Origin of the sequence: Rhodococcus globerulus NBRC 14531, assembly GCF_001894805.1 — a bacterium.
GTDB lineage: Bacteria > Actinomycetota > Actinomycetes > Mycobacteriales > Mycobacteriaceae > Rhodococcus_F > Rhodococcus_F globerula.
The window spans coordinates 1,145,981-1,376,666 of the sequence record NZ_BCWX01000001.1; the positions used below are offsets into that span (position 1 = coordinate 1,145,981).

Here is a 230,686-nt window from a genome sequence, read left to right on the forward strand (position 1 = left end):
CGGCAGCGCACGCCGCGTTGTCGTCACCAAGGACGAGACCGTCATTGTCGACGGCGCAGGCACGGCAGACGACATCGCGACCCGCGTTGCGCAGCTTCGCCGCGAGATCGAGAACACCGATTCCGACTGGGATCGCGAGAAGCTCGAAGAGCGTCTGGCGAAGCTCTCCGGCGGAGTTGCGGTCATCAAGGTCGGCGCAGCCACCGAGACCGATCTCAAGGAACGTAAGTTCCGCGTCGAAGATGCCGTCAACGCAGCCAAGGCTGCTGTTGCCGAGGGCATCGTCCCCGGCGGTGGATCGGCACTCGTTCAGGCCGGCGTCGAACTCGCCGACAACCTCGGCTTCACCGGTGACGAAGCTACCGGCGTCGCAGTGGTTCGCGCAGCACTCAACGCTCCGCTGTTCTGGATCGCATCCAACGCCGGCATCGACGGTTCCGTCGTTGTCAGCAAGGTTGCGGATCTCCCCAAGGGCCATGGCTTCAACGCCGCGACCCTGACGTACGGCGACCTGCTCGCCGACGGCGTCATCGACCCCGTCAAGGTCACCCGCTCGGCAGTGGTCAACGCCGCTTCCGTTGCTCGGATGATCCTGACCACCGAGAGCGCCGTTGTCGAGAAGCCGACCGAAGAAGTAGCTGACACCGGACACGGTCACAGCCACTAGGTTTCACGCACTAAAAGCGATCCCCCACCGAAAGTTGGTGGGGGATCGCTTTTTTCGTTTTCTGCTCAGACCAGCGGAATGATGGCGAACGGATCGCCCGTCGGCTGAGTCGATCCACCAGGAGGCTCGATCGTAAATGCCAGCTTGGTGTTGGGACCGATATTGTCGAGTACAACCTGAGTGGTCGGCTTGACGTCGGCAGGTGCCATGGTGCCCTTCGGAGTCATGGTGCTACCGTCCGGCGAGACCAGCCACATCTGATAAACCTGGTCCGGGCTCGGGGGAGTCACACCGTTCATCGTCAACACCGCGGCATCCTCGGACGGCGAAAACGCCGTTGTCGCGGTGCCGCCGCCGGGTACGTCCAGCGTGGTCGAGTGCATGTCGGGCGCGGCCATGATCTCGGAAACGGTGGTCGGCGACGGAGTGTTGTCGGTGATCTGGACGCCGATTCCGATACCCCCGGCCACGATGACCACGGCCGCTGCAGCGGCTAGTGCGACGGTCCATGGGCGTCGACGCTTGCGATGACCGGCAAGGGAGACCGGCGGAGCCAATTCCGGGGATTGTGGTGTCTCGGCAATAGTGTCGAGTAGGCGAGCGCGGAGCCCTGGCGGAGGTTCGACTGCGTCGACGATGCTCAGAGCAGCCATCGTCTCGGCGGCGAGCCGGACCTGAGATTCGAATTCCGCTCGGGTGGCCGCGTCGGTGCCTTCCAGGAGAACGTCGACAGCCCGACGCTCATCGGGGTCGAGGGCATCGATCGCGTAGGGGTGTGCCCAGCCGATCAGCTCTTCGTCCATCTCAGTTCACCCCCAGACATCTGCGTAGCCGGAGTAGTCCGTCGCGGATTCGTGACTTTATCGTGGGTATCGCCACGCCGAGGTCTTCGGCTACTTCTCGGTACGTTCGCCCGCCGTAGTACGCCAATGTCAAAGCTTCTCGCTGGGTCGCCGTCACCGATTCCAAACAGTCGGTGACGGCGCGATGTTCGTCTTTGCGAGTGACTTCTTCGCTGACGACGTCGAATTCGGGAGTCGAATTCGTGGTGTCGTACAGGGCCTGTCGATCCGTACTCGACTGTTCCGAACGCACCCGGTCGACGGCTCGTCGGTGAGCAAGAGTGAGTAGCCACGATAAGGCCGACCCGCGAACCGGATCGAAGGTGTCCACCGTTTTCCAGGCCTGGAGATACACCTCTTGGACAGTTTCTTCGGAGAAACCCGGATCGCGAAGGACCCGGAGAACCATCCCGTGCACGCGTGAACTGGTCCGGTCGTAGAACTCGGCGAATGCCGATTGATCGCCCCGAGCGACATTCTCGAGGATCAGCGCGAGTTCGCGGGATTCCGTGATCCGGGCGGTGCGCGCTGCAGAATTGTCGGTCGGACAAGCGTCGGTGTGCTCTGGGGCCTCGTTCGGTTCACTCACGTCGCGTGGCTCACCCGAGCTGAGTAATCCCGCCCCGAAGGTTCGTGTTGTTTCATCGACTACAACCGTAGCGTGCATGTCCGGTTCTTTTCTGTTGGCCCGCCGCTACTGCTGTGCGCCTTTGGTAACCGACGCGGTTGGCAAAGGCGCACAGCAAGGGGGATTACTGCGGCATCAACACCGAATCGATGAGGTAGACGGTGGCATTTGCGGTCTTGACGCCACCACAGAGGACGGTTGCGTCATTGACCTTGATGTCGTCGCCCGATCCGGTGACGGTGACCGTTCCACCTTCGGCGGTGGTGTGGGTGCCGTCGATATCGGCGGGAGCGATCTGACCGGGAACCACGTGATAGGTGAGGATCTTCGTCAGTGTTGCGCTGTCGGTCTTGAGGCTGTCGATTGTGGCCGGGTCGATTTTCGCGAAGGCGGCGTCGACGGGAGCGAAGACGGTGAACTCACCACCGTTGAGGGTGTCGACCAGATTGACGTCCGGATTGAGCTGACCGGATACGGCCGCGGTCAGTGTGGTGAGGAGCGGATTGTTCGACGCGGCTGTCACGACCGGGTCCTGCGCCATTCCGCTGACCGAGCCGGCGCCGGTCGGCACTGCCGCTGCGTAGTCCGCGCAACCTGCCCCGACGAGATCCGATGCGGGGTCTGCCATTGCACTGGTCGTCGACATCGACATGCTCGACGTTGTCGTCGCAGCGCTGGACGTGGCATCTGACGAATCATCGCTGTCGGATGAACAACCGACAATGCCGACAAGTGCGAATGACGCTGCTGCCGTGACTGCCAGAACTCGAGTGGAGGTGTTCATGGGTCTGCCTTCCGTAGATGAAGTGCCGGTGTGCACGTTCCGTACAAGGCATTCGGAGTCAGCAGTGAGGTGGATGGGTCGAGACACGAAAAGACCTCGAGACACGAGAAAGCCCCCGAGTTCGTCGGGGGCTCTCTGGTCTCGGTCTGCGGGGTAAGCAGGTTGTGCAGTGCAGTGCAGTGAAGGGGAGGGGAGAAGGAGGCTTGGTTTGACCTACGAGGTTCTACGACGCCAGGCGGCCGTTCCGGCGGTGGCGTGCATACAGCTCGCGTTCGGTTTCCGACATCCCGCCCCAGATGCCGTACGGCTCGGAGACGGTCAGTGCGTGAGAGCGGCACTGAATGAGAACCGGGCACTGGTGGCACATTTCCTTGGCTCGCGTTTCGCGTTGCGCTCGGGCTCGTCCGCGTTCGCCGTCCGGGTGAAAGAACATCGAGGAGTCGACTCCGCGGCACAGTCCGTGCATCTGCCAGTCCCAGATGTCTGCGTTCGGCCCGGGAAGATGATTAGGTGCAGGCATGTTGACTCCTTACTGCAAGCTCGTCGTGATCAACGAGCGGACCAAGTAGCCCGAAGATTATCCGGGCTTTCTATCGTTCACGCTTGCTAACCGTAAGGGTGCTGAGTAAATCGCGTCAATAGCCTCGATGAGTGGTGAGCGGCATATCTCGCAAAGCAAGATTTAACGAGAGAAATATTTACATTTCGACCACCTCGTGTGTAAGTGATCCGTTGCCGAATAGTTGACAGTGTGGAGTGATGTGTAAAGTTCTGCAGATATTCCTCGTCTGAAGTGGCAGATCAGGGGGAGTATTCGTATTATGGACAAAGCGGAATCGCTCGTGGCCGTCTGTGATTGTCGGCGTTCTAGCGCGACCTTCGAATGACTGAATTGGGACTAAGTTCCCAATTCGCACTTTGGACGTTTGTCCATTAGGTAACCCGCAGTTAACCTAATGGATATGCATTCGTTAATAATTCAAGAAAATGAAAGTTTCAATTTCAGTTGAACATTTGGTGAATGGCTCCGGAATCACGGGTGTTGCATCTTGCGGTCCCCTCGCGGCGATCTGTGGTCGAGGGCACTGCAATGATTTGACCGTGTCGACAACTCTTCAGTCCGTGGCATTCGGGACAGAGCCCGGACTTGCGCCGCTTTCCGCTCCGGCAACCATCGAGGAGTGGTGGTTGAGCGCCGTCGCACTCGGTGGTCAGGGGCGGTATGCGCAGGCGCGTGCCGCCTTGAACGTCGTGGATCGGCGCACCGCCGGCCTGGCCGCAGATGGCGACTGTGTGTATGCCTCGTTGTCCGCAAGCACGCGGGCGTCATTCCTGCGGCAAACGGGCTGGCATGGGAAGGCGTCATACGACGACGGACGTGCTCTTGCCATTGTCGCCGGACGAGGTGACTCTCCCGAGTTGGTCGCTGCCGCCTGTGACGCGTTGACCGGCCTTGCAGCCGACGCTCTCGGTCAGGGCCGCCTGGCGCTGGGATGGCGCCTGCTCGAGCGCTGCGCGGAGCAGATCAACCGTCTGGAAGGCGAGTCGGCGCGGTTGTGGCGTCAGGTGATCAGGCTCGAGTGGGTCTCGGCAGAACTTGCGCTCGCTTCCGGTGATTTCACGCGGGCGCTTCGACACGCTGAGCGTGCTGTCGAACTCGCCGCCGGTGGTGATTCGCTCAGGCACAAGGTCAAGTCGGACCTCTTGCGATGCGCTGCGCTCACAGGTTTCGATCCGGTCCAGGCGGCAATGCTTGCAGGTGAAGTGTTCGATGAGTGTCGTTCGTCTGGATTACTACCGTTGGCGTGGGCGTCGTCGATGCTGATCGAGGGTGTGAGCGGGAGTCCCACGACACCGAACTCGGCCGCACTCGGCGCTGCGGTTGCGGCACGCGGGGGAGTGTTCCGTGAACTGTCCCTGTGAGGTGCGCCACCGATGTGCCTCTGTGAGGTGTGCCACGCGGTAGCCGACGAGTTGTACACGTCGAAACATTGCCGCGGCGGGCCAGGCCTGCGCGGACCAGTCGGTCTGGATGGTTACTCTTAGAGGGTTCCGCTGTTAGTGGAAGCACACCCGCTCGGGAAGTGCCACTGTAACGCCAGGATTTTCGCTGACGATGACAAATACGAGCGATGAGTTGGACTCCGCGGTCGCCGCTGCAGCGCAGGGCGACCGTACAGCTCTAGCTTTGGTTTTGGAAAACATTCGACCCATGGTGGTGCGCTATTGCCGTGGTCGGGTGGGTGCGGCGGAGAGAGGCCACTTGTCGGCCGACGATGTCGCGCAGGAGGTGTGTCTCGCCGTGATGACCGCGTTGCCGCGTTATCAAGATCAGGGACGCCCCTTCATGGCTTTTGTGTACGGCATTGCTGCACACAAGGTTGCTGACGCCCATCGAAGCTCCGCCCGTAACAAGTCGGAGCCCGTAGCCGAAGTACCGGATGTAATTGCACTTGACGATGGACCCGAGCAGCGAGCGCTCGATTCGGAATCCAGCCGGCACATGCAGGAACTGCTCGGCACCTTGCCGGAGAAGCATCGAGAGATCTTGATTCTCCGGTTGGTTGTCGGACTGTCGGCTGAAGAAACGGCCGCCGCCGTCGGGAGTACCGCCGGAGCTGTACGAGTCGCCCAGCACAGGGCGATCGCGAAACTGAAAAAAGTAGTAACGAAAGCGGGTGAGAGCTATGGCTAGAGACGAGAATCGTGATTCTTCCGATCTCGATGACCTCACAGCCGGTCTCGCCGACGACGGTGCACCGGTGGATCTGGCTGCGGTTCGGCGCGACGACGCGCTGATCGAGGCAATTTCCCATGGTGGGCCGGTAGCAACCGATAGCACTGAGCAGTACGAACTGGCGTTGATTCTGTCGAAGTGGCGCGATGACGTCGTGTCGACCCCGATGCCGGAGGGCCCACTTCTCGACGATGTGATCGCAGCGATCGAATCGGCGCCCCCCAGCATTGCCGATCGCGAACGTTCTCGTTCACGTCTTCGTCTACTGCGCCCCGTTGCCGCTGCGGCAGCTGTCGCAGCGGTGGTGATCGGTGGCGGCTCGATGCTCACGTACGGGGCTGAACCGGGCGACGCACTGTGGGGTGTGAAGCAGGTTGTCTTCACGGAAGAAGCTAATTCGACAGTCGCGAAGATCGACACCACGTCCGAGCTCGAGAAGGCTGAGCGGTTGTTGGCCGCCGGGGATATTCCCGAAGCGAAGAAGGTTCTGGACAACGCTGCCCAGCGTGCCGGTGCTGTGAAGGATTCGCAGGCGAAGACGGATCTCGTAGAACGCTGGGGCAAGTTGATGACCCAGGTTCAGGAAACAACTACTCAGGCTGCGCCGCCGCCGTTGACCACAACTGACGGGCTGACAACGCTCGAGCCCCCGCCGGTGACGTCGATTCCCGTTTTGCCTGGCCCGACCTCGGATCTGGAGTTGCCGGGTACCAATCCGACGACATCGACGCCCAACCCAGCGATAGTTGCGCCGTCGTCAACAGTCCCGAGTCCGTCGGCGAACCCGACGACAACAACAACGACAACGTTGCCGACGACAACTACCCCGTCCTCGTCGAGGACGACAACAACGTCGCCGAATGTGAACACGCCGTCCTGAGCGTCGCGAGACCTGTTAGGCAGCAACGTAAATCAGTAGCAACGTAGTTCAGTAGCAACGGAATCAAAAACAGTGGGCCGGCAAGCGTAATGCTTGCCGGCCCACTGTTGTCAGTGTGTCAGGCGTCGAATCCGTCGCCGTGCATCGCTTCGTTCATGGATGCGTCGGCGTATCCACGGCAGTAGTCCCACGTGACATATGCCTCAGGCATGGGATCGTAGGCGGGTTCGTGAGGCCGAACCGTGCCGTCGACGAGGAGTTGAAGCAGGTTTGCCCGCAACATGTCCCAGTCGTGGTAGTGGTCCTGTTGGCAGTCCTCGCAGCACACCACGAGGCCGCGGATGCCACGATGAGCGAGGAGAGCCTCGTATACGGCGAGGTCAGCGAGATCTTCCTCGACTGCCTGCCGTTCTTGGGGGTCGAGTGGTTGACCCGGCTCGATGGCATCGAGTGCCGCGGAAGGGTCAGCGGGGTCGCCGGCAAAGGGATCTGGCGGCAGACCGGGAGGCAGTTGATCACGCACAGCACCACGGTACGCAGGTCAGGGGGGTCAGCGCCACTCGTTACGCGTACTTGCAGCGTGGGTGGGATGGTTCGGACCAATGTGCGGCCCGATACCATGGTGTTCAACGCCGGGAAAAGGTGCCAGGAATATCTTTCTGTGCAGGTGCCTTCTATCCGATATCCAGCTTTCGTAATCCGCTTCGAGGCAGCTGTTACAGCGGCTGCCGAACAGGCGAATCTAGGTCCATGGAGGGTCCTGACCGCATGACTAGTTCTGCAGGGCATGTACACACCGGAGGAGACGACCCCAACAAGGTCGCGATGCTCGGGCTGACATACGACGACGTACTGCTGTTGCCTGCAGCGTCCGATGTCATTCCGAGCCAGGTCGATACGTCGAGTCAGCTGACCCGCGATATCCGTCTGCGAATCCCGTTGGTCAGTTCGGCGATGGACACGGTCACCGAGTCGCGGATGGCCATTGCCATGGCCCGCGCGGGCGGAATGGGCGTTCTGCACCGCAATTCGTCCGTGGAGGTCCAGGCCGGCCAGGTCGAGACCGTCAAGCGTTCGGAGGCCGGCATGGTCACCGATCCGGTCACGTGTAAGCCGTCGGACACGATGGGTGAGGTCGACGCGAAGTGCGCTCGCTTCCGTATCTCGGGTCTGCCGGTCACCGACGACGCCGGACAGTTGGTCGGCATCGTCACGAACCGTGACATGCGTTTCGAGGTCGACCAGAATCGTCCGGTCGCCGAGATCATGACCAAGATGCCGTTGATCACAGCGCAAGAGGGCGTCACCGCTGACGTCGCGCTCGGTCTGCTTCGCCGTCACAAGATCGAGAAGCTTCCGATCGTGGACGGGAACGGCAAGCTTACGGGCCTGATCACGGTCAAGGACTTCGTGAAGACCGAGCAGCATCCGTTTGCCACCAAGGACCGTGACGGTCGTCTGCTCGTCGGTGCTGCGGTCGGTGCGGGCGATGATGCCTTCCAGCGTGCGATGGCGCTTACCGACGCCGGTGTGGACGTACTGGTGGTGGACAGTGCACACGGGCATTCGTCCAATGTTCTCGACATGATCGTCAAGCTCAAGCACGAATTGGGCGAGCGGGTTCAGATCATCGGTGGCAACGTCGCTACGCGCTCGGGTGCATTGGCACTCGTCAACGCAGGCGTCGATGCCGTCAAGGTCGGCGTTGGTCCCGGTTCCATCTGCACGACCCGTGTCATTGCCGGCGTCGGTGCTCCCCAGGTCACGGCCATCCTCGAAGCAGTCGCGGCATGCAAGCCTCTCGGCATTCCCGTGATCGCCGACGGTGGTCTGCAGTTCTCCGGCGACATCGCCAAGGCGCTTGCCGCCGGTGCGTCGACGGCCATGCTCGGCTCGCTCCTTGCGGGTACGGCCGAATCGCCGGGTGAACTGATCCTGGTGGGCGGCAAGCAGTTCAAGAGCTATCGCGGTATGGGCTCACTGGGCGCGATGCAGTCGCGCGGTGAGGCCAAGTCGTACTCCAAGGATCGCTACTTCCAGGACGACGTTCTCTCCGAGGACAAGTTGGTTCCGGAAGGCATCGAGGGTCGTGTTCCGTTCCGCGGACCACTCTCGCAGGTGACGCATCAGCTCACCGGCGGTTTGCGTGCGGCAATGGGTTACACGGGCTCTGCGACGATCGAGCATCTCCAGAACGCTCAGTTCGTCCAGATCACGGCTGCGGGACTCAAGGAAAGCCACCCGCACGACATCACCATGACGGTCGAAGCGCCCAATTACGCTGCCCGCTAAGTTCAGTTCGCTAGTTCACCAGTCACGAGAAAGGGGCGCGCGTGCGCGACCTCGTTGAAATCGGAATGGGTCGTACGGCCCGTCGTACCTACGAACTGGACGATGTGAACATCGTTCCCTCCCGGCGGACTCGTTCGTCGAAGGAGGTGTCGACGACGTGGCAGATCGACGCGTACAGGTTTGACATTCCCATCCTCGCTCACCCGACGGACGCGTTGGTCTCGCCGACGTTCGCAATCGAATTGGGCAAGCGCGGCGGGCTCGGCGTCATCAACGGCGAGGGCCTGTGGGGCCGTCATGCCGATGTCGAGGCCAAGCTGGCTCGTCTTGTCGAGATCGCCGAAACCGACGGTGGCGTCGACGCCGCGATCCGCTACCTGCAGGAACTGCATGCGGCGCCGTTGCAGGCGGAATTGCTGGCAGCAGCGGTCGCACAGGTTCGTGACGCGGGGGTCACGACGGCGGTTCGCGTCAGCCCGCAGAATGCGCGGGCCCTGACGCCGGCACTGGTCAAGGCCGGAATCGACCTGCTGGTCGTTCACGGCACGATCATCTCCGCCGAGCATGTCGTGCGCACGGAGGAAGAGCCGCTCAACCTCAAGACGTTCATCTCCGAGCTCGACGTTCCGGTTATCGCCGGTGGTGTGAGTGACCACCGCACGGCGCTGCACTTGATGCGGACCGGTGCGGCGGGCGTCATCGTCGGCTACGGATCTTCCGAGGGTGCAACCACGACGGGTGAGGTTCTGGGTATCGGGGTGCCGATGGCTACCGCTATCGCCGATGCCGCTGCGGCTCGCCGCGACTACCTCGACGAGACGGGTGGGCGTTACGTCCACGTCATCGCCGACGGTGACATCGCTACGTCTGGTGACCTGGCAAAGGCGATCGCGTGCGGCGCGGACGCTGCTGTTCTCGGCACGCCGTTGGCTGTGTCGGCTGAAGCTGCAGGCGGCGGTTGGTACTGGCCGTCCGCTGCTGCGCACCCTTCGGTTCCTCGTGGCGCGCTCCTTCCGGTTTCCTACGGCGAGCGGCCTTCGCTGGACAAGGTTCTGGCCGGGCCGTCCGACGATCCGTACGGTTCGCTGAACTTCGTCGGCGGTTTGCGTCGTTCCATGGCAAAGGCCGGCTACTCCACTCTCAAGGAGTTCCAGAAGGTCGGACTGACAGTCCGCGCCTGATTTGTCTGCATCTGTGGCCCTGGCTTCCTATGGGAAGTCAGGGCCACAGGTCTATGTTCAGGACTTTCGCGCGTTGGTGATACTTATGGTTACGCTTAGGGCACCCTTGTGGTGGCAGTCACAGCATTCGGGTGCATACTGACGGGTAACTACGTTTTCACGGTGGAGGTGTCCTGATGGGCAAGCAACGCGCGACGGATTACGACGTCCTGATTGTCGGATCCGGATTCGGCGGAAGCGTGAGCGCGCTTCGCCTTGTGGAGAAGGGCTACAAGGTAGGTGTCATCGAAGCGGGCCGACGGTACGCCGATGCAGAGTTCGCGAAGACGAGCTGGGATCTGAAGAAGTTCTTGTGGGCGCCCAAGCTGGGTTGCTTCGGTATTCAGCGGGTTCACCTGCTGCGCGACTGCTTGATTCTGGCCGGCGCGGGAGTGGGCGGTGGTTCGCTGAACTACGCGAACACGCTCTACCAGCCGCCGGAGCCGTTCTTCCAGGACAAGCAGTGGGCGCACATCACCGATTGGCGCAGCGAGCTCACTCCCTACTACGAGCAGGCGCAGAAGATGCTCGGTGTTGTGCGGAACCCACACATGACGCCGGCCGACGAGATCATGAAGTCGGTCGCAGACGACATGGGCGTCGGGGACACCTTCATTCAGACGCCGGTCGGGGTGTACTTCGGTGAGCCGGGCAAGAAAGCCGCCGACCCGTACTTCGGTGGTGTCGGTCCCGAGCGCACCGGGTGCATCGAGTGTGGCGAGTGCATGACCGGCTGCCGCCACGGCGCCAAGAACACGCTCCTCAAGAACTACCTCGGCTTGGCCGAGACCGCGGGCGCCGACATCATTCCCATGACCACCGTCTCGGGACTTCGCGAGCACCATGACGGCACGTGGGATGTGTTCACCGAGCGCACCGGTGCATACGCGCGCAAGAACCGTCGGACGTACACCGCCGCTCATGTGATTCTCGCGGCCGGAACCTGGGGAACGCAGCACTTGTTGTTCGACATGAAGGACACCGGAGCGCTACCAAAGCTGTCCGGCACACTGGGCGAACTCACGCGCACCAACTCCGAATCCATTGTCGGCGCAGGCAAATACAAGGTCGATCCCAATCTCGATCTCACGCACGGAGTTGCGATCACGTCGTCGTTCCACCCCAGCGAGGACACGCATATCGAGCCGGTTCGCTACGGCAAGGGTTCCAATGCGATGGGCCTGCTGCAGACTCTGATGACCGACGGCGGTGGAGACAAGCCACGGTGGGTCAAGTTCCTCGGTGTGGTCGCGAAGAATCCGTATCAGATGCTGCGCATGCTCACGGTCAAGGACTGGAGCGAGCGAACCATCATCGCCCTGGTCATGCAGAACCTCGACAACTCCATCACCACGTACACGAAGAAAGGCCTGTTCGGCCGTCGCAAGGTCACCAGCAAGCAGGGCCACGGTCAGCCGAATCCGACGTGGATCCCCGAGGGCAACGACGCGACGCGTCGGGTTGCCGAGAAGATCGACGGCGTTGCCGGTGGCACGTGGGGCGAGATCTTCAACGTCCCGCTGACAGCGCACTTCCTCGGCGGTTGCGCTATCGCCGAGGACGCTGACCGCGGCGTGATCGATCCGTATCACCGCGTCTTCGGCTATCCGACGCTCAGCGTCGTCGACGGTGCCGCGGTGTCCGCGAACCTCGGCGTGAACCCGTCGCTGACCATCGCGGCGCAGGCTGAGCGTGCGGCGTCGCTGTGGCCGAACAAGGGGGAGGCAGACCTTCGTCCAGCTCAGGGCAGTGGCTACGAGCGGTTGACTCCGATCGCCCCCAAGTCGCCGGTGGTACCGGCGTCGGCACCGGCGGCACTGGTTCTTCCGATTGTGAAGATCACGGGCGGAAAGAAGACGGCAGCGCCCGGAGTGGCATAACACTGTGGCGTAGCGAGGTGATCTTCGTCGCCCCCGGACTCTCGTATGCTGCGCAGAGTCCGGGGGTGCGCAGGTTCGCTAGCTGGGGCGATTAGACTGCACGTGTGGCAGATATCGAGCAGCAGAGACCAGTTCTTGTCGTCGACTTCGGTGCGCAGTACGCGCAGCTGATCGCACGTCGAGTCCGTGAGGCCAAGGTCTACTCGGAGGTGATTCCGCACACCATGACCGTCGAGGAGATCGTGGCCAAGAAGCCCTTGGCTGTGGTGCTCTCCGGCGGGCCGTCCAGCGTGTATGCCGACGGCGCTCCGAAGCTCGATCCGGCACTGTTCGACCACGACATTCCGGTGTTCGGCATCTGCTACGGATTCCAGGCGATGGCCGGAGCTCTCGGCGGCACCGTGGCCGAGACCGGCACCCGTGAATACGGTCGTACCGACATCTCGGTGTCCGGTGGCCTGCTCCACGACGGACTTCCCGCGACGCAGCCGGTGTGGATGAGCCACGGCGACGCCGTCACCGAAGCGCCTTCGGGATTCGAGGTCACCGCGACCAGTGACGGCGCTCCCGTCGCAGCGTTCGAGGATCGCGCCCGCAAGCTCGCCGGCGTTCAGTACCACCCCGAGGTTCTGCATTCCCCGCACGGACAGCAGGTTTTGAGCCGCTTCCTGCACGAGATCGCCGGTATTCCGGCAGCGTGGACGGCGTCCAACATCGCCGACGCGCTCATCGAGCAGGTGCGTGAGCAGGTCGGCGACGGACACGCCATCTGTGGTCTGTCCGGTGGAGTCGACTCCGCTGTTGCGGCTGCATTGGTTCAGCGCGCTATCGGCGACCGGTTGACCTGTGTGTTCGTCGATCACGGTCTGATGCGTGCCGGTGAGCGCACCCAGGTCGAGAAGGACTTTGTTGCCGCGACGGGCGCTCGCCTGATCACGGTCGACGCCGCCGACACCTTCATCGGTGAACTGGCCGGCGTCACCGATCCCGAAACCAAGCGCAAGATCATCGGCCGCGAATTCATCCGCAGCTTCGAAGGCGCTGTCAGCGATGTCCTGGGCGAGAACGCTTCTCAGGGCGCAACTGTCGACTTCCTCGTTCAGGGCACCCTGTACCCGGACGTCGTGGAGTCCGGTGGCGGCACCGGCACCGCAAACATCAAGAGCCACCACAACGTCGGCGGCCTGCCGGAAGATCTGCAGTTCAAGCTGGTCGAACCGCTGCGCCTGTTGTTCAAGGACGAGGTCCGCGCAGTCGGCCGCGAACTCGGCTTGCCGGAAGAGATCGTCGGACGCCAGCCGTTCCCCGGACCGGGCCTTGGTATCCGCATCATCGGCGAGGTCACCCGTGACCGCCTCGAAATCCTCCGCCAGGCGGATTCCATTGCGCGTGAAGAACTCACGTCCGCAGGCCTCGACGGAACGATCTGGCAGTGCCCGGTTGTCCTCCTCGCCGACGTGCGCAGCGTGGGCGTGCAGGGCGACGGCCGGACCTACGGCCACCCGATCGTCTTGCGTCCGGTCTCGAGTGAAGACGCGATGACCGCAGACTGGACGCGCTTGCCGTACGAGACCCTCGAGCGCATTTCCACGCGCATCACCAATGAGGTTCCGGACGTCAACCGCGTTGTTCTCGACGTGACGAGCAAGCCGCCGGGAACAATCGAGTGGGAGTGAGCTGATTACTGTGCGCCTTCATCAACCGACCGCGGTTGATGAAGGAGCACAGTGTTATTTGTGGTTCGAGCTATTTGCGGTTCGGCAGAATCACCAGCAGTAGGCCGGCGATGACTGCTGCTCCCACGAACAGCCACCGGAATTGAATGTCTGCTGCCGGGGCAAGGGAGAAGGGTCCGAGTAGTGCCCATCCGCTGACCAGGAATGCCGCGATTCCCGCGATCAGCAGAAGTGCGGACGGGCGCTTGGACTTCGGGGTTTCCTCGTGTTCTTCGGTGCTGGTACCAATGTCGTCGTAGTCGCTCATTACTGGTGTACCTCCAAGGCTCCGAATGTGGCTTTGGCGTTGATCGTCACGGTGGGGGCATCAGGTCCGGCCGCTGCGCCGGCGTGGACTCCACCGTCGAGGCAACGGGATCCGTCACCCATCACGACTGTGCAGTCGTTCTGTGCCTTGACCGTCGGCGGCAGCAATACCTTGAACTCGCCGAATGCCGCCGAGACGTCGATGGTCTTGTCCTCGGTGAACGTGAGCTCGCTCAGATCCAGTGTGAAGCTGCCGAAGCCGCCGGAGTATGAGGACTGAATCTCGGACACGCTGGCCGGTGTCCACTTCTGCTCACCTGACGCGTCGAACTCGAGCGGGTAAACCAGCGACGCGAGGATCACGAAGCCGACGAGCGGTCCGGTGACGATCAGCAGCCCGTATCCCTTGCGGAAGAACGCCCCGAAGATCAATCCGAGTGCGATCACGGCAAGTCCGACTGCCCCGACACGGCCGGGGGTGAACCAGTCGTTGCCGGTTGCTGCGCCTGCGGCACCGACTGCGGTGGCGGCGATGATCGCCAGGCCCAGGACGGTCAGGGTCCAGCGGGAGCGTCGACGGCGAGGCGGAAGCGGTAGCAGGGGAGGGTTCTTGGTCACGGGGTCGGGGAGATCCCAGGCGAAGGGAGCAACGCCGAGCGGGTCCCACGCGGGCGGCGTGATGGCGGGCTCGCTCTTCGAAAGATCAACTGCTGGTGCCGATTCCGATGACGAAGTTGCTGCGGCTGGATCCGTGGGAACGTAGCTGTCAGGAAGCTTGGTGTACGGCGTGTACGTCGGCGGCTGGTTCGGGGCGAAATATCCCGGGGTGAATGGTCCCGGGGTGAATCCTGTTCCGGGATAGACCGTTCCGGCGCCGATGTGCTGCGTGGACGACGGTGGCAGCACCGGTGGGACAGGTTGGCGTTGGTAGAGCAGCCACAGGCCGCCGAGCATCAGCATGACGCCGATCAGTCCGGAACCGCCCTGGCCGGCGCCGAGCGGACCGATCGTAGTCGCGGCGATAGCAAGGGCTACCACCAGGACGATGGTTTTGGTGTGCTTGTCCGAGCGGTGGCGACGACCCGGCGCCGCTGCGGTTTGGCCGATGTCGGCGCGCGGGAAAGTCAGCCAGGCCACGACGTACAGCAAGATTCCCGAGCCGCCGAAGATGGTGGAGATGACAAAGGCAACGCGCACGAGGATCGGGTCGACACCGTATCGGTATCCGATTCCTGCGCATACGCCGGCAACGTGACCCTGGTCCGGTAGACGCACGGGGCGGGTCCGCCACAGATCGTTGATCTGTTCCTGGAAGGTCGGATTACTCATGGCTCCATCGTGGTGTGTTCGAGGGTGTTGCCGCATCAGGGGTGAACCCTGATCTTTGGCGCGCTCCTGGCCTGACTTCAGGGTTGGACCCTGATGTGCTCGAGCAGGGTTCGTGCCAGTATCGACTATGTGCAATCTGTGTCTGATCCCGCGCTCGTGAGTGCGCCGCTGCCGATACGAAAGTTGGAGCGGCGCTCCGGCGGTCGAATTGTGGGTGGTGTTGCCGGCGGTATCGCGGATCACCTTGGTATCGACGCGCTGAAGGTCCGTGTCGCGTTTGCGATTCTGGCTGCGATGGCCGGTGCGGGCATCGTCGCGTACGGAATTCTCTGGGTTTTCGTGTCGGCGGGTACCGACACCGAGAAGCCGAGCGCGGCAGAGCGACAGCGTGCTTACGGTCTGGCCGTTCTCGGTCTGGGCGGCGCGGCGGCGTTGTCGTGGTTGTTCAGCGGCACGGCGGGTTCTGTACTGGCGCCGTTTTTTGTTGTTGCGGTCGGTGCGGCACTGGTGTGGCGGGAGTTCGATTCCGAAGGCCCTCGTACCGTCATCGGGTTGCCGGCGCGGCCGACCGTCCTGACGTGGACGCGCGTGGTGGGCGGCGCATCGATGATCGTGCTGGGGTTGGCGGTCGTGGTGTTGGCGCAAGTCGACATCGACGCGTTGCGGTCGTCGTTGTTGGCCGTCGTCGTGACGTTGATCGGCGCCGGTTTGCTGACGGTTCCGTTGTGGTTGCGGATGTGGCGGGCGCTCGGGGCTGAGCGGGCCGCTCGAATTCGCAACGACGAGCGTGAAGAGATCGCGTCACACCTGCATGATTCGGTGTTGCAGACGTTGGCGTTGATCCAGAAGCAGTCCGACAATCCGGTGGAAGTGGCGCGGCTTGCCCGTGGGCAGGAGCGCGAGCTTCGGAAGTGGTTGTTCAGTGGTGGCGAGATCGACCACACGAGCCTGACCGAAGGGCTCAAGATCATCGCGGGTGAGGTGGAGGATCAGCACGGTGTGACGGTGCGTCCGGTGACGGTGGGTGACGTGCAGTTGGACGGCGAGGACGGTCTGTCGAAGGAAGCGTTCACCGCACTTCTCGGCGCTACGCGTGAGGCTCTGGTCAACGCAGCGAAGCACTCCGGCGAGAAGGAGATCAACCTGTTTGCCGAGGTGGAAGGTGATCAGGTGAGTATCTTCGTTCGAGATCGCGGTGTCGGATTCGACGTCGACGCGGTACCAGAGGACCGTCAAGGTCTGGCCAAGTCGATTCGCGGCCGGATCGAGCGTCGTGGTGGCCGCGTCGTGGTTCGCTCCACCATCGGCAAGGGGACGGAAATCCGGGTACACATGCCGCTCGGGGGCAAGACGAGCACCGACTCTGACTTACAGTGGGACGAGCCCGCCGACCTTGTCGACAACCCGGAGGAAGCGCCCCAGTGACAGTTTTGCCCACACCCCCGTATCGCGTATTCCTTGTCGACGATCACGGGGTGTTCCGCTCCGGGGTTCGGGCCGAATTGTCCCGTGAAGACGACATGGAGATTGTTGGTGAGGCCGGCGGGGTGGCCGAAGCGATCGCCGGGATCAACTCCACGAAACCCCACGTGGTCCTGCTCGACGTACACATGCCGGACGGCGGCGGAGTGGCTGTGCTGCGCGGGATAGATTCCGGTCCGGTGTGCTTGGCACTCAGCGTTTCCGATGCGGCTGAGGACGTCATCGCGGTAATCCGGGCGGGTGCTCGGGGCTACGTCACCAAGACGATTTCGGGTGCCGAACTGGCCGACGGTGTCCGCCGGGTCGCAGGCGGCGACGCCGTCTTCGGGCCCAGGCTGGCGGGTTTTGTGCTCGACTCCTTCACCGGTCGATCCGCGGCACCGGAACCACAACTCGATCCGGAACTCGATTCACTGACTCCCCGTGAACTCGAAGTCCTGCGGTTGCTCGCGCGGGGGTACACCTACCGCGAGATTGCGGAGGAGCTGGTGATCTCCGTGAAAACCGTCGAGACGCATGCGTCCAATGTCCTGCGAAAGACTCAGCAGTCCAACCGCAATGCGCTGACACGCTGGGCTCATCGCCGCCAGATCGACTGAACTCTTCCGCGAGCGTCCACGAACGCGCACCATGGACCACATGACAGAACCACTGGCGCTGGCGTCGAGTCGTGGGCGTTGGGTTGTTGCCGCCACGGTTCTCGGTTCGAGCATGGCTCTTCTCGACGGCACGGTGGTCAACATTGCGCTACCGCACATCGGCGAGGAGTTGGGTTCCGGGGTAGCGGGCCTGCAGTGGACGCTCAGCGGGTACACGTTGGCTCTGGCGTCGTTGATTCTGCTCGGCGGCGCTCTGGGGGACCGGTGGGGTAGGCGCCGGGTGTTCGTGTGGGGCACGGTGTGGTTCGCGGTGGCGTCGCTGCTGTGCGGCATTGCTCCCGACATCACATTTTTGGTGGTGGCGCGAATCCTGCAAGGCGTGGGTGCGGCACTGCTGACGCCGGGCAGTCTGGCCATCATCTCGGCGTCGTTGCGTGAGGAGGATCGGGGCGCTGCCATCGGTTTGTGGTCTGGACTCGGGGGAGTTGCGGGAGCGATAGGTCCGCTGTTCGGTGGCTGGCTCGTGGAGGTCGCCGGGTGGCGGTCGGTGTTCTTCCTGAACTTGCCGTTGGCTGCTCTTGTCGTGTGGGCGAGTGTGCGGCACGTTCCGGAGAGTCGCGACCCGCATCCTCCGGAACGTCTGGATGTACTCGGATCTGCCTGTGCGGTAGTCGGTCTCGGTGCGTTGACCTACGGGTTGATCGAGATGAACCTGGTCGCGGGAGTGGTCGGCGCTCTCGTGTTGTGCCTGTTTGTCGTTGTGGAGCGACGGTCGCCGAGTGCGGTGGTGCCGCCGTCGCTGTTCCGGTCGAGAATGTTTGTCGCCGCCAATCTGGTGACTCTGGCGGTATACGCGGCGCTGGGCGGTGTGTTCTTCCTGCTGGTGCTGCAGTTGCAGCTGGTCGCGGGCTATTCGCCGGTGGCAGCGGGGGTCGCTACGGTGCCGATCACGGTGGCGCTATTGCTCTTTTCCTCGCGCGCCGGTAGGTACGCGCAGATTCACGGACCCCGGTTGCCGATGACCGCCGGGCCGGCAGTGGCTGCAGTGGGATTGGTGTTGATGACGAGGATCGGGGTCGACGCGTCGTACCTCACCGACGTGCTACCCGGAGTTCTCGTGTTCGGACTGGGTTTGTCGGTGATGGTCGCGCCGCTGACCGCGGCCGTGTTGGGGTCGGTTCCGGTGGAGCAGTCGGGAATTGCGTCGGGTGTGAACAACGCCGTTGCCCGAACCAGTCAGCTCCTGGCTGTTGCCGCGTTGCCGGGAATCGCGGGGATCAACACCGAAGCTCTGGCGGATCCGGCGCTGTTCTCCGACGGATTCACGATCGCGATGTACATCTGTGTGGGACTGCTGTTGCTCGGTGCGGCTATCGCGGCCGTACTGATCCGCGCTCCGGCGGCGCCGCCGATGCCGGAAACGGATTCGGTTGCCTGCAAACCACATTGTGATCTGACGGGGCCTGCGGTACAACCGAGTCGGGCCCAGGATTAGGCGCTGGACTAGACGCTGATATCTCGATCGTGGCTCGGTACCAACGGGATTGCCGCGGCGGGGAAGGCGGCGACTATCGCAAACGCGATGGGATACCCGACCACACCGATGAGTGCGCCGACCACCGGCCCCACGGCGGACGCGGCAATGAATTGTCCGGTGTTCTGAGCGCCCAACGCTTTTCCCTGCCAGGTAGGCCCGGCCGCTTCGGCGACGGACGTGAACGCCAAGCCGTTGTCCGCGACACTGACAGTGGTGGCGATCAGCAGCACCAACGCCGGGATTCCCCACGGGGCGGCGTCGGCGGCAGCCATGGCCAGCATGACAACGGCGGCAGACATCGACACCAGGCGAAGCGGGCCGACCCGGCTACCGGCGCGGTCACTCCACATCCCGACGACGATGCGTCCCAGCGCCCCGACGAACTGTGACGCTCCGATGAGCAGGCCGGCCGGGGCGGCTTCCCAGTGTTGTTCGTTGATCAGCCAGACCAGTCCGAATGTCGACAGTGTGAACTGCGGAAACACCAGGAGAGCTGACGCCAGGTGGATGCGCCACAGGAAGGAGTTCGAACGGTAGGGGTTGGCGGCCGCGACCGGTGCCTGTGCGGTGGTGGCGGGCCGCGGGGGATTGACCAGGACAAGTGCGCAGACCACTGCGAGTGCGCCGTTCAGAACCACGGACAGAGCAACCGCCGAACCGATTCCCGAGTGCGCAGCCAGCGTCGGAACGGTGACCGACGCGATGGTGACGCCCAAGGGTTGGGACATCTGCCGGATGCCCATCGCCAATCCGCGGCGGTCCTTCGGAAACCAGCCGACAACCACGCGTCCGCTGGCGGCATTGGTGCTGGCGGCCGACATGCCGCCGAACAGGAACGCGATACCGAGCAACGCGTAATTGTCGGTGGTGGTGGCAGCCAGGGCCGCAACGGCGGTCAAGGCAAGTCCGATCGAGATGACCCACTTCTCTCCGAATCTGTCGGCCAACGCTCCCCAGGCCACGAGCGTGAGGACCATACCGAAAGTGGGCGCTGCAGCCAGAGTTCCGGCCTGCGCCAGTGAGAGACCGTGCTCGGAATGCAGGAGTGGGATCAGGAAGGCGGGAGTGCTGACGAAGACGGTTCCGGCGGCTTGGGCGGCAACACCGAGGGCAAGCATCGTCCATGCCCGCGGTGTGACTACCGATTTTTCCAACCGTGACGCCTCAGTCATGGTGAGCCTCCCGATCCTTCTTAGCTTGAGGGCTCTGACGGTACTCCGACTGTTTCACATGCTGAAACTAGAATCCCAGAATGTGGTCATGCCTCGTGGCTGGCGATGGGGAGGTGAACAGTGAAGACCGTGTGTCCGTCCACCTGGTCGACACCGATGGTGCCGCCGTGCAAGTGGATGTTCTCGACTGCGAGGGAAAGTCCCAATCCGCTGCCCTCGCTGCGTCCTCGTGCGGTGTCTACCTTGTAGAACCGGCGAAAGATTGCCTGCCGGTCCTGGGGCAAAATGCCGGGTCCTTGGTCGACGACGGCGATGACGGCGTAGCCGGGTTCGGCGCTGAGTTCGACCCGTACCGGGGGTGAACCGTGCCGCAGTGCGTTGCCGACGAGGTTGGCGACGACTATGTCGATCCGACGCGAATCCACTCTGGTGCTGATGCTTTCGGGCGCGTCGAGCTCGACGGTTTCGGTCCAGCCGCGGCTTGCCAGTGTGCGCTCGGTCAGTTCGACGAGATCGACGTCGTCGAGGACGAGGCGTGCCTGCTGTGAGTCGTGGCGAGACATTTCGATCAGATCCTCGACGAGTCGAGTGAGTTTGCCGATCTCACTGCTCACGATGCGTGCGGCGGCACCGGCGTCGGGCGGAAGGTTGGGGATCTCTTCGCGAAGTATTTCACTGACCGGCACCAGTGCGGCCAGTGGCGTTCGCAGCTCGTGAGAGACGTCGGCGACAAACCGTCTTGCCTGCTCTTCGGATTCTTCGAGACCTTTGATCACCGCTTCGTTGCGTGCGACCATGTTGTTGAATGTTGTTGTCACCTGGGCAAGTTCGGCTACTCCGTTTTCCGGAAGGCGGACGCTGAGATCGCCGTCGGCGGCACGGGCGGCGGCCGCGTCGAGACGCTTGAGCGGACGTACCAGCGTCGACGCGATCCAGAAGCCGAGCAGACCGCTGACCAGCACGCCGGCAGCGAGGGTGAGACCGACGACTCGGAGCAGGTCGTCGAACTTGTCCTGTACCCCCACCAGTGGCCGGACGGTGACAGCTTTCACCAGTGTCTGGTTGTCGTAGCCGTCCTCCGCGGTCGTGTCCGTGACGTTGACGGACATCCCCAGCAGGATGCGCTCGGAGTCGAGTCTCTCGAAGCGGATCAGTTTCGAACTGTCCAAACCGCTGTCGAAGCTCGGCGGGATCGTCGCGGGATCGACGGATCCTTGGCGAACTACTTCACCGTCTGTGATCAGGGTCAGATCGGATGGGAAGACCTGTGAGAGGTTGGCGGGTGTCAACCCGTCGACCGGCATGCCGTCGAGGGACTGTAGCTCGTCGCGAAATTGTGCCGTTGCCACGTCCTGAGCATTGGAATAGATCCACGACCGCGCCATGAGCGATACCGCGCCGGCTGTTCCTCCGGCGATGATGAGGACGATTGCGATGAACACCAGCACGAGCCGGGTCCGCAGACCGTCGACGCGCAGCCAGGCGGGTCTCATCGACCTGAGCCGGTGTTGAAGCGATATCCGAAGCCGCGCACGGTTTCGATGACTGTCGGTACGGCCGGGTCGTCCTCGATCTTTCCACGCAGTCGCTGCACCGCTGCGTCGACGATTCGGGAATCACCCAGGTACTCCTGGTCCCAGGCTGCGGACAACAACTGTCGACGACTGAGAACCTGTCCGGGATTCTCGGTCAGTGCCAGGATCAGCCGGAGCTCGGTCGGGGTCAGGGTCAGCAGCGTTCCGCCCTTGCGGACCTGCAATGACGATCGATCCAGTTCCAAGTCGCCGAATGTCTCTGCCGCCGGTGCTGCATCTGTTCGCGTCGTTGCGGGCGCCGACCGACGCACGACAGCTTTGATGCGAGCGTCGAGGACACGCGGACTGGCCGGTTTGACGACGTAGTCGTCGGCGCCGGCCTCGAGGCCGGCAACGGTGTCGATGTCGTCGGATCGAGCGGTGAGAATGATGATCGGGATCGAACTACGCGTGCGGATGCGTCGACAGATCTCGTAACCGTCGGCACCCGGGAGTCCGAGGTCGAGCAGGACGAGGTCGGTGGTGGTGAGTACGTCGTCGAAATCACTGTTGCCGTCGGGGCGATGGCTGACGTTGTGCCCGAGTCGGTTCAGTCCCAACGTGATTGCCTCGGCCACGGCTGGATCGTCTTCGATGAAAAGGATATTCACCATGATTAGGGGCCTTCCGGGGTCGGAGCAATCTCGGTCAGCCCACGGTACAGGTGTCACACTTTCGAGAGCCGTTCGTTGCCGGAGTTTGCCAGTACCGCGTGCCGTGCGGCGGTGGTGTTCAACGGAAATGCCGACACGGCGAGGGTGTAGCAACCGACGAGGAGTAGTGCACCCAGCACGTCACTCGGCCGGTGCCATTGCAACACGACTACCGAGATCGCGGTCCCGATGGTGATCAGCGCGCCGTTGACGGCGACGACGCCCCGCCACCTGGCCGGTGTGACGAGCACTGTCGCGCAGACCAGAGCAGTGATGGCGGTGAGAGTCCCGCTGGGGAAGGAATTATGCATGACAAGACCGTTCAGGTCTGGTCGATCCAGCGACTGTTTGAGAACCCAGGCCGTCGTGATGGGGCCGAGGGTCACGACGGCGACGCGCAGTGCCAGCGCAATCGGGTTGTTGCGCAACGTGATCATGAGTACCACGAGCACTCCTCCCACTATCAGGATCGGGGTGAGCAGGCCGATGAACTCAGTGGAGAACACGCCGAGGACTTCAGACGTGGCCGCGCCCACCATGAGTTGTTGATCGACGATCTGGCCACCGGCAGTGTTGACCGCCAATTCGAATTCGATTACTCCGAGGATCAAGAGTGCCAGTGCGGCAAACAGTCTCGCTGGTTTGACTCGTGTCATGGTCAGCCTTCCGCTCTTTCATCCGAAGGGTTGTTGCGTTGGGGCGGGCATTCCCCACCAGGAGTGGTCGCCAGTTCGAAATGCCACATCTCGTTTGCATAGGTCTGGCAGAGGCCGTAATCGCTGCCGTGCTGGATAAGCCAGTCGTCGGCATCCGTCGGTCCGATGTCTACTGCCTGTCCGCTGACATGCTTGGACAGACTCGGGGAGTGCACCCACTTGGACGCTTCGTCCACGCTGCCGTACTTGGCTACGGCTTCGTCGAACAGTCGCTGTTGGTATGCGGCTGATCGCCAACCCGACGTGACATGCATGTCCACCCCGGATGCCCGCGCATCCGCTGCGGCCATCTGCAGCGCCGCGAGAAGTGCGGAATCGAGGCGGGCCAGCGCGGGCATATGGGTGTCCGCCACATTCAGGCCGTCCTCGATCTCGCCGCCTGAGGGTCCTGAATCAGGTTGAGTGGCAAGGTAGTGATCGCTCTTGGGTGTGGCCGCCTCGGTGTACGAACACGCGCTGAGCATGAGCGCCCCGAGTGTGACTGCTCCGAGTGCGACTGCTCGGTGTGCGACGGGGCCGGCGATTCCGCGGTGGCTGGGCATAGTGCAGAGACTGCTCGGTCAGTGTCACCAGGAGGTCGTCACTGTTCGTCGACGGTGTCACGGTCTGCAACAGCTCTGTAACAGGACGGAACGAGCCTGGTGGGGCGTGCGCTAAGCGGGTCGGGGAACGGATGCAAAGGTGGACAGTTCGAACCACGAAGGCAAACTGCGACGCAGGGCTTCCGGCCCGGAAATGGTGACCTCACCTGATCGAATGGCGTCGGACCACGTCAGGTCGCCGCGCCAGATCTCGGTCAACGGCCTGAGCCCGGCAGATACGGACACGGTGACCTCGAAACCCGGGTCGAGGTCACAGACGTCGACCTCGTCGGAGTTGATGACCAGCCACCAGTTTCGTGACTGCCGATCGATTTCGGAAAAGACGAAGTGCACCACTGTTTTTCCGTTGGGCACAGCGGAGTGATCCACCCGTCGATGCATGTCCCACAGTAGGAGTTTGGGATCGAGATCCTGGTCGCCGAGTTCGCCGATCCAGCGGGTGCCCCAGATTCCCAGGGCCTCGACGACGGGGCGGAGTTCGCGTCCGGCGTCGGTGAGGCGGTACGTGACGACACCGTCGGTGTTGTCTCGGTAGGTGATTCCGGCGGAAGTGAGTTGGTGCAGACGTTTGGACAGCAACGTCGGCGACATGCGGGGAAGGCCGCGTCGCAGGTCGTTGAAATGGGTACTTCCCATCATGAGTTCGCGCAGGACCAGGAGCGTCCAGCGCTCGTCGAGTAGCTCCATCGCCTTGGCGACGGGGCAGAACTGGCGGTACGACGACCCCACTTGTCAATCGTAGGCCGATGGGTGGGGCTGGTACAGATCCAGTACTGGATCGGTGACACTCGATGGTCGTAACGTCGAGGTCAGAGTGGAAATCGGTACTGCGAAAATTGATGGAGGAGAACGATAATGACTGAAGCAGCGGAGTTGGATCGAGCCCTCAAATCCAAGCACCGGGTGATGTGGGGGTTGGGCAATTATCCTGCGGTGGCAACGGAGGTCATCCCGGAACTCGGGCCGGTTGTGGCGGCGGCAGGCGGCGTGCGCGCCGGTGATCGGGTTCTCGACATCGCGGCAGGTTCCGGCAATGTGGCTATTCCTGCGGCGGCACTCGGCGCGCAGGTGGTGGCAACTGACTTGACTCCCGAATTATTCGATGCGGGAAGGAAGATGGCAGCCGACGCGGATGTCGAACTCGAGTGGCGGGAGGCTGATGCCGAGGATCTACCGTTTGAAGACGGTGAGTTCGACGTGGTGCTCTCGTGCGTCGGTGTGATGTTTGCGCCGCATCATCAGCGGGCAGCGGACGAGCTTGTTCGAGTGTGCAAGGAAGGCGGCAGGATCGCTGTACTGAGTTGGACACCAACAGGTTTCATCGGCGAGATGTTCAAAGCCATGAAACCGTACGCACCTGCACCACCTCCTGGTTCGCAGCCACCGCCGTTGTGGGGTGAGGAGAGTCATGTTCGTGAGCTGTTCGGTGACCGAGTTCGCGACCTGACTGCGCGTCGAGAAGTGCTGCAGGTGAGCAGGTTCCGCGATCCGGAAGACTTCCGCGACTTCTTCAAGGAGAATTACGGACCGACCATCGCCGTCTACCGCAATATTGCCGGCGACGACGCCAAGGTGGAGGCCCTCGACCGGGATCTCGTCGACTTGGCTCGCAAGTACAGCGCAGGAGGAGATTCCAGCGCCGGAGGGGATTCTCCGGGCATGGACTGGGAGTATCTACTCGTCACCGGTGTCAGGAGTACGTCATGACAAGCATTGATATTGCGCCGTTGAGATCGTCCGTCACCGGCCCGGTTTTCGGCCCGGAAGATTCGGGTTACGACGACGCGCGGGCCATCTGGAACGGCTCGATCGATCACCGCCCGGCTGGGATCGCCAGGTGCCTTTCGCCGTCGGATGTGGCTGCGGCACTGGGTTATGCCAGAGAACATGACTTGGAGGTGTCCGTCAGAGGTGGTGGACATTCGTATCGTGGGGCCTCGGTGTGTGAGGGCGGTCTGATGATCGATCTCAGTGCACTGAACAACGTCACTGTTGATCCGTCGGCGCGTAGGGCGCGCGTAGGCGGCGGGGCGACGTTGGCGAACCTGGACGCCGCGACGCAGGAACACGGCCTGGCTGTGACAGGTGGGGTGATCAGCGATACCGGTGTGGGCGGTCTGACACTCGGCGGCGGCATGGGGTGGCTGACGCGAACGCTCGGATTGTCGATCGACAATCTGGCGTCGGCGGAGGTTGTGCTTGCCGACGGTGAGGTCGTGCGCGCGTCGGAAGAGAACCATCCCGATTTGTTCTGGGCGTTGCGAGGCGGGGGAGGCAATTTCGGTGTGGTGACCGAGTTCGAGTACCGGCTGAGCGCGATCGGGCCGGAAGTGCATCTCGGGTTCTTCTTCTGGGGGATGGACGACGGACCGGATGCGCTGCGTCTGTGCCGCGACGTGGTGCCGGCTCTGCCCCGCAACACCGGTGCGTTGATCGCCTCGAGCCTGTCCGCGCCGCCCGCGGCGTTTGTACCGGAGCAGTTCCACTTTCATCCCGGATATGCCTTGCTGGTAGCAGGTTTCGGTTCCGCCGAGGAGCACGCGCAGGTGATTGCGCCCATCAGGGAAGGGCTGCCGCCGCTGTTCGAGTTCGTCACACCGCTCCCGTACACGGGGCTGCAGTCGATGCTCGACGATGCCGAACCGTGGGGTGCGTACGCGTACGAGAAAGCTCTGGACCTAGGGGATCTCTCCGATGACGTGATCGGTGTTCTGACCGAACACGCGGTGAAGAAGTCTTCACCGATGTCGTTCATCCCGATCTTTCCGCTGCAGGGTGCGTTTACCGCCGTCGGCGACGACGATACGGCGTTCGGTGGTTCCCGCGCCCCGCACTACGTGTGCAACATGACGGCCACGGCAACGGATGCCGGGACTCTGGATCTGGATCGAACGTGGGTGCGCAATATCTGGGAAGCGTTGCGTCCCTTGTCGACCAATCCCGGTGGCTACGTCAATTTCATGACCGACGTCGACGAAGAGCGGGTTCGCAGTTCGTACGGATCCGGCAAGTATGCACGCCTGTCCAGGATCAAGGCACAGTACGATCCGCACAACCTGTTTCATCTCAACGCCAACATCAGGCCGGCTGCGTCGGCGCTGAAGTAGCAAATATTTAAACCGTGAACACCAGTACAAGCACGATCAGTATGGCCGCGATGATGATCGCCACCATCGCGGTCATGGCCAGTGGCGCCCAGGCGACCACTTTGTCCCGGGTGCTCGCGTCGGCGGGGCCGGTGGGTATCCGAGGGGGCCACGAGAACAGGTCGAGCGGGCTGGGGACAGAGCCGAGTGGCGTATTCTGTTGCACTGCAGGCAATCCGGTGACCGTGGGGCCCACCAGTCGATTTCGTCGGTGCGGGTCGGGGAGTTGGGTGGTGCGGTGCGCCCACGCCGGAACCGCTCCGTCGGACGAGAACACGGGGATGTCGATCAACTGATCGACGGAACCGCCCCCGGTTGCTACCGCGGCGAGTGCGTCGCGGGCCTTGGCCATGGTGGGCCGACGCGTCGGGTCCGGTTCGAGAAGTTGGAGCAGCACGTCTGTGAGCGGTCCGGATTTGGTGGGACGGTAGATCTCGGCTTTGGCGACTCGGTGCAGCAATGCAATGGCGTCGGAGTCGATTCCGAAGGGTGGTTGGCCTTCGATCACCGTGAAGAGGGTCGAGCCGAGGGAGAAGACGTCGCTCGCTTCGGTGGGATTGTCGCCGCGGGCCACTTCGGGGGCGAAGTATGCGGGGGTGCCGGTGATGACTTCGTCTTGACGGTCCGATCCGTCGCCCTTGGCGCGCGCGATTCCGAAGTCGCTGATCTTGACGATGCCCAGGGAGTCGCCGCGATCGGCAATAAGAATGTTGCCCGGTTTGATGTCTCGATGCACAATTCCGGCAGCGTGCGACTCTGCGAGTGCTGCGGCGATCTGAGCACCGATCTGGGCAACTTCGAGGGGCGGCAGAGTGTCGGCGAGGTTCATGGCCTGCGCGAGGCTGCGGGACGGGAAGTACTCCATGACCAGCCACGGTTCGCCGGCTTCGAGAGCGACGTCGTACATGCCGATGGAGTGTGGGTGCGAGAGTTTGGCGGCGTTGCGGCCTTCACGAAGTGTTCGAGCGCGGATCTCCTCGGCGCTCTCGTTGTCGAGTCCGGCGGTGGTTGTGACCTGTTTCACCGCGACATCACGGCTGAGGAGGGTATCGCGGGCCAGCCAGACGGCGCCCATGCCGCCGCCGCCGATTTTGGATCGGAGTCGGTACCGCCCTGCCAGCAGGTATTCAGGGCCGATGCCCCTCCCTGTCTGCTCTCGAGATGTCACCACTCCAGGTTAGAGGATTGATACGGGTGTGACCCTCGAGGTTTGTGTGAACTTCGGACTTTTGTCGCTGCTTGACGGGTCCTCAGGGGCAGGCTTTACTGGAAACGAATCGAAACTATGTTCGATTGTGTTGTCTGTTCGATGCGTGTCAGACCCCGACTTCCCCGTGGTTTGCCGGCTTGAAAAAGATTGCCGGAAGTATCGCAGGACGGGGATGACGAAGTGACGGTGGTAGAGAGCGTTGCCGAGGCGGCGGGCGTGTCCCGCCAGGAGCGGTTGGCGGAACTCCGCAGCCGGATGGCCTCCATCCCGGCTCGCGGTGACGGGCAGGTTGTGTCGTCGATTCCCGTCGAGGCTGCAGTAGGAGTGACCGGGGATCGGGCGGACAAGGCGGGAATCCTGCCCGTGCCGGCCGGTATCGCAGAGTTGCTGCCGCAGGGCGGGTTGGTGCGGGGAACCGTGGTGTCCGTATCCGGGGCCGCGTCGTTGCTGGTGGGGTTGGTGGCCTCGGTGACCGCGTCTGGTGGACATGTTGCCGTTGTCGGCAAGCCGCAGTTGGGAGTGTTGGCCGCGTACGAGATGGGTGCGCAGTTGGAGCGTCTTGCGTTTGTCCCGGATCCGGGGCCCGATCCGGTCGAAGTTGCCGCAGTGCTGCTCGACGGTATGGATCTGGTGATTCTGGGATTGGCGGGTGCGTCCGTGCCCCCGTCGCGGGCGCGGGCAGTGGTGGCCCGCGCCCGCAGCAAGGGCTCCACTCTTGTTGTGACGGATGGTCATTGGGATGGTGTGGAGGTGCGGCTGGAGGCGCAGGTCAACGGTTACGGCGGTTTCGGGTGCGGACGCGCGCTGGGGCGGGGACGGCTCGAATCGCTCAGCCTTGCCGTGCGTGCCCGAGGGCGCTCGTTCCAGCCGCGCACCACCCGTCTGGATATCTGCAGCGCAGCGGGACGGGTGGAATGGAAGCCTGCACTCGAGGTGGGCGCAGCGCAAGTGGTGGCCGCAGCTCAGGTGGTGGCACTGTGAGCAGGGTTCTGGCGCTCTGGTGTCCGGACTGGCCGGCAGTGGCGGCTGCTGCTGTAGCCGACCTTCCGGCTACTCACCCGGTTGCGGTGACGTCAGGCAACAGGGTGATCGCGTGCAGTGCGACGGCCAGATCGGAAGGAGTGCGCCGTGGGCTGCGCCGACGCGAGTCGCAGGCGCGGTGCCCGGAACTGTATGTGGCGGCGGCAGATCCGGAGCGGGATGCCCGATTGTTCGAGCCGGTTGCAGCGGCTGTCGATGCGGCTGCGCCCGGTGTGGAGGTGCTTCGTCCTGGCCTGCTGGTGTTGAGTTCACGCGGTGCCAGTCGCTATTTCGGCAGCGAGGAGGCCGCGGCAGAACGGTTGGTGGATCAGGTTGCTGCCGTGGGAGTCGAATGCCAGATCGGGGTGGCCGATCAGTTGTCGACCGCGGTGATAGCTGCACGACGAGCCGCGCTGGTACCGCTCGGCGAGGGCGCTCGGTTTCTTGCTCCGCTGCCGATGTCGGAGTTGGCGGCCGAGCCGAGTTTGTCCGCACCTCATCGCGGTGAGCTGGTGGATCTGCTGCGCCGGCTCGGGATCAGAACCATCGGCGCCTTTGCGGACTTGCCGGCCGTCGACGTGGCGTCGCGGTTCGGTACCGATGCGGTGTTGGCGCACCGGGCGGCGCGCGGTGAACCGGAACGACCACCGTCGGCCAGGGCGTTGCCACCGGATCTCGACGTGGAGCAGCATTACGATCCGCCTATCGAACGTGTGGACGCCGCGGCCTTCGCCGGGCGCGCCCTGGCGATTTTGCTGCATGGCACGTTGTCCGGCGCCGGCGTCGCCTGCACGCGATTGCTGATATCGGCGAGCACCGAAAACGGCGAGAATCTCTCTCGCACGTGGCGCTGCGCCGAGCCGCTGACGCCGGAAGGAACGGCTGATCGAGTGCGGTGGCAACTCGACGGGTGGCTTACCGGCCGCAGTGAGGACAAGCCAACCGCAGGAATTACCGTGCTGCGCCTCGAACCGGTGGAGGTGGTCAATGCCGGCGCCTTGCAATTGGGCCTCTGGGGCGGAGTGGGTGATGAGGACGAACGGGCCAAGCGAGCGTTGGTGCGAGTGCAGGGGCTCTTGGGCGGCGAGTCGGTCCAGGTGGGTGTCCTCAGTGGCGGGAGGGGGCCGTCGGAGCGAATTACATTGGTGCCCTTGGGTGATGAGCGGGTAGCAGCGCATGATCCGGGGGCTCCGTGGCCGGGGCTGCTACCGCAGCCGTCACCGGGATCGGTGTACGTCGACAATCCGCGGGTGTGGCTGACAGACGCGTCGGGCAAAGCTGTGTACGTCACGGAACGCGGAGTGTTCAGCGCGCATCCGGCGAGGCTGAAGTGGGGGAGTAAGGAATGGGCGGTGCAAGGATGGGCAGGTCCGTGGCCGGTCGACGAGCGATGGTGGGATTCGGCCGCGGTGCGAACGGCGGCGCGGGCGCAGGTGCTGTTGGAACAATCACGCGCGTTGTTGATGATCTGTGAGGGTGGCGAGTGGTCGGTGGAAGGTGTGTACGAGTGAATACGGCTAATCTGGAACATCGTGAGTATCGCTAACGTGCGCAGTGCCGGTGGAATCGAGATCAGCTACCGCGATTCGGGGGCCGGTTCCGGGACTGCCGAACTGCCTCCTGTCGTCCTCGTGCACGGCATGGGCGGCGACAGCGGCACATGGGATCGGTTCGCCAGAGCATTGCGGTCCCGCGATCGACGGGTTGTCTCGGTGGACCTTCGTGGGCACGGGCGCAGTGCCCGGGCGTCGTCGTACCTGTTCGAGGAATTTGCCGCGGACATCATGGACGTCTGTGATCACCTGGAACTCGATCACGTCGACCTGGTGGGGCACTCGCTCGGCGGGCACGCCGCGTCGTTGATCGCGCAGCGCCGGACGACCGGTGTTCGCAAGCTGGTCATCGAAGAAGCGCCGCTCCCACTGCGTCCCGGCGATCCGGAGCAGGTATTTTCCCGCAAGCTGCCGAGCATGTCCGAACTGTGGCACGCAACAACAAGTTTGGTGCGCCATCCGCGGGCGGCTCTGGCCTTCGACAAGTCGATGACGGGGTCGGCGCTGACGCAGTTCCGTCAACCCGATCAACTGTGGTGGGAATCGTTGCCGCTGATCGAGGCGGACACCTTGTTCCTGCGCGGCGGCCTCGGCGGCATGGTGGATTCCGATCGGCTTCGCGAGGTCAGCGCCACGGTCAAGCGTTGTGAGGTCAGGTCATTTCGCACCGGTCACAGCGTTCATCGGGACGGCTACCGTGAATTCGAGGCCGCGGTGGTGCCTTTTATTTCGTAAACCGGGCGTCCAGATGTGTAGAGAGCGCGCCGACGGTCAACTCTGTGCAGACGCACTGCTCTAGCAGACACATGCTCTAGCAGACACACTGTGAGAGGACGTCATCACGTGAGCCCAGAACCCGCGAACGTCCCCCAGTGCAGTCACGGATTGCCGCGTCGGATGTTCTTGGGCGGGATGGGCGCTTTGGCTCTTGCAGGTATGACGGATATCGGGTCGGCGGGCGCCGCAGCCGCACCGTCGCGGGCAGCGCCCAGTGATTCGTTTCCCGCTCAGCCCAACATCGTGGTCATCATCACCGATCAGGAACGACGGCCGATGTACTGGCCGCAAGGGTGGGTGGAGCGGAATCTTCCTCATCGCCAACGCATTGCGCGTCACGGACTGACTTTCGATCAAGCGGTCTGCAACACGGCGATGTGTTCGCCCAGTCGGAGCACGTTCTTTACCGGGCTGTATCCCGCGCAACACGGTGTGACCAGAACCCTGACCGAGGGCGGCACCGTATCTCCCACCGAACCGCAGTTGCAGACGTCGGAGCAGAACATGGCGAAGATGCTGGCATCCGCCGGGTACAACGTCCAGTACCGGGGAAAATGGCATCTGAGCAAGGGAGCATCCGGTGGTGATCCGTCCAGTGACGACGTTGCCGCATTCGGTTTCGGCGGGTGGACGCCACCTGATGCCGGACAGGACACAAACCCAGACCATTTCGGCGGCGGATGTGCCGATCACGACCGCCGCGCTGCCGAAGAAGCCGTCGAATTTCTCACCGGACCGGATGCCAAAGGGGACAAGCCTTTTGCGCTGATCGTATCGTTCGTCAATCCGCACGACGTCCTTGCATATCCCCAGTCGTGGGATGCGATGAGTGGTACGTGCGACAACTACGGGTCGGATGCGCCGGGAGCTTTCGAGCAGGGCATCGAACTCCCACCGACCTACGACGAAATCCTTGCCTTCAACTACAAACCGAGCGCTCAGGTGCAGTCGGAATTGTTGCTCGCCGCCGGACTCGGTCCATTGCTCGGACCCGATCAGGCCAGGCGATACATCAACTTCTACGCCTACATGCACAAGGTGGTGGATGAGCGCATCGGCAGTGTTCTCGACGCCTTGGAAGCCACTCCGGGGCTGCTCGACGATACCGTCATCGTGCGTATGTCCGATCACGGTGAGATGGGAATGTCGCACGGAGGCTTGCGGCAGAAGGTGTTCAACGCGTACGAGGAAACTCTGCGCGTCCCACTCGTGATCAGCAATCCGTTGTTGTTCCCGAAGCCCGTTCAGACGGACGCGTTGGCGTCGTTGATCGACGTGATGCCCACTCTGGCCAACCTCGCGCAAGTGCCGGATCGTGCGTCGTGGAACTTTCTCGGCACCGATCTCACCCCCGTGCTCGTCGATGCGGCGGCGTATCCGGACGCACCAAGCGTGCACGTTCAGGACACGATTCTTTTCACGTACGACGATCAGAACTGTGCGACGCCAGACGGTCAGAACATCGTCACGCAGCCGAACCATATTCGCTGCATTCGGGACAGCAGGTGGAAGTACACGATGTACTTCGACCCGGCGGGAACTGCTGCGCCCCAATACGAACTGTACGACCTGATTGCCGATCCCCTGGAGACGAACAACCTGGCCAACCCGTTCAATTTTGCGTCCTACCAGCCCGCCAAAGCCGCCGAGATGAACGCACAACTCTTTGCCGCGATGCAGGCAAAGGGTGTTTCGCTGGCAGAGTCGAGCAATATTCCGCAAAACTGATTCACGACGGAGTTCTGCGGGCATTCCCCTCGGACATATGTCTTCGTTTCGGGAAGAAGGAATGTCATGACCGTCACCTCGCCGGGGCGAGAAGGATTCAGTTCCCTCCGATCAGGAGGGTTGAACTGGGATTGTTTTCCACTCCGATTGTTCGCCAAGGGAAATGCCAAATTTTGGAACCCGGCAGACCTCGATTTTTCGAAAGATGCTCGAGACTGGCAAGAGTTGACCAGCGAGCAGCAGCGCAGCGCGACGTATCTGTGCGCGCAGTTCATCGCCGGTGAAGAAGCAGTGACCGAGGACATCCAACCGTTCATGCAGGCGATGTCCGCTGAAGGCAGGTTCAGCGACGAGATGTACCTGACCCAATTCTGTTTCGAGGAAGCCAAGCACACACAGGTTTTCCGGCTCTGGATGGATGAGGTCGGACTCACCGACGACCTGCATTCCTACGTCGCCGATAATCCGGACTACCGACAACTGTTCTACGAGGAGTTGCCGGCGTCGCTGCGGATTCTCCAGACCGACCCCAGCCCGGTCAACCAAGTGCGGGCGAGCGTCACCTACAACCATGTCATCGAAGGTAGCCTTGCGCTGACGGGTTACTACGCCTGGCAGAAGGTATGTGCCACAAGGGGAATCCTGCCCGGGATGCAGCAGTTGATCAAAAAGATCGGCGACGACGAGCGGCGCCACATGGCGTGGGGAACCTTCACGTGCCGCCGACACGTGGCTGCGGACGACGCCCTGTGGGATGTAGTACAGGCGCGCATGGGCGAGTTGATGCCGATGGCTCTCGGTCTCATCAACTGGGTCAACGATCAGTTCGAAGTCCAGCCCTTCGGTCTCGACAACCAGGAGTTTCTCGAGTACGCGGCTGATCGTGCTCAGCGACGGCTCTCGGCAATCGAGTCTGCGCGTGGGCGTGACGTGGCCGAGATCGACCTCGACTACTCACCCGAGACGCTCGAGGAGAAGTTCGGTGCCGAAGACGCCGCAGTGATGATTGAGGCCGGTAGCTAGGTCAAAAGCTAAGCCGCCCTGAAGTTTCCAGTCAATATTCAGACTTTTCCGACTGGTTTCAAGGAGCCCTCGCAATCGAACAGGATTTCGATTAGGGTGGGGGAATGTTCGATTCGGGGGTGGGAAGTTTCGGTATCTCAGCACAGCTGAGTGGTACCGAAACCGATTGCGCCCTCGTCGATTTGATGGCCGAGTTGCATTCATGTGAAGCTATGCTGGTCGAGCGGAAACTGGCCGTGGTGGCGGAGTTCTTCACCCGCCGCAGCGCCGAGCATGTCGAGGGTGGCACGTGGACGTCGTCGGCGCACGAGTTGGCGGAATCCGAGGTCGGCGCGGTCCTGACGATGGGGCGCGCTGCTGCCGGAAAACTCATCGGGTTGGGTTTTGCTTTGAAGACGCGGTTGCATCGCACAAGGGCCGCGATGGCCCGCGGTGAACTCGACTTCTACCGGGTCACGTTGATCGAGTCCGCGACCGCGAATGTCGGTGACGAGCTGATCGACGAGGTCGAACGCTTGCTGCTCGAGCAGGTTCTTGCCCCACCGGTGGACGGCGGTACCGGTTTGACGGGTCGGCGGTTGACGGCGGCGATCGACCGGATCGTGGCCCGCGTCGATCCGGAAGGGATGCGGGAACGACGACGCCGAGCCCTGGCGGACAGGTTTGTCGGCGTCAGTGCCGCCGAGGACGGGATGGCCCGCATCCTGGGCAGTATCCCGGCGGAGCAGGCCCGCGCGTTCGATGGCCGGTTGCGGGAATTAGCGATGTCGGTGTGTCGCCGTGATTCCCGTACGTATGAGCAGCGTCGAGCGGATGCGTTGGGCGCGTTGGTGAGTGGTTCGACGGTGTTGGTGTGTGACTGCGACCGCGGTGATTGCCCGCAGGACCGTAGTGGTCTCGTTATTGTTCGTAGGCCGTTGGTGCATGTGGTGATGCACGAATCCACCTTCGCCGGCAGCGATACTCCCGGCGGCGACGAACCCGCTCACCTCGACGGGTACGGAGTGATCAGCGCCGAGCATGCCCGTGACATCGCAAAAGACGCTGCGATAAAAGAAGTCCGCGTACCCGCAGATCCCGAACCGATATCTGTGCCTGCGTCGGCATCGGTGTACCGCCCTGGCGCGGCACTCGATCGGTGGTTGCGGGTCAGCGCGGGCAGTTGCCAGTGGCCGCACTGCGATGTCCCGGTCTGGAATTGCGACCTCGACCATAACGATCCGTTCAACCACGCGGACCCTGCGAGCGGTGGGAAGACGGTTGCGTCGAATCTGAGTGCGTTCTGCCGCAACCATCACCGCCTCAAGCATTCCGGGAAGTGGCTGCTCGCCCCGAATCCGGATCGTAGTATCACCCTGACCTCGCAGACCGGGCATTGCTACCGGACCAGGGCTGCCGGACTACTCGCCGGGATGCAGGAACCGCCGCCACCGGAAGGCGGCAAACCGCGACGAACTCGACTGGAGAACAAAGCTGCCCGCATCCGAAGCGAACGCAAACACCGGCACATCAAGATTCAACACCGGACGGCACAACTCTCCACACCCCGAAAGCATGTGCCCCGAAAGCACGTGCCCCACAGACCCGTCGACTACGGCAACGACCCACCACCGTTCTGAGTGCCTGCTGTGTTGCGGCTCAACCATGCCAAGCTGTAGTCCGCAATTTCACGCCAACCGTGATCGATGGTGAGTGAGTGACCACGGTCGTCGAATACCTTGTACTCGTTGACCGTTGGCGCTTTGTGATACATCTTGAACGAACTGTCGGTGCTGGCTTTCGGGACCGTTCGATCTTGTCCGCCGCTGATCATCAGCAGCGGACCGCGTTCGGCGTTGAAGTCGACGTGGGCGGGGCTCCGGGGATTGAAGTTGGCGAGCGCAGCCTCGAAGAGTGGTTGCCCGGGTGCCGGAATTACGTATCGCTCGTAGAGCGCGTCTGATTCACTCTTGGTGATTGCACTCGCAAAGGATTTGTGAAAGGAATCTCTGGTGTGCGAGTAGGTCTTCCGATAGTTGGCGGGATTCGACAAGACCGGGAGAACGGTACGGAGCTGAACGAGGGGAAGTTTCAGGACACCTTTTGGTTGTGCGGGGTCGATTGCTATTGCAGCGGAAGCTAATTTCTGACACAGAAGTTTCTGTGCGATAAGCCCGCCGAAGGAATGGCCGACCACGATCGGTGGAGCATCCAAGTCGGCGATCACCTTGGCATAGTGTTCGGTGATCTCGTCGATTCCGTGTCCCGCAATGTTTTCGGGGTGTTCTCGGGATTCCCCGACGGTGGCGCCGTCGCCAGGCCAGCCGGGCGACATGGTGCCGTATCCGCGTTCGGCGAAGGCCTGGGCCCAGGGGTCCCACGCGCTGGGATGCATCCACAATCCGTGGATGAAAAGTACCGTCGGTTTGGCGGCAGTGGGCATGAGGACTCCTGTGATCGATCAGTTCTGATCGTCAGGGAATGCCCATTTTTGTCCAAGTCATTCACCCGGACGCCGCCACTGACGTGAAGCCGCACACAACTGGCAAGATTGCTGACATGTTCAGAACTTCGAATCAGCGATCCATGGCTGTGTGGTCTGCGGTATTTGTTCTCTCCCAGGCGAATATCGTCAGACTTCTGGGGCCGGTGGGTCCGCGGGTTCTGGAGGTGCAGACGGCATTCTCCGCACGTCGGTACCGCGAGGTTCTGGCGAAGATGGACGGCGCGGAGACGGCGCGGTTCCGCAGTCACTACTACCCGGACTTTGTTCATCCGGCGATCTACGCGGTCGCATTGCGCGCCGCCGGCCGACGGTTGGGGGAGCGCACCCCGCTCTCGCCGACGGTTCGTAAGGCGCTTGCCGCGGCGCCGGTGTTGTCCGCTGCCGGTGACTACGTCGAGAACATCGCCGGGCTGTATCTGCTCGATCATCGTGACAACATCACCGACAGGACGGTTCGGATCACCACAGCGGTGAGCATCAGCAAATGGGTGCTTGCACTGGGAACTCTCGGATATCTGTCGCAGGGATTTGTCAGAGTATGGGTAGCTCAGTGGCCGGGTGGCCGTAGGAATCGGGTAGAGGAGTACTGATGGCGCCGGAACTGGATATCGAATACTTTGCGGACGGCGCGGAATTCCGTCGGTGGTTATCCGAGAATTACGACGTGAGTCCAGGGGTGTGGCTGAAGATGGCCAAGAAATCATCACCCCATTCGTCGATCGACTACGACCAGGCGCTCGATGTCGCCCTGTGTTTCGGGTGGATCGACAGTCTGCCGAGGAAGGTCGACGACAACTTTTTCTTGCGGAAGTTCTCGCCGCGCACGACGCGTAGCCCGTGGTCGAAACGCAACGTGGAGATTGTCGCGAGGCTCGAGAGCGAAGGATTGCTCGAACCCGCGGGCATTGCTGCAATCGAGAAAGCCAAAGCCGACGGCAGGTGGGAGCGCGCGTACGAAGGATCCGCGAAAGCCGAGGTGCCGCAGGATTTCCTCGACGCATTGGCCTTGAATCCCCAAGCACAGGCCTTCTACGAGACGTTGAATTCGACTAATCGGTTCGCGATCTTCTATCGCCTGTTGGAAGCGAAGCGCCCGGAGACCAGGACCCGCCGGATACAGAAGTTCATCAGCCAACTCGAGGAGGGTAAGAAGTTTCACTGACGAGGGCTGACACAATGGCACTTGTGACCGAAGCCAAGACCTGCTCAGCGTTGTCTGCCGTCGACGAACCGTTGGAAGGCACGGCGGCCGTTGTGCGTGGTTGGGTGTGCCTCGAGTTTGTCGGTGCCTGGGGTCGGGATGTTCTCGACGGCACGGCTCTCGGGGAGGAACTTGCCACCGAATTGAGTCGACGCGCGGACGCTGCGGACGTGCGTGTGATGTTCATCAGACATCCCGGTCGAAACGAGACACTGTCTGCCGGTCGCGCACTGTCTGCCGGTCACACGGTGCTTCTTGCTCGTTCCGATCCCGATGATTCGTGGTGTGAACGACTGCAGATCGATTCGCCGTTCGATCTTCTCGACATCGACTTCGCTCTGCTCAGTGGGCCGGCCCCAGGACTGGGTGTCAGGGTCGACGAACCCGTGGTGCTGGTGTGCGCGCACGGAAAACGTGATCAGTGTTGCGCAGTTCTGGGCAGGCCGATTGCGGCGGAGTTGGTTCCGGCGTTCGGTGAGAATGTATGGGAATGCTCGCATACGGGTGGTCATCGGTTTGCGCCGTCGATGATCCTGTTGCCCAGTGGCTATACCTACGGCCGACTGTCCGGGGCGGAAAGCCTTGCGGCGGTGGAGTCAGCGGTTCGCGGTCAAGTTCATCTTCCCGGGTTGCGGGGCCGGAGTCCGTGGAACTCGGTGGGACAGGTCGCGGAAATTGCTGTCCGGCAGTACATTCCCTGCGGCATCGACGATCTGACTGTGGACGATCTGGGTGGTCAGCTGTGCATCGTCGAGCACGTCGACGGTCGGAGTTGGGAAGTGGAAACGCAGACGTCGGAGTTGGCTCCGCGTCCACCCAGCTGTGGGGCGGATCCCAAACCTGTTCGGCCCGTTGTTGCCACGTCCGTTCGCGAACTGGGTTCGGGCCTGATTCTTAATTAGTCGCAGTCGTGCATCAGTTCACCAGGATTCCGTCGTCGGCGTCGAAGTCCAGTCCCGCCGTGACGATGCCTGAGAACAGGAATGCCCCGCCGACGGCGATGGCGGGGACGGTGAGAATCCACTCGAAAATTGTCATGCTTCAAGTCTGACGACCCTGGCGCCGAAGAACATCGCCCCAGAGATCCATATACGCGATCGGGTAGTCATCCTCGAGGATGACTACCCGATCGGGGAAAACCAGGAGCGGGTCAGTGCCCGATGCCGACCTTCGCGTGGATTTTCTTCATCCACTCCGGCGCCCACCAGTTTGCTTCGCCCATGAGCTTCACCAGGGACGGAACGAGGAGCATGCGGATGATGGTCGCGTCGACGATCAGTGCCACGATCATGCCGACTCCGAGGAACTTCATTACTCCAAGACCTGACATGGCAAAAGCGCCCGTCACGACGATGAGGAGGAGTGCCGCGGCCGTCACGATGCGGCCCGTTCGCTCGGTGCCGAACTTGACGGCCTCTTCCGTTGTCGCGCCGTCGTTCTTCGCTTCGACCATGCGTGACATGAGGAAAACCTCGTAGTCGGTGGACAGTCCGAAGACAACGGCCAGGATCAGGACAACAAATGTTGCTTCGAGCGGTGTCTGGCTGACACCGAGAAGTTCGACGCCGTGGCCCTCCTGGAAGACGAAGGTGAGGACGCCGAAGGTGGTTGCCAAGCTCAAGGCAGCCATCAGCACAGCCTTGATGGGCAACACAATTGATCCGAAGGCGAGGAACAGCAGAATCAGGGTCGAACCGACCATGATCAGAATCATGACCGGCAACCAGTGCAGGACAGCGTTGTTGCCGTCGTCGACGGTGGCTTGCCCGCCGCCGACCAATAATTCGGCGCCGTCGGGCGCAGGTATCTCGCGTAGGTCGGTGACAGCGTCACTTTGGGACTGCGGCGTGGATCCTTCGCTGTAGAACGCTTGGATTGCGATCAGCGAGTTGGTGCTCGCGACGACGGTTGCCTGCGCGATGCCTTCGACTTGGCTTGCGGCTTCGGCTACTGCCGTGCCTTCGGCAGGGTTGAGCACGGTATCGCCCTCTGCCTGCAGTATCAGTGTCGCGCCGTTCCCGGTTTGGGGAAATTCGTTGACCAGCGTGTCCATTGCAGTACGAGCGGGGTCGTCGGTGGGCAATGCGGTGTACGAGAGTTCGCCGAGTCGTGCGCCCAGCAGCGGCGACGCCAGTACGAGAAGCAGGGTGACAATCGTGATCGATACGGCAACAGGTCGTTTCATCACCCACGTGACGACGCGACCCCAGAACCTGCGTGAACGTTCTTCTCCGCGTTGGGCTGCGCCCTTGCGCCACGTCAACGAGTTGATGCGGTGGCCCAGAATGGCAAGCAAAGCGGGTACCGCGGTCAGCGACAGTACTGCCGCGCTCAGCACGGCGGCGATGGCGCCGAACCCGAGTGACCGAATCACAGCTTGTGGGAACACGAGCATGCCGCTGAACGCGCAGATCAGCAGCAGCCCCGAGAACATCACGGTACGACCGGCCGTCAGGACGGTGCGGGTGGCTGCGGCACCCGGTTCGGAACCGGAGTTCAGCTCCTCGCGGTATCGCCCGACGACAAACAATCCGTAGTCGATGGCAAGGCCGAGCCCCAGCAGTGAGGCCACGTTGATCGAGAACGAACTGACCTCGGTGACCGACGTCAGAACTCGCAGTACGGCCAAGGCGCTCAGCACGCTCAAAACTCCGACAAAAACCGGTACGGCTGCAGCGACAAGACCGCCGAAGATGAAGACCAACAACACGAGGGTGATCGGGATGGCTATGGCCTCCGCGACAACAAGATCCTTCTCCAGCGTGGTGTTGAAGGCGACACCGACTACCGTGTTTCCAGCGAATTGTGCTTGCGCGCCTTCCACTTCGAGCGTGGGGAGCAGATCGGAAAATGTGGCGGAGGTGACTCCGGAATCCGGTGCCAAGGTGATGGCAACCGCGCCCATCGTTCCGTCGTTGGAGACCAGATTTGCCTTGGTCGCGGCGTCGGCTGTCCAATACGACTTCACCGAGGCTGTCGGGACGTTGGCCGTGAATTCGTCGACGGTGGCTGTCACCGCCGGGCCGATGTCGTCGAGACTTCGGCCGTCGGTCGGTGTGTAGATCGCAATGATGTCCGCGGTTTGCGGTCCGAGGTTTTCCTCGACGATTGCTGCGACCTTCGCGGAGTCGCTACCCGGGTCGACAAACCCGCCTTGGCTGAGCTTTCCGAATACTCCGAGACCCCACACGCCACTGATCAGCACGATGAGAACTGCGAGCGAGAGCACCCACCATTTTCGGGAAACGACGGTTTGGGCCCAGCGTGTCATTGATCAACTCCGGTGAAATTTTCGGACATGGCCGTACCGACTGTATCGGTGGGGAGGGATTCTGGGCATGACACACCGTTGCCGCTGAACGTATGTCACGTTCAGCGGCAACATCGGCTAATACCTGGTGCGTGGAGTCAGCGATTGTCCTTCTTGGCCTGACGCCGTGCACCGGCGGCGATACTGGACGCTTCGAACTTCTTCTTGCCCGGAGAACTACGAGTTTCGTCGACCCGAGCCTTGCCCGCGGACGCGACCTTTCCGTTACCCGTGTCGATGTCGCTGAAGGACGGTGCGTCCTTGCGAGCGCGACCCAGCCGCTCGTCCTTGAGCTCTCGGGCGCTCTGGCGCGAGACCGCTGCCAGCCGGCGGCTCACTCTGCTGAGCGCGTCTTCGAAAACTTCTGCTTTGCCGGCGTTGCGCGCATTTGCCGACTTACCGGATCCGCGTCCCTTCTTCTCGGCCACTTTTGCCGAACCCGCACGTCGGTACAACTTCGTGTACTTGTTGCGGGCTCGACGAATGCGCGTGTGCAGGGCGATCAGTTCGTCTTCGTCGAGTTCGGCAATCTGATCCTTTTTGGTCTCGAGGATCAACACGTATTCGTCCTCGGAAAGGGAATTCAGAATCTTTTTCACGTCTATTCCGATCTGTCCAGAGTTTCCGAATTTCGGTGGTACCGCATGCTAATCCTTTTTCGAGGTCCGTGGCGGAATACCGTGCTCTGGAGAGAGTCCGGAATGTACGTGGCGAGGCCGCCTGCGATTCGGTTCGGATGTGTCAGGCATACTGCTGGAAGCACTTGCAAGCCATGCGTGTGGGGGAAGCCGGTCCAATTCCGGCGCTGACCCGCAACGGTAGGTTCATTCTCGAATCATCGAGAATGAATGAGCCCGAATGCCCGCCGCGTGGTGTGCGACATCCATTCGTCGTGGTCTACGAACCGGAAGTCCAGCGAGAGCACTGCCCGCGGATTCCCTATACGTGGTGGGTGTTCTCCCAGGATTCTCATTCGTGGCTCTGAGCCCTTTTGCGAGGTCCCGTGTCACTCAAGATTTCCCCCACCCGCGCCGTTGTCGTGTTGATCGCGACTGCGTTGATGGCCGCCGGTTGTTCGAAAGGTGAGGCAACCGAAAACTCCGCGTCGACGGAGTCGTTCGCTCAGCCGGTCAGCATCACCAATTGCGACCGTGAACTGGTCTTCGATTCACCGCCGCAGAGAATTGTGTCCTTGAACGGCCATGTCACCGAAGCACTTATCGAGATCGGCGCGGGTGACCGCATTGTCGGACGGGCATACAGCGACAACCCGCCCACCGCGGAGACCGCCGAACAGTTCAACAAGATCCCCAGTCTGTCCGACACGTTCCCGAGTGCCGAGCAGATTCTTGACGTGGATCCCGACTTCGTTGTCGGCGGTATGACCAGCGCATTCAACGAGAAGCAGGGAAGATCACGCGACGCGTTTGCCGAGAAAGGGATCAATACCTTCCTCTTCTCGGAATACTGCGGCACCGGTTTCCCCGATATCGGGCTGCTCGAGAACGACTACGCCCAACTCGGCCGGGTCTTGGGAGTCGAGGATTCCGCACGCGCCGTAGCCGAACAGATCAGCTCTGGCCTTGACGCAGTCCGCGCGTCGATCGGCGATGCCGCGCCGGTATCCGCGTTCTTCTACGACAGCGGTGAGGATGTTCCGACCACGATCGGTGGCGTCGGCGTCGGGCAACTGGTTGCCGAGTACTCCGGCGTGACAAACATCTTCTCCGAAGGCGCCAAGCCCTACATCGATGCAAGCTGGGAGGCTGTTGCCGAGCGTGCGCCCCAGGCGATCGTCGTCATCGACTACGGAGACAAGACAGCGGATCAGAAGATCGACTTCCTGCGGTCGCAGCCGTTGATGGCAACCACTCCGGCCGTCGCGCAGAACCGATTTGTCGTGGTGCCTCTTGCCGATCTCTTCGAGAGTTCCCGTTTGGTGCGCTCGGCACAGACCATTGCGAGCGCTTTCCATCCGAGTGCTGTTACTGCAGGCACTGACCCGGCGAAGTGACACTTTCACGTTCCGGTTACGGCGCTCTGCTGGCCGGACTGCTGGTAGCCCTGGCAGCCATGCTGGGGTTGGCGGTGTCGTTCGGGTCGGTGCGCATTCCCGTCGGTGACGTGTGGGCGATAGTCGGAGCACGCTTGGCGCCAGGGACTTTCGAGACGTGGTGGACAGCGGCGCGGGAGTCGATAGTGATCGACTCCCGCCTGCCGCGCGCCCTCACCGCTGCCGTGGTGGGTGCGTCGTTGGCGCTCTCAGGTGCGGTGGCGCAGGCGGTCACCCGCAATCCTCTGGCCGATCCGTACCTTCTCGGCGTGTCGTCCGGCGCGGGCTTCATGGTGGTGCTGGTTTCCGTGCTGGGTATCGGTGTTGGTGTCCTGGGCGTTTTCACGATTCCCGTCGCGGCCTTTGTCGGCGCGATGATCCCGCTGTTCCTCGCCCTGGTGATCGGTGGCAGATACCCTCAGCCCACGGCGATCATCCTGGTGGGAGTTGCTCTGGCCCAGATCTTCTCGGCGCTCATCACGTTCTGCATTCTGGTTCTGGCCGACGATCGGCACGTGACGTCCGTGATGCACTGGATAGCAGGCGGATTCGGCGATTCGAGATGGTCGACGCTGATCTTCCCGACCGTCGCGCTTGTTGTCGTCGGAGTCGCGTTGCTGCTCAGCGCGCGTTGGATGGACGTCCTGCAGACCGGCGACGACGGCGCCGCAGCCTTGGGTATGAACGTGCGACGCTTCCGCGTGTTGTCACTGCTTGCGGTGTCCGTCCTGGCCGGCGCTGCGGTGAGCGTCGCAGGCGGCATCGGTTTCATCGGATTGCTGATTCCGCACCTTGCGGGATTTGTGGTGGGTACCAGAGCAATCCGTCTGCTTCCCGCCGCCGCATTGCTGGGCGCAGTGGCGATGGTGGCTGCTGACACGGTGGCACGCTCGGTGTCGGAATCGACAGAGCTCCCGGTTGGTGTGATCACTGCCTTGGTGGGAGCGCCGATATTCGTCTGGATGCTCTACCGGCAGTACAGGAGGTTGGAGCAGTGATTCTCGAACTCGTCGACACGCGGGCCCGTCTGGGAAGTCGTGAGGTGTTGCACGGCATAGGTTTCCAGGCTTCCGCAGGTGAGATTCTCGGTTTGGTCGGTCCCAACGGTAGTGGCAAGACGACGGCGCTGCGTTGCTGTTACAACGCGCTGACTCCCAGTGGTGGTGCGGTGCTGATCGATCGGGTGGACGCGACGGCATTGTCGCGCAGGGAGATTGCCCGAACCGTCTCGGCCAGCGTTCAGGAACCAGCGGTGTCCGGTGGGCTTTCGGTGCGTGAATCCGTTGCTCTCGGACGCACACCGCACCGAAATTGGCTGGACCGCACGACGGAGCGAGACGGCAACATCGTGGATCGGTGCATTGCACAGGTCGGTCTCGAGGCACTGGCCGGTAGGGACGTCGCGACGCTCTCCGGTGGTGAGCGTCAGCGCGTGTCCATTGCCCGGGCGCTGGCGCAGCAACCGAAGATCCTGTTGTTGGACGAGCCGACCAATCATCTGGATCTGCGGCATCAGCTGATCGTGATGGAGCTGCTCACGGAGTTGGCGTCGCAGGGGTTGGCCGTCGTGGTCACGATGCATGATCTTCGCCTGGCCGTCGAATATTGCGATCGACTGGCGGTGCTCGAGGCGGGAAACTTGCGGGCGTGTGGGCCCACCGCTGCGGTGCTGGAAGAATCGTTGCTGGCCGAGGTATTCGGGATCAAGGCCCGCGTGGAGCACGGGGTGCGTCCGCGGATGGAGATTGTGGGGCTGGCGTGAATGACGAGATAGGCGCGATCTACGCGCGGATGGCGGCGGCGGTTCCGTTTTTCGAAAGCCTCGACGCTTATCCGGCGACCATCCCGGCCGAGGTGATGACGGACCCGGACTGGATGGCAGCGCGCGTCGCGGATACGGCAAAGCGGTGGGGAAGTGACGAGAGCCGGGTCAACGGCACTTTGTGGTGGTATTCGGCCAGTTCCACGTTGACCGGTATCCCGCTCGGAACGGGATTGGTCACCGGTTTTGCCGCCGATCCGTCGCTGTCCGGGGCCCGGATTTTCCTGCGTGACGACGGCTATCTCGGGGGATTTGTTGCTGCTTCTCTCATCCCGATCACTGTCGGTGTTGACGAGTTGGCTCGGGCGATGCACGAGGCATTGACGCCTGTCATCGAGGTGCTGGCCGAGGTGTCCGGAGTGCGCGCGAAGGCGTTGTGGGCGATCACCACCGATTCCATTGCCAACCGCGCGCTCGATGCGGCAGGCGTACGCCGTGAGCGCGGAAGTGCCTGCGCTGCTGGATTGATCGATGCCCTCCGTAGTGCGGGCGCGCCCATTCCGCGGCCTCGTTTTGTGGATGTGAACGCGGGGGCGAACGCCGCGCGAGTGGCGAATCCGTTGACATCGGTGCCGGCGGGTCGACGACGGTTCACCCAGCGTGCGTCGTGTTGCCTGATCTACGAGGTGCCAGGCGAAGCCAAGTGCACCAGTTGCCCCAAGCGTGCGCCCGAGGATCGTGTGGGGTTGCTTGCCGCTCTTGTTTGACGGATGGCGGGTGAGCTGCCAAACTTGGAGGCATCGAACATAAGTTCGATGCACGATGCGTCTTCCCTCCCAGCATCGCGACTGTTCGCAAAGGCACTGTTCGCAAGCGGTGAGGCAAGTATGGGCTGGGGTAATGGACCGCCGACGTGGTCCGAGATGGAACGAGTTCTGTCGGGACGCGCCGGCCGAGTCGAGCACGAAGATCTGTTTCCCGGCGACGGAAACGACAGCCCGGCATGGTCACGCAAGCGTGGGGAGTACACCGCCGGTGAACTCGCTCGCGGCAACAGCACCGTGCCGTATGCCGAACTTCACGCCCATTCTGCGTTCAGTTTTCTCGACGGCGCCTCACCTCCGGAAGAGTTGGTGGAGGAAGCCGTCCGACTGGGCCTGGAAGCTATTGCCGTCACCGATCACGACGGTTTCTACGGAGTGGTGCGGTTTGCCGAGGCTGCTCGAGAATGGGGAATGCGGACGGTGTTCGGGGCGGAGTTGTCCTTGGACTCCACACCGCGAGTGGGGGCGGCCGATCCCGGTGGGACGCACCTGTTGGTTCTCGCGCGCGGGCAGGAAGGCTATCGCCGGCTCTCCCGTGAGATCGCGGCAGCTCACCTGGCCGGTGGTGAGAAAGGGAAGTTGCAGTACAACTTCGACACCTTGACCGAAGCTGCGGGTGGGCACTGGCAGATCCTGACCGGGTGTCGGAAAGGTCATGTGCGGCAAGCTCTCACCGCCGGCGGGAAAAGCAGCGCCGCTGCGGCTTTACGGGATCTGGTCGAGCGTTTCGGTGCCGACCGGGTGGCGGTGGAGCTCACCCATCACGGGTTGCCGGAGGACGACGAGCGCAATGCTGTTCTGGCACAGCTTGCCGCCGAACAGGGATTGCGAACCGTGGCGACCACGGCGGCGCATTTTGCGGCGCCCCCGCGTCGCCGGTTGGCCATGGCGATGGCTGCGGTTCGCTCCCGGCAGAGTCTGGACGACGCCGCCGGATGGTTGGCTCCGACGGGTGGGGCGCACTTGCGTTCGGGTGAGGAAATGGCGTCGTTGTTCTCGCTCTACCCGGAGGCGGTCAGCGGAGCTGCCGAACTGGCCCGTGAGTGCGCTTTCGATCTGAGGCTCATCGCCCCCAAACTGCCGCCGTTCGACGTACCGCCTGGCCGCACCGAGGCGTCGTGGTTGCGTGAGCTCACGATGGCGGGGGCGTTGGATCGTTACGGGCCGCCAGAGGGTGCGGAGAAGGCGTATCGACAACTCGAACACGAGCTGGCCGTCATCACGTCCTTGGACTTCCCCGGGTATTTCCTCGTTGTCCACGACATAGTTTCGTTCTGCAAGAACAACGACATCCTCTGTCAGGGAAGAGGTTCCGCGGCAAACTCGGCGGTGTGCTACGCCATCGGCATCACCAACGTCGACCCGGTTCGTAACGAGCTCTTGTTCGAGAGATTCCTCGCACCCGAGCGCGACGGTCCGCCGGACATCGACGTGGACATCGAATCCGACCGCCGCGAAGAGGCAATCCAGCACGTGTACACCAAGTACGGCCGCGAGTATGCCGCACAGGTGGCCAACGTCATCACCTATCGAGGGAAATCGTCGGTGCGGGATATGGCTCGGGCACTGGGCTTTTCGCAAGGACAGCAAGACGCGTGGAGTAAGCAGGTCGGACGGTGGGGCGGCATCGACAAGAACGCCGAGACGGATATACCGCGCCCGGTGCTGGAACTGGCCGCACAGATCGAGGGGTTTCCCCGGCACCTCGGTATCCACTCCGGCGGCATGGTCATCTGCGACCGCCCGATTGCCGACGTCTGCCCGGTGGAGTGGGCGCGCATGGCCAATCGCAGTGTCCTGCAGTGGGACAAAGACGACTGCGCTGCCGCAGGTCTGGTCAAATTCGACCTCTTGGGCCTGGGAATGCTCTCGGCCCTGCACTACATGATGGATCTGGTAGCCGAGCACAAAGGCGTCACCGTTGATCTGGCGCAGTTGGATCTGCAGGAAACTGCGGTGTACGAGATGCTCCAGCGGGCAGATTCCGTGGGAGTGTTCCAGGTGGAATCGCGTGCGCAGATGGCGACGCTGCCGCGTCTCAAACCGCGGAACTTCTACGATCTGGTCGTCGAGGTTGCCCTTATCCGGCCCGGTCCGATCCAAGGTGGGTCGGTGCACCCTTACATTCGTCGGCGCAACAAACTCGAACCCGTCACCTATGATCATCCCTCGCTCGAAAAGTCCCTGAAGCGCACACTCGGTGTTCCGTTGTTTCAGGAACAGTTGATGCAGATGGCCGTCGACGTCGCGGGATTCACGCCGTCCGAGGCAGACCAACTGCGTCGAGCCATGGGGTCGAAGCGTTCCACCGAGAAGATGGAACAACTGCGAGCGCGGTTGTATCAGGGAATGCGCGACCTTCACGGAATCGATGACGCAGTTGCCGACCGTATCTACGAGAAGTTGTACGCCTTTGCCAATTTCGGTTTCCCGGAAAGTCATTCGCAGAGTTTTGCCGCACTCGTCTTCTACTCGTCGTGGTTCAAACTGCATCATCCGGCAGCGTTCTGCGCCGGACTGCTCCGGGCTCAACCGATGGGGTTCTATTCACCGCAATCGCTTGTCGCCGACGCCCGCAGGCACGGGGTGCGAGTGCACGGTGCGGACGTCAACGTCAGTCTGGCGCATGCCACCGTCGAAGCGGCGGGGCTCGAAGTGCGATTGGGGTTGGGCGACGTGCGCAGTATCGGTGACGCACTGGCCGAGAAGATCGTAGAACAGCGCACTCTCGGCGGGCGGTTCACGTCATTTCTCGATCTGACCGGAAGAGTGGAACTCACGACGGCACAAGCGGAATCGCTGGCGACGGCCGGTGCGCTCGGTAGTTTCGGAATTTCGCGAAGAGAAGCGTTATGGGCTGCGGGCGCTGCAGCGGGGGAGCGCCCTGATCGACTACCCGGGATGGGGGCATCGGTCACTGCCCCCACCTTGCCCGGTATGAGCGACGTCGAACTGGCGGCGGCCGACGTGTGGGCTACCGGAGTATCTCCCGACACTTATCCGACGCAGTTCCTCCGCCCGCAACTCGACGCACTTGGCGTGGTCCCGGCGTCCGGGCTGCTCGACGTTGCGGACGGTGATCGAGTGTTGGTCGGGGGAGCGGTCACCCACCGTCAACGCCCGGCAACCGCGGGGGGTGTTACGTTCATCAACCTCGAAGACGAAACCGGGATGGTCAACGTGGTGTGTTCGGTGGGGTTGTGGGCCAAGTACCGAAAGCTGGCCAATACGGCGCCGGCGCTCCTCATCCGGGGGAGAGTGCAAAACGCAGAAGGCGCTGTGACCGTCGTGGCAGACCGGATGCAGCGCATGGACCTCCGTGTCACGGCGAAGTCTCGGGATTACTGCTGACAGCGCAAACGATTAGCGTATCCAGCGCATGTTTGGCAATTTAGTTGATGAAATTCACCCCCGATATCACCCTTTTGGTGATTGGCGTCGACGTGGTGTCATTCACCCCCGGTTTCATCCTTTCTTTCTCATTCTTTGCCTTGTTGTTCGAGTATCTTTTCGGTGTCCATGGACTCGTCGAGGCAACTGTGGGCGTCCGTCGGGAAATTTTCGTCGCAGCGCGCGCATGGTGAGGTTTCGGGCTTCCCGCTAGGGACCTTCGGCGATGGTCGACCGTTCGCGGTGGTGTGGTGCAGCGTGGTGTGCGGGTAAGTGGTCTTCGACCGAAATGCGGTTTAGCTGGTCTTTTAAGCGAAAATGCAGGACAACCCGGCGGCGAATATCAGTCCGATGGGCAGGCCGGAGTTGATACAGAAGTGAGTGTCGCCCAAAAAATGGGACGAAAGTCACATTGGCGGCAAATGGTCCTAAATCGGGCATGGGAGGAGACGATTCCTCTGGCAGTTGTCTGCGAGTTACCCGTGAATCTGCTGGCAGTGGGTATTTCTTGATAGCGCGTCGATTTGTGCGGAAAAGAAATACGGCACTCTTGGATTCTAAACTTCTGGAATCGAGCAATTTTCGCGCTGGTTTTTTTAATAGGAACGACGTAGCGTCCATCCGTGCAATCAATCAGCTAGTTGAGTAGTGAAGTACAGGCAAGTGAAGTACAGGGCCGGGTTCCGGACTGGGGAAGCCGGAACACGGTGCGAAGGGGCGGGATTCATCCCGCGGAGGGAAATCATGTCGGAACACAAGGGCCTGTGGGCTGACGCCTGGTCCGGGTTGGGGACCACGCACGGCGCTCGGCCTATGGTTCGGCCTACACGGCCTCGCCGCCTGAATCACGTCTTCGAAGCAAGTGCGGACTCGGTTCCGGGCGCGATCGCGCTCGAGTGCGATGGATTTGCGATCACCTACCGCCAACTCGAAGACCGATCGAATCAGTTGGCGCACATGTTGATCGGTGAGGGTATCGGGGTTGGCTCACGCGTTGCGATCTTCCTGAACCGCTCGGTAGATACCTACGTAAGCCTATTGGGCGTGCTCAAAGCCGGCGCCACCTTTGTGCCGATCGATCCAGGTGCACCGTCCGATCGGGTTGCGTACGTGGTCGAAGACGCCGGAGTTCAGCTTGTGCTGACCTCTACAGAGTTGGAGCCGAACGCCGAGGAATGCAACGTTGCGCGGCTCACCCTCGACACGAACGTGGCGGTGTTGAACTTCCAGCCGCAGCATCGGCCCGTCCTGGACCTTGCGTCGGACCCTGACCCGGCCTGCTACATCCTGTACACGTCTGGTTCGAGTGGTCGACCCAAAGGCGTCGAAGTTGCCCAGTCGAGTATCTGCAACTTTCTCGACGTGGTTCCCGACGTCTACGATGTTCGGCCGAATGATCGTGTCTACCAGGGTATGACGATTTCCTTCGACTTCTCGATCGAGGAAATCTGGCCCACCTGGGCCCGCGGCGCAACCATCGTCGCCGGACCGACGGACAGTCGGCGACTTGGCGGCGAGTTGGCGGATTTCCTCGAAGAACGCGCCATTACGACGCTGTACTGCGTACCGACTCTGCTCGCCACGATCCCGCGCGATCTGCCCAAGATTCGAAATCTGCTGGTCGGCGGTGAAGCGTGCCCGCGTGAGCTGGTGGAACGGTGGGCGCGTCCGGGCCGCAAGATCCTCAACACGTACGGGCCCACCGAGGCAACGGTCACTGCAACGTGGGGTGAACTCCTGCCAGGTCGGACGGTGACGATCGGTCGCCCACTCCCGACGTACTCCGTCGTCATTCTCGACGAAGCTCGCGGGCTGGTACCCCACGGTGAGGTGGGCGAAATCTGCATCGGCGGACGCGGTGTTGCGCGTGGTTATGTCGGACGCCCCGACCTGACCGCCGACAAATTCATCGATCACTTTTCCGTGCCGGCGGGCCAGAAGCTCTACCGGACCGGCGATCTCGGACGCTGGACGTCCGACGGTGAGATCGAATATCTGGGCCGCGCCGACGCCGAGGTCAAGATTCGTGGTCACCGAGTTGATCTCGGTGAGATCGAAAGTGTTCTCCTGGAACACCCGTCGGTGTCGGAGGCCGTAGTGGCGCTGGTCGCCGCGTCGGAAAACGAGACGCCGTCGGAACTGTGCGCGTACATGGTGCTGGTCGACCCGATCGAGGACGAGTACCTGGTCGGGGAACTCGCGAAGGCTGTGTCGCAACGACTTCCGGCGTACATGGCGCCGGCGTTTGTCGACTTCATCCCCGCATTGCCCGTGATGCCCAGCGGCAAAGTAGATCGATCGAAGCTCCCGGAACCGACCCGGCGACGTTTCTCGGCTCCGACAGGCCCGGTAGTCGAACCCCGGAACGAGCAGGAAGTAGCGGTTCGCGATATTTGGGCGCGGGCGTTCGGCATACCCGCAGACGAGATGTCGGTCGAAGCGAACTTCTTCGAAGATCTTGGTGGCCATTCGCTGCTGGCAGCAACGGTTATCTCTGCCCTGCGCGAAAGTGGCATCGGCGCAACTCCCTCGATCCGAGATCTGTACAGCCATCCCACTGTTCGCTCGATCACGCACGCGCTGGCAGCAGTGGGCTCCCAGCATCCGATTGCCCCGAATGTTGCTGTCAAACACACGGATACGGAAGTGGCTCGCGCCGGGGGCATCCAGTTGGCAGTGATCTATGTGTTCCTGCTGATCACGACGCTTCCCGTCTCGTACGTCTACACGAAGAACGACGGTTTTGTGTCGGTGCCGGTTCTGTTCGAGATGTTGGCAGCCATCATGCTCACGTATCTCTGCGTGCGCTGGTTCCTGCCGGTCATCAGTGCGCGCCCACTTGCCGCAGGAATCAAGCCTGGGCGATACAAACTGTGGGGTCCGACGTATCTGCGGCTGTGGACACTAGACCTGCTCCTCGCGGTCGGTGCTTTGCCCGTGGTCAGCGGATCGCCGTTGATGTCGATCTATCTCCGCATTCTCGGTGCGCGCGTCGGGCATCGCACTACCATCGCGACGTCCTCGATCTCGTTGCCGACACTGGTCGAGATCGGTGACGGGGCGTCGATCGGTTACGGCGCGACCATCCGGCCGTGGCGCGTCGAATCCGGTTCGGTGACGGTGGGGAAGATCGTCATCGAATCAGGTGCATTTGTCGGTGCAAACGTGGTGCTCGAACCTGGATCGACCGTCGGGGTGCGCGCCGCACTCGGTGATCAGTCGCTGCTTCCGTCCGGGCACATCGTGCCGCAGGAGGCCAGGTGGGCAGGATCGCCGGCAGTGCCGACCGAGTTCTTGGATCCGGCGGTCGAAACCATGATGCGAGCCGAAAGTGTCCGTGCCCGTTGGAAAGTGCGTCATATCCTGGCAGCACTCGCCGGTCTGACGGCACTCGAAGTGGGTGCCATCGCCCTGATGGTTCCCGGTATCGCACTGGTCTGGGGCGCCCTCCTGGCTTGGGGTGTTTTGGCGGGACTGGTGGCGACGTTGTTTACCGGACCGATTTTCGTGATCACTGTCTGTGTTTTTGTTGCAGTGAACAAACGACTCGTTCTTCGCAACGCGCCTGCCGGAATGCATCCTGTTCGCTCGGGTCTTGGTATCCGCAAGTGGATGGTCGACAAGTTGCTCGAGTTCAGTTTGCTGTTCACGAACTCGCTGTACGCAACGCTGTACACCGCGCCGTGGTTGCGGTTGCTCGGGGCGGACATCGGTCGCGGAGCAGAAGTCTCCACCGTGTCGCATATCGACCCGGACATGCTCACCGTCGGCAAGGACAGCTTCATCGCCGACATGGCCAGCGTGGGAAGTGCGAGCTTCGCAAACGGCCGGATCATGTTCCAGCCCACTCGAATCGGCGAACGCACCTTCATCGGTAATGCCGCGGTTATCCCGTCGGGTATGGAGATCGGCGACAATGCGTTGATCGGTGTCGCGACGGTGCCGCCTGTGAACGGTGTTCCGGAAGGCACGTCGTGGCTCGGTTCGCCCGCTATCTACCTGCCGAACCGTCAGGACAGCGGAGATTACGACGACGCGCTCATCTATACGCCGCCGCAGGATGTAGTGCGTGACCGCTACGTGATCGAGTTCTTTCGCGCCACCTTGCCACCCACAGTTCTCGGCGTGAGCTTCTACCTCTATCTGTTGGTCTTGTCCTCCTTGGCATTCGGGCGAGCACTTCCCGTTCCGGCCCTCGTTGCGCCGCTGGTCGCGATGGCGTCGAGCCTTGCGGTGATCGGATTCTGCGCGGCGGTGAAGCGAAATACTGTGGGTCGCTACGAACCTCGGGTTGAGCCGCTGTGGAGTAAGTTCGTCCGACGGTCCGAATTTGCGACCGGGCTCTACGAAAGTGCTGCCGTCCCGATTGGCGTCGGGATGCTGGTCGGTACCCCGTTCCTGCCGATGGTGCTGCGCTGGTTCGGCACGACAATCGGCAAGCGAGTGTGGTTCGGAACCACCTATCTCACCGAATTCGATCTCGTCCACGTCGGCGACGACGCCACTATCGGAACCGAGTCGTCGCTGCAGACACACCTGTTCGAGGACCGTGTCATGAAGATGTCCACGATCACCATCGGCGATGGCGCCAGCATCGGGACACGATCGATCATCCTCTACGACACGGTTGTCGGCGAGGAAGCCTCACTCAGTCCGCTGTCGTTGCTCATGAAGGGCGAAGAGCTTCCGGCGCGGACGAGTTGGCGCGGAATTCCCGCTGAGGGGATTCGCGCCGACGACAGCTCGACTGTTCTCCTCGAGAAAGCTGTCCTCGAGAAAGCTGTCACCGACCAAGCTGTCACCGACATCGTCGTCGCGCAAGGAGTGTCCGCATGAAATGGGTATCGCTGTCTCAGAACAAGACCCGTCGAAGCACGACCTACAGCACGCGGCCGCACCCGCGGGCGCTCGTGTACCGCGGCCCCGCGTCGTTACCGGGGTGCCCGGAAGCCGTCGCAGATCTGTTGTCGTCGAGCGCCTGGAACTTCGACGTGCGCTTCGTCGGACCGGACGAGGAGTTGCAGATCGACGATTCCACGCTCCATTCGGCGGCGCTGTACGCACAACCCGGCGGCGGTGACCTGGACAGGGCGTTCACGCACCTGCGCCGCCATGTTCCGGCGATTCAGCAATTCGTCCGATCCGGTGGACGGTACTTGGGATTCTGCCTCGGTGGTTACCTCGCGGGCCGCAGCCCCGGGTTCGAACTGTTTCCCGGTGATGCAGACCAGTACGTCGCGTTGCAGAACGCCGAAGTGCACGACACAAAAGGTGCTGTACTCGAGGTGGATTGGAGCGGCCAGATCGAGGAAATGTACTTCCAGGACGGACCGTACTTCTCACTCGACCGGCATTACCGGGATTACTACGATTCCGAGGCAGCGATTCTCGCGCGGTATCAGAACGGAAGTATCGCGGCTTTGAAGATCGACTACGGCAAAGGTCGGGTCGGGGTAGTCGGGCCGCATCCTGAAGCCGACGAATCCTGGTATCAGGGTGACGGTTTGCGGGCACCCGAGCACCTCGCCACCGACCTGGGGTACCGCTTGATCAACGCAGTGATGACCCGATGACAGCCAGTCCGCTCGCGCCGACGGAGCAGATCCCGGTAGTGGAAAAACAGCGACTTCTCGGGATCGACGCCGCCCGCGGTATTGCCCTGCTTGGCATGATGGCCGTCCACTCACTGATCGCCGTGAGCGACGACGGATCGCCCACGCTGTCCTACGGCATTTCGGCAGGGCGATCGTCTGCGTTGTTCGCAGTCCTGGCCGGTGTGGGAATTGCCTTCACGACCGGGCGCGCGCGGGTGGAACGCGGTGATCGCGGTGCCACAGCAGCGTCACTGGCAGCGCGTGCAGCGGTGGTCGGCGTCATCGGATTGATCATGGGATACACGCACGCGGAGCTCGCCGTGGTGATCCTGCCGTACTACGCGATCCTTTTCCTTATCGCTATTCCGCTTGTCTTCTTGCCTACCCGTGCAGTTGCAGCGCTCGGCCTGCTGATCGCACTTGTCGTGCCGGCCGTCATCGAATTTTTCGGGACATCGCTCCCCGCACCGAGCTTGGACAACCCGACGTTGGTCGGCATTATCGAGAATCCACTCGGATGGACCGTCGAACTGCTGTTGAACGGGGAGTTCCCGGCTCTTCCGTGGACTGCGTACATCTGTGCCGGTATCGTCATCGGCCGGTTGAAGCTGACATCTGCGAACGTGGCCGGTTGCTTGTTGGTGTTCGGCGCTGCACTTGCAGTCGGCACGCGAATTCTGTCCGAGGTCTTGATCTTTCATCTCGGCGGGCTGGAACACCTCATGGCGGGCAGCGAATTGTCGCGCGAGGAAATTCTCGACATCATCGCCTACGGCGCCGACGGTTCGGTGTTCGGTTCGACGTGGTGGTGGCTTGCCGTCGACGGCCCGCACAGCAGTACGCCGTTGGACCTGTTGGGGACGATAGGGTCGTCAATGGCCGTGATCGGGGCGATGCTGTTTCTCGGCCACCTGGCGGGGACAAAACTGGATACGTTGGTCAAGGTCGTGATGGTGCCCTTGGCTGCCGCCGGATCGATGACCTTGACGCTGTATGTGCTTCACATCTGGTTCATCAATTCGAACTACGACACGTACGGCGCGTGGACGGGGTACATCCTGCAGGTTCTGGCCGCTTTTGCCATCGGACTTTTTGTGAAGTTGACTACCGGGCGTGGACCGTTGGAAGCGTTTGTGACGATGGTGGCAAATCGAAGCAAGCGGGCTGTTACGGAGAGGGCGTCCACAACTGCTCCGGCGCACCACGCCTGACCGTGTCGACGAGGTCGTGGCCCAGGTCGAATCGGATTCCGTCCGGATTGGTGAGACCGCGTGTGTACCAGGACCGCTCGGCTTCCGGGTGTGGTCCGACAACGCCGACGCGTCCGAGGCCGAAGTCGCTGACCACGGCTGCGATCTTCCCGTTGCGGTAGCGCGCCAAGACCTCCACCGGGGCATCCTCGCGCAGTACGAAGATAGGGCCGTCCTGGAAGAACATCGTGCGTTCCTCCTCGCGCCAGGTGACGTTCACGATCGTGTTTCCTGTTGTGTCGATCTCGGACTTGCGGGACGAGATATATCGAGCGGTGTCTCCCGGCAGCAGTCCGAAACCCGGTGTGGCCCCGGCCAAGTAGCCGCCAAGGCAGAAGCCGAGATAGTGTCCGCCGGTTCGGACCCACTCCCGGATCGACTCCGCATGTTGTTCCATGTGGACCCATGCCGCCGTAAGTTCCCCGCCGCCGGGTTGTGCATAGAGCGATGCACTCGCCAACGCTGCTGTCGTCAACGGAACATCTTCGTCCGGACCGCAGAACGTCACGTCGTACGGATCGGACGAGGATTCGAGTAACCGACCAACCGCCTCGGGACAACCGGGTGATGATGCCGGCCCGCGGTAGACCAAGGCGCGCCGGGGACGGATTCGGGTGGAATCGGCTGACGCGACAACAGTTCCGCCGATGGTGACCAGCGCAGCAGCCGAGACGAGGAAGGTGCGGCGATTCATCGCGTGATCAGTTCAGCTTCGCCCGGCAATCATGGGTTCACTTTATCGAACTCGTGGTTCGGCCAGGTCGTCGCGTCCGCTGCCGGAGGCACCCGCGTACCGTTACGGCAGAGCTAGGTTACCGAGGAAAGCCGGCAACGGCCGATACGAGAGTAGGACTGCGCACAATGTTGGAAGTCGATATCACTGCACTGGAAGCGGCACTGGCGACAGGTGAGCCGTTGATCGATGTGCGGGAGGCAGACGAGTTCGCCCAGGTGCGTGTCCCCGGTGCCGTACTGATCCCGATGAGCGAGTTCGTCTCGCGCATGGGCGAGATCCCCGATGCCGAGACGGTGTACGTGATCTGCGCAGTCGGTGGCCGCAGTCTCCAGGTTGCCGAGTACCTCCAGGGCCGCGGCATCAACGCTGTTTCCGTACGTGGCGGAACGATGGAGTGGCACCAGTCCGGGCGCGAGGTCGAAACCGGAGCCGTCTAAGCGGGCGCGGGCAACGCTCCGCTACGGATGGAGTTCACGGTGCGCGCTGCCACTGTGGCCCAGATCGGGATGAGCGCAAGCAGCAGCGCAGCGGCAACCGCGAGGATCAGTTGTGAACCGGTGGCGATACCAAAAGCGTTGGCGCCGACGGCACAGGCCCCGATCGGGAAGGTGAAGCTCCACCAGCCGAGCGAGAACGACAACCCGCCTCGCAGGGCTCGGATCGTGACTGTCGTGACGGCGATGAACGCCACCACGCCGAGTGCGCCGACTACGGTGCCGTACACAAGCCCGAAGGTGTGCAGGGCGTCGGCGGTGTCTGCGGCGACGGCGTGGCGCGCTGCGTCGGCCAGGAGATTGGCGGCGCCGATCGACTGGCCGATCACGCCGAGCGGGATCCACAGTGACGGAATGGCATTGAACGGAATTGCGTCGACGCCGCGAGCACGGTTGTCGGCGAACTGCCGAGCGACGGCTGTGGCGATGATCAGTGCGGCCGAGAGCGCCAGCGCGAACATCACGTAACAGAACACGAGAACCGACGTGCGGAGTGCACCTTCAGTCAGGTGTGTTGTCACCGCCGCTCCTGTCGTCGCGGAAACCATCGGCGGTACGACGGGCATGAGCCAGAACGGCATGGCCGTCGCCATGCCGGCGTCGCGGACCAGACGGACCATCATGACGACATAAGTGCACAAGCCCAGGGTTGTGCCCAGCACCCAGAGAGTTATCGAGATTGTCACCGCCGCGCTGTGGCCGAGATAGTTGGCGCCCGTGACGCCGGTCGCGGACCCGACTGTCACCAGGGCCATTGCCACCGCGCCGTAGAACGGGAACATCGCGGGGCTACGGAGGTAGGCGAGTGCGAGATCGCGGTGGGTGATCCAATGCGCGGCAAACGCGCCGATCAAAGCGATCAGGATGGCTGCGGCGAGGAACCAGAAGAGATCCGCCACCACGTGTAGTGCCGCGACCTCATTTTGGAGAGACGCCGCTGCCACCGACACGATTCCCGTTCCCATCGCCGCCGCAAACCAGTTCGGGGTGATGTGGGCAAATGCGGACGGGGTAGCGGTGCTCATGCATTCCAGTGTGTCGGTGTCGGGTTTGCCGACGGTAGATGGCCTGTTGTTGAATGCCCACAAATGGCGCTTGTGGGTCTAATCTGAACGCATGTCGCTGTCCCCGCGAGTCCCGGAACTCAGCGCCCTCGACGTCCTTCTGTCTGTGGGCCGCCTGGGAAGCATGGGCGCTGCAGGTCGGGAGCACGGACTGAGTCAACAGGCGGTCAGCGCCCGGGTTCGATCGGTTGAACGCCAACTCGGGATCAAAGTCTTCGATCGTGCCGCAACCGGTGTTCGCCCGACGGCTGAAGGTGGGCTGATTCTCGAATGGGCCAGTCACATACTTGTCACCGCGGAAGAGATGGCGTCCGGTGTTGCGGCGCTGCGCGGCGAACGTGACGCGGCTGTCACGGTTGCGGCAAGTATGACCATTGCCGAGTACCTCGTGCCGGGGTGGACGGTAGCCATGCGCCACAAGTTCCCCAGCGTCGTGGCCTCGGTCAGCCTCCACAATTCTTCCGATGTCTCGGCGCAGGTTCAGGCCGGCCGAGCCGACATCGGTTTTGTCGAAGGTCCGGACGTGCCGAGCTCACTCGCGTCCTGTGAAGTGGCGCGTGACCATCTTGTTGTTGTTGTGCCGCCAAACCACGAATGGGCTAACGGCGCTCCCGTTCCGGTGGAGGAGTTGGCCCGCACACCGCTCATTCAACGGGAATCGGGATCCGGGACTCGAATGACACTCGAAAACGCCGTACCTGATTGTGCGCCACCACTTCTCGAGCTAACGTCGTGCACTGCCGTCAAGGCTGCTGTCGTTGCGGGCAACGCGCCGGCCGTGTTGTCGTCCTTGGCGGTTGCCGCTGATCTCACCGACGGCCGATTGGTTGCCGTCACCGTCGAAGGTCTGCGGATGCCCCGCAGATTGCAGGCAGTCTGGGATCCGGTGCGAGGATTGCGCGGCGCGGCGCGGGATTTCCTCGACATCGCGCTCGGTTCCAACACTGCTGTTCACTCGCGCTGAGGCTCAGACAGCACCCTTGAATCCGTGTTGACGCCACGCTTCATAGGTGACCAACGCCGCTGCGTTGGAGAGATTGAGTGAGCGTCGGCCGGGGAGCATCGGGATACGCAGACGCTCGGTGATGTGCTCGTCAGCCAGGACTTCCTCGGACAAACCCGTCGGTTCGGGACCGAAGAGCAGAACGTCGCCGGGTTCGTACGCGATATCGGTATACGGGACGGTTGCATGTGCGGTGAAGGCAAACACCCGTGCCGGGGTTACGGCCTCCCACGCTGCAGTTAGGTTCTCGTGGACAGTCACGGTCGCCAAGTCGTGGTAGTCCAACCCCGCTCGCTTGAGCTTCGGTTCGGACAGGTCGAACCCGAGTGGGCCCACCAGGTGTAGTTCACAACCGGTTCCCGCGACCATGCGGATCGCGTTACCGGTATTGGGTGGAATGCGGGGCTCGTGGAACATGACTCGGAACACCACAAAACCCTACCGCGCATGCCATTGGCGGCCGCGATGTCGGGGTTTTTCCCATTCAGTTACCAAACTGCAAAGTTTGTGGGAATCTGATTGCCGCATTCTTCTCAGAACGGACAAAATGAACACTCCTGCCGGTTGGAATCCCGACCCCTTCGATCCGACGATCGACCGCTACTGGGACGGCCAGCAGTGGACGGCTCAAACCCGTCCCAAAATTGTCGACGCCCCGACGCAGGTGTTCGGAGCACCAGGCTCGCCGCGGCAGGATCCCACCGCACCGGACGATCAGAAACGCCGCAAGTGGCCGTGGATCGCGGGCGTTGCCGCAGCCGGGGTTGCGGTAATCGGAATTGCGGCAGGGACGGGAGGCTCCGAAGAGTCGAAGACCCCGGCGGCGACTTCCTCGACGACAGTGGCAGCGACAACTACGCAGGCAACGACAACGACCACAGTCAAGCCCACAACCACGACCGTCGCGCCGGCGACCACCACGACGGTGGCTCCGACTACGACGACAACACTCGCCATAGTCCCGTTAGTTCCGCAAGTAACCACAACGACCCAGTACGTTCCACCGCCTCCCGCCTACGTGCCGCCGAAGACGACTGAGCCCGCGTACATTCCGCCGCCGGTCAAGGTGCCTGATGCCGGGGTGTATTACGCGAACTGCTCAGCGGTAAAGGCTGCTGGTGCAGCGCCGATCTACCGCGGTGACCCGGGCTATTCCTCGAAGCTCGACCGTGACAACGACGGCGTGGCCTGCGAGTAGTAGGCGGTCGAGTTGCTGTCGGTAGTGCGGGGCAGTATGTAGGTCATGCCCCTCGAAGAATCCGACAACGTAGTCGGCGAAGACTATTCCGATGCTCGATTGCCGGGAAAGGTGTGGCGCCAGCGCACGTTCACCAATTGTGTGTTCCGTGACGCAGACCTGACTGGCATGACGACGGAATCGGTGGTCTTCGACAATTGTGACTTCACCGGCGCAGATCTGGGGGAGTCGGAGCACATCGGTAGCGCGTTCCGTTCGTGCAACTTCGCGCGGACCAGCCTGTGGCACAGCACTTTCCGAAACTGCACTTTGATGGGCTCGACGTTCGACGGATGTCGCATCCGGCCGTTGACGCTCGACGAGGTGGACTTCTCGCTCACCTCGTTGGGCGGCGCGGATCTGCGGAGGATCGACTTCACGTCATGCCGCTTCCGCGAAGCGAATCTCGTGCGCACGGATATGCGTGATGCGATTCTGGTATCGGCGGATCTGTCGGGCGCTCGTACCGGTGGACTCAAACTCGACGGCGCGGACCTGCGCGGCGCGCGCGTCGATCCGGGTCTGTGGACGTCTGCAGTCGTGGCAAACGCCAAGATCGAATTGATGCAGGCGGTGGCGTACGCGTCGGCGCACGGTTTGGTTGTCGACCTGTAGATGCAACCGGTCAACAGCGGGAGTTACCGCTCCAGGCGTTCCTCGAGCCGAACCGTCACGACGTCACCGACGTCCTTGCCGATAGCTGTGCGGATGTCGGCCTTGACCGGGAGCTTGTGAGTGCCGTCGCCCAAGGCCATGAACGAACTCTGAAACGGATGCCCGTCGATAGTTCCGCGCACCTTGACCAGTCCACGGGTACGGAAGTATTCGGCGGACTCCGGCCAGATCACGTATGTCCAGCCACCTTTCGCGTCACTTTTGCGCAGTGTGGCGGTGAATACCTTGTCCAAAAACATGGTGGCATGCCCTTTCGGTTGGTCAGCGAATGAACTCTCGGGCCAGCAGATCCATGAGCAGTCCGTCCTTCCACTCGCCGTGACGATCGCGTGAGTACTCGCGCATCACCCCGACGTCCCTGAACCCGACCGATCGATAACACGCGATTGCCGCCGTGTTCTCCACTTCCGGATCGATGATCAATCGGTGGAACTTCAGATCGTCGATCAGGTGCGCACACAGAACGCGTATCGCCTCACGACCGAATCCGCGGCCGTGGACAGCCGGATCGAGAAAGAGATCGAGACCGGCGTGGCGGAAGTCCGGGTTGTCGTCGTCGGCGTACCACTGAATGAATCCGATCAGGTTCCCGTCGTGGAAAATGCTGTAGCGAATGGTGCCGGGCTCCGGAGCGGCAGGCCAGTCGTCGGCTGGATTCTGCCACCATTCGGCCACATCGGGATGCAGATGGATGGCCCGCAGACGGGCATGATGATCGGCGGCGACGGGTGCAAGATCCACCCTCGGACCGCGTAGTTCCGGAGCCGTTGTCACGCATCGACCCTAACCTGGAACAATGGTCGCCGTGACTGCAACGATCCTGGACGGTAAAGCTACCCGCGACGAAATTTTCGAAGACCTGAAGGTGCGGGTGAACGCGCTGAAGGCAGCGGGTATCACGCCCGGACTTGGCACCATTCTCGTTGGTGACGACCCGGGATCCGCAGCGTACGTGCGCGGCAAGCACAACGACTGCGCCAAGGTCGGCATCAACTCCCTGCGCCGTGACCTGCCTGCCGACATCACACAGGAGCAGCTCAACGCCACAATCGACGAACTCAACGCCAATCCCGAGTGCACCGGATACATCGTGCAGTTGCCGCTGCCCAAGCACCTCGACGAGAACGCGGCGCTCGAGCGCATCGATCCCGACAAGGATGCCGACGGCTTGCACCCGGTGAACCTCGGCCGTCTGGTTCTCGGCAAGGAAGCTCCGCTGCCGTGTACGCCGCGCGGAATCCTGCACCTGCTTCGCCGCTACGAGGTGCCGATCGCCGGCGCTCACGTCGTTGTTGTCGGCCGCGGTGTCACCGTCGGCCGCCCTATCGGACTGTTGCTGACGCGTCGTAGCGAAAACGCCACCGTCACGCTGTGCCATACCGGTACCCGCGATCTGGCTGCTGAGGTTCGTCGTGCAGACATCGTCGTTGCGGCCGCCGGCGTTCCCGGACTCATCACCGCCGACATGGTCAAGCCGGGCGCTGCTGTGCTCGACGTCGGAGTCAGCCGCACCGACGACGGTTTGCGTGGTGACGTTGCTGCCGACGTCAACGACGTTGCGGGCTTCGTCTCGCCCAATCCCGGTGGAGTGGGCCCGCTGACCAGGGCGTTCCTGATCACCAACGTGGTGGAGCGCTCCGAGCGAGTTCTGGCCGGAGCCTGACGACATGACCTCACCGGTTGGCCTCGTGAAGAAGAATTTGCCGATGATCACGGTTCTCGCCGTGATCGCAGCCGCGGTTGTTCTTGTCCTGGCCGACCGGTGGCGTCGCGGTTCGCTGGTCTTGGGGGTGGCGGTCATTATCGGTGCAGCTGCCCGCTGGTGTTTCCCACAGAATCGCGTGGGGCTGCTCGCGGTGCGCGGCAAGAAGTTCGACACGGCGGCCATGGGCGTCATGGGTGCGTTGATCGTCTCGCTTGCTCTGACCATCGATCCGCTCGGCACGGACTGAGTCAGTCCACTGGGCACGGACTGAGTCAGTTGTAGAACGACCCGACGTCTATCTCGCGCAACGGAATCCACTCTCCCTGTGGTTTCTTTGCGGCGGAGTTCCGCCTTTTCGCCTGTTTGGTTCGAAGCGTGACGGCTAGTGCAGGTTCTTCGTCGATCCGGCCCGCCAGTGCGTAGATCGCAGCAAGATGGTGAACGCAGGGCGTGCGCCGACTCGAACAGTCACACGTGGCCGTGCATTCGGAAAGATTCACGGCCACAGTGATATCGCGCGCCTGTAGATCCGCGACGACGCTGTCCGGTAGCTCTCCGGCCGATACGGACCGGTTCGTGGTGCCTAGCGCCCGAATCATGCGGGCCGCGGTGTCGGATTGTGTCTTGTCCCAGAGCGGTACGGTGACAACAACAGTCGAGGTCTTACCCTTGGCGGTGACCTGGGCGGAAACCGTACCGGCAGAAATGTCCGTGAAGGTGACACCACCGTTGCGGGCCAGTGTGCGTGCGGTGGGCAAGGCGGGGTTTCGTCCGGATGTCGACGTTTGCTCAACCGTCCGCAACCACACACGGCCCCATGCGGTCACTCCGAATTCGGTAGCCATCAGATGATCACCGCGCCGTCGAGTTCGAGCAGTTCACGTAGTTCGCTGTCGGGAAGGTTTGCGAGGGCTCCTTCGGAGTTTCCGGAAATCGACTCGGCTACAGCTCTTTTGGATTCGTGCATGGCGGCGATGTGATCTTCGACGGTTCCTCCGGTGACCAGGGTGTGGACGTTGACGGTGCGCTGCTGGCCGATTCGATGGGCGCGGTCGGTGGCCTGATCTTCGACGGCAGGGTTCCACCACCTGTCGTAGTGAACGACGTGACTGGCGCGGGTGAGATTGAGTCCGAACCCGGCCGCGCGCAGGCTCAGAATGAGAATGGGCGAGGACGTGTCGTCGGTTTGGAAGGCATCGACCATGGCGTCGCGACTGGCAACGTTGAGACCGCCGTGGAGAAAAGGAACGTCTGCGATGCCCAGTTCGGCCGCGAGGTGTTTCGACAGTAGTTCGCCCATTGTGCGGTACTGCGTGAACACCAGGGCCCGATCACCGTCGTCGACGATCTCTGCAAGCATTTCGGTTGCGCGATCGAACTTTCCGGAACGGCCACGGAGATCCTCGCTGTCGCCGGTGACCTGAGCGGGGTGGTTGCATACCTGCTTGAGAGTGGTGAGCAGTGCAAGGACGTTGCCGCGTCGGGCAATTCCGGTGCCCAGTCCGGTATCGAACGCGTCCGCGACCGCCGCCCGGTAGATTCGCGCCTGTTCCGACGTGAGGGTGCATGCGACGGTCGAGAACTGCTTCGGCGGAAGATCCTTGGCAACAGCATCTTTGGTTCGGCGCAGCACGTATGGCTCGATGATCGTCGCCAACCTCGATGCGGCGGACGCCGAGCGGCCGGATTCGATCGGGACGGCAAAACGCTGCCGAAAGCGTGCACGAGTTCCCAGTACAGCCGGATTGGCGACGTGGAACAAACTCCACAACTCTTCGAGACGGTTCTCGACCGGCGTGCCGGTCATCGCAACTTTGACGGTGGCATTCAGTTGCATTGCAGCTTTGGCGGCCAGCGACGACGGATTCTTGATCTGCTGCGCTTCGTCGAAGATGGCCGACGCCCACTGCGGCGTCTCCAGTTCGGCTGTGTCCGAACGTAAGACGCTGTAACTGGTGAGTACCACGGTGCCTTTACCTAGTTCCGCAGGCAGTGTGCGGCCGGACCCGTGATGAATGTGAAGGCTCAGGTGCGGCGCAAACCGCTCGATCTCGCGTCGCCAGTTTCCGATCACCGACGTCGGGCAGACAACAAGATGCGGGCCGTCTGCGGCTCTGATCGCGATCATCGAAATGGCTTGAAGCGTTTTACCCAGACCCATTTCGTCGGCGAGTATGCCGCCACCCGTCTCGGTCAGCGACGTCAACCACTCCACGCCAAGAACCTGGTACGGGCGCAAAGTCGCTTGAACCCGTGCATGATCGAGTGCGTCCACCAGAGTCTGTGCGTGGGTGAAACGCTGCACCACCGCGGCAGCACTTCTGATGACAGTGTCGCCGCGGTAGAGAGCGGCGTGCCCGGCTGGTGGCATGGTGCCGTGTTCGCCGCCCCCGATCACCCGCTTCCAGGCGCGCACCGACTCTCCGATACCTGGTTGATCCACGTTCGCAACCTGCAATGCCGTTACCACGTCGGCGAATTCGACAGTCCGAATATCGACGTCGACGGGCGTGATGACGCTGTCGACGGGTACAGCCATTCGGGCGACGGCGGCGCTGCCGGTAGGGAGCCCCAACTCCGCGAGATGCCCGGCTGTATCCGGCACACCCCAGAACCCGAACGCCATGTTCTCGGGAAGGTAGGTCGCCTGCAGCTGATCCGGGCACGGTTGAGTCACGAGCGCCGATGGTAGCCGTGATCGATGACCGCGGGCCACCGGATACGTCCCCAAAAACCGCAGATCAGTTGTGGTTCTCCCGACATTGACGGGAGGCGACGAGTCCGCTCTGACGGAGAACCGGACATTTCCTTCCTCGGACGTGATAGTCATTGTCCGTAGATCCGCAGTACCTGACACTTGCGAATAAGGAACCCAATGAAGCGACGAAAAAATCTCTCAGGTAGGCACTTTCGACTGCTCGTCGCTGCTGTCGGTGTGGGAGTGCTGGCACTTGCCACCGCAACGGGTGCCGCCGCCGCGCCGGTAGGTGTTCCCGTTACGAGTCCTGGCGGCGTCACCATGTGGGGCGGGGCCGACGACAATCAGCGCGATGCTGTCCCGACTCGGGGCAGCATCGCCGCGATTGCCGCCGGCGACCATCATTCGGTGGCGTTGACCACCGACGGCCACATCACCGCGTGGGGACACAGTGCGTGGGGAGAGCGTGACGGAGTTCCGACCGGTGGTGGTTTCACCGCGATCGCGGCGGGTGAGGACCACGCGGTAGCGCTTACTGCCGACGGACACATTGCTGCGTGGGGAAGTTCCGAATTCGGGCAACAGGACGATCTCCCGGCACGTGGTGGGTTCACCAGGATTGCTGCCGGTACGTACCACGGGTTGGCGTTGACTCCTGAAGGAACAATCGTGGACTGGGGCAGCGAGGAGTACGGTCAGCGGACCGATGTCCCGACCGATGGCGGGTTCACCGCGATCGCCGCCGGTAACTTCCATTCGCTGGCGCTCACGACCGACGGTCACATCACCATGTGGGGCGGGAGTGCCGAAGGGCAGCGCGACGGGCTACCGACCGAAGGTGGGTTCACCGCGATCGCTGCCGGCGAGGACCATTCGCTCGCGTTGACCGCCGACGGTCACATCGTGATCTGGGGCAGCAACGAGTACGGGCAGCGCACCGGTACTCCGACCGGCGGCGGGTTCACCGCGATCGCCGGCGGCTTCCGCCATTCGGTGGCGCTGTCTGCCGACGGCACGATCACTGCCTGGGGTAACAACGAGAACGGGCAACTGGGCGGTGTCCCGACCGGAGACGGATATACCGCCGTCGCGGCCGGGGCCTATCACTCGATAGCCCTCGGCGCGCAGACGGCGTCGACCGGATCGCTCGGAAGTCTGACCGGAAGCTGAATGCTCAGCGCGTCGTGCGCGCCAATTCCATTGTGCGGCGCAACAGTTTTGCTACAGCGTCGGCTTCGGTGAGGAACCCGTCGTGCCCGTCCTTGGAATTCAGGATTTCGAGGCCGGTGCATGTCGGGATTCCGGCGGCGATCTCTTCCTGCAGGCGCAGCGGGTAGAGACGATCGGAATCGACTCCACCGACAACGACCGGCACGGTGATGGACGCCAAAGCCGCTGCGACACCACCGCGTCCGCGGCCGATGTCGTGACGGTTCATAGCCTCGGTCAACAGCACGTAGGTGCTGGGATCAAATCGCGACACGAGCTTGTCTGCCTGATGTTCCAGGTAGCTTTGAACCGCGTATCGTCCACCGTTCCAGGGGTTTTCATTTCCCTGGGCGGTGTTCTCGAAACGTGTGTCGAGTTCCGATTCGGCGCGGTAGGTGAGGTGCGCAATGCGTCTCGCGATACCGAGGCCGGCCCGGGGTGTGCGCCCGGTTCCGTGGTAATTGCCGCCCTGCCAATCGGGGTCGGACATGATGGCGGCGATTTGTGTTGTCTGTGTACCGATTTGATCGGCTGTCGCGCGTGAACCCGTAGCCAGTACCAATGCGGAGTTCAGATTCTCGGGGTACGACACAGCCCATTCGAGGGTGCGCATACCGCCCATGGAGCCGCCGACTACCGAAGCCAGTCGATCGATGCCGAGCAGGTCGATCAGCTTCTTCTCGGCTGCGACCTGATCGCGAATGGAGATGCCCGGAAACCGGCTACCCCACGGTTTGCCGTCCTCGGCAAGGGAACTCGGGCCGGTGGTGCCACGACAACCGCCCAGAACATTGGTCGCAATGACACACCATTCGCCCGTGTCGACAGGTTCGCCCGGGCCGACCATTCCGTTCCACCAACCGGGTGACGGCTGATTTTCGGACGCCGGACCGGTGACGTGTGAGTCCCCGGTCAGGGCATGTTCCACGAGCACGACGTTGTCGCGGTTCGGGGACAGCGCGCCCCACCGTTGAACCGCAAGCGATACCGACGGCAGCACGGCGCCGTTCTCGAGTTGCAGCGAGCCGATGTCGACGGTTCCGACTCGGCCGTCCGGCGGCGGCAGGATATCCGCGACCGCCGTCTGAGCTTCGTTGACGGTCAAGACGTTGCCGCCGCGGTGAGGCCGGTTTCGAGGTCGGCGAGGATGTCGGCGATGCCTTCGATTCCGACGGCGAGGCGAACGAGACCTGGGGTGACGCCGGCTGCGAGTTGTTCCTCGGGGGTGAGCTGGGCGTGAGTGGTGGAGGCGGGGTGGATGACGAGGGAGCGGACGTCACCGATGTTGGCGACGTGGCTGTGCAGAGTAAGGGCGTTGACAAACTTCTTGCCGGCATCGATGCCGCCGGGCAGTTCGAAGGTGACGATGGCGCCGGTTCCCTTGGGGGTCAGCTGCTTTCCGCGTTCGTACCACGGTGAGGAGGGGAGTCCGGCGTAGGAGACGGACGCGACGGCGGTGTGGCCTTCGAGGAATTCGGCCACCTGCTGGGCGTTGGCGACGTGGCGCTCGATGCGCAGGCTCAAGGTTTCGATGCCCTGGGCGATGAGGAACGCGTTGAACGGTGCGACGGCGGAGCCGAGGTCGCGCAGGAGTTGTACACGCGCCTTGAGAGCGTAGGCGGGTGCGCCGAGGTCGGCGAATGTGACGCCGTGGTAGCTCGGATCGGGGGTGGTGAAGTTGGTGTGTCTGCCTTGCGTCCAGTCGAAAGTGCCGCCGTCTACGATGACGCCGGCGATGGCCGTGCCGTGTCCGCCGAGATATTTGGTGGCGGAGTGCAGCACGATGTCGGCGCCGTGTTCGAGGGGGCGGAGCAAGTACGGCGTCGCGACGGTGTTGTCGACGATCAGGGGGAGGCCGTTCTCATGAGCCACCGCTGAGATCCCGGGGATGTCGAGGATGTGGTTCTTGGGATTGGCGATGGTTTCGCCGAAGAAGGCCTTGGTGTTGGGGCGGATGGCTTCGCGCCAGTGGTCGAGGTTGTCGGGATCCTCGACGAACGTGACTTCGATGCCGAGCTTGCGAAGCGTGTAGTGCAGGAGGTTGTACGTGCCGCCGTACAGGTAGGGGCTGGCGACGATGTGGTCTCCGGCCTCCGCGATGTTGAGGATCGCGAGGGTTTCGGCGGCCTGACCCGAGGACAGGAGGAGTGCCGCGACACCGCCTTCGAGTGCAGCAATGCGCTGCTCGACGGCGTCCTGCGTTGGATTCATGATGCGCGTGTAGATGTTGCCCGGCTCAGCAAGGCCGAACAGCGCGGCGGCGTGGTCGGTGCTGTCGAAGACGTAGCTGGTGGTCTGGTAGATCGGCAGTGCGCGCGCGTTGGTGGCGGTGTCTGCGGTTTGTCCGGCGTGGACCTGCTTGGTCTCGAAGGACCAGTTAGCTGAGATGTCGGTCATGATTTGTGTACTCCAGTGGTCTGACGGATAGCTGTCGGACGGGGGCGAATGATCGCCGCCCCGTGCTGGGGTCTATCTACAAGTGCGACACATACTGAAAAACCTCCGTGGGGCTCGGCCCGGTCTGGGGTCCGTCCCTGTCGGACCCGCGCTTGTCGCCTGGAAATCCGGTGAAGCTGCAATTGCGCAGTTTCGCCTCGAGGCGACCTGGTCATCACCCGGGGCACCCCACCGCGGTTGGAGGGTTGCCGTCCAGCGAGCCGGGGCTTGACGCTGGTACTCATGACCGAGCTGAATTCTACCGGGAGTGAAGCCGAAGGATGACGCGGGTCGAAGTGTGCGGCGTCACCAGTCGCCATTCGACGCGACGGTGCCCACTAGCAGGCAAAAGTTACCGGTGAGTAGTGACTCGGAGGAGGGGCTGCCGGTTGCGGCCCCCAGCGTTAGCAGTACGCTTGTCTTGTTTGGGACTCATCTCCCGGGATCAGTCCACACAGTCTAGGTTTGATAATCGAACCGTTCGCGGACTCACTCACAAAGTGTGACCGCAACCGTGTAACCAGGGGAAACTTCCTAGGAGGACGCGAAGCACCCATGTCCAAAATAAAGGTTGAGGGCACCGTCGTCGAACTCGACGGCGACGAGATGACACGCATTATCTGGCAGTTCATCAAAGACAAGTTGATCCACCCGTACCTCGATGTGAACCTCGAGTACTACGACCTCGGTATCGAGTACCGCGACGAGACGGATGACCAGGTCACCATCGACGCCGCACACGCGATCCAGAAGCACGGCGTGGGCGTCAAGTGCGCCACCATCACGCCGGACGAGGCTCGTGTCGAGGAATTCGGTCTCAAGAAGATGTGGCGTTCCCCGAACGGAACGATCCGCAACATTCTCGGCGGCACGATCTTCCGCGCACCGATCATCATCTCGAACGTTCCGCGACTCGTCCCGGGCTGGACCAAGCCGATCATCATCGGCCGTCACGCATTCGGTGACCAGTACCGCGCCACAGACTTCAAGGTTCCCGGCCCCGGCAAGGTGATGATCACCTACACGCCTGAGGACGGAAGCGCACCGATCGAGCACGAACTGGTCAACTTCCCCGAAGAGGGCGGCGTCGTCCAGGGGCAGTACAACTTCACCACGTCCATCCGTGACTTCGCTCGCGCGTCGCTCACCTACGGACTGCAGCAGAACTACCCGGTGTACCTGTCCACCAAGAACACCATTCTCAAGGCGTACGACGGTGCCTTCAAGGACATCTTCCAGCACGTCTACGAGACCGAGTTCAAGGCCGAGTTCGATGCCGCAGGTCTGACCTACGAGCACCGCCTCATCGACGACATGGTCGCTTCCGCACTCAAGTGGGAGGGCGGCTACGTCTGGGCATGCAAGAACTACGACGGCGACGTCCAGTCCGACACCGTGGCTCAGGGCTTCGGCTCGCTCGGCCTCATGACGTCGGTTCTCCTGACACCGGACGGAAAGACCTGTGAGGCAGAGGCTGCTCACGGCACCGTCACGCGTCACTACCGTCAGCACCAGCAGGGCAAGCCCACCTCGACCAACCCGATCGCGTCCATCTTCGCGTGGACCCGTGGGCTCGAGCACCGTGGCAAGCTCGACAACACCCCTGAGGTCATCGGCTTCGCGCAGCAGCTCGAAGACGTTGTCATCAAGACCGTCGAAAGCGGCCAGATGACCAAGGACCTCTCGATGCTGGTCGGCGGCGACCAGGGTTACCTGACCACCGAAGAATTCCTCGGTGCGCTCGACGTGAACCTGCAGAAGTCGATGGCAGCCAAGTAGTAAAAGTTCCACAGCTTCACTTTCAGATGGGACGCCCGGGCACTCCGGGCGTCCCATTTGTGTCTGCTCTGTGCCTGCGGTCTCACGTGAGCGAACTCACCTGCTCTCACTTGGAAGTTCAACCAAGGGTGCGACCACAATTGACCAGTGACTTCGTCTACCCTTTCCCGCCCTGACGCCCCGACATCCGGGGTTCGCTCTGCCAGAGGCCCGGCGATGCTCGCGTTGGCGCTCGGCGGATTCGGAATCGGCACCACCGAGTTCGTGGCGATGGGTCTCCTGCCGGAGATGGCAACCGGGCTGGGCGTATCCGAGCCCACCGCCGGTCATGTCATCTCCGCCTATGCGCTCGGCGTTGTGGTCGGTGCGCCGCTCATCGCGGCCCTGACTGCTCGGATCCCGCGGCGCACATTGTTGATCGCGCTCATGATCGCGTTCACGGTGGGCAATGCCGCGTCGGTGTTCGCGCCGTCGTACACCACGCTGATGCTCGCCCGGTTTGTCGCCGGGTTGCCGCACGGTGCCTACTTCGGTGTTGCCGCCCTCGTTGCGGCGCATCTGGCTGAACCGGGTAAACGTGCCAAAGCCGTTGCCATGGTGATGATGGGTCTTTCCGTTGCCAACGTCGTCGGTGTGCCGGCTGCCGCGTGGCTCGGGCAGACCGTGGGATGGCGGAGTGCATTCGCACTGGTCGCAGTCATCGGTGCCGTCACCGTGGCGTCGCTGCTCGTCTGGATCCCGCGCCTCGACGCTATGCCGATCACCAACCCGATCACCGAACTCAGGGCGCTGGGCCACATCCAGGTGTGGATGACTCTGATCGTCGGCATGGTCGGATTCGGCGGCATGTTTGCCGTGTACACGTACATCAGCACGACGTTGACCGACGTGTCCGGTCTGGGTGCGTCGTTTGTTCCGCTGGCGCTCATGCTCTACGGGCTGGGCATGGTGGCCGGCAACTTCGTCGGTGGCTACCTCGCTGACCGGGCGCTCATGAAGGGCCTGTTCGTATCGATGGCGTCGCTGGCGATCATTCTCGCGATCTTTGTTCTCGCCGTTCGCAACCCGTATACGGCGTTGCTCTTCGTCTTCCTCATCGGGCTGGCCGGTGCGTCCATGGTTCCGGGGCTGCAGACCCGCTTGATGGACGTTGCCGAGGACGCCCAGACCTTGGCCGCATCGCTCAACCACGCCGCCCTCAACATCGCGAACGCGTTCGGAGCCTGGATCGGTGGGGTAGTGATCGCCGCCGGTTTCGGTTACACAGCGCCCGCCGCCGTCGGTTCGCTCCTCGGCGTCGCGGGGCTCGGTGTCCTGGTGGTTGCGGTGATCCTGCAGCGTAGAGCCGCGAACTGAGAACACGTCGGCATCATCGGCTACGGTGCTTGCCGTGCCACAAACAGCTGACTCTCATATTCTCGCGCCTCACACGATCACGTCGGTGAACGTCAACGGCATTCGTGCCGCAGCCCGCAAGGGTATGACCGAATGGCTCGAGAAGACCGACGCGGATTTCATCTGTCTGCAGGAAACCCGAGCATCCGACAAGCAGTTGCACGAGACTCTCGAACCCGCTCTGTCGAACGGCTGGTTCCTCGTTTCGGCCGAGCCGTCGGCGAAAGGCCGCAACGGCGTCGCAGTCCTGTCCCGGGTCGAAGCCGATGCCGTCCGTATCGGTTTCGGTGACGACGAATTTCAGGACGCCGGACGCTACATCGAAGCGGATTTTGCCGACCTCACGGTGGCAAGTCTCTACCTACCGACCGGGGAGGCGCTGACCCCGAAGCAAGAGGCGAAAGAACGGTTCATGAGTTCGTTCGCGGCTCACCTCGCGGTCACCGCTGCCGCAGCCGAGACGGCCGGGCGACACGTTGTGGTCAGTGGTGACTGGAACATCGCGCACAACGAAGCCGACCTGAAGAACTGGAAGGGAAACAAGAAGTCCTCCGGCTTCCTGCCCAGCGAGCGTGAGTGGATGGACGTCCTGTTTGCGGACGAGTCCCCGTGGGTCGACGTGTTCCGGGCATTGCATCCGGGCGTCGAAGGACCGTACTCGTGGTGGTCGTACCGCGGTAAGGCATTCGACAACGACTCCGGTTGGCGCATCGACTACCAGGTGGCGACCCGAGCGTTTGCCGAGCGCGCCAAGGCAGGGTTGATCGAACGCGCGGAATCCTACGATCTGCGTTGGTCAGATCACGCTCCCGTCACCGTCTCCTACCGGTAGGCATCGGATATGCCCAGTGCCAAGACACTCAAGGCTTTAGGCACCGTCGTCGTTGCCGTGATCGCCGTCGTACTCGCGATGGTGCTGTCCTCTCAGGACTCCGACAGTTCGGCGACGGCGGGCTCGGCTACTTCGAGCACGTCGACTTCTGCGGCTACGTCAACTCAGGTCAAGCCCGGGGCGACCACCAAGGCGGCGCAGTCGACGTCGGCCCAGAAGCCGGTGAGCAGTGATGCGCCTACGCGGGTACTCGCTACGTTGGTCGAGATCGACGCCGGACGGTGGCCGGACTCCGCGAATGCGGTGGGAACCAAGGGCGGCGTTACCTTCCGTAACAGCGAGGGCAGGTTGCCGGCAGTCGGCGCCGGCGGTGGCCGCGTTGTCTATCAGGAGTGGGACGTCAATCCGAAGAAGAGTGGTCAGGGCCGTGATGCCGAGCGGATCGTCACCGGAAACGACGGTTCCGCGTGGTACACCCTCGATCACTACGAGACCTTCACAAGGATTCGCTGATGGATAGTTCGCTGATGGATAGGTTCGCTGATGCCTGATCACGAAACTGTCAGTGTCGATCGGTGGCTCGACCCGGAATCCGGCGTCTCGTCGGTGGCGGTGTCGGGTGAACCGGCACTTCTGGACGAGTTGGCGCGTGATCTCCGGATGCGTGATCTTGTTGTTCGCACGGTTCGCGGATCGCACATGCAGACCACGGCGCAGGTCTTCGACGAGTTTGCGGCAGCATTTCAGTTTCCGTCACACTTCGGTCGCAACAAGGACGCCTTCGACGACGTCATGCGTGACCTCGACGACGTACTCGGCCTCGGCGCCGGGTTTGTCGTTCTGGTTCGAGAGGCTGAGCTGTTGCTGCGCGGCGAACCCGATCAGTTGCCCTGGTTCCGGGAGTCGATGGATTTCTACGCCGAGGAATGGGCGCCCACCACGTTCGGTACCGCGTACCAGTTCGGCTCGGGTTCCGAAGAAACCTTTGCGTCGGAACTCACGGTGCTCCGCTACCCGGAGACCACACACACTCCCTGAATCGCCCGCGTGGAAAGATCGGAAGCATGTCGACCCCTGCAGAACAGAAGCCCACGGCAAAGCCTCGCGTGCTTTCCGGTATCCAGCCGACGTCGGATTCCTTCCACCTCGGTAACTATCTGGGCGCATTGCAGCAGTGGGTGGGGCTGCAGGACGAGTTCGACGCCTTCTACTTCGTCCCGGACTTGCATGCCATCACCGTGACGCAGGACCCCAAGGAACTGCGTCGACGCACCAAGGTTGCCGTGGCGCAGCTACTTGCAATCGGGATCGACCCCGACCGCGCAACGATCTTCGTCCAGAGTCAGGTTCCCGAGCACGCTCAGCTTGCGTGGGTCCTGAATTGCATCACCGGTTTCGGCGAGGCCAGCCGCATGACGCAGTTCAAGGACAAGTCGTCCAAGCAAGGCAGTGAGAACGCCAGTGTCGGGCTGTTCACCTACCCGGTTCTGATGGCCGCCGACATCTTGCTGTACCGCCCGCAGCGCGTTCCGGTGGGTGAGGATCAGCGTCAGCACCTCGAGCTTGCCCGCGACCTCGCGAACCGCTTCAACTCGCGCTACGGCAAGTCGTTTGTGGTTCCTGAACCCCAGATCATCAAGGGCACCGCCAAGATCTACGACCTGCAGGACCCGACGTCGAAGATGAGCAAGTCGGCAGCGAGCGACGCCGGTCTGATCAATTTGCTCGACGATCCCAAGGTGTCGGCCAAGAAGATCAAGTCGGCAGTCACCGACAACGAACGTGAGATCCGCTTCGACCCGCAGGCCAAGCCTGGTGTCAGCAACCTGCTCACCATTCAGTCGGCCCTGTCCGGTGTACCGATCGAGACCTTGGTCGCGGGCTACGAAGGCAAGGGGTACGGCGATCTCAAGACTGATACTGCGGACGTGTTGGCGCAGTTCGTGACTCCGCTCAAGGCCAAGGTCGACGGCTATCTTGCCGATGAGGCCGAACTGGATCGCATCATTGCCGCCGGCGCGCACCGGGCCCGTGAGGTCTCGTCCCGCACGCTTGCGACCGTGTACGAAAAGGTCGGGTTCCTGCCGCCCAAGGGCTGAGCACGGCGCAAGTGAACGGCTGACACGAAACAGGTCGATACAGAAATAGGGGGACATCTGTGGCTGAATCAGTTGTCGTAGAGGAGCCGAGCTTTCTCGACAAGCAGCGGGCAGCGCGGCCGTGGCTCGATCACCTTGTTCGAGCGGGTATGCGATTCCAGAACCAGAAGGGCGACTACTACGCCGCCGGGATCACGTACTTCAGCGTCCTCGCTTTGATTCCGATCATGATGGTTGCGTTCGCGGTGGCCGGTTTTGTATTGGCCGGCCACCCCGAATACCTGACTTCGATTCAGGAAGAGATCACCAAATCCATCCCCGGCAGCCTCGGTGACACCATCAACAGCTTGATCGACTCGGCAATCGACTCTCGCGCCAGTGTTGGTGCGGTCGGCCTTCTGGTCGCGTCGTACGCGGGTCTCGGCTGGATGGCCAATGTCCGCGACGCGCTCACCGCGATGTGGGAGAGCAAGCGTGACTCCAAAGGGTTTGTCAGAACCAAAGTCGGCGATATCGGGGCACTGCTCGGTCTGGGCGCAGCCTTGGTTATTTCACTCGGCATGTCGGCGCTCAGCAGTGGGCCGGTAGCGCGTCAGGTTGTCGTGTGGCTCAACCTCGAGAACATCACCGGCGTCGGCGTCGGACTGCGAGTCTTGTCGACGGTGCTGTCGATCCTGGCAACCTGGGCGGTGTTCCTGTGGGTGATCGCACGCTTGCCCCGTGAACCGGTGAATCTACGCAGCGCCGCCAGTGCGGCACTGATGGCAGCTCTGGTATTCGAAGTGTTCAAACAGGTTGGTGCGATCTATCTTTCGGCGGTCAGTAGTGGCCCGGCCGGCGTCGCATTCGGGCCGATTATCGGTTTGCTCGTATTCGTGTTCACCGCTTCGCGCATGCTGCTGTTCTGCACCGCCTGGGCTGCGACGACCAAGAAAAGCATGGCACTGGCCTACATTCCGCCGCCCGATCCGGCGATCATCGCGCCGCGGGTTGTCGTCAGCGAAGGGATGTCACCGTCACGCGCAGCGGCATTGATCGGAACGGGCGCTTTGGCCGGTCTCGGACTGTCGGGGCTTTTGCGCCGCCGATAACGTTGAGCGCCGCTCAGAGTTTCCGCAGACCTCGAAGTACCTGCATCAACGGCAGCGATGAAGCCAACCCGGTGCGGAATTTCGGATGAAGACCACCCAGGTTCATCAACACTGCATAGCGGACCCGTGGTCACGCCAGACACTCATCTTGTCGATGATTTCGGAAGGTCTTCCAGTCAAGTAGATGTCGCGGACTAACCCGTCCGGTACGAGTCGCGAGTATTTCAACGCGGTCGATTCGTCGATGGTGTGCGGAACCAAGTCCTGCGCACCGGAGAAGTCACTTCCCATAGGATGCTGCACGCCGTGCCTGGCCCAGGCGTCGGCCGGGGCACCGAGAGTAAACGAACGTGTGCCCACCGACTCGACCATCTCATCCACCTCGTTGCTGCTTCGTGATGTCAGGACAAAGAAGTATGCGGCGGGAGTTATGGCCTCTGGGTCTCGGCTGAAGTCGGATGCTGCGGACCGGATACGGTCGAGTTTGTCTCGATACTGTGCGGGCAATTGCGCAAACGCGGGGAACCAGGCGTTTGCGTACTTTCCGGCGAGTTTCAGCATTCGCGGCCCGTGGGCGGCGACCCACATCGGTGGTCTGCCATTCCTATGGGGTGGGATTTCGAACACTGCGTTACGCAACGGGAAGTACGGCGAATCACGCGTGACAGGCTCTCCGCCCGAGTCCCACAACGCGCGGATGGTTGCAAGGGCTTCCTCGAAGCGTGAAACCGGAGCGCTCCATTCGACGCCGTAAGGTTCATTGCCTTCGCGCTCACCGGGCCCTATGCCGAGAATTGCTCGTCCTCGGCTCAGGTGATGAAGAGTGGCTGCTGCCTGTGCTGTCACCGCCGGGTTGCGTCGGCCGGCGTCGGTGACACCGACGCCGAGTTGAAGTCGGGTGAAACGATTGTGGGCAGCGATGTTTCCCAGGACAGTCCAGGGTTCGTAATACGCATTGGCGAACGGCGCGACCTTGCTCGCGCCGACGTACTGCGATTTCCAGATCGAGGTGGGGAACAGTCCGTTGAGATGGTCGGGAATCCAGATGGAGTCTGCGCCGCTGGCGGCGGCTATCTGGCGGGTGGTCCGCATCATGAAATCGGGTGTGTACCTCGTGTGAAGCGCCGCATCCATGACACCGGTTTTGAAGCCGTTCACGGTGAGATCCCTTCGAGCAACGGACTCGGGCAAGCAGGCCGCTGCCGGGTTGCGTTCAAAGGTGGTCTGTCCGTGCCAATGATCCTCCCCAGCATGTGCGATGTCACTGTTTGCGCTGCGCGGCGAACTGGCTAACGGCGTCGACGGCTCATCACGATCGCCCCGAGAATCAGGCCGATGACGACAACGGTCCCGCCGACGGCGACGGCAGTGCGTGCCGTCGAGCTGAATCCGGCGTCCGGGGACGTGCCGGCCGCGGACACTGCGGCGGGTGCCCCCGGCGTCGTGGCGGCGGTGACCTTCGGTTGGCTGCGGTCGGTCGAGGTATCGGTCAGCGTTCCGACGGTCATGGTGGAGGACATGCCGAATCCGTAGTCGAGAAGGCGGGCTGCCTGCTCCCACGGACGGATAGGTTGTGCTTCGCCGCCCATCAACGTGACCAGTAGGGTTCGGCCGTTCCGCTCGGCCGCACCGACGTAGGTATGACGGGCGTCGTCGGTGAAGCCGGTCTTGCCGCCCAGCGCTCCGTCGTAGTTGTAGAGCAGTTGGTTGTCGTTCGCGAGGGTGAAGCCTGGCCGGTCCTGATCGTCGGGGATCGTGGGGTCCTTCGGGAAGCCCGGAAATTGAACCGTCTCGGTGTGGATCAACTCGGCGAACGTCGGATTCTGCAGTGCCGCATGGAATATCACCGCAAGGTCGTAGGGGGAGCTGCTCATTCCCGGGCCGTCCAGACCGGAGGGTGTCGCGGTGCGGGTGTCGAGTGCACCGAGTTCCAGGGCCAGGGCGTTCATCTTCTTCACGGCGGCGTCGTCACCCCCGAGCTGACGGGCCAGGGCGTGGGCGGCGTCGTTGCCCGACGCCATCACCAGCCCCTGCATGAGCTGCCGGTTGGTGTAGGTGCCGTCTTTGCCGAGTCCGACGGCGCTGCCTTCGGCATTTGCGTCCTCCGCGGTGGCGGTGACGACGGTATCGAGATTCAACGTGTCGAGCGCGACGAGCGCCAGAAGCATCTTGATGGTGCTTGCGGGACGGTACCGGCCGTGCGGATCTTTAGCGGCGAGCACTTCACCGGTTGCCGCGTCGGCGACCACCCAACCGGAGGCGGCGATGTCTGCGGGCAGTGGCGGCGCGCCGGCCGGCAGGACGACCCCGCAACCGCCGAGTCGATCCCCGCCAACCGGTTCGTCCGGTACCGGCACGGGGGCGGGCACGGTTGTTCCGGGCGCGGGAACCTCCGAGAGGTCTACAGCGGGAGCCGGCAGGCTCGTGAACGGGCAACTATCGGTATTGGGCGTGGTGAACGGTGCCGACGTTGTCGGTGGTGGTACCGGTTGGGCGAGTGCAGTACCTGCAATTCCAGACATTCCTCCGATTCCGGAGATCACTGTTCCGGCAACAACCACTGCACACGCTCGACGCCACATCATCGTTATCCGAGGGTAGGCGCATTGCGCGTAACCGCCGAATCGCCGTGCCGTCTGCCACAGTGGAAGGGTCAGTTTTCGATCGGTGCATAACGTCAAGGGCAGGGGATCGGTATGGGCAAGATTGTGGTGACGGAGTTCGTGTCCCTGGACATGGTCATGGAGGCGCCAGGCGGTGAACCGGGCTACGCGCACACAGGCTGGGTCTTTCCGTATCAGGAAGGCGACCAGATGAAGTTCAAACTCGACGAAACCCTCGCCGCGGACGTTCTCCTGCTCGGTCGCCGGACCTACGAGAGTTTTGCCGGCGCGTGGCCTGAGCGTGAAGACGACCAAGGCTTCGCCGACAAGATGAACGAGATGCCCAAGTACGTTGTCACAAGCAGCTCGGAGCCACTCGAATGGAACAACTCGACGGCGCTCGAGGGCCCCATCGAGGAGTCGGTGCCGAAGCTCAAGGAACAGATCGACGGCGAAATCCTGGTAGCGGGAAGCCGGACTCTCGTTCACGCATTGCTGTTGGCCGGCCTGGTCGACGAGCTGCGCCTGATGGTTTTCCCGGTCATCCTCGGGTCCGGCGGGAAGGTGTTCCCCGAATCGGAGGACAAGATCGTGCTCGAGTTGGTGGAGGACCGTCGCTACGAATCCGGCGTGCAAGTTCTGACCTATCACCCGAAGGTCGCTTAACCGGCAACAAAAAATGCCCCTCCCGAAGACGGGAGGGGCATTTCTCTGTTCGAAAGATCTAGCGAGCGAACAGCAGCGCGCGCTTCACTTCCTGAATCGCCTTTGTCACCTGGATGCCACGGGGGCATGCGTCGGTGCAGTTGAACGTCGTGCGGCAGCGCCACACGCCGTCCTTGTCGTTCAGGATGTCGAGACGCTCGGAAGCGGCCTCGTCACGGCTGTCGAAGATGAACCGGTGTGCGTTCACGATGGCAGCGGGACCGAAGTAGCTGCCGTCGCTCCAGTACACGGGGCACGACGTGGTGCAGCATGCGCACAGGATGCACTTGGTGGTGTCGTCGAAACGAGCACGGTCGTGCTGGCTCTGGATGCGCTCACGGGTGGGCTCGTTGCCACTGGTGATGAGGAACGGCTTCACGGCGCGGAACGCGTCGAAGAAGGGTTCCATGTCGACAACGAGGTCCTTCTCCACCGGCAAGCCGCGAATGGGCTCGATGGTGATGGTGACCGGCTTGCCGTCCTTGGGGAGCATGTCCTTCATCAGGATCTTGCACGCCAGGCGGTTGACGCCGTTGATGCGCATGGCGTCGGAGCCGCAGACACCGTGTGCGCAGCTACGACGGAACGTGAGGGTGCCGTCGAGGTAGCCCTTCACGTACAGCAGCAGGTTGAGCATGCGGTCGGTGGGCAGAGCTGGGACCTGGAAGCTGTCCCAGTGCTGACCGTCGCCCGATTCCGGGTTCATCCGCGCGATCTTGAGGGTCACCATGACGGCGCCTTCGGGGACCGGGGGGAGGGCTGGTGCTTCTACAGCAGGCGCAGACATCAGTACTTACGCTCCATCGGCTCGTAGCGGGTCTGTACCACCGGCTTGTAGTCCAGACGGATGTCGGAGAGCAGGCCGTCGCCCTCCTTGTATGCCATCGTGTGCTTCATGTACTCGGCATCGTTGCGATCCGGGAAGTCCTCACGAGCGTGGCCGCCGCGTGATTCCTTGCGGTTGAGCGCACCGACGACGGTGACCTCTGCCATTTCGAGCAGGAAGCCCAGTTCGATGGCTTCGAGCAGGTCGCTGTTGTAGCGCTTGCCCTTGTCCTGAACCGTGATGTGGTTGTAGCGCTCCTTGAGAGCACGCACGTCCTTGAGTGCCTGGGTGAGGCGCTCTTCGGTACGGAACACGGATGCGTTGTTGTCCATCGACTGCTGGAGTTCGGAGCGGATGTCCGCAACGCGCTCGTGGCCGTGATCGGACAGGATGACGCCGACCCAGTCCTCGACCATGGTGGCCGGGGCTTCGGGCATGTCGACGAACTCGGTGGAGTTCGCGTACTCGGCGGCAGCGATGCCGGCGCGACGGCCGAACACGTTGATGTCGAGGAGCGAGTTGGTGCCGAGACGGTTTGCGCCGTGCACGGAGACGCAGGCGCATTCGCCGGCGGCGTACAGGCCCTTGACGACCTCGTCGTTGTTGCGCAGAACCTCACCGTTGATCTTGGTGGGGATACCGCCCATGACGTAGTGGCACGTCGGGTAAACGGGCACGGGCTCCTTGACGGGGTCCACGCCGAGGTAGGTGCGCGAGAACTCCATGATGTCGGGGAGCTTCTCGTCGAGAACTTCCTCGGGGATGTGTGTCACGTCGATGTAGACGTAGTCCTTGTTGGGGCCGGCGCCGCGGCCTTCGAGGACTTCGAGAACCATCGAGCGGGCGACGATGTCACGCGGCGCGAGGTCCTTGATCGTGGGGGCGTAGCGCTCCATGAAGCGCTCACCGTCGGCATTACGGAGAATGCCGCCTTCACCACGAACAGCTTCCGAGATCAGGATGCCGAGTCCGGCGAGTCCTGTCGGGTGGAACTGGTGGAACTCCATGTCCTCGAGGGGAAGTCCCTTGCGGAAGATGATGCCCATGCCGTCACCGGTGAGGGTGTGTGCGTTGGACGTCGTCTTGTACATGCGTCCCGAGCCGCCGGTCGCGAAGATGATCGACTTGGCGTGGAAGATGTGCAGTTCGCCGGTCGAGAGTTCGTAGGCGATGACGCCGGTGGCAACCGGGCCGTCCTCGGTCTCGGTGATGGCGATGTCGAGTGCGTAGAACTCGTTGTAGAACTCGACGTCGTGCTTGACGCAGTTCTGGTAGAGCGTCTGCAGGATCATGTGACCGGTGCGGTCGGCGGCGTAGCACGCGCGGCGAACCGGGGCCTTGCCGTGATCGCGGGTGTGGCCACCGAAGCGACGCTGGTCGATCTTGCCTTCGGGCGTGCGGTTGAACGGCAGGCCCATCTTCTCGAGGTCGAGCACCGCATCGATGGCTTCTTTTGCCATGATCTCGACGGCGTCCTGGTCGGCGAGGTAGTCGCCACCCTTGACGGTGTCGAAGGTGTGCCACTCCCAGTTGTCTTCCTCCACGTTCGCCAGTGCGGCGCACATGCCGCCCTGGGCCGCGCCGGTGTGGCTGCGGGTGGGGTAGAGCTTGGTCAGTACGGCCGTGCGGGCGCGGGGGCCAGCCTCGATTGCCGCACGCATGCCGGCGCCGCCGGCACCGACGATGACCACGTCATAACGATGTTCCTGCATGAAGTCTGTGCTCCCCTAGCTCGCCGAGATATTGGGGTCGAAGGTGAAGATGACGTACGTGCCCAGGGCCATGATCAGGATCATCGAGAGTACGAGGATCGTGGTCAGCCAGAAGCGCGTGGAGTCCTTGCGGGAGTAGTCCGCGATGACCGTGCGCAGACCGTTACCGCCGTGCAACTGTGCCAGCCAGAGCATCGTCAGATCCCAGATCTGCCAGAACGGGCTGGACCAGCGGCCTGCGACGAATGCGAAGTTCAGACGGTGAACACCACCGTCGAGCATCAGCATGATGAACATGTGGCCCAGGACCAGGACGATCAGGGCAACGCCGGAGAAACGCATGAACAGCCATGCGTACAGCTCGAAGTTGTTCCGCGCCTTGGCCCGCGGCGAACGCGGGTTGTCCAGGCTGGCAGGACGGTCGTATGAGGTACCGAGGCTCTTGGCTTCGGGTCCGTGAGTAGTCGCCATGTCAGTGCTCCGCAAACATGTTGATGAGGATGCGTCCGGCGCCCGGGATCATCACCAGGAACCAGATCGCCAGAATGGTCCAGAGCATGACGCGCTGGTACTTCGGGCCCTTCGACCAGAAATCCACGAGCATCACGCGCACGCCGTTGAGGGCGTGGTAAAGGACCACACCGACGAGGCCGATCTCCATGAGACCGACGACGGGGTTTTTGTACGTGTCGATGACAGCGTCATACGTGTCGGGGTTAACCCGCACGAGAGCCGTATCGAGAACGTGTACGAATAGGAAGAAGAAAGTTGCGACGCCTGTGATCCGGTGTAGAACCCAGGACCACATTCCGGGGTCGCCCCGGTAAAGCGACCTCGTGCGCTCCTTCTGAGGAGCGGCTTCAGTCGTAGTACTCATCGAGTGCTGTGCCTCCAACGTCATTGGTGGACGCGCCGAGCCTGCAGAGAGCTTCGAGGTACTCAGCCCGGGCTCGACGGGATCCTGAACCGACTTGACTCAGACTCTAAACCCTGGTGAATCCGGGAACTAATCAGATGCGGGATTCGTACACCTACCAAACTCTTTGTAAGGTTTGCCTTTCCAATCTTCATACCGGCCGTATCGTGTCGTTTCTGCATGCATTCAGTTGGCGTGATTGGATTGTGAACCATGGGTGAAATCGACTGGAAGTTGTTGCGCCACAACGCGCAAGTGGTGATGCGTCGGGCCTATGCCCCGTACTCCGGATATGCGGTAGGTGCCGCGGCCCTGGTGGACGATGGTCGAATCGTCTCAGGATGCAATGTGGAAAATGTCTCATACGGTTTGAGTCTGTGTGCCGAATGTGGACTGGTGAGTAACTTAGCGGCCACCGGCGGAGGACGCTTGATTGCCTTCTCGTGCGTCGACGCGGACGGCGCAATACTGATGCCGTGCGGACGGTGCCGACAGCTCCTACTCGAGCACGGTGGCGGAGAACTTCTGGTCGACACCTCACAAGGGCCGCGCCCACTCGCGGAATTACTCCCGGACGCTTTCGGGCCGGAACAAGCGGAAGGACTTCGCCATGTTTGACGCCGTGTCGATCATCAGAGCAAAACGTGACGGTCGGGAGCTCTCGGGCACCGAGATCGATTGGATCGTGCAGGCGTTCACCGCGGGAGTTGTGCCGGACGAGCAGATGGCGGCCCTCGCGATGGCGATCTACTTCCGCGGGATGACGCGCTCGGAGACCGGCCGCTGGACGCGGGCGATGATCGAATCCGGCGGCACCATGGACTTTTCGGACTTACCGATGGCGACGGTCGACAAGCATTCGACCGGTGGTGTGGGAGACAAGATCACTCTTCCGCTGGTACCTCTGGTCGCCGCGTGCGGTCTTGCTGTTCCGCAGCTGTCGGGGCGTGGACTCGGCCATGCCGGTGGAACTCTCGACAAGCTCGAGGCGATCGCAGGTTGGCGTGCGGACCTCACCGCGGCCGAGATGGTGGAGATCCTCGCGAACCCGAAGATCGGTGCGGTCATCTGTGCTGCGGGAGCGAATCTCGCGCCGGCGGACAAGAAGCTCTATGCCCTACGTGACGTGACCGGATCGGTGGAATCCATTCCGCTGATCGCGAGTTCGATCATGAGCAAGAAGATCGCCGAAGGAACCGGTGCTCTCGTGCTGGACGTGAAGGTCGGTTCGGGTGCGTATATGAAGGAACTCGGTGACGCGCGGGAGTTGGCGCGCACCATGGTCGAACTGGGCAACGACGCCGGTATGCGCACAACGGCATTCATCACCGAGATGGGTACGCCACTCGGCTTGACCGCTGGCAATGCACTCGAGGTGCGCGAATCCGTCGAGGTGCTGGCGGGCGGCGGACCTGCCGACGTCGTCGAGCTCACCCTCCTCTTGGCTCGGGAAATGTTGTCGGCGGCCGGAATCGACGATGTCGATCCCGCGCAGAAGCTGGCCGACGGCAGTGCGATGGATCGGTGGCGCGCCATGATCGACGCGCAGGGCGGCGATCCGGATGCGGACTTGCCCGTGGCTCGACACACCGAAGTCGTCACTGCCGACCGCGACGGCGTCCTCACTCGACTGGACGCCATGGGCGTCGGTATCGCAGCGTGGAAACTCGGAGCGGGGCGCGAGCGCCAAGGTGACGCAGTACAAGCCGGTGCGGGTGTGCAGATGCATGCAAAGCCTGGTGACGTGGTCCGTGCCGGTCAGAAGCTACTGACACTGCACACGGACACACCCGAACGATTCGATGCCGCACGCCGGAGTCTCGACGGCAGTTGGGCAATCGGGTCCGAATCCGACACAGTGTCGCGACCGCTGCTCATCGAGCGAATTGTGGGTGACTCGCGTTAGCTTATGTTGCATGAACGCACCGGTGTTGAACTCGATTCGTAGCGCGCCCAAAGTTCTACTGCACGACCACCTCGACGGTGGTCTGCGTCCGCAGACAATCCTGGAACTGGCAGAAAATTGCGGATACACGGATCTGCCGGCACATACTGCTGCCGAACTCGCCCAGTGGTTTCGAACCGCCGCTGACAGCGGTTCGCTCGAGCTGTACCTCGAGACGTTCGCGCACACCGTGGCCGTCATGCAGACTGCCGAGGGACTCTCGCGCGTGGCACAGGAATGTGCCGAGGATCTGGCCGACGACAACGTGGTTTACGCGGAGGTGCGGTTTGCACCCGAACAGCACCTCGAACAGGGCCTGACGCTCGACGAGGTAGTCGAGCACGTACTCGAAGGATTCCGGGCGGGGGAGTCCGCGGCCCAGGCCCAGGGGCGCAAGATTCAGATCGGTTGCTTGCTGACTGCCATGCGTCATGCCGCCAGGTCCCGCGAAATCGCCGAACTTGCCGTGCGATTCCGTGACCGCGGTGTCGTCGGGTTCGACATCGCGGGTGCCGAGGCCGGGAATCCGCCGAGTCGCCATCTTGACGCCTTCGAGTACATGCGGGATGCTAACGCGCACTTCACCATCCATGCCGGTGAAGCATTCGGGTTGCCGTCGATTCACGAAGCTATCGCATTTTGTGGAGCCGACAGGTTGGGGCATGGTGTGCGCATCGTGGACGACGTCACTGCCGTCGACGGTAGCCACGAGCTGGGCAGGCTCGCGAACTTCGTTCGAGACATGCGCATCCCGCTGGAGTTGTGCCCGAGCTCGAACGTCCAGACCGGCGCCGTGGCTGCCCTGGCCGATCATCCGTTCGGACTGTTGGCAGACCTACGGTTCCGGGTCACCGTCAACACCGACAATCGGCTCATGGGTGATACCAGCATGAGTCGCGAAATGGCGGCGCTCGTCGAAACATTCGGTTACGGCTGGACCGACCTCGAACGATTCACGATCAACGCCATGAAGTCTGCGTTCATCCCGTTCGACCAGCGTCTGGCGTACATCGACGACGTCATCAAGCCCGGATACGCAGTTTTGGTCGGCTGACAGTGTTGGTCGGGTAGCAGTACTGATCAGCCGACGCCGTTTACTCGGGACGCAGGCGTGTCTCGAACTCACGCTCGAGTTCGCGCCACCCCTCGGATTCCTTGGTGAACGGCGCACTGGGAGCCATCCGGGACGGATCGGGATTGAGAAGGTACGAGACGTACCACCCGAGCTCGTTCGACGCGGACAGCGCTTCCTCGGTGGAGTCGTCGTCCGCGAAATCGGCTGCATCGGTGAACAATTCGACAGCTAGTTCGAGTTGTTCGACGTCGACGGCGTCCGGGCCCTGGGCAAGGTCGTCGGCGATGCCGGGGAGAACGTAGACATTTTCGTCGGTGACCTCGATGTCGAGTGAACCGTCGACGGCGGCATTCTGGATCACGCCGTACGTGCTGACCTGTGACAGATCGTGCTCGTGATTGTCGGCAAGGTAGCGGCCGAGTGCGCGCTCGGACCGGAAGACGGTGATCAACCCGTCCTTTCCGAGGAAGATTGCCTGGTCACCCATGTAGCAACGAAGGGTGTAGAAGGTGTCGCCGGAGGTGATGATGCGGACCGGATCGACGCCGACCTCGCCCCAGAACGTCTCGATCTCGTCGTCGTCCTCGTCGAGTTCGTCTTCGTCGAATTCCTCGTCCTCGCCTTCCTCGGCGACGTCGTCCGCATCGACGGTGTTCTCGGCGGCTGCGAGGAGTTCGGCTTCGGCGACTGCGACGGCAGCGGCATCAACCTTGGGCGATGTCACGACGGTGTCGATCGCGTCGAGAACCTTGTCCCAGTCCTTGGCGATGGCTGCGCCGACCTGGTCCCAGATCTCGAGTCCTTCACGACCCTCGAAGGCGCTCGCGCCCGTCGCGAGTGCACCCAGGATCGGGTGGCCGCTGAAGAACCGGATCACGGAATCGAGTTCGCAGACCTCGCCGATATTGCGGGCCATGTTCAGGGTGTCTTCGAGTTCGGAGACAACCAGCGGTTCCGGGTCCCCGGCAGCAAGTTCCGGTACTCCGACGAAGTCGAACGTGAAGTTCTCCTCCGGTTCGAGTTCCGCGGCGGAGAGACCGGCAACAACACTCCAAGCGGGGTGGTCGACCAAATCGTTGTCGGTATCGGTGCGGATGAATGCGGCGAGTTCCGCGACCGAGGCAAACCCGTACAGGTCTTCCTCATGACCGAGGAAGGCCTCCCATTCGTCGTCGCCCTCACGCCACCGCGGCGCCCACAACGTGACGAGGTCTCCACTTGTGAGACCGATTTCGATCGGGACGATATCTCCAGCCATGGGCGGAAGCCTATCGACCCGACCGCCCTGCGTATAGCGCGGGTTACTCACACCTCGCCGAGTGAGCGACCCAGTTGATTCATCAGACGTTCGCGTTCGACGTTGCTGCGGTGAACTGCCTGGTGGATGGTGGCGATAGTCAGTGCCGCGACGGCCTTCGGTTCCATAGTGGTTACGGCGTCGGTGATGGTCAGTTCGACCAGCGCGCCCATTCCGTCGACACAGGCGACAACCGTGCCGTCGGCGCTCGCGGCGGTCGCCCGGATGGCGTCGACGTCACCGACCGCATCCTGCATGAATCCGCACTGACTCTTGGCGCGCTCCATGATTCGGTCCATTTCGTTCATATCGATCGCATCCAGGTAGTGGGGGCTGTGTCGGTGTGCTCTTCGGCAGCTTGGGCGTCGGCCAATTGCTCACGTGTTGCGAGTCCCAGGGCATTCACGATGTCGGCCGGAACCCCATCGGCTTCCAATTCGAGGCGGTGGCGGACGCCGGCCTCCATGGCGGCCCGGGCAGAGAGGGCCATGATCTCGGTGGCCAGGCGAGCACCGCCATAGCGTAATTCGCTGTGATGGATACGGATGTCGATGGGAATGCCCTGTTCGGTGGCCCGTAAGGCGATGGTTCCGCGGCGATTTGCCGCCACTGCGGTGATGACGCTCGGTGGGCGCGGTGTGTCCTGCATATTCGTGCTCGTTTCACTCTGTGGGTCGGTAGAAGCCGTGAAATCCCATGCCGATGTTGGATGTTCGGACGGGGCTGACGCTGACCGGGTCTCCGGCTTCGACCATCTGGCCGTTGCCGATCACCATGGCAACGTGGCCGTCCCAGACTGCGAGGTCGCCCGGCAGAAGTTCGGACTGATCGACGGGGCTGCCGATGCCTTGTTCCTGGGCAAGGCGCGGAATATCGACGCCCGCTTGTCCGTAGGCCCACTGCGTCAAACCACTGCAGTCGAGGCCAACTCCAGGTGAGGTGCCGCCCCACTCGTATGGCACTCCTTGCTGGGTGAGTGCGTTGCGCACCGCTGCAGCGGCTTCGGCGTTGGGGGCGGTCGCAACAGAACCGTCTGGCAGGTCGATCTGCAACCCCGCCGCACCGCCGGTACTACCAGCACTGCCGGTACGCGCAACAGAACCGGTTGACGATTCCGGATTCGTGGCCCCGGGCGCGGGATCCGGCAGCGGGACCGACGGCACCAGAGCGGACATCTTGTCGGTGGACCCGGAGAGATCGCCGCGCATTCTCTCGACGACGGATATTGCCTGCCCAAGATGCTCGAATGCAGCTGCAACGAGCATCAATTGGCCCGGCGGCGTCAGTAGGGCCGGACCGGCTTTGGCAGCGATCCCGAGAAACGACTGCAAGATGCCGTTCAGTTCGTTGATCCCGGCGGACACCGTCATGGTGGCCTCGTCGACAATTCCGGCGATGTCGGTGCCTTTATCGGTGAGTGTTCGAGTTGCCGCTTGGGTCTGTTCGGTCATTGTTGTCGCGGCGCTCATGCCCGCGGTGGATGTTCCGCCGCCGGACAGTTCCCCCAGTGCAGCGGTACCCAGTTGGTAGGCGATCTCCAGTACGTCCGACGCGATGCGGAGTCCGACTTCGGGTCCGTTCGAGTCGGTGACGCCAGAACCAAGGGTTGCCACCAGGTCGATGATCGGCCGGGCAAGGGCCTCGACGGGGATCATGTCCGCGCCGCTTCGACGATGGTGCTGCGAACCAACTCGTCTGTGCCCAGGTACAGGTCGCGGGCGCTGTGTGTGGCGGCTGCGGCACTGGACACAACGGCGGCAAGACGGCCGAGATCGTCGATGTGAGTCTGTTGGGCTTCGCCGGTGACTCGGACGAAGTCCTCCGCAATCAATCCCAGGACTGCGCCGAGCGCAGTGTGATCGTGACGGGCCGCGTCGGCCTGGGCGCGGGCCACGGTGTCGGCGACGACGGCCAAGCGTGAACCGAAGTCTGTGATGTCTTCTGTGTGAGCTAGAAAATTGTCCAACTTCTCTTCCCCCCGTTGCGCTTACTCCTTTCTTGGACGCCGCCCGGGGCCGCTCGGTTCCCGAGGAACTATCCTCATGGTCATGCAAACGCACGTAGTCGACCATCCGCTGGCAGCGGCACTCCTGACGACAATGCGTGATGCACGCAGCGACAATGCGACATTCCGGTCGGCTCTGCGTCGGCTCACGCACATGCTCGTGTACGAGGCAATGCGCGACGCCGAGATCGAAGAGTTCCCCGTCGACACGCCGGTGGCAGCGACAACGGGAATTCGTCTGGCCAAGCCTCCGTTGCTGGTCCCGGTGCTGCGCGCCGGTCTGGGCATGGTCGAGCAGGCCAGTGCGTTGATACCGTCGGCTGGTGTCGGCTTTGTGGGAATGGCGCGCGACGAGAAGACCCACGCGCCCGTTCCGTACCTCGAATCGCTCCCGGCTGATCTCTCCGGAATCCCGGTATTCGTACTCGATCCGATGCTGGCAACCGGTGGATCGATGGTTCACACGATCGACCTGCTCGTTGCGCGCGGAGCAACCGACGTGACAGCGGTGTGTGTTGTCGCGGCACCGCGTGGCGTCGACGCGCTTGCGGAGTCCGGCCACCCGGTTCGCCTGGTTCTGGCGAGCATCGACGACGGCTTGGACGAGAACGCTTTCATCGTGCCGGGCCTCGGCGACGCGGGCGATCGGCAGTTCGGACCGCGCTAGCCTACAAATTTTCTGCGAAGGCCCGGAGTTGTCTTGTCCGGGTCTTCGCTGCTGCCTGGGCGCCGGCGAGTTCGCTGCGGTTCGCTACCGGAATCACGACCTCGAGATAACACTTGAGCTTGGGCTCGGTGCCGGACGGGCGGACGACGATGCGCGTCGTCGCGCCGGTGAAGACCACCGCGTCGGTGCGCAGTGGCGAACCGACCGTCGCCAGATCTTCGAAAGCAGCCAGATCTTCGAAAGCAACTGCCTCGCCGCAGATTTCGTGCGGTGGATTGCTCCGAACGCGGTCCATGATCGTGGCGATGTCGGCAACGTCGTCGACTCTGCGGGAAACTTGGTCCCCGTGGTGGTAGCCGAATTCGAGGGCGTAGTCGTCGAGCACATCCAGCACGGTTCGGTCGGTGTCGGCAAGAGTGGCAACCAGATCGGCGACCAGGACGGCGGCCGAGATTCCGTCCTTGTCTCGGACGGCGTCGGGGTCGACGCAGTGGCCGATCGCCTCCTCGTAGGCGTAGACAAGACCGTCGCCCGCGCGGGTCAGCCACTTGAATCCGGTGAGGGTGCAGGCGAATCGAGCGCCGCGAGTGGGAGCCAGTTTCGAGAGCAGAGTAGACGACACGATGGTGGTCGCTACGAGGGAATTCGGCCGAGCCGCGGTGAGGACGTGGTCGGCGAGCAGCACGCCCGTCTCGTCTCCGCGAAGCATTCGCCACCTGTCGCCGTCACGTACCCCGACGGCGCAGCGGTCGGCGTCCGGATCGAGAGCGATCGCGAGATCGGCGTTCACCGTGTCGGCCAGATCGAGAAGCGCATCGGTGGCACCGGGTTCTTCCGGATTGGGAAAGGCGACAGTCGGGAAATCGGGATCGGGATCGAATTGCCCGGCGACTACGTGGACGTCGGTGAAACCGGCGGCGTGCAACGCGGCCAGTGCGGTGTCTCCGCCCACGCCGTGTAGCGGTGTCAGTGCGATGCGAATGTTGCGGGCTTGCCCGTGCGGAAGCGTTGCGACGCGTCGTACGTAGTTTTCGATCACGGAGTTGCCCACCGGCGTCACCGGAGTTCTGGCAATGCTCGACGCGCCGCCGACCTTCGCGATCGCGCTTTCGATCTCGCGATCCGCCGGTGAGACCAGTTGGGATCCACCGTCGAGGTACACCTTGTAGCCGTTGTCCGCGGCGGGGTTGTGCGACGCGGTGATCTGGATTCCGGCGCTGGCGCCGAGTGCCCGAACGGCAAATGCGAGCACCGGTGTCGGTAGCGGGCGGGGGAGAAGAGTGACCTCGAATCCGGCGGCGGCCAGGACCTCGGCGCCGGCAGTGGCAAATGCTTCGGAACCATGGCGGGCGTCGCGGCCGACAACGATGTGAGAGCCGCTGTGGCCGTGCGCGTTCAGCCACGCTGCGAGTCCGGCGGTGGTGCGGATGACAACAGCTACGTTCATCCCGTTGGGGCCGCCTCGCACCGGTCCGCGCAACCCCGCTGTGCCGAATGTCAGTGGAGCGGAAAAACGTTCGGCCAGTTCATGTTCGGAGAGCGATGCGAGTTCGCGCCTGGTGGCCGGGTCGGGATCGGAGTTGATCCACTCCTGCGCCGCCAGGATCACAGTTCGCGGACCAGTTGGCGCAGCAGCGTTCCCACTCGGGTCGCGGACGCCTTGCCTGCCGCGAGTACTTCCTGATGATCGAGTGGTGCGCCGGTGATGCCCGCGGCAAGATTGGTGACCATCGAGATGCCCAACACCCGTGCGCCCAGAGCGCGAGCCGCGATGGTCTCGTGGACCGTCGACATGCCTACGAGATCGGCGCCGAGGGTGCGCAGCATCCGGATTTCGGCAGGCGTTTCGTAATGGGGCCCGGGTAGCCCGGCGTATACGCCTTCGGTGAGTTCGGGGTCGATGGAGCGAGCGAGTGCTCGAAGTTCGGGGGAGTAGGCGTCGACGAGATCGACGAATTCCGCGCCCACCAACGGCGAGCGGGCCGTCAGGTTGAGGTGGTCACTGATCAGGACCGGCTGACCGACGGCGTAGTCCTCGCGGATACCGCCGGCGGCATTGGTGAGGATCACGGTGTCCGCGCCCGCTGCGATGGCGGTGCGAACGGGATGGACCACGGAGCTGAGTTCATGGCCTTCGTACGCGTGGGTGCGTCCGAGAAGCAACAGGACCTGGGTATCGCCGACGGTGACGGTTCGGATCCTTCCGGCGTGGCCGAGAGCCGACGGCGGAGCGAAGCCAGGTAGGTCGGCCATCGACACCTCGGCGGTGGGCTCACCGAACTGGTCGGCAGCGTCGGTCCACCCTGAACCGAGGACTACGGCGACGGAGGGCGGCGCGCTTCCGGTCATGGCGGACAGAGCGGCAGCGGCGGCTTCGGCGATCGTTCCCATGTGCGTTACCTTACTGACGAGTCGGGTCGGTTCGTCGGATGACCTACCGGCCATTACGCTGCCCTTCATGCCTTATCTCGAACGCGACGGCGACGTATTCATCCTGTACCTCGGAAACGAGGGTGAAACTGACAACGAGAACCGTTTCACCCCTGATTGGATCGACTCGGTGCACAGCGCACTCGACGAGGTCGAAGCGCACGAGGGGCCGGCTGCCCTGGTCACCACGGCGACGGGCAAGTTCTACACGAACGGCCTGGACACCACGTGGATCTTTGCCAACATCGACGGTCTTCCCGGGTACCTCGACAAGGTACACACGCTGTACACCCGCTTGCTGACATTCCCGATGGCGACGGTCGCGGCGATCGGTGGCCACGCCTTCGGAGCGGGCGCGATGCTCGCGACGTCGCACGACTTCCAGATCATGCGCGCCGACCGCGGTTTCTACTGCCTGCCAGAGGTGAGCCTGAACATGCCGTTCACCGTTGGCATGTCGGCCCTGCTGAACAGCAGACTCCCCAAGCAAGCGGCCGTGGAGGCAATGACCACCGGGCGCCGATTCGGTGGCGCCGACGCACTGTCTGCCGGAATTGTCCAGGAAACCGTCGAGGGTGATTCGGTGCTCGCGACCGCGGTGGCCAAGGCCGCTGCGCTCACCGCGACACACGGACCGAACCTGGCCGGAATCAAGGCCGGGATTCATCGAGACCTGTTGGTTGATCTTGGACGGGTGACTGACAAGAGCAACTTCTCGTTCGGGTGAGACAATGATTCGGTGAATCATGAAGTCGACGGCGTAGTCAGGTCTGTGGAGACCGATCTGATTGCGCTGTCGCATTCGATTCACGGTGATCCGGAGCTTGCATTCGAGGAATTCCGCAGCAGCGCCAAGGTGTCCGAACTGCTGGAGCAGCACGGCTTCGCGATCACTCGCGGTCTGGTCGATCTACCCACGGCGTTCGATGCGACGTACGGCAGCGGAGAGCTGGTCATCGCGATCTGCGCCGAGTACGACGCTCTTCCGGACATCGGCCACGCCTGTGGGCACAACATCATCGCTGCGGCGGCGGTAGGTGCCGGTATCGCCTTGGCGTCTGTGGCGGACCAACTCGGCATCACTGTTCGGGTGATCGGAACTCCGGCCGAGGAAACCGGTGGCGGCAAAGTGCTGATGCTCGAGCGCGGGGCGTTCGACGGCGTCGGCGCCGCGATGATGGTTCACCCTGGCCCGATCGACATCATCGGTGCGACGTCGCTGGCCTTGGCCGATATCGCCGTCAGCTACCACGGACGGGAGGCTCACGCGTCCGCCGCACCGGAGTTCGGACTCAATGCCGCCGACGCGGCAACCCTGGCTCAGGTGGCAGTGGGGTTGTTGCGCCAGCACCTGCTCCCCGGTCAGCAGATTCACGGCATCGTCAGTGACGGTGGAACCGCCCCCAACATCGTGCCGGCGCGTTCGGAGCTGTTGTATTACTTGCGGGCGGAGACCGCCGCGTCGTTGGCCAATCTGTCGGAGCGGTCGAATGCCTGTTTTGCAGCCGGCGCTCTTGGCACCGGTTGCACTCACGAGATCCGCACCGTATCGCCGACCTACACCGAATTGACGCCTGATCCGTGGCTCGCTGACGTGTACCGCGAACAGATCCTGGACCTGGGCCGGGTGCCGTTGGCACCTGAATGGGAGCGTTCTCGTCCGCTCGGAAGTACCGACATGGGTAATGTCACCAACGTGATTCCTGGAATTCATCCTGTGATCGGTTTGGATTCAGCTGGGGCAGTGACACATCAGCCGGAGTTCGCTGCTGCGTGTGTCACGGAATCTGCTGATCGCGCCGTTGTAGACGGCGCAATAGCCTTGGCTCGCACTGCTGTCCGGGTAGCGTCCGATCCTTCGGAACGCGCCCGTCTGTTGGAAGGAGTAGATCGCCGGTGAACGCGGCAATCGATACTTGGATTCACGCGCATACCGACGATCTGGTCGCGTGGCGACGGCACATTCACGCCAACCCCGAATTGGCGCGCCATGAATACGCGACAACGGAATTTGTCGCGACGCGGCTCATCGAAGCTGGACTTTCACCGAAGGTGCTTCCCGGCGGCACGGGGTTGACGTGCGATATCGGTCCGGACGGACCCCGCATTGCCCTGCGCGCCGACATGGATGCACTGCCGATGCAGGAGGCGACGGGTGCGACGTACTCGTCCACGGTCCCTGGTGTTTCCCACGCTTGTGGGCACGACGCGCACACCACGATCCTGTTGGGCGTTGGTGTGGCCTTGGCGTCGTTGCCGGAACTTCCGGTCGGAGTTCGGTTGATCTTCCAGCCTGCCGAAGAAGTGATGCCGGGCGGTGCGCTCGACGTCATCGCGGCCGGTGCGCTCGACGGTGTTTCGAGAATCTTTGCTCTGCATTGTGATCCGCGCCTGGAAGCGGGTCAGGTCGGTGTGAGACTCGGTGCGATCACGTCCGCAGCCGATACCGTCGAAGTGGTTCTGGATTCGCCGGGAGGCCATACGTCGCGGCCTCACCTGACAACCGATCTCATCTACGCGCTCGGAACTGTTGTCACCGGATTGCCCGGAATGCTCAGCCGCCGTATCGATCCGCGCACCGGCACCGTCATGGTGTGGGGCGCGGTCAGCGCCGGTCAAGCGCCCAACGCGATCCCACAGACCGGCATGATGACGGGCACGGTCCGAACGGGCGATCACGAAACGTGGGAACTGCTCGAACCTCTTGTGGAGGAGATCGTGCACGGACTGCTCGCACCGACAGGTGTCCGCTACCAACTGAACTACCGCCGCGGTGTCCCGCCCGTCGTCAATGACGAGGTCTCGACGCGTATGTTCGAGGACGCCATCGCCAGCGTCGGGCAGGATGCCTTGGCTGACACACCACAATCCGGTGGTGGAGAAGACTTTTCGTGGTACCTCGAGACCGTCCCTGGTGCAATGGCCAGGTTGGGTGTGTGGTCCGGCGAAGGTGAACAACTCGATATCCATCAACCCACATTCGATCTCGACGAGCGCGCGCTCGGTGTGGGCGTGAAGGTTCTCACAAGCCTCGTTCTCGGTTAGTTCCGGTTCCCGTCGGGGGCACCGTTTTTCGTAAGGTTCGAGTGAAGGTACGGGCATGTCCATAGGTGTGGGAGTGCGAATCGGCACAGTGGTGTCGACGGCAGTGGTCGCGTCGAACGATCCAGGTTCGGCTGATCCGGTGGTAATCGTTCGCGATACGGTTCTCAATCAGCGCAAGGACGGCACCACCGTGCTCGGCGGCGAGTCGGAGTTGGGCGGCGGCCGCGAGTTCACAGAAAGCTGGACGGGCTTTGTCGCCCGCGTCGGCGATCCGAGCGGTGTTGCCGGAACCGCTGATACCCGTTATCGCGCTGAAGATTTGGTGGCAACGTCCATCCGCTGCCTGCTACAGGAATGCGAGCCGCTGCCCGATCGTGGGGGTAAGGACGGCGGCGCGCCCGACATCGTGGCGACGTACCCGTCACGCTGGGATTCCTCGACGGCGGCGATCCTGCGCGATTCACTGGTCTACGCGGGCCTCGAACGGGTCACCTTGGTATCGGACGCCGAAGCCGTGTCGGCGTGGTTCGAATCGGAAATCGCCGCGCTGGCCGGAACGCTCATCGGGATCTATCACGTCGACGACACCGGAGCCGCTGTCACCCTGGTGCGTTCGGGTGTTGCCGCGGGCCGCGCATTCGGATTCGCCGGCGACGGCAGCTCTCCGAGTTCACGAATTGCAACGGCGCTCGGCGCCTTCGGATGGATGCCGGAAAACCTCGACGCCGTTGTCGTGACCGGCGACGGTGACATGGCGGGCGACAAGGCGGCGATGACGGCCATTGCCGTTGGGGTCGCCGAAAAGCTCAATGTCCGTTGTGAACTCGGACCTGGTCCGGAACAGTCGGCAGCGCTCGGTGCAGCAATTCTTGCAGCCGGTTTCACGTCGACGTCGCACAAGATCGTGCCGATCGGACTGCCGCCGTCACATGACGTCACCGAAGTATTCGACAACGTCCCGAAGGTTGCCGTGTCGGCCGAAGGGGCACAGGTGGCTACTGCGGAGGCGGAACCTACGTCGGTGGCGGAGACCGAGACCGGCAAGTCCGGCTCCATGCGCATCGTGATCACAGTTGCCGCCGTAGCGGCGATCATCGCGCTCGCGGTGCTGGCCTACTTCTTGCTGCTCTAGTCGGTCAATCTGGATTAGTCGGTCAAACCGTTTCCGGGACCCACGTTCCGGCTGTTTCGCGTCCGCAGTTCCCGGACGTAGTCGGCCGGAGCACCCGCGATCTCGGCTGCGTCGGCCATCACACCGATGTAGCGAGCGGACGGAAGACCACCTTCGTAGGCGTCCATGACATACAGCCAGGCCAGAACGGCGCCGTCCGTAGTATCGACACGTACCCGGATCTTGCGGTGCAGTCCGAGCTCGGCGCCTTCCCAGCGGTCGAGGCTCACCTCGTCCTCTTCCGGTACGTCGTAGAGGACTACGAAAACGCTGGAATCCGGGTCCTCCACCACAGTGGCGAGAGCGCCTTCCCAGCCGAGGTCTTCGCCGCTGAAGGTCAGGCGCCAGCCACGCAACCATCCAGTTCCCGACATGGGGGAGTGTGGGCAGCGCAACAGCATCTGCTCGGGGTGCATGTTGGAACCGTACGCAGCATAAATCGACACGGGCGCAAGCCTAAACGGTGGTGTGAGGGTGACGCGAAGCGGACCACCGGACGCTAGTAATCTGGTACAAGCACTGCGCGACCTCGATCGCTGCAATAGCGTGACCAACGCGTGCTGTACATGAGGTATATGGACTGGCGGGAGACCCCTGCCGGTCGCCTGACGACTTGGAGGACATATGACCCGGATCGTGATCATCGGCGGCGGACCTGCCGGATATGAGGCAGCGCTGGTTGCTGCCCAGCACGGCGCAACCGTCACCCTGGTCGATTCGGACGGCGTCGGCGGCGCGTGTGTCCTGTTCGACTGTGTGCCGTCGAAGACGTTCATCGCGTCGACCGGAATCCGCACCGACATGCGTCGCGCATCCGATTTGGGAATCACGCTCGATCCCGAGCAGGCGTCGGTGTCGCTCCCCAAGATTCACGCCCGTGTGAAGGCGCTTGCGCTGTCCCAGTCCTCGGACATTCGCGCTCGACTGCAGACGGTTGGTGTCGAGGTCCTCTCCGGCACCGCAGAACTGACGGACCAGGAACTCGGATTGGCGACACACCAGGTGCGGGCGACCCTCGCCGACGGTGAGGAGCGCACCATCGCTGCCGACGTAGTCCTTATTGCGACCGGCGCCAGCCCCCGCATCATCCCGGGCGCGGAGCCGGACGGTGAGCGCATCATGACGTGGCGTCAGCTCTACGACTTGGAAGAGCTGCCCTCGCACCTCGTTGTTGTCGGTTCCGGTGTGACCGGTGCCGAGTTCGTGTCCGCGTACACCGAGATGGGCGTCAAGGTGACGCTGGTGTCCAGCCGTGACCGAGTGCTCCCGGGCGAGGATGCCGACGCGGCACTCGTGCTCGAAGACGCGTTGGCCGAGCGCGGCGTGATCCTGGTCAAGCACGCGCGCGCCGATGCCGTCGAGCGCACCGAGGACGGGATCATCGTCAAGCTTTCCGACGGCCGCACGGTCGAGGGCAGCCATGCCCTCATGACAGTCGGCTCGGTTCCCAACACCGACGGACTCGGTCTCGACAAGGTCGGCATCGAGCTCGACAAGGGCGGCTACCTGCGCGTCGACCGCGTCTCCCGCACCGCGGTGTCGGGTATCTACGCTGCCGGTGACTGCACTGGCCTGCTCCCGCTCGCATCCGTGGCCGCCATGCAGGGCCGCATCGCGATGTACCACGCACTCGGTGAAGGCGTGAGCCCCATCAAGTTGAAGACGGTGGCGTCGGCGGTGTTCACACGTCCCGAGATCGCAACGGTGGGTGTGACGCAGGCTGCAATCGACAACGGTGAAGTTCCGGCTCGTACCGTCATGCTGCCGCTCAACACCAACCCGCGCGCCAAGATGTCCGGACTGCGTCGCGGCTTCGTGAAGATCTTCTGCCGTCCCGCAACGGGTGTCGTGATCGGCGGAGTTGTGGTCGCGCCCAATGGATCCGAGTTGATCCTGCCGCTCGCGATGGCCGTGCAGAACAACCTGAGCGTCAACGACCTGGCCCAGACGTTCTCGGTGTACCCGTCGCTGACCGGTTCGATCACCGAGGCGGCGCGTCAGCTCATGCGTCACGACGACCTCGACTGATTTTCCGTAATGTGGTTTCCCGAAATCTGAGAATTCGATTTCACATATTGGCGTGATGGTGGGATAGTCGTGGTACCGGTCGAATCATGGATCGGTACCACGGCGCTCTCCCCGCCCCGTAGACCCCTCGGCGGCTCAGGGTGTTTTTCCTCTGATCTTTCTTTTTGCGTGCCTGGGAGTTTCTATGAAACACGCCGCGCTGTCTGCTCGTATGGGTGGGCTCCGTAGTTCTGCAATCCGTGACCTGCTCACCCTGACTGCTCGCCCTGACGTGATCAGTTTGGCCGGCGGCTTGCCGGATCCGAATTTTATTCCCCGAGAGCGCATTTCACAGGCAGCTGCCGACGCTCTCGGTGATGCGTCGTCCGTTCAGTACGGTGAGACCTCGGGGTTGCGACACCTTCGTGAGGTCATTGCGGCCCGCGAATCCGTCAAGATCGGCCGCACACTCGAATCGTCCGACGTGGTGGTCACGCATGGTTCCCAACAGGGCCTGAGTTTGCTGGCTCAGGTATTGCTCGACGCCGGTGACACCGTTGTTGTGGAAGATCCGGCGTATACCGGCGCACTGCAGGTCTTTCGGACTGCGCAGGCAAGCCTGGCCGCCGTCCCGGTCGACGCGGACGGCATGGATACCGACGTTCTCGAAGCGAAGCTTGCGGGTGGACTACGTCCGAAAGTTGTTCATACCGTGAGTAACTTTCACAATCCGCGCGGGTCCGTTCTTTCGCTCGAACGTCGCGCACACCTCGCGAAACTTGCCGATACGTACGGCTTCTGGATACTCGAGGACGACCCGTACGGGGAACTGTACTTCGACGGTCCGCCGCCGCTTCCGGTCGCAGCATTGTCGGACAGGGTGATTCGGCTGTCCAGTGCGTCCAAGGTGCTGGCTCCTGCCCTGCGTGTCGGCTGGCTGCACGGTGACCGGCGCGTGTGCGAAGCGGTCGAATTGATCAAACAGGGTGCAGATCTGTGCGGGTCGTCGCTCACTCAACAGATTGCGGCCGACTTGTTCTCGGACACCGCGTGGTTCGACGCGCATCTGGACAAGTTGCGGGCGTCCTACGGCAACCGCGCGAAGACTCTTGTCAGTGCCTTGGAGGCCGGCTTCGGCGACAGCGCACGATTCTCGCCCGTGCGCGGCGGCATGTTCTGTTGGATGGAGAGCCTTGAACCCGTAGACACTGCGGCGGTTCTCGATGTTGCCGTCGAGCATGGTGTTGCCTTTGTGCCCGGTGCCGCATTCGGCGTCGACGCAGACCTGAGCCTATCGGCCCGACTGTGTTTTGCGACGTATCCGGAAACAGTGCTGGAAGACGCCGCACGGAAACTGTGCGACGCCTTCCGTGATGCTTCCGCTCAGTCTCGGGGTTGAACTCCGCGCCACAGCAATTCGATTGCGGCACGGACCCGATCGTCGGCCCCGTCGGCCGTGGACGGTCCGCGGACGACAAACTGGTAGTAGGACATTCCCACGATCAGGTCGATCAGGACATCCGTGTCCACCGAGGAGTCCAAGGTGCCTGCGGCCTGCGCTTCGGACATTGCTTCCGTCAGGTGGACGCGGCGCCGTGAGACGTGTTGCTGCCAGCTGGCTTCGCGGACCTTGTCGTTCTGCAATCCGAGAACGATGCGTTTACGAACCAGGTCACCGGACGCGCCGGTCACGTCGACCATGCCGACCGCAAAGGAATTGGCAAGGTCGACGCGGAGATCGCCGGTGAAGGTTGTCTTCACCTCGGATCGGACGCTGTCGAGCGCTGCCGCCAGGAGTTCCTCGCGGCTCGACCATCGTCGATAGATTGCGGCGCGCGAAATTCCGGACCGAGTGGTGATGGCGGCGATCGTCACCTCGTCAGCGCTGGGGAATTCCGTCAACAATTCGATGGTTGCGGTAAGGACTGCTTCTTCGACGGCGGTATCGCGGGGGCGACCGGGTCCGCGCGGCGTTTCCGGTGTTGTCACGTTCTCGAGTATCACCGTGCTGCAAGCATTTTCGTGCGCAAGAGCGCAACCATTTCCTGGCTGAGTCCGGCCGCACGCAACGGCGCCAGAACGTCCCCGTGGCGCCGCACGAGTGTGCGCTGCATGACGGTCATGGAGGTACGCTCGGCGCCCATCATGGCGCCACTGGGCATGCTGTCCGCATCGAAGTCGAACGGTAGGAAGCCGCCCATGATCATCTGGACCCGCGCATGCAGGCGGGGTAGCTCAGCCGAGGTGCGGGCGTAGTCGTCTGCGATGGCGTCGGCGTCCGCGCCGACTGCACTGAGCAGCGCCGCTGCAAACACCCCCGTGCGGTCCTTGCCTGCGGCGCAGTGGAATACGGTTCCGCCGGGGCTCAGGGCGAGGACGGTCAGACCTGTCGCGAGTTGAGGTGCCGCGGATTCCAGAAGGTCCGCATACCACTGGCCGACGTGATCGGGAGTGGTTACCTGTGGCAGCGCCTGATTCATGGCGGCGGGAGCGGCGACCTCGGCGACGAGTGGAATGTGGTGATAGGCGATAGCGTGAGCAGCGAGTGGGCCGCGCCCGGTGTGTGCCGCTTCGCCAGGGGACCGTAGATCGATCACCGTGCGGATGCCCCTGTTCCACAGTGAATCGGCGTATTCCGTCGACAGGTGTGAGACGTCGTCGCTGCGGAAGGCGACAGATTCGCGAATGTATCCGCTTGCCACTGGCACCGCGGCAAGATCGCGCAGGTTCACCGGGTCGAGCAGTTCGGGGGACGAGAGTACGTCGGTCATGGTTTTTCTCAGCTCAGTCGGGCGCGGATCATCGCGCTGATTCGGTCGATGACGGTGACGAGCACGATGATGCTCAGAATGATGGTGCTCAGGTGCCCGTAGTCGTACATGCGCATGGCCGTGGTGAGTTCCAAACCGATACCACCGGCACCGACGAGACCGAGAATTGTTGCACCGCGGACATTTCCCTCGAAGAGGAGCAGGGTGTAGCTGACAAGCAGGGGTGCTGCTTGCGGCAGAACTCCGTAGGCGATGATCTGCCGTTTGTCGGCTCCCGCGGAACTCAAGGCATCGAGTGGACCTTGATCGACCGATTCCATCGCCTCGGCGTAGATCTTGCTGATCGAGCCGAGGGAGCCGACCACGATGGCAAGCACACCGGCAAACGGGCCGAGGCCCACAGCGGAGACGAACATCAGGGCGTAGATGAGTTCGGGGATCGAGCGCAAGACGTTCAGGATCGCCCGGGATATGCCGTAGAGCCACTTCGGGGCGATGTTCGATGCCGCACCGAAACTGAGGATCAGTGACAGAACCGCGCCTACCAGCGTTCCGACAATTGCCATCTGGAGCGTTTCGATCAGCAGGGTGACGATGACGTCGAACTTGTCGAAAGTCGGCGGGAACAGTCGCGAGACAAAATCAACCATGTTGGGTACACCGGAAACCAGGCGCGCGGGGTCGGCGTCTGCGCCGGCAAACGACCACGCGAGGACCACTGCAATGACGATCAGACCGACCCCGCTGCGAGGGGAGGGTAGACGCCACGGTTTGGCGAGGCGTTCGGCTTCCTTCGACATAGCCTGCGTCTGTTCGCGCTTACTGCTCGATGATGTCTGCATGTTCACCATAGATCGTGCTCACCGCCTCTTCGTTGAGTTCTTCTGCACGGCTGTTGAATACGATGCGTCCGTCCCGCAGGCCGATGACGCGATCGGTGTACTTTCTCGCGAGGCCGACGACGTGAAGGCTGACGATCACCGGAACCTGACGTTCGCGGGCAATCTCCCTCAGCAAGGTGAGGATGGTTCCGGCAAGTCGTGGATCGAGGGAGGCGACGGGTTCGTCGGCGAGGATCAGTTTCGGGTGTTGCATCAGAGTGCGCGCGATCGCTACCCGTTGCTGCTCACCGCCGCTGAGTGTCCGGCTCTGCTGAGATGCTTTGCCTTCCAATCCGACTCGGCGCAATAGTTCGAGAGCCTCGACGCGTTGGGTGCGTCCGAATCCGCCGATCAGGTTGACCGCACCGGCGTCGTACAGACCGCCGGTCAAGACGTTGGTCAGGGCGCTCAGTCGCGGCACCAGATTGAAGTGCTGAAAGACGTAGCCGACATCCGAACGCAGAGAACGTAAGTCGGAACCGTTCTGCTGCGCGACGTCTCGGCCGGCAACTGTCAATTCGTCGGCGGTGAAGTCGGTGAGGCGGGTCAGTGTCTTCATCAATGTCGATTTGCCGGATCCCGAGTGGCCGAGCAAACCGACTACTTCACCGGGGCGAACGGTGAGGTCGACGCCGTCGAGGGCGATGTTGTCGCCGAACGTGACTCGGATGTTGCGTCCGGTGACCACCGGCGGTGAAACAACGGACGAGCGCGGCGGGCGAATTACCGGCGCTGTCATCGGATGTTGTCCAGGTCGACTCCGGCGGCTTCCGCGATCGTGACCAACGGTTCGTACACCGAGAAGTCGGGATCGGCGGTGTACGTGCCGCCAACGCCCAGGATCTTCGATGCTTCGGGATTTGCGGCGAGCATCGCTGGGAGTTTGTCCTTGATCGCGTCACGAGTCTCGGAATCGAGGCCGCTGCGGGCGACAATGGAAACACCAACCGGGATAGGTGCGCTTTGGCCGACGATCCGGACGTCGTCGGCGGTGAACATGCCACCGGCTATGAACGACGTGTAGAGCTGGCGCGCGGTGCAGGCAACGTCGACGTTCCCGTTCATCAAAGCGAGAACCGCAGAGTCGTGCCCGCCGGCAAAGGTGCTCTTGTAGTCGGTTCCGTCGGTGAGGCCCGCCTCGGCCATCATTGCCTTCGGCATGAAGTAGCCAGTGGTCGATCCCGGATCGACAAAGGCGACCTGATGTCCCTTGATGTCGGTGACGGATTGAATTGTGCTGTCGGACTTGGCCAGACAGTACGACGCTGGATCGGGTGCCCCGTTCCAGGCGAGGATGGGCTCGACGCTTCCCGTCTTGAATGCGAGGGCGGCCGAGAAAGGGCTGAGGACGGCGACGTCGACAAATCCGTTCCGAACAGCCTCTACGACGCCGAGGTAGTCCGCCGGTGACTCGTGTTTGACGGTTTTGCCGGTCGCGGTTCCCACCATGTCGGCGACGTCGGTCATGATGGCGAGCTCTTTGACGTCATCGGTGCCGGGAGGCGTGGCAAAAATGATCTGATTCGAATCCGCAGACGAGGCTTCGGATTCGGTGGAGCACGAGGACAGGGCGAGTGAAGCGACGGCAGTCAACGCGACGGCGATACCGACTCGAGCACGCATGATGGACCTTCCGAAAAGGCGGGGGAGTTTGACGCCTGTTACGAAACCATCGGTGTCTGTATCGGAATTACGAGAACGCTGTACTCGTAATTGCGCGCAGGTGAACAGTTGGAGCGGATTTCGGTGGGGCGCGCGGCGCCCCACCGAACTCGACTAATCGGACCAGTTGTACGTGCGTTCCACGGCCTTGTTCCACTCCGCGTACAGGCGGGCGCGCTCGGACTCTTCCATGTCGGGCTCCCACGTCTTGCCGACGGCCCAATTGCGGCGGATGTCGTCGGTATCGGACCAGTAGCCGACGGCCAAACCGGCAGCGTAGGCAGCGCCCAACGCGGTCGTCTCGTTGACAACGGGACGGATGACCGGCACTCCGAGAATGTCGGACTGGAACTGCATCAGGGTCTCGTTGACAACCATGCCTCCGTCGACCTTGAGGGCGGAGAGTTCGACGCCGGAATCGGCGCGCATGGCGTCGATGACCTCACGGGTTTGATACGCGGTGGCTTCGAGTGCTGCCCGGGCCAGATGACCCTTGTTCACGAAGCGGGTCAGTCCGACGATGACTCCGCGAGCATCGGGACGCCAGCGCGGCGCGAAGAGACCGGAGAAGGCAGGGACGATGTAGGCGCCGCCGTTGTCGTCGACGGTGGCAGCGAGGGCCTCGATGTCCTTGGCATTCTGAATGATCCCGAGGTTGTCACGCAGCCACTGGACCAGTGATCCCGATACGGCAACAGAACCTTCCAGGGCATAGACCGCCGGGGCGTCGCCCAGTTTGTAGCAGAGAGTGGTCAGGAGGCCGTGCTTGCTGTGGACTGGAGTGGTACCGGTGTTGAGGAGAAGGAAGTTGCCGGTGCCGTAGGTGTTTTTTGCTTCACCCACCGACAGACAGGCCTGACCGAACGTGGCTGCTTGCTGGTCTCCGAGAATGCCCGCGACCGGAACGCCGGCCAGGTTGCCCCGAGGTCGACCCTTGCCGTAGATCTCGGAAGAACTGCGGATTTCCGGAAGCATCGACATCGGAATACCGAAATCCGCGCAGATGGACTCGTCCCACTGCAAAGTCTCCAGATCCATCAGCATTGTGCGTGACGCATTGGTGACATCTGTCACGTGCTGCCCCTCGGTGAGGTGCCACAAAATCCACGTGTCGATGGTGCCGAAGCACAATTCGCCGGCTTCTGCCTTCGCGCGCGCCCCGTCGACGTTGTCGAGAATCCACCGGATTTTCGGGCCCGAGAAATACGTCGACAACGGCAACCCGGTCTGGGCGCGGTACTTTTCCGGCCCGGCGTCGCCACCGAGTTCCTGGCACAGCTGATCGGTGCGCGTGTCCTGCCAGACAATGGCGTTGTAGACAGGTTTGCCGGTCTTTCGCTCCCAGACCACCGTTGTCTCACGTTGATTCGTGATTCCGACGGCCGCGATGTCCGCGCGGGTGAGGTCGGCTTTGGCAAGTGCACCTGCCACCACTTCGCGGGTGTTCATCCACAGCGCCACCGGATCGTGTTCGACCCAGCCGGCTTGCGGGAAGATCTGTTCGTGTTCTTTCTGGGCAACGCTGACAACAGCGCCGTCGTGGTCGAAGATCATGCATCGGCTCGACGTGGTGCCTTGGTCGATGGCGGCGATGTACTGGTTCACATGTCTCCTTGGTTCGTGCGCTGTCGCAGTATGAGCATGAAGCTACTAGCCTGGATGCGAATTCGTCGTCGACTTACAGGAGATACGGGTTGAGTAAGCAGCAGGGTGTGCAGTTTCTCGGCCCACAGCAGCGAGAAGCTGCCTGGGAGCAGCTTCAGAGTGAACAGTTCGACGTTATCGTCGTCGGTGGCGGCGTCGTGGGTGTCGGCACAGCGCTCGACGCCGCAACGCGTGGACTCAAAGTCGCGTTGGTCGAGGCTCGTGACTACGCGTCTGGCACGTCTTCCCGATCATCGAAGATGTTCCACGGCGGTCTGCGCTATCTGGAACAGCTGGAATTCGGGCTGGTCCGTGAGGCATTACGCGAGCGTGAGCTCTCTCTGACGACACTGGCACCGCACCTGGTCAAGCCGCTCAAGTTTCTGTTCCCGCTGGCTCACCGCGTCTGGGAACGCCCGTACATGGCAGCCGGAATCTTCCTGTACGACCGGATGGGCGGGGCCAAATCGGTGCCCTCGCAGAAGCACCTGACGCGAGCCGGGGCACTGCGTATGTCGCCGAGCCTCAAGCGCAGTTCGCTGACCGGCGGAATCCAGTACTACGACACGGTGGTCGACGACGCCCGTCACACCATGACCGTCGCGCGGACGGCGGCGCATTACGGCGCTGTGGTCCGGACGTCGACGCAGGTTGTCGGCTTCCTACGCGAAGCAGATCGAGTGTCGGGTGTCCGTGTTCGTGACTGTGAAGACGGACGGACCGCCGAGGTCAAGGGACACGTCGTCATCAACGCGACGGGCGTGTGGACCGACGAGATCCAAGCACTGTCGCGTCAGCGTGGCCGGTTCCGGGTCCGGGCGTCGAAGGGCGTGCACATCGTCGTTCCTCGTGACCGCATCGTCAGTGAAGCGGCGATCATCCTGCGCACCGAAAAATCTGTGCTGTTCGTGATTCCGTGGGGCAACCACTGGATCATCGGAACTACGGACACGGACTGGAATCTCGACCTCGCGCACCCAGCCGCAACCAAGGCCGATATCGACTACATTCTCGGACACGTCAATTCGGTGCTCGTGACGCCTTTGACGCACGCCGACATCGACGGTGTGTACGCCGGCCTTCGTCCGCTGCTGGCCGGCGAGAGCGACGAGACGTCGAAACTGTCGCGTGAGCACGCCGTTGCCCGGGTTGCTCCGGGCCTCGTTGCCATTGCAGGCGGAAAGTACACCACGTACCGCGTCATGGCGGAGGATGCGGTTGACGTTGCGTCCGAGGACATTCCGGCGCGAGTTGCGTCGTCGATCACCGAGAAGGTGCCACTCGTGGGCGCCGACGGATACTTTGCGTTGGTCAATCAGACCATGCAGTTGGGTGAGACGTACGGTCTGCATCCGTACCGCGTCAAGCATCTCCTCGACCGGTACGGTTCCTTGATCACCGAAGTGTTGGAATTAGGTCGCACAACTCCGGAGTTGTTGCAGCCCATCACCGATGCGCCCGATTACCTTCAGGTTGAGGCAGTGTATGCCGCGGCCGCAGAAGGGGCACTGCATCTGGACGACATCTTGGCGCGGCGCACGCGCATTGCGATCGAGTACCCGCACCGCGGCGTCAACTGCGCCCAGCAGGTCGCGGAACTTGTTGCCCCAGTGCTGGGTTGGGATGCCGAAGCCGTCGATCGTGAGGTTGACACCTACCGCGCTCGGGTGAAGGCCGAAGTGGAATCACAGGCTCAGCCCGACGATGAAGCAGCGGACGCACTGAGGGCAGCGGCACCGGAGTCACGGGTGGAGATCCTCGAGCCGGTAGTCGAGGTGGCGGACCGCGTGTAGTTGTTTTAACTGTGTGCGGTTCGTGGGGCATTTTTCACTTATCGGACTTTTCCGACTGATTTCGAGGAGCTCTCGAATTCGAACAGGAATTCGATTACGGTGAGAGCATGTTCGATTCGGGGGTGGGAAGTTTCGGTATCTCAGCACAGCTGAGTGGTACCGAAACTGATTGCGCCCTGGTTGGTTTGATGGCCCAGTTGCATTCATGTGAAGCGATGTTGGTCGAGCGGAAACTGGCCGTGGTGGCGGAGTTTTTCACCCGCCGCAGCGCTGAGCATGTCGAGGGTGGCACGTGGACGTCGTCGGCGCACGAGCTCGCCGAATCCGAGGTCGGCGCGGTCCTGACGATGGGGCGCGCCGCGGCCGGGAAGCTCATCGGGTTGGGTTTTGCTTTGAAGACGCGGTTGCATCGCACTCGTGCGGCGATGGCCAGCGGTGAACTCGACTTCTACCGGGTCGGGCTGATCGAGTCCGCGACCGCGAATGTCAGCGACGAGCTGATCGACGAGGTCGAACGCTTGCTGCTCGAGCAGGTGTTGGCTCCACCGGTGGACGGTGGTATCGGTTTGACGGGTCGCCGGTTGACAGCGGCGATCGACCGGATCGTGGCCCGAGTCGATCCGGAAGGGATGCGGGAACGACGACGCCGCGCCCTCGCCGACAGGTTTGTCGGAGTCAGCGCCGCCGAGGACGGCATGGCCCGCATCCTCGGCAGCATCCCGGCGGAGCAAGCCCGCGCCTTCGACGGCCGGTTGCGGGAGTTGGCGATGTCGGTGTGCCGCCATGATTCCCGCACGTATGAGCAGCGGCGCGCGGATGCGTTGGGCGCTCTGGTGAGCGGTTCGACGGTGTTGGTGTGCGACTGCGACCGCAGAGATTGCCCGCAAGATCGCTGCGGCATGGTGATCATTCGCCGGCCACTCGTTCATGTCGTGATGCACGAATCCACCTTCGCCGGCAGCGATACTCCCGGAAGCGACGAGGCCGCGCACCTTGACGGGTACGGGGTGATCAGTGCTGAGCATGCCCGCGACATCGCGAAAGACGCAGACGTTCGGGAAGTGCGAGTCCCGGCAGATGCTGAACCTGAACCGACACCTGAGCCGGCATCGGCGTTGGTCTACCGCCCCGGGGCGGCACTCGATGCGTGGCTGCGGGTCTTCGCGGGCAGCTGTCAATGGCCGCACTGCGATGTCCCGGCCTGGAACTGCGACCTCGACCACAACGATCCGTTCAACCACACCAACCCTGCGAGCGGTGGGAAGACGGTCGCGTCGAATCTGAGCGCGTTCTGCCGCAACCATCACCGCCTCAAGCATTCCGGGAAGTGGCAACTGGACCCGAACCCGGATCGCAGCATTACCCTGACCTCGCAGACGGGCCATTGCTACCGCACCAGAGCTGCCGGACTACTCGCCAGCCAACAGGAACCGCCGCCACCGGAAGGCGGCAAACCGCGACGAACTCGACTGGAGAACAAAGCTGCCCGCATCCGAAGTGAACGCAAGCATCGGCGCGTCAAGATTCAGCACCGCACAGCACAACGCGCGGAACGCAAACGCCGGCAAACGTTCCCGATCTCCACACCCCGAAAGCGCGTGCCCCACAAAACCGTCGACTACGGCAACGACCCACCGCCATTCTGAATTCGCCGCCTCATCTACTAAAAGAGCCTCATCTACTAAAAGAGCCTCATCTACTAAAAGAGGTAGACGATTGCGTTGTTACCGCCAGTGCAGGTGACAACTTTCTTTCCGGTGCAACTCATCGAATAGCGAGTATTGGTGACGGGGCTGACAGCGTTGATCGACACTGTCGCATTTCGTTTGCCTTGACTGACGTACTGATACCGAACTTCTTCGGCGAACTCGCATGACGTGGCTTTGCTGCCGGTCGCGGAGTTCGGCAATTCGTTGTTGGAAAACACGGGTCCGCAGCGCGTTGCGTTTGCTGGGACAGCTGTGCCGGACGACGGCGCGGAGGTAGTGGTTCGAGCAGCTGCCGACGTTGTGGTGGGAGAAGATTCTGTGGTGGGTGTAGTTGTTGTAGATGCCGTTGTGTTGAGCTGAGTCGAAGATCGTGCGGATTGATTCGTCTCTGCGTCGAAGAGCATCGGCCGCACCCAGACAAGCCCAACAACCACAACGATCGCAGCTACCCCGGCACCGAGAAGAACCCACACCCACGCCGGTGTTTGTGGTGGCGGTGGATCTTTCGGTGGCTGTGAATCCCGCTGTGGTTGGGAGTCCCACTGTGGTTGAGAATCCCACGGATCTGGCGGTTGTGGGGCGTTCATATCGGCAGGTTCTCCGGATCCGTCATGAAGAGTGAATTGTCTGCGTTATGTATATCGGATCGCGGGGCGCAGTAGCTATTGTCGGATGGGTGCGATGACGTTCTCATAAAGCACGCGCGAAGTCAGTGAGTCAGCACGATTTTGATGGCGACGATCAACGTCGCTACCGCAGCGAGACCGAACGCCGCGACATGAGTTGCTGTGCCGACTTTTTCGCCGCGGAGATAGCTGATGACGTAACTCGTGGAACCGATACGGAGCACCAACACAAATTCCGCAATCAATTGCGCAGTCCGCGGCTCGAGAAGGTTGAACCAGGCGGTTGCCAGAATGACGATCGGAACCACGGCCGAGGTCAGGATGGGCACGGAATCACGAAGAGCTTCGATTCTCTCCGCAGTCGTGAGTTCTCGATCATTGCGAATACTCTCGCCGACGCCCTCGGCGAAAGTATGCGCGATATACGTCGACAGGGCCGTGCCGATGACGATGGCGACGCCGAGCGATTCCTGAGATTGGGTGACCGGAATCAGAGCGGCCAGAGCCAAGATATTGCCGTACACGTAGGCGGTGGTCCGGGCGGCAATGCGCTCCTGCCCGAGGTGGCGACCGCGGGCGGTAATCGGGCGATTGAGCAGGGTACGTAGGCTCCGCGGCATCGCTTGATTATGGCAGATCAGGCATTTGGGCTGTAGTGCATCGGACTGTCACGGCGCGTTGCGGGAGGCAGGTTGCGGGCCGGTGTGTGAACGAGTGGCGCATCGGGCGCCGTCCTGCCCGTGGCTCGGTCCCAGCCCGCGCGGGCGCGCGGTTGATAACGGTAGCGCCACGGGACAAGGTGGAAGACCGCGTTGACGGTCTTGCCGACAGCTGTGTGAATCCTCGTCTCGCGCGCGCTCCACGAGTATCCGAGAAGATCGCGAACCGGCTGGTCGTACATACCGACGGTCAGCCACACAAAGCCTCGTGCGACGGGAATGCGTGCGAGCCTCCAGATCGGCTCGGGTAGCCACGTCATGAATGGCGGCTTGCCCAGGCCGGAGAGGTCGAGCACATCACGCGTGGCCTTGTTGTCCTCGAGAATGTTGCGGCACATGTGATCCCAATACTCTTGGAATGCCTCCCACGTTTCGGGGACGGGCCGCATGCTCATGCCGTAGAGGCGATACCACTGGATGTGCTCGGTGAAGAGTTGCCGTTTCTGTGCTTCGGTGAGGCCGCCGGAAAAGTTCTCCGCCGTCACGATTGTGCCCATGAAGAAGGTCGCGTGTGCCCAGTAGAAGGTGTCCGGGTCGAGGGCGTGGTAGCGCCGACCCAGCTTGTCGACGCCCTTGATCGTGGTGTGGTAGCCGCGTACCTGTTCAGCGGTTTCCTGGGCTCTGTCGCCGTCGAAGACAACTCCGGCGATGGGGTAGAGCGATCGGTAGAGGCGTTCCCAGCGCTCGTCGAAGAACTTCGAATGCTCCTCGACGCCGGCCCCGAGTCCTGGATGCATGTTCTGCATAGAACCTGCCCACACGCCCTGAAGCATGCCTCGCCAATCGCCGAAATACTTCCAGGTCAAGGAATCGGGCCCAAGCGGTGTTGGTGTGGGTACGTCATCACTTTGACTACGCATGTTGTCAGATTAGGATCGACAACATCAGTAGTCAAGGAATCGGAGCAGGGTAGTGGGTATCGAGGAACGGCGTGCAGCACGGAAGGCAGCGCTGTTCGATGTCGGCGTGACACTACTGGGCGCAGTGGACGGTCCTGCCGTCAATGTCCGGGCAGTATGTAAGGCTGCGGGACTGACGGAACGGTACTTCTACGAGAGCTTCACCGATCGCGATCAGTACGTGGTGTCGGTCCACTCATATGTTTCGGAGCGCGCCCAAACCGCACTCGCGGCAGCAGTAGCTACAGAGTCCGGATCCGAAGCGATTGCCACCGCAGCGGTTGACACGTTCGTGAAGTTGATGGTCGACGATCCCGCGATGGGTAGAGTGCTGTTGATCGCTCCGCTCTCCGAACCGGTGCTCGGAGGCCGCGGAATCGAATCGATGCCGGCTTTTGTGGACCTCGTCTATGCACAGCTCTCCGAAATCACTGATCCGGTGGAGAAGCAGCTGACCGCGGTGGGATTGGTGGGTGCACTGTTCACCCTGTTCATCGGATACCTCGACGGCACAATCGACGTAAGCCGCGATCGCTTTGTCGCGCACTGCGTCCGTTTGTTGACAAAAGCTAATCGCGCGTAAGCGGTTGGCAGGAAGGGCAGAAGAATATCTGTCGTTCGGTGAGCTGGTCGGGTCCGAGCAGTTCCTCGCGGATTCGCGTTCCGCAACGCCGACATGGCTTTCCGCGGCGGCCGTACACCCACGTCTGCCTGCCGGGACGAGTATCGCCTGTGGTCACCCGAACGGGACGTGATTTGTTGGCACCGATAATGCGGTGCGACAGATCGACTACGGCCGCGAGATCCGGAACCCGGTCTGTCGGTGTGCGTGGATGAAGCCCACGGAGAAAACAGATTTCATTGCGATACACATTGCCGAGTCCAGCCATGACCCGTTGGTCGAGAAGCGCAACGCCGATCGGTTCGGAGCCCGCGCCGCGCAGATTTTCCTCCACAACCGCACTGTCCCAATCCGGGCCGAGGAGATCCGGTCCAAGATGTCCGACGACGGAGTCTTCCTGGCCGCGATCGAGGATTTCGGTGATGCCGAGCGAAAACCCCACGGCAACAGCATCTTCGGTCGCCAGGATAATGCGCGCCTGATGGGCGGGGCGATGCCACCGCGCACCTGGTGCGTAGATCTGCCACGCGCCTTCCATCTTCAGGTGGGTGTGGACGGAGGCGTCGCCGACCCGGATCAACAGATGCTTTCCTCGGCTGACTACGGAGTCGACTCGTGTGCCGGTCAGATTGACGGTGGCATATCGCGGGACACGCACGTCGCACGTGGTGAGTACCTTGCCGTTCAGTGCCGTGCGAAGTGCATTGGCCGTCCGCCAGACGGTATCGCCTTCGGGCATCAGTGAGCACCCTTCACGATCTCAGCCTGAAGCCGCGTGGGGTGGCGGCAAAACCGGCTTCGACCAAGACCGGCGCAAAGTTGTTGCCGTGGATGGTTTCGCCGTTCACCTTCTCGACGACGATCTTCTCGACTGATCGGTTCTTCACTATCTGGGCCAGAGACGTTGCTGCCGTTCGGAGTACGCCGGGGTCGTCGGTGAACGTCAGGATGGTTCGACCACCACGTTCGACATAGAGCACCAGTTCTCCCTCGACGAGAACGACCAGCGCGCCGGCCTTCCGCCCGGGTCGGTGTCCGGGTGATTCTTCGGCGTTCGATGCCGGCCATGGGAGCGCCGCTCCATACGGATTGGCGGGGTCGCACGCAGCAAGGGTGACGGTGGCAGAAGGGGTATGGCGACCCTCGATGGATTCCCCGAACGTGCGCAGACGATCCACGACCGCAGGCGTGGAGAACTGCGCGCCGCCCAAAGTGTCGACGAAGTATCCGCGTCTTGCCCGGCCGTTGTCCTCGAAAGTACTGAGCACCTTGTAGATCAACGCAAATCCGCCGGGGACGTTCTCACTCACCACGCTGCCGCGGGTGACAACTCCGTAGCGTTCGAGCAGGAGGTCCGCAGTCGCGTGTGCCCGCACCGTTGGATCGGGTTCGGCAGCCGGTAGCAGAAACCAGCGTCCGGCGGCGGTGGCCGGTCCGGTGCGCGCGGGCACCGCCGGACGCATCATTCCTCGATACGGACGGGCCCGCGGAACACGCCTCGGAGCGCGGTGGCTGGTTGTGGTTCGAGTGGTGTCGGATAGCAGAGCACGAAGTGGAGCAAGGGTGTCGTTGCCGATGTGTCCGAGCCACACCAATTCCCACAGTGCGGTCGTGAGCGCGCCGTCTTCCGGATTGTCGAGTGCTTCGGCCAATTGACGGAAGAAGTAGGCGCCACCAGCGGTCAGGACGTCGAGGGCTTGCTGCTGCAAGTCCGAGACATCGGTGTCAGCAGGTGGATTGAGAGTCGCCGGGGCAAGATCCGCCGGGTGCAGGACAACCCAACCGTCCTTGGCCGAGATGGCTCCGGACCCAGACCACAGGACTTCGCCGGTCGAAGTCAGTTCGTCGAGCATGGCCGGTGAATAGTCAGGGATTCGACTCGGCAGGATCAGCGATTCGAGCGCCGACGCCGGAATCGGAACTCCGGCAAGCTGATCGACGACGGCGGCAACACCGTCGATACCGCGGAGAGTGCCACCGACATGCTGCCAGCTGGGGAGGAAGCGGCCCAGCGTGGCGGTGCTGACCGGTTCCACATCCGCCCGGGCAGCAGCGAGTGAGCGTCGACGCAATCGCCGGAGAACCTCGGCGTCGCACCATTCGCTCCCAGCCGATCCGGGGCGGAATTCACCCTCGAGTACCCGCTTCTCCAAGGCAAGTCGGCCGAGAACATCGCGAGCCACCGATACGCCGATGCCGAATCTGGCGGCCGCGTCGGCGAGCGTGAAAGGTCCGTGCGTGCGCGCATAGCGGCTCAACAAGTCCTCGAGCGGCTGATCCACCGGTTCGATGAATGCGGCGGGCACGCCGATGGGTAGGGGTACGCCGAGGCCGTCGCGCAAGCGGGCGGAGTCTTCGATTGCCGTCCACCATTGTTGCCCGGCAAACGAAACATGTAGGGCGCGTTTGTCCGTCACCAGGGTGTCGAGCCACGATCGCGGATCTTCGAGGGAACGCGCGTTCACCTCCGCCGTCGTGAGTGGGCCGAGCATGCGCAGCAGATCAGCAACACCCTCGAGGTCTTTTGCCTTGCGCTCCGGCACCAGTCGTTGCAGCTCGCGCTCGGCTTGCTCGATGACACCGCCGTCGAGCAGCTCCCGCAATTCGACGCGGCCCAACAGTTCGGCGAGCAGTGTGGAGTCGAGAGACAGTGCTGCCGCCCGTCTTTCGGCGAGCGGGCTGTCACCCTCGTACATGAAGGCGCCGACGTAGCTGAACAGCAGCGCACTGGCAAACGGGGATGGTGACGCCGTCTCGACATCAACGATGCGGATCTGGCGTTTGGCGATCTTGCCGAGTAATTCGATGAGTGCCGGCAGGTCGTAGACGTCCTGGAGACATTCGCGCACGGTCTCGAGCAGGATGGGGAACGTGGGAAACTTGCGTGCCACGTCCAGGAGCTGGGCGCTGCGTTGACGCTGCTGCCACAGCGGCGCACGCTTGCCGGGATTTCGGCGGGGAAGAAGCAGTGCGCGAGCGGCACATTCACGAAACCGTGAGGCAAACAGTGCAGACCCGCCAACCTCCTGGGTGACCAGATCTTCGATGTCCTCGACATCGAACGCAAAGAGTTCGGCGCCGGGAGGGTCGTTCTCGGTATCAGGTAGACGGATGATGATGCCGTCGTCGGAGGCAGTGGGGCTGGAATCCACGCCGTACCGTTCCTGCAGCCGGGCGCCGATGGCAAGTGCCCACGGAGCGTGCACTCGCTGGCCGTACGGGGAGTGCAGGACCAGACGCCAATCGCCGAGTTCGTCGCGGAAGCGTTCGACCACCAACGTTCGATCCGACGGTACCTGCCCGGTCGCGTTTTTCTGCTCGCCCACCAGCTGGATCAGGTTGGTGGTGGCGTTGTGGTCCAGGCCGCCGATGCGGCAGCGCTCGATCACATCGGCCTCGTTGCCGAGCGCTGTTTCACGGACGAACTGACCGAGAGCCTGGCCGAGTTCCGCTGGGCGCCCAAGACCGTCGCCATGCCAGAACGGGAGACGCCCCGGTTGTCCGTAGGCGGGGCTGACCAGAACGCGGTCGAACGTGATTTCCTCGATCCGCCAGCTGGTCGCGCCCAGGGCGAACACGTCGCCGACTCGGGATTCGTAGACCATTTCCTCGTCGAGTTCGCCGACTCGGGAGGCCTTTTCGCCGACCATGTAGACAGTGAAAAGGCCGCGGTCGGGGATTGCGCCGCCCGAAGTGACAGCCAGACGCTGAGCCCCCGGGCGTCCGGTGAGTGTGTTGGCCTCGCGATCCCACACCAGGCGTGGACGCAGTTCGGCAAACTCGTCCGAGGGGTACCGACCTGCCAGCAGATCGAGGGTGGACTCGTACGCGGAGCGGGGAAGTGTTGCAAACGAACCACTTCGGCGGACAGTGTCGAACCAGTCGTCGACGTCGATCGGCTCGAGTGCCGTCGCGGCCACCGTCTGCTGGGCCAGAATGTCGAGCGGATTGGCAGGAACGGCCATCGCTTCGATCTTGCCTTCGACCATGCGCTCGACGGTGACGGCGCAGTGAATGAGATCGGTTCGATGTTTCGGAAACACCACGCCTCGGGAGATTTCGCCGACCTGGTGTCCGGCCCGGCCGACGCGTTGGAGCCCGCTCGCAACCGATGGCGGTGCCTCGACTTGGATAACCAGATCAACTGCGCCCATGTCGATTCCGAGTTCGAGGCTGCTTGTTGCGACGACGCACCGCAGTCGCCCGGATTTCAGGTCGTCTTCGATGATGGCGCGCTGATCCTTGCTGACCGAGCCGTGGTGGGCGCGCGCGAGCAGTGGTTCGGCACCGAAATTGACTTCGGTGGGTGTGCCGATTTGTGACGGCGGCTTCGGCATTTTGTCGACCAGCACACCGGTGCGTTCGGCGTGGATTTCGTTGAGCCGAGCCGTCAATCGCTCCGCGAGCCGCCGGGAATTGGCGAACACGATGGACGAGCGGTGTTCGAGAACAAGATCGACTATCTGCTCTTCGACGTGCGGCCAGATGGAGCCCGCTTGGGGCGTCGGAGATTCTGATCCGTCTGCCGGTGTTGCGATGCCCAGTTCGGTCATGTCCTCCACGGGAACGCGGACGGTGAGGTCGAAGGTCTTGGCGGCCGGCGGCGCGACGATCCTGATGGGCGCGGACCCGGAAAGGAACCGCCCGACTTCTTCGTGGGGGCGGACGGTAGCGGACAAACCGATGCGCTGCGCGGGCGACTCGAGAAGTGCGTCGAGACGCTCCAGCGAGAGTGCGAGATGCGAGCCGCGTTTGGTCCCGGCCACGGCGTGGACCTCGTCGACGATGACGGTGTCGACCCCGGCCAACGTCTCGCGGGCGGCGGAGGTGAGCATCAGGAACAGCGATTCCGGGGTAGTGATCAGGATGTCCGGCGGCCTTTTGATCAACGAGCGTCGATCGGCGGGGGAGGTGTCACCGGAGCGGACGCCGACCGTGATCTCGGGCGGAGTGAGACCGAGGCGTTTGGCGGTTTGAGTGATGCCGACAAGCGGAGCGCGGAGGTTGCGTTCGACATCCACGCCGAGCGCCTTGAGCGGTGAGATGTACAGGACCTTGGTGGTGCGGTGACTCTCGTCCCGCGAAGCCAACTGATCGAGTGCCCACAGAAAAGCGGACAGCGTCTTGCCGGAACCGGTAGGCGCAACGACGAGGGTGTGCGCGCCGCTTGCTATGGATTCCCACGCGCCGAGTTGAGCCGGTGTTGGGGCGCTGAAGGCACCGTCGAACCATTCTCGTGTCGCGTGCGAGAACTTTTCGAGGACGTCGGTCACGTATCCATAGTGCACCTGCCCACCGACAGCGTGTTCAAACCTGCTGAAGACGTCGGCGGCATTATATTTTTCTCTAATCAGGACGGTTTGGCTGTTTTTCGAGAAGGCGAGTGCCAGATGGAAGCTGTAATTATTGCTCTCGAGCTCGTAGTGGTGCTCGGGGCAATCGTCATGGGCACTCGATCGAGTGGTGTTGCACTCGGTCTGTGGGGCGGTGCCGGCGTCGCCGTCCTTGTGTTCGTGTTCGGCGAGGACGTAGGAGCGCCGCCGGTCGATGCCCTCCTGATCGTGCTGTCCGTCGTGCTTGCGTCGTCGATGATGCAGGCAGCTGGTGGCATCGACTGGATGGTCACCATCGCGGCAAAACTGATCGAATCCAGGCCCAAACAGATCACGTTGATTGCGCCGTTGGTGTCGTTCCTCTTCTCGGTCGGCGCCGGAACGTCCAACATTCTGTATCCGCTGCTGCCCGTGATTTACGACGTGTCGTACAAGAACGGGGTGCGTCCGTCACGGCCGCTGTCGCTGTCCGTCGTCTCGACCGGTGTTGCGCTGGCGTGTAGCCCGGTATCGGCGGCCATGGCGGCGATGGTGACGTTGACCGATGTGTCGCCGTACGATTTCGAGCTCATCGACATCATCAAGATCACCTTCCCGGCAGCGGTGATCGGCATCATCATCTCGTCGTTCGCTGTGAATCGCCTCGGCAAGGAACTGGCCGACGATCCCGACGTACAGGCAAAGCTGAAGTCCGGAGAGCTAGCCGGCCCCGGCGCTGCGGCCACCACCGAACTGGTCTCGACGAAGACCGGTCGCAACGCAGCGCTGATCTTCCTCGCAGGTGTTCTGGCGATCGTGATCTTCGGACTCTTCAAGGGAATTCGACCCGAGGCAGCCGACGGCTCGCCGCTGGGAATGACCCCGATCATCGAGATGCTGATGTTCCTGGTCGGCACTCTCATCCTGCTCGTGTGCAAGCCCAATGTGGCCGACGTTCCGACCTCGACGGTGTTCCGCGCCGGTATGGTCTCGGCGATTGCGCTGTTCGGTCTCGCGTGGCTCACCGATACGTTTATCAGCGCTCACTTGGAGCTGATCACCAGCACCGTCGGCGACTTGGTCAGTGCCGCGCCGTGGATCTTTGCGCTCGGCGTCTTCCTGGTGTGTGTGCTCACCACCAGCCAGTCGACCGCCACCAGAACCATCGTGCCGATCGGGCTTGCGGCCGGTATCGCCCCCGGACTGCTGACCGGTATGTGGGCCGGAGCGTTTGCCGGTATCTACCTGTTGCCGACAAACGGTTCGCAGATCGCGGCCGCGAACTTCGACCTCTCCGGCAGCACGAAGCTCGGTACCAAGCTCGTGGACCACTCGTTCTTCCTGCCGACGATAATCCTGGCCGTGACCACGATTACCGCCGGCGCGATATTCGGACTGCTACTCGGCTAGCTGTCTCGGTAGTGGTCCCAGCTCGCCTTGCACGCGCGGGCGAGCTGGTCCACCCGCTCCGGATCAGAGCTCGGCCAGTCGACGCCGGGTTCCATGATGTGCGCGGCGAGGGCATCGCCGAGAAGGAACTCGCGTTTGAACTCCGCCTGCACGGCGCTGAGTGTGATGCCGGCAGCATCCGCGCGTGCTGACTGCTCGGCGAATCGCGCACCCGCTGTGATGATTTCGAAGCTGCCGAGATATGGCTGGTTAAGGGCGACAGCGCCCGGATCGTCGACCTGAAATCCCTTGCGATGTGCTGCCGCGAGAGTTCGAATGAGTTCGGGGTCCATCGTCACGGGATTGTCGCCACGTCGATTGCCGTCGTGATCACCGCGATTGGACAGTGCCACGACGTCAGGCAGCCGATCCTCCTCGGGGCGAAGTACATTGACCGCACCGTCGCGTCGCGTCGTGTGGTTCATCGTGTCGTGGAACGAGAGTGTCGTGAACGATCGCCGCACCTCGAAACTCTTCTCCACCATTTTCTCGACCAGAGAATCACGCGTGCGCTCGTACACGCCGAGTCCGCGATCTGCTGTCTCGGTGAACGTGTCGGCCAGACGCTTCCACCCGGCGTCGTCGGTTGGTTCCAGCAGCAACGGGTAGAAGGAGAACGTGACCGGGCGGACGGCGTCTACGCCCGTGAGGTCCACCTTGTTGCCCGCCCCGGCCTGGTGAACACGTGCAAATGCTTCGCGCAGTGAAGCTTCCAGGTTTTCGGGCTTGGCGCGGTTTGGATCGCGGATCATGCGCGGATGAGGATTTTCGACGTACACGATGCGCGGATCGATCTCGGCCCACCGACGCACGATCGCGCTGGTCGACATGTCGGTGAAATCGAACTGTAGGCGCCTCGTGAACTCGGGTGCCAGAAACTCGGCAAGCTCTTCCGGGATGGCTGAACCCGAATGAGGGCAGCTCACAAGAAGATCGGCGCCCGCGATCGCGTCGTCGAGTGTGCGTGATTCACGATCGGCATAGAACGTCAGATCGTCGGGAGTGAAGCTGGTTCCGGCCGGAATGAGTACAGGTGCACCGTTGTTCGTGACACTGTTCATGACACTGTTCATGGCACCGAGCGTAATCCAGGGCAGCGGAGTGCACTCGGCTAATCGCGCAGTCGCTCGACCAGAGCAGTCTTGATTCCAGGGCGGGTGGCGGCTACCAGTGTGAACGTGGCTTCACGCATCAGACGCTCGGCCGTGTTGCTGCCCACCAGCGAGCGCGAGCCGGTAGCCGTGACGAAAGCCGCCGCAACCCGGACTGCGAGTTCGGAGGCCACGGCGCGGGCGGCAGACATGTCGGCGTTGCCCGCCACAGCGCTGTCGAGGTGTTCACGCGCCAGTTCGGCTTGGCTTTGGAACGGTTCCGTATCGACTCCGAGATCCGCCAACTCTGCCATTGCGCGCCGCGCGACCCCCATCGCCATGGCTCCGTTGAACCACAGGCCGGGCAGTTGAGTGTTCTGGAATTGCTGATCGTCGACAACTGCAGTGACATGGGCGTCGGGGATGGCAAAACCGTCGAAAGCTATTCGGACGGTGTTGCTTCCGCGAGCAGCGATAAGGGGGAGTTCCTCGACGGACAGGCCAGGCGCGTCGGTAGCCTTGACCACCGAGTGGACGATGGAATTGTCGAATTCGTCCCGCGCCGACACGAGAAGAACATCGACGATTCCCCAGCCGGTGACAAAGGGGGCTATCCCGTCGAGGACGTATCCGTGATCGACCCGGCGTGCCCACAGTAGGGGAGGGTGCGGGATGGCGCCGGCGTAGGCGACACCGCCCTGCAGTTCTCCGCTGACGAGGCCGTCCCAGTACTGCTCAGTCAGTGCAGTGTTGGTGGTCGATGCCAAGGCGCCGACGACGCCGTGATGCTGCATCCAGGTGAATGCAGTCGCGAGGCAACCGCCGCACAGTGTTTCGACAACCTCGACAAGTTCGGCCGTCGAAGGTCCCTCCTCGCCGAGCGCGGCCAGGCCGTAGAACCCGTCGGCGGCGAGGGCGTCGAAATGACTGCTCGGAATTTCACCGTCCGCGTCAACGCTGTCGGCAACGGGGAACAGAACGGTATCGGCGATCTCGCGCGCAAGTTCCGGCCACATGGTCACCGCTTCAGGGTATGCGGTGTGTCAGAAGGACGGGGGAGAACTCACGATCAGGAACCGGGCAATTCGATCGGTTCGGTTGAACCATCGGTGGGGAATGGTCGCCGCGTACAGCAATGTGTCCCCGACATTCAGCCGATGCCGTTCGTCCAGGCCCACTTCGACATCGACAGTTCCCTCGAGAACGTGAATGAATTCCTCGCCGGCGTGTTCAGTGTGTTCACCGGCTTCGCTGTGCGGCCCGGCCGTGATTTCGTTCGGTTCCATGGTGTGTGACCCGGTGGAACAGAACCGGATCGAGGAATCGTGGGCGAGTTCGAACTTCCGGCCCTCGTGCGCCCGCACCAGACTCGACGGCGTGCGCTCACCTTGGGCGAGTAGCGCATGAGCGGTAGTGCCAAGCGATTGTGCGAGTCTGTGCAGATTCATCACACTCGGCACTGCGCGACCGTTTTCGGTCTGACTCAGAAACGGCTGTGAGAGACCGGATTTCAGTGCAACCTCACGCATGGTCAATCCGGCTTCCTTGCGCGCATGGCGCACTGCGATACCGATTGCCGTTGCGATCGCCACTTGGTCGTCGTCCATGTGCTGAACATAGCAGTGCCGACGCGGCGCATCCGAGCGGAGAATTTCATTACATGCGCGAAACAAAATTGACCACAGCAAGAAATTATCGACGTGCTCAATAGGGAAGTACACAAAACACTCCCAGCTACGGACGGAGATCGGCGCATGGCCATCCATCCAGTCGACGAGCGGTTGCCCTTTGCCCGCCAGTCAGCTTTTGCTCTTCAGCACGTCCTGATCATGTACACAGGCTGCATCACGGTACCGCTGGTGTTCGGTGCGGCCGTGGGCCTGGACCGTAGCACCGTTGCACTGCTGATCAGCGCCGATCTGCTTGTTGCCGGCATCATCACCATCATTCAGAGCCTGGGCGTGGGGAAGGTTGCGGGCGTACGACTTCCGATCGTCTGCGGCGCCACATTCGCCGGCCTGACACCGATGATTCTCATCGCCCAGGAATACGGATTGCAGGCGGTGTACGGCTCCATGCTGGTCGGTGGTGTGGTCGGAATCGCGCTGGCAGTGCCGTTTGCCAAGATCGTCCGTTACTTCCCGCCGCTTGTCACCGGAGTGGTCCTGACCGTGATCGGTATCTCGTTGATCGGCGTCGCCGGTGGCCTGATCGTCGGAAACGACCCCACCGCACCGTCGTTCGCAGATCCCAAGAACCTCGCGCTGGCCGCAGCTGTCGTTGCGATCGCAGTCGGTTTCATCTGCCTCGGGCGCGGAATGTGGACTCAGCTGGGAGTCCTGATCGCGCTGGTCATCGGTACCGTGATCGCCATTCCGATGGGCTTGATCGACCTCGGTGGTGTATCCGGTTCCGCGTGGGTCGGCATTCCCATGCCCTTCCATTTCGGAGCACCCGAGTTCCCGGTCACCGCAGTGGTGGCCATGAGCATCGTGATGGCAGTCGTGTTCGCAGAATCGACCGCCAGCATGTTGGCAGTCAGTGAGATCACCGGAAAGCCCTTGAAGAAGGCTGATTTGGCGCGTGGCCTGGTGGCCGACGGTATGTCCGGAGTACTCGGCGGCATCTTCAACGCCTTTGTCGACACCGTGTTCTCGCAGAATGTCGGCGCCGTCGCGACCACCCGCGTGTACAGCCGATACGTCACCGCTACCAGTGGCGCCATCCTCATCGTTCTCGGACTGATTCCACGAATGGGTGAAGTTGTTGCAGCACTGCCTGATCCGGTGGTGGGCGGCGTCGGCATCATCCTGTTCTCCACGGTTGCCGTCGTCGGCATCAACACACTCCGCAAGGTCGATCTCAGCGATCCGATCAATACGACCATTGCCGCGGTATCCGTCGGAATCGGTCTCCTTCCGGAGTTCGCGGAAGGAATGTTCGAGCGGTTCCCGTCGTCTGCGCAGATCCTGCTCGGCAGCGGAATCACCCTGGCCGCGGCGTCGGCCTTCACACTCAACCTGCTGTTCAACCACACCCGACTCGGCGAACTCGCCCGCAGTTCGCGCGAGAGCCTTCCCGAATCACCTGCAGTCGCACAATCCCCAGTCACACCGACAGGAGACGCCCATGTCACAGTTACCGCCTGAGTCCTTCGAAGTCCCCGTCATCGACATCTCCCCGTACGTTCTCGGCGGTTCGCCGCAGGAGCAGGCCAGAGTTGCCGCCGAGATCGACGATGCCTGCAGCAGAGTGGGATTCATCCAGATCCGAGGTCATGGAATTCCTGCGGAAGTGGCGGGAGGTCTCGCCGGCGCGATGGACGATTTCTTTGCACTGCCGATGGAGGCGAAGAACGAGTACCGCGTTGCCGGAGCCAACCGCGGGTACAGCCCACCCAAGAGTGAATCGCTGAGCCTGAGTCTCGGCGTGGAATCCGCGACCCGGATGAACGATTTTTTCGAGGCGTTCAACATCGGCATCGAAGCTCGGTCGTTCACCGATCTTGATCTCTCCGAAGCGGATTACGGTATCAACGTGTGGCCGGACGTCGAGAAATTCCGGGCCAGGATCGAGTCGTACTACACACACGCAGCACGGGTAGCTCGCACGCTGACCACTATCTTCGACGATGCGCTGGGGCTGACGCCGGGGTTCTTCGACTCGATCACCGATCACTCGATCGACGTGCTGAGAATGAACAACTACGCGTTGCCCGAGGGAACCGTGACGCTGGACGGCGAGCTCAAGGGGATGGGCGAACACACCGACTTCGGGCTGGTCACCGTCCTGTGGGCCGATCAGGTCGAGGGGCTCCAGGTACTCGGAAGTGACCAACGGTGGCACGACGTGTGGCCTGAAGACGATGCGCTACTGGTCAATCTGGGCGATCTGACGGCCCAGTTGACCAACGACCGCTGGATGTCGACGCTGCACCGCGTGGCACCTCCCGTGGTGAACGGCACGATCAAGCGTCGTCGTTCCGCCGCGTTTTTCCACGACGGAAACGTCGATGCCGTGATCGAAACGCTGCCGAGTTTCTTCGACGAGTCCGGACTGGCGTACGAACCTGTCTCCGTCCGGGATCACATCAAAGCCAAGCTGGCCGGATCGCGGCAGGGCAAGTCCAACGCCGCGGCCGGGCGCGAAGCCGAGCGGGTTCGCGTCGCAGCGCAGCTGGAGGCAACGTCGTGACTGCCAGGAATCTTGTTCTGGTCCACGGTGCCTGGGCCGGAGGCTGGGTCTGGGATTCGATGCTGGAACCACTGCGAGCGGCGGGGTTCAACCCGGTAGTCGTTGACCTTCCCGGGGCCGGCGTCCTCGATCGGGACACTGTCGTAGACCTAAGTGCCGTGACCGATCACGTTGTAGCGGTGCTCGATTCGCTGGACGGTCCGGCTGTGCTGGTAGGCCACTCGGGTGGTGGCATCGTGGTGTCGCAGGTTGCCGAGCGAGTTCCCGCTGCGGTCGCGGGAATCGTGTATGTCGCCGGGATGATGCTGCCGTCGGGTATGGACTTCGGAATGCTGTGCAACGAAGTGGAATTACCGGCGCCCGTCGGGATCTCGCGATGGGTGGTCAGCTCGGATGACGGGTTTTCGAGTGTGGTCCCACCCGAAGCCGGTGCAGCGGTGTTCTTCCACGAGGCTCCGGTAGCCGACGCGATCGCTGCGGCACGCCAACTTGTGCCACAACAGGAAACTGCACGACTGATGGCACCGACAATCACCCCCGAGCGATTCGGTACGGTTCCGCGCCTATACGTCGAATGCACCTTGGACCGTACAGTTCCGATCGAGACGCAGCGAGGAATGCAGCAGCGAGTGCCTGGGGCCAACGTGGTGAGTCTCGAGACCGATCACGCTCCGCAATTGTCCGCGCGCACCGAATTGGTCACCGCGATCGCCGAATTTGCCGCAGATGCCCTCAGCCGAACTCGACGCCTTGAGCCAGCGGTAGTTGGTCCGAGTAGTTGATCGTGTTGGTTGCGCGGCGCATGTACGCCTTCCACGCATCGGAACCCGATTCGCGTCCGCCGCCGGTGTCCTTCTCGCCGCCGAACGCGCCGCCGATCTCTGCGCCCGACGTGCCGATGTTGACGTTGGCAATACCGCAGTCGGAACCGTCGGCTGCGAGAAACCGTTCGGCTTCCCGCTGATCGAGTGTGAAGATCGAGGATGAAAGACCCTGCGGCACAGCATTGTGGAGTGCGATGGCATCGTCGAACTCGTTGTAGGTGACAACGTAGAGGATGGGTGCAAAGGTCTCGGTGTGCATGATCTCGCTTTGTTTCGGCATCCGGACCAGCGCCGGGCGCACGTAGCAACCGGTGTCGCCGACCCGCTCACCGCCGCAGACGACGGTGCCGCCGCTCGACTGCGCGGCGGTGAGCGCGGACTGCATCGCCTCGAGTGCGGCGTCGTTGATCAGCGGACCGACCAGGACGCCGTCGTCGAACGGGTTGCCTACCTGTAGTTGTGCGTAGGCGGCAGAGATTCTTGCGACCAGCTCGTCGGCTATCGATTCGTGAACGATCAACCGGCGCAGTGATGTACACCGCTGGCCCGCAGTTCCGGCCGCTGAGAAGACAATTCCGCGGACCGCAAGATCAAGATCCGCGGACGGGGTGACAACGGCGCCGTTGTTTCCGCCCAGTTCGAGGAGGCTTCGTCCGAACCTCGCCGCCACTCGCGGCGCAACCTCGCGTCCCATGCGAACCGACCCGGTGGCACTCACCAGCGCGACCTGCGGATTGTCCACCAGTGCCGCACCCACGTCGCGTCCACCGATCACCAGTTGATGAACGCCTCGAGGGGCGTCGCAATCGGCGAGGGCCCGGCGAAGGAGGGTATGGCAGGCCAGCGCGGTCAGAGGTGTGGTCTCGGACGGCTTCCAGACCACCGTGTCTCCGCACACCAGAGCGATCGCGGTGTTCCACGACCACACCGCGACCGGGAAGTTGAAGGCCGAGATGACACCGACAACACCGATCGGATGCCACGTCTCCATCAGTCTGTGTCCTGGCCGTTCCGAAGGCATGGTCCGCCCGTAGAGTTGGCGCGAGAGACCAACCGCGAATTCGCAGATGTCGATCATTTCCTGGACCTCGCCGAGTGCTTCCGACGAGATCTTGCCGGCCTCGAGCGTGACCAGTTCCGCGAGATCCGTTTTGTGCTCGCTCAGGAGTCGGCCGAGTTGCCGCACGACGGCGCCGCGGATCGGCGCAGGAACCGTGCGCCAGTCACCGAACGCGTCGTGTGCTGCGGCAACCGCGCCGTTGACATCGTCAGCGGAATGTTGTTCCAGACTGCGAATTTCGGTTCCGGTAATCGGTGTGCGAGCCGTCAGGTTGCCGGTGGGCCACTCGGCTCCGCAGCGAGCAAGCGCGGAGTGGGCGCGCTCGGCGAGAGCGGAAGGATCGGGAAGGTTCACGGGTGAGTCCTTTCGCGGGAGGCGTCCTGCTGCGTGCGGTACAACTCGAAAGGGTCGAGGATGGGGTGTCCGATGGCACCCTCGAGTCGATCCTGCCCGTAATCGGCGCTGTCCGCATCGGAAACGAATCCACCGGGCGAATCGAGGTTCGACGCAAAGATCCCAGCGGCGGACGCCGGCAGGAAGTCTTCGTAGACGATGGGCTCGCGAATTATCCTCGAACCGTCACGTCGGTAGGTGAAATACGCCAGGTCGGCGTCGGCAAGGCCGTCCTCCGTGGATGGAAACGCGTCTTCCCATACCGCCGTGTCCGGGGAGGAGATCAGAGCGTCGTAGATCTCGCGGCCCGTGCGAGTCAGCGCTATGCCGCGGGCCTCGACTTCACCGAAGCGCACGCGGACGGGGACATCGTGCACCGAACCATCCGGCTCGCGGAACGGGCGGTTCTCGGCCAACGCCCGAAACGAGGTCTGCCGCAGCAGGAGTGGTGGACCACCCCATCGCGGTGGACCCTGAATCCGGTCGATCATGGTGATGCCGCGTTCGGTCATGCGGCGGTACAGATCGTCGATGTCGAGTACCCGCGGGGTGAGATGGTTGAGGTGGGTCGACCTTTGGCCTGCGATGTCCGCGGCCACCGGGGAGATGTGCGCAAGTTCGCGATACCAGGGCGCGTCGATCGGCCCGGTTCCGAGGCGGAAGGCGCGGGTGGCGGCGTCGACGAAGTGTGTCGCCTGCGGCTCCGGCAACCCGTTGTCGCGCTGCGCCGTCGCGGCCAGGCGAAGCAGGCCGGGGGAGAAGAGAGATCGCGTACCCAGATATGCGGCGATTCTGCGCTGAAGATCGGCCGTGAAGAAGCGCTTGTCTCCGGTAGTGAGAACCGAAGTGAAGACGCGGAATGGGTTCAGCGCGAGTTCCCCCGGATCGGTAGGACGGAATGCGGTAGAGACCACGGGAACAGGGGGATCGGTGAGCCGCAGATCGTAGAACCCGACCGCCGACATCCCGAGGGCGCCGAAGATCGTCGCGACGTCGCGCAGTTCGCCGAGAGTGCCCAGCCGGATCGCACCGTGCCTTTCCGCACTGATCCGGCCCAGGGTTCCCCAGCGTTCCGAGCCCGGACGGGTGGCCGTGTAATCCCGATTGACCTGCAGTGTCACGTCAACCAGCGTGTTGTACGCTGGAACCTCGTTCCCGTACATCCGCGACAGTTCGGCGGCAAACCGAGAACGTAACTGCCACTTTTCAAGCATGTGTATGTCCGGTTACGTTAACCTTCGCGGGTGGGTGACGAACAGAATGACGGCGGAATTCCTCCGGTCGACGACACGGACAAGTTGTTGATTCGAGAGCTCGTTGTGGACGGGCGTGCCACTTTGGCGAGTCTTGCCGACAAGGCGGGGTTATCGATCTCGGCGGTGCAGTCGCGGGTGCGTCGGCTTGAATCGCGCAACGTGATCCGGGGGTACGCGGCCAAGATCGATCCGGAAGCTGTGGGTCAGAATCTGTCGGCATTTGTCGCGATCTCCCCTCTGGATCCTTCTCAACCCGACGATGCGCCGGCCAGGCTCCGGCACTTGCCCCAAGTGGTGTCCTGTCACTCGGTAGCCGGGGCCGAAAGCTACGTACTTCTTGTTCGAGTCGCCTCGCCCCGGGCGTTGGAGGCGTTGCTGCAGGAGATCCGAACGGCGGCCAATGTGAGCACCCGTAGCACGGTCATTCTTCAAACATTTTACGACGAATGACCGATCTGCAGTAATTTTTCCATCTAATCATCGACATGGCAATAATTTTGACTTAATCTTTGCGTATGAGTACCGCGACGCAAGGCTTCGACGGCAGTGCGGATTTCCCGGTGTTCGAGGTCCTGTCTGCCAGTATCCTCACGGACGGATTCGATCTGGTTCTCGATCTCGAACGCTCGCACGGTGTGTATCTACAAGATCTCCGCACCCGTGTCGACTATCTGGACATGTTCGGGTTCTTCGGGTCGTCGGCGCTCGGAATGAACCATCCGGACATTGCCGACGACGAGGCGTTCTCGCGCGAATTGGCAATGGTCGCAGCAAACAAGCCGAGTAATTCCGACATCTACAGCGTGCCGATGGCACGATTTGTCGACGCCTTCGTTCGGGTACTTGGCGATCCGGCGTTACCGCATCTGTTCTTTGTGGACGGCGGCGCCCTTGCTGTGGAGAATGCGCTGAAGGTGGCGTTCGACTGGAAGAGCCGACGGAACGAAAGTGAGGGGCGCTCACCGGATCTCGGGACCAAGGTCTTGCACCTGACCGAGGCTTTCCACGGGCGCAGTGGCTATACGATGTCGCTCACCAACACCGATCCGGAAAAGGTTGCCCGGTTTCCCAAGTTCGACTGGCCTCGGATCACCTCGCCCTATGTCGCGGACGGCCGCGACATCGAGGCTGTCGAGCAGGAAACCTTGGCACAGGCCCGGCAGGCATTTCACGAGAATCCGCACGACATCGCCTGTTTCATCGCCGAACCGATCCAGGGTGAGGGTGGTGACCACCATTTCCGGCCCCAGTTTCTCCAGGCGATGCAGGAATTGTGCCGCGAGAACGACGCATTGTTCGTTCTCGACGAAGTGCAGACCGGGTGCGGATCAACCGGAACGCCTTGGGCCTACCAACAATTGGGGTTGGCACCGGATGTCGTGGCCTTCGGGAAGAAGACTCAGGTCTGCGGCATCATGGCAGGCGGCCGTGTCGACGAGGTGCACGACAACGTTTTTCACATCAGCTCGCGGATCAACTCGACGTGGGGCGGCAATCTCACCGACATGGTGCGTGCCCGGCGCATTCTCGAGGTCATCGAACGCGACCGGTTGATCGACCGGGTTCGATTCACCGGCGCGCACCTACTTCAGCGACTGACCGCGACAAGCGAAAGGTTCGACGAGGTCACCGAACCCCGCGGACGTGGCCTCATGTGCGCGATCACCCTGAGCGCCACCGAGTTACGCGACCGGGTGGTGACCGCGCTTCGCGACGACGAGCATGTCCTCATTCTGCCGAGCGGGCAGCGCGGAATTCGGTTCCGTCCACCGCTGACCGTGACAACCGGTGAGTTGGACGCAGCGGTGGACGCCGTCGAGCGGGTACTGCACACACTTACCGCGTGAGCTCGGCCCAGATCCGATCCGGTGTCATCGGAGTGGCGCGGCACCGAACACCCACCGCGTCGAAGATAGCGTTGGCCAGTGCCGGGGCAACGGGATTGAACGGCGCTTCGCTCATGGACTTGGCGCCGAATGGTCCCAACTTGTCGTAGGTATCGGCAAAAAGAACCTCCGTGATCGGGAGATCCGCCAACTGCGGAACGTGATAGTTGCGCAATTGCGGATTCACCACATGCCCGTCCTCGATGACGATCTCCTCGAACATCGCTGCGCCGAGTGCCTGTCCCACACCACCTTCCACCTGCCCACGCAATTGTGCGGGGTTCAGTACCGTGCCGGCGTCGACAGCCTGGACCGACTGCAGAATGACGACCCGGCCCGTTGCTGTATCCACCGCGACGCGAAAGCCGTGGACGTTGAACGCCACCGACCGCGGCGAGCCGTCATGGTGGCCGTCGGCCGAGAGCGGTCCGCCGTCGAGGAGTGCAGGGAAACCGACAGAGCCGGTTGTGGTGGTAACACCGTCCGTCGTGAGTTCGACCGGACCGACGCACAGTGATTGTGCTCGTGCGAGTATCCGATCACGGAGGCGTTCGCACGCGATCTGGAGAGCCTTGCCCGCCACAACGGTGCCGGCCGAACCGAAGGCGCCGGTGTCGTGTCCACCGATATCGGTGTCGGATTGAGCGATCACGATGCGATCGACGGTGGTTCGCAATTCGGTGGCGGCAATCTGATGATGAACTGTTGTTGTCCCGTTACCGAATTCGGCGGTACCGATCCGGACCACATAGCGCCCGTCGGCCTCGAGGGTGACCGTGGTGTCGGCGAAGTGTCCGCGCGGCGGGATCGTGGCGATCATCGCAACGGCCATGCCCTGCCCCGTTTTCCACCGGGGTCCGTCTGGCGGCGTCTGCCCTCGTCCGCTCGACAGCGCGCGCTCGACCAGGTCCAGACACTGATCGAGACCGTAACTGCCGAACTCGAGGTCGCCGTCCTCGACGTGCCAGTCCACGAAGTCGTCTCCCGGAACCACTACGTTGCGTCGACGGAACTCGAACGGGTCGACGCCGAGTTTCCGAGCAAGTTGATCCATCGCGGATTCGACGGCAAAGATGATCTGCCCCAGGCCGTAGCCGCGGAACGCACCAGACGGCACATTGTTCGTGTACACGGCCTCGGCGTCGACGCGTTTGTTCGGGCAACGGTAGACGGCAATAGATTCCGCGCAGCCGTGGAACATCACTCCGACCGAATGGTTGCCGTATGCGCCGGCGTCGGAGAGGACGTCGATCGCCAGCGCATTCAGGTGGCCATGCTCGTCAGCGCCCAACCGGACCGACACCCGCATCGGATGCCGCGACGGGGCCATCGTGAACTGATCGCTGCGACTGAACTCGTACTGCACCGGTCGGCCGGTCTTCCGGACGGCAAGGGCAACAAGATCCTCGGTCAGCATTTCCTGCTTGCCGCCGAAACCGCCACCCACTCGCGCGGTGAACACGCGGACTTCCTCGCGGGTGAGATCGAAGATGTGTGCCAACTCGTCCCGAACCAGGAACGGCACCTGCGTGCTGCTGCGAATGACAAGCCGGCCACCGGAGTCCAGCCATCCCACCGCGGCGTGCGTCTCCATGGCAACGTGCTGAACCCGAGCGGTCTGCCACGTGCCTTCGACAACGGCAGCGGATGCACTCAGGGCTTTCTCGACGTCGCCCACTCCGTCGTGGAGTGCGGCGACGATATTGCGCGTGGGCTCGGCGATACGCGCGGACATATCCTTGTCCGCGTGCAGAAGCGGCGCGCCGGGCGCGCGAGCGGGCTCCGGATCGAAGACAGCTGCGCGAACCTCGTAGTCGACCTCGATCAGCGCGAGCGCGCGCTGTGCGTCCCGCGGTGTCTCTGCAATGACAGCGGCAACTCGCTGACCGACGAAACGTACGGTGCGGTCGAAGATGCGGGTGTCGTCCGGATCGTCGGTGCGGTTCTGATGGCGCGCTGTGGAGAAGAGAACATCCGGGCTGTCGAGATAGGTCAGAACGGCAACGACACCGGGCGCGGACTGTGCTGCGGCAGTGTTGATCTCCTTGACATACGCGTGGGGGTGCGGGCTGCCGAGAACCGCTGCATGCACCAAGCCCGAAGGGACGTCGCCCTCGGCCAGATCCAGAGTGAAGGGTTCCGTTCCGGTGACGATTCGACTCGAAGCCGGGGCCGCAATGGAACGGCCCTGAGCTACAGAGCGATCCGCGTCCTCGACGTTCTTCGCGCCCGCCAGAGCGTCGCGGATCGAGCGATACCCCGTGCAGCGGCACAGGTTTCCCTTCATCGACGCCGGCAGGTTCTCCTTCTGGGCGGGTGTCAGCGCCGACGCCGTCACCACCATGCCTGCGGTGCAGAATCCGCATTGAAATCCGCCGGCGTCGACAAACGCCTGCTGCACCGGGTGCAGATCGTCTTCAGTGCCGAGACCGGTTGCGGTCACAATCTCGTGCCCGTCGATGCGGTGCGCCGGGAAGATGCACGAATGCGTGGGCGTGCCGTCCAGCAGTACCGAACACGCGCCACAATCTCCGGCGTCGCACCCCTTCTTGACGGACATGACCCCGTGCTCGCGCAGGAACGTCCGCAAGCACTGTCCCGGACGTGGTTCGTCGTCGCGGGCAACCCCGTCGACGGAGTACTTCATGTGAGTTCCTCCCTGACCTCTTCGGCCAGTAGTGCTGTCATCGACTCACGCCAGGGTGCGCTGCCGTGGACGTCCGTGAAATAACAGTCGGCTGGGATCACGCGAAGGGCGTCGGCCAACTCGGACGCGCTCGGGTGGGCGTCGAATCGCAGCACGTGGGGCCGCCGCGTTGCCGCCGTGACGCTGAGTGTGAAACCAGCGACGTCTTTTCGGCCCGCTACGACAACGGCAGACCGTCCGAGTGAGGTCTGAGCGAGTTTGCGTAATGCGGTGCGGGCGAGCAGCGACCGAGTGGGGAGAGTGATGCACCGAATGATGTCGCCGACGCCCAGCGCGTTCGTGCCGTTTCCGGTCACAAAATCTTTCACGGCCACACGGTATTCGCCGCTGCCCGGACGCCACACGGTCAATTCACCGTCGAGAGTGACGGCCATAGTGGTCATGGCACCGGCGGGAAACGACAGAGCGATGTTCCCGCCGACGGTGGCGTGGCGCAACACTTTCCACGACGCAAGCAGCGCGTCCGCGCAGTCCCGAAACAACTGCTGAGCCCGGAACTGTGCCACAAGTTCGGAGCGGCACAGTTCCTCGATGGTGCAGGTCGCGGCAATCTCGAGGCCATGTTCGGTGACTGTGAGCGGCTCCCAGCCGAAGCCGGCCAGATCGACAAGCGTGCTCAGGTGAGGTTGAGGTTCGGAATACAGCCAAGTGCCGCCTCCGATGAATCCGACACCGGTCGAGGGACCGGGCAGATCGGTCCGAGTGGCCGGCACCAGAACCTGATCGACCGTGTGCAGATCCACTGTCGGCTCACCCGGCCTTTCGCACCAGGTCGAGGTGAGCGCGAGCAACGTCCGATGCGACGACGTCCTCGTCGATCGTGGTTACCCGATCGTCGGCGACCACAACCGCACCGTTCACCATCAGAAGTTTCAACGGTGGTGTCGAGCCGAGCACCAACGCCGCGACCGGGTCGGTGATGCCGGTGTGCGCGAGCGTGTTCAGATCCCACACCGCGAGGTCGGCCAGTTTTCCCACTTCGAGGGAGCCGATCTCGTGCTCACGGCCGAGAACCCTCGCACCCCCGATGGTCCCGAGTTCCAGGGCGGTGCGAACCGTCAAAGCCTGGGGGCCGCCGCGAGCGCGGGCGAACAGGAGGGCGTGGCGCGACTCCTCGACCAAACTGCACGCCTCGTTGCTGGCCGCGCCGTCGACTCCGAGCCCGATGGTGACACCGGCGTCCAGCAAATCGCGGGTGCGCGCGATCCCGGCGCCGAGTCGCGCATTGGACGTAGGGCAGTGTGCCGCAGCGGTTCCCGTGCGCGCCATCGTCTCGATCGCGGAATCGTCGAGGTGGACGGCGTGCGCGAACCATACGTCCGGGCCAACCCAGCCGACTCGCTCCATGTACTCCATCGGCGTGCAGCCGAACAGCTCTGCGCAGAAGTCCTGCTCGTCCAGCGTCTCCGCCAAATGGGTGTGCATTCGGACGCCGGAATCCCGGGCCAGAACCGCGGACTCGCGGAGTAACGCCTCGGTGACCGAGAACGGGGAGCAGGGTGCCACCGCGATCCGCAGCATCGAATCGGGGCTGGGGTCGTGCCACCGGTCGATGACCGACGCGGTGCCGGTGAGGATGTCGTCCAGTTTCTCCACGACGTGATCAGGCGGCAGTCCGCCGGAACTCTGCCCGAGGTCCATCGACCCCCGCGTCGGATGGAATCGCAGGCCGACCTGGGCTGCCGCGGTGATCTCCGCTTCGAACACGTCACCGGCATCGCGTGGGACCACGTAGTGATGATCGGTGGTGGTGGTGCATCCCGTCTTCGCCAGCGCGGCGAGGCCACCGGTTGCGGCCGTATGCACTGCGTCGGCGTCGATCCCCGCCCAGATCGGGTACAGCGTGGTCAGCCACTGGAACAGCGTCGAATCGGCAGCCAGGCCGCGAGTGATCCACTGGTACAGGTGATGGTGCGTGTTCACCAGACCCGGCGTCACGAGGCAACCGGGGGCGTCGACGGTGCGTGCCCCGGGAAACTCCGGAGCCGGCCCTTGGCCGACGGCCGTGATCATATTCCCGGTAACTGCCACGTACCCGTCGGTGAATTCGGTACGGGCGCCGTCCATCGTGACGACGTGGGCACCCCTGATGACGAAGTCGGTCACGAAAGCCATCCGGCGTAGGTTGTCCACGATGGGCCGGCGTCCGGTGCGTCCGAGCGGCTGACGGCGGCCTGGATCAGGCCGTACGGGCGATCCGCGGCATGGAACACCTCGTTGTCGTTCTCGATACCGAAACGGCCGAGCGCGTAGTCGAAATGGTGCTTGTTAGGCGCGGACAGCCGCACCTCCGCGATGATCGGGAAGTCCTCGAGGATCGCCTTGCCGATCTGGAACAAGGTCTGCTGCAACGCAAGTGAGTGCACCGTCGCGAATTGCTTCACGATCTGTGCCTTGATGGCCACGTACACCGATTCCCAGTCGACGTCTGTGGTGGTGAATCGCCACTGCGCCACCAGAGTGGTGGCCATGACGCGGTCCTGCGTCGGTTCGAGGACGGTGTACGGATCCTGGAGGAACCCGGAGAACTCACTGCCGGTGGACTTGAGCAGAACCAGGTCCTTCAGGCCGCCGATCACCCAGGTTCCGGTGTCGTCGTGCGTGATCGACGCGGTTCGCACTTCCTGACCCTTGCGAATCCAGGTGTGATCGTGCTCGGCGCCGTCGACCACCGCGCGCTCCCAGGCGTACTCCTCGATCTCGATCCGTGCGCCCGTCACCGGTTCGATGTCGTCGACAAAATGCGATGCGAGTTCGAGGCCGTACGACTCGATCGAGATCAGGCCCTTTTCCTTGGCGTAGGCATACGCGGTCTGCTTCTGAGTATCGGTGGGAAGAACCTTCGACTGATCGCCGGTGAGGTAGGCATCGGCGAAATCGCCTCGCAGACAAGTGGAAACGTTGACATCGTGAATCTCGTGGCGCGGCGTGTCGCGGTAGATCCGGACAACACGATTCTCGGCCTTGCCGTATTGGTGCCCGGTGAGTTCGATGGTCCCGGTGAGCGGTGCGGTGGTGGTGTTGATGGTGTTCACAGTGGTTCTCAGCTCCCGCGATAGGTGGAATAGGCAAAGGGGGACAGCAACAGCGGTACGTGATAGCCACGGCTCGTGTCGTCTATCCGGAAGGTCACTGTCACTTCCGGGTAGAAGGTTTCCGTACCGATCGACTCGAAATATGTTCCGGTGTCGAAGATCAGGCGGTAGGTTCCGGAAGTCAGGCCGTCTGGGGCAAGTTCGGCGACCCGGCCGTCGGAATCGGTGTGGGCCTGAGAAATCGGCGAACCGTCCGGCCCGCAGAGCTGGACGTGGACACCTTCGGCCGGGTTGCCGGTTGTCGCATCGAGGACGTGTGTACTCAGTACCTTGCTCATGCATCATCTCCGGACAACGAGTCGATCAGACGGGTGAGTCTGATGCGATTGATAGCGGCCAACTCGATTCGTAGCACGCGGCGTTCGGACTCCGGATCGTTTTCCAGTCGCTTCTGGAGGATGTCGAGGAGTTCGGTGGCGGAGCGACCGCTTGCACAGGCGAGGTAGACGTGCGAGAACTTGTCCTCGTACTCGGCGTTCTTGATGCGCAACTGCTCGAGGACGTCGGCGCCGGCCGTGGATACCGCAGCCTGTTCGCGACTCGACGACGCGTTCTCGGTGCGCTCACCGATACGCGGGTGCCCCGCGAGGGCTTTGTCGATCTCGGATTCGGGTAGGTCGCGCAGCACGGAATCCGCGCTGTCCAGCAGAGCGTCGACGCTCGCGAAGGGCCGTGCCGCCGCGAGCGAGTTCGCCCAGGCGTCGGAGTGGCAACAGTCGAGCAGAGCCTTGCGCACCGATTGGTCTGCGAGTGCGTTGAACGCATCGAGACCGCTGGAATTCGTTGTAGGCATGTCCACAGCATTATCCGAACATGTTTCGGAAATGTAGCGCAGCAATTACGGGCGATCGTACGTCGCAATTGTCGCGAGTGTCATAAGTCGTGAGGGTGTCATCGCCTATGTTCTTAGGTATGACTGACAATCCGAAGCTGTCTTCCGTTGTTCCTTCGCTGGCGAACCTGCGCGATATCGGGGGACCGGAGTCCCGATTCGGCGGTTCGGTGCGAACCGGCGCGGTGTACCGCTCCACCGATCTAGCGTCGCTCAGCAAAGAAGGCGAGCAGACGCTGGCCGACTTGGCCGTCACCACGATCTACGACCTGCGAACCGCCTCCGAGCGCGAAACAGCACCGGACCGGACCCCGGCCGGAATCCGGGAACTCGGACTGGACGTATTGGCGGACAAGCAGTATCGAGCTATCCCGGCCCAGATGCAACAAATGATCGCCGATCCCCGGGCCGCGTCAGAGTTGCTGGGAAGCGGGCAGGCGCTCGAGTACTTCCAAGGCAGCTACCGCGATTTTGTGACCCTGCCCAGCGCGGTGGCGTCGTACCGCCAGTTGTTCCTCGACCTGGCAGAGCCATCCAGCGCGCCGGCACTCATTCACTGCACGACGGGTAAAGACCGGACGGGATGGGCCGCGGCGGCGCTGTTGCTCTTCCTCGGTGCGTCGAAGGACGCGGTGTTCGAGGACTACCTGCTGACGAACACGGTCCTGCTACCGCTGTTCGCGCCGCTCTTCGAGAAATTTGCCGCCACGGGAGGGGATCCGACGCTGCTCGAAGGCGTTCTGGGGGTACGGCCCGAGTACCTGGAGGCATCGCTTGCCGAACTGGAATCGGTGCACGGTTCCATCGAGGCGTATTTCACCGACGGGCTCAAGATCGACCAGGACACTCAGACTCGGTTGCGCGGCAACCTGATCGGCTGAACGCGGGTTAGACGGCGCGGGCCCGTCGCCGGTATCCGGCGGCGGCGACGATCCCGATGCCGATCGCGATACCGACCAGATCGGCGGCCGCGTCCCACACCGAACCGGAACGGGAAATCGGCAGGACTCCCTGCAGGACTTCGGACACCGCGGCAAAGGCGATCAGCCACAGCGCCGTGAGCCACCAGGGGATTCTGGCGTGCAACGACGTCATCGCCAGAACCACGAACATCAATGTGTGGGTGACCTTGTCGCTGTTCTCCGGCCCGGACGGAACGGTGGATCCGGGGGAGAACAGCATGATCAGTGCGATCACCACAGCGATGGCGAGTGGCCAGTACCGGTTGTACGTCATCCGCGCGTCACCGTGAGTTCGAGGGCGCCCTCGGCAAAACGCGAAACCGCGTCTGTTGCGGTAGCAAGAGCATCGTCGTGGCCGGATCTTGCCCAACCGGTGAGTTCGGCAGTGGCGCCGCGGGGCGTCAGCAGAACCTCCGCCAGAAGTTCACCGGTATTCGGTTGGCACACAGCCCACGAGTAGACGGTGTTCTCGGCCCACTGAGATGTCCGGAGATCTACGTAACCGGGGTCGCTGATCCCTCCGTCGGCAAGCGCCGGTCGGTCGTCGACGCGTTCGTCCGCGCGCAACGCACGCAGGTACCACGCGCCCGCATTGATCTCTATCGGGTCCATGAATTCAGGAATTCCTGTCGTCGCGACGTTTCTTCTTGCGTTCTTTGTCCGTCCCGAACAGCAGCGCGCCGGCCAGTGGAATGGCAAGAAACCACAGCCACGTACCGGTGACGAAGAAGAGGATGAGGGCAAGAATCGGGATGACCGCCATGATGCGACCGGACCAGTCGGGGTCGAACTTCCGCGCTGGAACCGAAGCTGATGTGGTGGCGGGAGATGGAACGGGATCGGGAAGATCCTTGAAAACCGGAGCGAGTTCACTGCGAGTTGTTGCAGCCGTGACGATTCCACTGCGCTCGTCGAACTCCGAGACAGTGAGGCGACCGGCTGCAAAATGCTCGGTCAGCGCCGTCAATGCCTGCTCACGTTCAGCAGTGCCGATACGAATGTCGGGAACATCAGCCATGAGTGACAGCCTACTCAAACGACTGTGCGCCTTTCCGGTAGTGGGAACTACCGGAAAGGCGCACACGGGCCGGAGGCCCCTTACTTAAGTTCTGCCAGAACCGTGCCCTGAGTGATGGCTGCGCCTGCCTCGACGGACAGTCCGGTGACGATGCCGGCCTTGTGCGCGTTGACAGGGTTTTCCATCTTCATGGCCTCGAGGACAGCGATGAGGTCGCCTTCGGCAACTTCCTGGCCCTCGGTGACGGCAACCTTGACGACGGTGCCCTGCATCGGAGCGGTGACGGCGTCACCGGATGCTGCGCCGCCGCCCGCGCCGCCGCGCTTGCGTGCCTTCGGCTTCTTGCGGATGGCACCGGATGCTGCGCCGCCGCCGTTGCCGAGCGAGAACTGACCCGGGAGGGAAACCTCGACACGACGTCCACCGACCTCGACGACAACGTTCTGACGCGGCAGAGCCTCGTCCTCGTCGTCGACCGGTGCACCGGAACCGGCGTACGGCTCGATGGTGTTTTCCCAGTCGGTTTCGATCCACTTGGTGTAAATGTCGAACTTCTCGCCGTTGCCGACGAATGCCGGGTTCTCGACGATGTGGCGGTGGAACGGGAGGACGGTCGCGAGGCCGTCGATCTCGAACTCGGCCAGAGCGCGAGAAGCACGCTGGAGGGCTTCTTCGCGGTTGGCGCCGGTGACGATGAGCTTGGCGAGCATGGAGTCGAACTGGCCGCCGATGACGTCGCCGGCAACAACACCGGAATCGACGCGGACGCCGGGGCCCGAGGGCTCACGGTAGACGGAAACGGGGCCGGGGGCGGGCATGAAGCCGCGGCCGGCGTCTTCGCCGTTGATGCGGAACTCGAAGGAGTGTCCACGCGGGGTGGGATCTTCCTTGATGGAGAGCTCTTCACCGTTGGCGATGAGGAACTGCTGACGCACCAGGTCGATGCCTGCGGTCTCTTCCGTGACAGGATGCTCGACCTGCAGGCGGGTGTTGACCTCGAGGAAGGAGATGGTGTCGCCCTGAACGAGGTACTCGACCGTTCCGGCGCCGTAGTAGCCGGCTTCCTTGCAGATCGCCTTGGCGGACGCGTGGATGCGTGCGCGCTGGTCGTCCGTCAGGAAGGGGGCCGGAGCCTCTTCGACGAGCTTCTGGAAACGACGCTGCAGCGAGCAGTCGCGGGTACCGGCAACAACAACGTTGCCGTGCTGGTCGGCGATGACCTGAGCTTCGACGTGGCGCGCCTTGTCGAGGTACTGCTCGACGAAGCACTCGCCGCGACCGAAGGCGGCGATGGCCTCACGGGTAGCGGATTCGAACAGCTCGGGGATTTCCTCGATGGTCTGGGCGACCTTCATGCCGCGTCCACCGCCGCCGAATGCTGCCTTGATGGCAACCGGTACACCGAATTCCTTGGCGAACGCGACGACCTCGTCGGCACCCTTGACGGGGTCCTTGGTGCCGGCTGCCATCGGAGCCTTGGCGCGCTCGGCGATGTGACGAGCGGTGACCTTGTCGCCGAGGTCGCGGATGGACTGCGGTGATGGACCGATCCAGATCAGGTTCGCGTCGATGACGGCCTGGGCGAAGTCGGCGTTCTCGGAGAGGAAGCCGTAGCCCGGGTGAATGGCGTCGGCGCCGGACTTACGGGCTGCGTCGAGAATCTTGTCGAATACGAGGTAGGACTCGGCGGAGGTCTGTCCACCGAGGGCAAACGCCTCGTCTGCGAGCTTCACGAACTGTGCGTCGGCATCGGGTTCGGCGTAGACAGCGACGCTGCCGTAGCCGGCGTCCTTGGCTGCCCGAATGACCCGCACCGCGATCTCACCGCGGTTTGCGACAAGCACCTTCGTAATGTGCGCGCTGGCATGACTGGGCACTGAGCCTCCTGTAGTTCGCATTATCTGTCTCCTCGGTGCACTGACGGAGCAGTCACCGTCGGAGTTTTACTGGCATCGCTTCGGAGTGTATTCATCGCTTCGATGCAGGTTGTAACCGGATCGGTCTACCTGGGCCGTGCTCACGAAACGGTTTGCAAAGCTACCGACGAGTAGCCGGGAGCGTCGTTTGTCGGGTTCTTCTCTTCGTTGCCGACGACCGTTTCTTCGATCGCTCGACGGAACGCCGCCACATACTTGTGCACCGACGAGTTTGCGGTGTCGTTGTTGGGATAGCGCACAGCCAGATTGAGACCCTGTGGTGTTCGATTGATCCAGAGGTAGACGTCATGGGTGTATGCCTTGCTGCGCAGCGCGCGTGCCTTCCATTCCGGCCACTGTGCTGCTTCCGGGACAAATCGAACATCCATGTAGGACACCACAAATCGAGGCCGGATCGGAGTTCCGAGTTTCTCTCCGATGCGATCGAACGGTATCGCTGCCGCCGGTTTGCGCATGGACATCGATGTGGCAGCCCGCTCGGCGAGAGTGTCGAAGGAGCGGTCGGAATCAATCGGGATGTCCAGTGGACACAAACCGACGAACCACCCGAGCGCGCCGGCCCATTCCTGAGCGGTGCGAGTGTGGATCGGCGTCACGACCCGGAAATGATCGACCCCGGCGACGTCATGTCCGACGGCGGCAAGGCGGCCGAGCAGTCCCGCGAAGTAGCCGACCCCGCTCGCGGCGCACTTGGCGCTGAACGCCTTCGACTGATCGGTGTCGAGAAGCCACGTCGACAGCCCGTTCTGGGACTCCGGACCCCGATCGCCGATAGGCAGTGGAAACTGGGGGAGTCCGCCGTCTTCCATGGCCTCTCGCCAGACGTCGAGAGCGGCGTCCTCGGCGTCTTGATCGGCCATCTGCTGGCGTTCCTGTGCCCCGAAATCGACGTAGCTGCCGACCGGGAACAAGTTGGCAGGCTGGCCCGTCAGATTCTCGCGATACAGCGACGCGATCTCGTGTGCGATCAGGACGATGGAAAAACCGTCGATGATCGAGTGATCGGCCGCGAAGAACACTGTGAAGGGGCCGTCGTCGGTTCGAGGTGTGAGGGTCGCGAACACGTACGACGGCCAACTGTGCGGTGACGCAAACTCGTCGAACAGGCGGTGCAGGTGCTCGAAATTGACCTGGCTCGGCGAGTTGTATCCGTGATCGACAACGCCGATGTCGATTCCGTTCACGGGAACCGTGTGCCGAATGATCTCACCCGACTCGGTATCGAGTGACGTGTGCGAGCGAAGAACTTCGTGCCGATCGATCCACTGCTGCAAGGTAATTCGGAAAGCCTCGAGATCGAGTGGTCCGGGGATCTCGAACGCCGTTCCGAGCCAGGACTGCCCGCCCGCGCCCGCGGACGAGCGCTGCAGGTGCGCCTCGTGGATGTACGACGCCGGGCGCGGATCAGGCGTCCATTGACCGGTTGCGCACGGAAGCCATTCGACGAGCGATCCACTGGGAATCGCGTAGTCGGCAAGTTCGGTGAATTCCATGTTCTTGTACTCAGCCCCGCAAACGACGCTTGATACGGGCGAGCATCGCGGACATGCCGCGCAGACGAAGGGGACTGACCGCTTCCGCGAGACCGAGCGCCGAGTAGAAATCGTCGGGAACCGCAAGAATCGCGTCCGCGCTCTGACCGTCGAGGCCCTGCGCCAGGATGGAGGCAAAGCCACGAGTGGTCGGGGCTTCTGCGGGCGCGCTGAAATACAGCCGGACCTTGTCACGATCGGCATCGTCCACCGAAAGGAACAGCGGCGACTGACATTCCGGAACTGGTTCCATGGCGTCTTGTTCGAGCTCGGCGGGTAGCGGCGGCAACTCGCGACTGAACTCGAGAAGGAGAGTGAGCTTGTCGGAGGTGCCGACGGCTGCGAAATCGTCGACTATCTCCGCCAGTGGCTCAGGTAATTCGCTCATGCCGATGCTCCGGCGGGAACGTCTCCGGGTTCTTCGCCGACAGCGATCGGAACGCGCACGGCATTGCCCCACTCGGTCCACGAACCGTCGTAGTTGCGGACGTCGGGGTACCCGAGGAGGTGTGTGAGGACAAACCACGTGTGGCTCGAGCGCTCACCGATACGGCAGTACGCAACGATCTTGTCTTCGCGCGACAGGTCACCGTAGATCTCGTCGAGTTCTGCGCGCGTGCGGAAACGGCTGTCAGGGGCGGCGGCCTTGGCCCACGGAATGCTCCGGGCGCTGGGGATGTGACCTCCGCGCAGCGCGCCTTCCTCTGGGTAATCGGGCATGTGGGTGCGCTCGCCGGTGTACTCCTGCGGTGACCGCACGTCGATCAGCGGTCCGCCGCCGAGATGCGCCAGGACGTCGTCCTTGAAGGCGCGGATGGGAGCGTCGTTACGCGCGATCACCGGGTAACCGGTGGACGTGGCAAACGGGACGTCGAACGAGGTGTCGCGGTTCTCCGCAATCCACGCGTCGCGGCCGCCGTCGAGCAGACGGACGTCCTCGTGTCCGAACAGGGTGAACACCCACAGAGCGTATGCCGCCCACCAGTTGCTCTTGTCGCCGTAGATGACAACGGTGTCGTCGCGGCTGATGCCCTTGCGGTTCATCAGGTCGGCAAAGGCCTCGCCGTCGATGTAATCGCGGGTGACCCGATCGTTGAGGTCGAGGTGCCAGTCGATCTTGACGGCACCGGGGATGTGCCCGATGTCGTACAGCAGAACGTCCTCGTCGGATTCGACCACCTTCAGTCCCGGCGCACCGATATTCGCCGACAGCCATTCAGTAGAGACCAACCGGTCGGGATTACTGAACTCGGCAAACGCGGGTAAAGGATCGGGGGCAACGGGCACGGGTGGCTCCTGTAAGGCGAATCGATCGGGTCGATAGACGGACTCCAACGATTCTAGGCGCTCCCCGCGTGGGAGTCGCTCGAATGCGTGCGAGGGCTCCCGCTCCCGCTGCCCCGAACCAGGTCGGGCTAGATCAGCGGTGTTCCTGCTCCGATCGCCGAATCCCTCAATTGTTCGGTCAGACTTCCGATCGGCGTCACGCCGCGCTTGCAGATGTCATGGAGTTTCCGGTCCAGTTCGGTGAGGAAGTTCACCATCGTGACGTTCGCTACGTCGGTGTCCGGGAACCTCGATCGCAGTGACAAGCCGCGGTTTGTCCGTGAAATCCAGAACTGTGCGTCGTCGGCCACGGTGACGTTGCTGATGTGGTGAGCGTTGAGTTCGTCGTGATCGTCGGTGCCTGGAAGCCTGCGGTAGTCGATGTACGAGACCATGAAGACATCAGTGCGAGTGCGACGGATCTTCTCGCCCAACGCATCACGAACTTGTGCCATCGTGAGACCTTCGAGTGTCAGTGCCACCCGGAACGACGCGTGCGTATGTGCCAGCGACGCCCCGAAATCACCGTCCGGGGTGACCCGCACGGTGATCGGCGCGCTCGTGGTGAGCCACCCGATTGCGTCCGCCCAGCGGGGGTCCTTACGGATGTGCAACGGAAACTGCAGTGGCAGTGTGGATTTCCCGGTAGTTGATTCCGTGGTCATTCCCATCGCCGTGAGAACTCCGGTGAAGACACTGCCACCTGCCGCGGTGCAGATCGAGTCGAATTCCGCTGTCCGTTCGGCATCGAGGAGAACCCGCACGTCCGCTCCTTGCGGCGCCGGATGTCCGGCCTCCACACCGAGATCGAGGGGGAAACTCGGCGACGTGCCGCCACAGATTTCGTAGAACCGCTCCCACTCTCGCAAGCGGGGATCGTTCTCGATGGGAACGAGCCCGTCGGCTTCCAGTTCGCAGTAGCGCACGAAGCTGCCCGGATCACCCAGGTGGCTCATCACGTCGGCAACAGCACTCGCGTCGTCGAGCGCGGGGAGCGCGTTCAAGCCCTCGTAGATCTGACGGAGCTCACCGAGTGCGATGACCAGTGAATAGCCGTCCACCAATGTGTGGTCGAATGCGCTCAGGACTGTGTAGTGCTCGGCGCGCTCCACCGTCGCGAAGGTGTACGCGGGGAACGTCAAGGGATCGCAGACCTCGGTGAACCGCTTCTTGAGATGGCTGCGCAGTTCCGCAGTGGTGGCCGTGGTCATCGGTTCCGACGTGACGATAGTTGCGGTCGCATGGTCCAGATCCATCCGAACCGCACCGAACTCGCCGACCTCGAAGCCGGTGTGCAACGTGTCATGGCGACTGATGAACAGTCGCAGAGCCAGATCCAGTGCCGGACGGTTCAATTGGCCGGGGAGATCGAAAGCTGCTGCCATCCAGACACTTCGGCCGACGCCATGGGTGCGCGCCGTCTCGAGGTGGAAATGCTGATTGTAGGACGGCGGAATCGCGGATTCGGTGACAGCGTCGTCAGCCGGCTGCAGCGACCATTCGGTGACGACGCCGGGTTCGAGGCCGTAACGGTCGATCGATGTCACATGCATCAGGCGACACCCGACGCGCGTGAAATCGAGTAATCACCCTGGGTGGCAACAGTTGTGATGACATTCGCCAGGTGCTTCGCGAAACGGGTGACCGACTCGTGCGCGGTCGGTGTGTCGGGATGGGAAATCGCCATCCAGGTACCGGTCTGCACCCGATTGATCCACATGGAGGCGATCTGCGTTTCCTTACCGCCGACAATGCCGGTGGCATTGGTCTCGACGTAGGTTTCCGATCCAGGCGTGCGGCGGCCGTCGATGTAGGAGACGATGGGGGGCGGCGTCAATGTCTTCGTAATTCCGGTCGACGCTCCCGCTTCACCCATGGCGGCGAGCACGACGTCGATCACTTGTTGCACCGATACGTGCAGGAGTGACTTGCCCCGGTGATACGCCTGCTGGCCGATCTCGGCCAATTGCGTGAACGTCTGTTGCTCCCCGATGTCGATTCCGACCGGAATGAGATTGACGTACCAACCTTGGGAGAACGTGTCGGCTTCTGATCGAGTGCTGACCGGCGAGAGCGCGATGAACTTGTCGCGGCCGGCCAATTCGAATTCGGTAATAGCGAGCGCAGTGAAGATTCCACCGATGAAATTCGATCCGTTCTCCTTGCAGACGGCCCCGAATTTCTCGCATTCGATATCGTCGGCTAATTCGAACCGCGATCCGATCGCGGGTTTCGGGGTGTCCTCGGCACCGAGCGGCAAGGCAAATCCCGGGAACGACCCACCGCTGCGCATGAGGTAGCCGAGCCACTCGTGAACCTCGGGAGATTCCATGGTCAAGGTTGCGGAGAGTTCCTGCTCGGCTCGACCCAGCTGGGCGTAGCTACCCGCAGCTGGAAGCTCGATGTCGGTTCCGGTCGTTTCGGCGGCGTAGCACGCGCGCAGCTCCGCGTACGTCAGCACCATCGAATACATGTCGGTGTGCGCATGATCGATCGCGTGGAAGAGTGTGAAGCCGGGTGATTGGGGCGAGAGGTGCTCCACCGCGCCGAAGACAAACGCGGGCCAACCCAATCCGCTGGTCTCGGTGGCAAACTTTCGCTCGACCAGAGCGCGGACGTCCTCCGGGTCGCTCAGCTCCTGGCCTTCTCGGTATGTGAGATCGATGGTTTCCGGCGGCACCACATGGCGTCGCACCGGAAAGTTCGGGTCGCTCGGATCGGCCATCGCAGCGTCGAACGAGAACCAACTGTGCAGGGTGTCGTGCCGGCGGACGTACTTCGTGAGCGCGCGCGTCATCGCCGCGCGGTCGAGCGGGCCGTCGAAATCGAAGGCGATGCCGATCCACGGCGATTGGGGATCACCGTTCTCAGCAGCGATACGCGCACGTCGGAAGTGACGGTCCTGCATCGTTGTAGGAGGTAGATCCCGATTGATCTCTGCTCCGGCAGCGCTCGCGGCGCAGGCATCCGTGACCCCCCATTCGACCACCCTTCCGGGTTGTGGACGCCAATGGGTGATCAAATTCAGATCCATCGAGTAGGGCTCCTGCGCATGTCGTAAGAGAAGGTCCGTCCTGGAACTGGACAGACGATGAACTATCGCATTCGGGAGAACGGATTGTCTGTTCTTCCCTGTTCTAAACCGATAATGATTACAACCACACCTACCGGACATTGTGGTCATCTCCATAGTGACGTATCCAGAATGCCGTCATATGGACAGGGTGGCAACAACCTCGTCTAGTGTGGCCGGGTGCTTCCCACTACCCGTGATCGGTCGTCCACCCCGTCGTCACTGACGCCGTGGCTCGGCCTCGCGACCAGCCTCGCCGCGGCATTCATGCAGTTGCTCGATGCAACGATCGTGAACGTGGCATTGCCCAGCATCGCCGTCGATCTGGGCGCCGGTGTCTCCGCGCAGCTGCTGATGGTGAGTGTGTACGTCCTGGCATTTGCCTGTTCCCTCATCACGGCAGCGCGTCTGGGCGACCTGTGGGGGCGTCGTGCGGTGTTCCTGACCGCATTGTCGGTGTTCGTGGTCGCGTCACTGCTCTGTGGACTGGCGCAGAGTGCCACGATGCTCATCGTCTGTCGTGGTTTGCAGGGTCTTGCGGCAGGCTCGATGTCCGCGCAGACGTTTGCGATCATCTCGGGATTGTTTCCGAAATCCCGTCATCCACGGGTGTTCGGGATCTACGGAGCAACTATCGGTCTGGCGACGGTCAGTGGCCCGCTGATCGGCGGACTGCTGATCGAATGGAATCTCTTCGACTGGGGTTGGCGGCTGATTTTCTTCGTCAATATCCCGATCGGCATCGCCGCACTGATCGTGGGCTACTTCCATCTTGCCGACGCCAAGGCGGATTCTGTTCGTTCGCTCGATCTGGTGGGCGCGCTGCTGTCGTCCGTCGCGCTCTTCTTGCTCATCTTCCCCCTGGCCGAGGGTCGCGCCCGCGGGTGGCCCACCCCGCTCGTCGTGATGATCGCGGCGTCGGTTCCGATCGCAGTGGCGTTTGTCCTCTACGAATATCGATTGGGAAAACACGGCGGCGATCCCGTTCTGCGCCTCGAACTCTTTCGAGACCGAGCATTTGCCGTCGGCGCAGCCCTGGCCTTCGTGTTCTTCGGCACTTTGACGTCGTTGATCTTCACGATCAGCCTGACGCTGCAGTTCGGGTTCGGGTTCTCCCCACTTCGTGCCGGCGTCATGACGTTGCCATGGGCAGTGGGAATGGGGGTGGCGGCGGTGCTCTCGTCGGCGGTCTACCGGCTGCTCGGCAACCGCGTACTCATTGTGGGAATGGTGGTTTTTGCCGGATCACTGCTGACGCTCTCGACGATTCTCGAAAAGGTGGGGACCGATCCGTCCTGGCTTTCCCTGGCCGGGCCGCTGCTGATCGGCGGCGCCGGACTCGGTCTGTTCGTCGCGCCGTTGCAGACGGCCATTCTTGCTTCGGTGCGGCCACAACACGCAGGTTCGGTGTCTGGCCTGCTGCCCACCGTGCAACAGGTGGGGAGCTCGATCGGGCTGGCGCTGATCGGAGTTGTGTTCTTTTCGCTCGTCGCCGGCAATGCGCCCGCCGCGGTGCAAGGGGAGCGCGAGAACTACGTCGCGACGCTCGAGGCTGCCGGCCTGAACGAAGGTATCCGCGACATTGCCGAGAAGACCTTTGTCGATTGTGCGACAAGCCAACTCGAATCCGGCTCGCCGATGACGGTGGCGCCGGAATGCAGTTCGAAAGGTTCCGCAGTCGCAGCGAGTGGCCCCGCTCAGATGGCCGTCACGGCAGCGTATGCGTCCACCAGATCAGCGGCGGGAGAAGCCTTTCTGCAGGCCCAGCGCAGCGTGCTGACGATCATTTCCGTCATCGCGCTGGCAATTGCACTTGCATCGCTGGGGCTGCCGAAGGTCAATATTCTGGTGATGGAAGATCAGAAGACGCTCTGAGTGCGCCACAGATCGGAGACGGAGACACCTACGCGCTCCAAAAGGGTTCGCACCAAAGGTAATCCGATACCGATCACACTCGACGGGTCGCCCTCGATCTTCTCGACGAACCATCCACCAAGGCTGTCCAGCGTGAAAGCGCCTGCAACCTGCAGGGGTTCGCCCGTGGCGAGATAGGCCTCGAGATCTTCGGTGGACGGATTCGCGAAATGCACCACCGTGGCGCTGTGATCGGACGCGACGCGCACTATTTGGCCTTCGATCACCCGCATTACACAATGACCGGTGAGCAGAGTGGCACTACGGCCCGCCATCGCGGCCCACCGACGCCGCGCAACTTCGACACTGCCCGGCTTTCCGTGCAGCTCACCATCGATCAGAAGCATCGAATCACAGCCGACGACAACAACATCGGTCAAACCGTCTGCCGCCAGGCCGGGAACGATCTCCGCGGCCTTTGCCTCGGCCAACACCGTGACCACCTTCTGCGGGGCCGCACCCGGTCCGAGTTCACCCGCGATCTTGTCTTCGTCGACACCGGAAACACGTACAACAGGCAAAACCCCGGCCGCCCGCAAAACTGCGAGGCGTGCCGGGGATGCCGAAGCCAGAACTAGTTGAGTCACACAAGCAGGCTAGATCAGGTGCGCTACCCGAACGGGTTCAGGTACGTCGTCCGAACGGGTTCAGGTACGAGTACGGCGAGAACGGCGCACGCGTGCGATGGAACTGCGTCGGATCTCCCCAGGTTTCGCTCGGGAGCGACTCGGCCGGAGCCGAACCACCCGATGCAGCGGCAAGGACGCTGACCAGCGCGGCAATCTCGACGTCGGTGGGCGAACCCTTGACGATCTTGATGACCGACGCATCCGAAACCGGGGTTTCGGCCTTTTCGGTCACCGCGGAGTCAGCGACGGCGCCGTCGACATCGGCACCGTTGACGGACGAAGTCGCCACAACTGTGACCTCTTCCGTCGTGATGTCCTCGGTAACTGTGCTCATAGGGGAATGTTCCCATGCTTCTTGGGCGGAAGGGAAACGGACTTGCGCTCGAGCAGACGCAGAGCGGCAACGATCTGACCGCGGGTGTGCGACGGCGGGATCACAGCGTCGACGTATCCACGCTCGGCCGCTACGTACGGGTTGACGAGGGTGTCCTCGTACTCGTTCTGCAGCTTCAAGCGCAATGCGTCGACGTCGTCACCGTTCTTCGCGGCTTCGAGAAGCTGCTTGCGGTAGACGAATCCGACGGCTCCCGATGCGCCCATGACGGCGATCTGTGCAGTCGGCCAGGCCAGGTTGAGGTCGGCGCCCATGTGCTTGGAGCCCATGACGTCGTACGCTCCGCCGTATGCCTTGCGGGTGATGACGGTGATCTTGCCCACAGTGGCCTCGCCGTACGCGTACAGCAACTTCGCGCCGCGGCGGATGATGCCGTTGTACTCCTGCTCGGTACCCGGGAGGAAGCCGGGAACGTCGACGAGGGTGATGATAGGGACGTTGAACGCGTCGCAGGTGCGGACGAAGCGCGCAGCCTTCTCGGACGCGTCGATGTCGAGGCAACCGGCGAACTGCATCGGCTGGTTGGCGACGATACCGACGCTGCGGCCGTCGACGCGGCCGAAGCCGACGATGATGTTCATCGCACGCTCGGCCTGGACCTCGAGGAACTCGTCGTCGTCGAGGATGCGGCGGATGACCTCGTGCATGTCGTACGGCTGGTTCGCCGAATCCGGGATGAGGGTGTCGAGTTCGATGTCCTCGGCGGTGAGGCTCTCCTCGATGGATCCGACGATCGGATCGGTGATCTCGCCGCGCGGTGCTGCTGCCTGGTTGTTGGACGGCAGGTAGCTCAGCAGGTCCTTGACGTAGTCGAGGGCATCCTGCTCGCCGGACGCGACGTAGTGCGCGACACCGGACTTGACCATGTGGGTGCGTGCGCCGCCCAGGTCTTCCATGGTGACGTCTTCGCCGGTGACGGTCTTGATGACGTCGGGGCCGGTGACGAACATCTGCGAGGTCTCGTCGACCATCACGACGAAGTCCGTCAGCGCGGGGGAGTACACGTGGCCACCGGCGGCGGGGCCCATGATCAGGGAGATCTGTGGGATGACACCGGACGCCTGAACGTTGCGGTGGAAGATCTCGCCGTACAGGCCGAGCGAGACGACGCCTTCCTGGATGCGGGCTCCTGCGCCTTCGTTGATGCCGACCAGCGGGCGGCCGGTACGGATCGCGAGGTCCATGACCTTGACGATCTTCTCGCCGTAGATTTCGCCGAGCGATCCACCGAAGACGGTGGCGTCCTGGCTGAAGACGCAGACGTCGCGGCCGTCGATGGTGCCGTAACCGGTGACGACGCCGTCGCCGACGGGACGGTTCTCGGCCAGGCCGAAGTTCACCGAGCGGTGACGGGCCAGGGCGTCGAGTTCGACGAACGAACCCTCGTCGAGAAGGGCGGTGATGCGCTCACGGGCGGTCAGCTTGCCTTTGGCATGCACTTTGTCGATGGCGGCTTCGCCACTCGGTGCTTGCGCCTGCGCTTGCCGGATCCGCAGATCCGCGAGCTTTCCCGCGGTCGTATGGATATCGGGTGCGGTCGCCGCCTCCGGCGCGTTGGGCTCTTGGACAGTGGTCATGAGTCGTGAGCTTAACGAGCGTACTCGGGCCGGTTCGAAGGCAGGTCCGATTGTTGCGGTTTCGTCCGCCTAAGCTACTGACCAGTACATTTTGCTCGTCGCCTTAGGCTGGGACTATGTGGACTGATCTGAACCGACCACCCCTCGATCAAGCGTCGCTGCGACGCGCACTCGTGCGCAGTGACGGCGGTAGCGATGCACGTGCGTTCTGGAACCGGCTCGACGTCGTCGAGAGCACCGGGTCGACCAACGCGGACCTCTTGGCACGCGCGTCGGATCCGGGCGCCGATCGTCATGTGCTGATCGCCGAACATCAGGAAAGCGCGCGCGGGCGACACGCGCGCACGTGGGTTAGTCCCGCGCAGGCACAGATATCGATGTCGGTTCTGCTGGGGATGCCCGGACTGAACCTCGCCGACATGGGTTGGCTGCCGCTGCTCACCGGAATCGCTGTCGTCGACGCATTGCGCACGGTGGCCGAGGTGCCCGCAGAACTGAAGTGGCCCAACGACGTTCTGATCGGTGACAAGAAAGTGGCCGGCATTCTCGCCGAGGTCGCGCGGACCACCCCGGAACCCGCGGTGGTCGTGGGAATCGGATTGAACGTGAGTCTGGGCGCCGAGGAACTGCCGGTGCCGACGGCCACGTCGCTCCTTCTCGAAAACGCGGAAACCGTTGACCGGGACACGTTGGTGCGGGCACTGGCACGGGAACTGGCGAGGCAGTTCCGCGGCTGGGAGAACTCCGGGTGGGATACCGGGGCGCTGGCAGCCGAATATCGCGAGCGCTGCGGAACTCTCGGCAAACGGGTACGTGCTGTCCTGCCGGGGGACAAGGAAGTTTTCGGCACGGCGACGGACATCGACACCTCCGGTCGCGTGGTCATCGAGATCGAGGGAAGTGGTGGCGAGACGTTTGCCGTTGCCGCCGGTGACATCACGCATCTGCGGGCGGCGCCGATCACGGACTAGAAAAACAGCGAGTCGTGTCCGTTTTTGACCGCTCGGGTGCTATTTTTCGGTCATGACCACACCGATCGTGCTTCCGACCGAATCAGAAATGGCAGAAAGCGCCCGGCGCGTTCTGACCGGCATGACTGTGCTCCTCGGCCTCCTGACGCTCGGCCTCGGTATTGCGGTTCTCGTATGGCCGGACGCCACACTGTTTGTCGTCGCGGTAGTGATCGCCATCCAGCTGTTCGCGTTCGGCATCGTGCAGATCATCCGTTCCTTCGCCGACGTCACCGCGAGCGGCGGCACTCGCACGCTCGTCGCGATCTCGGGCGCGCTTGCAGTGCTCCTCGGATTCCTCGTCCTGCGCAGCCCGCTGCAGACCGTGGTGCTGATCGCCCTGGTGATCGGTGCCTGGTGGGTGTTCCGCGGTGTACTCGACATCATCGCCGCGGCGTCCGGTGGCACTGCGGATCGTGGCCTGTCGATCGTGCTCGGTGTCATCAGCATCGTGGCCGGCGCGGTTGTGCTGCTGCAGCCTGAGTTGTCCCTCGAGGTCTTCCGGATCGTCGTCGGTGTCTGGATGGTGCTGTACGGCATCGTTATCGTCATCACGCCGTTCGTATTGCGCAAGCTCGCCCAGCCTTAATCTGTCCGAGGTAGATGGCACACTTCCCGTCATGGGATATCCGGAAGATGCGCTCGCCCAGGACGAGGAACTGATCCTGCATCGGCATCCACACTGGAAGATGCTGGTGGTTCCAGCGCTCACGTTTGTCCTGGCGACGGCCGTGGCAGGGTTTTTGCTCGGCGTGACACAGAAGCAGGTCGACGGGACAGCGCGTACCGTGCTGTCGATCGTGATCGGCGTCGCCTGGTTCGGCGTTGTCGCCTGGCGATCGGTGGCGCCGTTCACCGTCTGGAAGTTCACGCATTTCATCGTCACCGATCGACGGGTCCTGATTCGGCAAGGTGTGTTGACCCACACCGGAATTGACATCCCGATGGGCCGGATCAGCAACGTCCAGTTCCGGCACGGCCCGGTCGACCGGCTTCTCAAGACCGGCACGCTCGTGATCGCGTCGGCCAGTGACGATCCGCTCGAATTCGACGACATCCCGGACGTGGAGCACGTGCATTCGCTGCTCTATCACCAGGTTTTCGATTCCACGCAGCAACAGCACGAGCGAAACCGCCCCGAGGATCAGGGCGAAGATGACGGAAACGCTTGGTAATCACCGCGCAAAGGCTCGCTGTCCGTACGCTGTCCCTGTGACTGCCGTATTGCTAGCCGAAGACGACGAGGCCATTGCCGCACCACTTGCCCGAGCATTGGGGCGGGAGGGGTACACGGTCACAGTGGAACAGACCGGTCCCGCCGCACTGCAGCAGGCGCTCGAAGGTGACTTCGATCTGCTGATCCTCGATTTGGGGCTGCCCGGTATGGACGGGCTCGAGGTGTGCCGACAGATTCGCGCTCATCGGACGACTCTGGCCGTGCTGATGCTGACCGCCCGTACCGACGAGGTCGATTTTGTCGTCGGTCTCGACGCCGGCGCCGACGATTACGTGGGCAAGCCCTTCCGGTTGGCCGAACTGATGGCCCGGGTGCGCGCGCTCCTGCGTCGACACGGCAGTCGTGAGGACAGCATCGTCGAGGTCGGCGGTATCCGCCTGGAACCGGCCGCGCGGCGTGTCCTCGTCAACGGATCCGAGATCGCCTTGGCGAACAAGGAATACGAACTTCTGCGGGTGCTCCTCGAACACGCTGGTGAAGTCGTCTCCCGCGACGCGATCCTGCGTGAGGTCTGGGGGGACGTCGAGTTGCGCGGCTCGAAGACGTTGGACATGCACATGTCCTGGCTACGCCGGAAGATCGGCGACGAGGGCCCTGCGGTCGAACGTCGAATTGCCACTGTGCGCGGCGTCGGCTTCCGCATCAACACGGACTAGTTCGCTCGATGCGTCGGCGCATTCTCCAGTCGATTCTCGGGGTCGTCATCCTCACCGCGTTGTTGCTGGGTGTTCCGCTCATCTACACGGCTTGGTTGTGGGTCGAAGACGTGAGCCGCAACGATTTGCGGGTGCGACTCGATCGCATGGCCACCGAGGTGATCGCCCAGGAAGGTTCTCTCGGCGTTGTCGACGGAGCCCTCAATACCGACGCACTCCGATTGCTCACCCCGAACGACGCTCGACTTGTTGTCGTGTACCCGACCCCGTCGGACGGGGCCGCTCGCGTCGACATCGGCGAAGCGGTAGTGAAAAATCCGCTGGTCGAGTCGTTGGCGATGGGATCGTCCGGGTCACTGCGCCTCGAAGTGCCGTCGGAGAGATTGCGGACGCAGCAGAAGCAGGCAGTTGGGGCGGTCGGAGTATTGGTCCTTGTCGCGATCACTACCGGAGCCGTCGTCGCGGTGGTCACGGCACGTCGACTGGCCGGGCCACTGCAGGACGTTGCCGAACGGGCGGCGAGGTTGGCAGAAGGTGATTTCCGGCCGGACCCACGACGCCACGACATTCCCGAACTCGACCGAGTGTCCGATGTCCTCGATGCAGCGACTGTCGAGATTGCCGGCCGACTGCAGCGTGAGCGAGCGCTGGTCGCGGACGTCTCGCACCAACTGCGTAGCCGACTCACCGCAGTGCGGCTGCGTCTGGACGAGTTGTCGGTGCACAGCGACCCTGATGTCGTTCACGAAGCTGAAGAAGCCATGGCCCAGGTTGATCGGCTGACGGAGGGAATCGACGAGTTGGTGCGGTCCTCGCGCAGCAGCGGTTCCGCAGCCACAACAGTCTCCGTGGTCAGCGAACTCGAAGGCGTCTGCGGGGATTGGCGGCCGCAGTTCGAGGATGCCGGACGAGCGCTCCGCTTGACCGGCGACCGCGGCGTGACAGCGTCGACAACAGGCTCTCGCCTGCGCGAAGCCGTGTCCGTTCTGGTGGACAATGCTTTTGCCCACGGCGACGGAACCTGCACGGTATCCGTTCGATTGATCGACGGAGCTCCCAAGCGCGAAGCGATGGTCTGTATCGAGGTGACCGACGAAGGCGGCGGGGTCGACAACAATCTCGCTCCGCACATTTTCGATCGAGGCTTCTCCGGGGCCGGTTCCACCGGCGTCGGGTTGGCGCTGGCGCGGGCGCTGATCGAAGCGGACGGCGGTCGGCTCGAGCTACAACGTCGAACGCCGGCACTGTTTGCGGTGTTCCTGCCGGTGGCGTCCGAAAAGCCGGTCGACGTCGGCACGCTGCGCGAACCGCGGTGACGTGAAGCGCGAATATCGCTGCGTCAGGCTTGGTCGAGTTCTTCTTCGGTGTGGTCATCGCTGACGATCTCGGCATTCTCTTCCGGGAACACGAATTTACGGAAGGACCAGAAGCGGAACACCATCTGCAGGAGATTGCCGATGATATAGGCGCTGATGAAGTCGGCGATATTCTCCGTCGTCAAGCTGACTTCGGGAACGCGCAGGTTGAAGACGTAACTCGAGATGTACAGCGGAATGAAGCTGATCACCACGCCGATCGCGCTGATGAAGAAGAACAGCGCTGCCTCGTGGGCAGGTTCGCGTCCGCCACGATTCTTGAACGACCACTCACGATTGAGGATGTACGACGCGATCACCGCGATAACGCCGGCGATGATCTTGGCGGTGATCGGCTTGGATTCGAGGATCGAGAGCTTGAGTGTGTAGAAGATGCCCGAGTCGATCAGGAAGGTGGTTCCGCCGACGATCGCGAACTTGATCAGCTCGCTGTGGCGCAGGGCAATGTCTCGGAACGGCTGGGGTATGCGGGCGATTACCCCGTCGACAAATGACACAACAGATGAGTTTACGAAAGAAAACCACGCCGTCATGGTTTTGTTCGGAAATCATCAGCAGAATCACAGACAGGGTCGGCGCTACGAAGCGCCCGCCCCGGCGCATGACTACATCCGGCGCATGACAACATAGATAGCCGTGACCGGCAATAACGACGCAGTTCAGTCCTCCCCCCGCCCGACCACCGCGCGACCGGCGAACAAGGCCATGCCTGTCGTCACCATGATCGGTGGTGGACAGCTCGCGCGCATGACTCACCAGGCAGCCGTTGCCCTCGGCCAGACGCTCCGGGTGCTGTCCGGAACGGCCGGTGAGCCGGCCGCACAGGTCAGCCCCGATGTTGTTCTCGGCAGCCACGACGACTTGGACGCGCTGCGCCGCGCCGCCGTCGGATCCACTGCGCTCACATTCGATCACGAGCAGGTTCCGACCGAACATCTCGAGGTGCTGGTGGCCGAGGGTGTCAACGTGCAGCCGCCGCCGCAGGCACTGATCTTCGCTCAGGACAAACTGCTGATGCGTCGTAAACTGGCAGAACTGGGCGCACCGGTGCCCGCGTACGCCGAGGTGACGTGGGCCGAGGACGTCGTACGTTTCGGCGCCGAGCACGGCTGGCCGGTTGTCATCAAGGCAACGCGCGGTGGATACGACGGCCGTGGTGTGTGGATCACCGACGACTCCGACGAAGCCGAGGCGATCGTCACCGAGCAGTTGGACAAGGGTGTTCCGCTGATCGTCGAGGAAATGGTGTCGATGCGCCGCGAACTGTCGGCGATGGTGGCGCGGTCACCGTTCGGTCAGGGTGCGTCGTGGCCTGTCGTGGAGACCGTGCAGCGACACGGCCAGTGCGCCGTTGTCATCGCGCCGGCTCCAGATCTGCCCGGTGCCGTTGCGGCAGAAGCGGAACAGCTTGCGTTGCGGATCGCGTCGGAGCTCGGGGTTGTCGGTGCGATGGCCATGGAACTGTTCGAGACGACCGACGGCCGTCTTGTAGTCAACGAATTGGCGATGCGCCCGCACAACTCGGGTCACTGGACCATGGACGGTGCCCGGACGTCGCAGTTCGAGCAGCACTTGCGCGCCGTTCTCGACTACCCGCTCGGCGATACGTCGCCGATTGCTCCGGTCACGGTGATGGCCAATGTTCTCGGTGCTCCCGAAGCTCCCGAGATGAGCATGGACGAGCGTGTCCACCACCTCTTCGCCCGGATGCCCGACGCCAAGATTCACCTGTACGGCAAGGGTGAGCGCAAGGACCGCAAGATCGGCCACGTCAACATCGTGGGCGGGGCAGGCTCGATCGACGACCCGAATTACGTTGCCGCAGTTCGGGAACGGGCTGAGCGGGCAGCGCACTGGCTTTCGTATGCAGTATGGACCGACGGATGGGATGTACACGGTGAGTGAGAGTATGGGCGCGCAGGTCGGCCTGATCATGGGCAGCGACTCCGATTGGCCGACGATGGAAGCCGCAGCCGAAGCGCTCGCAGAGTTCGGAATTCGCTTCGAGGTCGGTGTGGTCTCGGCACACCGCACACCGCAACGGATGCTCGACTACGCGAAGGACGCTGCCGGCCGCGGCATCAAGGTCATCATCGCCGGCGCAGGCGGAGCGGCGCACCTGCCCGGGATGGTCGCCTCGGCAACGCCGTTGCCGGTCATCGGTGTACCGGTTCCGCTGAAGTATCTCGACGGTATGGACTCGCTGCTGTCCATCGTCCAGATGCCTGCCGGTGTTCCGGTCGCGACGGTGTCGATCGGTGGAGCCCGCAACGCCGGTCTGCTCGCCGCCCGCATCCTCGGTGCCTCGGATCCCGCGCTGCAGGCAGCCATGGTGGTATTCCAGGAAAGCCTCGAGACCATGGTGCTCGAGAAGGACAAGGCGCTGCGCGAAAAGCTGCTGGGCTGAGAAGCTGCGTAGCTGAGATTTTTCATGCGTGAACGACGCGGCCTGCCGCTGACCCTGATCCGAGCTAGTCGGGGCAGCGCGCAGGCCGCATTCGTGACGCAGGTGGCGTTGCTCTATGCCCGAGTGCTGGGCGCGCGCATCACCTTCGACGACGAGTTCGGAATTTTTGTCGCCTCCGGGATGCGGCGCGGATTTGCCCGCGGCGGAACAACTCTCGGTGGTGTGTATCTGACCCGCCGGAACATTACTCGGGCAGTGCTGCGTCACGAGGCGATTCATGCCGACCAATGGGCCAGGCACGGACTGGCATTCGGGCCGAAGTACTTGCGCGAGGAACTGCGCCACCCGGGCGTGCGAAACAAGTTCGAGATCGAAGCCGGGCTGGCAGACGGCGGTTACCGCGTCTGAGTAGCGCTACTGTGGGCGGCATGGCCCGTTTTCCGACTAGTGAACGATTTGTGCGCTGGACTACGGAACACGCGCGCGGCATCGACATCACCCTGGCTTGCGCGGTCGCCTTGCTGAGCCTGGTCACCGCCGCCACAGCCGGAGTCTGGGCTGTGATCGTCTCGCTCGGCATGAGCGTCCCGTTGGCGTGGCGACGGTCCCGCCCCGAGCTGTCCGGCATGCTGATTGCCGGCTTCGCGGTACTGCACGTTCTTGTCATCGGAAACACTCTGCTCGGCTGCGCGATAGCCGTTCCGATCTCGCTGTACGCCCTCGCTGCATACGGCGCGCGGTGGAGTAGTTTCACCGGACTGGGGATCGCCTTACTCGGGTCGATCGCGGCGGAGTTCCGATACTTCGGCTACGACGGCATTTCGTTCTCCGCGCAAGTGTTTCAAGCGGTGGGCCTGATGATCTTCATGCTTGCGGTCTGGGCATTCGGAGACTTGCGGCGTGTGCGAACCAAACAACTCGAAGGTCTGACCGAACGCGCGCGACTGCTCGAACTCGAGCGAGCGCAGGAAGCCGAGATCGCCACCATCAGTGAGCGTTCGCGAATCGCCCGTGAGATGCACGACATCGTTGCCCACTCGCTCACCGTGGTGATTGCCCAGGCGGACGGCGGTCGGTACAGCGCGGCCAAGGATCCGCAGGCAGCGGTTCAGGCGTTGGAAACCATCGCGTCGACGGGGCGGGCGGCCTTGACCGACATGCGTGCGCTTCTCTCGGTGCTCCGCGAAGATCGGCCGCGAGATTTTGCGGTGATTCCCGGCGCCGGCGATATCGACGCTCTGCTGGAGGACCTGCGCCGCAGTGGACTTGATGTCACCGCGTCCGTGGCCGGAGAACCACGCGATCTGTCGGCCGGTGCCGGTCTGACCGCGTATCGCATCGTGCAGGAATCGCTGACCAACGTACTCAAGCACGCCGGACCCGGCGCCCACGCGGGCGTCGAGATCACCTGGACCGATACCGAACTCGTACTTCGCATCGCCGACGACGGACGCGGTGGTAGTGCTGCGCTTGTCGAATCCTCACCCGGTGGACAAGGCTTGATCGGGATGTCGGAACGCGCGCGGCTGCACGGCGGGACGATTACCGCCGGCCCCCAGGCAGGCGGCGGATACGCCGTGCATGCGGTGTTGCCGTACGAGAGGACCTAGGGTGTCATCCATGGACAATCCGGTGACTCCGATTGCAGTGGCTCTTGTCGACGATCAGCAATTGGTTCGAGCGGGTTTCCGGATGGTGATCGACTCACAACCCGACCTCGAAGTGGTGGTCGAGGCGTCCGACGGGCAGCAAGGCCTGAACCAGCTGGCAACTCGTCGGGTGGATGTCGTGCTCATGGACGTCCAGATGCCGAACATGGACGGGATCGAAGCGACGCGGCGGCTGCTGACTACGGCGGATGCCCCAAAGGTTGTGGTGCTCACCACATTCGACAACGACGAGTACGTGATGTCGGCCATCAGGGCAGGTGCCAGCGGATTCCTGCTCAAGGACGTACCGCCGGAGCAGTTGCTCGACGCCATTCGCACGGTGCACCGCGGCGACGCCGTCATCGAGGCGCGGGCCACGCGGCGTCTGCTCCAGCATGTCGGACCACTCCTCGAAGGCTCAGCCCCCGAGGCGGCGTTACCCGGCGATCTCACACCCCGGGAGATCGAAGTTCTCGAGGCCATGGCGTACGGGCTGTCGAACTCGGAAATTGCCGCCAAGTTCCACGTTTCCGAAACGACCGTGAAAACTCATGTGGGACGGGTTCTTTCGAAAACCAAATCCCGCGATCGGGTGCAGGCAGTTGTCTTCGCGTTCCAGATCGGACTGGTGCGCCGTGCTGACCTGTTGAGTGCTGATACGTAAACTTGGTACTGCAGGGCTTCGTACTGCTGAAGACTGATCCGGTGTCCTCCTGTGGGAGGATACCGGCGAGCCCGAAATCGGTCCGCGCTCCGACGCGCCAGCCCCCGGTGCTCCCATAGCGTCGTAGACATGAATCAGCATAGGAACAGCGCGCCTGCAATCACGGCGCGCGGTGTCACCAAGGTCTACGGCACCGGCGACACCGCTGTCCACGCATTGGGCGGCATCGACGTGGATTTCGGCCGCGGAATGTTCACGGCGATCATGGGTCCGTCCGGCTCCGGAAAATCGACGCTCATGCATTGCCTGGCCGGTCTCGACACGGTGACAGGTGGGCAGGTCTACCTCGGAGACACGGAGATCACCAAGCTCGGCGACACCGAGCTCACCGAATTGCGCCGCGAGCGAATCGGTTTCGTATTTCAGGCCTTCAACTTGCTGCCGGTGCTGACGGCCCGCGCAAATATGGTGCTTCCGATGAAGTTGGCCGGCAGTGAACCCGAACCGGCGTGGATGGACCAAGTGGTCAAAACCCTCGGACTGTCCCAGCGACTCGACCACCTTCCGCACGAGCTGTCCGGCGGGCAGCAGCAGCGCGTTGCGGTGGCACGCGCATTGTTGCCACAACCGGACGTAATTTTTGCCGACGAGCCCACCGGTAATCTGGATTCACGTTCCGGTACAGAGGTTCTCGGTTTGCTCCGCACCGCTGTCCGGGAGAGTGGTCAGACCGTGGTCATGGTCACTCATGATCCGGTTGCGGCGTCGTACGCCGACCGAGTGGTGCTGATTGCGGACGGTCGTACGGCCGGCGAGATCTCCGGCCCCACCGTTGATTCGGTGATGGCCGCGATGCGCGGACTCGGGGCAGACGATCTGGGTAACGCCGGCTCGAGCAACGCCCCGCAACCGATCGGTGTCTACCGATGAGGGCACTGGCTTTTGCTCAGGCCCGGGCACATGCGGGCCGGTACGTCGCGTCGATCCTTGCCGTGGTGATCGCCGTCGGGTACATCGTCGCGACGTTGACGTTGAGTTCGACGGTGACCGCCAGTGTGCGGACATCGCTTGCTGCGCAATATAATACGACGGATGCGGTTGCGTCGGGTCCGGATGTGGACCTCGGGGCCTTGCGCAGCGTGCCGGGTGTGTCGGCAGTGGCCGAGGACGTCGCGGGATACGTCCGGGTCGATTCCGCGGAGCAAGGTGTGTCGTACGGCGATGTGCTGTCGGTTTCCGACAGCCCGCAGCTGCGTTGGCAGAGTCTCGCCCAAGGAGAGTGGCCGACCTCGCCGGGACAGGTTCTCGTAAGCGCTGATTCAGGGATTCCCCTCGGGGCCGAGATCATTGTAACTGCGGCGAATTCGGGGGAGAGCGCAGCAGATCCGAGTGCTCGGGTTGTCGGGTTTGTCGATCTGAGTGGGTCGGCGCAACGACTCGGCGGCACCAAAGTGTTTGCCACACCGGAGCAGGCGGCGACGTGGGCGGGGGACTCCGCCACCCGTGAGTTCCGCATCGTCGGTGACGGTTCGGTGACGCCTGACCAACTTGTGGAGCGGGTGGCGCACGCGCTGCCGGCAGGCTCGACCGTTGTCAGTGCGGAATCCGCCACCGACGCCGCGGCAGCCGAGTACCTCGGCGGCACGGACATTCTCAGCACTGTGCTGCTGGCCTTCGGCGCGGTTGCGGTGGTGGTTGCGGCACTGGTCATCGCCAACACGTTTGCGGTCCTGCTGGCGGCCCGAACGCAGGAACTCGCGTTGCTGCGGTGTGTTGGTGCGACCGCCACGCAGGTTCGTCGCAGCATTCGGACCGAGGCTGCCGCAGTTGGTGTGATCGCATCGATCCTCGGAGTGGGACTGGGCATCGGATTGGCGGCCACGATCGGTGCGGTGGCCACTGCCGCGGAAGTACCGGTGCCGCTGTCGACTCTGACCGTCACACCGGTGACCCTGTTGGTCGGACTGGTGGTCGGCATCGTGATGACGATGGTTGCGGCGTCGGCACCCGGTCGTGCGGCAACCCGGTTGTCGCCCTTGGCGGCCCTGGTACCGATGGAGTCGAAGCCCGAACACGTGGCGGCTTCGGTGATTCGGGTTGCCTTCGGCATCGTTGCACTACTCGGCGGTATCGCGGCGACAGTAATGGGTGTGATCGGGCAGCAGGTGATGGTGGCAACAGTCGGCGGCTTGCTCTCGTTTGTCGGCATCGCGGCTCTGGCAGGTCGGATCGTGCCTGCGTTGATCACAGCGGCCGGCGGCGTCCTCGGGCGGATGATCGGCTCGGTGGGCGAACTCGCAGCGGGCAACGCCGGCCGGAATCCGCGTCGGACCTCTGCGACAGCACTGGCTTTGCTGATCGGAGTGGCGTTGACGAGCACCATGGCGGTGGGTATCGCCACGGTGAAAGACGCTGCGCCGGTGGCGATGGACAACCAGTTTCCGGTCGATGTCATGGTGAGCAGTTCCGGATCCGCGTCACTGCCGGAGGCTCTGGGCACCGACATCGGCGCGATAGCGGGAGTCCGTGCCGTCAGCGGCCTGGTGAATGCAGATCTGATGCTCGACGGGCACGGGTCTCTGCAGGGGTACGGGGTGGACGCGGCGCAGGTGAAAGACGTTCTGCGTAACGATATTTCAGTTCCGGATCCCGGCCAACTCGTGCTATCGCCAGCCGACCTGACCGACTACGGACTTGGTGCCGGTGATACCGTCACCCTGCGCGGAGATCGTGGACCATTCACCGTGAGTGTGATCGAGGGTGTGAAAGGGCAACCCGCACTGGTGGATCGAGCAGACCTAGCGGCGGCGTCCACCCCGACCATCGACGGTTACTGGGTCAGACTGGGCACCTCCACCGACGAAGAGGCGCTCGCCGTCACCGACCGCATCACCGAACTCGCGCGGCAGATCGCGCCGGGTAGCGACGTTCAAGGTATGACAGAGATGCGTTCGGCGATCGATTCGATCCTCGACACCATGCTGATGGTCGTTGCGGGCCTGCTGTCGGTTGCCATCCTGATCGCGCTGATCGGCGTCGGGAACACCCTGGCGCTCTCCGTTCTCGAGCGGCGCCGCGAATCCGGACTGCTGCGCGCACTCGGACTGACCAGGAAGGGAATTCGAGCGATGCTGATCTGGGAAGCGCTGTTGGTCGCTGGAGTCGCGTCGGTGATCGGTGTTGTCTTCGGTCTGGTGTTCGGAGTCGCGGGAACGGCGTCTGTTTTCGGGGTTGGCGACGTGTCGCTCGGCGCCGTGCCCTGGGCGCAGTTGGTGGCCATCACCTTGATCGGCGGCGTGGCCGGAGTGATCGCCTCACTCCTGCCTGCCCGCCGAGCCGGGATGGTCTCACCCGTCAGCGCACTGTCGAGTTGAGTGCGGTCAGAACTGCTTCGTGACCTTCTCGGTGCCCACTCGGCGCGCGGTAACATCCGCGTCCGGGTGGGCTACCTGCACGAGCGACGCGCCGGCGGCCAGCACCGACAGCAGTCCGCCGATCAGTTCTTCAGCCGAATCCCACGACGCGCTGGACATCACACGATCCGACGACGTGAGTTCGCGGGCGGCGGCGGATTCCGTTGCCGCGCGCACGGTTTCCGTAACCGATCGGCCTTCCAGTGCCGCTCCGGCGCCCGCGGCGCGGAACTGATCGCCATGCACTCGGATGGACGTCGCGTAGTCGGCAACCCCGATCGGCAGGTCGCTCAGGCCCTTGCCGAATGCGTCGAGGGACAGCGCCGCGACCTCAGGGACATCGGCGACGTCATCGAGTCGATCCGCCGTCACGAAAGCAAGTTCGGCGTCGGACTCGGGGGAGAGGACAACCTCGCACCCGGCCCACCACACACCGAGTAGGACGGCAACGCTCTGCCAGTGGGCCGGCAGCAGCACCGCAACTTTTGCTCCCGGCTCGAGAGCAAACTCGTCGCGCACCATGTTTGCGGTCTTGGCAGCCCAATTCACCAGGGTGCTTGCCGACAACTCGATGCGCTCGCCGCTCGCATCGTCGTAGTACGTGACCCGTGGTCCGGCAGGATCGGCCGCGAGGATCGGTCCGAGGAGTGCGTCGGTCAGATTGTCGGCAGATGAAGGCATCCGCTCAGTTTACGCAGAGTATTAATTCACACAGCGGGGTCCGCTGGATGCGGCGTCGATCGGCGGTCCGGCGGGAGCGGGAGTCGGACTGGTCTCGGTTGTGCTCGCCGAGTCCGGTGTCCCGGAAGCTGAAGTCGAGCCGGAATCCGTTGGTGACACGGAATCGGCGGACGTGGGACCGGAGTAGTCCGAGGCGAGAACAACTCGAACGGTGTTCGAGGGCAACGACGAATCCGCTTTTACGGTCAAGCCGCCCAATACCTCGGCGACGGCAAGGGCTGCGTCGTCGTCCTTGGACTTCGCAAAGACCGTTGACTCGGATACGTCTGCACCGGTGTTGTTTCCGACTTCGCCTTCCCGGTAGCCGAGTGCGCTCAGTGCTTCGGAGACTCCGCTCGCGAGTCCGCCGATATCGCTGGCGTTAGCTACGTCGACGGTGAATTTCGAGGCATCGACGGTAGGCGCCGCCGAGGTGGTTTCTTCTTCCTCGACCTCTGCGCCGACGAGGTTCGCGATGTACTTCTTCACCTCTTTCGGATCGACCTTGACGATCGACTCGCCGTAGTCGGTCATACCGTTGATGTCGAGCACCGGGATGGTTTCGAACTGAACCTTGCCGCCCGCCAAATTTTGCAGTTGCTTCGCGAATTCGATGATGTCCCAGTCGTCGTCGATCACCACCGAGCGTGACACGGCGTTGGTCAACGAAGTGAGCTTGCCGGGATCGCTGAGTGTTTTCGCGCTGAGGACCTGGCTGACAAGGGAAGCCATGAACACTTGCTGACGCACGATGCGGTCGAGGTCGCCGCGGGGAAGATCGTGACGTTGCCGGACGAAGCTGAGGGCGTTCGATCCGTCGAGAGTCTGTTGGCCGGCCGGAAAATTGGCGCCGGAGAGAGGCTCGTTCACGGCCGCGTTGAGGCATACGTCGACGCCGCCCACAGCATTGGTGAGCAGAACGAATCCGAGCAGGCCGACCTCGGCGTAGTGGTCGACGGTGATTCCGGTCAGGTTCGCGACGGATTCGATGAGTGCTTCGCGGCCCGCTTCAGTGGATTTGCGGTCCGACTCCGATTCGCTTGCTCCGTTGTTGACCAGCCGCAGACGCTCGGTCTCCTTGGTTGCTCCGAAGGCTCCGTTGATCTTCGACATGCCGATGCCGGGAACATTGACGTACGCGTCGCGGGGAATGGAGATCGCGGTGGCGGAACTGCCGTCGTTGGGAACGCGGATCAAGATGATCGTGTCGGTGTTGGACGCAACTTCCTCACCGGCCCGTAGCGAATCCAGCTCGCTTTGGCTCAGGGGATTTCCGTGCGCATCCGTTCGGCTGTCGGTTCCCACCATGAGGATGTCGATGGCGCCGTCCTTGCCGCCGCCCAAGCCGAGTCCGCTGGCGGTGGCCAGGGAATTGCGCAGTGAGTCCACTCCGCGCCATGCAAAGCCGGTAACCAGTAACACCAGGACCGACACGACGGCGACGGCGATCCGGCCTGGGCTGGTCTTTGCTCGACTAGGCGCAGGCTGCGGACGCACGCGGCGTTGTGGTTGCTGGTGTGACACCCATCCAGGTTACTGGTCTACTCACGTCAGGTCGGGTACCTGGCGACGGCGTGCCAAACTGACGGGTATGACTAATATCCTGCTCACAGGGGCGCGCGGCCAGCTTGGAAGTCGTATCGAATCGCTTGCGCTCTCGGCGGGTCGAAGCGTTGTCGCTCTGGGTTCAGCGCAGTTGGACATCACGGATCGTGGTGCGGTCGACAAAGCGCTGACGTCCGATGTTCTCTCACCCGAGACGGTGGTGATCAACTGCGCCGCGTACACGGCAGTGGATGCAGCGGAGTCGGATGAGGCGGCGGCCACGGCAGTGAACGAGACCGGGCCGAGCAACCTGGCATCGGCCTGCGCGCGGGCGGGTGCCCGATTGATCCACGTCTCCACCGACTACGTCTTTCCTGGTGACGCTCACAGCCCGTACGAGGTCGATTCGCCGACAGGGCCGTCGACGGTCTACGGCCGCACGAAGCTTGCGGGCGAGGAAGCCGTGCGCAAGTCCGGCGCTGATTCCGTGATCGTTCGCACCGCCTGGGTCTACTCGGGTGAGGCCGGTGATTTTGTCGGCACGATGCGCCGCCTCGAAGGTGAACGGGACTTTATCGACGTCGTCGACGATCAGATCGGTTCGCCCACGTACAGCGTCGATCTGGCGGCCGGTCTGTTGGAACTGGCGTCACGTCCGTTCACGGGCACTTCGACACTGCACGCGACCAACGACGGGCAGGCCAGTTGGTTCGATCTGGCGCGCGCGGTGTTCGAGGAGATCGGTGCCGATCCGAATCGGGTTCGCCCGTGCACCAGCGCCGCATTTGTCCGCCCGGCGCCGCGCCCCGCGTACTCGGTGTTGTCCGGTGACGCGTGGGCGGCCGCGGGCCTGAGCCCGTTGCGCCCGTGGCGTGAGGCGCTTCACGACGCAATCGCGTGAGCAAAGTTCAGATGGAGCGCTCCGGGCGGCTAGGCTGACCGGCGTGAGTCCCAAGCTGGCCGTGGTAACGGTGACGTACTCGCCCGGCGAGCATCTCGAGAACTTTTTGAGCACACTCGCCGAGGCGACGACAGAAAAACCCCAGGTCATCATGGCCGACAATGGGTCGACCGACGGAACTCCCGAGGCCGCCGACAGCAAGTACGAACACGTTCGTCTGCTCCGTACCGGTGGAAATATCGGGTACGGAGGCGCGATAAATCGGGCTGTCGCGGAGATCGATCCGGCTGTCGAATTCATCGTGATTTCCAATCCGGACGTCCAATGGAGCCCCGGTTCACTCGACAAATTGGTGGCTGCGGCAAATCGGTGGCCAAGGGCCGGTGCGCTGGGGCCCAAGGTCCTCGAACCCGACGGCAGCGTGTATCCGTCGGCGCGATCCGTTCCCGACATCACTTCCGGTGCGGGACACGCAATTCTGGGCACGGTGTGGCCGAAGAATCCGTGGACGACTCGCTACCGCCAGGAGAACGAGGCGCTCACCGAGCGCGCGGTCGGCTGGTTGTCCGGTTCGTGCCTGCTCGTTCGCCGCGATGCCTTCGACGCCATCTCCGGGTTCGACTCCCGTTACTTCATGTACATGGAGGACGTCGATTTCGGTGATCGCCTCGGAAAAGCGGGTTGGCTCAACGTGTTTGTGCCCTCTGCGGAGGTAACTCACGCGAAAGGGCATGCGGCAGGGCGTCATCCGGAGTTGATGCTGCCGGCACACCACCGCAGTGCATACCGTTTCCAAGCCGATCGCCATCCACATTGGTGGCAGGCCCCGCTGCGTCTGGCACTGCGCGGCGGCCTGGCGCTTCGTTCCAAGATTGCCGTCGCATCCGCAGTGCGCGCTCGCACAGATCACCCGACCGATGACACTTCAGTTTCGAATCCCAGGGGACAACAACGATGACCGAACCTACTCCGACCGACGCGGTAATCCTGGTAGGCGGCAAGGGCACTCGCCTGCGTCCGCTGACCTTGTCGGCTCCCAAGCCGATGTTGCCGACGGCCGGTCTGCCGTTCCTGACGCACCTGCTCGCGCGGATCGAAGCTGCGGGCATCAAGCACGTCGTACTCGGTACGTCGTTCAAGGCAGAGGTGTTCGAGGACTATTTCGGTGACGGGTCGAAGATGGGCCTCGAGATCGACTACGTGTTCGAGAACGAACCGCTCGGAACCGGCGGTGGTATCCGCAACGTTCTTCCGAAACTTCGCGGTGACAACATCATGGTGTTCAACGGCGACGTACTCGGCGGCACCGATCTGAATGCGATCCTCGACACACACACGAAAACGGACGCGGACGTCACGCTGCACCTCGTCCGAGTCGGCGATCCGCGAGCGTTCGGCTGCGTACCCACCGACGAAGACGGTCGGGTGTCCGCGTTCCTGGAGAAGACCCAGGATCCGCCGACCGATCAGATCAACGCAGGCTGCTACGTCTTCAAGCGCGAGATCATCGAGCAGATCCCCGAGGGTCGCCCGGTGTCGGTCGAGCGCGAGGTGTTCCCGAACCTGCTGGCCGAGGGCAAGCGCGTCTTCGGTCACGTCGACACGTCGTACTGGCGTGACATGGGCACTCCGGAGGACTTCGTGCGCGGTTCAGCCGACCTGGTTCGCGGTATCGCGCCGTCACCCGCACTCGAGGGCCCGCGCGGCGAGTCCCTGGTGCATCCCGGTGCCGGTGTGGCTCCCGGAGCTGTGTTGATCGGCGGCACGGTTGTCGGACGCGGCGCAGAAGTGGGCGCAGGCGCCCGCCTCGACGGCGCAATCCTGTTCGACGGCGCCGTGGTGGAAGCCGGGGCAGTTGTCGAGCGATCGATCCTCGGATTCGGTGTTCGGGTGGGACCCCGCGCGCTCGTCCGCGACGCGGTGATCGGTGACGGTGCCGATATCGGCGCTCGCTGCGAATTGCTCCGCGGCGCTCGGGTGTGGCCCGGTGTGACGCTGCCCGACGGCGGCGTGCGTTTCAGCACAGATGTGTGATTGTTGAGCTTCGCAACTGGAATAATGGCCGGATGACTTCATTTCCGAGCCGCTACGTCGCCCTCGGTGATTCGTTCACCGAGGGCGTCGGCGACACAGACGACAGATTCCCCAACGGACTACGAGGTTGGTCCGAACGCGTCGCGGAGCAGTTGGCAATCGGCAACCCGGATTTCCGATACGCCAATCTGGCGATTCGTGGTCGACTACTCGGTCCGATCGTCGACGAGCAGCTGGGGCCCGCGCTGGCGCTGAAGCCGGACCTCGTGACGATCTACGCCGGCGGCAACGACATGATGCGCCCGAAGCTGGACCTCGACGCCGTGGTCGCTCGCTACGACACCGCGATTGCGGCGCTCACCGAATCCGGTGCTCGTGTAGTGATGTTCACCGCCTACGACACCGGATGGTCGGCGTTCTTCGGCAAACTCCGTGGCCGGATGGCCATCTACAACGAATTGGTGCGCGAAGTCGCCGATCGACACGGCGCGACCATCGTCGACTTCTGGCGGTTCGCCGAATATCAGGACCTGCGGATGTGGGACTTCGACCGTCTGCACATGTCACCTGCCGGGCATCAGAACATGGCCGCTCACGTGCTCGACGCCATCGGTGTGGGCCACACCCTCACCGCGCCGGATCTCGGTCCCGTGCCGGCGCAGTCGAAGATCGAGGCCAGGCGAGAAGACCGTCAATGGACCCGAGAGTTCCTGGTGCCGTGGCTGGCTCGGCGCGTCAAGGGCGTCTCCTCGGGTGACGGAGTCAACGCCAAGCGGCCCGAGTTGGCGCCCGCTTTTCAAGCCTGAAGGTTCAGGCCTGAAGGCGCAGTCTCGCCAGTGAGACCATGTGGTCGACGCTCTCGTGTTCGGCATTGGCTGGGAGGGAATCGACGGGCCACCACTGCAGGTCGGTCGACTCCTCGCTGCGCACGATCGGTGAGTTGTCCGGTGCCACAACAAGAAACCTCAGGTCGAGGTGCCGGGTCGGGACGCCGAGTGAACACGTGATGGGGTGCGTGTGTGCGGAAAGAAGTGCGGGGTCGATGCGCAGATCGTGAATTCCCGATTCCTCGCGAGCTTCGCGCAAGGCGGAATCGATCACAGTGTCATCAGTCGGTTCGCAGTGCCCGCCGAGCTGAATCCACTTCCCGACACGCGGATGCAGTGTGAGCAGGACGTGATTCAGGCTTTCGTCGATCACCAGCGACGACGCGGTGATGTGCCCCGGCGCATGACGGCGAAGGCATCCGTCTGGTGCGGAGTCGAGAAAAGCCAACATGGTGTGACGGAGGGACTCGTCGTGCGCTGACGGCGTAGACCATTGTTCCAGAACATCTTTGGCGGACCTGTGCAGAGTCTCTGCGCTCACCTACATCTCCACCAATGCGTCGCCGGCTGCGGGAGCCGTACGGGGAGTGAGCGGTTCGAGGGGGTGACCGACAGCGATGGCGCCGAGCGGTTGCCAATCGGCGGGCACGCCCAGATGTTCGCGCACCGTGTCGGCGGCAAAGATCGTCGAACCGATCCAGCAGCTCCCGATCTCACGGGTCGCGAGCGCAACCAGCAAGCCCTGCACCGCCGCTCCCGCCGCCACGGTGAACATCGTGGACTCCGCAGCGCTGCGGCGCTCGTCCGGGTAGCTGTGCGCGCCGTCGGGGACGCAGAACGGGATGACAACTTCAGGGGCGTCGAACAGGATGTTGCCACGCGCGACGCGGGCCTGCGCGGATTCCTCGGTGCGTCCGTCGGCGCGCAGATCGGTGCGCCACTTCTCGCGTAGTGCTTCCAGCAGTTGCTTGCGAATAGTGTTGGTGCGCAACCAGACAAAGCGAACGGGTCGGGTGTGGTGCGGCGCCGGCGCGGTCAACGCCTCGGCGATGGACAACCGAATCGCGTCGGCGTCAACAGGTTCCTCGCTGAACGCGCGAATCGAACGGCGCAGAAGCAACGACTGGCCGCGGCCCATCGCCGTGGCTTCGGCCGTGCCGAGCCAGAACAGATCGTCGGCACCGCGACGGATGAGATCCTGCGCTGTGGAACCGTTGTCCTGGAATCGCAAGCCGCGTACGACGGCAACCGGTACTCCGCCGAGCTTGCCCTTGACCAGATCGCCGGCAGCCGCGATTTCGTCGGCAACGGCGATCTCGGTCACGATCAGATCGTTACCCTGGCTGTCCTGCGCTCCGAGGTAACCGTGCAACACCGGGATTCCGGCGGCGCCGATCGCGGCGTCGGTCTGCCCGTTGCGCCACGCGCGGCCCATGGTGTCCGTCACCACGACGGCGACGGACTTACCGGCGGCATCGAGGAACCGAGCGCGCAGCGCGGCGGCACTCGCGTCGGGATCGACGGGAAGCAAAGCCAACTCGCCGCCGTCGACGTTGGAGCCGTCGATGCCGGATGCGGCCTGAACGATTCCGAGCTTGTTCTCCGTGATGAGGGTTCGGCCCTTACGCGCTACGACGCGTACGGCTTCCTGATCGACGAGTACACGCCGCGCGGCATCGCGCTCGTCGGGGTCGGTCGGGGACGAGACGATGCGGCCTTCGACCTTCGAGAACACTTTGCTCGTCACGACAAGGACGTCGCCGTCGCGGATCCACGGTGTTGCCTCGATGAGGGCAGCAGCCAAATCGTCCCCCGGACGGAACTCCGGAAGACCGTGAACGGGAATCACTTCGATGGCTGCGCCGGGCGAGTGATCGCCGGGAGCCTGATCGGTCGTGTTTGTTGTCACAGCGACACTCCGGCGATATCGAATGCGGTGGCCACCATCTCGGCGGTGGCCGCGGGCGAGGACATGATCAGTGGGACGGCGCGCACATCCACACCGTCGACGTCGGCGGTGTCACCTTCGTCGATCAGCCAGCCGTCGAGGATGCCGTTGATCGACCGGGCGCCGTAATGGCGACCGATTGCTTCGGATGTCGTCTCGACGCCGATGACGTCGAGGCACTCGTCGGCCATTCCGCGCAACGGTTTTCCGCCGATCACGGGGGAGAGTCCGATCACTTTGGCTGCGGTGGTGCGCAGTGCGCCACGAATGCCTGGCACCGCCAGAATCGCGCCGACACTGACAACCGGGTTGGACGGAGCGATCAGGACGACGTCCGCGTTCTCGATCGCCTCGAGCACTCCCGGGGCCGGCTTCGCCTGTTCGGCACCGACGTGAGCAAAGCTGTGGGTCGGGACGTGTGCGCGGTGACGTACCCACCACTCCTGGAAATGGATCGCTTTCTGCTCGCCGTCCTCCGGGTCGGTGATCACGACGTGCGTTTCGCTGCGGTCGTCACTGACGGGGATGAGGTCAACGCCGGGATTCCAACGATTGCACAACGCTTCGGTAACTGCGGAGAGCGGATAGCCCGTTCTGAGCATCTGGCTGCGGATCAGATGGGTGGCGATATCGCGGTCGCCGAGCCCGAACCAGTCCGGCTTGGCGCCGTACGCGGCGAGCTCTTCTTTTGCGTTCCAACTCTCGCCCTTGTGGCCCCATCCGCGCTCGGTGTCGATGCCGCCGCCGAGGGTGTACATGCAGGTATCGAGGTCGGGGCAGATACGCAGCCCGTGCATCCAGACGTCGTCGCCGACGTTGACCACGGCTGTGATCCGGTGTGGGCCTTGATATTTCTCGAGCGTTTCACCACCGGAGATGCCGAGTGCGTGTTGCACTCCTTGGAGGAAACGAGCTCCGCCGACGCCGCCAACCAATACAGTCACGTTCACTTGACAAAGACTAGGCGGTGCTCGGCTTGCCGTGTCCGCTGGGCGGTGTGTCAGATGCAAAACTCGGGCCGGAATACTAATGGATTCCTGTTCATTAGCTTGACCGCGACACGCTGGACGTGTGTAATCTCAAATGTGTCATTCCACCGATGTCGGCGAGTTTGCCTGCAGCGGGACCACATTCGAACGTAGTTTCGAGTGGTCAACGGGGTGGGGTTGAAATGGGTTGAAATACGGAGTGAAATTCTGCGCTATTACAGGTGAGGAGGCGGAACGATGCCCAATGAAAATGTCGAGATCAGTGCTCTGGCAATGACAGTGAGCTACGAACCGCAGACCGATTCCCAAGCAGGCGCAGCAGAAGGTGCCTGCAGTGAAATCGAGGCGGTGACTGCTCGGCCTGTGCTGAGTCTGGTGACCGGCTTCGAGGAACTGTTCGACACCATCGAGGATCAATGGCAGGAACGCGCACTCTGTGCGCAGACCGATCCTGAGGCGTTCTTCCCTGAAAAGGGTGGATCTACTCGGGAAGCCAAGCGAATTTGCCTCGGCTGTGAGGTTCGTGACGAGTGCCTCGATTATGCACTCGCCAACGACGAACGGTTCGGAATCTGGGGAGGGTTGTCGGAGCGCGAGCGTCGACGTCTCAAGCGGGGGATCATCTGATCTGCTGCTGAATCGGTTCGGTCAGCGTCGGGGCTGACGGGACGGTCTGCGAAAAGTCTTGACCTGCAACGGGGAATTGCAGGTCGTGCACAGACTTTCAGAGATATTTGCCTAAGGGACATGGGCTTTCGGCCCTAGCCTGCAGAGTACTTAGTCCTCTTCGGGTGCCTAGTCTTTTTCAGGTGCCTAGTCTTCTTCAGGGAACGTCGGATCGATCACTGATGGATCGACGCCGAGGAACGTACTGACTTGATGCACCAGCACGTCGTGAACCAGATCCGTGAGTTCGTCCGGATTCTTGGCACGCTGCTCCAGCGGTCGACGGAACAACACAATTCGCGCACGTGTCGTCTTGCCGTGGCGATCGATGCCGGCGGGGATCAAACGTGAGAGTGGGACAGGTCCGTCTGCGACTACTTCCGGTGGCCAGTTCACCGAATCCGGATCACGGGCAAAAATCTTCGGAACCTCGTCGACGGCGATGTCGAGTTTCTTCAGCCGGTCGTGCCATGCCAGGTCCACCGGAGCAAACGCCTCCATCACGAGGAGATCGAATTTCTCCGCTCGTGTTCGCCGTGCCGGAACTTCCGGCGGCAACAAAGGTCCGCGCAGGCCGCGGCCGTGCCGTTCGATCGAACGGGTGGTGATCGACCGTCTGCGGGGGGAGCGTGACATGGCGTCGAGATTACGACAGTGACGCTCCGTCGGTGTGTCCGAGTAGGTTCCCGCCGCGGGGAGGGCTAGGCTCCGTACCTGTGAGATCTCTGCGTCGCTGCTGCCGCCCCGGGTGCAAGAACCCCGCCGTCGCGACGTTGACGTATGTCTACTCGGACTCCACTGCGGTAGTCGGTCCTCTCGCGACCGTCGCTGAACCGCACTCGTGGGATCTGTGTGACAACCATGCGTCGCGTATCACGGTCCCGAAGGGCTGGGAAATGGTCCGGTACGAGGGTGGATTCTCGACCAGCACTCCGGACGAAGACGATTTGACCGCTCTTGCCGAAGCTGTCCGTGAGGCAGGTTTCGGCGACCGCGCCAAGGGACGTGAGGACACCGGCGTGTCCGCAGGCGACGACGCCCGTTCCGTCGCGCCTCCCGCGGTTCGCACCGGTCGTCGCGGTCACCTGCGTGTTCTGCCGGATCCGTCGGCCTGAACTTCCGGCCGCTTTTGCCTGACATCCCGTAGTCACGCGTGAAGCATTAGGCTTGCTCAGAACTTCCAGCGTCTTGCGAACTTCCAGTGTCCCGGTCGAAAGATCCGACGGGATGCGCACACAAGGAGAATGAATTCAGTGGGGCGAACAGCCGAGTCGGTTGCTGCAATCATCAAGGCGTACGACGTCCGTGGCGTGGTGGGTGAGCAGATCGACGAAGATTTTGTCCGCGATGTCGGCGCGTCGTTTGCCCGCTTGGTTCGGGACGAGGAGGGCGCTGCATCGACCGTGGTGATCGGGCACGACATGCGTGAGTCCTCACCCGCGCTGTCGGCCGCGTTCGCCGAGGGTGTCGTCGCGCAGGGACTCGACGTAGTACACATCGGACTGGCGTCCACCGACGAGCTCTATTTTGCTTCCGGGTTGTTGAACTGCCCCGGTGCGATGTTCACGGCAAGCCACAACCCCGCGAAGTACAACGGCATCAAGTTGTGCCGGGCGGGTGCGAAGCCAGTCGGTCAGGACACCGGTCTTGCTGTCATCTCCGGTGAGGTCGTCTCCGGAGTTCCCGAGTTCGACGGTCCGGCCGGCGCGGTCAGCAGCCGCGATGTGCTCGACGAGTACGCAAGCTACTTGCGTGGGCTGGTCGACCTGTCCGAGATGCGTCCGATGAAGGTTGCCGTCGACGCGGGTAACGGGATGGGCGGACACACAGCGCCCGCCGTCTTCGGCCCGATGCCGCTCGACGTGTTGCCGCTGTACTTCGAATTGGACGGCTCGTTCCCCAATCACGAAGCGAACCCGCTCGATCCGGCCAACCTGGTCGATCTGCAGGCGTACGTCCGTGAGACGGGCGCAGATGTCGGTCTTGCCTTCGACGGTGACGCGGACCGTTGCTTCGTGGTCGACGAAAAGGGTGACCCGGTGTCCCCGTCCGCCGTGACGGCACTGGTTGCCCAGCGCGAGTTGGCAAAAGAGCCCGGCGCGTCGATCATCTACAACCTCATCACCTCGCATGCCGTGCCGGAACTGGTCACCGAATTGGGTGGCGTTCCGATCCGCACCCGTGTCGGCCATTCGTTCATCAAGCAGCAGATGGCCGAAACGGGCGCAGTCTTCGGCGGCGAGCATTCCGCTCACTACTACTTCCGCGATTTCTGGGGTGCCGATTCCGGCATGCTGGCTGCTCTGCACGTGCTGGCCGCACTCGGTGAGCAGGACCGGCCGCTGTCTGAACTGATGGCCGAGTACACCCGGTACAGCGCTTCCGGCGAGATCAACTCGACCGTTGCCGATGCGGCCGATCGAACGGCTGCGGTCCTCGCCGCCTTCGCGGACCGCACAGAATCCGTCGACCGCCTCGACGGTGTCACGGTCAACTTGTCCGGTAATGCGTGGTTCAACCTGCGGGCATCCAACACCGAACCGTTGCTCCGACTCAACGTCGAAGCTCCGACGCAGGCCGACGTCGACGCGTTGGTCGGCGAGATTCTGGCGATCGTTCGAGGCTGAGTTCATTTTTCTGCCCGATTGGTTTGTCGGCGCGTCGGCCGCCTGGGATAGTTGGGGGACTATCCGCGCACGCGGTGCTGCGGTCGATGTTGGTTGCGAGAGAAGTTGTTACGGAGAAGGGGGTGCGGTGAGATGACAGCGCCGACACCGCTCCTCGACCTCGACGACAGTGACGCATTGTCAGCTGCCGATTCCGAGGGGTTACTGCGTTCGGTAGCCATGGGGGGCGCACAGATTCGTTCGACGGCTTCGGCGGTCGCGGAAGGCTCGCTCGATCGGTTGGCCGGGCTGCGCCCACGAAGCATCGTGCTGATCGCGGGATCGGCCGGTGCCAGACACGCCGCCCGGATCGCGGTTGCCCTGCTCGGCAATGCTGTGCCGTGCCCGCTGGTGCTGCTCGACCGGACGCCGTCGTGGGTCGGCCCCCTCGACGTCGTGGTGGTTGCGGGAGACGACGCGGGGGATCCGCGCCTGGTGGAGTCCGTCGACGGGGCGGTGCGCCGCGGCGCAGAAGTTGTTGTCGCGGTTCCCGAAGAGGGACCGATGAGGGCAGCGGCTGCCGGGCGCACGATGACCCTGCCGCCGCGTGTGTTCACTGCTCCGCGCCACACGATGATTCGCTTTCTCGCGGTCTTCGTTGCCGTGGTTGCCGCGATCGAGAACCGCGACAAGGGTGAAGCCGGACCGTCTTCCCTCGATCGGATCGCGGACGCCGTCGACGCCGAAGCCATCAGCGACGGGTTGTCCAACGAGGTGTTTCACAATCCCGCCAAATCCTTGGCTACCAGAATGCGCGATCGCCGACTGGTCGTGTGCGGCAGCGGGGCGGTCGCCACTGCGCTTGCCGACTATGCAAGCGCGTCGCTTCTGGCATCGGGATGCTCCGCGGCCTCCGGTGAACTGTCGGATGTGATCGCAGCGGCACGGGCCCTCTTCGCTCCGCCGTCAGGGGCCCGCGATTCGGTTTTTCACGATCCGTTCTTCCATGATCCGGAGCTCGACGGCCCGTTGCCGATCGACCCGGTTCGGGCATTCGTTTTTGCCATGGAAGCGGGACGCGGCGAGGTTGTGCGACGCATGGATGCGCTGGCCGATGCGGATCTGGTGATCGCAGCGGACGAGGACAGCGCCAATACGGGGGTATCGGAAGTGGAACAGGTGTTTGTCTTGGCATCGAGAGTGGACATGGCGTCCGCATACGTGCAGTTGACGGGTGGGCCGCGCTAGTGCACGAACTCGAGGGCGCTCTGCGGTCCTACGCCTGGGGGTCACGTACGGCTATTGCCGAACTTCGTGGGCTTCCCGTGCCGTCCGCACATCCTGAGGCGGAATTGTGGCTGGGCGCGCATCCGGGGGATCCTGCGCGCGTCGTCACCGACGATGGCAGTGAGTCGTTACTCGACGTGCTCGGCCGGGACCCGGCACGGCAACTGGGTGAGCAGAACATCGAGGCCTTCGGTGAACGCTTGCCGTTCCTGCTCAAGCTGTTGGCAGCAGAGGAACCGCTGTCATTACAAGCGCATCCGAGCGCCCGCCAGGCAGAAGAGGGCTTCCGCCGGGAAAACGCCCTCGGTGTTCCGATGGACGCACCCGTCCGCAATTACAAGGACGGCAGCCACAAGCCGGAACTGGTCGTCGCCCTGAGCACGTTCGAAGCGCTCGCGGGATTCCGCGAACCGACGAGGACTGTCAAGATGCTGCGCGCACTGGCGGTGCCCGAACTGGAGCCGTACATCGGTCTCCTTGAAGGACAACCGGATTCGGACGGCCTGCGGGCGTTGTTCACAACGTGGATAACCTTGCCGTCCACCGCGCTCGGAACATTGTTGCCGGCCGTCCTCGCGGGATGCATCGGTTACGCGTCGTCGCGAGACGCCGAATTTGCCGCGGAGATCCGCACCGCGCTCGAACTCGGCGAATCGTATCCAGGTGACGCCGGCGTGCTGGCTGCGTTGCTGTTGAACCGGGTCACCCTCGAACCAGGTCAGGGAATCTTCCTGGCCGCCGGAAACCTGCATGCCTATCTGCACGGACTGGCTGTCGAGATCATGGCGAACTCCGACAATGTTCTACGCGGCGGGCTTACCCCCAAATACGTCGATGTGCCCGAGTTGCTTCGGGTCCTCGACTTCAACGGATCCGACATCACGATTCTCGACCCGTCGCCGCACGCGGGCAGCGCGGACATCGTCTATCCGACGCCCGCTCCGGAATTTCGGCTCACGCGTATCGAATTGGGTGCAGACCTGACGGACAGCGTCGTTCCGGCTGGGGATCCGCGCATCCTGATCTGCACCGAGGGTTCGGTCACGGTGCGCTGTGGGACTGGCGAACTGGAACTCGATCGTGGCCGCGCAGCCTGGATTTCCGCTGACGAACCCATCGCGACAATCTCTCCCCGAAGCACAAAGGCACAGGTTTTCAGCGCCACGGTTGGCCGATAACCGTGTCGGCAGAAGGTGGAAAGAAAGCAATCCTGGCCGCATTGGGGGCTAATGCCGGAATTGCCGTAGCCAAATTCGCGGGATTCCTGATCACCGGGTCGTCGTCGATGCTGGCCGAGTCGGTGCACTCCGTTGCCGACACGTCCAATCAGGGACTGCTGCTGCTCGGGCAGAAGAAGGCCGAGAAGGAAGCCGACCAACTGCACCCGTTCGGATACGGGCGCAATCGGTACTTCTACTCGTTCGTGGTTGCGCTGGTGCTCTTCACTTTGGGTTCACTGTTCGCGATCTACGAGGGCATTCACAAGATCCAGCATCCGGAGGAACTCAACTCGGCGTTTGTAGCCGTTGTCATCCTGGTCATCGCCATGTGCCTGGAAGGGTTCAGTTTTTACACCGCGATGAAGGAATCTCGTCCGCTGAAGGGAAACGCGTCGTGGTGGTCGTTCATCCGTACGTCGCGCAGTCCTGAACTGCCGGTTGTCCTCCTCGAGGACACCGGCGCACTGATCGGACTGGTGCTGGCACTGGGCGGCGTCGGCCTGACGATGGTGACCGGCAATCCGGTTTTCGACGGCATCGGCACCCTGTGCATCGGCGTACTCCTCGGCATCATCGCGATTGTCCTGATCGTCGAAATGCAATCCCTGTTGATCGGGGAAGGCGCGACCAGCGTCGAAACCGATCTCATCCTGGCCGCGTTGGTCGACGGAACCCGCATCGAACGAGTCATCCACTGCAAGACCCAGTACCTCGGTCCCGAGGAGATTCTTGTTGCGGCGAAGGTTGCCGTTCCGCTCGGTTCGACCATCTCGGATGTGGCGACCGCAATCGACGAGGCCGAAGCGCGCGTGCGTGCTGCTGTTCCGGCGGCACGCGTGATCTACATCGAACCGGATCTGGACAAACTGGTCACTCGCAAACCCTGAACAAAGCCTCTCGCACAGGCTTAGGCTGATGCCATCTCTAAGGAGGCGGCAGTGGCGATCAAGGACGAGGCCGGATCCGGTCGTTCCAAATTGTTCCGAACCAAGTCGATAGAGCAGTCCATCAAGGACACCGACGAACCCGAGACCAAACTCCGAAAAGATCTGAACTCCTGGGATCTCACCGTATTCGGTGTTGCGGTGGTCATCGGTGCAGGAATCTTCACACTCACGGCTCGGACGGCAGGCAATGTCGCCGGGCCGTCGGTGTCGCTGGCGTTTGTCATCGCCGCTGTTGCCTGTGGCCTGGCGGCACTCTGTTACGCCGAATTCGCGTCGACGGTTCCCGTCGCCGGTAGCGCATACACCTTCTCGTACGCGACGTTCGGCGAGTTTGTCGCCTGGATCATCGGCTGGGACCTCATCCTCGAATTTGCGTTGGCGTCGTCCGTCGTCGCAAAGGGATGGTCCCTGTACCTCGGTGAGGTGATGGGTTCACGAAGTCCGATCGTCGAGTGGGGTCCGGTCTCGTTCGACTGGGGCGCGGTGCTGATCATCGCGGTCATCACGGTGTTGCTGGTGACCGGAACCAAACTGTCGTCGCGAGTGTCGCTGGTGATCACGTCGATCAAGGTCGCCGTGGTGCTGCTCGTGATCATCGTCGGCATGTTCTACATCGACACCGACAACTACACGCCGTACATTCCGCCCTCGCAGCCCGGCAGCACCGGGGAGGGCATACATCAGTCGTTGTTCTCCTACGTCACGGGCGCAGGCGGTAGCACGTTCGGATGGTACGGACTCCTTGCAGCGGCGAGCCTGGTGTTCTTTGCGTTCATCGGATTCGACGTCGTTGCCACCACCGCGGAGGAAACGAAGGAACCGCAGAAGGCGCTGCCTCGGGGAATTCTCGGCTCACTCCTCATCGTCACCGTGCTGTACGTGGCGGTGACGCTGGTGCTCACGGGAATGGTGAATTACACAGTGCTCGAGGGTGACACGTCCAATCTGGCAACGGCATTCGCGTTCCACGACATCACGTGGGCAAAGAATGTGATCTCGTTCGGTGCCCTCGCCGGGCTCACAACCGTGGTGATGGTGTTGATGCTGGGGCAGACTCGTGTGCTTTTTGCGATGGCGCGCGACGGTTTGATGCCGCGGCGGTTGGCGCCGACGGGTAAGCACGGAACTCCGGTTCGGATCACCGTGCTCGTCGGGGTGGTGGTTGCCGTATTGGCCGGATTCTTCCCGATCGGCACGCTCGAGGAAATGGTGAACATCGGAACGTTGTTCGCTTTTGTTCTCGTCTCGATCGGAGTGGTGGTGTTGCGCCGCACGCGTCCGGATCTACCCCGCGGATTCCGGGTTCCTCTCGTGCCTTGGGTGCCGATTCTGGCGGTGTTGGCCTGCGTGTGGCTCATGTTCAATCTGTCGGTGGAGACATGGATCAGGTTCGTCGTCTGGATGGCGCTCGGCGTGGTCATTTACTTTGCCTACAGCCGTCGGCATTCGTTGATCGGAAAGCGCGAGCGCGGCGAAATCGACTGAGTGTACAAATTTAAGGATTTGTATAGTTTTTTTACAATGTTGGCAGTATTGTCTACCTCATAGTGAAGTGACTCACAGCCGTGGGTCGTTCCGGATGGAGGAGGGCACGCAGTGTCGACACACGTGAGCGCAGAATCCGATCAGATATCGGGGGAGTGGCGAGACAAGAAGCGGCATCTCTGGCTGCTCGGCTTGGTTCCTCCGGTCGCGATTTTCATCGCGGTGGGAATGGTGGCCCTGTTCAACAACATTGGCCTGGGCGTCGTGTCCCCGATCTGGTGGTGGATAGGGCCGCTGCTCGTGTACCTGGTGTCGCCGATCCTCGATATCTTCTTCGGGCCGGACGGTGAGAACCCGCCAGACGAGGTCATGGAGAGGCTCGAGAACGACAAGTACTACCGCTACTGCACGTACGTCTACATTCCGTTCCAGCTGGTCAGCCTCGTCATGGCCTGCTACTTGTGGTCGGCTACCGACCTCTCGTGGCTCGGTATCGACGGCGGGCTCGGATTGGTATCGAAGATCGGTGTGGCGATCACCGTCGGGTGTGTTGCGGGCATCGGAATCAACACGGCACACGAACTCGGCCACAAGAAGGACGATCTCGAGCGGTGGTTGTCGAAGATTACTCTGGCGCAGTCCTTCTACGGTCACTTCTATATCGAGCACAACCGTGGTCATCACGTCCGGGTGGCAACTCCGGAAGATCCCGCGTCGTCGCGATTCGGTGAGAGCTTCTGGGCTTTCCTGCCGCGCAGTGTGTGGGGATCCCTGCGATCGTCGTGGGAACTCGAAAAGACGCGGCTGGATCGATTGGGTAAGAAGCCGTGGACAATTCGCAACGACGTCCTGCATTCGTGGTTGATGTCGGTAGTGCTGTTCGCTGTACTCGCCGCCGTGTTCGGGCTGTCGATTCTGCCGTTCCTGGCATTGCAGGCCGTCTTCGGATTCTGTCTGCTCGAGACGGTCAACTACCTCGAGCACTACGGACTGAAGCGAACGAAGTTGGCCAGCGGCCGGTACGAACGCGCCGCGCCGGAGCACAGCTGGAACAGTGACCACATCTGCACCAACATTTTCCTGTACCACCTGCAGCGACACAGTGATCATCACGCCAACCCCACCCGTCGCTATCAAACGCTCCGGAGCATGGACGGCGCACCCAATCTTCCGAGTGGTTACGCCAGCATGATCATGCTTGCCTACGTGCCGCCGCTGTGGCGAAAAGTGATGGATCCCAAGGTCGTTGCTCACTATGGCGGCGATATCACCCGGGTCAATATCCAGCCGGGCAAGCGGGAGAAGATCCTCGCGCGGTACGGAGCGAGCGCATGAGTGCCTACAAATGCCCCGTGTGTGACTACGTCTACGACGAAGTGAACGGCGCACCGCGAGAAGGGTTTCCGGCAGGAACGCCGTGGGACGCAGTCCATGACGACTGGTGCTGCCCAGACTGTGGTGTCCGGGAAAAGGTGGACTTCGAAACTGTTTCGGCAAAGGCAGGGGAGTGAAATCATGAACGACTACAAGCTGTATCAGTGCGCGCAGTGCGGATTCGAGTACGACGAGGCGCAAGGCTGGCCAGACGACGGCATCGAACCAGGCACTCGCTGGGATGACATTCCGGACGACTGGAGCTGCCCGGACTGCGGCGCGGCGAAGAGTGATTTCTTCATGGTGGAGATCGAACGGGCCTGAGTGGGTCGGCGGGTGCGGCGGTAAAGTCGTCATCATGATGTCGACGCCCACCCGCTTGCCTCAGAAAGAGGCGTCCCGTCTGCTGCTGCGCGGTGCGGTGCTCGATTCGATGCGGGAGTTGCTGACCGAGCGGGACTGGTCCGAGGTGAGTCTGACCGTTCTGGCCAAGCATGCGGGTGTCAGCCGGCAGACGCTCTACAACGAGTTCGGTTCGCGGCAGGGCCTGGCGCAGGCGTACGCGCTGCGGCTCGCGGACGGGTTTGTCGACGCTGTGGACGACGCCGTTGCAGCAAACGAGGGTCGGAGCGTCGACGCCCTGATGTCCGGGTTCGGGGAGTTCTTTGCCTCCAGTGCGATGGACCCGTTGGTGCGTTCGCTCCTGACGGGGGAGGCGAAGCCCGATTTGTTGCGTTTGATCACGACGGACAGCGCCGTGATCATCGATCGGGCATCAACTCGGTTGTCGGAGAGTTTTCAGCGTGGGTGGATTCAGGCGTCGGCCGCTGATGCGGGCATCCTGGCCAGGGCAATTGCGAGGCTTGGCCTGAGTTATATATCGATGCCGCCCGAGTCCGGGGCGTCGGTGGCGGAGGATCTGGGTGCCTTGCTCGGACCGTTCATCGATGTTGCCCGAGGCGCGCGCGGCACGGTGTGAGGGTCGCCGCAATCACGGTGATGTCCTACTGCGTGGGTCGAGCGGATAGCCTGGAGTGGAGTATGCACGTCAACCAGGAGAGGGACGATGACGACCTCAGTTTCAACAACGCCCGTGGCCGACAACCGTAACGGTGTCGACTTCAAAGTTGCAGATCTTTCGCTCGCCGAATTCGGTCGCAAGGAAATCCGACTGGCCGAGCACGAGATGCCGGGCCTCATGGCGCTGCGCCGTGAATACGCAGAGGTCTTGCCGCTCAAGGGCGCTCGCGTTTCCGGTTCGCTCCACATGACCATTCAGACTGCAGTTCTGATCGAGACGCTGACCGCGCTCGGCGCCGAGGTTCGTTGGGCTTCGTGCAACATCTTCTCCACCCAGGATCATGCAGCCGCCGCTATCGTCGTCGGTCCCCACGGCACCCCGGAAGAGCCCAAGGGCGTTCCGGTGTTCGCGTGGAAGGGCGAAACCCTCGAGGAGTACTGGTGGGCAGCCGAGCAGATGCTGACGTGGCCGGGTGAGCCTGCCAACATGATTCTCGACGATGGTGGCGACGCCACCATGCTCGTGCTCAAGGGCGCGCAGTTCGAGAAGGCCGGCGTTGTTCCGCCGACGGACGACGATCAGGATTCCGACGAGTACAAGGTCTTCCTGGCTCTGCTGCGTCAGTCCCTCGAGGCCGACAAGGGCAAGTGGTCGGCAATCGCCGAGTCCGTCCAGGGCGTCACCGAAGAGACCACAACGGGCGTTCTGCGCCTGTACCAGGTCGCCGCTGCCGGTGAACTCACGTTCCCCGCGATCAACGTCAACGACTCGGTCACCAAGAGCAAGTTCGACAACAAGTACGGCACACGCCACTCGCTGCTCGACGGCATCAACCGCGGCACCGACGTCCTGATCGGCGGCAAGGCTGCACTCGTCTGCGGTTACGGCGACGTCGGCAAGGGCTGCGCCGAGGCGCTTCGTGGCCAGGGCGCTCGCGTCGCAGTCACCGAGGTCGACCCGATCAACGCACTCCAGGCATTGATGGACGGCTTCGAGGTCAAGACCGTCGAGCAGGCCATCGGCTGGGCCGACATCGTGATCACGTCCACCGGCAACAAGGACATCATCACGTTCGAGCACATGAAGGCCATGAAGCACCAGGCCATCCTGGGCAACATCGGTCACTTCGACAACGAGATCGACATGGCCGGACTCGAGAAGTCCGGTGATGTCACGCGGATCAACATCAAGCCGCAGGTCGACGAGTTCACCTTCGCCGACGGTCATTCGATCATCGTGCTGTCCGAAGGTCGTCTGCTCAACCTCGGCAACGCGACGGGCCACCCGTCGTTCGTGATGAGCAACAGCTTCTCCAACCAGGTCATCGCGCAGATCGAACTGTGGACCAAGCCGGAGGAGTACGACAACGAGGTTTACCGTCTCCCGAAGCATCTCGACGAGAAGGTCGCCAAGATTCACGTCGAGGCCCTCGGTGGCACGCTGACCAAGCTCACCAAGGAGCAGGCAGAGTACATCGGCGTCGACGTCGAGGGCCCGTACAAGCCCGAGCACTACCGCTACTGATGTAGCAGTGCCGGTCTGAAGTAACAGTGCCGGCCTGAAGTAACAGTGCCGGCCTGAAGTAACAACGCCGTCCCCCGGTCTGACTCGACGGACCGGGGGATAGGCTTGTCAGGCTGCGGGATAGGCTTGTCAGCCGTGGGAATACTCGTGGCGTTGGAAGGGCTCGACGGAGCCGGCAAACGGACGTTGATCGGCAAAGTGGTGGACGAGCTTCGGCGCTCGGGGACCACTGTCGCCACGCTCGATTTCCCCCGCTACGGACAATCGATCCATGCCGATCTTGCTGCCGAAGCCCTCAAGGGAGCGCACGGAGACCTGGCGCAGTCCGTGAACGCGATGGCGGTGCTGTTTGCGCTCGACCGCGCGGGAGCGGCAGAGAAGGTCGCAGAGTTGTTGAGTACCAACGACATTGTTCTGCTCGATCGGTACGTCGCGTCCAATGCGGCGTACAACGCGGCGCGGATGCATCAGGGCGTCGACGGCGAGATGGTGGCGTGGGTTGGTGATCTGGAACTGGGTCGCCTCGGCCTCCCGGCGCCTGATTTGCAGATGTACCTCGACGTGCCGATCGCACTGGCAAACGAGCGTGCGCGCAGTCGTGAGGTGGAAGATTCGACGCGCGAGCGTGACGCCTACGAGCGCGACGGAGACCTCCAGGTCCGAACTGGCGAGCTGTACTCACAGCTCGCGGCAGCCGAGTGGGTATCACCGTGGTGGGTCATTGGTCCCGATACGGACCCGTCGGACCTTGCCCGCAAACTGGTCGATTTCGGGTGATGCGTCACGATAGCCACCCGATTCGGAAGTTTCCGGCACAGTAGAGGGAACACGCGGCACGCCGCACAGTCACGTAACGGTCTTAATTACGACTCGAAGATGCAACGATAGGGATATGAAACCAAGGATTCTGGTTGTCGACGACGACACGGCACTCGCCGAGATGCTCACGATCGTGCTGCGGGGTGAGGGTTTTGATCCCTACGTGGTAGGCGACGGAACTCTTGCACTTGCTGCGGTGCGCGAGACTCGGCCCGACCTTGTCTTGCTCGATCTGATGCTGCCCGGCATGAACGGCATCGACGTATGTCGGGTCCTGCGTGCGGATTCCGGCGTTCCCATCGTGATGTTGACCGCGAAGACCGACACCGTGGACGTTGTCCTCGGCCTCGAGTCCGGCGCGGACGACTACATCATGAAGCCGTTCAAGCCCAAGGAACTCGTCGCTCGGGTTCGCGCTCGCCTGCGTCGGACCGAGGAAGAACCGGCGGAGCTGCTGAGTATTGCCGACATCGTGATCGACGTGCCGGCGCACAAGGTCAGCCGCGGCGGCGAGCAGATTTCGCTCACACCCCTCGAATTCGATCTCCTCGTCGCTCTTGCGCGCAAACCCCGACAGGTGTTTACCCGTGAGGTGCTCCTCGAACAGGTGTGGGGTTACCGTCACGCCGCTGACACCCGCCTGGTCAACGTCCACGTCCAGCGTCTGCGCGCCAAGGTCGAAACCGATCCCGAGAATCCCGAAGTGGTTTTGACGGTGAGGGGTGTCGGCTACAAGGCCGGACCGCCGTGACCGGTGGCGTTTCCCGTTGGCGTCGCCGCCTCAATCGGTGGCTGACGCCTTTTCTCCGGTGGTGCCACTCACTGAGTAACACCCTCGCCCACATGTGGCGACGATCGCTGCAATTGCGGGTAGTCGTCTCCACGTTGTCGTTGTCGCTGATTGTGATCGTGATCCTCGGTGTTGTGCTCACGAGCCAGATCACCGACCGGCTGCTCGAAGCGAAGATCACCGCCGCCACGGAGGAGATGGATCGCGCCCGAGGCGTCGTCGAAGATCAGTTGGCCGGCGTCGACGGCAGTGCAGCCCTCAAAGACCAACTCGAGAGTGCGGCGTCAAGTTTGACGAGCCGCAATCAGGCGGGCGGTCAAGCATCGGGTTCTGCGGGCACCTTCGATCCCGCGCTGATCGTCGAGCAGGACGGGCCCCGAGATCCGGTGTTTGCCGGGCCGGCTGATCAGATCCCCGACAACTTGCGTGAGTTCGTTCACAACGGACAGATCGCCTACCAGTTCGCAACGGTCTCGGATCCCGAAGGGTATTCCGGCCCGGCCTTGATCATCGGCAGTCCCACGGCATCGTCGATCTCCGGCCTCGAGTTGTATCTCGTGTTCCCACTTGCCAGTGAGGATCGCAGTCTGTCGCTGGTCCGCAGCACCCTGTTGATCGGTGGCGCTGTCCTACTGGTCCTGTTGGCAGCGATTTCTCTGCTCGTCGCGCGGCAGGTAGTGCTGCCGATCCGATCGGCGTCGAGGATCGCGGTGCGCTTCGCCGACGGCCGACTCAAGGAACGTATGCCGGTTCGCGGTGAGGACGACATGGCTCGTCTCGCAATGTCTTTCAACGAAACGGCGGAGAGCCTGTCGAAGCAGATCACCCAGCTCGAGGAGTTCGGCAATCTGCAGAAACGCTTCACATCGGATGTCAGCCACGAACTGCGCACCCCGCTCACCACAGTGCGGATGGCCGCGGACCTCATCCACGACGGCAGCGAGAGCCTCGATCCGATACTCCGCCGCTCGTCGGAACTGCTTGTTGCCGAACTCGACCGGTTCGAAGGTCTGCTGGCCGATCTGCTCGAGATTTCCCGGCACGACGCCGGCGTTGCGGAACTTGCGTCCGAGCAACTCGACGTCCGGATGTGTGCGCGGGCCGCGGTGTCCACCGTCCGCCACCTCGCCCGTGAATCCGGCACCGAATTGATAGTCGACATGCCAGACGATCCGGTGATCGCCGACGTCGATCCGCGGCGAGTCGAACGGGTCCTGCGGAACCTACTCGCCAACGCCATCGATCACGGAGAAGGAAAACCCATCCTGCTGCGCTTGCGAGCCGACGACGACGCTCTGGCCTTCATCGTTCGTGACAGTGGTGTCGGGCTGCGTCCCGGCGAGGAGAAACTTGTGTTCAACCGCTTCTGGCGATCCGATCCGTCGAGGGTCCGTCGTAGCGGCGGCACAGGTCTCGGCTTGGCGATCAGCGTCGAGGACGCCAATCTGCACGACGGCAAACTCGAAGCCTGGGGTGAGCCCGGTGTCGGCGCGTGCTTCCGTCTGACGTTGCCGCGAGTGCGCGGCAAGAAGCTGGTGTCCAGCCCGCTACCGCTGAAGCCGACGACGGCCAAGTTCGTGCGCACACCCTCCAATGCGGACATCGTCGCCGAAGAGGTCGGTGAGGTCACGTCGTCGATTCCGACGCCGCACGAGACCGAATCACGAACCGGCTCGCAAGGGGGTGAGCGTTCGTGATGCAGCGATACCGCCGTGGTCTCTTGGCGCTGAGCTTGAGCGCGATGCTGTTGACCGGTGCGTGCGCGAGCTTGCCTGCCTCGTCGTCGCCGCAGGCGATCGGGACGCTTGCCACTGTGGCGCCGGGGACTCCCGTTGCTCCGCCGGCCTCGGGGCGTGAGCCCGATTTGTTGGTGCGGGACTTCGTGAAAGCGAGCACCGAACCCGCGAACCGGCACCTCGCGGCACGGCAGTACCTGACTCCCGAGATGTCCGCAAAATGGGACGACGCAGCAAGCGCCATCATCGTCGACAAGGTCGACACGCTCTCGGAGTCGCGGACCGATCAGGAAGCGATCTACACGATTCGAGTCAACAAGGTCGGGCGTCTCGAAGCCGGGGGAATCTACGTTCCCGAGGACGGCAGTTACGAAGCCAAGATGACGCTGACTCTGGTCGACGGCGAGTGGCGGATCAGCGATCTTCCTTCGGGTGTGATCATGGAGCGCGCGGCGTTCCTCGGTGCGTACCAACGGAAGTCGTTGTACTTTCCGGATCCCAGCGGACAGACCATGGTTCCGGATCTGCGGTGGATATCGGGTTCCCAGGACCAGATGACATCGCAGTTGGTCGGCCTGCTGATCGAGGGGCCCAAGCAGGCGCTCGCGTCGGCGGTCCGCAACGAACTGGGCGCAGGCGTCTCGGTGATCGGGCCCATCACGAAGGCCGACGGTCGATCCGGTCAGGTGGGAGTCGGTCTCGGGGGCATCCGCATCGATTTCCGGATCGGTCAGTCGATGGACCCCGAAACTCGCGCTTTGTTTGCCGCCCAGATCATCTGGACATTGGCCGGCGCCGACATCGCCGGACCCTACGTTTTGCTGGTGGACGGGGCGCCCTTGGACGCAGCGCATCCGGAAGGCTGGACAACGGCCGACGTCGCCTCCACGAATCCGCTGGCGACGACCGGTGCGACGGTCGGGTTGCACGCCCTACGCGACGGTTCACTGGTCAGTGTCGGTGAACAAGCGGTCACACCCGTGCCCGGATTTGCCGGAACTGCAGGCAATCTTGCGTCTGTTGCGCTCTCTCGCGACGGCAAGACCGTCGCCGCAGTGGCGGATACCGCGAATCCTGATCCTGCAAAACGATTTTCGCTGACACTCGGTCCATACACCGAAGGTGCAGCCCCGGTCCTCGACGCCCCGGTGATCACCAGGCCGACGTGGGAAATCGACAACAACACGATCTGGGCGGCGGTGAACGGCAACACCGTGGTGCGCGTGGTTCGCGAGCCCACTACCGGTCGGACGTCGGTCATGAACGTGGACGTGGGCGCTTTGATCCCACTGGGATCGAACATTACCGAGCTGCGCCTGTCCCGCGACGGAGTTCGAGCGGCGATGATCATCGACGGCAAGGTGTACCTGGCGACCGTGGTCCGCCTGCCCAGCGGCGTTTTCGCGTTGACCAGTCCGCGGGCTGTGGCTCCGGGATTGGGCAGCACAGCGCTCTCACTCGACTGGAGCAACAGCGACACCATTGTGATCGCACGCAACAACTCCGATGTACCCGTTGTGCAGGTCGCGATCGACGGTTCTCGAATGGACTCGTTGCCCCGGGGCAATCTCACGGCGCCGGTGGTGTCCGTCGACGCGTCGCCCACCACCGAGTACGTTGCCGATGCCCGAGCAGTTTTCCAGTTGAACAACAACGATCCCGCGGGCGACAGGTTGTGGCGTGAGGTGCCTGGATTGACGGGGCAGAGGGCGATTCCGGTACTGCCCGGCTGAGTTTCCCGGTGGTGCACGGGGGTTGCTGTCGGTGGGCGGATGCACACTGACAGGCATGGGGGTCGGCGGTTTTCGGACATGGAGCAGTATCGGTGGGGCAGCGCTCGATCTGGTGTTGCCGCGTGAGTGTGGGGGATGCGGACGGATCGGTGTGCAATGGTGCGAGGACTGCGTCGCCTTGCTTCGCGATCATCCGATCCGGCTCACACCTCGAGTCGATCCCGGCGCGCCGGCGTGGGCGCTCGGTCCATACAGTGGCGCGAGACGGCGCAGTGTGATCGAGATCAAGGAGCGCGGCCGACGCGACCTCGCGGCGCCTTTGGGAGTCGCTGTGGCCGAAGCGTTGACGCATCTGGCGCGGTGGGGTGAGCTCCACCATCCGACGCGTCGGACTTTGGTCCTGATCCCGGCCCCGTCCCGTTCGCGCGCCGCTCGTTCGCGCGGCGGGGATCCGGTCCGCCGCATTGCTCATGCGGCCTGTGAGGTCTTGCCGCCGCGCCGTGCCGAAGTTCATTCGGCATTGGCCATGACGCGTGGCGTCCGCGATTCCGTCGGGTTGTCTGCCGCTGCTCGGGCCACCAACGTTGCCGAGAAAATCGTCGTGACACGCGCGGGGGCCGGATTGGTGGATCGAGACGTCGACGTAGTGCTCCTCGATGACGTGCTGACGACGGGAGCGACTGCGGCAGAATCGATTCGGGTGCTCGCGAGGATCGGAATCCGGACAACTCTCGTGCTCGTTGTTGCCGGTGTGTAAATGAATTTCGGGCTAACAGTGGCACTCGCGCGGATTACGTACTAGCGTCGGCGGCACACCCGAAAACAGGTGGGAGGTGGTACTTCAATCCTGATGCCGGGCGGATCCCCTCTCGGTACTTGAAGAACTTGCCGCCGCTCAAACACTGAGCGGGGCCGTAATTGGGAGGTACGAGTGACGACCCCTTCGCAAGCCTCGTTTTTCATCGAGGACGCCACGACCGAGCGTTCCACGCAAACCACCGTTCCGAAGTCCGACATCGTCGTCAAGGGACGCAATGTCGAGATACCCGATCACTTCCGAGTTTATGTTTCGGACAAGCTGGCGCGACTGGAACACTTCGACCCCTCCATATTCCACTTCGACGTGGAACTTCAGCACGAACGTAATCGACGTCAGTCCAAGAACTGCCAGCGAGTCGAGATCACGGCCCGCGGCAAAGGACCGGTAGCGCGAGCAGAAGCCGCCGCAGACAGCTTCTATGCCGCATTCGAATCGGTGATCGACAAACTCGAGAGCCGCCTCCGTCGAACCAAGGACCGCAAGAAGGTCCATTACGGTGACAAGCGACCGCTGTCCGTCGCCGAGGCAACCGCCTCGCTAGTCGACGCAGACTCACTCGGTGCCACGCCCGATATTTCGCTGAACGGTCAAGAACCGGACGAATACGACGGCCCGGGCCGCGTGGTCCGCACCAAGGATCACCCAGCCGAGCCGATGAACATCGACGACGCTCTCTACGAGATGGAACTGGTCGGTCACGACTTCTTCCTCTTCCATGACAAGGAGTCCGACAAGCCGTCCGTCGTCTACCGTCGGCACGCATTCGACTACGGCCTGATCCGCCTGACGTGACCGATCTGTAGGTGGGTTGCCTCGCAACCTCGAGTTAGCGCCTACCATGGAATCCGGCCGGAGTTTTCGGACCCCGGCCGGATTTTTACTGTGTCACCCATTTGTTGCCGAAGATTGAGGACGAACAAGACTGTGCCGTCGCTGTCGCTATCGAAGCTGCTCCGTGTTGGTGAAGGTCGCATGGTCAAGCGCCTCAAGCACATTGCTGAGCATGTCGAATCACTGTCGCCCGAGGTAGAAGGCCTGACAGACGATCAACTCAAGGCCAAGACCGACGAGTTCCGCGAGCGTTACGCCGCTGGTGAGACGCTGGACGAGTTGCTGCCCGAGGCCTTTTCCGTCGCGCGTGAAGCGTCGTGGCGAGTCATCGACCAGAAGCACTTCCACGTGCAGATCATGGGTGGCGCGGCACTCCACTTCGGCAATGTCGCGGAGATGAAGACCGGTGAGGGCAAGACCCTGACCTGTGTGTTGCCGGCCTATCTCAATGCCATCGCGGGTGACGGTGTTCACGTCGTCACGGTCAACGACTACCTCGCCAAGCGCGACTCCGAGTGGATGGGCCGTGTTCACCGCTCGCTCGGACTCGAAACCAGCGTGATCCTCTCGGGTATGACGCCGGCCGAGCGTCGAGTCGCGTATGCAGCCGACATCACGTACGGCACCAACAACGAGTTCGGGTTCGACTACCTGCGTGACAACATGACGCACTCCCTGGACGATCTGGTCCAGCGTGGACATGCGTTTGCCATCGTGGACGAGGTCGACTCCATCCTGATCGACGAGGCCCGCACGCCGCTGATCATCTCGGGTCCGGCCGACGGCTCCAGCAAGTGGTACAGCGAGTTCGCACGTATCGCGCCGCTCCTGAAGAAGGACGTCCACTACGAGGTGGACATCCGCAAGCGCACCATCGGTGTCCACGAGGCCGGCGTCGAACTCGTCGAGGATCAGCTCGGCATCGACAACCTGTACGAGGCAGCGAACTCGCCGCTGGTGAGCTACTTGAACAACGCCATCAAGGCCAAAGAGCTCTACACCAAGGACAAGGACTACATCGTCCGCGACGGTGAAGTCATCATCGTCGACGAGTTCACCGGCCGCGTGCTGGTCGGCCGTCGATACAACGAGGGCATGCACCAGGCAATCGAGGCCAAGGAAAAGGTCGAGATCAAGGCTGAGAACCAGACCCTCGCCACGATCACCCTGCAGAACTACTTCCGTCTGTACGAAAAATTGTCCGGCATGACGGGTACCGCCGAGACCGAGGCCGCGGAGCTGCACCAGACGTACACCCTCGGTGTCATTCCGATCCCGACCAACCGCCCTATGATCCGTGTCGACAACGGCGACCTCATCTACAAGACCGAGGAAGCCAAGTTCGACGCAGTGGTCGACGACGTCGTCGAGCGTCACGAGAACGGTCAGCCGGTTCTGATCGGTACCACCAGCGTCGAACGCTCGGAGTACCTGTCCAAGCAGTTCACCAAGCGCGGAGTGGCGCACAACGTCCTCAACGCCAAGTTCCACGAAAAGGAAGCGACGATCATCGCCGAGGCCGGTCGTTCCGGTGCGGTGACTGTGGCCACCAACATGGCTGGTCGTGGTACCGACGTGGTGCTGGGCGGTAACCCGGACATCATCGCCGACATCGCACTGCGCAAGAACGGCCTCGACCCGGTCACCACGCCGGAAGAGTACGAAGCCGCGTGGGACGACGTCCTGAACCGCGTCAAGGAAGACGTCAAGGCCGACGCCGAGAAGGTTCGCGATGCCGGTGGCCTGTACGTGCTTGGCACCGAACGCCATGAATCGCGTCGTATCGACAACCAGCTTCGCGGCCGTTCCGGACGCCAGGGCGACCCGGGAGAATCCAGGTTCTACCTCTCGCTCGGTGACGAGCTCATGCGCCGATTCAACGGTTCCGCACTCGAGTCGATCATGACGCGCCTCAATCTTCCGGACGACGTTCCGATCGAAGCCAAGATGGTCTCCAAGGCCATCAAGAGCGCGCAGACTCAGGTCGAGCAGCAGAACTTCGAGATTCGCAAAAACGTCCTCAAGTACGACGAGGTCATGAATCAGCAGCGCACCGTGATCTACAAGGAACGCCGCCAGATCCTCGAAGGTGAGGATATGGAGGGCCAGGTCGAGCAGATGATCACCGACGTGGTCACCGCGTACGTCGACGGCGCGACTGCTGAAGGATATGTCGAGGACTGGGATCTCGAGCAGCTGTGGACGGCACTCAAGACCCTCTACCCGGTGGGTATCGACTACAAGGCTCTCGTGGGCGAGGACGGTGGGATCACCAGCGACCTCACCCGTGACGAGCTGCGCACCGCACTGCTCGACGACGCACATGCCGCGTACAAGAAGCGTGAAGCCGAAATCGACGCGATTGCCGGCGAGAACGGAATGCGCGAACTCGAGCGCCGGGTATTCCTGTCCGTGCTCGACCGCAAGTGGCGTGAACACCTCTACGAGATGGACTACCTCAAGGAAGGTATCGGCCTGCGCGCGATGGCGCAGCGTGACCCGTTGGTCGAGTACCAGCGCGAGGGCTACGACATGTTCATCGGCATGCTCGACGGCTTGAAGGAGGAGTCCGTCGGATTCCTCTTCAACCTTCAGGTCGAAGCCACTCCTGCGCAACCTTCTTCGGGTATCTCGGTCACGGCCGGTTCCGCTGCCGCGGCGTCCGCGACCGCACCGAAGCCGCTGCCGACGCAGCAAGCGGCGGCAGGTTCCACGGGTACGGCAGCTCCATCGGCCTTGCGCGCCAAGGGACTTGACGACGACGGCCCGTCCAGGCTGACGTACACCGGCCCGGACGAGGACGGGAAGGCAAAGGCCACACGCGATCCGGCCGTCGACGCGGGGGACACCGCGTCGCGTCGTGAGCGTCGTGAAGCCGCTCGCACGCAGGCAAAGGGCAACCGCGCACCCAAGTCCAAGCGCAAGCGCTGATTCTCAGGCGCTGACTTTTCCACCCGACAAAGGCTGGATGCTCACACCACGTGTAGTGCGGTGACCATCCAGCCTTTGTTGTCGGTGTTCTCGATCCTGGCGGCAATCGCAAAGGTTCGTGGGCCGCGTCGAAAGGTCGCGCACACTTCGGCCGCGTGGGGCGAGGCGGTGTTCACGTGTGTGCGGTGGGTTCGAGCGGCGCCGAGTCCGCGCGTCGGATCATGCGAAATGGAAAGGCGCTGAACAAGTTCCATCAAAGTTGGAGACAGTACTGATTTGAGGTGTGCGGGACTTCGTCGTTGGTCGAGGACTTCGAGGACAAGGCGCAGAGACGTGTTCCAGAAGACATCGGCACCGGGTGCGACGGGCTCGGCAGTTAGGCTGGATTGCCCCGATGTTCCACTGTGCCCTGATGTTCCACTGTGCCCGGATGTTCCACTGTGTGGTGTTCTGCGTGCGGTGCCCAGCACTCGTTCGGTTCGGGCAGACGGTCGCCTGATCATCAGGGAATCGGCAGGCGGTTCGCACTGCGGCGCGGGTTGGAGAAAGCGTTGTGGTGTGTGGAGTTGGTCGATGGTCATGATGTATCCCCCGGATATTTTTTGCATCGCTCCCCCGAACGATGGTGAGAAGTATGACACGAACCCCTGCAGATGTCGCAGAGATCACGGCCGCACCCTAATGTAATTCTGGTGCGGGGACTTCTGTTGGATGTGGGTGGCGTGCTGTTCGGTCCGGGGTCCGACCTGGACGGTCTCAGCGCGGTGGTTCGGCGGGCTCGTAGCGCGGGCATCGCGACGGGAATCGTGAGCAACGACCCGGGCGGAGCGGACGCCCAGTGGCTCCGTGACCTCGGCGACGGGGTGTTGGTGGACGACGTCGTGCTCTCCGGTGACGTCGGCATGGCAAAGCCGGATGCCGATATCTACCTTCTGGCCGCAACACGGTTGGGTCTGCGTCCGGCGGACTGCGTGTTTGTCGACGACCTCGAGGTGAATGTTCGAGGCGCCGTCGATGTCGGAATGGTGGGTGTCCATCACTACGACGCGGCCGACACGATCGAGGAGTTGTCGATCCTGCTCGATGTGGACGGTGCGGCGAGTTCGGATGGTGTTGCTTTGAAAGACACGCCGGCGGGTGATCAATCATGGTGAACAGATTGACGACTCAGGACGCAGCCTTCTACTTTCTCGAAGCCGGCAGCACTCCGATGCACGTCGGTTCGTTGGGGATCTTCCGGCAGCCGGGCACCGGGATCGATCACAACGAATTGCTGCGGCTCGTAGAGGAGCGACTCAGTCTGGTGCCGCGGTACCGGCAGAAGGTCCGGGAAGTTGTTCTGGGTCTGGCACGTCCGGTGTGGGTCGACGATCGAGATTTCGACATCACGTATCACGTGCGTAGGTCGGCGCTACCGAAACCGGGATCGGCCGAACAGTTGAACGATCTGATCGCGCGCCTCATTTCCCGGCCGCTGGACAACACTCGGCCGCTGTGGGAGATGTACCTCGTCGAGGGGCTGGCGGACGACAGGTTTGCCATCTTCACAAAATCGCATTCGGCTTTGGTCGACGGTGAAACCGCGCTCGAGATCAGTCAGGTCTTGTTCGATCCGCAGGAGAAGCGTCAGCCCGGCGCAGAAGAGTTGTGGATGCCTGCCCCACCACCCAGTGATCTGAATCTGCTCATCGGTGCGCTCGCTGATCTGGTGACGAGTCCGGGTGAAGGGGTGGCTCGCGCGAGGGCGGCGTTGGGCGACGTGACGACGTCGATGACGGAGGCGGTCAGTGCTGTCGGCAAGATTGCCGCAGTGGTGCGTACGGCCGCGCAGGTCGCCCCTAACAATCCACTCAACGCGCCGATCACGCGGAGTCGACGATTGTCCGTCGCCAAGACTCCGCTGGACGACTACCGACAGATTCGGGCGAAGTACGGGTGCGAGATCAACGACGTGATCCTCACGGTGGTCGCCGGGGCATTGCGGAACTGGCTGTTGTCGCGGGGGGAGCCGGTGACCGAGGCGAGCGTTGTCCGCGCGCTGGTGCCGATGTCCGTGTACATCGACGGGCCGGACAACCCGGACGTCGAGGACCCGCAGGCGCCCGGCCACGTGTCGTCGTTTCTGATCGACCTGCCGGTGGGGGAGCCCAATGCTGTCGTCCGGTTGTCGCACGTCGCGCATGCAACGGAAGCTTTCGCGCGTCAGGGCCGTCGGGTGACCGCTCAGACGATGGTGAAGATGTCCGGGTTCGCACCCGCCACACTCCATGCGATGAGTGCGCGCGCGGCCAGCAGTCTCTCGCAGCGCATGTTCAACCTCATGATCACCAACGCGCCGGGTCCGCAGTTTCCGCTGTACATCGGTGGCGCGCGGATGGAGGAGATGTATCCGGTCTCGCCATTGCTGAAGAATCAGACACTCAGTATTGCCTTGACGTCGTATGACGGGAATGTCTACTACGGTTTGAATGCCGACCGTGACGCGATGTCGGACGTCGACGTGGTGCGTTCGTTGCTCTTCGAGTCTCTCGAGGAGTTGACCGACGCCAGTCGGTAGGTGTTTCTCGCGCGTCGTGACAGTCCAACGAAGGTGGTCTCATGAGGGTGTACGTACCGGCAACTGTGGAAATTCTGCAGCGTTTGGTTGCCGATCAGGAGTTCGACGCGATGAGTCGGACTGCGTTTGCCGTCACTCCGGCACTGCGTGAGGCCTATGCGGCCGGGGACGACGACGAGTTGGCGGAAGTCGCGATGAGTGAGGCGGCGCGGGCGTCGTTGCGCTTGATTGCCGGCGCTGACGGACCGGTGACGTTCCGGCGTGCGGTGGTTGCCGCGGATGTCGACGACGCGAAGTTGCGTCCGGATCTCGATGACGCGGTAGTCCGCTTGGCCGGCCCGGTCACGATGGCGCAGGTCGCGTCCGTTCATGTTGATCTTGCGCAAGCCGAACCCGATATCGAGCGGGCGGCGGCGATTGTCGATGCTGCCGATCTCGGCGACACGGATGCCGAGTTCACCCTCGGTGACGCGGAAGATCACGAGTTGGCGTGGTACGCGGCGCAAGAGTTGCCGTTCCTGCTCGACCTGCTCTGAAATCGGACACCCGCTGTCCTTACTATGAAGTAACCTACGGTACCGTAACCTGATGACCTACGATAGCGTAGGCATAGGTAGTGCGGGTGAGCATTGCAGGTGAGAGGTGGAGGTCTGATGGGTCTGAAGGACTGGATCGAGGCACCGGCAGCGTCGGTAGTTCCGGCAGCGCGGTCGAAGCTCAATTTGCTGCGCGGTGCCGCAGCGCGATTGACCACACCTCTCTTGCCTGACGACTACCTTCATCTGGCAAATCCGTTGTGGTCGGCGCGCGAACTGCGTGGCCGGATCGTCGAGGTTCGACCGGAAACTCAGGATTCCGCGACGATCGTGATCAAGCCGGGTTGGGGTTTCGACTTCAATTACCAGCCGGGGCAGTACATCGGTATCGGCTTGCACATCGACGGGCGATGGCATTGGCGGTCGTACTCGTTGACGTCGCCGCCCAACTGGGAGAACAAGAAGATCTCCATCGCGGTGAAGGCGATGCCCGAGGGTTTCCTTTCGAGCCACCTGGTCAGCGGAGCTGTTCCGTCCGGCACGATCGTCCGTCTGGCCACGCCGGCCGGTAACTTCGCGTTGCCGGACCCGCCGCCGGAGAAGGTCCTGTTCATCACCGCCGGCAGCGGAATCACGCCTGTCATGGGCATGCTGCGCACGATGAATCGTCGAGGGCAGTTGCCCGACGTCATGCACGTGCACTCCGCTCCCACGGAATCCGATGTCATGTTCGCGGACGAACTGACGGCACTACATGCCGAGCACGAGGATTTTGTCAGCCACATTCAGCTGACGCGCCGCGACGGAAAGTTCAAGCTCAGTTCACTCGATCAGGTGTGCCCGGATTGGCGTGAGCGTCACACCTGGGCCTGTGGACCCCTGCCGTTGCTCGACGAGATCGACGACGTGTGGAAGGCCGAGGGGATCGAAGACCGCCTGCACATGGAGCGGTTTGCGGTGTCGAGGATCGATGCGTCCGCAGACGGCGGCACCGTCACGTTCGAGAAGTCGGGAAAGACCGTCACGGTGGACGGTGCGACAACACTTCTCGAAGCCGGGGAACAGTCCGGCGCTCTGATGCCTTTCGGTTGCCGAATGGGCATTTGCCAGACTTGTGTTGTACCTCTCGTTTCCGGTCATGCAATCGACCTACGCTCGGGAAAGCAGCATGTCGAGGGTGAACGCATCCAGACATGCATTTCCGCCGCGGCGGGCGACTGTACGCTGGACGCATAGCTTCTAGGCACACGGAGGACAACGGTGGCAATCACCGACATCAAAGAGTTTTCGCACCTCACCGCAGCTGATGTCGAAGCGCTCGGGCGTGAACTGGACCAGATTCGACTCGATGTCGAAGACTCTCGTGGAATCCGGGATGCTCGCTATATTCGTCGGGTCATTCGCGTCCAGCGCGCCTTGGAACTCGGCGGTCGTATCGCCCTGTTCGGTAGCAAGTACCGTCCCGCCTGGTTGGCGGGCACGGCGCTGCTGAGTATCTCGAAGATCATCGAGAACATGGAACTCGGGCACAACGTGATGCACGGGCAGTGGGACTGGATGAACGATCCGGAGATTCATTCCTGTTCGTGGGAATGGGATCAGACGGGCCCGTCCGAGCACTGGAAACGTGCCCACAACTACCAGCATCACACGTACACCAATGTTGTCGGGATGGACGAGGATCTTGGCTTCGGGATCCTGCGGATGACGCGGGACGAGGCGTGGAAGCCGATCAATCTTCTGCAGCCGATTGCCAATGTCATTCTTGCGGCGACGTTCGAGTGGGGCATCGCCCTGCATGACCTGACTGCGGCTTCCGAGTTGGAAGGTGCTGCGAAGGGGCAGCTGAACTCCCAGGCCAACAAGGATTTTGCACGCAAGATCGTCCGACAGGTCGGCAAGGATTTTGTGGTGTTCCCCTTGCTGACCGGGCCCGCGTGGAAATCGACGCTGACGGCTAATGCGACGGCAAATCTCGTTCGTAACCTCTGGGCGTACGTGGTCATCTTCTGCGGCCATTTTCCCGATGGTGCGGAAAAGTTCACCGTCGCAGAGTTCGAGCAGGAAACACGTCACGAGTGGTACCTGCGTCAGATGCTCGGTAGCGCCAACTTCAATTCCGGAAAGCTCATGGGGTTCATGAGCGGCAACCTGAGTTACCAGATCGAGCATCACGTCTTCCCGGATCTGCCGAGTAATCGCTATCCGGAGATTGCTGTGAAGATGCGTGCGCTGTGCGAGAAGTTCGATCTTCCGTACACGACAGGTTCGTTGTTCAAGCAGTATCTGCTTGCGCTTCGCACCATTCACAAGCTGGCCCTGCCGGACAAGTGGTTGATCGCGACCTCGGACAATGCGCCGGAGACTTCCTCGGAGCTGCGGTTCCGGGAGCCGGGACTCAAGGGTGCTGCGATGGCGATGGTCGACGATCTGCGTACCGATTCGGTGACCGGCAAGCGCTTGGGTCTGTTGACGGCTTTGAAGTCGCAGGCGCGTTCTCGCCTGCCGAAGCGCAAGAAGTGATATAGATTACATCGAGCAAAAGCTAACCTACGGTGCCGTAACTTACGCTAGAGTAGGTCGTGTTGAATCCGTTCGGCATGAACTTTTCGACAAGAACTCACCGTAGGAGGCCCGCATGGCGATTGCAGACGTCAAGGAATATGCGCATCTCACCGAAGCCGACGTTGAAGCGCTCGGTCGTGAACTCGATGCGATCCGTCGCGACATAGAGGATTCGCGTGGCGAGAAAGACGCACGCTACGTCCGTAACGTCATTCGTCTTCAGCGGACCCTCGAGGTCAGTGGTCGCGCTATCCTGTTCGCCAGCCGCAAGCGCCCGGCGTGGCTGCTCGGCACCGGCGTTCTCGGTGTCGCGAAGATCATCGAGAACATGGAACTCGGCCACAACGTCATGCACGGGCAGTGGGACTGGATGAACGATCCGGAAATCCACTCGAGCTCGTGGGAGTGGGACGTCACCGGCCCGTCGGCGCACTGGAAGCAGACCCACAACTTCCTGCACCACAAGTACACCAACGTCCTCGGCATGGACGACGACGTCGGATACGGACTGCTGCGCGTCACCCGTGACCAGCGATGGAAGCCGTTCAATGCCGGCAACCTCGTGTACAACACCCTGCTTGCGCTCTTCTTCGAGTGGGGCATCGCCGCGCAGCATCTCGAGCTCGGCAAGGTGGCCAAGGGCCGCGCGGACATGGACGACACGCGTCGTAAGCTGCGTGAGGTCGGCGAGAAGGTCGGCAAGCAACTGGTCAAGGACTACGTCGTCTACCCGGCACTCACGGGACCGGCATGGAAGAGCACTCTCAGTGCGAATTTCACCGCGAACATCATCCGCAATCTGTGGACCAACGCCATCATCTTCTGTGGGCATTTCCCGGACGGCGCCGAGAAGTTCACCAAGGCAGATATCGACGGCGAATCGCAGGCGCAGTGGTACCTGCGTCAGATGCTCGGTAGCGCCAACATCGAGGGCAGCAAGCTGATGGACTTCATGTCCGGCAACCTCAGCTACCAGATCGAGCATCACCTGTTCCCCGACCTGCCGAGCAACCGGTACCCGGCCATCGCGGTCAAGGTTCGTGAGCTCACCGACAAGTACGACTTGCCTTACACGACCGGGCCTTTCCTGGTGCAGTACGCCAAGTCGTGGCGCACCATCGCCAAGTTGTCGCTGCCAAACAAGTACCTCAAGGACACCGTCGACAATGCGCCGGAAACGGCATCCGAGTTGATGTTCGACGGCAACGCCGCCTCGAGCGTCGATCCGGTCACCGGCCGTCGTCGTGGACTCAAGAGCGCCATAGCGCAAAAGCGTAAGAGCGGAAAGCTGCGGAGCCTGCTCGGCTTGCGCTGATCAACTACCGAAAAAGCCCAGACACCGAAATCGGTGTCTGGGCTTTTCTCGTTTGTCAGTACTGGTCGTTGGATTTGATGGCCTCGAGGAGTTGCCGCACGGCAATCACACGACGGGCCGATTTTCCTTCGAGAAGATCCAGCTTGCACTCCGGGTCCGCGGGCGGGCCGAGGTGCGTGCATCCGCGAGGGCAATCCTCGATCTGTGCCGCGAGGTCGGAGAAAGCGGCGACAACATTCTCCGGTGAAATGTGGGCCAAGCCGAACGATCGGATGCCCGGCGTGTCGATTACCCAACCACCCTCGGCGAGGGGGAGGGCCACAGACTGCGTCGACGTGTGCCGTCCCTTGCCGACGCCCGAGACGATGCCGACGGCTCGATTGGCGTCGGGGACAAGGCGATTCACCAACGTCGACTTACCGACGCCCGAGTGCCCGATCAGGGCCGTCAACTTGTCGTGCAGGATGGCGGTGAGTTCGTCCAGCGGATCGTCACGACCGGCCACGACCACTTGGATGTCGAGGTCGGCGAAGGTGCTGGCGAACTCCTCCGGCGGTTCGAGGTCGCTCTTGGTGAGGCACACGATCGGCGTGAGACCGCCCACATATGCCGCGACCAGGGCGCGCTCGACAAATCCGGTGCGCGGCGGCGGATCAGCCAAGGCAACCACGATCAGTAACTGCTGCGCGTTGGCGACCACGATGCGCTCGAACGGATCCGTATCGTCAGCGGTGCGTCGTAGCACGGTCGAACGCTCGGAGACCCGGACGATGCGAGCGAGGGTGTCGGTCTTGCCCGACAGATCGCCGACGATGTCCACTTGATCACCGACGACGATGGGCGTGCGGCCCAGTTCACGGGCGCGCATCGTCACGATCAGCCGGTCGGGATCGCCGCCGAGGACGCAACCCCACCGGCCACGATCCTTCGAGACCACCATCCCCGACTCGGCAGAGAGATGCTCAGGGCGGGTCTTGGTGCGTGGGCGTGATCCGCGACCGGGGCGGACCCGGACGTCGGACTCGTCGTACTGCCGCGGACTCAGAAGCTTGCCTTTCGCGCGGAGGTTGCCAGCATGTCTGTCCACATGTTCTCGAAGCCCGGCAGCGTCTTGGCCGTGGTTGCGACGTCGTCGACCTCCACGCCGTCGACGACCAGGCCGATGATCGCGCCGGCCGTGGCCATGCGATGGTCTGCGTACGAGAGCCATTGCCCACCATGCAGTTTCGCGGGGACAATGGTCAGGCCGTCATCGGTTTCGGTGACGGACCCGCCCAGCTTGTTGATCTCGTCCGCCAGTGCCGCCAGTCGATCCGTCTCGTGGCCCCGCAGGTGTGCGATGCCGCGCAGATGAGACGTTCCCTCTGCCAGCGCGGCGAGCGCCGCAACCGTCGGGGTGAGTTCACCGACGTCGTGCAGGTCGATGTCGATGCCGCGCAACGTTTCGGGACCTCGCACCGTAAGGATGCCGTCGGCGAGGGTGACCTCGGCTCCCATCGAGGCGAGAATATCGCGGATCGCGTCGCCGGGCTGCGTTGTCGACGACGGCCACAACGGCACGCTGACGGTACCGCCGGTAACAGCCGCTGCTGCCAGGAATGGTGTGGCATTCGACAGATCGGGTTCGATGACCCAGTCGATAGCGCGCACCGGTCCGGGTTCGACCCGCCAGGTGTCGGCGTCGCCGCCCGTGGCCGGAGTCGTGACGGACACTCCGGCTTCGCGCAGCATCTCGACGGTCATGTCGATGTGTGGCATCGACGGAACCGGCTTGCCGGTGTGGTGCACGGTGACGCCCTGCTCGAACGCTGCGGCCGAGAGCAGCAGGCCTGAGACGAACTGTGACGAACCGGATGCGTCGATGGTGACGGTTCCGCCGCGCAGCGACCCGGTTCCGGTCACGGTGAACGGCAGAGCGTCGCCGTCGATCTGCGCGCCCAGGCCTCGCAGAGCATCGAGGATAGTGCCGAGTGGCCGCGTCCGGGCCTGCTCGTCACCGTCGAAACGGACGACGCCGTCAGCCGTTGCAGCCAGGGGCGGGAGGAATCGCATGACGGTACCGGCGAGCCCGCAGTCGACGTCGGCACCGCGCAGCGGTCCGGGTGTGACGGCGAGCGTGCTGGGATCGCCCGCTTCCTCGATACCGATCCCGAGGTCACGCAATGCCGCGATCATGAGGTCTGCGTCACGGCTGCGGAGGGCGCCGGTGAGGGTGGACGGACCGTCCGCCAACGCTGCCAGAATCAGGGCTCGGTTGGTGATGGACTTCGATCCGGGCAGTGTCACCACTGCGTCGACCGGCGTTTGGGCTAGAGGGGCGCTCCACAGACTCAGACTCACGAGGTCCATCTTCTCTCATCAGTGGGAGATTGGTCGAAACCGTGCCACCCTGGGTGTCATGTGCGGAAGGTATGCGACCACAGCGGACCCGGCGAGCCTGGCAGTCGAACTCGATGCGATCGACGAGACCGATCACTCGTCGGCCGTCGCCGAGGATTTCAACGTGGCACCGACGACGCCGGTGCTGACGGTTGTCGAGCGCCACGATCGCGAGAACCCCGACAGCGATCCGGCCAAGCGGATTCGGCAGATGCGATGGGGGTTGGTGCCCTCGTGGACGAAAGAATTGGGCAAGGGCCCGGTTCTGTTCAACGCGCGCGCCGATTCCCTGGCGGAGAAACCGGCATTCCGAACGTCATTCAAATACAAGCGCTGTCTCGTCCCGATGGATGGTTGGTACGAGTGGCAGACCGAACCGCAGGGTGGCAAGAAAGCGTCGAAGATCCCGTACTACATGCACCGCGGCGACGGATCGAGGCTGTTCATGGCCGGAGTGTGGTCGGCGTGGCGCGATCCACGGATCGAGAACGCCGATCCGGTTCTGAGCTGTTCGATCGTCACCGTGGACTCGCACGGCCACCTCGAACAGGTACATGACCGGATGCCACTCGCCCTGCCCCGTGATCGTTGGGACGCCTGGCTCGATCCCGATCACGGCGCGAACCCGTCACTGCTCGAACCGGCGCCCGAACTGTTCTCGGGGATCGAGATCGACCGAGTGAGGCCCCTCGTCAACAGCGTCAAGAACAACGGGCGCGAATTGATCGAGCCGGACGTCGACCGCGCAGGGGAGCAGATCAGTCTGCTCTAGTCGAGCGCCACGTCATTCAAGGCCACGTCATTCCAAAGCCACGTCATTCCAAGGCCCACGTCACGGTGACCTCGAAGGACACCTGCTGGGTTCCCGGTGCAATGGCCATATCGAGCATCGCGCCACCGGGTGCCCTCATTGTCTGGTCGCCGGTGGTGCCGGGTGCTTCTGTGATGGTGATGACGTTCGACAGCGAGGTTCCGGAAAGATCGGCGTATTGCTCCGCGCGGTTCTGTGCGTCCTCGAAGGCCCGGGTCCGAGCGTCGGCGAGTAGCGCCGAATCGTCGTCGATATCGAAGGCGACTGTATTGAGGCGCGCCGCATCACCGCCGGCGGCGATCCCCGCGTCGAGCACGGCCGACGCTTTACTCAGATCCCGGACGACGATCCGCACCGAGTTGGTCGCGCGGTAACCCGTCACTGTTGCGCCGCCGAAAGGCCCACCGGATCCGTCGTACTGCGGCTGGACGGACAGATCACTGGTCTGAATGTCGTCGGCAGCTGCACCCGCGGCGACCATCGCGTCGATCATCGCCCGGGCCTTCTCGTTCGCTTGGGATACCGCTCCCGACACATCCGGCGCAACAACCTCGACGCCGATGCCCGCACTGAGAATGTCAGGGGCCCCGCGAACCTCACCTGTTCCGACGACGGTGACCTCTTTGGTCGTGTTGTCGCTACTTGCGCAGGCGGTGAGCGAGATCGCGAGCGCGGCGGCCACTGCAAGCGTTGTCAGGTGTGGTCGGACAGACGTGAGGTTCATGGCCCAGAGGCTAGCGACTCCCACTACGCCGCGTGGTCGAATCCCTCATCGAGCCAGGGCGCCGGTGATCTCGGCGTAGGCAACAAAGTTCTTCGACGACAGCGTTGTTCCGTTCTCCAGGTAGCACGTCACGAGGACGAGCCGTCCAGGCTGTCGAAGGCGCAGTTCCGGCGACTCCTGCGCTTCGCCGAACTTCTCGTACAGCGCAGTCGAACGCACCGTGTACTCGAGTGTGCCGGAATCCGTTTCGATCAGCACCCGGCTGCCGGCCACGATGTCCGGCAGGGTGTCGAACACTGCCGCAGTCCCGGCGCCGGCGTGGCCGATCACGAAAACCGTTCCGTCACTGTCTGTTCCAGGCTCGCTGCGGCAGCCGACCCAATACGCGTCCGCCAGGGTCGGTGGATCGAGCACGGGGCAGGCGCCTGCGGGCATCGGGAGCACTTTCGTGTCGATCCCCAGATCGGCGATCGACAACCGTGTCGGCTGGGCCATCGGGACCGACTGCGATTGCAGAGAATCGGCAGGAATCGTGTCGGCCGATGTGTGCGCGGCCTCGAGGCGAGCTTGTCCGGAGATCGCGCACCCTGGCAGTAGCAGAAAGAGTATTGCCAGGATCAGGACACGACACCGATCAGTGCTGGTTCGGCGCATTCTTACGGCGCAAAACAAATGCACCCGCGGCGGAGACCAGCAATGCCGCGCCGCCGATTCCGGCGATCAGCACACCGGACGGTCCGGTGGACTCACCTGCCCCGGTCTGGAACACCAGAGCGTCGTCGTAGGCCAGAGGTACAAATGTGCCCTGCGGATCGTCGTAACCGTGGACCTTGTACCCCTCGGGGGTAGTGACCACGTACACCGGTTCCTTCGACGGTCCCGTCGTGGGCGCCGGGGTCCCACCGTCGATCTTCGGGATTCCCACGAGAATCGGGGGAAGAACGATCACCCGAGTGGTGGTTGTGGGAATCGACGTTGCCGACGGTGTCGACACTGCGGAGGACGTGGTGACTCGCGCAGACGTCGTGGTGGTCGGTTCCGTCGTCGTTACTTCGGTGGTGGTCGGTTCTGTGGTGGTCGGTTCTGTGGTGACCGTGGTGGTGGTCGGTTCTGTGGTGGTCGGTTCTGTGGTGACCGTGGTGGTGGTCGGTTCTGTGGTGGTCGGTTCTGTGGTGACCGTGGTGGTGGTCGGTTCTGTGGTCGTTACTTCGGTGGTGGTCGTGACGGGTGTTGTTGTGACGGGGGTTGTCGTCACCGTTGTGGTGGTCACGGGTGTTGTTGTGCTGGTTGTTGTTTCGGGTGTCTTGGGATCGGAGGGCATCGGCGGTTCACCGTGCTCGCCGTAGTGGTAGTTCTGGCCGTCGACCTGCACCCAGGTGATATCGAAGTTTTCCCACCCCGGGAAGTTCGGGTGTGAGGAAATATCGAGCACCCAGGGGGATTGGCCGATGAACTTTTCGGTCCACTGCCCGTTGCCGTCGATGTGTGTCCCCAGTTGCATGGTCTCGCCGGTGTCGGGGTTCGTGATCTTCAGGTTGATGTGCTGGCCCATCGCAGCGCTCTGGCCGTCGGGGTAGTAGACCGTCACGGTTCCGGGAGAGACGGAATATTCGCGCCCACCTGCGGCGATGCCGTCTGTCGGTGTGGTCCATGTCGGGGTCGACTGTGCGGCAACCGACGGCGTTGTTGTGCTTGCCGAGGGGGTTGTGGTCGCTGCCGTTGTGGTCTCCGAAGTTGCCGACGACGTTGCTGGAGTTGTTGCTGGCGTGGACTCGGAAGGCGTTGCCGACTCGGTGGTGGAGGGTGACTCGGCGGTTGTCTGCGCCGTTGTCGCCTCGCCGTTGTCGCCATCTGTTGCCGCTGCCGGAGCCGCAGCCGCGAATGCGGTGAAACTGGCGACGGCTACTGCTGCTGCGTAGATCTTGGTACGTCCGCGCTGATTGTTCACGACAGTATGGCCTTTCGGTCCCGAAAGCGGCGGCGCACAGGCTCGGATGGACGCACGGCACAGCAAGGCCGGGCAGGTCGAATCGAAGAGTGTGCCGATGGCGGTGGGTAGTTGATCAATCCTTCAATTACTAGGTAACTCGATGGTCGCTATGTCCGTCAAGTCCGATTTGCTGATCGTGCGCCATTTCACAGAAATGCGCTAATCCATTGCGTCGGAACATATTTCGGATGCGGCGCAAAGGGTGATTTCGGGGGTGAATCTCTCCGGGAAACGTCCCGTCGACTGGCTAGTGACGGGGCCTTAGGTGTAGGCGGGTTCGGGACTTTAGGCCCACGGCTCTGTTCGAGTAATTGTCAGCCGGCAGTAATCGACGCTGTCGTCGCGCCGCACAGATCGACAAGGTCGCCAGGTGCCAGTTCGATTTCGAGTCCGCGCCGGCCCGCGCTGCACAGGACGCGATCCCACTCGAGTGCTGACGCATCGATCACCGTCGGCAGTTTCTTGCGCTGCCCCAGCGGGGAGATGCCACCGAAGACATAGCCGCTCGAGCGCTCTGCGTCGGCGCGGTCGGCCATGACGGCTTTGCTTGCGCCGAGCGCGGCGGCAGCGGCTTTCAGCGAGAGTTTGTTTGGGACGGGGAGCACGGCAACGGCTAGTTTCCCCGTATCGAGCTTGATGACCAGAGTCTTGAATATCTGATCTGCCGTGACACCGACAGCCCCGGCCAGGGCGGTGACCGCCTCGTCGCCGAAGGATTCCGCGCGCGGGTCGTGGTCGTAGCTGTGAACCTGATGGGCGGTCTTCGACTTCTCGAGGATTTTGGTCGCAGGGGTCGCAGTTCCGGCCATTGCGACACTCTATGTCCAGAGGGGTCGAGCGAAGCGAGGGGGAATGTTGTCCGGGGTCGAGCGAAGCGAGGGGGAATGTTGTCCGGGGTCGAGCGAAGCGAGGGGAATGTTGTGAGGTCGAGCGAAGCGGGGGGAATGATGTCCGGGGTAGTGGTGTTGGTACTGGTTGATCCATCCGGAAAAAGTGAAGGAGCGACCGTGCTGGCTGTGTGCGAGCCACGACCGGCCCATAGGTCGGAACTGACGATGGCGGTAACCTTGATCCCCACGGCTAGTGAAGGGATCAGAGTGCTGGAACACGACCGGCCCAAGGACGAACAGTCGGAGGTCACCGAACCTGCCGATGCCGTTGCGTCCGAAACGCCCGAAACTGCGGATGAGTTGATTGCCCGTTTCGAGCGGGACGCGCTGCCTTTGCTCGACCAGCTCTACGGTGCCGCGCTGCGTATGACGCGTAATCCCTCGGATGCCGAGGACCTGGTTCAAGAGACGTACATCAAGGCGTACACGGCTTTCCGATCGTTCCGTGACGGAACCAATCTCAAGGCGTGGCTGTACCGGATTCTCACCAACACGTACATCAACTCGTATCGGAAGAAGCAGCGTCAGCCGGCGCAGTATCCGACCGACGAGATCACCGACTGGCAGTTGGCTGCTACGGCGGAGCACACGTCGACCGGGCTGCGTTCCGCTGAGGTCGAGGCGCTCGACGCGCTTCCCGACGACGACATCAAGGCCGCTCTGCAGGAGCTGCCGGAAGAGTTCCGCATGGCGGTGTACTACGCGGACGTCGAGGGTTTCCCGTACAAGGAAATCGCGGAGATCATGGGCACGCCCATCGGAACGGTGATGTCACGGCTGCATCGCGGACGTAAGCAATTGCGCGGATTGTTGGGCGACGTCGCGAAGGACCGCGGGTTCAACCGGGGCGAGAAGGACGTAGCTGCCGAAGCGGAAGGTGTTACCCGATGAGCACGCAGGACGAATTCGAAAGGCTCGACTGCTCAGCGGTCATTGCCGACGTGTGGTTGATGCTCGACGGTGAATGCGACGATGCCAGTCGTGCGCGTCTGCAGCGACACATCGACGATTGTGGTTCCTGCCTCGCAGCGTACGGAATCGAGGAGAAGGTCAAGAGTTTGATCAGCCGCAAGTGCGGTGGCGAGCATGCGCCCGAGAGCCTCCGTCAGAGGCTCACCATCGAGTTGCGACGCACGATCATCGTGACGAGTACCGAAACCGACAAATAGTCCGGCTGGGGGCGTCTGAGACGTCAACAACAACAAGGGGCGGGGAAGCAAAGACTGCTTCCCCGCCCCTTGTTGTCGGTGCACTACATGTCAGGCGTTTGGACGCTTGCCATGGTTAGCTGCACTGCCCTTACGGCTACGCTTCTTACGACCGCGCTTACCCATGATTGGTCTCCCTTCTGTTTCTTTCGCGTCATTCTTTCACGCCCACCTCGGTGTGGTTCCATTGGCAGGTCGATCGGGTCTCCCGGCGGCGGAAGTCCTACCGGTTCTCGGCAGAAGTGAGGTTCACGATGGCAGAAGACGTGCGCGCGGAAATGGTTTCCACGGTGTTCCAGGTTGTCGTGAGTGAGGGCGATGTTGTCGCGGACGGCGACACGCTGGTCATCCTGGAGTCCATGAAGATGGAGATTCCGGTGCTGGCGGAGGTTGCGGGCACCGTCACCACCGTGGGAGTCAAGGTCGGCGATGTCATTCAGCAAGGCGACTTGATCGCCGTGATCTCCTAAGCGTTCGCGAATGTCCACTCTCAGCGACCTCCTGGCAGAACACACCGACCTACCCGGCACCGCCGTCGATCACCTGCAACGGGTGGTGGGCGAGTGGCAGCTCCTCGCCGACCTCTCCTTCGCTGACGTCCTGCTGTGGGTGGCCGCCGAATCGGATCAGTCCGCGCCGTCCGGAAGCGTGATCTGCGTCGCGCATTGCCGTCCGACCACCGCGTCGACGGCATTCCCGGAAGACGCTGTCGGGACCCTTGTGTCGGAGTCCGAGCATCCGCAGGTTCTGCGTGCGTTGGTCGAGGGACAGGTGGTGCGGACGGAGGACGCTGACTGGCGCGAAGGTATGCCGCCGCGCCGGGAGGCATTGCCGGTGCGATTGGACGGCCGTGTCATTGCCGCCCTGAGTCGCGATACCAACCTCTCGCATCAGCGGGCGCAGAGTCCGTTGGAAGTGGCGTATCTGGATTGCGCTGCCGACCTGTGTCAGATGATCAGCGACGGCACGTTCCCGGTTCGGGAATCGCGTTCGGATACCAACTCGAGTCCGCGTGCGGGCGACGGTTTCATCCGGCTCGATACCGAGGGGCGGGTGGTGTACGCGAGCCCGAATGCGTTGTCCGCCTATCACCGCATGGGGTTGAGTGCGGACCTTGTGGGCCAGGATCTCGCCGCGGTGACGCGGATGTTGGTGACCGACCCGTTCGAATCGCAAGAGGCTGCCGGCTACATCCGAGACACTTTGGCGGACAAGCCCGGTCGACGGATGGAGATCGAAGCGCGTGGTGCCACGGTGTTGCTGCGTGCATTGGTCCTCAAACCGGGTGGACGCCATGTGGGGGCTGCTGTTGTCGTCCGCGACGTCACCGAGGTGAAGCGGCGAGATCGTGCCCTGCTCAGCAAGGACGCGACCATCCGCGAAATTCACCATCGTGTGAAGAACAACTTGCAGACCGTCGCGGCGCTGTTGCGCTTGCAGGCTCGGCGAACCGGCAATGACGAAGCACGCCAGGCCTTGACCGAATCGGTACGACGCGTTACGTCGATCGCGTTGGTGCACGACACGTTGTCGATGTCGGTGGACGAGGAGGTCGACCTCGACGAGGTGATCGACCGGTTGGTTCCGATGCTCTCCGATGTCGCGGGAGTCGGTGCGCCCGTGACGATCCGGCGTGAGGGTAGTTTCGGTGTGTTCTCCGCCGAGCGAGCGACGCCGCTGGTGATGGTGCTGACGGAGTTGGTACAGAACGCGATAGAGCACGCGTTCGATCCTGGCGTCGCGGGCACCGTGACTCTCAGCGCGGAGCGTTCGGCGCGGTGGCTGGACGTGATCATCCACGACAACGGGCGTGGTTTGCCTGCGGGTTTCAGTCTCGAGAAATCCGACCGTCTGGGCTTGCAGATCGTGCGGACACTGCTCGGTGCAGAGCTCGGAGGTTCACTCGGATTGCACCCGGGAAGTGGTGGCGGAACCGATGCGGTTCTCCGTGTGCCGCTCGGCAGGCGAAGTGCGCGTTACTGATTCGCCTCGATCGCGATATTTCGAGCAGACAAAAAGCCCGGCACCATGGTGTGCCGGGCTGTCGTCTTCGACGGCAAAACGGGAGGAGCTGTACTCGCGTTCGCGTCGGACGTCTGAAGTACTCGAGTACTTGCCTAGACGGAAGTGCGTGCGCGAGTGCGTGCGTTACGACGCTTGAGTGCGCGACGCTCGTCTTCGCTCATTCCGCCCCACACGCCTGCATCCTGACCGGACTCGAGAGCCCAGGACAAGCATTCGGCGGTGACGGGGCAGCGGTTGCAGACAACCTTGGCATCAGCAATCTGTGCGAGGGCCGGTCCGCTGTTTCCCACCGGGAAGAACAGTTCGGGATCCTCGTCGCGACAGATTGCGTTGTGGCGCCAGTCCATCTTTTTCGCTCCTTAAGCTGGGTGTGAATACACCGTTTGGTACCAATGAGTTTGTGTGTGCGTAATCAATGTTTCCGCACTGTTACTTGTGAATGCTTTCACGAACTCGCGGTATGTCAATAGATTTGGACAGGTTCGTGGGCCAACTCACTAAAATCGGACGTACCGATTGGCAACCTTGTAGTCATCGGCATTTTACCCGAGCGCAATGACGGTTTTCCACTGTTTTTGCAGGTCAAGACAGTTGTGTGGATCACGCAGGCAGTGGAGCGAAGACCTCGAGTGCGTCCGGTACAGCGGTAAATTCGACCGATTTGCGAAGTCCGATGAAATCTCCGTCCATTTGAAAACCGATCGGCCGTGACGACTCGATGGTGATGGCCGCGACGTCGTCGGTCCGTACGAGGACTTTCGATTTCGGCTCTGCGCCCTTCGCCAACAGTTGCCGGACAACCTTCAGGGAGGGAAGGACTTTGGTGCTCGTCATCGCGAAGAGTCCGAGCCCCGAGTCGAAAGTCGTTCCGGGATTGGTGTGTACGGGGCGCGCTTCGAGATAGGTCCACGGGCTGGAATTGGACACGAATGCATAGTGGACGCCCGGAATGGGATCCTGACCCGGAAGCTGGACCGTCAGTGCAGGTTCGGCTCGCTTGGCCCGGAAGAACGCGGCGATCGCGGTGCGCACGTATCGACTCGGCGTCGCGGGATCACCGTTCTTACGACTGGCGTCGACGGCCTCGCACACATCGGCGTCGAGGCCCATCCCGGCGTTGAACGTGAACCAGCGGTTGTCTGCGTGGGCAAGTCCGATGCGTCGACGAGTCCGCTCGCTCAAGAGATCGATCAGTTGATTGGTGGCATCGACAGGATCGGGTGCAATGCCCAGTGAACGGGCAAACACGTTGGCGGATCCACCGGGAACAACCGCGACGGTCGGAATGGGTCCTACGGGCACGGCTTTCATCGATGTCGGATGCGGCGATCCGAGGAGGCCGTTGACCACTTCGTTGACGGTGCCGTCGCCGCCGTGGACGATCACCACACCGAAACCGTCTTCGTGCGCTTGCCGCGCGAGTTCGGCGGCGTGACCACGATGGGTTGTGTGCGTCACGGTCAGTCGCACCCGACTCTCGAGAGCGTGAGCCAACAGATCACGACCGGCCGCGGTGGTCGAGGTGGCATTGGGATTGACGATCAGCAGTGCGCGCACGGGGCATGAGCCTATCCGGTGTCGTGTTCTAGGCTGGTCTCGTGCCGAATACTGCCAGTCCGAATACCCTTCCCAACACAGTCAGGTGGGCGGGTGCCCTCGTGACGCTGCAAGGTCTGGTTGCGGCCGGCTTTGCCGTAGTCGCCGTAATTCGGGGTCTGACCGGGCACGACCAGAGCGTGACCAACGGTTACGGGTTTGCCGCGTGGGTGGCAATTCTCGGTGGTGCCGTGTTGGCTGCCGGTATCGCGCTGCTGACGGGTCGGCGGTGGGGACGCGCGATTGCCGTCGTTGCGCAGTTGCTGCTTCTGCCGGTTGCCTGGTCGCTTTTGACCGACTCGCACCAGGTATTTCTCGGTGTTGTCCTCGGAGCGGTTGTTCTCGTGACGCTGGTTTTCCTGTTCTCCGCGCCCACGTCCAAATGGATGGCACTGGAGTACGGATCATTCTCCGACGAGATCGCGACCGAGGAGACCGAATCGACCGAGGGTCGGGACAAGACCGACAGCTGAACGCTCTAGCGAGCCTGCGCGGCCAACGAACCCAGGTGGTCGCCGGTCAGTCGGTAGGTGGTCCACTCGGTTTTCGCCTCGGCGCCGAGTGATTCGTAGAACCCGATGGACGATGTGTTCCAGTTGAGCACCGACCACGACAGGCGTGAGTAGTTGTTGTCCGTGCATTCCTTCGCGAGAGCAGCCAACAAGGCTTTGCCGTGGCCTGATCCGCGCTCGGAGGGCTTCACGTACAAGTCTTCGAGGTAGATGCCGTAGACGCCTTCCCAGGTCGAGAAATTGCGGAACCACAGCGCCATACCGACAACATCTCCGCTCTCGGAGACCGCGACATGGGCAAAAGCGGACGCCGCATCACCAAAAAGTGCTTCGCCGATCTGAGCGGGTTTGACGGTGCACTCGTCGAGCGCCTTCTGATAATCGGCAAGTTCGTAGATCATGTCGGTGATCGGCTGGACGTCGGCGGGTGTGGCGCGTCGGATCATGGCACTCAGCCTTCCACGAGCGGTGGCACGTTGTGGTGCAGGAGATGCGTCGATCCGTGTTCGTACCCGAGCACCGAGTAGGCGCCGGGGGAGAGGGCAAATCGTCGGCCCTCGGAGACGGGCAGTTCGAGCCACCGCGCGATGAGAGCGCGGGAGAAATGCCCGTGCCCGATCAGGATGACGTCCCGTTCGGCCAGCTGAGACGTCACCAGGCTGAGCACCATGTCCGTGCGGGCGCCGATCTCGTCGGCATGCTCGCCGCCCGGGCAGGGATGACTCCACACCGTCCAATCGGGGACGCTTGTGCGAATTTCAGGCGTGGTGAGTCCCTCGTAGTCGCCGTAATCCCACTCGGACAATGCATCCCATGTCTGCTCGTCCGGCAGCCCTGCGAGCTCGCCCGTGCGCTGGGCGCGCAGCCGTGGGCTGGTCAGGATCATGGGATTGCGGAGGCCGAGTGCTCGAATGCGATTACCGGTGGCGGTGGCCTGGATCTCGCCGAGCGCGGTGAGCGGGACTTCGGTGCGACTGGTGTGCTTACCGCTGCGGGCCCATTCGGTTTCGCCGTGACGCAAGAGAATGACGCGGGGATTGGACGTGACGGTGCTGCGAACCGAGGAGGCCATGTGCCCATCATTGCAGGACAACTCGTGACACGACATCCGCGTGTAGCGTTCGCCTCTTCGCTCGAAATGCGCAAGGATCTATCTGTGACGACGGTTCTCGCAGTGGCAAATCAAAAGGGCGGCGTGGCCAAGACCACGACCGTCGCCTCCCTCGGTGCGGCTCTGTCCGCTCTCGGTCAACGTGTACTGGTGGTGGATCTTGATCCTCAGGGGTGCCTGACGTTCTCGCTCGGGCACAATCCCGATCGGCTCGAACGTTCGGTCAACGAAGTCCTGGCCGGTGATCTCGACGCCGCCGATGCGATCCTGTCTACCGGTGACGGCATGGATCTTCTGCCGGCAACCATCGATCTGGCGGGAGCGGAAGCGCTCCTGCTGATGCGTCCGGGCCGAGAGTTCGCGCTCAAGCGTGCGCTGTCTCCGCTGCTCGGGAACTACGACGTCGTCATCATCGACTGCCCGCCCTCGTTGGGTGTGTTGACGCTCAACGGATTGACTGCCGCGCAGTCGGTTCTTGTTCCGCTGCAATGCGAAACGCTGGCGCATCGCGGTGTAGGGCAGCTTCTGCGTACGGTGCGCGAAGTGCAGGCGATCACCAACCCCGACCTGGTTCTGCTCGGTGCATTGCCGACGCTGTACGACGCTCGGACTACACACAGCCGCGACGTTCTCGCAGATGTGAGCGACCGCTACTCGCTGCCCGTGCTCGCTCCGCCGATTCCGCGGACGGTAAAGTTCGCCGAGGCGTCGGCGTCCGGTGCGACGGTATTGGCCGGCCGGAAGAACAAGGGGGCCGACGCCTATCGCGATCTGGCGGCGAACCTTGTAAAACATTGGGCGGGAAGCGAAATCGTCACCTTTGTGCCGGACCCGACGGTCTGAGGCAAGTCAGCGCAGCGCAACCAGGGTGCCGTCGCGCTGTTCGAGAATGGTGTCGCCGGCGCTCGCGATGACGATCGGTGACGTGACGTCGCCGCGGTCGACGCCGATCATGCGGGTGACGGCGCCGTCGGTGGGGTTGATCACGGCAATTCCGTTGGGTACGGGAACAAGAAGCTGATCGGAGACCAGCGTGCCCGGGCCGGATGTTCCCTCGACGATCCAGGTGGGGGTCAAGTCGTTCGATCGAAGATTGATCGTCTGGGTGCCGGTCCACCACGTGATGCTGTTCTTGTCGGTGCGGAGGGTTGCGCGCTGAGAGTCGACGCCGTTCACGGGGTAGTCGACCAGTGCGGTGCCGGCGCCGTCGAAAATGCTGAGGCGAGAGACGGTTCCGTTTGCGCCGGGTAGGTAGACGGCGGTCTTCTCACCGGACACGGCGACGACGCGGGCACCCTCGGAATCCGGAAGCACGACCGTGCCGTATTCCTGCGGTTCCTGAGCATCCTTCGGGGCGGGATTCATGATCGTCAGACGGTTCGACGCGTCGCCCTCGCATTTCTGGAGGACGGACACGCGGCTGGAACTTGAAGCGGCGCTGAGTAATTCGCAACCTGCGTGCGGTTGCTTGTTGGGATTGACCGGGGCGTCGACGCGGCCGTACTCGAGCGTGCGGACCAGGTCGGAGCGCCACAGTTCCATGCGGGTGTCACCGAGGGAGATGACATAGGTGCCGTCGGCCGACAAGATGACCGACGGATCGGCGTCACTGTTGCGCTGGTCTTTACGTGCTCCGGTGTCGGCTACCAGCGAGGTGACTTGTGAGCACCCACGGTCGTCCTGGTACACCGCCACGACTCGATCCCAGGAACCGATAGCTCCGCAAAGTGGATAGTTGCGCGAGTAGCGCCACACTTCGTCCCCGGTGGCGGGGTCACGGCCGACGACGTCGGAGCCGTCCGCTGTGACTGCGGCGTTGCCCACGGCGATCGGAGCTGTGGAGTCCGCGCTCGGGAACGCCCACACCTCGCGCAGAATGTCCGGAAGAACCGCGGACGTCGTCAGCGGAGGGAGAGCCGTGTCAGCGGTGACCGAGGTGGTTCCGCGCGCATCACTGCGCAACCACACCACGGTCACCGCCACGATCACGGCCAGCGCGATACCGAGAGCCGCGATTACATCAGAGCGAGTACGCCGTTCAGGTGCCAGCACATGGGGAGCTTACTCTGCTGCGGCTGCCGCAACGGCCTGCGCCGGGCGACGACGACGGCGACGGCGCGGCTTGGATGCGGCGTCGGAATCGGCTGAAGTGGCAGCATCGTCGGCGGGTGCAGCAGCATCCGCCGTGGGTGCAGTTGTCTGAGTTGCGTCAGCTGATTCGCTGCCGGCCCGGGTACGGCGACGGGTCCGGTTGCGACGAGGAGCGGCCTTCTCTTCGCTTCCGTCGGTGTCGGCAGCAGCCTTCGTGTCCGCGTTCGCCTTTTCGGGCGCAGCTTGCGCCTTCGCAGGCGCAGTCTTGCGGACGGTGCCCTTCGCGTCGGCCGGGATGGACAGCTCTTCGTACAGGTGCGGCGAGCTCGAGTACGTCTCGACCGGGTCGGGAATTCCGAGGCTCAGTGCCTTGTCGATGAGCTGCCAGCGAGGGATGTCGTCCCAGTCGACCAGCGTGACGGCGATACCGGTGCGTCCTGCTCGGCCGGTACGGCCGATGCGGTGGACGTACGTCTTCTCGTCCTCGGGGCACTGGTAGTTGATGACGTGGGTGACGTCGTCGATGTCGATACCGCGAGCAGCGACGTCGGTGGCGACAAGAACGTCGACCTTGCCGTTACGGAAGCCCTTCAGGGCCTTTTCACGGGCGATCTGTCCGAGGTCACCGTGGACGGCACCGACGGAGAAGCCGCGCTCGGCGAGATCGTCGGCGACTTTCTGGGCGGTGCGCTTGGTGCGGGTGAAGATCATGGTTGCGCCGCGACCTTCGGCCTGCAGCACGCGGGCGACCATCTCGGCCTTGTCGAGTGCGTGTGCACGGTAGATGTGCTGGCTCGTGCGATCGTGCACGGCGGACGATTCGGCTTCCTCGGCACGGATGTGCGTCGGCTGCGTCAGGAAGGTGCGCGCCAGGGTGATGATCGGGCCCGGCATCGTTGCGGAGAACAGCATCGTCTGACGCTTGTCGGGGACCATGCCCATGAGGCGTTCGATGTCGGGCAGGAAGCCGAGGTCGAGCATTTCGTCGGCTTCGTCGAGGACGAGAACGCCGACCTTGCCGAGAATCAGGTGCGACTGGTTCGCGAGGTCGAGCAGGCGGCCCGGGGTGCCGACAACAACGTCGACGCCCTTCTGGAGTGCCGAGATCTGAGCTTCGTAGGGACGGCCGCCGTAGATGGGCAGAACCTGGAGACCGCGATCGCCGACGCGGAGGTACTTACTGGCGTTCTCGAGGTCGCGAGCAACCTGGATGCACAGTTCGCGGGTCGGGACGATGATCAAGGCGCGGGGCGTGCCGTCGAGGGCAGCGGTGCCATTGGAGGCAGTGGCGATGCGGTGCAGCAGCGGGACGCCGAAACCGAAGGTCTTGCCCATTCCGGTGCGGGCCTGACCGATGAGGTCGTCGCCGGCGAGAGCCAACGGAAGTGTGAGTTCCTGGATGGCAAAAGTGCGTTCGATGCCGATCTCGTTCAGCGCGCGGACGATTTCGTCGCGAACGCCGAGTTCGGCAAACGTCGGGGGTACATGAGTGTCGTCGAGCTGGACTGACACGGTGCTTTCTGTTGCTTCGTCTTCGTGGTCGATCGTGATCTTGCTCAGGGGACTAGCCTTTCCTCGTTGCGGTACGCACGCACAAGGTAAGGGGCCTGGCCGTAAATCGGCCGAAGTCGATGCCCTCTTGTTCGTCGGCTCTGCCTACGCCTCAGCACTGGGGTTTCGCGGACCGATGTTCTGATGCCGTCCGTGAAATCTCGGCGAAGCGGGCAACAACCTTCGATGCAGGTGCGCGCACATTATCTGTGGGGTCCGTGAGTACTAGATCATCCCCGCTGAATGAACGGGCGGGGGAAACTAAGCGGACTCCCGAAACCATTGTAACGGTAACCGGGCAATTCCCAGCAAAGCATGGCCTAGATCACCCCTGTCGACATGGGGTGATCGAGGGGACCGAGCGGGGATGTGGCACTAGAGTTCGTAGGCATGGGCGCACACGATCTTGATGCTTCGACTGACACTGGAACCGCCGGCCGGGTGCCTTCCGACCATCCCGGCGTGATCGATTTGTTCGCGGTACTCGCGTACGGCGAGATATCAGCGTTCTATCGCTTGTCCGAGGACGCGCAGATGGCTCCTGACCTGCATGGAAAGGTTGCTTTTGCCAGCATGGCGGCGGCGGAGATGGCGCACTTCGAGACGTTGAGCGCGGCTCTGACGGAACGTGGGCACGAGATCTTTGCGGTCATGGATCCTTTCGTTCGCGCGCTGGACAACTACCACGCGTCGACGACTCCGTCGACGTGGATGGAATCCCTCGTGAAGGCCTATGTCGGCGACGGAATTGCCGCCGACTTCTATCGGGAAATCGGTCATTCGTTACCGGAAGACGTGGCCGAGATCGTCGAGGACGTTCTCTCCCAGACCGGGCATTCCGAATTCGTGGTCCTCGAAGTGAAGGCCGCCGTGGAGTCGAGCAGCCGGGTCAAGGACCGCCTCATGCTGTGGGGACGCCGGCTGCTCGGTGAGGCGATCACGCAGGCACAGTTTGTTCTCGCGCAGCGCGACGATCTCACGGACCTGGTGATTTCCGCCTCCGGTGATCTCAACGGTGTGGTCGCATTGTTCGACGGTATGCAGGAAAAGCATGCCGAGCGCATGGCCACGCTCGGACTGGTCTGAGCCTGTTCGCTATCGGCACAGCGCGGCAGCGAGCATGTGGGAGTGATGCTGCATTAGCCTGGCCAGGACAGCTGATGTATTTCACGAACAGTTCGGAGGTTGACCGTGGAGGTCAAGATCGGTGTAATCGACAGCCCGCGTGAGCTCATCGTCAACAGCGAACAGACCCCGGACGAGGTTGAGGCATTGGTCTCAGGCGTCCTCGGTGGCGGCGAGCCGGTTCTTTCGCTCGTCGACGACAAGGGCCGCAAGTTCCTGGTGCAGGCGAGCCGCGTCGCATATGTGGAAATCGGGCCGTCCGATATTCGCAAGGTTGGGTTTGCGCCTACCGTCTGATGCGTTAGGTAAGAAAAAGGGCGGGCAGTCTCAGCTGAGACTGCCCGCCCTTTTCTGTAAGAAACAGGACTGCCGTAAAGATCAGGACTGCTGTGTCTTCAGGACTGCAAGGGCACTCTCGAGAGACCGCCCCAGGCCAGGGTCACCGTGATTTCGATGGCTTCTTCCTTGGGGATCGGGCGAGCTGCTTCCAGCCAGTAGCGAGCCGTGAACTGGCTGGCGCCGACCAGGCCGACGGCAAGGATGCGCGCCCGGTAGGGGTCGAGGCCGGAATCGTGGCTGACCAGGTCGAAGACTGCGTCGACGCACGCTTCGGTGGCTTGCTCGACCCGCGTCTGCACCTGCGGCTCACCCATGATGTCGGACTCGAAGACGAGGCGGAAGCCCTGTGAATCGTTGTCGACAAAATCGAAGAATGCCTGAACAGCGGCACGCACACGCTGTTTGTTGTCGGTGGTAGAGCGCAGGGCTTGGCGGACACCGGAGATAAGGCTGTCGACGTAACTCTGCAGAACCGCTACATACAGTTCGAGTTTGCCTGGGAAATGCTGGTACAAGACCGGCTTGCTCACGCCTGCGCATTCGGCGATCTCGTCCATACCCGCAGAGTGGTAGCCGTTGGCTACGAACACCTCGCTGGCAGCGGCGAGGAGCTGGAGCCGGCGTGCATCTCGCGGAAGGCGGGTGCTGCGACGGGTTCCAGCCGGCTTACCGGCCGATGTACCGCGATCGGATTCTGTCCGATCCGCGAGTTCTGTCATGTCGCTGTCCAATCTGAGCAAAAGTAAAATTCGGCCGCGGCACGAATATGTCGAGTCGCGAATGCGTACTCGCCAGTATCCTCCGTCACATCAGCCGTAGCTGCATGAACGATACCGTGTGTCGCGCGCTCGCGTTTTTTCGTCTCGGCAAGCGGAACCTCGCGCGGCGTGATGTGGTGGATGGCACATCTGACACGCCCTTGCCTGCGGGTTTCGTGCGGTCGGAGCCTGCCGCTTGCGGGATGTGAGATTCTGGAGCCGTGACTGACCCAGGGGGACCGCGCATGCGTGGACGAACTACGCAGAACCCTGACCGTGACGAGCTTCGAATGCGCAGCGGAGTGAGCGAGCCGTGGGGCAACCAAGACGGTGAGAGCCGTGCGCACGAGGACCGGATGTACGGAGAGCGCGACTACCGAGGAATTGCGTCGCACCAGCCGTTGCGAGCGCAGTGGGATCCCACGAAGAGGCAGGTGGGCAAGACCCCACGCACCCCACGGCCGGATCGCAGTGCCCGTAAGCAGAGTCGGCTCGGCAAGTTCGTTGCGACGTACGGGTGGCGTGCGTACGCGATTCCCGTGCTCGCGATTCTGACGATTTTTGTCATCTTCGACGCTCTGCGTGCGGACCCCGTCACGGATTCCTCGTCGTCTACGACGGCTACTGCCGACCTCGCGCACAGCACCGACGGGACCGATGTCATCGGGGCTCCGCCGGCTGCGGACGGCGAGTTCGCGGCATCGATACCGTCCGGAGCACTTCCGGATGGGGGACCGTTTGCGGTCACCGGTGGTGGCACGTGGCACATAGTCCCCGGAACTACGGGCAAGGTCGGGCAGGGCACCGAGCGTGAGTTCACGTACACCGTCGAAATCGAGGACGGCGTCGACACCACCGGATTCGGCGGCGACGAGTCGTACGGCCGGATGATCGATCAGACGCTGGCCAATCCCAAGAGTTGGACCAACGATCCGAAGGTCGCATTCCGGCGTATCGATTCCGGTTCGCCCGATTTTCGCATCTCGTTGACTTCTCAGATGACCATTCGCGACGGCTGTGGATACGAGATCGAACTCGAAGGCTCGTGCTACAACCCGGGTATGGATCGAGTCCTGCTCAACGAGCCGCGATGGGTTCGCGGAGCAATCTCGTTCCAGGGTGACATCGGTTCGTACCGGCAGTATCAGATCAACCACGAAGTCGGCCATGCCATTGGATACGCCCAACATCAGCCGTGCGAAACCGAAGGTGGTTTGGCGCCGATCATGATGCAGCAGACGTTCGGAACCGCCAATAACGACATCGCGGTCCTCGATCCCGACGGCGTCGTACCGATGAACGGACTGACCTGCCGTTTCAATCCGTGGCCGTATCCGAGAGCGTAAGTAGATAATTCAGGAGTTCGTTCGTGTCCGCATCACCCGTCGTCCTGCCACCTCTGGTGGAGCCTGCCGCTGAGTTGAGCCGGGAAGAAGTCGCGAGGTACAGCCGGCATCTGATCATTCCGAACGTCGGGATGTCGGGTCAGAAGCGGCTCAAGAACGCGAAGGTCCTGTTCATCGGTGCCGGCGGACTCGGCTCGCCGGCATTGCTCTACCTCGCTGCGGCGGGGGTGGGAACGATCGGCATCGTCGATTTCGACGAAGTCGACATGTCGAACTTGCAACGGCAGGTCATTCACGGCCGCTCGGACGTCGGCCGCTCCAAGGCGGTCAGTGCGCGCGAGTCGATCCTCGAGATCAACGACCACGTCGACGTGCGCTTGCACGAGTTCCGCCTGGACAACTCCAACGCGGTCGAACTGTTCGCCGAGTACGACCTGATCCTCGACGGCACGGACAACTTCGCGACGCGGTACCTCGTCAACGATGCCGCCGTCATCGCCGGTAAGCCGTACGTGTGGGGTTCGATTTATCGCTTCGAAGGCCAGGTCTCCGTGTTCTGGGAAGACGCGCCGGGCGGTGTGGGCCTGAACTATCGGGACCTGTACCCCGAAGCTCCGCCGCCAGGCATGGTGCCGTCGTGTGCGGAGGGTGGTGTGCTCGGTGTCCTGCCGGCGACTGTGGGTTCGATCATGGCCACGGAGGCCGTGAAACTGATCACGGGAATCGGCGAACCGTTGCTCGGTCGCCTGATGATGTACGACGCGTTGTCGATGACATTCCGCACAATTCGGTTGCAACGTGACCCGTCGCGGGCGCCGGTGACGGAACTGATCGATTACGACGAGTTCTGCGGTGTGGTGTCCGAGGAGACGAGCGCGGCAGTGGCGCAGTCGACGATCACGGCGACGGAACTCGCGCAGCTGATCGAGAGCGGTCGCGAGTTGCAGCTCGTTGACGTGCGAGAACCCGTCGAGTGGGACATCATGCACCTGCCGGGGGCGGTTCTGATTCCGAAGGGCCGGATTGTCTCGGGTGAAGCGTTGGCGTCGTTGCCGCAGAACAAGCAGATAGTTCTGTACTGCAAAACCGGTATCCGGTCGGCTGAGGCGCTTGCCGTCCTCAAGAGCGCCGGGTTCGCGGATGCCGTTCATGTGCAGGGCGGCGCGGTCGCGTGGGCGAAACAGGTGGATACTTCTCTGCCCCTCTACTAGGCGTGCCTTGCACCCCGTAGCGGGTTCGCACCGGTAGCGTTGGGGTGGTGAGCACAGGCCAACCTCCCCAACACGTGTGCTCCACCTTCGGCCTCCGCGAAGTCGAGCCCATCCCACTCGGTGCGGATTGGGACGGCGGTTGGTTGTGTGGAGACGTCGTCCTCTCTGCCGTCGCGGATCATGCGCGCGCGGCCTGGTCGGCAAAAGTGCGCGAGAATCTCGAAGTCGACGGGGTGCGTTTGGCCCGTCCGGTCCGATCCACCGACGGCAGGTATGTCGTATCCGGTTGGCGCGCCGACACTTTCATCGTCGGAACGCCTGAACCGCGGCACGACGAGGTTGTGTCCATGTCGTGCAGGCTCCACGCTGCTACGGCATCGCTGGAGCGTCCGCGATTCCTGGCGCAGCCCCCGGTCCCACCGTGGGCGGAGGTCGACGTGTTTGTTGCCGCTGACCGCGCGGCCTGGGAAACGGTTCCGCTGAGAATTGCGAAGGGCGTCGAGCAGCTCGAGTCGCCGACTCCCGACGGGCGAAAGAGCCTCGAACTGATCGCGGGTCTGGCCACTCTCCGCAAACCGGTTCAGAGTCCTGATCAATTGGTGCACGGTGATCTGTTCGGCACCGTCCTGTTCTCGGGCAGCATGGCTCCCGGGATCACCGACATCACGCCGTACTGGCGACCGGCGGCCTGGGCCGCAGCTGTCGCGGTTGTCGACGCCATCTCGTGGGGCGGCGCCGACGAGGCTCTGGTCGGCCGGTGGGAGGATCTGCCGGAGTGGCCGCAGATGCTGCTTCGAGCCGTGATGTTCCGATTGGCTGTTCATGTTCTGCATCCCCGGTCGACGGCGGACGCGTTTCCCGGTCTGGCCCGAACCTCCGATATCGTCCGGTTGCTTCTCTAGCTCGCGTGGTCAGCCGAAGTCGGCGACCAGACCTTCGAACAGATCACGCGCTGCATCCGATGCGGCCCGTGTATCGCCCGCGATGACCGCCGTCACGAGGTTCTGATGCCGGCTGTGGAATCCTTCTCCGGTGGCGTCGATGTGCTGATGGATCGTTGATTCGATGACGGGCAGCAGGGAATCGTAGAACTCCAGGTACACCGCATTGTGGCTGGCTGCGACAATCGCGCGGTGCAGTGCCGCGTCGGCCACGGCGGCCGCTGTGGTGTCGTGACCCTCCCAGGTTGCTGCCCGGACCGCGAGTAGGCGTGTCAGTTCGGCGACGTCGTCATCGGTGCGCCGGGCGGCGGCGAGTGTCGCAGCGGTGATGTCGAGTGCTCGACGCAGTTCGAGTACGTCGCGCTCGTGCGCTCCGGCGAAGTAGTTGCCGAGGGTGCCACCGAGATCGGTGAGTGCCACAACGTAGGTTCCCGAGCCCTGTCGGCGCTCGAGCATGCCCGCGTGCACGAGTGCTTGCACAGCCTCGCGCACGGTGTTCCGCCCGGTGCCGGTCAGTTCGGTCAGTTCGGGTTCGGTGGGAATCCTTGTTCCGACGGGCCACGTTCCGCTCCGTATTTCGTCGCGGAGTTGTTCGGTGACCTGTGAGATGAGGCTGGCGCGTCGAACTGGTTGCACGTGGTGTTCCTCGGTTTCCGGTAACTGATCGGTGGTGACGCTAGATTATCTCCCTTGTGTCATTTCGTCCGGTCATCCTATGATTTCTCGGTGACTGCTCAACTGGAGAGAACAGAACGCCGCCCGCTCGTCAAAGGCCGTGTGCTCGTATTCGCTGCCATCGCGATGTCTGCGCTCGTACTGCGACTTGCGGTGACGTCGTTCTCTCCGCTTGCGTCGCAGATCCAAGACGAGTTCGGTTTCTCCGGTTCGGTGGTCGGTGTCTTCGGGATGGTGCCGACGGCGATGTTCGCCGTCTTCGGTCTGCTCACGCCTGCCCTGGCCAAGCGCCTCGGCCTCGAACGCACCGCGTTGCTGGCCATGATCATGGCTGCCGTCGGAATGCTGTTGCGCGCCATGATGTCTCAGACGTGGTCGTTGCTGGCCCTTTCGGCTCTCGCGTTGGCGGGCATGGGTATCGGCAATGTCGTGATCCCGCCGTTGGTCAAGCGATACTTCTCCGATCGTCTTGCCACCATGAGTTCGGTCTACATCGTCGCCGTGCAGATCGGCACCATCGTTCCGGCATTTGTCGCGGTTCCCGTGGCCGACGCCTTCGGATGGCGGTTCTCCATCGGATGGTGGGCTGCATTCGGCTTTGCCGCGGCCGTACCGTGGCTGATCACCCTGGCACGCTCGCGGAAAGCCGAAGCCGAGACAGTTGTTGCACCGGCAGTCGACGCGAGTCGCCGCGGTCAGGTGTGGCGTTCACCCGTAGCGTGGGGGATGGCCGGCATGTTCGGTATGACCTCGCTGATCACGTACTCGATGTTCACCTGGATTCCGTCGATCCTCGCCGACGCCGGTGCCAGTGATGCCTTCGGTGGAACCATGGTCGGAGTCTTCTCGGTGATGGGTCTGGTCGCGGCTTTCGGTGCGCCGACGCTCTGCGCTCGTATCGCTAATCCGTTCCCCGTGGTGATCGCCTGTGCTGCTTGCTATCTGATCGGCTTTGCCGGCCTGTACTTCGCGCCGATGGCCGCGCCGATCGTCTGGGTTGTCGTTCTGGGTCTTGGTCCGAGTACGTTCCCGATGGCGCTGACGCTGATCAACCTCCGCACTCGTTCGCACGTCGGATCATCGGCATTGTCCGGCTTCACGCAGGGCATCGGTTACACAGTGGCATGCCTCGGACCGTTGCTGTTCGGCGTGTTTCACGATGCGACGGATGGATATGCGGCCCCCTTCGGACTGCTCGTCGTTGCCGTCGTCGTAGTGCTGGTCGGTGCATATCAGGCCTGCAAGCCGCGGATGCTCGAGGACTCCTGGCACGCCCGATAGTCCTCACATCAAGTCCTGTTACCGGGTGAGGATCAATTGACTTCTCGGTCACCGCGCGCAGCACCGGCGCAATAACCGTTTTCTACCTTTAGGTCTCCCACACATTCAGGAGGCCCTGGTGAGTCATTACATCGAGCATTGGGATGCAGAGGACGTCGACGCCTGGGAATCCGGCGGCAAGGACATCGCGAAGCGAAACCTGATCTGGTCAGTGGTAGCCGAACACGTCGGCTTCTCGATCTGGTCGATCTGGTCCGTCATGGTGTTGTTCATGCCCACTGATATCTACGGCATCGACGCGGCCGGAAAGTTCTTCCTCGTTGCGGTTCCCACCTTGGTGGGTTCCATCCTCCGCATTCCGTACACGGTTGCCACCGCGCGTTTCGGCGGTCGCAACTGGACCGTCATGAGTGCGCTGTTCCTTTTCATACCAACACTTCTCACGCTGTACCTGATGATGAACCCGGGTGCGTCGTACACCACGTTCATGTTGGTGGCGGCTACCGCAGGCATCGGCGGCGGTAACTTCGCGTCGTCGATGACCAACATCAACGCCTTCTACCCGCAGCGGCTCAAGGGATGGGCGCTCGGTCTCAACGCGGGCGGCGGCAACATCGGTGTTCCGATGATCCAGCTGATCGGCCTGTTGGTGATCGCCACCGTCGGTAACCGTGCGCCGTGGATCGTGTGCGCCATCTACCTCGTGTTCATCGCGGCTGCTGCCGTCGGTGCTGCACTGTTCATGGACAACCTGGGTAACCAGAAGTCTGACCTGCGCTCGATGGCCACGGCGCTGAAGTTCTCCGAGTCCTGGGTGATCAGCTTCCTGTACATCGGCACGTTCGGTTCGTTCATCGGATTCAGCTTCGCCTTCGGTCAGGTTCTGCAGATCAACTTCCTCGCCGGCGGTGCCACTCCGGCCGCGGCGGCGCTGCATGCAGCCCAGATCGCCTTCATCGGTCCTCTCCTCGGTTCGATCGCTCGCCCCCTCGGCGGCAAACTCGCCGACCGGATCGGCGGCGGAAAGATCACGATGTGGACGTTTGTCGGCATGGCCTTCGCGGCATCGGTCCTCGTGACGGCCGGGACGATGGACGACAACACCGCAGGCGTTGCAAGTGCCGGGATCATGGTGACGTTCGTTCTCGGATTCATCGCACTGTTCCTGCTCTCGGGCATCGGCAACGGATCGGTCTACAAGATGATCCCCGCGATCTTCGAGGCGAAGGCGCAGAGCTTCGACCACATGGATCGGGCGGAGAAGGCAACGTGGTCGCGCAGTATTTCCGGTGCTCTCATCGGATTTGCCGGTGCGGTAGGCGGTTTGGGCGGTGTCGGCATCAACCTGGTGCTGCGCGCGTCGTACACCAGCCCCGCGAAGTCGGCGACGATGGCGTTCTGGGTGTTCCTCGCCTTCTACATCGCCTGCATCGCAGTGACCTGGTTCGTCTTCCTGCGCAAGCCGTCCACGCTCACTACAGACGTCGACGACGCGAAGGTTGCGGTCACGGCATAACGCCCGGCTCGCAGAATCTCCAGAACTCTCTCGTTACATCAGGAAGTAGGCGCGTCATGAGCAAGTCGGTTGTTGTCATCGGACACGGAATGGTCGGACACCGCTTCGTCGAGGCGCTCCGTTCGCGCGACGAGGCAAACACCTGGTCGGTGACCGTACTCTGCGACGAGCAGTACGCAGCGTACGACCGAGTCGGGCTGTCCTCGTACGTCGGAGCCTGGGACCCCAAGGAATTGGCACTGGCCGGCAACGATTACATCGGCGACAGCCTGGTCGACCTTCGAGTGGGGGAAGGCGCGCTCTCGATCGACAAAGATGCACGCACGGTCACGACAACCACCGGCGACACGCTCTCCTACGACGCACTGGTGATGGCGACGGGTTCGTACCCCTTTGTTCCGCCGGTACACGGTCACGACACCGACGGATGCTTTGTCTACCGCACACTCGACGACCTGGACGGTATCCGCGCTGCAGCCGAGAAAGCCGGCAAGGGCGCCGTCGGCGTAGTGGTCGGCGGTGGTCTTCTCGGACTCGAGGCCGCAAATGCTCTCTCGCTCATGGGAATGACGGCACACGTCGTCGAGCACAATGCGCGTCTTATGCCGATGCAGGTCGACGAGGGCGGCGGCGCTCTGCTCGCTAGACTCGTCACCGAGTTGGGGCTCACCGTCCACACGGGCGTCGGAACGGCGGGAATCTCGCAGGCCGACAACGGAATTGTGGTCGAACTGTCCGACGGCTCCACCATCGACGCGTCGTTGCTGGTCTTCTCGGCCGGAGTTCGTCCGCGCGATCAGCTGGCTCGCGACGCCGGCATCGCAGTGGGTGAGCGCGGCGGAATCCTGACCGACCTCGGCTGCGTCACGTCGGACGAGAACATCTACGCAGTCGGTGAATGTGCTGCGGTGGAAGGCCGTTGCTACGGACTGGTCGCTCCCGGCTACACGACAGCCGAGATCGTGGCCGACCGTCTGCTCGGCGGCGCCGCAGATTTCCCGGGTGCCGACATGTCCACCAAGCTCAAGCTCATGGGTGTCGACGTCGCCAGCTTCGGTGACGCGATGGCCACCTCGCCCGGTGCTCTCGAAGTAGTCCTCAGCGACGCAGCCAAGGGAACGTACGCCAAGCTTGTCGTCTCGGACGACGCGAAGATCCTGCTCGGCGGAATTCTTGTGGGGGACGCGTCGGCGTACGCGTCACTGCGACCGCTGGTCGGTCGCGAACTGCCCGGTGACCCAGCGGCATTGATCTCGCCTGCCGGGGAGAAGCCGGGTGCGGGATCGCTGCCGGATGATGCCGAGGTGTGCTCGTGCAACGGCGTGACGAAGGGTGCCATCTGCGGCGCGATCGCGGCGGGCGCGTGCGACATCGCGTCTGTGAAGGCGTGCACCAGCGCGGGAACCACCTGCGGCGGTTGCCTTCCGACTGTCAAGCAGTTGCTCGCCGATTCGGGCGTCGTGATGTCGAAGGCGCTCTGCGAGCACTTCGCGCAGTCACGCGCAGAGTTGTTCCAGATCGTGCAGTCGACGCAGACTCGAACCTTCTCGGCTCTGATTGCCAAGTACGGCAAGGGTTCCGGTTGCGATATCTGCAAGCCCGTCGTCGCGTCGATCCTGGCGTCCACGGATTCCGATCACATCCTGCACCGTCAGCAGGCGTCGCTGCAGGACACCAACGACCACTTCCTGGCCAACATTCAGAAGAACGGCACCTACTCGGTCGTACCGCGCATGCCCGGCGGCGAGGTCACGGGAGAACAGCTCATCGTGATCGGTGAGGTGGCGCGTGATTTCGGTCTGTACACCAAGGTGACCGGCGGCCAGCGCATCGACTTGTTCGGCGCTCGAGTCGAGCAGTTGCCGGCAATCTGGAAGCGCCTGGTCGACGCGGGAATGGAGTCGGGACAGGCGTACGGCAAGTCCCTGCGAACGGTCAAGAGTTGCGTCGGATCGAGCTGGTGCCGCTACGGCGTCCAGGACTCGGTAGGAATGGCCGTCGACCTCGAGAACCGCTACCGCGGCCTGCGATCGCCGCACAAGATCAAGTTCGGCGTCTCGGGATGTGCCCGCGAATGCGCCGAAGCCCGTGGCAAGGACGTCGGCGTCATCGCGACGGAGAACGGTTGGAATCTGTATGTGGGCGGCAACGGCGGACAGTCACCCAAGCATGCTCAGTTGCTCGCTGGTGGCCTCGACGACGTCACCCTGGTCAAGTACATCGACCGCTATCTCATGTTCTACATCCGCACGGCTGATCGACTTCAGCGCACCGCACCGTGGGTGGACTCGCTGGACGGCGGACTCGACCACCTCAAGTCGGTGATTTGCGAGGACAGCCTGGGTATCGGCGAGGAACTCGAGGCGCTGATGGCCAAGCATGTCGAGGGCTACCAGGACGAATGGGCCGGTGTGCTCGGTGATCCGGAGAAGTTGTCGCGGTTCGTGTCGTTTGTCAATGCGCCGGAAGAAGCCGACCCGACGGTCGTGTTCGACGAGACCGGAGTGCGCAAGGTTCCCGTATTGATGGGAATGCCGAGCATCCCTACGCGCCGGTAATCGCTGCGTAACCCGTGGGTAACACGGGGTCCGTACAAACTAATACAAGAACCCGTGCGGCGTTGTCGCCGGATCGACAGGAGGACTTCGATGAGTGTCATCGATGCGCAGATCGCCAAGCTGGATTCCGAACGACTGGAATGGACTTCGGCGTGCCCACTGAGTCACCTCATCCCTGGACGCGGGGTAGCAGTGCTGCTCCGCGGCGGTGAGCAGGTGGCGCTGTTCCTCCTCGAGGACGGCACCTTGCGTGCCGTCGGCAACTTCGATCCGTATGGACGCGCCTCGGTGATGTCACGCGGACTGGTCGGAGACCGTGACGGTGAGCCGATCGTGGTGTCGCCGTTGCTCAAGCAGGCGTTCTCGCTGGTCGACGGCCGGGCACTCGACGACGAATCGGTGTCGCTACCGGTGTACGAGATCAGGGTCTGGGCCGGCGTGGTGCAGGTGCACAGCACTATTCGGGCTGTCGAATCCGTCTCGTGAATGACAACATGCCACTAGCGGGGTTCACGGTCGGGATCACGGCATCGCGCCGTGCCGATGAATTTGCGATGCTGCTGACGCGTCGGGGAGCAGAAGTGGTGCACGCTCCGGCAATTCGCATCATCCCACTCGCCGACGACCGTGAATTGGAGCGGGTGACGCAGCAGATCATCGCGAGTCCGCCCGAGGTGGTTGTTGCCACGACCGGTATCGGATTTCGTGGTTGGCTCGAAGCTGCGGACGGGTGGGGTGAGGCCGAGAATCTCTCCGCGGCACTGACTTCGGCACGTCTACTGGCCCGCGGGCCCAAGGCCAAAGGTGCGATTCGCGCAGCGGACCTGCGCGAAGAATGGTCTCCGGCCTCCGAATCGTCGGCTGAAGTACTCGAACACCTGCTTGCGGAGGGTGTTGCGGGAAAGGTCATTGCCGTCCAGTTGCACGGCGCCACTACGGAATGGGAACCGATTCCCGATTTCTGTCAGGTGCTGCGGGACGCGGGTGCCGAGGTCATCGCAGTGCCGGTCTACCGCTGGGAACCTCCGGAAGATCCGACTCTGCTCGACCGGATGATCGAGGCCATCGCGTCATCTGCAATTGATGCTGTCAGCTTCACCAGTGCGCCGGCGGTGGCGTCGATCCTGATGCGGGCCGATACGACGGGGCGGCTCGACAGCATTCTCGATGCCATGCGCGGACCGGTGACGGCAGTGTGCGTCGGGCCGGTGACCTCCGCGCCGCTGGAGGCATTGCAGGTCCCGACCACAGCACCGGCCAGGGCTCGCCTTGGCGCCTTGGCGCGACACATTGTCGACGAACTTCCGCAGCGTGCCAACCGTATTCAGGCGGGTGACCACGAAATCAGTATCCGCGGTGGTTG

The 230,686-nt window shown here is 62.8% G+C and carries 222 protein-coding genes, 1 pseudogene and 2 riboswitches (2 of these 225 cut by a window edge); of the genes and pseudogenes, 125 read left to right on the plus strand and 98 right to left on the minus strand.

The features are described 5' to 3' along the window. Positions 1 to 667 carry the 3' portion of a chaperonin GroEL gene (gene groL, locus RG2_RS05015; protein WP_033231334.1) on the plus strand. 944 nt of this gene lie to the left of the window's left edge, so 667 of the gene's 1,611 nt are visible here — the last part of the coding sequence; its start codon lies beyond the left edge, outside the window; the stop codon is at positions 665 to 667. Between the two features lie 65 nt (positions 668 to 732). On the opposite strand, the gene RG2_RS05020 is transcribed toward groL, so the two are convergent. From RG2_RS05020 to RG2_RS05035, 4 genes are all read right to left on the minus strand, one after another. After that, positions 733 to 1,470 carry an anti-sigma factor gene (locus RG2_RS05020; protein ID WP_033231333.1) on the minus strand — a complete coding sequence of 246 codons (738 nt, stop codon included), beginning with the start codon at positions 1,468 to 1,470 and terminating at the stop codon, positions 733 to 735. A 1-nt stretch (position 1,471) separates the two neighbouring features. After that, positions 1,472 to 2,176, minus strand: a complete 705-nt coding sequence (locus RG2_RS05025) for a sigma-70 family RNA polymerase sigma factor (protein ID WP_033231332.1) — start codon at positions 2,174 to 2,176, stop codon at positions 1,472 to 1,474. 85 nt (positions 2,177 to 2,261) lie between these two features. Next, positions 2,262 to 2,921, minus strand: a complete 660-nt coding sequence (locus tag RG2_RS05030) for a fasciclin domain-containing protein (RefSeq protein WP_033231331.1) — start codon at positions 2,919 to 2,921, stop codon at positions 2,262 to 2,264. Positions 2,922 to 3,144: 223 nt separating this feature from the next. Beyond that, entirely contained in the window at positions 3,145 to 3,441 is a 297-nt protein-coding gene (locus RG2_RS05035) for a WhiB family transcriptional regulator (RefSeq protein ID WP_033231330.1), read from the minus strand. 581 nt (positions 3,442 to 4,022) lie between these two features. On the opposite strand from RG2_RS05035, the gene RG2_RS05040 reads away from it, so the two are divergent. The 3 genes from RG2_RS05040 to RG2_RS05050 all read left to right on the plus strand — a co-directional run bounded on the left by RG2_RS05040 (position 4,023) and on the right by RG2_RS05050 (position 6,538). Continuing rightward, the gene (locus RG2_RS05040) at positions 4,023 to 4,844 is read left to right on the plus strand and encodes a hypothetical protein (RefSeq protein WP_230589971.1); all 822 of its coding nucleotides are present in this window, start codon (positions 4,023 to 4,025) and stop codon (positions 4,842 to 4,844) included. A 193-nt stretch (positions 4,845 to 5,037) separates the two neighbouring features. Then, a complete protein-coding gene (locus RG2_RS05045; protein WP_033231328.1) occupies positions 5,038 to 5,616 on the plus strand; it encodes a sigma-70 family RNA polymerase sigma factor in 579 nt (192 codons plus the stop codon). Then, the gene (locus RG2_RS05050; RefSeq protein WP_033231327.1) at positions 5,609 to 6,538 is read left to right on the plus strand and encodes an anti-sigma-D factor RsdA; all 930 of its coding nucleotides are present in this window, start codon (positions 5,609 to 5,611) and stop codon (positions 6,536 to 6,538) included. Before RG2_RS05045 ends, RG2_RS05050 begins: the two co-directional genes overlap by 8 nt. 118 nt (positions 6,539 to 6,656) lie before the next feature. On the opposite strand, the gene RG2_RS05055 is transcribed toward RG2_RS05050, so the two are convergent. After that, positions 6,657 to 7,061, minus strand: a complete 405-nt coding sequence (locus tag RG2_RS05055; protein WP_033231326.1) for a DUF5319 domain-containing protein — start codon at positions 7,059 to 7,061, stop codon at positions 6,657 to 6,659. 245 nt (positions 7,062 to 7,306) lie between these two features. On the opposite strand from RG2_RS05055, the gene guaB reads away from it, so the two are divergent. From guaB to guaA, 4 genes are all read left to right on the plus strand, one after another. Continuing rightward, positions 7,307 to 8,830, plus strand: coding sequence for an IMP dehydrogenase (guaB, locus tag RG2_RS05060; protein ID WP_033231537.1), 1,524 nt, complete (start codon positions 7,307 to 7,309; stop codon positions 8,828 to 8,830). 41 nt (positions 8,831 to 8,871) lie between these two features. Beyond that, entirely contained in the window at positions 8,872 to 10,011 is a 1,140-nt protein-coding gene (locus RG2_RS05065) for a GuaB3 family IMP dehydrogenase-related protein (protein WP_033231325.1), read from the plus strand. Between the two features lie 176 nt (positions 10,012 to 10,187). Further along, complete coding sequence (locus RG2_RS05070) at positions 10,188 to 11,930, plus strand: GMC oxidoreductase (protein WP_033231324.1); 1,743 nt, start codon at positions 10,188 to 10,190, stop codon at positions 11,928 to 11,930. A gap of 104 nt (positions 11,931 to 12,034) precedes the next feature. After that, positions 12,035 to 13,606, plus strand: a complete 1,572-nt coding sequence (guaA, locus tag RG2_RS05075) for a glutamine-hydrolyzing GMP synthase (protein ID WP_033231323.1) — start codon at positions 12,035 to 12,037, stop codon at positions 13,604 to 13,606. 70 nt (positions 13,607 to 13,676) lie between these two features. On the opposite strand, the gene RG2_RS05080 is transcribed toward guaA, so the two are convergent. Then, positions 13,677 to 13,913 (minus strand): hypothetical protein, encoded by a 237-nt coding sequence (locus RG2_RS05080; RefSeq protein WP_033231322.1) that lies wholly within the window; start codon positions 13,911 to 13,913, stop codon positions 13,677 to 13,679. Continuing rightward, positions 13,913 to 15,241 carry a PspC domain-containing protein gene (locus RG2_RS05085; protein WP_033231321.1) on the minus strand — a complete coding sequence of 443 codons (1,329 nt, stop codon included), beginning with the start codon at positions 15,239 to 15,241 and terminating at the stop codon, positions 13,913 to 13,915. The genes RG2_RS05080 and RG2_RS05085 overlap by 1 nt, the downstream gene beginning before the upstream one ends. Positions 15,242 to 15,334: 93 nt before the next feature. On the opposite strand from RG2_RS05085, the gene RG2_RS05090 reads away from it, so the two are divergent. From RG2_RS05090 to RG2_RS05100, 3 genes are read left to right on the plus strand one after another with little or no spacing between them, the layout of a single operon-like run. Then, complete coding sequence (locus tag RG2_RS05090; protein ID WP_033231320.1) at positions 15,335 to 16,666, plus strand: ATP-binding protein; 1,332 nt, start codon at positions 15,335 to 15,337, stop codon at positions 16,664 to 16,666. Then, positions 16,663 to 17,322 carry a response regulator gene (locus RG2_RS05095; protein ID WP_033231319.1) on the plus strand — a complete coding sequence of 220 codons (660 nt, stop codon included), beginning with the start codon at positions 16,663 to 16,665 and terminating at the stop codon, positions 17,320 to 17,322. Before RG2_RS05090 ends, RG2_RS05095 begins: the two co-directional genes overlap by 4 nt. 40 nt (positions 17,323 to 17,362) lie before the next feature. Continuing rightward, on the plus strand, positions 17,363 to 18,817 hold the full coding sequence (locus RG2_RS05100) for an MFS transporter (RefSeq protein ID WP_033231536.1): 1,455 nt from the start codon (positions 17,363 to 17,365) through the stop codon (positions 18,815 to 18,817). Between the two features lie 8 nt (positions 18,818 to 18,825). Here RG2_RS05100 and RG2_RS05105 read toward each other — a convergent pair whose 3' ends face one another. The 6 genes from RG2_RS05105 to RG2_RS05130 all read right to left on the minus strand — a co-directional run bounded on the left by RG2_RS05105 (position 18,826) and on the right by RG2_RS05130 (position 24,305). Then, entirely contained in the window at positions 18,826 to 20,031 is a 1,206-nt protein-coding gene (locus RG2_RS05105) for an MFS transporter (protein WP_033231318.1), read from the minus strand. Positions 20,032 to 20,117: 86 nt separating this feature from the next. Then, positions 20,118 to 21,524, minus strand: coding sequence for a sensor histidine kinase (locus tag RG2_RS05110; RefSeq protein WP_033231317.1), 1,407 nt, complete (start codon positions 21,522 to 21,524; stop codon positions 20,118 to 20,120). Continuing rightward, entirely contained in the window at positions 21,521 to 22,219 is a 699-nt protein-coding gene (locus tag RG2_RS05115) for a response regulator transcription factor (RefSeq protein ID WP_033231316.1), read from the minus strand. Before RG2_RS05115 ends, RG2_RS05110 begins: the two co-directional genes overlap by 4 nt. Before the next feature lie 53 nt (positions 22,220 to 22,272). Then, a complete protein-coding gene (locus RG2_RS05120) occupies positions 22,273 to 22,914 on the minus strand; it encodes a phosphatase PAP2 family protein (protein ID WP_033231315.1) in 642 nt (213 codons plus the stop codon). A gap of 2 nt (positions 22,915 to 22,916) precedes the next feature. Next, positions 22,917 to 23,516 carry a M15 family metallopeptidase gene (locus RG2_RS05125; protein WP_033231314.1) on the minus strand — a complete coding sequence of 200 codons (600 nt, stop codon included), beginning with the start codon at positions 23,514 to 23,516 and terminating at the stop codon, positions 22,917 to 22,919. Between the two features lie 111 nt (positions 23,517 to 23,627). Continuing rightward, positions 23,628 to 24,305, minus strand: coding sequence for a winged helix-turn-helix transcriptional regulator (locus tag RG2_RS05130; RefSeq protein WP_033231313.1), 678 nt, complete (start codon positions 24,303 to 24,305; stop codon positions 23,628 to 23,630). Between the two features lie 126 nt (positions 24,306 to 24,431). Here RG2_RS05130 and RG2_RS05135 point away from each other — a divergent pair, with 126 nt between their 5' ends. Together RG2_RS05135 and RG2_RS05140 are read left to right on the plus strand one after the other, a co-directional pair. Then, positions 24,432 to 25,283, plus strand: a complete 852-nt coding sequence (locus tag RG2_RS05135; protein WP_033231312.1) for a class I SAM-dependent methyltransferase — start codon at positions 24,432 to 24,434, stop codon at positions 25,281 to 25,283. Next, positions 25,280 to 26,683, plus strand: coding sequence for an FAD-binding oxidoreductase (locus tag RG2_RS05140; protein ID WP_033231311.1), 1,404 nt, complete (start codon positions 25,280 to 25,282; stop codon positions 26,681 to 26,683). The genes RG2_RS05135 and RG2_RS05140 overlap by 4 nt, the downstream gene beginning before the upstream one ends. A 7-nt stretch (positions 26,684 to 26,690) precedes the next feature. Here the strand turns inward: RG2_RS05140 and RG2_RS05145 are convergent, their stop codons facing one another. After that, positions 26,691 to 27,890, minus strand: coding sequence for a serine/threonine-protein kinase (locus tag RG2_RS05145; RefSeq protein ID WP_033231535.1), 1,200 nt, complete (start codon positions 27,888 to 27,890; stop codon positions 26,691 to 26,693). A gap of 297 nt (positions 27,891 to 28,187) precedes the next feature. On the opposite strand from RG2_RS05145, the gene imuA' reads away from it, so the two are divergent. From imuA' to RG2_RS05175, 6 genes are all read left to right on the plus strand, one after another. Continuing rightward, positions 28,188 to 28,913, plus strand: coding sequence for a DnaE2-dependent mutagenesis accessory factor ImuA' (imuA', locus tag RG2_RS05150; protein WP_230589984.1), 726 nt, complete (start codon positions 28,188 to 28,190; stop codon positions 28,911 to 28,913). Further along, positions 28,910 to 30,463, plus strand: coding sequence for a DNA polymerase Y family protein (locus RG2_RS05155; protein ID WP_033231310.1), 1,554 nt, complete (start codon positions 28,910 to 28,912; stop codon positions 30,461 to 30,463). The genes imuA' and RG2_RS05155 overlap by 4 nt, the downstream gene beginning before the upstream one ends. A gap of 21 nt (positions 30,464 to 30,484) precedes the next feature. Continuing rightward, positions 30,485 to 31,240, plus strand: coding sequence for an alpha/beta fold hydrolase (locus RG2_RS05160; RefSeq protein ID WP_045070748.1), 756 nt, complete (start codon positions 30,485 to 30,487; stop codon positions 31,238 to 31,240). A gap of 162 nt (positions 31,241 to 31,402) precedes the next feature. Further along, complete coding sequence (locus RG2_RS05165; RefSeq protein ID WP_371851305.1) at positions 31,403 to 33,010, plus strand: sulfatase family protein; 1,608 nt, start codon at positions 31,403 to 31,405, stop codon at positions 33,008 to 33,010. Between the two features lie 66 nt (positions 33,011 to 33,076). Continuing rightward, complete coding sequence (locus tag RG2_RS05170; RefSeq protein WP_033231308.1) at positions 33,077 to 34,033, plus strand: R2-like ligand-binding oxidase; 957 nt, start codon at positions 33,077 to 33,079, stop codon at positions 34,031 to 34,033. 104 nt (positions 34,034 to 34,137) lie between these two features. Continuing rightward, positions 34,138 to 35,652: an HNH endonuclease signature motif containing protein gene (locus RG2_RS05175; protein WP_033231307.1), complete on the plus strand. Its 1,515-nt coding sequence runs from the start codon at positions 34,138 to 34,140 to the stop codon at positions 35,650 to 35,652. On the opposite strand, the gene RG2_RS05180 is transcribed toward RG2_RS05175, so the two are convergent. Next, positions 35,625 to 36,455 (minus strand): alpha/beta hydrolase, encoded by an 831-nt coding sequence (locus RG2_RS05180; protein WP_033231306.1) that lies wholly within the window; start codon positions 36,453 to 36,455, stop codon positions 35,625 to 35,627. The two genes, RG2_RS05175 and RG2_RS05180, sit on opposite strands and share 28 nt — an antisense overlap. 116 nt (positions 36,456 to 36,571) lie before the next feature. Here RG2_RS05180 and RG2_RS05185 point away from each other — a divergent pair, with 116 nt between their 5' ends. From RG2_RS05185 to RG2_RS05195, 3 genes are read left to right on the plus strand one after another with little or no spacing between them, the layout of a single operon-like run. Then, positions 36,572 to 37,108, plus strand: coding sequence for a hypothetical protein (locus RG2_RS05185; RefSeq protein WP_051730246.1), 537 nt, complete (start codon positions 36,572 to 36,574; stop codon positions 37,106 to 37,108). Next, the gene (locus tag RG2_RS05190; protein WP_033231305.1) at positions 37,108 to 37,680 is read left to right on the plus strand and encodes a YdeI/OmpD-associated family protein; all 573 of its coding nucleotides are present in this window, start codon (positions 37,108 to 37,110) and stop codon (positions 37,678 to 37,680) included. Before RG2_RS05185 ends, RG2_RS05190 begins: the two co-directional genes overlap by 1 nt. A gap of 14 nt (positions 37,681 to 37,694) precedes the next feature. Beyond that, the gene (locus RG2_RS05195; protein WP_033231304.1) at positions 37,695 to 38,621 is read left to right on the plus strand and encodes a ferredoxin family protein; all 927 of its coding nucleotides are present in this window, start codon (positions 37,695 to 37,697) and stop codon (positions 38,619 to 38,621) included. A gap of 13 nt (positions 38,622 to 38,634) precedes the next feature. On the opposite strand, the gene RG2_RS32220 is transcribed toward RG2_RS05195, so the two are convergent. The 3 genes from RG2_RS32220 to RG2_RS05205 all read right to left on the minus strand — a co-directional run bounded on the left by RG2_RS32220 (position 38,635) and on the right by RG2_RS05205 (position 41,628). Beyond that, positions 38,635 to 38,757: a hypothetical protein gene (locus tag RG2_RS32220; RefSeq protein WP_255285219.1), complete on the minus strand. Its 123-nt coding sequence runs from the start codon at positions 38,755 to 38,757 to the stop codon at positions 38,635 to 38,637. A gap of 112 nt (positions 38,758 to 38,869) precedes the next feature. Next, positions 38,870 to 40,990 (minus strand): MMPL family transporter, encoded by a 2,121-nt coding sequence (locus tag RG2_RS05200; RefSeq protein ID WP_033231303.1) that lies wholly within the window; start codon positions 40,988 to 40,990, stop codon positions 38,870 to 38,872. 137 nt (positions 40,991 to 41,127) lie between these two features. After that, on the minus strand, positions 41,128 to 41,628 hold the full coding sequence (locus RG2_RS05205) for a hypothetical protein (RefSeq protein WP_033231302.1): 501 nt from the start codon (positions 41,626 to 41,628) through the stop codon (positions 41,128 to 41,130). Between the two features lie 158 nt (positions 41,629 to 41,786). Next, positions 41,787 to 41,914, plus strand: a riboswitch (cobalamin riboswitch). Between the two features lie 175 nt (positions 41,915 to 42,089). Between RG2_RS05205 and RG2_RS05210 the strand changes: the two genes are divergently transcribed. The 9 genes from RG2_RS05210 (at position 42,090) to RG2_RS05250 (ending at position 55,863) form a co-directional block, all read left to right on the plus strand. Beyond that, the gene (locus tag RG2_RS05210) at positions 42,090 to 43,043 is read left to right on the plus strand and encodes an ABC transporter substrate-binding protein (protein ID WP_051730245.1); all 954 of its coding nucleotides are present in this window, start codon (positions 42,090 to 42,092) and stop codon (positions 43,041 to 43,043) included. After that, on the plus strand, positions 43,040 to 44,080 hold the full coding sequence (locus RG2_RS05215; RefSeq protein WP_033231300.1) for a FecCD family ABC transporter permease: 1,041 nt from the start codon (positions 43,040 to 43,042) through the stop codon (positions 44,078 to 44,080). Before RG2_RS05210 ends, RG2_RS05215 begins: the two co-directional genes overlap by 4 nt. After that, a complete protein-coding gene (locus tag RG2_RS05220; protein ID WP_033231299.1) occupies positions 44,077 to 44,844 on the plus strand; it encodes an ABC transporter ATP-binding protein in 768 nt (255 codons plus the stop codon). Before RG2_RS05215 ends, RG2_RS05220 begins: the two co-directional genes overlap by 4 nt. Beyond that, the gene (locus RG2_RS05225) at positions 44,841 to 45,611 is read left to right on the plus strand and encodes a (2Fe-2S)-binding protein (RefSeq protein WP_033231298.1); all 771 of its coding nucleotides are present in this window, start codon (positions 44,841 to 44,843) and stop codon (positions 45,609 to 45,611) included. Before RG2_RS05220 ends, RG2_RS05225 begins: the two co-directional genes overlap by 4 nt. A gap of 120 nt (positions 45,612 to 45,731) precedes the next feature. Beyond that, on the plus strand, positions 45,732 to 49,019 hold the full coding sequence (locus RG2_RS05230; protein ID WP_033231531.1) for an error-prone DNA polymerase: 3,288 nt from the start codon (positions 45,732 to 45,734) through the stop codon (positions 49,017 to 49,019). Between the two features lie 47 nt (positions 49,020 to 49,066). Next, complete coding sequence (locus tag RG2_RS05235; RefSeq protein ID WP_033231297.1) at positions 49,067 to 49,252, plus strand: hypothetical protein; 186 nt, start codon at positions 49,067 to 49,069, stop codon at positions 49,250 to 49,252. A 550-nt stretch (positions 49,253 to 49,802) separates the two neighbouring features. Next, positions 49,803 to 53,894, plus strand: coding sequence for a Pls/PosA family non-ribosomal peptide synthetase (locus RG2_RS05240; protein ID WP_072782321.1), 4,092 nt, complete (start codon positions 49,803 to 49,805; stop codon positions 53,892 to 53,894). Beyond that, a complete protein-coding gene (locus RG2_RS05245) occupies positions 53,891 to 54,631 on the plus strand; it encodes a BPL-N domain-containing protein (RefSeq protein ID WP_080711574.1) in 741 nt (246 codons plus the stop codon). Before RG2_RS05240 ends, RG2_RS05245 begins: the two co-directional genes overlap by 4 nt. Beyond that, a complete protein-coding gene (locus tag RG2_RS05250; protein ID WP_051730214.1) occupies positions 54,628 to 55,863 on the plus strand; it encodes a heparan-alpha-glucosaminide N-acetyltransferase domain-containing protein in 1,236 nt (411 codons plus the stop codon). The genes RG2_RS05245 and RG2_RS05250 overlap by 4 nt, the downstream gene beginning before the upstream one ends. On the opposite strand, the gene RG2_RS05255 is transcribed toward RG2_RS05250, so the two are convergent. Beyond that, positions 55,820 to 56,596, minus strand: a complete 777-nt coding sequence (locus RG2_RS05255) for a BPL-N domain-containing protein (protein ID WP_072782323.1) — start codon at positions 56,594 to 56,596, stop codon at positions 55,820 to 55,822. The genes RG2_RS05250 and RG2_RS05255 overlap by 44 nt on opposite strands. A 167-nt stretch (positions 56,597 to 56,763) precedes the next feature. Between RG2_RS05255 and RG2_RS05260 the strand changes: the two genes are divergently transcribed. After that, positions 56,764 to 57,075 (plus strand): rhodanese-like domain-containing protein, encoded by a 312-nt coding sequence (locus RG2_RS05260; RefSeq protein WP_033231296.1) that lies wholly within the window; start codon positions 56,764 to 56,766, stop codon positions 57,073 to 57,075. On the opposite strand, the gene RG2_RS05265 is transcribed toward RG2_RS05260, so the two are convergent. Next, entirely contained in the window at positions 57,072 to 58,157 is a 1,086-nt protein-coding gene (locus tag RG2_RS05265) for a TDT family transporter (RefSeq protein WP_033231526.1), read from the minus strand. The two genes, RG2_RS05260 and RG2_RS05265, sit on opposite strands and share 4 nt — an antisense overlap. 91 nt (positions 58,158 to 58,248) lie before the next feature. On the opposite strand from RG2_RS05265, the gene RG2_RS05270 reads away from it, so the two are divergent. Continuing rightward, positions 58,249 to 59,160: a LysR family transcriptional regulator gene (locus RG2_RS05270; protein WP_033231295.1), complete on the plus strand. Its 912-nt coding sequence runs from the start codon at positions 58,249 to 58,251 to the stop codon at positions 59,158 to 59,160. A gap of 3 nt (positions 59,161 to 59,163) precedes the next feature. Here the strand turns inward: RG2_RS05270 and RG2_RS05275 are convergent, their stop codons facing one another. Beyond that, a complete protein-coding gene (locus RG2_RS05275; protein ID WP_033231525.1) occupies positions 59,164 to 59,628 on the minus strand; it encodes a tRNA (cytidine(34)-2'-O)-methyltransferase in 465 nt (154 codons plus the stop codon). 118 nt (positions 59,629 to 59,746) lie between these two features. Between RG2_RS05275 and RG2_RS05280 the strand changes: the two genes are divergently transcribed. Both RG2_RS05280 and RG2_RS05285 read left to right on the plus strand, forming a co-directional pair. After that, on the plus strand, positions 59,747 to 60,397 hold the full coding sequence (locus RG2_RS05280; RefSeq protein ID WP_033231294.1) for an excalibur calcium-binding domain-containing protein: 651 nt from the start codon (positions 59,747 to 59,749) through the stop codon (positions 60,395 to 60,397). 45 nt (positions 60,398 to 60,442) lie between these two features. After that, positions 60,443 to 61,051, plus strand: a complete 609-nt coding sequence (locus tag RG2_RS05285) for a pentapeptide repeat-containing protein (protein WP_033231293.1) — start codon at positions 60,443 to 60,445, stop codon at positions 61,049 to 61,051. A gap of 23 nt (positions 61,052 to 61,074) precedes the next feature. Here the strand turns inward: RG2_RS05285 and RG2_RS05290 are convergent, their stop codons facing one another. Together RG2_RS05290 and RG2_RS05295 are read right to left on the minus strand one after the other, a co-directional pair. Beyond that, positions 61,075 to 61,350, minus strand: a complete 276-nt coding sequence (locus tag RG2_RS05290; protein ID WP_033231292.1) for a DUF1905 domain-containing protein — start codon at positions 61,348 to 61,350, stop codon at positions 61,075 to 61,077. A gap of 22 nt (positions 61,351 to 61,372) precedes the next feature. Then, complete coding sequence (locus RG2_RS05295; RefSeq protein WP_033231291.1) at positions 61,373 to 61,852, minus strand: GNAT family N-acetyltransferase; 480 nt, start codon at positions 61,850 to 61,852, stop codon at positions 61,373 to 61,375. Positions 61,853 to 61,916: 64 nt separating this feature from the next. Here RG2_RS05295 and RG2_RS05300 point away from each other — a divergent pair, with 64 nt between their 5' ends. Both RG2_RS05300 and RG2_RS05305 read left to right on the plus strand, forming a co-directional pair. After that, complete coding sequence (locus RG2_RS05300) at positions 61,917 to 62,774, plus strand: bifunctional methylenetetrahydrofolate dehydrogenase/methenyltetrahydrofolate cyclohydrolase (protein ID WP_172936014.1); 858 nt, start codon at positions 61,917 to 61,919, stop codon at positions 62,772 to 62,774. 4 nt (positions 62,775 to 62,778) lie between these two features. Then, positions 62,779 to 63,063, plus strand: a complete 285-nt coding sequence (locus RG2_RS05305; protein WP_033231289.1) for a DUF3017 domain-containing protein — start codon at positions 62,779 to 62,781, stop codon at positions 63,061 to 63,063. Between the two features lie 25 nt (positions 63,064 to 63,088). Here the strand turns inward: RG2_RS05305 and RG2_RS05310 are convergent, their stop codons facing one another. Further along, entirely contained in the window at positions 63,089 to 63,661 is a 573-nt protein-coding gene (locus tag RG2_RS05310) for an SWIM zinc finger family protein (RefSeq protein WP_033231288.1), read from the minus strand. Then, a complete protein-coding gene (locus RG2_RS05315) occupies positions 63,661 to 65,493 on the minus strand; it encodes a DEAD/DEAH box helicase (protein ID WP_230589970.1) in 1,833 nt (610 codons plus the stop codon). The genes RG2_RS05310 and RG2_RS05315 overlap by 1 nt, the downstream gene beginning before the upstream one ends. A 198-nt stretch (positions 65,494 to 65,691) precedes the next feature. Here RG2_RS05315 and RG2_RS05320 point away from each other — a divergent pair, with 198 nt between their 5' ends. Continuing rightward, positions 65,692 to 66,684 (plus strand): RCC1 domain-containing protein, encoded by a 993-nt coding sequence (locus RG2_RS05320; RefSeq protein WP_033231286.1) that lies wholly within the window; start codon positions 65,692 to 65,694, stop codon positions 66,682 to 66,684. Between the two features lie 4 nt (positions 66,685 to 66,688). Here the strand turns inward: RG2_RS05320 and metX are convergent, their stop codons facing one another. Both metX and RG2_RS05330 read right to left on the minus strand, forming a co-directional pair. After that, positions 66,689 to 67,792, minus strand: coding sequence for a homoserine O-acetyltransferase MetX (gene metX / locus RG2_RS05325; RefSeq protein WP_051730243.1), 1,104 nt, complete (start codon positions 67,790 to 67,792; stop codon positions 66,689 to 66,691). A gap of 32 nt (positions 67,793 to 67,824) precedes the next feature. After that, positions 67,825 to 69,120: a bifunctional o-acetylhomoserine/o-acetylserine sulfhydrylase gene (locus RG2_RS05330; RefSeq protein WP_033231284.1), complete on the minus strand. Its 1,296-nt coding sequence runs from the start codon at positions 69,118 to 69,120 to the stop codon at positions 67,825 to 67,827. A gap of 143 nt (positions 69,121 to 69,263) precedes the next feature. Beyond that, positions 69,264 to 69,408: riboswitch (SAM riboswitch) on the minus strand. A 306-nt stretch (positions 69,409 to 69,714) separates the two neighbouring features. Between RG2_RS05330 and RG2_RS05335 the strand changes: the two genes are divergently transcribed. From RG2_RS05335 to yhjD, 7 genes are all read left to right on the plus strand, one after another. Continuing rightward, entirely contained in the window at positions 69,715 to 70,938 is a 1,224-nt protein-coding gene (locus RG2_RS05335; RefSeq protein ID WP_033231283.1) for an NADP-dependent isocitrate dehydrogenase, read from the plus strand. 216 nt (positions 70,939 to 71,154) lie between these two features. Beyond that, on the plus strand, positions 71,155 to 72,294 hold the full coding sequence (locus tag RG2_RS05340; protein WP_033231282.1) for an MFS transporter: 1,140 nt from the start codon (positions 71,155 to 71,157) through the stop codon (positions 72,292 to 72,294). A gap of 25 nt (positions 72,295 to 72,319) precedes the next feature. After that, positions 72,320 to 73,165 (plus strand): exodeoxyribonuclease III, encoded by an 846-nt coding sequence (locus RG2_RS05345; RefSeq protein ID WP_045070712.1) that lies wholly within the window; start codon positions 72,320 to 72,322, stop codon positions 73,163 to 73,165. Between the two features lie 9 nt (positions 73,166 to 73,174). Beyond that, positions 73,175 to 73,678: a guanyl-specific ribonuclease gene (locus RG2_RS05350; protein WP_033231281.1), complete on the plus strand. Its 504-nt coding sequence runs from the start codon at positions 73,175 to 73,177 to the stop codon at positions 73,676 to 73,678. 30 nt (positions 73,679 to 73,708) lie between these two features. Continuing rightward, on the plus strand, positions 73,709 to 74,203 hold the full coding sequence (locus tag RG2_RS05355) for a barstar family protein (protein ID WP_033231280.1): 495 nt from the start codon (positions 73,709 to 73,711) through the stop codon (positions 74,201 to 74,203). A 26-nt stretch (positions 74,204 to 74,229) separates the two neighbouring features. After that, the gene (gene trpS / locus RG2_RS05360; protein ID WP_033231279.1) at positions 74,230 to 75,264 is read left to right on the plus strand and encodes a tryptophan--tRNA ligase; all 1,035 of its coding nucleotides are present in this window, start codon (positions 74,230 to 74,232) and stop codon (positions 75,262 to 75,264) included. Between the two features lie 59 nt (positions 75,265 to 75,323). Further along, positions 75,324 to 76,355 carry an inner membrane protein YhjD gene (yhjD, locus tag RG2_RS05365; protein WP_033231278.1) on the plus strand — a complete coding sequence of 344 codons (1,032 nt, stop codon included), beginning with the start codon at positions 75,324 to 75,326 and terminating at the stop codon, positions 76,353 to 76,355. Positions 76,356 to 76,368: 13 nt separating this feature from the next. Here yhjD and RG2_RS05370 read toward each other — a convergent pair. Continuing rightward, positions 76,369 to 77,513 (minus strand): annotated as a pseudogene (locus RG2_RS05370) (LLM class flavin-dependent oxidoreductase). A gap of 131 nt (positions 77,514 to 77,644) precedes the next feature. After that, complete coding sequence (locus RG2_RS05375) at positions 77,645 to 78,877, minus strand: D-alanyl-D-alanine carboxypeptidase family protein (protein WP_051730242.1); 1,233 nt, start codon at positions 78,875 to 78,877, stop codon at positions 77,645 to 77,647. 174 nt (positions 78,878 to 79,051) lie between these two features. Between RG2_RS05375 and RG2_RS05380 the strand changes: the two genes are divergently transcribed. Then, positions 79,052 to 79,624 carry a dihydrofolate reductase family protein gene (locus RG2_RS05380; RefSeq protein ID WP_033231277.1) on the plus strand — a complete coding sequence of 191 codons (573 nt, stop codon included), beginning with the start codon at positions 79,052 to 79,054 and terminating at the stop codon, positions 79,622 to 79,624. A gap of 58 nt (positions 79,625 to 79,682) precedes the next feature. On the opposite strand, the gene RG2_RS05385 is transcribed toward RG2_RS05380, so the two are convergent. From RG2_RS05385 to sdhC, 4 genes are read right to left on the minus strand one after another with little or no spacing between them, the layout of a single operon-like run. Then, positions 79,683 to 80,450 (minus strand): succinate dehydrogenase iron-sulfur subunit, encoded by a 768-nt coding sequence (locus RG2_RS05385; RefSeq protein ID WP_033231276.1) that lies wholly within the window; start codon positions 80,448 to 80,450, stop codon positions 79,683 to 79,685. Beyond that, a complete protein-coding gene (gene sdhA, locus RG2_RS05390; RefSeq protein ID WP_033231275.1) occupies positions 80,450 to 82,201 on the minus strand; it encodes a succinate dehydrogenase flavoprotein subunit in 1,752 nt (583 codons plus the stop codon). The genes RG2_RS05385 and sdhA overlap by 1 nt, the downstream gene beginning before the upstream one ends. A 15-nt stretch (positions 82,202 to 82,216) precedes the next feature. Continuing rightward, positions 82,217 to 82,672, minus strand: a complete 456-nt coding sequence (locus tag RG2_RS05395; RefSeq protein ID WP_033231274.1) for a succinate dehydrogenase hydrophobic membrane anchor subunit — start codon at positions 82,670 to 82,672, stop codon at positions 82,217 to 82,219. Between the two features lies 1 nt (position 82,673). Next, entirely contained in the window at positions 82,674 to 83,078 is a 405-nt protein-coding gene (sdhC, locus tag RG2_RS05400; protein WP_072782401.1) for a succinate dehydrogenase, cytochrome b556 subunit, read from the minus strand. 252 nt (positions 83,079 to 83,330) lie between these two features. Here sdhC and RG2_RS05405 point away from each other — a divergent pair, with 252 nt between their 5' ends. From RG2_RS05405 to RG2_RS05415, 3 genes are read left to right on the plus strand one after another with little or no spacing between them, the layout of a single operon-like run. Next, the gene (locus RG2_RS05405) at positions 83,331 to 83,735 is read left to right on the plus strand and encodes a cytidine deaminase (RefSeq protein ID WP_033231273.1); all 405 of its coding nucleotides are present in this window, start codon (positions 83,331 to 83,333) and stop codon (positions 83,733 to 83,735) included. Continuing rightward, positions 83,728 to 85,023: a thymidine phosphorylase gene (locus RG2_RS05410; RefSeq protein ID WP_033231272.1), complete on the plus strand. Its 1,296-nt coding sequence runs from the start codon at positions 83,728 to 83,730 to the stop codon at positions 85,021 to 85,023. Before RG2_RS05405 ends, RG2_RS05410 begins: the two co-directional genes overlap by 8 nt. A 10-nt stretch (positions 85,024 to 85,033) precedes the next feature. Beyond that, a complete protein-coding gene (locus RG2_RS05415) occupies positions 85,034 to 86,116 on the plus strand; it encodes an adenosine deaminase (protein WP_033231271.1) in 1,083 nt (360 codons plus the stop codon). A 40-nt stretch (positions 86,117 to 86,156) separates the two neighbouring features. Here the strand turns inward: RG2_RS05415 and RG2_RS05420 are convergent, their stop codons facing one another. Genes RG2_RS05420 through RG2_RS05440 form a run of 5 tightly spaced genes read right to left on the minus strand, consistent with a single transcriptional unit; the run spans position 86,157 to position 89,400 of the window. Then, positions 86,157 to 87,395, minus strand: coding sequence for a SatS C-terminal domain-containing protein (locus RG2_RS05420; protein ID WP_033231270.1), 1,239 nt, complete (start codon positions 87,393 to 87,395; stop codon positions 86,157 to 86,159). Between the two features lie 47 nt (positions 87,396 to 87,442). After that, positions 87,443 to 87,742: a YbaB/EbfC family nucleoid-associated protein gene (locus RG2_RS05425; protein WP_033231269.1), complete on the minus strand. Its 300-nt coding sequence runs from the start codon at positions 87,740 to 87,742 to the stop codon at positions 87,443 to 87,445. After that, positions 87,739 to 88,083: a hypothetical protein gene (locus tag RG2_RS05430; protein ID WP_033231268.1), complete on the minus strand. Its 345-nt coding sequence runs from the start codon at positions 88,081 to 88,083 to the stop codon at positions 87,739 to 87,741. The genes RG2_RS05425 and RG2_RS05430 overlap by 4 nt, the downstream gene beginning before the upstream one ends. Positions 88,084 to 88,096: 13 nt before the next feature. Then, entirely contained in the window at positions 88,097 to 89,089 is a 993-nt protein-coding gene (locus tag RG2_RS05435; RefSeq protein WP_033231267.1) for a C40 family peptidase, read from the minus strand. Further along, entirely contained in the window at positions 89,086 to 89,400 is a 315-nt protein-coding gene (locus RG2_RS05440) for a hypothetical protein (RefSeq protein WP_033231266.1), read from the minus strand. The genes RG2_RS05435 and RG2_RS05440 overlap by 4 nt, the downstream gene beginning before the upstream one ends. Positions 89,401 to 89,482: 82 nt before the next feature. Between RG2_RS05440 and upp the strand changes: the two genes are divergently transcribed. After that, the gene (gene upp / locus RG2_RS05445; protein WP_033231521.1) at positions 89,483 to 90,106 is read left to right on the plus strand and encodes a uracil phosphoribosyltransferase; all 624 of its coding nucleotides are present in this window, start codon (positions 89,483 to 89,485) and stop codon (positions 90,104 to 90,106) included. A gap of 1 nt (position 90,107) precedes the next feature. Here the strand turns inward: upp and RG2_RS05450 are convergent, their stop codons facing one another. Together RG2_RS05450 and RG2_RS05455 are read right to left on the minus strand one after the other, a co-directional pair. Continuing rightward, positions 90,108 to 91,553 (minus strand): phospho-sugar mutase, encoded by a 1,446-nt coding sequence (locus RG2_RS05450; protein WP_230589982.1) that lies wholly within the window; start codon positions 91,551 to 91,553, stop codon positions 90,108 to 90,110. Between the two features lie 158 nt (positions 91,554 to 91,711). Beyond that, complete coding sequence (locus tag RG2_RS05455; RefSeq protein WP_033231520.1) at positions 91,712 to 92,497, minus strand: purine-nucleoside phosphorylase; 786 nt, start codon at positions 92,495 to 92,497, stop codon at positions 91,712 to 91,714. Positions 92,498 to 92,564: 67 nt separating this feature from the next. Here RG2_RS05455 and RG2_RS05460 point away from each other — a divergent pair, with 67 nt between their 5' ends. From RG2_RS05460 to RG2_RS05475, 4 genes are read left to right on the plus strand one after another with little or no spacing between them, the layout of a single operon-like run. Next, positions 92,565 to 93,263: an enoyl-CoA hydratase-related protein gene (locus tag RG2_RS05460; protein ID WP_033231264.1), complete on the plus strand. Its 699-nt coding sequence runs from the start codon at positions 92,565 to 92,567 to the stop codon at positions 93,261 to 93,263. A 12-nt stretch (positions 93,264 to 93,275) separates the two neighbouring features. Beyond that, a complete protein-coding gene (locus RG2_RS05465) occupies positions 93,276 to 94,436 on the plus strand; it encodes a M20 family metallopeptidase (protein ID WP_051730213.1) in 1,161 nt (386 codons plus the stop codon). Then, positions 94,433 to 95,581 carry a M20 family metallopeptidase gene (locus RG2_RS05470; protein ID WP_033231263.1) on the plus strand — a complete coding sequence of 383 codons (1,149 nt, stop codon included), beginning with the start codon at positions 94,433 to 94,435 and terminating at the stop codon, positions 95,579 to 95,581. Before RG2_RS05465 ends, RG2_RS05470 begins: the two co-directional genes overlap by 4 nt. Positions 95,582 to 95,636: 55 nt before the next feature. Next, positions 95,637 to 96,713 carry a hypothetical protein gene (locus RG2_RS05475; protein WP_033231262.1) on the plus strand — a complete coding sequence of 359 codons (1,077 nt, stop codon included), beginning with the start codon at positions 95,637 to 95,639 and terminating at the stop codon, positions 96,711 to 96,713. Between the two features lie 14 nt (positions 96,714 to 96,727). Here RG2_RS05475 and RG2_RS05480 read toward each other — a convergent pair whose 3' ends face one another. After that, positions 96,728 to 97,198 (minus strand): gamma-glutamylcyclotransferase family protein, encoded by a 471-nt coding sequence (locus RG2_RS05480; RefSeq protein WP_033231261.1) that lies wholly within the window; start codon positions 97,196 to 97,198, stop codon positions 96,728 to 96,730. 178 nt (positions 97,199 to 97,376) lie between these two features. Between RG2_RS05480 and RG2_RS05485 the strand changes: the two genes are divergently transcribed. Continuing rightward, positions 97,377 to 98,780 carry an NAD(P)H-quinone dehydrogenase gene (locus tag RG2_RS05485; protein WP_033231260.1) on the plus strand — a complete coding sequence of 468 codons (1,404 nt, stop codon included), beginning with the start codon at positions 97,377 to 97,379 and terminating at the stop codon, positions 98,778 to 98,780. A gap of 184 nt (positions 98,781 to 98,964) precedes the next feature. Beyond that, positions 98,965 to 100,158: an aminotransferase-like domain-containing protein gene (locus RG2_RS05490; protein WP_033231259.1), complete on the plus strand. Its 1,194-nt coding sequence runs from the start codon at positions 98,965 to 98,967 to the stop codon at positions 100,156 to 100,158. On the opposite strand, the gene RG2_RS05495 is transcribed toward RG2_RS05490, so the two are convergent. The 6 genes from RG2_RS05495 to glpK all read right to left on the minus strand — a co-directional run bounded on the left by RG2_RS05495 (position 100,143) and on the right by glpK (position 105,678). Further along, positions 100,143 to 100,748 carry a TetR/AcrR family transcriptional regulator gene (locus RG2_RS05495; RefSeq protein WP_033231518.1) on the minus strand — a complete coding sequence of 202 codons (606 nt, stop codon included), beginning with the start codon at positions 100,746 to 100,748 and terminating at the stop codon, positions 100,143 to 100,145. The two genes, RG2_RS05490 and RG2_RS05495, sit on opposite strands and share 16 nt — an antisense overlap. A gap of 11 nt (positions 100,749 to 100,759) precedes the next feature. Further along, the gene (locus RG2_RS05500) at positions 100,760 to 101,530 is read right to left on the minus strand and encodes a tyrosine-protein phosphatase (RefSeq protein WP_033231258.1); all 771 of its coding nucleotides are present in this window, start codon (positions 101,528 to 101,530) and stop codon (positions 100,760 to 100,762) included. An 8-nt stretch (positions 101,531 to 101,538) separates the two neighbouring features. Beyond that, the gene (phnE, locus tag RG2_RS05505) at positions 101,539 to 102,372 is read right to left on the minus strand and encodes a phosphonate ABC transporter, permease protein PhnE (RefSeq protein ID WP_033231257.1); all 834 of its coding nucleotides are present in this window, start codon (positions 102,370 to 102,372) and stop codon (positions 101,539 to 101,541) included. Continuing rightward, a complete protein-coding gene (gene phnC / locus RG2_RS05510; RefSeq protein WP_051730211.1) occupies positions 102,350 to 103,150 on the minus strand; it encodes a phosphonate ABC transporter ATP-binding protein in 801 nt (266 codons plus the stop codon). Before phnC ends, phnE begins: the two co-directional genes overlap by 23 nt. Then, complete coding sequence (gene phnD / locus RG2_RS05515; protein ID WP_033231256.1) at positions 103,147 to 104,034, minus strand: phosphate/phosphite/phosphonate ABC transporter substrate-binding protein; 888 nt, start codon at positions 104,032 to 104,034, stop codon at positions 103,147 to 103,149. Before phnD ends, phnC begins: the two co-directional genes overlap by 4 nt. 153 nt (positions 104,035 to 104,187) lie before the next feature. Then, positions 104,188 to 105,678 (minus strand): glycerol kinase GlpK, encoded by a 1,491-nt coding sequence (glpK, locus tag RG2_RS05520; RefSeq protein ID WP_033231255.1) that lies wholly within the window; start codon positions 105,676 to 105,678, stop codon positions 104,188 to 104,190. An 89-nt stretch (positions 105,679 to 105,767) separates the two neighbouring features. On the opposite strand from glpK, the gene RG2_RS05525 reads away from it, so the two are divergent. Both RG2_RS05525 and RG2_RS05530 read left to right on the plus strand, forming a co-directional pair. Beyond that, positions 105,768 to 107,510 carry a glycerol-3-phosphate dehydrogenase/oxidase gene (locus RG2_RS05525; RefSeq protein ID WP_033231254.1) on the plus strand — a complete coding sequence of 581 codons (1,743 nt, stop codon included), beginning with the start codon at positions 105,768 to 105,770 and terminating at the stop codon, positions 107,508 to 107,510. A 107-nt stretch (positions 107,511 to 107,617) separates the two neighbouring features. Continuing rightward, complete coding sequence (locus RG2_RS05530; protein WP_033231253.1) at positions 107,618 to 109,156, plus strand: HNH endonuclease signature motif containing protein; 1,539 nt, start codon at positions 107,618 to 107,620, stop codon at positions 109,154 to 109,156. A gap of 53 nt (positions 109,157 to 109,209) precedes the next feature. Here the strand turns inward: RG2_RS05530 and RG2_RS05535 are convergent, their stop codons facing one another. From RG2_RS05535 to RG2_RS05545, 3 genes are all read right to left on the minus strand, one after another. Then, positions 109,210 to 109,806, minus strand: coding sequence for a serine/threonine protein kinase (locus RG2_RS05535; RefSeq protein WP_243411117.1), 597 nt, complete (start codon positions 109,804 to 109,806; stop codon positions 109,210 to 109,212). Between the two features lie 122 nt (positions 109,807 to 109,928). Further along, positions 109,929 to 110,465: a hypothetical protein gene (locus RG2_RS05540; protein ID WP_033231251.1), complete on the minus strand. Its 537-nt coding sequence runs from the start codon at positions 110,463 to 110,465 to the stop codon at positions 109,929 to 109,931. Positions 110,466 to 110,482: 17 nt separating this feature from the next. Continuing rightward, on the minus strand, positions 110,483 to 111,424 hold the full coding sequence (locus tag RG2_RS05545; RefSeq protein ID WP_033231250.1) for an oxygenase MpaB family protein: 942 nt from the start codon (positions 111,422 to 111,424) through the stop codon (positions 110,483 to 110,485). 52 nt (positions 111,425 to 111,476) lie between these two features. On the opposite strand from RG2_RS05545, the gene RG2_RS05550 reads away from it, so the two are divergent. After that, positions 111,477 to 112,046: a TetR/AcrR family transcriptional regulator gene (locus tag RG2_RS05550; RefSeq protein ID WP_033231249.1), complete on the plus strand. Its 570-nt coding sequence runs from the start codon at positions 111,477 to 111,479 to the stop codon at positions 112,044 to 112,046. Here RG2_RS05550 and RG2_RS05555 read toward each other — a convergent pair. Together RG2_RS05555 and RG2_RS05560 are read right to left on the minus strand one after the other, a co-directional pair. Further along, complete coding sequence (locus RG2_RS05555; RefSeq protein ID WP_033231248.1) at positions 112,033 to 112,824, minus strand: DNA-formamidopyrimidine glycosylase family protein; 792 nt, start codon at positions 112,822 to 112,824, stop codon at positions 112,033 to 112,035. The genes RG2_RS05550 and RG2_RS05555 overlap by 14 nt on opposite strands. A 13-nt stretch (positions 112,825 to 112,837) precedes the next feature. Further along, entirely contained in the window at positions 112,838 to 117,358 is a 4,521-nt protein-coding gene (locus tag RG2_RS05560) for an ATP-dependent helicase (RefSeq protein WP_174557330.1), read from the minus strand. A 117-nt stretch (positions 117,359 to 117,475) separates the two neighbouring features. Here RG2_RS05560 and RG2_RS05565 point away from each other — a divergent pair, with 117 nt between their 5' ends. Beyond that, the gene (locus tag RG2_RS05565; RefSeq protein WP_033231516.1) at positions 117,476 to 118,807 is read left to right on the plus strand and encodes an anaerobic C4-dicarboxylate transporter family protein; all 1,332 of its coding nucleotides are present in this window, start codon (positions 117,476 to 117,478) and stop codon (positions 118,805 to 118,807) included. On the opposite strand, the gene RG2_RS05570 is transcribed toward RG2_RS05565, so the two are convergent. The 3 genes from RG2_RS05570 to RG2_RS05580 are packed head-to-tail and all read right to left on the minus strand — an operon-like array spanning position 118,804 to position 121,544. Continuing rightward, entirely contained in the window at positions 118,804 to 119,919 is a 1,116-nt protein-coding gene (locus RG2_RS05570; RefSeq protein WP_230589969.1) for an N-formylglutamate amidohydrolase, read from the minus strand. The two genes, RG2_RS05565 and RG2_RS05570, sit on opposite strands and share 4 nt — an antisense overlap. Before the next feature lie 38 nt (positions 119,920 to 119,957). Then, positions 119,958 to 120,959, minus strand: a complete 1,002-nt coding sequence (locus RG2_RS05575; protein ID WP_080711571.1) for an acyl-CoA dehydrogenase family protein — start codon at positions 120,957 to 120,959, stop codon at positions 119,958 to 119,960. Positions 120,960 to 120,980: 21 nt separating this feature from the next. Continuing rightward, entirely contained in the window at positions 120,981 to 121,544 is a 564-nt protein-coding gene (locus RG2_RS05580) for a helix-turn-helix domain-containing protein (RefSeq protein WP_033231245.1), read from the minus strand. Positions 121,545 to 121,691: 147 nt separating this feature from the next. Here RG2_RS05580 and RG2_RS05585 point away from each other — a divergent pair, with 147 nt between their 5' ends. Genes RG2_RS05585 through RG2_RS05595 form a run of 3 tightly spaced genes read left to right on the plus strand, consistent with a single transcriptional unit; the run spans position 121,692 to position 124,913 of the window. Then, positions 121,692 to 123,086 carry a uracil-xanthine permease family protein gene (locus RG2_RS05585; protein ID WP_033231244.1) on the plus strand — a complete coding sequence of 465 codons (1,395 nt, stop codon included), beginning with the start codon at positions 121,692 to 121,694 and terminating at the stop codon, positions 123,084 to 123,086. Continuing rightward, positions 123,067 to 124,131, plus strand: coding sequence for an isopenicillin N synthase family dioxygenase (locus RG2_RS05590; protein WP_033231243.1), 1,065 nt, complete (start codon positions 123,067 to 123,069; stop codon positions 124,129 to 124,131). Before RG2_RS05585 ends, RG2_RS05590 begins: the two co-directional genes overlap by 20 nt. Beyond that, entirely contained in the window at positions 124,128 to 124,913 is a 786-nt protein-coding gene (locus RG2_RS05595; protein WP_033231242.1) for an alpha/beta fold hydrolase, read from the plus strand. Before RG2_RS05590 ends, RG2_RS05595 begins: the two co-directional genes overlap by 4 nt. Here RG2_RS05595 and amaB read toward each other — a convergent pair. Then, positions 124,864 to 126,369, minus strand: a complete 1,506-nt coding sequence (gene amaB / locus RG2_RS05600; protein WP_033231241.1) for an L-piperidine-6-carboxylate dehydrogenase — start codon at positions 126,367 to 126,369, stop codon at positions 124,864 to 124,866. The two genes, RG2_RS05595 and amaB, sit on opposite strands and share 50 nt — an antisense overlap. Then, complete coding sequence (gene hglS, locus RG2_RS05605) at positions 126,366 to 127,622, minus strand: 2-oxoadipate dioxygenase/decarboxylase (RefSeq protein ID WP_033231240.1); 1,257 nt, start codon at positions 127,620 to 127,622, stop codon at positions 126,366 to 126,368. The genes amaB and hglS overlap by 4 nt, the downstream gene beginning before the upstream one ends. Before the next feature lie 30 nt (positions 127,623 to 127,652). Between hglS and RG2_RS05610 the strand changes: the two genes are divergently transcribed. Together RG2_RS05610 and lat are read left to right on the plus strand one after the other, a co-directional pair. Further along, entirely contained in the window at positions 127,653 to 128,114 is a 462-nt protein-coding gene (locus tag RG2_RS05610; RefSeq protein WP_045070647.1) for an Lrp/AsnC family transcriptional regulator, read from the plus strand. A gap of 65 nt (positions 128,115 to 128,179) precedes the next feature. Beyond that, on the plus strand, positions 128,180 to 129,511 hold the full coding sequence (gene lat / locus RG2_RS05615; RefSeq protein WP_033231239.1) for an L-lysine 6-transaminase: 1,332 nt from the start codon (positions 128,180 to 128,182) through the stop codon (positions 129,509 to 129,511). On the opposite strand, the gene RG2_RS05620 is transcribed toward lat, so the two are convergent. From RG2_RS05620 to uraD, 6 genes are read right to left on the minus strand one after another with little or no spacing between them, the layout of a single operon-like run. Beyond that, positions 129,501 to 132,197: a molybdopterin-dependent oxidoreductase gene (locus tag RG2_RS05620; protein ID WP_033231238.1), complete on the minus strand. Its 2,697-nt coding sequence runs from the start codon at positions 132,195 to 132,197 to the stop codon at positions 129,501 to 129,503. The two genes, lat and RG2_RS05620, sit on opposite strands and share 11 nt — an antisense overlap. Continuing rightward, a complete protein-coding gene (locus RG2_RS05625) occupies positions 132,194 to 133,000 on the minus strand; it encodes an FAD binding domain-containing protein (protein WP_033231237.1) in 807 nt (268 codons plus the stop codon). Before RG2_RS05625 ends, RG2_RS05620 begins: the two co-directional genes overlap by 4 nt. Positions 133,001 to 133,007: 7 nt before the next feature. Further along, complete coding sequence (locus tag RG2_RS05630) at positions 133,008 to 134,372, minus strand: 8-oxoguanine deaminase (protein WP_033231236.1); 1,365 nt, start codon at positions 134,370 to 134,372, stop codon at positions 133,008 to 133,010. After that, a complete protein-coding gene (gene pucL / locus RG2_RS05635) occupies positions 134,360 to 135,283 on the minus strand; it encodes a factor-independent urate hydroxylase (protein WP_033231513.1) in 924 nt (307 codons plus the stop codon). The genes RG2_RS05630 and pucL overlap by 13 nt, the downstream gene beginning before the upstream one ends. A gap of 17 nt (positions 135,284 to 135,300) precedes the next feature. Further along, positions 135,301 to 135,630 (minus strand): hydroxyisourate hydrolase, encoded by a 330-nt coding sequence (gene uraH, locus RG2_RS05640; RefSeq protein ID WP_033231235.1) that lies wholly within the window; start codon positions 135,628 to 135,630, stop codon positions 135,301 to 135,303. Beyond that, a complete protein-coding gene (gene uraD / locus RG2_RS05645) occupies positions 135,627 to 136,145 on the minus strand; it encodes a 2-oxo-4-hydroxy-4-carboxy-5-ureidoimidazoline decarboxylase (protein ID WP_033231512.1) in 519 nt (172 codons plus the stop codon). Before uraD ends, uraH begins: the two co-directional genes overlap by 4 nt. Before the next feature lie 119 nt (positions 136,146 to 136,264). Between uraD and RG2_RS05650 the strand changes: the two genes are divergently transcribed. Then, positions 136,265 to 137,065 carry a tyrosine-protein phosphatase gene (locus RG2_RS05650; RefSeq protein WP_033231234.1) on the plus strand — a complete coding sequence of 267 codons (801 nt, stop codon included), beginning with the start codon at positions 136,265 to 136,267 and terminating at the stop codon, positions 137,063 to 137,065. Between the two features lie 7 nt (positions 137,066 to 137,072). Here RG2_RS05650 and RG2_RS05655 read toward each other — a convergent pair whose 3' ends face one another. The 9 genes from RG2_RS05655 to RG2_RS05695 form a co-directional block, all read right to left on the minus strand. Beyond that, a complete protein-coding gene (locus tag RG2_RS05655; RefSeq protein WP_033231233.1) occupies positions 137,073 to 137,420 on the minus strand; it encodes a VanZ family protein in 348 nt (115 codons plus the stop codon). After that, complete coding sequence (locus RG2_RS05660) at positions 137,417 to 137,758, minus strand: hypothetical protein (RefSeq protein ID WP_033231232.1); 342 nt, start codon at positions 137,756 to 137,758, stop codon at positions 137,417 to 137,419. The genes RG2_RS05655 and RG2_RS05660 overlap by 4 nt, the downstream gene beginning before the upstream one ends. Positions 137,759 to 137,762: 4 nt before the next feature. Next, positions 137,763 to 138,164 (minus strand): DUF1707 SHOCT-like domain-containing protein, encoded by a 402-nt coding sequence (locus tag RG2_RS05665; RefSeq protein WP_033231231.1) that lies wholly within the window; start codon positions 138,162 to 138,164, stop codon positions 137,763 to 137,765. 80 nt (positions 138,165 to 138,244) lie between these two features. Then, positions 138,245 to 140,041 carry an acetyl/propionyl/methylcrotonyl-CoA carboxylase subunit alpha gene (locus RG2_RS05670; RefSeq protein ID WP_033231230.1) on the minus strand — a complete coding sequence of 599 codons (1,797 nt, stop codon included), beginning with the start codon at positions 140,039 to 140,041 and terminating at the stop codon, positions 138,245 to 138,247. 140 nt (positions 140,042 to 140,181) lie between these two features. Further along, complete coding sequence (locus tag RG2_RS05675) at positions 140,182 to 141,594, minus strand: condensation domain-containing protein (RefSeq protein ID WP_033231229.1); 1,413 nt, start codon at positions 141,592 to 141,594, stop codon at positions 140,182 to 140,184. Positions 141,595 to 141,604: 10 nt separating this feature from the next. Beyond that, positions 141,605 to 142,021: a SufE family protein gene (locus RG2_RS05680; RefSeq protein WP_033231228.1), complete on the minus strand. Its 417-nt coding sequence runs from the start codon at positions 142,019 to 142,021 to the stop codon at positions 141,605 to 141,607. Beyond that, on the minus strand, positions 142,018 to 142,920 hold the full coding sequence (locus RG2_RS05685) for a sulfurtransferase (protein ID WP_033231227.1): 903 nt from the start codon (positions 142,918 to 142,920) through the stop codon (positions 142,018 to 142,020). The genes RG2_RS05680 and RG2_RS05685 overlap by 4 nt, the downstream gene beginning before the upstream one ends. A gap of 128 nt (positions 142,921 to 143,048) precedes the next feature. Further along, a complete protein-coding gene (locus RG2_RS05690; protein ID WP_033231226.1) occupies positions 143,049 to 144,512 on the minus strand; it encodes a condensation domain-containing protein in 1,464 nt (487 codons plus the stop codon). Continuing rightward, complete coding sequence (locus RG2_RS05695) at positions 144,512 to 145,993, minus strand: condensation domain-containing protein (RefSeq protein WP_033231225.1); 1,482 nt, start codon at positions 145,991 to 145,993, stop codon at positions 144,512 to 144,514. Before RG2_RS05695 ends, RG2_RS05690 begins: the two co-directional genes overlap by 1 nt. 219 nt (positions 145,994 to 146,212) lie before the next feature. Between RG2_RS05695 and RG2_RS05700 the strand changes: the two genes are divergently transcribed. Then, positions 146,213 to 147,907, plus strand: coding sequence for a DHA2 family efflux MFS transporter permease subunit (locus tag RG2_RS05700; protein ID WP_045070619.1), 1,695 nt, complete (start codon positions 146,213 to 146,215; stop codon positions 147,905 to 147,907). On the opposite strand, the gene RG2_RS05705 is transcribed toward RG2_RS05700, so the two are convergent. Genes RG2_RS05705 through RG2_RS05715 form a run of 3 tightly spaced genes read right to left on the minus strand, consistent with a single transcriptional unit; the run spans position 147,892 to position 150,546 of the window. Next, positions 147,892 to 148,533, minus strand: coding sequence for a Maf family protein (locus RG2_RS05705; RefSeq protein WP_033231224.1), 642 nt, complete (start codon positions 148,531 to 148,533; stop codon positions 147,892 to 147,894). The genes RG2_RS05700 and RG2_RS05705 overlap by 16 nt on opposite strands. 37 nt (positions 148,534 to 148,570) lie before the next feature. Then, entirely contained in the window at positions 148,571 to 148,909 is a 339-nt protein-coding gene (locus RG2_RS05710) for an acyl-CoA carboxylase epsilon subunit (RefSeq protein WP_033231223.1), read from the minus strand. Further along, positions 148,906 to 150,546 (minus strand): acyl-CoA carboxylase subunit beta, encoded by a 1,641-nt coding sequence (locus tag RG2_RS05715; protein ID WP_033231222.1) that lies wholly within the window; start codon positions 150,544 to 150,546, stop codon positions 148,906 to 148,908. Before RG2_RS05715 ends, RG2_RS05710 begins: the two co-directional genes overlap by 4 nt. A 116-nt stretch (positions 150,547 to 150,662) precedes the next feature. On the opposite strand from RG2_RS05715, the gene RG2_RS05720 reads away from it, so the two are divergent. Genes RG2_RS05720 through RG2_RS05740 form a run of 5 tightly spaced genes read left to right on the plus strand, consistent with a single transcriptional unit; the run spans position 150,663 to position 154,765 of the window. Next, positions 150,663 to 151,517, plus strand: a complete 855-nt coding sequence (locus tag RG2_RS05720; protein WP_033231221.1) for a biotin--[acetyl-CoA-carboxylase] ligase — start codon at positions 150,663 to 150,665, stop codon at positions 151,515 to 151,517. A gap of 52 nt (positions 151,518 to 151,569) precedes the next feature. Then, positions 151,570 to 152,145 (plus strand): HdeD family acid-resistance protein, encoded by a 576-nt coding sequence (locus tag RG2_RS05725; RefSeq protein WP_033231220.1) that lies wholly within the window; start codon positions 151,570 to 151,572, stop codon positions 152,143 to 152,145. Positions 152,146 to 152,176: 31 nt separating this feature from the next. After that, positions 152,177 to 152,731: a PH domain-containing protein gene (locus RG2_RS05730; protein ID WP_033231219.1), complete on the plus strand. Its 555-nt coding sequence runs from the start codon at positions 152,177 to 152,179 to the stop codon at positions 152,729 to 152,731. A 37-nt stretch (positions 152,732 to 152,768) separates the two neighbouring features. Beyond that, positions 152,769 to 153,449, plus strand: a complete 681-nt coding sequence (locus tag RG2_RS05735; protein WP_033231510.1) for a response regulator transcription factor — start codon at positions 152,769 to 152,771, stop codon at positions 153,447 to 153,449. 8 nt (positions 153,450 to 153,457) lie between these two features. Further along, positions 153,458 to 154,765, plus strand: a complete 1,308-nt coding sequence (locus RG2_RS05740; RefSeq protein ID WP_033231218.1) for a sensor histidine kinase — start codon at positions 153,458 to 153,460, stop codon at positions 154,763 to 154,765. A 23-nt stretch (positions 154,766 to 154,788) separates the two neighbouring features. Here the strand turns inward: RG2_RS05740 and RG2_RS05745 are convergent, their stop codons facing one another. After that, positions 154,789 to 155,322 (minus strand): GtrA family protein, encoded by a 534-nt coding sequence (locus RG2_RS05745; RefSeq protein ID WP_033231509.1) that lies wholly within the window; start codon positions 155,320 to 155,322, stop codon positions 154,789 to 154,791. Between the two features lie 139 nt (positions 155,323 to 155,461). Between RG2_RS05745 and RG2_RS05750 the strand changes: the two genes are divergently transcribed. The 7 genes from RG2_RS05750 to RG2_RS05780 all read left to right on the plus strand — a co-directional run bounded on the left by RG2_RS05750 (position 155,462) and on the right by RG2_RS05780 (position 162,919). Then, a complete protein-coding gene (locus RG2_RS05750) occupies positions 155,462 to 156,730 on the plus strand; it encodes a 5-(carboxyamino)imidazole ribonucleotide synthase (RefSeq protein ID WP_033231217.1) in 1,269 nt (422 codons plus the stop codon). Then, positions 156,714 to 157,232, plus strand: coding sequence for a 5-(carboxyamino)imidazole ribonucleotide mutase (purE, locus tag RG2_RS05755; protein ID WP_033231216.1), 519 nt, complete (start codon positions 156,714 to 156,716; stop codon positions 157,230 to 157,232). Before RG2_RS05750 ends, purE begins: the two co-directional genes overlap by 17 nt. Positions 157,233 to 157,256: 24 nt before the next feature. Next, entirely contained in the window at positions 157,257 to 157,640 is a 384-nt protein-coding gene (locus RG2_RS05760; RefSeq protein ID WP_033231215.1) for a hypothetical protein, read from the plus strand. 20 nt (positions 157,641 to 157,660) lie between these two features. After that, on the plus strand, positions 157,661 to 158,842 hold the full coding sequence (locus RG2_RS05765; RefSeq protein ID WP_033231508.1) for a sensor histidine kinase: 1,182 nt from the start codon (positions 157,661 to 157,663) through the stop codon (positions 158,840 to 158,842). 10 nt (positions 158,843 to 158,852) lie between these two features. Continuing rightward, positions 158,853 to 159,545: a response regulator gene (locus RG2_RS05770; RefSeq protein WP_033231507.1), complete on the plus strand. Its 693-nt coding sequence runs from the start codon at positions 158,853 to 158,855 to the stop codon at positions 159,543 to 159,545. 129 nt (positions 159,546 to 159,674) lie between these two features. Beyond that, complete coding sequence (locus RG2_RS05775) at positions 159,675 to 160,475, plus strand: ABC transporter ATP-binding protein (RefSeq protein ID WP_045070610.1); 801 nt, start codon at positions 159,675 to 159,677, stop codon at positions 160,473 to 160,475. Beyond that, positions 160,472 to 162,919 (plus strand): ABC transporter permease, encoded by a 2,448-nt coding sequence (locus RG2_RS05780; RefSeq protein ID WP_033231214.1) that lies wholly within the window; start codon positions 160,472 to 160,474, stop codon positions 162,917 to 162,919. Before RG2_RS05775 ends, RG2_RS05780 begins: the two co-directional genes overlap by 4 nt. A 6-nt stretch (positions 162,920 to 162,925) precedes the next feature. Here the strand turns inward: RG2_RS05780 and RG2_RS05785 are convergent, their stop codons facing one another. Then, positions 162,926 to 163,639, minus strand: coding sequence for a TIGR03089 family protein (locus tag RG2_RS05785; protein ID WP_033231213.1), 714 nt, complete (start codon positions 163,637 to 163,639; stop codon positions 162,926 to 162,928). Positions 163,640 to 163,660: 21 nt separating this feature from the next. After that, positions 163,661 to 165,175 (minus strand): LCP family protein, encoded by a 1,515-nt coding sequence (locus tag RG2_RS05790; protein ID WP_051730210.1) that lies wholly within the window; start codon positions 165,173 to 165,175, stop codon positions 163,661 to 163,663. A 94-nt stretch (positions 165,176 to 165,269) separates the two neighbouring features. On the opposite strand from RG2_RS05790, the gene rfbD reads away from it, so the two are divergent. The 4 genes from rfbD to RG2_RS05810 are packed head-to-tail and all read left to right on the plus strand — an operon-like array spanning position 165,270 to position 168,964. Further along, positions 165,270 to 166,124, plus strand: a complete 855-nt coding sequence (gene rfbD, locus RG2_RS05795) for a dTDP-4-dehydrorhamnose reductase (protein ID WP_033231212.1) — start codon at positions 165,270 to 165,272, stop codon at positions 166,122 to 166,124. A gap of 43 nt (positions 166,125 to 166,167) precedes the next feature. Beyond that, on the plus strand, positions 166,168 to 167,082 hold the full coding sequence (locus RG2_RS05800; RefSeq protein WP_033231211.1) for a glycosyltransferase family 2 protein: 915 nt from the start codon (positions 166,168 to 166,170) through the stop codon (positions 167,080 to 167,082). Then, the gene (gene manB / locus RG2_RS05805; RefSeq protein ID WP_033231210.1) at positions 167,079 to 168,158 is read left to right on the plus strand and encodes a mannose-1-phosphate guanylyltransferase; all 1,080 of its coding nucleotides are present in this window, start codon (positions 167,079 to 167,081) and stop codon (positions 168,156 to 168,158) included. The genes RG2_RS05800 and manB overlap by 4 nt, the downstream gene beginning before the upstream one ends. Before the next feature lie 32 nt (positions 168,159 to 168,190). Then, on the plus strand, positions 168,191 to 168,964 hold the full coding sequence (locus RG2_RS05810; RefSeq protein ID WP_033231209.1) for an SGNH/GDSL hydrolase family protein: 774 nt from the start codon (positions 168,191 to 168,193) through the stop codon (positions 168,962 to 168,964). 4 nt (positions 168,965 to 168,968) lie between these two features. On the opposite strand, the gene RG2_RS05815 is transcribed toward RG2_RS05810, so the two are convergent. The 3 genes from RG2_RS05815 to cofD are packed head-to-tail and all read right to left on the minus strand — an operon-like array spanning position 168,969 to position 171,883. Next, positions 168,969 to 169,526 carry an NUDIX hydrolase gene (locus RG2_RS05815; protein ID WP_033231208.1) on the minus strand — a complete coding sequence of 186 codons (558 nt, stop codon included), beginning with the start codon at positions 169,524 to 169,526 and terminating at the stop codon, positions 168,969 to 168,971. Next, positions 169,527 to 170,894, minus strand: coding sequence for a coenzyme F420-0:L-glutamate ligase (locus tag RG2_RS05820; RefSeq protein WP_033231207.1), 1,368 nt, complete (start codon positions 170,892 to 170,894; stop codon positions 169,527 to 169,529). Next, positions 170,891 to 171,883 carry a 2-phospho-L-lactate transferase gene (gene cofD / locus RG2_RS05825; RefSeq protein WP_033231206.1) on the minus strand — a complete coding sequence of 331 codons (993 nt, stop codon included), beginning with the start codon at positions 171,881 to 171,883 and terminating at the stop codon, positions 170,891 to 170,893. The genes RG2_RS05820 and cofD overlap by 4 nt, the downstream gene beginning before the upstream one ends. A 402-nt stretch (positions 171,884 to 172,285) precedes the next feature. On the opposite strand from cofD, the gene RG2_RS05830 reads away from it, so the two are divergent. Next, positions 172,286 to 172,549, plus strand: coding sequence for a WhiB family transcriptional regulator (locus RG2_RS05830; RefSeq protein WP_165826358.1), 264 nt, complete (start codon positions 172,286 to 172,288; stop codon positions 172,547 to 172,549). Between the two features lie 186 nt (positions 172,550 to 172,735). On the opposite strand, the gene RG2_RS05835 is transcribed toward RG2_RS05830, so the two are convergent. Beyond that, complete coding sequence (locus tag RG2_RS05835) at positions 172,736 to 173,224, minus strand: metallopeptidase family protein (protein WP_033231205.1); 489 nt, start codon at positions 173,222 to 173,224, stop codon at positions 172,736 to 172,738. A gap of 80 nt (positions 173,225 to 173,304) precedes the next feature. Between RG2_RS05835 and RG2_RS05840 the strand changes: the two genes are divergently transcribed. From RG2_RS05840 to secA, 18 genes are all read left to right on the plus strand, one after another. Then, positions 173,305 to 173,703: a DUF3499 domain-containing protein gene (locus RG2_RS05840; RefSeq protein ID WP_033231204.1), complete on the plus strand. Its 399-nt coding sequence runs from the start codon at positions 173,305 to 173,307 to the stop codon at positions 173,701 to 173,703. Positions 173,704 to 173,841: 138 nt separating this feature from the next. After that, a complete protein-coding gene (locus tag RG2_RS05845) occupies positions 173,842 to 175,215 on the plus strand; it encodes a phosphomannomutase/phosphoglucomutase (protein ID WP_033231203.1) in 1,374 nt (457 codons plus the stop codon). A 132-nt stretch (positions 175,216 to 175,347) separates the two neighbouring features. Then, complete coding sequence (locus tag RG2_RS05850) at positions 175,348 to 176,442, plus strand: hypothetical protein (protein WP_033231202.1); 1,095 nt, start codon at positions 175,348 to 175,350, stop codon at positions 176,440 to 176,442. Further along, on the plus strand, positions 176,442 to 177,659 hold the full coding sequence (manA, locus tag RG2_RS05855; RefSeq protein WP_033231201.1) for a mannose-6-phosphate isomerase, class I: 1,218 nt from the start codon (positions 176,442 to 176,444) through the stop codon (positions 177,657 to 177,659). Before RG2_RS05850 ends, manA begins: the two co-directional genes overlap by 1 nt. 2 nt (positions 177,660 to 177,661) lie before the next feature. After that, positions 177,662 to 178,588: a cation diffusion facilitator family transporter gene (locus RG2_RS05860; RefSeq protein ID WP_033231200.1), complete on the plus strand. Its 927-nt coding sequence runs from the start codon at positions 177,662 to 177,664 to the stop codon at positions 178,586 to 178,588. Positions 178,589 to 178,639: 51 nt separating this feature from the next. Further along, positions 178,640 to 180,133: an amino acid permease gene (locus tag RG2_RS05865; protein ID WP_033231199.1), complete on the plus strand. Its 1,494-nt coding sequence runs from the start codon at positions 178,640 to 178,642 to the stop codon at positions 180,131 to 180,133. 111 nt (positions 180,134 to 180,244) lie between these two features. Next, positions 180,245 to 181,468 (plus strand): alkane 1-monooxygenase, encoded by a 1,224-nt coding sequence (locus RG2_RS05870; RefSeq protein WP_033231198.1) that lies wholly within the window; start codon positions 180,245 to 180,247, stop codon positions 181,466 to 181,468. Then, on the plus strand, positions 181,465 to 181,644 hold the full coding sequence (locus tag RG2_RS05875; RefSeq protein WP_072782327.1) for a rubredoxin: 180 nt from the start codon (positions 181,465 to 181,467) through the stop codon (positions 181,642 to 181,644). The genes RG2_RS05870 and RG2_RS05875 overlap by 4 nt, the downstream gene beginning before the upstream one ends. Before the next feature lie 4 nt (positions 181,645 to 181,648). Next, a complete protein-coding gene (locus tag RG2_RS05880; RefSeq protein ID WP_033231503.1) occupies positions 181,649 to 181,831 on the plus strand; it encodes a rubredoxin in 183 nt (60 codons plus the stop codon). A 34-nt stretch (positions 181,832 to 181,865) separates the two neighbouring features. Next, complete coding sequence (locus tag RG2_RS05885; protein ID WP_033231197.1) at positions 181,866 to 182,486, plus strand: TetR/AcrR family transcriptional regulator; 621 nt, start codon at positions 181,866 to 181,868, stop codon at positions 182,484 to 182,486. 87 nt (positions 182,487 to 182,573) lie between these two features. Beyond that, positions 182,574 to 184,052 (plus strand): adenosylhomocysteinase, encoded by a 1,479-nt coding sequence (gene ahcY, locus RG2_RS05890; RefSeq protein WP_033231196.1) that lies wholly within the window; start codon positions 182,574 to 182,576, stop codon positions 184,050 to 184,052. A gap of 135 nt (positions 184,053 to 184,187) precedes the next feature. Continuing rightward, positions 184,188 to 184,829, plus strand: coding sequence for a dTMP kinase (locus RG2_RS05895; protein WP_033231195.1), 642 nt, complete (start codon positions 184,188 to 184,190; stop codon positions 184,827 to 184,829). 115 nt (positions 184,830 to 184,944) lie between these two features. Further along, complete coding sequence (gene mtrA, locus RG2_RS05900) at positions 184,945 to 185,622, plus strand: MtrAB system response regulator MtrA (RefSeq protein WP_033231194.1); 678 nt, start codon at positions 184,945 to 184,947, stop codon at positions 185,620 to 185,622. A 92-nt stretch (positions 185,623 to 185,714) separates the two neighbouring features. After that, on the plus strand, positions 185,715 to 187,358 hold the full coding sequence (gene mtrB, locus RG2_RS05905; RefSeq protein WP_230589968.1) for an MtrAB system histidine kinase MtrB: 1,644 nt from the start codon (positions 185,715 to 185,717) through the stop codon (positions 187,356 to 187,358). Further along, entirely contained in the window at positions 187,358 to 189,130 is a 1,773-nt protein-coding gene (lpqB, locus tag RG2_RS05910; protein WP_033231193.1) for an MtrAB system accessory lipoprotein LpqB, read from the plus strand. Before mtrB ends, lpqB begins: the two co-directional genes overlap by 1 nt. Before the next feature lie 55 nt (positions 189,131 to 189,185). Further along, positions 189,186 to 189,887, plus strand: coding sequence for a ComF family protein (locus tag RG2_RS05915; RefSeq protein ID WP_051730209.1), 702 nt, complete (start codon positions 189,186 to 189,188; stop codon positions 189,885 to 189,887). Positions 189,888 to 190,061: 174 nt separating this feature from the next. Continuing rightward, complete coding sequence (gene hpf, locus RG2_RS05920) at positions 190,062 to 190,742, plus strand: ribosome hibernation-promoting factor, HPF/YfiA family (protein WP_033231192.1); 681 nt, start codon at positions 190,062 to 190,064, stop codon at positions 190,740 to 190,742. A gap of 132 nt (positions 190,743 to 190,874) precedes the next feature. Next, on the plus strand, positions 190,875 to 193,712 hold the full coding sequence (gene secA / locus RG2_RS05925) for a preprotein translocase subunit SecA (protein WP_033231191.1): 2,838 nt from the start codon (positions 190,875 to 190,877) through the stop codon (positions 193,710 to 193,712). Between the two features lie 41 nt (positions 193,713 to 193,753). Here secA and RG2_RS05930 read toward each other — a convergent pair whose 3' ends face one another. Beyond that, positions 193,754 to 194,293 carry an Rv3235 family protein gene (locus RG2_RS05930; RefSeq protein ID WP_033231190.1) on the minus strand — a complete coding sequence of 180 codons (540 nt, stop codon included), beginning with the start codon at positions 194,291 to 194,293 and terminating at the stop codon, positions 193,754 to 193,756. A gap of 111 nt (positions 194,294 to 194,404) precedes the next feature. Between RG2_RS05930 and RG2_RS05935 the strand changes: the two genes are divergently transcribed. From RG2_RS05935 to RG2_RS05960, 6 genes are all read left to right on the plus strand, one after another. Beyond that, positions 194,405 to 194,866, plus strand: coding sequence for an HAD-IA family hydrolase (locus RG2_RS05935; protein ID WP_033231189.1), 462 nt, complete (start codon positions 194,405 to 194,407; stop codon positions 194,864 to 194,866). Continuing rightward, complete coding sequence (locus RG2_RS05940; RefSeq protein WP_033231188.1) at positions 194,860 to 196,269, plus strand: WS/DGAT/MGAT family O-acyltransferase; 1,410 nt, start codon at positions 194,860 to 194,862, stop codon at positions 196,267 to 196,269. The genes RG2_RS05935 and RG2_RS05940 overlap by 7 nt, the downstream gene beginning before the upstream one ends. A gap of 41 nt (positions 196,270 to 196,310) precedes the next feature. Next, the gene (locus RG2_RS05945; RefSeq protein WP_033231187.1) at positions 196,311 to 196,805 is read left to right on the plus strand and encodes a DUF6912 family protein; all 495 of its coding nucleotides are present in this window, start codon (positions 196,311 to 196,313) and stop codon (positions 196,803 to 196,805) included. A gap of 117 nt (positions 196,806 to 196,922) precedes the next feature. Beyond that, positions 196,923 to 198,041, plus strand: coding sequence for a ferredoxin reductase (locus RG2_RS05950; RefSeq protein WP_033231186.1), 1,119 nt, complete (start codon positions 196,923 to 196,925; stop codon positions 198,039 to 198,041). A gap of 24 nt (positions 198,042 to 198,065) precedes the next feature. Beyond that, entirely contained in the window at positions 198,066 to 199,328 is a 1,263-nt protein-coding gene (locus RG2_RS05955; RefSeq protein WP_033231185.1) for a fatty acid desaturase family protein, read from the plus strand. Positions 199,329 to 199,443: 115 nt separating this feature from the next. After that, positions 199,444 to 200,685, plus strand: coding sequence for a fatty acid desaturase family protein (locus RG2_RS05960; protein ID WP_033231184.1), 1,242 nt, complete (start codon positions 199,444 to 199,446; stop codon positions 200,683 to 200,685). Positions 200,686 to 200,740: 55 nt separating this feature from the next. Here RG2_RS05960 and rsgA read toward each other — a convergent pair whose 3' ends face one another. Together rsgA and aroA are read right to left on the minus strand one after the other, a co-directional pair. Next, entirely contained in the window at positions 200,741 to 201,772 is a 1,032-nt protein-coding gene (gene rsgA, locus RG2_RS05965) for a ribosome small subunit-dependent GTPase A (protein ID WP_033231183.1), read from the minus strand. Continuing rightward, positions 201,727 to 203,034 (minus strand): 3-phosphoshikimate 1-carboxyvinyltransferase, encoded by a 1,308-nt coding sequence (gene aroA, locus RG2_RS05970; RefSeq protein WP_033231182.1) that lies wholly within the window; start codon positions 203,032 to 203,034, stop codon positions 201,727 to 201,729. Before aroA ends, rsgA begins: the two co-directional genes overlap by 46 nt. A gap of 49 nt (positions 203,035 to 203,083) precedes the next feature. Here aroA and RG2_RS05975 point away from each other — a divergent pair, with 49 nt between their 5' ends. Then, complete coding sequence (locus tag RG2_RS05975; protein WP_033231181.1) at positions 203,084 to 203,836, plus strand: SOS response-associated peptidase; 753 nt, start codon at positions 203,084 to 203,086, stop codon at positions 203,834 to 203,836. A gap of 43 nt (positions 203,837 to 203,879) precedes the next feature. On the opposite strand, the gene RG2_RS05980 is transcribed toward RG2_RS05975, so the two are convergent. The 4 genes from RG2_RS05980 to ybaK form a co-directional block, all read right to left on the minus strand. Further along, positions 203,880 to 204,599: an SIMPL domain-containing protein gene (locus RG2_RS05980; RefSeq protein WP_033231180.1), complete on the minus strand. Its 720-nt coding sequence runs from the start codon at positions 204,597 to 204,599 to the stop codon at positions 203,880 to 203,882. A 45-nt stretch (positions 204,600 to 204,644) separates the two neighbouring features. After that, positions 204,645 to 205,094: a class F sortase gene (locus tag RG2_RS05985; protein WP_165826269.1), complete on the minus strand. Its 450-nt coding sequence runs from the start codon at positions 205,092 to 205,094 to the stop codon at positions 204,645 to 204,647. 139 nt (positions 205,095 to 205,233) lie between these two features. Then, on the minus strand, positions 205,234 to 206,547 hold the full coding sequence (locus RG2_RS32050; RefSeq protein WP_176580388.1) for a hypothetical protein: 1,314 nt from the start codon (positions 206,545 to 206,547) through the stop codon (positions 205,234 to 205,236). A 356-nt stretch (positions 206,548 to 206,903) separates the two neighbouring features. Beyond that, positions 206,904 to 207,398, minus strand: coding sequence for a Cys-tRNA(Pro) deacylase (gene ybaK, locus RG2_RS06000; protein WP_033231178.1), 495 nt, complete (start codon positions 207,396 to 207,398; stop codon positions 206,904 to 206,906). Between the two features lie 246 nt (positions 207,399 to 207,644). Between ybaK and RG2_RS06005 the strand changes: the two genes are divergently transcribed. Together RG2_RS06005 and rsrA are read left to right on the plus strand one after the other, a co-directional pair. Further along, entirely contained in the window at positions 207,645 to 208,370 is a 726-nt protein-coding gene (locus tag RG2_RS06005) for a sigma-70 family RNA polymerase sigma factor (RefSeq protein ID WP_202025927.1), read from the plus strand. Continuing rightward, on the plus strand, positions 208,367 to 208,648 hold the full coding sequence (gene rsrA, locus RG2_RS06010; RefSeq protein ID WP_033231177.1) for a mycothiol system anti-sigma-R factor: 282 nt from the start codon (positions 208,367 to 208,369) through the stop codon (positions 208,646 to 208,648). The genes RG2_RS06005 and rsrA overlap by 4 nt, the downstream gene beginning before the upstream one ends. A 90-nt stretch (positions 208,649 to 208,738) precedes the next feature. Here rsrA and RG2_RS32675 read toward each other — a convergent pair whose 3' ends face one another. Beyond that, positions 208,739 to 208,813 (minus strand): 50S ribosomal protein bL37, encoded by a 75-nt coding sequence (locus RG2_RS32675; protein WP_095887907.1) that lies wholly within the window; start codon positions 208,811 to 208,813, stop codon positions 208,739 to 208,741. A 128-nt stretch (positions 208,814 to 208,941) separates the two neighbouring features. On the opposite strand from RG2_RS32675, the gene RG2_RS06015 reads away from it, so the two are divergent. Then, a complete protein-coding gene (locus RG2_RS06015; RefSeq protein WP_033231176.1) occupies positions 208,942 to 209,157 on the plus strand; it encodes a biotin/lipoyl-binding carrier protein in 216 nt (71 codons plus the stop codon). A gap of 10 nt (positions 209,158 to 209,167) precedes the next feature. Beyond that, on the plus strand, positions 209,168 to 210,670 hold the full coding sequence (locus RG2_RS06020) for a sensor histidine kinase (RefSeq protein WP_033231175.1): 1,503 nt from the start codon (positions 209,168 to 209,170) through the stop codon (positions 210,668 to 210,670). Positions 210,671 to 210,804: 134 nt separating this feature from the next. Here the strand turns inward: RG2_RS06020 and RG2_RS06025 are convergent, their stop codons facing one another. Further along, entirely contained in the window at positions 210,805 to 211,059 is a 255-nt protein-coding gene (locus RG2_RS06025; protein ID WP_003940950.1) for a WhiB family transcriptional regulator, read from the minus strand. Between the two features lie 253 nt (positions 211,060 to 211,312). Then, entirely contained in the window at positions 211,313 to 212,269 is a 957-nt protein-coding gene (locus tag RG2_RS06030; RefSeq protein WP_033231174.1) for a diacylglycerol/lipid kinase family protein, read from the minus strand. A 41-nt stretch (positions 212,270 to 212,310) separates the two neighbouring features. On the opposite strand from RG2_RS06030, the gene RG2_RS06035 reads away from it, so the two are divergent. Next, complete coding sequence (locus tag RG2_RS06035) at positions 212,311 to 212,781, plus strand: hypothetical protein (protein WP_033231173.1); 471 nt, start codon at positions 212,311 to 212,313, stop codon at positions 212,779 to 212,781. A gap of 5 nt (positions 212,782 to 212,786) precedes the next feature. On the opposite strand, the gene RG2_RS06040 is transcribed toward RG2_RS06035, so the two are convergent. Beyond that, on the minus strand, positions 212,787 to 213,266 hold the full coding sequence (locus RG2_RS06040) for a GNAT family N-acetyltransferase (RefSeq protein ID WP_033231172.1): 480 nt from the start codon (positions 213,264 to 213,266) through the stop codon (positions 212,787 to 212,789). 5 nt (positions 213,267 to 213,271) lie between these two features. Continuing rightward, positions 213,272 to 213,892, minus strand: coding sequence for an acid phosphatase (locus tag RG2_RS06045; RefSeq protein ID WP_051730206.1), 621 nt, complete (start codon positions 213,890 to 213,892; stop codon positions 213,272 to 213,274). 84 nt (positions 213,893 to 213,976) lie between these two features. Here RG2_RS06045 and RG2_RS06050 point away from each other — a divergent pair, with 84 nt between their 5' ends. Next, on the plus strand, positions 213,977 to 214,774 hold the full coding sequence (locus RG2_RS06050; RefSeq protein ID WP_033231497.1) for a ParA family protein: 798 nt from the start codon (positions 213,977 to 213,979) through the stop codon (positions 214,772 to 214,774). Between the two features lie 6 nt (positions 214,775 to 214,780). Here the strand turns inward: RG2_RS06050 and RG2_RS06055 are convergent, their stop codons facing one another. Then, the gene (locus RG2_RS06055) at positions 214,781 to 215,983 is read right to left on the minus strand and encodes an Rv3212 family protein (protein WP_033231171.1); all 1,203 of its coding nucleotides are present in this window, start codon (positions 215,981 to 215,983) and stop codon (positions 214,781 to 214,783) included. Between the two features lie 9 nt (positions 215,984 to 215,992). Next, complete coding sequence (locus tag RG2_RS06060; protein ID WP_230589967.1) at positions 215,993 to 217,534, minus strand: DEAD/DEAH box helicase; 1,542 nt, start codon at positions 217,532 to 217,534, stop codon at positions 215,993 to 215,995. A 429-nt stretch (positions 217,535 to 217,963) separates the two neighbouring features. Here RG2_RS06060 and RG2_RS06065 point away from each other — a divergent pair, with 429 nt between their 5' ends. Beyond that, complete coding sequence (locus RG2_RS06065) at positions 217,964 to 218,659, plus strand: ferritin-like fold-containing protein (protein WP_033231169.1); 696 nt, start codon at positions 217,964 to 217,966, stop codon at positions 218,657 to 218,659. 105 nt (positions 218,660 to 218,764) lie between these two features. After that, positions 218,765 to 218,995: a DUF3107 domain-containing protein gene (locus tag RG2_RS06070; RefSeq protein WP_033231168.1), complete on the plus strand. Its 231-nt coding sequence runs from the start codon at positions 218,765 to 218,767 to the stop codon at positions 218,993 to 218,995. 98 nt (positions 218,996 to 219,093) lie between these two features. Here the strand turns inward: RG2_RS06070 and fasR are convergent, their stop codons facing one another. After that, complete coding sequence (fasR, locus tag RG2_RS06075) at positions 219,094 to 219,756, minus strand: HTH-type transcriptional activator FasR (RefSeq protein WP_033231167.1); 663 nt, start codon at positions 219,754 to 219,756, stop codon at positions 219,094 to 219,096. Positions 219,757 to 220,151: 395 nt separating this feature from the next. Here fasR and RG2_RS06080 point away from each other — a divergent pair, with 395 nt between their 5' ends. The 3 genes from RG2_RS06080 to RG2_RS06090 are packed head-to-tail and all read left to right on the plus strand — an operon-like array spanning position 220,152 to position 223,254. After that, positions 220,152 to 221,141 carry a DUF3152 domain-containing protein gene (locus RG2_RS06080; protein ID WP_230589980.1) on the plus strand — a complete coding sequence of 330 codons (990 nt, stop codon included), beginning with the start codon at positions 220,152 to 220,154 and terminating at the stop codon, positions 221,139 to 221,141. A gap of 23 nt (positions 221,142 to 221,164) precedes the next feature. Continuing rightward, positions 221,165 to 222,352, plus strand: coding sequence for an adenylyltransferase/sulfurtransferase MoeZ (gene moeZ / locus RG2_RS06085; RefSeq protein ID WP_033231165.1), 1,188 nt, complete (start codon positions 221,165 to 221,167; stop codon positions 222,350 to 222,352). A 47-nt stretch (positions 222,353 to 222,399) separates the two neighbouring features. Next, a complete protein-coding gene (locus tag RG2_RS06090) occupies positions 222,400 to 223,254 on the plus strand; it encodes a TIGR02569 family protein (protein ID WP_033231496.1) in 855 nt (284 codons plus the stop codon). A 9-nt stretch (positions 223,255 to 223,263) separates the two neighbouring features. On the opposite strand, the gene RG2_RS06095 is transcribed toward RG2_RS06090, so the two are convergent. Beyond that, positions 223,264 to 223,929 carry a FadR/GntR family transcriptional regulator gene (locus RG2_RS06095; RefSeq protein ID WP_033231164.1) on the minus strand — a complete coding sequence of 222 codons (666 nt, stop codon included), beginning with the start codon at positions 223,927 to 223,929 and terminating at the stop codon, positions 223,264 to 223,266. A gap of 90 nt (positions 223,930 to 224,019) precedes the next feature. On the opposite strand from RG2_RS06095, the gene RG2_RS06100 reads away from it, so the two are divergent. The 5 genes from RG2_RS06100 to RG2_RS06120 all read left to right on the plus strand — a co-directional run. Next, the gene (locus tag RG2_RS06100; protein ID WP_051730205.1) at positions 224,020 to 225,249 is read left to right on the plus strand and encodes an MFS transporter; all 1,230 of its coding nucleotides are present in this window, start codon (positions 224,020 to 224,022) and stop codon (positions 225,247 to 225,249) included. Between the two features lie 115 nt (positions 225,250 to 225,364). Further along, positions 225,365 to 226,765, plus strand: coding sequence for an MFS transporter (locus tag RG2_RS06105; RefSeq protein ID WP_092801120.1), 1,401 nt, complete (start codon positions 225,365 to 225,367; stop codon positions 226,763 to 226,765). A gap of 56 nt (positions 226,766 to 226,821) precedes the next feature. Further along, complete coding sequence (gene nirB, locus RG2_RS06110) at positions 226,822 to 229,323, plus strand: nitrite reductase large subunit NirB (protein ID WP_033231162.1); 2,502 nt, start codon at positions 226,822 to 226,824, stop codon at positions 229,321 to 229,323. Positions 229,324 to 229,413: 90 nt separating this feature from the next. Beyond that, positions 229,414 to 229,809, plus strand: coding sequence for a nitrite reductase small subunit NirD (gene nirD, locus RG2_RS06115; RefSeq protein WP_033231161.1), 396 nt, complete (start codon positions 229,414 to 229,416; stop codon positions 229,807 to 229,809). Beyond that, positions 229,806 to 230,686, plus strand: the 5' portion of a protein-coding gene (locus tag RG2_RS06120; RefSeq protein WP_033231160.1) for a uroporphyrinogen-III synthase. It continues 259 nt past the right edge of the window; only the first 881 of its 1,140 coding nucleotides appear in the window; it begins with the start codon at positions 229,806 to 229,808; its stop codon lies off the right edge, out of view. Before nirD ends, RG2_RS06120 begins: the two co-directional genes overlap by 4 nt.

Coding starts and splice junctions, on each gene's coding strand:
- RG2_RS05020 (WP_033231333.1), bottom strand. CDS start 1,470: ATGGACGAAGAGCTGATCGGCTGGGCACACCCCTACGCGATCGATGCC.
- RG2_RS05025 (WP_033231332.1), bottom strand. CDS start 2,176: ATGCACGCTACGGTTGTAGTCGATGAAACAACACGAACCTTCGGGGCG.
- RG2_RS05030 (WP_033231331.1), bottom strand. CDS start 2,921: ATGAACACCTCCACTCGAGTTCTGGCAGTCACGGCAGCAGCGTCATTC.
- RG2_RS05035 (WP_033231330.1), bottom strand. CDS start 3,441: ATGCCTGCACCTAATCATCTTCCCGGGCCGAACGCAGACATCTGGGAC.
- RG2_RS05045 (WP_033231328.1), top strand. CDS start 5,038: ATGACAAATACGAGCGATGAGTTGGACTCCGCGGTCGCCGCTGCAGCG.
- RG2_RS05050 (WP_033231327.1), top strand. CDS start 5,609: ATGGCTAGAGACGAGAATCGTGATTCTTCCGATCTCGATGACCTCACA.
- guaB (WP_033231537.1), top strand. CDS start 7,307: ATGACTAGTTCTGCAGGGCATGTACACACCGGAGGAGACGACCCCAAC.
- RG2_RS05070 (WP_033231324.1), top strand. CDS start 10,188: ATGGGCAAGCAACGCGCGACGGATTACGACGTCCTGATTGTCGGATCC.
- RG2_RS05080 (WP_033231322.1), bottom strand. CDS start 13,913: ATGAGCGACTACGACGACATTGGTACCAGCACCGAAGAACACGAGGAA.
- RG2_RS05085 (WP_033231321.1), bottom strand. CDS start 15,241: ATGAGTAATCCGACCTTCCAGGAACAGATCAACGATCTGTGGCGGACC.
- RG2_RS05090 (WP_033231320.1), top strand. CDS start 15,335: ATGTGCTCGAGCAGGGTTCGTGCCAGTATCGACTATGTGCAATCTGTG.
- RG2_RS05100 (WP_033231536.1), top strand. CDS start 17,363: ATGACAGAACCACTGGCGCTGGCGTCGAGTCGTGGGCGTTGGGTTGTT.
- RG2_RS05105 (WP_033231318.1), bottom strand. CDS start 20,031: ATGACTGAGGCGTCACGGTTGGAAAAATCGGTAGTCACACCGCGGGCA.
- RG2_RS05110 (WP_033231317.1), bottom strand. CDS start 21,524: ATGAGACCCGCCTGGCTGCGCGTCGACGGTCTGCGGACCCGGCTCGTG.
- RG2_RS05115 (WP_033231316.1), bottom strand. CDS start 22,219: ATGGTGAATATCCTTTTCATCGAAGACGATCCAGCCGTGGCCGAGGCA.
- RG2_RS05120 (WP_033231315.1), bottom strand. CDS start 22,914: ATGACACGAGTCAAACCAGCGAGACTGTTTGCCGCACTGGCACTCTTG.
- RG2_RS05125 (WP_033231314.1), bottom strand. CDS start 23,516: ATGCCCAGCCACCGCGGAATCGCCGGCCCCGTCGCACACCGAGCAGTC.
- RG2_RS05135 (WP_033231312.1), top strand. CDS start 24,432: ATGACTGAAGCAGCGGAGTTGGATCGAGCCCTCAAATCCAAGCACCGG.
- RG2_RS05140 (WP_033231311.1), top strand. CDS start 25,280: ATGACAAGCATTGATATTGCGCCGTTGAGATCGTCCGTCACCGGCCCG.
- imuA' (WP_230589984.1), top strand. CDS start 28,188: ATGGCCTCCATCCCGGCTCGCGGTGACGGGCAGGTTGTGTCGTCGATT.
- RG2_RS05165 (WP_371851305.1), top strand. CDS start 31,403: ATGTTCTTGGGCGGGATGGGCGCTTTGGCTCTTGCAGGTATGACGGAT.
- RG2_RS05170 (WP_033231308.1), top strand. CDS start 33,077: ATGACCGTCACCTCGCCGGGGCGAGAAGGATTCAGTTCCCTCCGATCA.
- RG2_RS05175 (WP_033231307.1), top strand. CDS start 34,138: ATGTTCGATTCGGGGGTGGGAAGTTTCGGTATCTCAGCACAGCTGAGT.
- RG2_RS05180 (WP_033231306.1), bottom strand. CDS start 36,455: ATGCCCACTGCCGCCAAACCGACGGTACTTTTCATCCACGGATTGTGG.
- RG2_RS05185 (WP_051730246.1), top strand. CDS start 36,572: ATGTTCAGAACTTCGAATCAGCGATCCATGGCTGTGTGGTCTGCGGTA.
- RG2_RS05190 (WP_033231305.1), top strand. CDS start 37,108: ATGGCGCCGGAACTGGATATCGAATACTTTGCGGACGGCGCGGAATTC.
- RG2_RS05195 (WP_033231304.1), top strand. CDS start 37,695: ATGGCACTTGTGACCGAAGCCAAGACCTGCTCAGCGTTGTCTGCCGTC.
- RG2_RS32220 (WP_255285219.1), bottom strand. CDS start 38,757: ATGACAATTTTCGAGTGGATTCTCACCGTCCCCGCCATCGCCGTCGGC.
- RG2_RS05200 (WP_033231303.1), bottom strand. CDS start 40,990: ATGACACGCTGGGCCCAAACCGTCGTTTCCCGAAAATGGTGGGTGCTC.
- RG2_RS05210 (WP_051730245.1), top strand. CDS start 42,090: ATGGCCGCCGGTTGTTCGAAAGGTGAGGCAACCGAAAACTCCGCGTCG.
- RG2_RS05230 (WP_033231531.1), top strand. CDS start 45,732: ATGGGCTGGGGTAATGGACCGCCGACGTGGTCCGAGATGGAACGAGTT.
- RG2_RS05235 (WP_033231297.1), top strand. CDS start 49,067: ATGAAATTCACCCCCGATATCACCCTTTTGGTGATTGGCGTCGACGTG.
- RG2_RS05240 (WP_072782321.1), top strand. CDS start 49,803: ATGTCGGAACACAAGGGCCTGTGGGCTGACGCCTGGTCCGGGTTGGGG.
- RG2_RS05245 (WP_080711574.1), top strand. CDS start 53,891: ATGAAATGGGTATCGCTGTCTCAGAACAAGACCCGTCGAAGCACGACC.
- RG2_RS05250 (WP_051730214.1), top strand. CDS start 54,628: ATGACAGCCAGTCCGCTCGCGCCGACGGAGCAGATCCCGGTAGTGGAA.
- RG2_RS05255 (WP_072782323.1), bottom strand. CDS start 56,596: ATGAATCGCCGCACCTTCCTCGTCTCGGCTGCTGCGCTGGTCACCATC.
- RG2_RS05260 (WP_033231296.1), top strand. CDS start 56,764: ATGTTGGAAGTCGATATCACTGCACTGGAAGCGGCACTGGCGACAGGT.
- RG2_RS05265 (WP_033231526.1), bottom strand. CDS start 58,157: ATGAGCACCGCTACCCCGTCCGCATTTGCCCACATCACCCCGAACTGG.
- RG2_RS05270 (WP_033231295.1), top strand. CDS start 58,249: ATGTCGCTGTCCCCGCGAGTCCCGGAACTCAGCGCCCTCGACGTCCTT.
- RG2_RS05280 (WP_033231294.1), top strand. CDS start 59,747: ATGAACACTCCTGCCGGTTGGAATCCCGACCCCTTCGATCCGACGATC.
- RG2_RS05285 (WP_033231293.1), top strand. CDS start 60,443: ATGCCCCTCGAAGAATCCGACAACGTAGTCGGCGAAGACTATTCCGAT.
- RG2_RS05290 (WP_033231292.1), bottom strand. CDS start 61,350: ATGTTTTTGGACAAGGTATTCACCGCCACACTGCGCAAAAGTGACGCG.
- RG2_RS05305 (WP_033231289.1), top strand. CDS start 62,779: ATGACCTCACCGGTTGGCCTCGTGAAGAAGAATTTGCCGATGATCACG.
- RG2_RS05310 (WP_033231288.1), bottom strand. CDS start 63,661: ATGGCTACCGAATTCGGAGTGACCGCATGGGGCCGTGTGTGGTTGCGG.
- RG2_RS05320 (WP_033231286.1), top strand. CDS start 65,692: ATGAAGCGACGAAAAAATCTCTCAGGTAGGCACTTTCGACTGCTCGTC.
- RG2_RS05330 (WP_033231284.1), bottom strand. CDS start 69,120: ATGACCGACATCTCAGCTAACTGGTCCTTCGAGACCAAGCAGGTCCAC.
- RG2_RS05335 (WP_033231283.1), top strand. CDS start 69,715: ATGTCCAAAATAAAGGTTGAGGGCACCGTCGTCGAACTCGACGGCGAC.
- RG2_RS05340 (WP_033231282.1), top strand. CDS start 71,155: ATGCTCGCGTTGGCGCTCGGCGGATTCGGAATCGGCACCACCGAGTTC.
- RG2_RS05350 (WP_033231281.1), top strand. CDS start 73,175: ATGCCCAGTGCCAAGACACTCAAGGCTTTAGGCACCGTCGTCGTTGCC.
- RG2_RS05355 (WP_033231280.1), top strand. CDS start 73,709: ATGCCTGATCACGAAACTGTCAGTGTCGATCGGTGGCTCGACCCGGAA.
- trpS (WP_033231279.1), top strand. CDS start 74,230: ATGTCGACCCCTGCAGAACAGAAGCCCACGGCAAAGCCTCGCGTGCTT.
- RG2_RS05375 (WP_051730242.1), bottom strand. CDS start 78,877: ATGTCTGGAATTGCAGGTACTGCACTCGCCCAACCGGTACCACCACCG.
- RG2_RS05380 (WP_033231277.1), top strand. CDS start 79,052: ATGGGCAAGATTGTGGTGACGGAGTTCGTGTCCCTGGACATGGTCATG.
- RG2_RS05385 (WP_033231276.1), bottom strand. CDS start 80,450: ATGTCTGCGCCTGCTGTAGAAGCACCAGCCCTCCCCCCGGTCCCCGAA.
- sdhA (WP_033231275.1), bottom strand. CDS start 82,201: ATGCAGGAACATCGTTATGACGTGGTCATCGTCGGTGCCGGCGGCGCC.
- RG2_RS05395 (WP_033231274.1), bottom strand. CDS start 82,672: ATGGCGACTACTCACGGACCCGAAGCCAAGAGCCTCGGTACCTCATAC.
- sdhC (WP_072782401.1), bottom strand. CDS start 83,078: ATGAGTACTACGACTGAAGCCGCTCCTCAGAAGGAGCGCACGAGGTCG.
- RG2_RS05405 (WP_033231273.1), top strand. CDS start 83,331: ATGGGTGAAATCGACTGGAAGTTGTTGCGCCACAACGCGCAAGTGGTG.
- RG2_RS05410 (WP_033231272.1), top strand. CDS start 83,728: ATGTTTGACGCCGTGTCGATCATCAGAGCAAAACGTGACGGTCGGGAG.
- RG2_RS05415 (WP_033231271.1), top strand. CDS start 85,034: ATGAACGCACCGGTGTTGAACTCGATTCGTAGCGCGCCCAAAGTTCTA.
- RG2_RS05420 (WP_033231270.1), bottom strand. CDS start 87,395: ATGGCTGGAGATATCGTCCCGATCGAAATCGGTCTCACAAGTGGAGAC.
- RG2_RS05425 (WP_033231269.1), bottom strand. CDS start 87,742: ATGAACGAAATGGACCGAATCATGGAGCGCGCCAAGAGTCAGTGCGGA.
- RG2_RS05430 (WP_033231268.1), bottom strand. CDS start 88,083: ATGCAGGACACACCGCGCCCACCGAGCGTCATCACCGCAGTGGCGGCA.
- RG2_RS05435 (WP_033231267.1), bottom strand. CDS start 89,089: ATGATCCCCGTCGAGGCCCTTGCCCGGCCGATCATCGACCTGGTGGCA.
- upp (WP_033231521.1), top strand. CDS start 89,483: ATGCAAACGCACGTAGTCGACCATCCGCTGGCAGCGGCACTCCTGACG.
- RG2_RS05450 (WP_230589982.1), bottom strand. CDS start 91,553: ATGAACGTAGCTGTTGTCATCCGCACCACCGCCGGACTCGCAGCGTGG.
- RG2_RS05455 (WP_033231520.1), bottom strand. CDS start 92,497: ATGGGAACGATCGCCGAAGCCGCCGCTGCCGCTCTGTCCGCCATGACC.
- RG2_RS05460 (WP_033231264.1), top strand. CDS start 92,565: ATGCCTTATCTCGAACGCGACGGCGACGTATTCATCCTGTACCTCGGA.
- RG2_RS05475 (WP_033231262.1), top strand. CDS start 95,637: ATGTCCATAGGTGTGGGAGTGCGAATCGGCACAGTGGTGTCGACGGCA.
- RG2_RS05485 (WP_033231260.1), top strand. CDS start 97,377: ATGACCCGGATCGTGATCATCGGCGGCGGACCTGCCGGATATGAGGCA.
- RG2_RS05490 (WP_033231259.1), top strand. CDS start 98,965: ATGAAACACGCCGCGCTGTCTGCTCGTATGGGTGGGCTCCGTAGTTCT.
- RG2_RS05500 (WP_033231258.1), bottom strand. CDS start 101,530: ATGACCGACGTACTCTCGTCCCCCGAACTGCTCGACCCGGTGAACCTG.
- phnE (WP_033231257.1), bottom strand. CDS start 102,372: ATGCAGACATCATCGAGCAGTAAGCGCGAACAGACGCAGGCTATGTCG.
- phnC (WP_051730211.1), bottom strand. CDS start 103,150: ATGACAGCGCCGGTAATTCGCCCGCCGCGCTCGTCCGTTGTTTCACCG.
- phnD (WP_033231256.1), bottom strand. CDS start 104,034: ATGCGTGCTCGAGTCGGTATCGCCGTCGCGTTGACTGCCGTCGCTTCA.
- RG2_RS05530 (WP_033231253.1), top strand. CDS start 107,618: ATGTTCGATTCGGGGGTGGGAAGTTTCGGTATCTCAGCACAGCTGAGT.
- RG2_RS05535 (WP_243411117.1), bottom strand. CDS start 109,806: ATGAACGCCCCACAACCGCCAGATCCGTGGGATTCTCAACCACAGTGG.
- RG2_RS05540 (WP_033231251.1), bottom strand. CDS start 110,465: ATGCCGCGGAGCCTACGTACCCTGCTCAATCGCCCGATTACCGCCCGC.
- RG2_RS05545 (WP_033231250.1), bottom strand. CDS start 111,424: ATGCGTAGTCAAAGTGATGACGTACCCACACCAACACCGCTTGGGCCC.
- RG2_RS05555 (WP_033231248.1), bottom strand. CDS start 112,824: ATGCCCGAAGGCGATACCGTCTGGCGGACGGCCAATGCACTTCGCACG.
- RG2_RS05565 (WP_033231516.1), top strand. CDS start 117,476: ATGGAAGCTGTAATTATTGCTCTCGAGCTCGTAGTGGTGCTCGGGGCA.
- RG2_RS05570 (WP_230589969.1), bottom strand. CDS start 119,919: ATGAACAGTGTCATGAACAGTGTCACGAACAACGGTGCACCTGTACTC.
- RG2_RS05580 (WP_033231245.1), bottom strand. CDS start 121,544: ATGGACGACGACCAAGTGGCGATCGCAACGGCAATCGGTATCGCAGTG.
- RG2_RS05585 (WP_033231244.1), top strand. CDS start 121,692: ATGGCCATCCATCCAGTCGACGAGCGGTTGCCCTTTGCCCGCCAGTCA.
- RG2_RS05590 (WP_033231243.1), top strand. CDS start 123,067: ATGTCACAGTTACCGCCTGAGTCCTTCGAAGTCCCCGTCATCGACATC.
- hglS (WP_033231240.1), bottom strand. CDS start 127,622: ATGCTTGAAAAGTGGCAGTTACGTTCTCGGTTTGCCGCCGAACTGTCG.
- lat (WP_033231239.1), top strand. CDS start 128,180: ATGAGTACCGCGACGCAAGGCTTCGACGGCAGTGCGGATTTCCCGGTG.
- RG2_RS05620 (WP_033231238.1), bottom strand. CDS start 132,197: ATGAAGTACTCCGTCGACGGGGTTGCCCGCGACGACGAACCACGTCCG.
- RG2_RS05630 (WP_033231236.1), bottom strand. CDS start 134,372: ATGGCTTTCGTGACCGACTTCGTCATCAGGGGTGCCCACGTCGTCACG.
- uraH (WP_033231235.1), bottom strand. CDS start 135,630: ATGAGCAAGGTACTGAGTACACACGTCCTCGATGCGACAACCGGCAAC.
- uraD (WP_033231512.1), bottom strand. CDS start 136,145: ATGCCTACAACGAATTCCAGCGGTCTCGATGCGTTCAACGCACTCGCA.
- RG2_RS05650 (WP_033231234.1), top strand. CDS start 136,265: ATGACTGACAATCCGAAGCTGTCTTCCGTTGTTCCTTCGCTGGCGAAC.
- RG2_RS05655 (WP_033231233.1), bottom strand. CDS start 137,420: ATGACGTACAACCGGTACTGGCCACTCGCCATCGCTGTGGTGATCGCA.
- RG2_RS05660 (WP_033231232.1), bottom strand. CDS start 137,758: ATGGACCCGATAGAGATCAATGCGGGCGCGTGGTACCTGCGTGCGTTG.
- RG2_RS05665 (WP_033231231.1), bottom strand. CDS start 138,164: ATGGCTGATGTTCCCGACATTCGTATCGGCACTGCTGAACGTGAGCAG.
- RG2_RS05675 (WP_033231229.1), bottom strand. CDS start 141,594: ATGGAATTCACCGAACTTGCCGACTACGCGATTCCCAGTGGATCGCTC.
- RG2_RS05680 (WP_033231228.1), bottom strand. CDS start 142,021: ATGAGCGAATTACCTGAGCCACTGGCGGAGATAGTCGACGATTTCGCA.
- RG2_RS05690 (WP_033231226.1), bottom strand. CDS start 144,512: ATGCATGTGACATCGATCGACCGTTACGGCCTCGAACCCGGCGTCGTC.
- RG2_RS05695 (WP_033231225.1), bottom strand. CDS start 145,993: ATGGATCTGAATTTGATCACCCATTGGCGTCCACAACCCGGAAGGGTG.
- RG2_RS05710 (WP_033231223.1), bottom strand. CDS start 148,909: ATGAGCACAGTTACCGAGGACATCACGACGGAAGAGGTCACAGTTGTG.
- RG2_RS05715 (WP_033231222.1), bottom strand. CDS start 150,546: ATGACCACTGTCCAAGAGCCCAACGCGCCGGAGGCGGCGACCGCACCC.
- RG2_RS05720 (WP_033231221.1), top strand. CDS start 150,663: ATGTGGACTGATCTGAACCGACCACCCCTCGATCAAGCGTCGCTGCGA.
- RG2_RS05725 (WP_033231220.1), top strand. CDS start 151,570: ATGACCACACCGATCGTGCTTCCGACCGAATCAGAAATGGCAGAAAGC.
- RG2_RS05730 (WP_033231219.1), top strand. CDS start 152,177: ATGGGATATCCGGAAGATGCGCTCGCCCAGGACGAGGAACTGATCCTG.
- RG2_RS05740 (WP_033231218.1), top strand. CDS start 153,458: ATGCGTCGGCGCATTCTCCAGTCGATTCTCGGGGTCGTCATCCTCACC.
- purE (WP_033231216.1), top strand. CDS start 156,714: ATGTACACGGTGAGTGAGAGTATGGGCGCGCAGGTCGGCCTGATCATG.
- RG2_RS05760 (WP_033231215.1), top strand. CDS start 157,257: ATGCGTGAACGACGCGGCCTGCCGCTGACCCTGATCCGAGCTAGTCGG.
- RG2_RS05765 (WP_033231508.1), top strand. CDS start 157,661: ATGGCCCGTTTTCCGACTAGTGAACGATTTGTGCGCTGGACTACGGAA.
- RG2_RS05770 (WP_033231507.1), top strand. CDS start 158,853: ATGGACAATCCGGTGACTCCGATTGCAGTGGCTCTTGTCGACGATCAG.
- RG2_RS05775 (WP_045070610.1), top strand. CDS start 159,675: ATGAATCAGCATAGGAACAGCGCGCCTGCAATCACGGCGCGCGGTGTC.
- RG2_RS05780 (WP_033231214.1), top strand. CDS start 160,472: ATGAGGGCACTGGCTTTTGCTCAGGCCCGGGCACATGCGGGCCGGTAC.
- RG2_RS05785 (WP_033231213.1), bottom strand. CDS start 163,639: ATGCCTTCATCTGCCGACAATCTGACCGACGCACTCCTCGGACCGATC.
- rfbD (WP_033231212.1), top strand. CDS start 165,270: ATGACTAATATCCTGCTCACAGGGGCGCGCGGCCAGCTTGGAAGTCGT.
- manB (WP_033231210.1), top strand. CDS start 167,079: ATGACCGAACCTACTCCGACCGACGCGGTAATCCTGGTAGGCGGCAAG.
- RG2_RS05810 (WP_033231209.1), top strand. CDS start 168,191: ATGACTTCATTTCCGAGCCGCTACGTCGCCCTCGGTGATTCGTTCACC.
- RG2_RS05835 (WP_033231205.1), bottom strand. CDS start 173,224: ATGTCACGCTCCCCCCGCAGACGGTCGATCACCACCCGTTCGATCGAA.
- RG2_RS05850 (WP_033231202.1), top strand. CDS start 175,348: ATGACAGCGCCGACACCGCTCCTCGACCTCGACGACAGTGACGCATTG.
- RG2_RS05875 (WP_072782327.1), top strand. CDS start 181,465: ATGAGTGCCTACAAATGCCCCGTGTGTGACTACGTCTACGACGAAGTG.
- RG2_RS05880 (WP_033231503.1), top strand. CDS start 181,649: ATGAACGACTACAAGCTGTATCAGTGCGCGCAGTGCGGATTCGAGTAC.
- RG2_RS05885 (WP_033231197.1), top strand. CDS start 181,866: ATGATGTCGACGCCCACCCGCTTGCCTCAGAAAGAGGCGTCCCGTCTG.
- ahcY (WP_033231196.1), top strand. CDS start 182,574: ATGACGACCTCAGTTTCAACAACGCCCGTGGCCGACAACCGTAACGGT.
- mtrA (WP_033231194.1), top strand. CDS start 184,945: ATGAAACCAAGGATTCTGGTTGTCGACGACGACACGGCACTCGCCGAG.
- mtrB (WP_230589968.1), top strand. CDS start 185,715: ATGTGGCGACGATCGCTGCAATTGCGGGTAGTCGTCTCCACGTTGTCG.
- lpqB (WP_033231193.1), top strand. CDS start 187,358: ATGCAGCGATACCGCCGTGGTCTCTTGGCGCTGAGCTTGAGCGCGATG.
- RG2_RS05915 (WP_051730209.1), top strand. CDS start 189,186: ATGGGGGTCGGCGGTTTTCGGACATGGAGCAGTATCGGTGGGGCAGCG.
- RG2_RS05930 (WP_033231190.1), bottom strand. CDS start 194,293: ATGACCATCGACCAACTCCACACACCACAACGCTTTCTCCAACCCGCG.
- RG2_RS05940 (WP_033231188.1), top strand. CDS start 194,860: ATGGTGAACAGATTGACGACTCAGGACGCAGCCTTCTACTTTCTCGAA.
- RG2_RS05945 (WP_033231187.1), top strand. CDS start 196,311: ATGAGGGTGTACGTACCGGCAACTGTGGAAATTCTGCAGCGTTTGGTT.
- RG2_RS05950 (WP_033231186.1), top strand. CDS start 196,923: ATGGGTCTGAAGGACTGGATCGAGGCACCGGCAGCGTCGGTAGTTCCG.
- RG2_RS05960 (WP_033231184.1), top strand. CDS start 199,444: ATGGCGATTGCAGACGTCAAGGAATATGCGCATCTCACCGAAGCCGAC.
- aroA (WP_033231182.1), bottom strand. CDS start 203,034: ATGGACCTCGTGAGTCTGAGTCTGTGGAGCGCCCCTCTAGCCCAAACG.
- RG2_RS05975 (WP_033231181.1), top strand. CDS start 203,084: ATGTGCGGAAGGTATGCGACCACAGCGGACCCGGCGAGCCTGGCAGTC.
- RG2_RS05980 (WP_033231180.1), bottom strand. CDS start 204,599: ATGAACCTCACGTCTGTCCGACCACACCTGACAACGCTTGCAGTGGCC.
- RG2_RS05985 (WP_165826269.1), bottom strand. CDS start 205,094: ATGGCCCAGCCGACACGGTTGTCGATCGCCGATCTGGGGATCGACACG.
- ybaK (WP_033231178.1), bottom strand. CDS start 207,398: ATGGCCGGAACTGCGACCCCTGCGACCAAAATCCTCGAGAAGTCGAAG.
- RG2_RS06005 (WP_202025927.1), top strand. CDS start 207,645: ATGGCGGTAACCTTGATCCCCACGGCTAGTGAAGGGATCAGAGTGCTG.
- rsrA (WP_033231177.1), top strand. CDS start 208,367: ATGAGCACGCAGGACGAATTCGAAAGGCTCGACTGCTCAGCGGTCATT.
- RG2_RS06015 (WP_033231176.1), top strand. CDS start 208,942: ATGGCAGAAGACGTGCGCGCGGAAATGGTTTCCACGGTGTTCCAGGTT.
- RG2_RS06020 (WP_033231175.1), top strand. CDS start 209,168: ATGTCCACTCTCAGCGACCTCCTGGCAGAACACACCGACCTACCCGGC.
- RG2_RS06025 (WP_003940950.1), bottom strand. CDS start 211,059: ATGGACTGGCGCCACAACGCAATCTGTCGCGACGAGGATCCCGAACTG.
- RG2_RS06040 (WP_033231172.1), bottom strand. CDS start 213,266: ATGATCCGACGCGCCACACCCGCCGACGTCCAGCCGATCACCGACATG.
- RG2_RS06045 (WP_051730206.1), bottom strand. CDS start 213,892: ATGGCCTCCTCGGTTCGCAGCACCGTCACGTCCAATCCCCGCGTCATT.
- RG2_RS06065 (WP_033231169.1), top strand. CDS start 217,964: ATGGGCGCACACGATCTTGATGCTTCGACTGACACTGGAACCGCCGGC.
- fasR (WP_033231167.1), bottom strand. CDS start 219,756: ATGACAGAACTCGCGGATCGGACAGAATCCGATCGCGGTACATCGGCC.
- RG2_RS06080 (WP_230589980.1), top strand. CDS start 220,152: ATGTACGGAGAGCGCGACTACCGAGGAATTGCGTCGCACCAGCCGTTG.
- nirB (WP_033231162.1), top strand. CDS start 226,822: ATGAGCAAGTCGGTTGTTGTCATCGGACACGGAATGGTCGGACACCGC.
- nirD (WP_033231161.1), top strand. CDS start 229,414: ATGAGTGTCATCGATGCGCAGATCGCCAAGCTGGATTCCGAACGACTG.